Here is a 221877-nt window from a genome sequence, read left to right as displayed (position 1 = left end):
GCCTTCATCGAACTCACGGGCGATGCCGCGGACCGCCTGGCCGCCTACTTCGGCGAGATCGCCTCGATGGGCGCGCTCCCGGTCTGAAGCCGCGGCTTTCGTTGTTTCCAAGGATGTCGGGAAGTGGTGCCGGCTACAGGATTCGAACCCGTGGCCCCCTGATTACAAATCAGGTGCTCTACCAACTGAGCTAAGCCGGCCCGGCGCATCGGCATGAGCGATGCGCGCGACAAGTCCGGCGCCCTTACCGCGAGGGAGGGGCGCCGGTCCAGTTGCTTTTATGAAATATCCGCTCAGAAAATCGCGTGGGGCGCATCTTCCTGCATCATCGCCTGCCGCACGAGGGGGATCGGCGGGCCGCCGTGGCTCAGGAACTGGTCGTGGAATGGCTTCCAGGCCGCGCGGCCACCGCGCGAGGCGGTCCAGTCGTCGCGCAGCTTGCGGATCATCAGCTTGCCCAGCGTATAGTTGAGATAGGCCGGATCGTAAGTGCCGCGCGCGGCCTGCTGCTCGGCTGTGCCTTCGTCCTGATAGCACTCGTCCATGAACATGCGTTTGGACTGTTCCTGCGTCATGCCGCGCGCGTGGAGACCGATGGCCGAGAGGAAGCGGCAGTTGCGCAGCAGCGCGTTCGACAGCTGGCCGACGTGAACGCCGGCATCGCCCTTGCCCAGGCCCGCGTCCCACATCATTTCCTCGGCATAGTGCGCCCAGCCTTCGGCATAGGCGTAGCCCACCCAGAGGCGGCCCACCCAGGAGGGCGAGCGGTTCGAGTGCAGGAATTGCAGGAAGTGGCCGGGCATGACTTCGTGCACCGAAGTGAACAGCAGGTCATTCTTGCCGGGGATGTAGTCCTGTTGCATCTGCTGCGACCAGGAAGGGTCCGGCGGCGAGATGTAGTAGACCGAGGAAATGCCCTTCTCCAGCGGCCCGGCGGGATCGATATAGGCCGAGTTCTGGCGGTTGTAGGGCGGGCTTTCCTCCACCAGCGCCTGTTCGGTGCCGGGGATCGTGGCGATATCGTGCTGGCGCACGAAGGCGGTCAGTTCCGGGATCTGCAGGCGCGCGGCAGCGACGGGGCCGCCTTCCGGCTTGTCGGCGCGCATCTTGTCGAAGCAGGCCTGGATGTCCTTACCGGGGGCATATTCGGCGCAGGCGGCCTTGAGCAGGTCCTGGTTGCGCTTGAGATCGGCGCGGCCCACGGCTTCCAACTCGCTGAGCGGGGCATCGACGGCCTCGGTGGCGGCGAGCATGCGCGAGAAGCGCTCAGCCCCCATCGCGAAGTCCTGGGTGGGCGTGGCCTTGCCGAGCCAGTCGGAAAGGTCCTGCATGGCCTTGGCCGCGCTTTCCGAGCTGGCCTTGAACTCGGCCTGGAGCGCGGCGTCCTTCACATCGGCGAAAGCGGTGCGGGCGTCGCCGCGGTAATATTCCGCAAAGCCCGAGAAGCCCGCAGTGCCGAGCTTGATGAAGCTGGCGGGCATCGCCGTCTTCAGGTTGCCGCGGATCTGCGCGGCCGCGGTGGGCACGGCCTTGAAGAAGGCGATCATGGCCTTCATGCGCGTCGGCTTGTCGGCATAGGCGCGGCTGACGTAGACGTTCGGGTCGAGGCCGTTCTCGATGTAGAAGCCGGGATTGTTGTGCGGCTTGTCGGCGTCTTCCAGCCAGAAAAGTTGGCCCTTGGCGACTTGCACCAGGTAGTCGCGCTCGAAGCGGTCTTCGGCGGAAAGGCTGGCGAAGGCGCCGGCATCGGCGATCACCTTCTTCAGGAATGCCCCGCGCGCCTTGAGCCCGGCGGGGCTCCAGTCGGGCAGCTTGCCGTCGAACTGGTGCGCGCCCTGATAGACCGCGAAGGAGGGATCCTGCGCCATCCAGCTCTCTATCGTCCGGTTCACGAAGCTCTTCCACGGCGTGGCCGGCTTGCCGAGCGCGACCGATACCGGGGTGGCGGCGGGCGTGGCTGGGGGAGCGGATTTGGGCGCGGGGGCCGCATTCGAGACGTGTGCTCCCAGACCGAGAGCAAGGCAGGCGATCCCCGCCAGCAGTGCATGTTTCATAGCTGAACTGTCCCTGTCAGTCATGTTGGAGGCCGGTCGTTCGCGGCCCCGATGGGGACAGGTTCTGGGCTATGGCGCGCCGAAGGTCCAGCCCTCCGTCCTGGCCAGTTCCGGTGTGAGATCAAGGGGTTTCCACAGGTCTTCGCGCGGGGCCGCCGTGCGCAGCCAGGCCGCGGTGAGGAGGGCATCCGCGCTGTGATCGTCGATCGGGCCGGTTCCCCCTGTCGGCGGCGAACCCAGTGCGGCAAGCGCGGTATCGAGCGCGGCATGGTCGGTCATTTTCGCCCGCCCGGCAGAGCGGCCCGCCGCGACGGCGGCAAGCGTGGTGTAGATCTCGGTCACGACCGAGCCGGATACGGGGAGGGGATCGATCGGCCAGACCGGAACCGTGCCGCGCAGGCGGTGCAGCAGGCGCATGCCGGTGAGGCTGGACTTGCCGACTTGCGCGGCGCCCACGAGGTTGAAGTTGGAATAGGGTCTGCACCCGGCGCGGGCCTGCGCCTGTTCGGTCACGCGCAGGCGTCCGCGGCGGTGGCCTGCGCCGGGAAGGTGGAAACGCAGGCCTTCGCGGCCGCCGTGACGCCGGAAGTAGGCACTGATTTCGGGATGGTCGACGAAGCTGGCCGCGGCGAGATGGGCGTCTTCGGCGCAGACCCTATCGATCAGTGCCCAGAGCGCGCGGGCGTCCTGGGGACTGGCCGGCCAATCGGGGAAGAAAGCCCCGGCATCGGCGAAAGGCAGCGAGATGCCGAGGTCCAGCCCCACCAGCGTGTCCTGCGGCAAGTCGTCCCGCAGCAGGTGCAGCACCGCCTCACGCGACCAGTGGCGATGATCCGCAGGATGCAACAGCCGCGGCGCGCCCTCCAGCCCGCAGAGGGCGACGGCGATGCCCTTCTGGCGCGGGCCGAGGGCGCCGGACCAGTCGATGGCCATGAAGTGCCGGAAACGGGCCGGGGAGCCGGACAAGTGACGGGGCAAGGCCTAGGCCCGTTCGTCCATCAGGTCTGCCCCTGCCGCTCGGCCCGCTTGCGGTCCCACCATTCGAGGCGCTTGCGAATCTCGCGTTCGAAGCCGCGCTCGACCGGCTCGTAGAAGCGTTGCGGCTCCATGTCCTCGGGCCAGTAGTCGTCGCCGGAGAAGCCGTCCGGCGCATTGTGGTCGTAGGCGTAGTCCTTGCCGTAGCCGATGTCCTTCATCAGCTTGGTCGGCGCATTGAGGATATTGGCCGGCGGCATCAGCGAACCGGTCTCGCGCGCCGAGCGGGCCGCGGCCTTCCAGGCCACATAGGCGGCATTCGATTTCGGCGCGGTGGCGACGTAGAGGCAGGCCTGCGCGATCGCCAGTTCGCCTTCGGGCGAGCCGAGGAACTCATACGCCTGCTTGGCCGCCAGGCACTGCGCGAGGGCCTGCGGGTCCGCCAGGCCGATGTCCTCGCTGGCCATGCGGACGAGGCGGCGCAGCAGGAACAGCGGCTCCTCGCCGGCGGTCATCATGCGTGCCAGATAATAGAGCGCGGCCTGAGGGTCCGATCCGCGCACTGCCTTGTGAAGCGCCGAAATCAGGTTGTAGTGCCCGTCGCGGTCCTTGTCGTAGACGGCCACGCGCCGCTGCAGGAACTGGCCGAGCCCGGCCGGGTCGAGCGGCTCCGGGATCTGCGCGGCGTAGAGTGTCTCGGCCTGGTTGAGCAGGAAGCGCCCGTCGCCGTCGGCAGAGGCAACCAGGGCCGCGCGGGCGTCGTCATCGAGGGGCAGCGGGCCTTCCAGCGCCTCGGCCTTGCCGAGCAGCGTGTTCAGCGCCTCTGCGCCGAGGCGGTGCAGGATCAGCACCTGGGCGCGGCTGAGCAGGGCGGCGTTGAGCGCGAAGCTGGGATTCTCCGTCGTCGCGCCGACCAGGGTGACGGTGCCGCGCTCCACGAAGGGCAGGAAGCCGTCCTGCTGGGCGCGGTTGAACCGGTGGATCTCGTCCACGAACAACAAGGTCCGCTGGCCCGCGCGGGCAGCCAGGTCGGCCTCGGCGAAAGCCTTCTTGAGGTCGGCCACGCCCGAAAACACCGCCGAGACGGCCGTGAAGCGCATGCCCACCGCATCGGCCAGCAGCCGCGCGGTGCTGGTCTTGCCCGTGCCGGGGGGCCCCCAGAGGATCATCGAGGAAAGCCGCCCCGCCGCCACCATGCGGCCGATCGGGCCTTCCGGCCCGGTGAGGTGCTCCTGTCCGACCACGTCCTCCAGCGTGCGCGGGCGGAGACGATCGGCAAGCGGGGCATCTTCCCGCGGGGTGTCGGGCGTGGGGGACGGGGGAAGGTCGTCGGCAAAAAGGTCGGCCATGGGACCTATCTAGCCATTGTCCCGCAGAATTGCATCGTCTGGCCGAGGCGCGTATCCTTGCCGGCTTGAAGCAGGCAGGGAGGCACAGCGATGATCGGAACCTTGCGCGTCAGGGCCCCGCGCCACCTGTGGATCGTCGGCGTGCTGGCGCTGGTGTGGAACGCCTTCGGTTGCACCGATTTTTCCATGACGGTGACGCGCAATCCGGCATGGATGGCGCCGCTTTCCCCCGAGATGATCGACTGGCTGGACGCTGCGCCGAGCTGGACCGTGGCGACCTGGGCGCTGGGGGTCTGGGGCGGGCTGGCGGGATCGCTGTTGCTGCTCCTGCGTTCGCGCTGGGCGGTGGCGGCGTTCACGATTTCGCTGCTGGGGCTGGCGGTGAACCAGATCTATCCCTTCGTCTCCCGGACGCCCGCCATGCTGACCAGCCCCGCCAGCATCGGCATTACCCTGGCGATCTGGGCGATCGCGGTGTTCCTGCTCTGGTACGCGATCCGGCTGCGCCGGATCGGCGTGCTGCGCTGATAGGGCGAGCGGGAAGAGGCTGAGCGGGAAGAGGCTGAGCGGGAAGAGGCTGAGCGGAAAGAGGCTGAGCGGAAAGAGGCTGGCCGGGGACGCGCTCAGCGGCGCAGGCGCTGGCGCACGAGGCGCAAGTAGGTATCGGCCACGTCCTGGTTGATGCGGTCCCAGCTGAAATCGAGCGCCCGGTTTTCGCCTGCCAGGCCGTTGCTGGCGCGCAGGGCCGGGTCTTCGATATAGGCCTTCAGCGCTTCGGCAAACTGGTGGATGGCGCCCGGCGGGATCAGCCTGCCCGAGACATGGTCGTCGACCAGGCTCTGGCTGCCGGTGGCCGCGGCCGCCACCACCGGGAGGCGGCAGGCCATGGCCTCCAGCGTGACATTGCCGAACGTCTCGGTGACGGAGGGGTTGAACAGCACGTCCATGCTCGCGACCGCGCGGGCGAGACCCTCGCCTTGCTGGAAGCCGACGAAGGCCGCCTGCGGCAGGCGGGCCTGGAACCATTCGCGCGCCGGACCCTCGCCCACGACGAGGACCCGGTGAGCGACATTGCGGCGGCGCAGGTCGTCCAGCGTGTCGGAAAAGACGTCGAGGCCCTTTTCCATGACCAGGCGGCCCAGGAAGCCGACGACCACTTCATGGTCCGCGATGCCCTGTGCGCGGCGCCAGGCCAGGTCCCGGCGTTCGGGATGGAAGATGTCGCGGTCGACGCCGCGCGACCAGATCGAGACGTCGTAGTTCATGCGCTGTTCGCGCAGGAGCTGGGCCATCGATTCCGAAGGAGCGACCAGGGCGTCGCAGCGGCGATAGAAGCGGCGCAGCATCGCCTCCACCACCGGTTCGCCCCAGGCCATGTTGTAATAGCGCAAGTAGGTTTCGAACCGGGTGTGGACCGAGGCGAGTACCGGCAGGTTGCGCGCACGCGCCCAGGACACGGCCTGATGGCCCACGGGGTCGGGCGAGGATACGTGGACGACATTCGGCGCGAAGGCCTTCAGGTCGCGCCGCGCCTTGAACGAGATGGCCAGCGGAACGCGGTATTCGGGGCGGTTGGGGATCGGCAGCGAATGAATGCCGATCAGGTCTCCGGTCGGCTCGAACGCGGGCTTCTTCACCACTGGCGCATAGACGCGCACCTGGGCGCCCTGGCGCAGCAGATAGCCGACGAGGCGGTTCAACGCCTGGTTGGCGCCGTCTCGGACATAGTTGTAGTTGCCCGAAAACAGGGCAATGCGCAGGTCGGCGGTTTCCATGGTGGGCAGCCCCATAGCGTTCCCCGCCGAGATTGGCGAGTGGGCTTCACAGATGCCGCGCCGTTCCTGAGGAAAACCGCTGCTTCGGCGCGCCGGATAAGCGCAGATGGCCGATAAACGGTCTTCTGCGCCGAAGGCAGGACGCCGCCGGACTGCGGTTCGGCAGTCCGGCGGCATCCCTTGGTGGATGGCCCGTCTTCGGGGTCAGCCCTTAGCGACGCCAGTCACGGCGGTGATCGTCGCGCCGGTGGTCGTCACGGCGGTAATCGTCATGGCGGCGATCGCCGCGCCAGCCGTCACGGCCGCGGTCCCACCGGTTGCGGTCGTCGCGCCAGCCACGGCGGTCGTCGCGCCACGCGTGGCGGCCATCGCGCCAGCGGTCGCGGCCGCCCCAGCGCTCGCGGTAGTAGGGCGCATAGTACCGGTCGTAGTAGCGATCGCGGTAGTAGCGGTTCGGCGCGCCCTGGTAATAGTAGTAGTAACCGGGCCGGTCGCGCACGGTGACGTAGCGGCGGGAGCCGTAATAGCCGCGATCGTAGTAGCGGCCGTCGTCGCGGTCTGCGAGCGCGGCGCCGAGCGCCAGGCCGATCACGCCTGCACCGATGGCGATGGCGGCATCGTTGCCGCCCCGGTCGTAGTAGTCCCGCGCCATGGCAGGCGCGGATGCCGTGAGGGCCGATGCGGCCAGAGCCGTCGCCAGCCCCAGGGACTTCCAGTTCAGTTTCATCTTATCGCACTCCTATCCGGGCCAACCAAGTTACGGCGGAATCGGCGGGCATGTCGGACCCCGAGATTTCGCCCTGGCCAGTGAACTTCGCGTGAACTTGACGTCACATGCGACGAGCCGCGCGGCGCCGTCGCCATGATGCTGCCGCCGAAACAAGGACGCCCGGCCGTAGGGGTGGCCGGGCGTCTCGGTTTCCCGATTTCCCGGGGCCAGGCGGAGAGGGGTTTATCCGCGAGGCCCCGATCGTCGGGGGCTTTCGGCGATCAGTAGCCGCGGCGGTAGTCGCCGCGATCGTGGTCGTAGCCGCGGCGATAGTCGCCGCGCTGGTAACGGTCGTAGTCGTCGCGGCTGTGGCGGCCGCCATTGCCGTCCCAGTACCAGCCGTCGCGGTACTGCCAGTTGCTGCTATAGGCCGGACCGTAAGAGTAGCCGCTGTTGTAGTAGCGATCGTCGTTGCGATAGCGGTCGTTGTTGCTGCTGGAAGCGATGATCGCGCCCAGGGCCACGCCGATCACGCCGGCGCCGATGGCGACTGCGGCGGTATTGTCATTGTGGCGATAGTGGTCGCGGGCCATGGCCGGGGTTGCCGTGGCGAAGGCGGTGGCAGCGAGGGCAGTGGCAAGCGTGGCGTTGCGGAAGAATGTCATTGTACGAAACTCCTTGCTGGGCAGGGGCTCCGGTGGGGCCGGGGTCTCGTCCCTTGTTGAGTTTCTTCTACGCCTGCCTAGCTGAACCGCATCGAAGCGACATCGGCAGATTCCGTTCAGGTTTGTACGACTTTGTATGAATCGATCGGAACGCCTCCGCGCCATTTGCTCGGCCCATCGGAAAGCGCTCCTCACTTCATCGCAGAAAAGGAAACAAAAACGGCAGCTTGGACTTCGGGGAGGGCCAAGTACGAAATTTGACAGGGAAATTACCAAATGAACACTGCCCGCCTCCTCTCGTCGGCGATCGGCCTCGCGGTCGCCGTCGCGGCCTTCCCGGCCATGGCGCAGGACAGCGATGCTCCCATCGCCACCGACACCCCCGCTCGCGACAGCCACTTCGACGGCCCCTATGTTCAGGCCTTCGGCGGCCTTTCCACCCGCGGCAACGATGGCGGCGACAGCCTGCGCTTCGATACGGACGGAGACGGCCGCTACGACAACACCGTGAACACCGCAGCCGGCGCCAATGCCTTCAGCCCCGGCTTCTGCAACGGCCGCGCCCTGGGCGCCACGCCGGACGGTGGCTGCCGCAGCGACAAGGACGGCGCCGAATACGGCGTGCGCTTCGGCTACGACAAGCGCATGGGCAACAACTTCGTGCTCGGCGGCCTCGTCGAAGGCGTGAAGAGCGACGCCAAGGACGCGACCTCGGGCTACAGCACCACGCCTGCCAGCTACACGATCCAGCGCAAGCTGGACTACGGCCTTTCGGCCCGCGTCCGCGCCGGCTATACCCCGGGCGGCGGCGCGCTGTTCTATGTGACCGGCGGCGGCGGCGTGGCCAAGCTGGACCACAGCTTCCTCACCACCAACACCGCCAATTCCTTCGACCCCCAGCGCAACAACAAGCTGGTCTGGGGCTGGCAGGCCGGCGGCGGCGGCGAGATCATGGTGGCCCGCAACGTCAGCCTCGGCCTCGAGTATCTCTACAACCGCTACAACGACAACAAGTACAACGTGGAAGTCGGCCCCGGCACCGCACCGGCGACCAACCCGTTCCTGATCGATTCGGGTTCGACCAACATCAAGGGTTCGAACAAGGACTTCTCGTATCACTCGCTGCGCGCGACGGTGGGCTTCCAGTTCTGACCGCGCATCCTTGAGATTGCCCGAGATTGGGAGAGGGCCGGCACAAGGCCCCACATAAAGAAAGGGCGGCAACCGCGAGGTTGCCGCCCTTTCCATGTTCGTCTCAAGAGAGCCTGAACTGCGGCGCCGAAGCGCCGAGGGATCAGGAATCCTTCTTGCGGCTCTGCTTCTTGCGCTCGTTCGGGTCGAGGAAGGCCTTGCGCAGACGGATCGACTGCGGGGTCACTTCGACCATTTCGTCGTCGTCGATGTAGGCGATCGCCTGCTCCAGCGTCATCACGCGGGGCGGGGTGAGGCGGATGGCGTCGTCCTTGCCGGTCGAACGGAAGTTCGTCAGCTGCTTCGACTTCATCGGGTTCACTTCGAGATCGTCGGGCTTGGCGTTTTCGCCGATGATCATGCCCTCGTAGATCTTTTCCTGCGGCTTCACGAACAGGATGCCGCGATCTTCGAGGCTGTTCAGCGCGTAGCCGACGGCTTCACCGGTGCCGTTCGAGATCAGCACGCCGTTCTGGCGGCCTTCGATCGGACCCTTGTGGCTGTCGTACTTCTCGAACAGTCGGTTCATGATGCCGGTGCCGCGGGTGTCCGACAGGAACTCGCCGTGGTAGCCGATCAGGCCGCGCGACGGGGCCGAGAAGGTGATGCGGGTCTTGCCGGCGCCCGAAGGACGCATGTCGGTAAGCTCGGCCTTGCGGCGCTGCATCTTCTCCACGACGGTGCCCGAGAACTCGTCGTCCACGTCGATCACGACGGTTTCGTACGGTTCGGTGCGGCCACCGTTCTCATCCTTGCCGAACAGCACGCGCGGGCGGCTGATGCCCAGCTCGAAGCCTTCGCGGCGCATCGTTTCGATCACGACGCCCAGCTGAAGTTCGCCGCGACCGGCCACTTCGAAGCTGTCGCGGTCGGCCGATTCGGTGACGCGGATGGCCACGTTGGTTTCCGCTTCGCGCATCAGGCGGTCGCGGATCATGCGGCTGGTGACCTTGTCGCCTTCACGGCCCGCGAGCGGCGAGTCGTTGACGGCAAAGCGCATCGCCAGGGTCGGCGGATCGATCGGCTGGGCCTGGATCGCCTCGGTGACCGAAGGATCGGCGATGGTGTTCGACACGGTGGCCTTTTCGAGGCCGGCCAGCGCGATGATGTCACCGGCGCGGGCTTCTTCCACGGGCACGCGGTCGAGGCCGCGGAACGACAGCACCTTGGTGGCGCGGCCGACTTCGATGACCTTGCCGTCCATGTCGATGGCGCGGATCGGGTCGTTGACCTTCAGCTTGCCGGACTGGACGCGGCCGGTGAGGACGCGGCCCATGAAGTTGTCACGGTCGAGCAGGGTGGCGAGGAACGAGAACGGCGCGTCCTGGTCGAGGTCGGGCGCGGGAACGTGCTCGACGATCTTTTCGAACAGCGGCGTCAGGTCGCCTTCGCGGGCGTCCGGATCGTAGCCGGCGTAGCCGTTACGGCCCGAAGCGTAGAGGGTCGGGAAGTCGAGCTGCTCGTCATTGGCGTCGAGGCTGACGAAGAGGTCGAACACTTCGTCCAGCACTTCGGCGTGACGGCCGTCGGGACGGTCGATCTTGTTGACGACCACGATCGGCTTCAGGCCGAGGCCCAGCGCCTTGCCGGTGACGAACTTGGTCTGCGGCATCGCGCCTTCAGAGCTGTCCACCAGCAGGACGACGCCGTCGACCATCGAGAGGATGCGTTCGACTTCGGCGCCGAAGTCGGCGTGGCCGGGGGTGTCGACGATGTTGATGCGGTAGCCGTTCCACTCGATCGAAGTCGGCTTCGCGAGAATCGTGATCCCGCGCTCCTTTTCGAGGTCGTTCGAGTCCATGGCGCGCTCTTCGATGCGCTGGTTGTCGCGGAAGGTGCCGGACTGGCGGAAGAGCTGGTCGACAAGAGTGGTCTTGCCGTGGTCGACGTGCGCGATAATCGCGATATTGCGCAAGGGAAGCGGGGCGGACATGCAGTGCCTATCGGTTCGAGGAGTTGGCCAGCGGCGCATGCTGCACCGCAAAATTGGCGCGCCATTAGCCGATCTATGCAAATCCGGCAAGCGCGGAGCGGCCCTGCGCAATTGTTGCGCCTGTGTCACAATCGAACGGGAAGCGGAGGATCAGCCGCATGAGTGATTGTTTTGCCCGCTTTATCCTTTTAGGGTCGGCTTCGTAATCAGGGTGAGACGGTGACCGAAAAGAGCACCGCCGCCGGGAGAGGAATGCCGAAGGCTCCCCCAGCAAGGGCGGCTTCGCCAGACCGACGATAAAGAATCCAGCTGCGCCTCTACGGGCGCGGCGGCGCGTTACCGGCACACAGCCGGAGCGTGACAAGGCGAACCCGCGCGGCAGGGAGGAGACGCAAGGGAACGCAAACTCAGCCAGGGGCGCCGGGTCTTGCCCGAGCGCCCCTTTTCCTTTGGCGTTCCTTGACCTCAGCGGCTGTTCGCAGGGCCTGCCATGCGCGGCTTGCCGTCCCGAAGCGGGCGTCTATAGTGCAAGTCCTTGAACACGCTGTCGAACCTGAGGGGGAAAACATGTTCGAATACATGATCATGCCATTCAAGCGTTATGCCGACTTTTCGGGCCGTTCGCTTCGCATCGAATACTGGGGCTTCGCCTTGCTCAACTTCATCGTCTTCGCGGTGATTTTCGGCATCTCGATGGGGCTCGGCCTGTCCTTGGGCGCTTTCCAGCAGATCGAGCAGGGCGGCGATCCCTCGTTGCTGTTCGGCACCGGATTTTTCGTCCTGATCGGCCTGGCCGGTCTCTACAGCCTTGCGGTCTTCATTCCGAGCATCGCCGTTGCCGTGCGCCGATTCCACGACCGTGACATGAGCGGCTGGTGGTATCTCGGCTTCATCGTGCTGGGGCTGATTCCCTTTGTGGGCTGGATCGCGACCATCGCTTCTTTCGTAATCACCTGCCTGCCCGGCACGCCCGGTCCCAACCGTTTCGGCATGGATCCCCGCGATCCCACCGGCGCCGAAGTCTTCGCCTGAGGCGGCGCCGGTCGTCCGGCGCTAAAGCTCCCTCAGGGCCCGTGCCGGTTTCGCTCGCAACAGCGGCAGCGAACCGGCCAGGGCGAAAGTCAGGATCACGACCAGGCCGGCGCCCAGCACCATCAGGATGCGCGGCCAGTCCGGCAGCCAGTCGAACTCGAAGAGCTTGACGATCACCGCCCAGGCCATGGCGCTGCCCGCAGCCAGTGCCACAAGCGCCAGCACGGCGGCGATCAGGCCGTATTCGGCAAGCTGGAGCAGCAGGAGCTGGCCCCGGCTCGCGCCCAGCACGCGCAGGATCACGTTGTCGTAGGTCCGGCTGGCGCGCGCCGCGGCGATGGCGCCGAACAGCACGGCCAGCCCGGCCAGCACCGCCACCGAAGCGGCCGCGAGGATGGCCAGGGTCATTTGGTCCAGCAGTCCGCGCGCATCGCGCAGCAGGGTGCCGGTTTCGATCACCGAGCTGGACGGGAAGGCACGGGCCAGTCGTGGCAGCAGCCCGCGCGTGGAATGGCCCGGCGGCACTTCGATCGTCGCGGCCAGGTTGTGCGGCGCCCCGGCCAGAGTGTTGGGCGAGAAGACCAGCACGAAATTGAACCCCAGGGTGTCCCAGTCGATCCGGCGCAGTGCAGCCACCCGCGCGGTCCGCTCGACACCGAGCACGCCCACCGTCACATAGTCACCCACCTTCAGTCCCACGGTCTGGGCGAATTTCTCGTCGAGCGATACGAGCGGCTCACCGCGGTGGATCTCGGGCCACCACCGGCCGGACGTGACGGTGCTGCCTTCAGGCACGCCGACCGAATAGGTCAGGCCCCGCTCGCCCTTCAGCGCCCAGGCGTCCTCGGGGATTTCCTTCAGGTCGGACACGCGCGTCATGTGGTCCCGCGGTCCATAGGCGAGGATCCGGCCGCGCAAGTTTGGAACCATCTTCACAACTGCGCCGGGAACCTGCTGCGCGACGATGTCCTGGAATGCTCCGGCTTTGTCCTTGGGCACGTCGAGCACGAAGAAGTCCGGCGCGCGGGCGGGCACGGTCTTGCGGATATTGGCGTCGAGGCTGGTCTGGACGGCGGCGATCAGCACGAAAGCGGAGAGGCCGAAGCCGAGGGCGGTCACCAGGGCGCCGGTCTGGGCGCCGGGGCGATAGAGGTTGGCGAGGCCGGCGCGCAGCATCGGGTCGCGCGGCCTTGGCAGGTGCGCGGCGGCCCGGCGAATGCCCAGGCCGATCAGTGCGAGCAAGCCGAGCATGAGCGCGGCGCCGCCGAGGAAGCCCAGCGTCACCAGCGGCTGCGCGGCATTGAGCAGGGCGAGGGCGACGATGGCGGCGAGTCCCAGTCCGACGGGTAGCAACCAGGTCCGGCGCGGGGCCATGAGCGGCGAGACTTGCGCGCGCATCAGCGCCATGGCGGGGAAGCTGCGCGCACGGGCCAGCGGCGGCGCGGCGAAGACGAGCGCGACCAGCAGGCCGTAGCCCGTTGCCGTCAGCAGGGCCGCAGGAGAGACGGTGAAGCCCGTGTCGACAGGCAGGAGCGAGCCGAGCGAGCGCGCCAGCAGCGGGGTGACCACCACGCCTGCCAGCAGTCCGGCCAGGCTGCCGACCAGCGCCGCCGCGCCGACTTGCAGGAGATAGATGCGGGCAATGTCGCGGCTCGTCGCGCCCAGCACCTTAAGGGTGGCGATCGAGGCGCGCCGCGCTTCGAGATAGGATGACACGCCGCCGCCGATGCCGATCCCGGCGATGACGAGCGCGGCCAGACCGACAAGCGCGAGGAACTGGCCCATGCGGCTGACGAAACGCTGGGTGGAGGGCGAAGCGGCCTTTCGGGTGCGGGTGTCGAAGGCATCGTCGCCGAAACGCTTCTTCAGTGCATCGACCACGGCGTCCGGGTCGCGCATCGCATCCGCGAACCGGACGCGCGTGGCGCTGCGGTACATGGCGCCGGGGTCGGTCAGCCCGGCGCGCGAGGGCAGGTCGAGCGCGGAGATCGCGGTGTCGCCCAGCGCGAAGCCTTCCGAAAGCTTCTCCGGGTCGCTGGCGATCACGCCGCCCACCCGCTGCTCCACGCCGCCGATCGAGACGCTGTCGCCCCGGCTTACGCCCAGGCGCGCGGCGGTTCCTTCCGAAAGCCAGACCGATCCGGCAGGCGGTGCGCCGACCTTGCGGCCGTCCTGAAGTTCGAGCCGCCCATAGAGCGGCCATTTTGCGTCGACGGCCTTGAGCGCGACCGGGGCTGTGAGATCGCCCTTGCGGGCTATGGCCTGAAGGCGAAAGCCCGGCGAGACCTGGCCGTAGCGGGAAAGCGCGTTCAGTTCCTTGTCCGAAAGGCTGCGCTGCCAGGTCTTCAACTCGATATCGCCGCCCAGCACTTCGCGGCCGCGCGTCGTCAGTTCGCGCTCGATCGAGCCGGTGAGAGTGCCGATCGCCGCGATCGCGCCGACCCCCAGGAACAGGCAGACGAGCAGCAGCCGCAGGCCTTTGAACCGCGCCGAAAGGTCGCGGCGGGCGAGGGTCCAGGCGGTGCGCCAGGGCAGCGTCGGCGCGGAGGCGGGGTCAGGCAAAACCAGCGCTCGCGCCTTGCGCCCGGAACCGGTCGCTGGCGATCCGGCCGTCCGCCAGCGTCACCACGCGTTCGCAATGGTCGGCAAGGCTTTCGTCATGAGTGATGATGAGCAGGGTGGCGCCCGCTTCCGCGCGGCGGGCGAAGAGCAGGTCGACGATGGTGGCGCCGGTGGCAGCGTCGAGATTGCCGGTCGGCTCATCCGCGAAGACGAGCGAAGGGCGCGGCGCCAGCGCGCGGGCAATGGCCACGCGCTGCTGCTCGCCGCCGGAAAGCTGGGCCGGATAGTGTGACAGGCGGTGCCCCAGCCCGACCGCGGCAAGTTCCGCCTCGGCGCGTTCGCGGGCATTGTCCATCCCGGCGAGTTCCAGCGGCGTCGCCACGTTTTCAAGCGCCGTCATCGTCGGCAGGAGATGGAAGGCCTGGAGCACAACGCCGATCCGGCCGCGCCGGGCGCGGGCGAGGGCGTCCTCGTCCATGGCCGAAAAGTCTTGCCCCGCCACGCTCAGCGCACCGCTGCTGGCACGCTCCAGCCCGGAAAGCACCGACATCAGCGAAGACTTGCCCGAACCGGACGGGCCAAGCAGCGCCAGGGTCTGTCCTTGCGGCACGGAAAGGTCGATGCCCTTCAGGATTTCGACGGCGCTGTCGCCGCTGCCGAGGGTCAGGCGCAGGTCTTGCGCAAGAATTGAGGGGGCGGGGGGCTGGGAAGGATTGCTCACCGGTCCCATATGGGTGGGCAAAGCCCCGTAGTTCAAGGAGAAAGCCTTGCGCGTTCACGCGAAAGCCCTGCTCGTCCCTTCGCTCTTGCTGCCATTCCTGCTCGGCGCCTGCGACAAGGCCGCGCCGCCCGCGCCTGACCGGACGCAGAGCGCCGTCGATGCGCCGCCGCCGATTCCGGCCATGGGCCCGGAGCGGCCGATCCTCGCCTTCGGGGATTCGCTGCTGGCAGGCTATGGCCTGGACGACGGCGAAAGCTACCCGGACCGGCTGGAACAGGCGCTGCGCGTGCGGGGCGTCAACGCGAAGATCGCCAATGCCGGGGTTTCCGGCGATACCACCGCGGCGGGTCTGGAACGGCTCAATTTCACGCTGGAAAGCCAGTCTCCCAAGCCGGAGCTGGCCATCGTCAGCCTGGGCGGCAACGACATGCTGCGCTCGCTGCCCCCGGCGGAGACGCGCAGGAACCTCGAGGAAATCCTGAAGCGCCTGAAGGGCGACAATATCCGCGTGGTCCTGCTCGGCATGATGGCGGCGCCCAATCTGGGCAAGGATTATGCCGCGACCTTCAACCCGATCTATCCGCAACTCGCGCAGAAATACGGGGCGACGCTGGTGCCGTTCTTTCTCCAGCCGGTGATCGACAAGCCGGACCTGATGCAGAAGGACCACGTCCATCCCACTGCGCTGGGCATCGATGCCATCGTCAGCGCGACGGTGGACGACGTGGTGGATGCCTTGCCGAAGCAGGGCGGCTGACGATACCCGCAGCGCAAGGGGCGGGGGGCTATCCCAGCAGGGGCTAACCCAGCCGGTGCACCGCGCCCGAACGCACTTCCCAGACGGCGGCCTCCCCGGCGATGGCGTCGAAAGGGGCGAGTTCGGTACCGGTCAGCCAGACTTGCGCCGAGCCCGCGCGCAGGCGGTCGAACAGGGCTTCGCGGCGCACGGGGTCGAGGTGGGCGGCGACTTCGTCCAGCAGCAGCAGACGGGGACGCTGTTCGGCCCCGGTTTCCAGCAGCTGCGAATGGGCCAGCGTAATCGCGATCAGCATCGCTTTCTGCTCGCCGGTGGAGCATTCGGCGGCGGCCTGGCCCTTGCCCGGTCCTTTGCCGGCCATGGTCACCAGGATCTCGTCGCGATGCGGGCCGGTCAAAGTGCGCTGCGCGGCGCGTTCGCGGGCGCGGCCTTCGCGCAGGGCACGGGCGAGGCCCTCGGAAGAGATCGGTCCACCCGGCTGATAGGCCAGCGAAGGACGCGCGAAAGGCGAATCGGGCAGGGCGGCAAGGGTCTGCTCCAGTCGCTCGACCAGTTCGGCGCGGGCGGCGGCGACCATCGATCCGGATTCCGCCAGTTGCAGCTCGATTGCGTCCAGCCAGCGCGGATCGGGCGGCATGTCGTCCGAGAGCAGGCGATTGCGTTCGCGCAGCGCGTTTTCCAGCCGGGTGGCATGGCTGGCGTGGTCCGGCCGCACGGCGAGCACCATCCGGTCGAGGAAACGCCGCCGGGCACCGGCCCCTTCCACGAAAAGCCGGTCCATGGCCGGGGTCAGCCAGCCGATCGACATCCATTCCGCCAAGCGCACGGCCGGAGCTTCGGCGCCGTTGATCTGGACCAGGCGGCGGCCGGGACGCTCGGGCAGGACGCCGGTTCCCAGCTGCACCGGCTCCTCGTCCGCCACGAGCAGGGCCGCGCTCACCGCGAAGCCGCCGTCGAAATCCTGCCCCGGCATGTCGGCAAGCCCGGCACGGCGAAGACCGCGGCCAGGCGAAAGCAGCGAGATCGCCTCCAGCACATTGGTCTTGCCCGCGCCGTTCTCCCCCACCAGCAGGTTGAACTGCGCCGTGCCTTCCACCGCGGTCTCGCGGTGGTTGCGGAAACGGGACAGGAGGATGCGATCGAGCATGGTCGCCGGCGGGCCTACCGGCGCGGGCCGGTCATGCCAAGCGGGAGGCGCGGTTTATTCGGAGCCTTTATTCGGCCTGTGCCGCCGCCCTGCGGGTCTTGGCGAAAGGAGAGAAGTTCACGTTGCTGTCGAACACATCCACGCCTTCGCGCCGCTTCAGCCAGCCGACGACCAGGTACGTCACCGGGGTGAGCACCACTTCCCAGCCGGTCTTGATCAGCCACTGGGTCAGCGCGAGCAAGGCGATCGAGTGCGGGGTGAAGCCGGCCACGCCGAGGAAGGCGAGGGGGTAGAACAGCGCGCTGTCCACGCCTTCGCCGAAGATCGTCGAGCCGATCGTGCGGGTCCAGAGATGCTTGCCCTGGGTCATGACCTTCATGCGCGCCAAGACGAAGGAATTCACGAACTCCCCGGCCCAGAAGGCGCAGACGGAGGCGAAGACGATGCGCGGGGTCTGGCCGAAGATCGCGTAGTAGGCCGCCTGGTTCGGTGCGGTCACCTGCTTGCCGGCAACGGTGTAGGTCGCGGAGGCGAGCGCCCAATCCGGGCTGGCAGGAATTTCCACCACGACCACGCTCATCACCACCATGAACAGCAGCGCGAAGAAGCCCGTCCAGATGCAGCGCCGGGCATTGGCATAGCCGTAGACCTCCGTCAGCACGTCGCCGATGATGTAGGAGACCGGGAAGAACAGCACGCCCGCGCCGAACGTGACCGGGCCGATGACGGGGAAGGAGACTTCCGCCTGCTTGGCTGCGCCGATCAGGTTGGAGAGCAGCAGGATGACCACGAAAGCCACCAGCATATAGTCGAAATAGCGGAAATGACGCCGAGCGCCGGCCATCCCGTCGATACGCGAGAGGCCCGCGTCGGAAAATGCGGGGCTGGAAGAGGCTGGGCTGGAAAGGTCTGCTTCGCTCATCGGCTGTGCGTAACCTGCCGCCGCAACGGGGCAAAGCACAAGTTGCGTCCATAGCGCGGTTTGCCTCTGCGGCGAACCGCGCTATGGGGAGCGCGACGCGCGCCCGTAGCTCAGCTGGATAGAGCACGAGCCTTCTAAGCTTGGGGTCACAGGTTCGAACCCTGTCGGGCGCGCCAATTGCTCCCTCTTCACGCATGCATTGCCGGGGTCAGGCCGGTACCAGGGGAGCGTTCTCAAGTTTTTGTGCGTCCACGGTGCATTCCGGGGGCTTTTGCCGCGCGGCCTGCCGCCCTAGAGAGGGCGGCATGAACCGCCTTCTCGCCCGCCTGAACCTCGACCCCTATCTTCTCATGCTGCTTGCGACCGTCGGCCTGGCCTCGGTACTGCCGGCGCGCGGCATCTGGGCGGGCATTGCCGGCGGCGTTGCCGACGCGGCCATCGCGCTGTTGTTCTTCCTGCATGGCGCCAAGCTTTCGCGGGAAGCGATCCTCGACGGCGCGCGGGCGTGGAAGCTGCACCTGACCGTGGCGAGCCTGACGTTCGTGATCTTCCCGCTGTTGGGTCTGGGCATCCGGGCCATTCCCGGCCTGGAGCCTTCCCTGGCGACCGGCGTGCTGTTCCTGACGTTGCTGCCCTCCACCGTGCAGTCCTCGATCGCCTTCACGGCCATTGCGGGCGGGAATGTGGCGGCGGCCGTGTGCAGCGCCTCGTTCTCGAACCTGGCGGGCATCTTCATCACGCCGGTGCTGACGGCGCTGCTTATCACCGGCAAGGCGCAAGGTTTCTCCACCGACCCGATCGTCTCGATCTCGCTGCAGCTCCTTCTTCCCTTCGTGGCAGGACACTTGCTGCGGCCGTGGATCGGCGGCTTCGTGCAGCGGCACAAGAGGATGCTGGGCTACACCGATCGCGGCTCGATCCTGCTGGTGGTCTATACCGCTTTCGGCGCCGCGGTGCTCGACGGGCTGTGGCAGAAGGTGACGCTGGGCGAACTGGCCCTGATCGCGCTGCTGTCACTGGCCCTGCTCGCCGCGATCATGGTGATCGGCAACCTGCTGGGCCGGATGCTGGGCTTTTCGCACGAGGACCGGGTGGTGATCCTGTTCTGCGGCTCCAAGAAGAGCCTGGCCACCGGCGTTCCGCTCGCGGGCGTGCTGTTCCCGGCCGCCCAGGTCGGCGCGATCATCCTGCCGCTGATGTTCTTCCACCAGATCCAGCTCATGGTCTGCGCCGTGCTCGCCCGGAGACTGGCGGCGCAAGGGCAGGAAGAAAAGCGCGGCGTCGAGGCTCCGGCCTGAGGCGATTTAAGGGTTGATCAACCGGTTTGCGCCATAACCGGATGATGAACCGCCCCTTCCTGCAGCGCCGATCCAGACGACAGCCGATCTCGCTGGCAGCACAATGCCGCACTGCCAATGGCTTGCGTGACGAGGGCGAGATTTCGGACATCACGGCAGAGGGCTGCTGCGTGGCGACGACGGGGCTGCTTTTCCGCGTGGGCATGCGCGTGGTGATTCGTCCGCAGGCGTTGGAAGGGCTGACCGGCATCATCCGCTGGATCAGCGGAGACTGCGCCGGCGTCGAGTTCGACCGCCCGCTCCACGGGCCGGTGGTGGACCATCTGGTGCGCCTGCACGCCACTTTCACGCCGGAGTGGCGCGCCGTCGGCTAACCGCCGCTTTTACCCTCGCCGCCCTTTTCCGACTGTCTCTCTTCAAACGGGCAGGCCATCACCTTTTCGCCGGGGCGGTATTTCCCGGCGGCGCGGCCAATCTCCTCGCCAGCGTCCCGCACCCACGTATCCTCCCGGCAAAGACATGCGCGGCGAAAAGCCGGCACTTCGCCATCCGGGAGAGAACCATGGCCCATGCAGCCGGCAACACGCCGGATATTCCCAACCACCCCAAGGCCGTCCGAATGGGCGTGATCGCGGGGGTTTCGCATAATCTGGTGATCGGCACCGTGATGGGGTCCTTCGGCATCCTGCTGGCGTCGGTCGAGCAGCGCCTGGGCGTCAGCGCAGAGGCGGCGGCGGCGGGGATTCCGCTGGTCCTGGTCGGCTCGTCGATACTCGCGCCTTTCGTGGGCGTGCTGATCGCGAAAGTCTCGCTGCGGCTGCTCCTGCTGGTGGGCGCGCTGCTGACGGTGGGCGGCTATCTGCTGCTGGCCTTCACGCAGAGCTATGCGCTCTACCTCGTCGCCTACGGCCTGTTCTTTGGCCCCGCCCTGAGCCTGGCTGGATCGGTGGGCCCGGCCACCCTGGTGACGCGCTGGTTCCATCGCAATCGCGGACTGGCGCTGGGCGTGGTGCACTTGCCGGTGGTGATCGCGATCATGCCCTGGCTGCTCCACGAGACGCTCGACGGCGTGGCGCCCACCACCATCTACCTTGCGATCGGACTGGTGGCCGCAGCGGTCATGATCCCGCTCAGCCTGATGACCATCGACCATCCTCCCAGCGGGGAGACCGCCGCGCCCGCGGCCGGCAGCCGGCGCACGTCGGACGGCTCGCTCAGCGTGGCGCAGCTTCTTGCCAGGCCGCGCTTCTGGGCGCTGTGTCTTGCGGGAATCGCCAGCATGACGAGTTCGGTGATGCTGGGTTCGCTGCTGGTGCCCATGGGCGAATCCTGGGGCTTCACCCGGGCCGAGTCGGCGCAGCTCCAGTCGATCATGTCGCTGGCCGGGATCGCCGGATCGGTGATGTTCGGCTGGATTGCCGACAAGCTGGGCGGCGGTCGCTCTCTGGCGCTGATCGGCTTCGATTGCGCGCTGCTGTGGCTGGTCCTGCTGCTGCACCCGCCCTTTGCCATGACCGCGGTGGTGGTGGCGCTGATCGGCATGCACGGCGTGGGCGCGATCCCGACGCTGGGCCGCGGCTTGTCAGACAGCTTCGGCCAGGCCAGCTACAGCCGGGGCTTCGGGCTTAACACGCTGATCGGGCTGCCGTTCATCGCTTCGGCGGTGATCGGTTCGGCCAAGGCCTTCACACTTACCGGCAGCTACGATGCCGCGATCAAGGGCATGGTGGTGTTCTTCGCACTCGCGGTCGCTTTCGGGCTCTACGGAGCGACCGGCCCGAAAGTCGAAGGCCCGCGCGCCTCGCTGGAATCCGAGCCGGAGCTGGCCTGAGCCTGCCTGAACCCGGCTTCTGGCCGATCGCGGATCAGCCGCGGTCGGCAGCGGCCTTGAGTTGCCCGCGCACCGGATAGCCGTGGCCGTCGGGGATCATCAGCCATTCCTCGCCCTCGATCGTCTCGATCCGGGGGTGGATGCGCTCCACGGGATGGCGCTGGATATCGGCTAGCGCCTCCGCGTGACTGGCAAAGCGGGCAAGGCGCTCCAGATTGCGGCGGGTGGGAAAGATCACCGCGATCTCGCCGCGCGCAGTCATGTCCAGCGCCTGCGCCGCGCTCGTCCAGAACAGGCGGGTATTCTCCGTGGCATCGACCGTGACGTCCACCGCGCCGGTGCCGAGGTCGGTGACGAAGAAGCGCGTGTCGAAGCCCTTGTCCCACGGCGGACACCAGTGCGCGTAGAGCACGAGGCGTTCGGGGGCGAGGTCCCAGCCGAAATGTTCCAGCACCGGCGCCAGCGTGCCGCGTTCCAGCAGGAGCAGGCGGCCCTGAGCGGCTTCCTCGGCACTGACGGGCCGGTGCGTGGCGACCATCAACCCCGTCTCTTCCAGGGTTTCGCGAATGGCGGCGATGCGCGCGGAGGCGAGTTCGATGGGTTCTGAGGGCAGGAGCGCGGCGGCCAGTTCGCGGTCGGCCGGGTCGACGCGGCCGCCGGGAAACACCGCGGCCCCTCCGGCGAAACGCATTTCGCGGGCGCGCTGGACCATCAGCAGTTCCGGTGGGCCGCCGTCGGCCGCGTTGCGGAAGATCACCAGGGTCGCTGCCGGCACCACTTTGGGGCCATCTGCCGGCATCGGATCATTGCTGGGAGCATAGAGAGTCATGCCCGCGAGTTTGCGTGCCCTAGGCGGAGAGGCAAGCGGAATTGTCATGCCGGCCTTGCGCGACGATCCGGCTGAAAACTGTCGGGCGGCTTTACACTTGCAGGGTTCCTGGAAGGCGCGGGTGCATGGCCATTGGCGGAAACCCGGGAGATTTGCCATTTGGCACGGCTCATGCTTATAGGATAACGTACCCTCGAGTAGTCTCGAACGAGACGGGGCCGAATGTCTCCCGGCCCCGTCTCCCCGAGCCCTCCACCCCCCGAAATCGCCCCTCCGAAGTTTGCACGCCCCAGGCGGGGTGCATCTGCATCTGCGAAGGGAGGGCGCGCACGAAAAAGCGCCCGGAGTTGCCCCCGGGCGCCTTTGCATTCGATCGATCCGGGATCAGCCCTGGGTGGCGAGGCCGGTATCGATGAAGAGCTGGTGCAGTTCGCCAGCCTCGTACATTTCCATCATGATGTCGCTGCCGCCGACGAATTCGCCCTTTACGTAGAGCTGCGGGATCGTCGGCCATTCCGAATAGGCCTTGATGCCCTGGCGGATGTCCATGTCCTGCAGCACGTCGACGCTCTCGTAAGGCGCGCCGAGCTGTTCGAGGATGGCGATCGCGCGGCTGGAGAAGCCGCACTGCGGGAACAGCGGGGTGCCCTTCATGAACAGGACGATGTCGTTGTTCTTTACAATCTCGTCGATGCGCGCGTTGACGTCGGACATTTCAATAAACCTTCAGACTAGACCATGAACGTATCATGTTCTGCGTTTCTTTTGTTCGCCGCATTTTCCGGGCCGTCGGGTGATTTCACCTGACTTGAAAATGCTCCGATGCCGGCTTCAGTTGGGGACGGCGGTGGTGAGTTGCAAGGCGTGGAGCACGCCGCCCATGCGGCCGCCCAGGGCTTCGTAGACCATCTTGTGCTGGGCAACGCGGGGCTTGCCCGCGAAAGCGGCGCTGGTGACGCGCGCGGCATAGTGGTCGCCGTCACCGGCAAGATCCGTGATCTCGACCGATGCGTCGGGCAGGGCGGTGCGGATCATGGCTTCGATTTCGCTGGCGGACATGGCCATGGCCTGGTTCCTTTCGTTCGGCTCTTGGCCGGGGCATCTTCAGGCCGGACCGGAATGTCCGGCGCGGCCCGAAAACGACTGTTCAGCCCAGGAAGGCGCGGCGCGCCTCGACCTGCTTGGCTTCGAGTGCGGTGCGGATTTCGTTTTCGGACGCGTCCACACCGGCAGCAATGAGATCGCCCAGCAGCTTGCGGATCACGTCCTCGTCGCCGGCTTCCTCGAAGTCGGCCTGGACGACGGCCTTGGCGTAAGCCTCGGTCTCGGCGGAAGAAAGCCCCATGCGCACGGCGGCCCATTCGCCCAGCAGGCGGTTGCGGCGCGCCTGGATGCGGAACTGGGTGTCTGCGTCATGCACGAACTTGGCCTCTTCGGCGCGTTCGCGGTCCTGGAAACTCGTCATCGGATAACCTCGATCTAGGGCTTATCCTGCCGATAGGGCGCGAAGCGGGTCGGGGCAATGGCGATTTGCGCTGCGTCGTCCCGGACCGGGTCCGGGACGACAGCCGGTTCAGGCGCTCGCCGGAGTCTTCGCCAGGAACGGCAGGTCGCTGCGCGCCCTGGCCTCGTGGGCCGAGATGGCATCGCCCTGCGCCATGGTCAGGCCGACTTCGTCGAGCCCGCCCAGCAGGCAGTGCTTGCGGAACGGGTCGATCTCGAAACCGTAGCGATCCTGGAAGCGCGTGGTTACGGTCTGGGTTTCCAGGTCGATGTCGATCGGATCGGTCTGCGCCACTTCCATCAGCCGGTCGATCGCCGCCTGCGGCAGCGCCACGGTGAGGATGCCGTTCTTGAAGGCATTGCCCGAGAAGATGTCCGAGAAGCTCGGCGCGATCACGCAGGTCACGCCCATGTCGAGCAGCGCCCAGGCGGCATGTTCGCGGCTGGAGCCGCAACCGAAGTTGTCGCCCGCGATCAGGATCGGCGCGCCTGCGAACTCGGGGTCCGCAAAGACGTTGTCCGGTTCCTTCTTCACCGCCTCGAACGCGCCCTTGCCAAGGCCTTCGCGGGTGATGGTCTTGAGCCAGTGGGCCGGGATGATGACGTCGGTGTCGACGTTCTTGCGGCCGAACGGGATGGCCCGTCCGGCGACGTGGGAAATGGCCTGCATCAGTCGGTCTCGGGCGCCTGTTCGGGGTGCAGCGGCTTTTCGTTCGCGCGGGCCTTGCGGCGCTTCACGAAGAGCAGGGCCGCGGCGATCGCGGCCGAGCCGATGGCGGCACCGGCTGCCAGAGCGGCGCGGCCGGCGAGGTTGTTTTCGGAATCGTTGGACATGTCGTTCTTATCCTACCAGTTCGCGCACATCGGTGAGCTTGCCGGTCACCGCGGCGGCGGCGGCCATGGCCGGGCTCATCAGGTGGGTACGGCTGCCGGGGCCTTGGCGGCCGGTGAAGTTGCGGTTGCTGGTCGAGGCGCAGCGTTCGCCTGCCGGCACCTTGTCGGGGTTCATGGCGAGGCAGGCCGAGCAGCCCGGTTCGCGCCATTCCAGCCCCGCTTCGATGATGATCCTGTCGAGCCCTTCAGCCTCGGCCTGGGCCTTCACCAGGCCCGAGCCGGGGACGACGATCGCCCACTTCACGTTGTCCGCCTTGTGGCGGCCCTTGAGCACGGCGGCGGCGGCGCGGATATCCTCGATGCGGCTGTTGGTGCACGAGCCGATGAAGACGTTCTGCACTTCCACTTCGGTGAGGCGGGTGCCGGGGGTGAGGCCCATGTAGTCGAGGCTGACCTTCACCGCGTCACGCTTGGAGGCGTCGGCGAAGTCTTCCGGCGCGGGAACGACGCCGCCGATGGCCGACGTGTCCTCGGGGCTGGTGCCCCAGGTGACGGTCGGCTGGATATCCTCGGCGCGGATCGAGACGGTCTTGTCGAACGTCGCGCCTTCGTCGGTCGCCAGGTTCTTCCACCAGGCCAGGGCCTTGTCCCAGTCATCGCCCTGCGGGGCGTAGGGGCGGCCTTCGACATAAGCGAACGTGGTCTCGTCCGGAGCGATCAGGCCGGCGCGGGCGCCGCCCTCGATCGCCATGTTGCAGACGGTCAGGCGGCCTTCGACGGACATCTCCTCGAAGACGTTGCCGCGGAACTCGATCACGTAGCCGGTGCCGCCGGCCGTGCCGATCACGCCGATGATGTGGAGCACCACATCCTTGGGAGTGATGCCCGCGCCCAGCTTGCCGTCGACGCGGACTTCGAAGCTCTTCGACTGCTTGAGCAGCAGGGTCTGCGTGGCGAGGACATGTTCGACCTCGCTGGTGCCGATGCCGAAGGCCAGCGCGCCGATGCCGCCGTGGCAGGCCGTATGGCTGTCACCGCAGACGATGGTGGCCCCGGGGAGCGAGAAGCCCTGCTCGGGGCCGACGACGTGGACGATGCCCTGCTCGGCATCGGTGGCGTCGATATAGCGAATGCCGAATTCCGGCGCATTTCTCTTGAGCGCGGCCAGCTGCTGCGCGCTTTCGGGGTCGGCGATGGGCAACACATGCCCCTGCGCATCCTTGCGCGCGGTGGTCGGCAGGTTGTGGTCGGGAACCGCAAGGGTAAGATCGGGGCGCCGCACCGGGCGGCCGGCCACGCGTAGGCTTTCGAAGGCCTGCGGGCTCGTCACTTCGTGGACGAGGTGCCGGTCGATATAGATGAGGCTGGTTCCGTCGTCTCGCGTGTCGACGACGTGGGCGTCCCAGATCTTCTGGTAGAGGGTGCGCGGTTTCGTGGTCATGGTGAAAGCGCGATTAGGCCCGCCCGCCCCGCAATTCAAGGGGAACGGGCGTGCCTTTTCGCGCAACATTATTCGCTAAGCGGTCAACCGGGGCTTCTCGCCCCGGCTGCCTGCGCGTCGCGGTCCTCAGCGGCGATGGCCGTTGCGGTCGTTGCGTTCGGCATGGAGCGCGGCGTGGACGCGGTCGATCCGGCCCTGCAGGGTCTGCATCTCGCGCGGGCTCAGGCCGCCGCGGGCGTAAGTCGAATGGAGGCGCTGGATCTGGACGGCGTCGTTGCGCAGGCCGGTGGCTTCACGCTGGCTGATCGTGCGGCGGGCGGCGGCGCGGTCGATCTCGCCGCGCAGTCCGGCGATGTCCGAGCGGATCTTCGCTTCGCGATTGGGCGTGATGCGCGCGGCTTCGCGGTGCGGCGCGGCCGCTTCGGCAATGCCCGGCGCGACGGCCGAGAAGCCCAGGGCCGCGACGAGGGCGGGAGCGATGAAACGGGTGATCTTGCGCATGGGACTTTCCTTCTTTTTCCGGGATTTGTTCCGTGCATTCAGATTTAGAAGTCTCAACATGAACGGCAGAAGACTCACCGGTCACAGTCCTGTCGGCATTTGTAACTAAGTGTCGCAGCCGCGAGACTGTAGACGGCCTCTGCGACCCGACGGGAGAGGCCGCCTGAAAGATAAGGAATGCAGGGCAGCCGCACCGGCCCCGCGCCGCTGCGGCTGCATCTGCATTCCAAACTTTCCCCGCCTGGCTGGCCGCCGCGCGGCACATTCTGCCGACACCGTCATTTGACCATGCTCGGCACCTGACAAGGCGCAGCCAAGCGACTAGAACGCGGATCATGTCGTTTCTCTCCGCCGCCCTGATCGTGCTCGCTTCTGCCGCAGCGATGGAATTCGTCGCCTGGGCGAGCCATAAGTACATCATGCATGGGTTCGGCTGGGCCTGGCACCGCGACCATCACGAGCCGCACGACAACCTCCTCGAAAGGAACGATCTCTACGCGCTGGTCGGCGCGGCGATCAGCATTTCGATGTTTGCGCTGGGTTCGCCGCTGGTCATGGGCGCCGGGGCATGGGCGCCGGGAACCTGGATCGGGCTGGGCGTACTGCTCTACGGCGTGATCTATACGCTGATCCACGACGGTCTCGTCCATCAGCGCTATTTCCGATGGGTGCCCAAGCGCGGCTATGCCAAGCGGTTGGTCCAGGCGCACAAGCTGCACCATGCGACCATCGGCAAGGAGGGCGGGGTGAGCTTCGGCTTCGTGATCGCGCGCGATCCAGCCGTGCTGAAGCAGGAACTGCGCCGCCAGCGCCAGCAGGGAATCGCCGTGCTGCGGGACGCGGTGGAGTAGCGCTGCGAGCCCCTCTTCCCGGATCAAGTCGGGGGCGACGTCGTGGCTATTCCGCGCGCGTCCAGATCCAGGGGCCGATCACCAGCAGCACTCCGGCCGGGATCAGCACCCAGGGCCAGCCCACCGTGAACCATGTGAAGGGTATCGAAGCGCTCATCGCCAGGATCGCGGAGACCTTGCCCTTGCGGCTGATCGCGCGCCGGTCGCGCCAATCGCGCAAGTGGCGACCGTGGGTAGGGTGGTTGTAGAGCCGCTCGGCCCATTCGGGATGGCTCTTGCCGAAGCACCAGGCCGCCAGCAGGTAGAACACCACGGTCGGCATGACCGGGAGGAAGATGCCGATCGTTCCAAGCGCGACGAAGAACAGCCCCGCTGCCATCCAGAGCGGGCGGCTGGCCTTCTTCAAGTGGTGCTGCCTGCGTTCTGTCCGGAGGCGTAGCGGGCGGCCGTCTCGCGGATCAGCGCGATCATGTTCGGCACGCCCTGCGTCCGGTTGGACGAGAGCTGGTTCTTGAGGTCGAACGGCGCCAGGGCGGCGGCGATGTCGGTTTCGGCGACTTCGGCGGCGGGGCGGTCCTGCACGGCGGCGATCACCAGAGAGACGATGCCCTTGGTGATGGCCGCATTGCTGTCTGCCAGGAAGTGCAGCGTGCCGTCCTCCCGCGCCATCGGATAGACCCAGACGCTGGCCGAGCAGCCGCGCACCTTGGTGGCGTCCGTCTTCAGCGCGTCGGGCATGGGATCGAGTTCGGCGCCAAGGCCGATCAGCAGGCGATAGCGTTCATCGCCTTCGGAAAACTCGTATTCTTCGCGGATGTCGTCGAGGCTGCGCATCTCTCGCCATTTAAGCGCGGCACGGGGGAGGGCAAGGGGAAGTTGCCTCACGTCGCGGTTCCTGTCAGGGATTTGCCCATGAGTGCACATCCTTTCTACGCCCTGCACGAACACGGCTTCGTGCGCGTCGCCGCCTCCACGCCCAAGGTCCGCACTGCCGATGTCGCCTTCAATCGCGACGCCGTGCTGGCAGAGGCGCAGCGCGCGCATGAGGCGCATGTCGACCTGGTGGTCTTCCCGGAACTTTGCATCTCCTCCTACGCGATCGACGACCTGCACTTGCAGGGCGCGATGATCGAGGCGGTGGAAGCGGCCGTGGCGGAGATCGTGCGGGCAAGCGCCGATCTCTCCCCCGTGCTGCTGGTCGGCGCGGCGCTGCCCAACAAGGGGCGGCTTTACAACTGCGCGCTCGCCATCGCGCATGGACGGCTGCTGGGCGTGGTGCCCAAGTCCTACCTGCCCAACTACCGCGAGTTCTACGAAAAGCGCTGGTTCGCCAGTGGCAAGACCATCAAGGGCCAGACCATCCGCGTGAACGGGCAGGACGTGCCCTTCGGCGTCGATCTCGTCTTCGCGTCCGAAGTGCTGCCGAACTTCCGCTTCGCCGTGGAGATCTGCGAGGATATCTGGGCCGCCACCCCGCCAAGCTCGCTGGGCGCGCTGGCCGGGGCGGCGATCCTGTGCAACCTCTCCGCCTCCAACATCGTGATCGGCAAGTCGGACGAACGGCATCTGCTCTGCCGCTCGCAGTCCGCCCGCGCGACGGCGGCCTACATCTATTCCGCTGCCGGGCATGGCGAGAGCACGACCGACCTGGCGTGGGACGGGCAGGGCATCGTCTACGAACTGGGCGACCTGCTGGCAGAGAGCGAGCGCTTCTCGCTGGAAGCGGAACTCTGCATCGCCGATGTCGATGTCGACCGCATCATGATGGACCGTATCCGCGTACCCACGTTCAACGACGCGGGTGAAGTGGCAGGCCGGCCGGACGAGACTTTCCGCACCGTGCCTTTCCGCCATGCCCCGGCGGGCGGCGATATCGGCCTGATCCGTCCGGTCTCGCGCTTCCCCTTCGTGCCCTCGCGCGCCGACAAGCTCGATGCCGACTGCTACGAGGCGTTCAACATTCAGGTGGGCGGGTTGATGCGCCGCATCGAGGCGACGGGCGCCAGGTCGATGGTCATCGGCATCTCGGGCGGCCTCGATTCGACTCACGCGCTGATCGTTGCCGCGCGCGCCTGCGACCGGCTGGGCCTGCCGCGCACGTTCATTCGCGGCTACACGATGCCCGGTTTCGCCACCAGCGAGGGCACCAAGTCCAACGCCTGGACGCTGATGAAGGCCGTGGGCATCCACGCCGAAGAGATCGACATTCGCCCCGCCGCCACGACGATGCTCAAGGATATCGGCCATGCCTTCTCGAATGGCGAGCCGGTCTACGATGTGACGTTCGAGAACGTGCAGGCGGGCCTGCGCACCGATTACCTGTTCCGCCTGGCCAACCAGAACGACGGCTTCGTGATCGGCACCGGCGACCTCTCCGAACTGGCGCTGGGCTGGTGCACGTACGGCGTCGGCGACCAGATGAGCCACTACACGGTCAACGCCGGCGTGCCCAAGACGCTGATCCAATACCTGATCCGCTGGTGCGCCACGACCGACCAGTTCGGCGCAGAGACCGAAGAGGTGCTACTGGCGATTCTCGGCACCGAGATTTCGCCGGAACTCGTGCCAGCCGGGGCGGACGGCGCGATCCAGAGCACCGAGGCGAAGATCGGGCCTTACGAACTCAACGACTTCTTCCTGCACCACATCGTCCGCTTCGGGCAGAAGCCGTCGAAAGTGGCGTTCCTGGCGCTCCACGCTTGGCGCGAAGCGGCGGCGGGCACCTGGCCTGCGGGTTTCCCGGACGATCGCAAGAACGCGTACGACCTCGCCACGATCCGTTCCTGGCTGGAGAAGTTCCTGCGCCGGTTCTTCGCGTTCAGCCAGTTCAAGCGCTCCGCCGTGCCGAACGGGCCGAAGGTGTCCTCCGGCGGTGCGCTGTCTCCGCGCGGAGACTGGCGCGCGCCGTCAGATGCCAGCGCGGCGGTCTGGCTGGCGGAACTGGATGCGAAGGTGCCGTGAAAGAAGGCGTCGTCCCGGCCTTGATCCGGGACGACGTCATCTCAATCCCGCAGCGACTCGATTTCGCGTGCGAGGTCCTTTTCGCGGCGCTCGTCGGTGGCGATGCGTTCGAGCACGGCGATGCGCTTGCGCAACTTCTCGACTTCGGTTTCCAGTTCGTGCTCGCGCTCGCCATGGCCATCCAGCCGGAAGCCCGGCTTTTCTCCGCGCAGTTTCTGGGCACGGAGCCAGGTTACCGCGGCGATCGCGAAGATGACGACTACGGCAGTCCAGAAGCTCATTGGGTCACCTCGCGGCGGGCATCGTGGCGAGCCTCTCGCAGGCTCTCGATCTGACGGGCTACATCATAACCCTGATCCGTGACAATCCGCTCGACGCTGGCGAGGCGGTCCTTGATCGCGCCGATCTCTGCGCGAAGCTGGGCGTTTTCCTGGGTGATCAACTGGACACGGGCCTGCGCTTCGGCGTCGTCCTTGGGATAGACGGCCTTGCCCCAGGAATTCTCCAGCGGATAGCCGTGGCGCATGCGCAGCCAGTTGTTGAAGATCCAGCCGCCGATGCCCAGCGCAGTGGCCGTGACCAGGACGGGCATGAGCATTTCGAGCGTTGAGTAATCCATGTTCGTCGGCCCCCCGTCAGTTCGCGCGCGGCTCGCCGTCCGGGGCGCGCAGCGATTCGATCTGGCGCGCGGTGTCCCAGGCGCCGTCGGTGATGATGGTTTCCAGCACGCGCAGGCGGTTCTCGATCGCGGCATTGGGGGCGGCGTGGCGGGCGGCCCTTTCGGCCGTTTGCCCCGCCGCGATCTCCAGCTTGCGTTCGAGGAAGGCGAGGCGGCGCTTGTAGGCCCCGGCCAGGATCGCCGCTATCGCGACCATCCCGCCCATGAAGGTGGCCAGCCCGACGAAGTCCCCGAAGCTCATTGGCGGGTCGCCTTGTCCTCGGGGGTCTTTTCCGTCTCGCGAACGTCGCGCAGGGCCTCGATCTGGAGTGCGGTGTCATAGCCGCCGTCAGTGATGATCCGTTCGAGCACCCGCACGCGCTCTTCCAGCTCGCGGGAGTGGGAGGCGTATTGCGCGGCCTTTTCGGCGGTGGCCGTCACCTGCAGTTCGGCCATGCGGCGCTGGTGCCGGGTCCAGATCGCGAAGCCCGCAATCATGAACGGGGCCAGCGGGATGAGGAGGGCGAGAGTGTGAGAATCCATCTTGGGCTAATCCCTGTTTACCCGGTGTTGGCAGCCTGCGTATCAGCGCAGACTGTCGATTTCGGCGGCGAGGCGCGAATTGCTGCTGGTGTAGTGCGCTTCCATCTCGGCGACGCGGCGGTCGATGTCCGAAAGTTCGCTGCGCAGGCGGCCGGAACGGTTTGCGGACTCGCGGTTTGGTGCCGAGCGCATCAGGTTGTGTCCGAAGCCCTGGCGATTTCGGCGGCGTTCCATGCGGCGCAGCAGGCGCTCTTCCTCGTCTTCGCTGTAGAGGCTCATCGGCCGCTTGTCCGCCATGAGGGCGACGGCGATGTAGATCGGGATCGTCACGAAGGAGACGAAGAAGGTCAGCAGCACGGCTGCGATGCGAATCCAGAGCGTGTCGACGCCGGTATAGTCCGCAATGCCGGAGCAGACGCCGGCCAGCTTGGCGTTCGACTTGTCGAGATAGAATTGTCCGCGTGACACTGGTTGTTCCCTTTCCCTCGGGCTGCCCGGCGTGGATCCGGGCTTGCCCGTTATGACAGTGGTCGGGTCGGCAGACCCGGGTTCCCGGTCATGGCCCTTCGCGGGCGGCATGTACGTTTCGGCAAGGCACCTGCCGGGATGTCAGGTGTGCCGCTGTCATTCCGGCGTCGACTGGCCTGCGGTCGGCTGGCCTGCGGTCGATTGGCCATTCCCCATCGCGCGCTTCATCTCGGCGAGTTCGGCGTCGATCGTATCGCCGTCCTGCAAGGCGGCGATTTCCTCGGCGAGCGTCGGCTGGCGGCTGTCGCCCAGGCTCATCGCCTCGGCACGGCCTTCGGCATAATCGACGCGCCGCTCGAGCTGGTCGAAGCGCACCAGGGCCTCGTCCACGCGCTCGCTCGACAGCAAGGTCCGCAGTTTGACGCGATTCTCGGCGCTCTGCAAGCGAGCGGCGATCGAGGATTGGCGGCTGCGGGCCTCGCGCAGGCGGTTCTGCAGCTTTTCGATGTCCTCCTCGTAAGCGCGCAGGGCGTCGTCGAGCACGGCGATCTCGGCACGAAGCTGCTCGGCCATGTCGCCGGCCTTCTTCTTTTCGAGCAGGGCGGCGCGGGCCAGGTCCTCGCGGTCCTTGCTCAGCGCGAGCTGGGCCTTGTCGCCCCAGTCGTGCTGAAGCTGGTCCAGCTTGCCGACATGGCGGCGCAGTTCCTTCTGGTCGGCAATGGTGCGCGCGCTGCTGGTACGCACTTCGACGAGGGTTTCCTCCATCTCCAGGATGATGAGGCGGATCATCTTCCCGGGGTCTTCGGCCTTGTCCAACATGTCGTTGAAGTTGGCGGCGATGATGTCGCGGGTGCGGGAGAAGATACCCATCCTGGCGGTTCCTTTGATCGAGGTGGGATTGAACTTGCGGGCCTGGCTGAAGCGTGGCTCCCGGAAGAAGGAGCCTTCGCCCGAACCGGAGGCGGTGTCGAACGGGCGGGCGCGCCTTTCCTGAAAGCGAGGAGCGTCCTGCTCCGATGCTTGCAGGATTTCGATTTCCGCGTCGAGCCTGCTCACTGCAGCGGTGCTCCGCAAACGGGAGCGGCATGGGCCGGCGGGGCGATGCGGTCGCTCATGGCGAAGAGGTTCAGCGTGCCCATGGCGAGCACGGCAGCGATGATCGCCCAGTCGAGCTTGCTGCGTTCCCGCCCATTGGCCTGGAAGCCGGCCGGCTGCTTGCTCGGGTGGCTGCTGGCAACGATGCTGGCGTTCTGGAAGGACATCCTGGTGTTCCTCTGTCGGATCTCGTGAATTTGCCCATGTCATCGCAAGGGGCGTGCCAAACTCGAGAACATGCGGTTTTCTGCGATTTCAGACGCTTGGTGGGGGAGGGTGCAAAAGATGAATTGCCAATGAATGGTGAAATTCGCTAAGAGTTGGGAATGGAGCGAGACGTTCAGTTCATCGGTCAATCCACCGCCTTCCTCGACGCGGTGGAGCGCGCCAGTCGGGCCGCGGCGGTGCGGCGCCCGGTGCTGGTCATCGGTGAGCGCGGGACCGGCAAGGAACTGATCGCCCAGCGACTCCATCACCTCTCGCCGCGCTGGGGCGAGCCGCTGATCACCATGAACTGCGCCGCCTTGCCGGAAACGCTGATCGAAGCGGAGCTGTTCGGGCACGAGGCCGGGGCTTTCACCGGCGCGGTGCGGGCAAGGGCCGGCCGGTTCGAGGAAGCGGATCGGGGGACGCTGTTCCTCGACGAGCTGGGCACCCTGTCGATGGCCGCGCAGGAGCGGCTGCTTCGGGCCATCGAATATGGCGAGATCGCGCGAATCGGTGCCTCGCGCCCGGTGCAGGTCGACGTGCGCGTGGTTGCCGCCACCAATGCCGACCTGCCGCGCATGGCCGAGCAAGGCACGTTCCGCGCCGACCTGCTCGATCGCCTGAGTTTCGAGGTCATCAACCTGCCGCCGCTGCGGGCGCGGGAAGGCGATGTCTACGAACTGGCCGACTACTACGGGCGGCGCATGGCGAGCGAGCTGGAGTGGGATACCTGGCCCGGTTTCTCGCCGCAGGCCATGGCGGTGCTGGAGGCGCATGACTGGCCGGGCAATGTGCGCGAGCTGCGGAACGTGACGGAGCGGGCGGTCTATCGCTGGGCGAACGAACACGCGCCGATCGCCGAAATCGTCTTCGATCCTTTCGAGAACCCCTGGATGCCCGCCGCCGCTGCCGAGCCTTCCCCCACGCCGATTCCGGTGGCCGCCCTCCCGGCAAGGCCGGCGCCGGCTGCGCCCGTGGAAGCGGGCGCCGGGCTGCGGGCTTCGGTTGAGGCTTACGAACGCGGGCTATTGGTCGAGGCGCTCGACCGGCATCGCTGGAACCAGCGCCGCGCGGCGTCGGCTATGGGATTGTCCTATGACCAGTTGCGCCATTGCATGAAGAAGCACCGTCTGTCGGAAGGCGGGCAGGCACCCTCCGCGCCACCACCGGCCCAGTCACGGCCGCGAAATCTCGGTGAATAACAAGCATTAAGCGGCCGTTTAGGAAAGTCTGTCTGCCGTTTTGCTTTAATTTTCCCTAGTGGGATTTGCCGTTATAGTGCACGGAAGGCGCGAATGAGGGCCGATGTGCAAGAGATAACCGACATTTCCGAAGCAACAGGGTTGTTGGAAAACTTGACGTCCAAGCAGGTCGAAGTTCTCGACCTGCTGCTGATGCACCGTACCACCAAGGAAATCGCCCGCGAGATCGGCATCGCGCCGAACACGGTGGACCAGCGCATCAATGCCGTGCGCGACAAGTGGGGAACCCTCAACCGCAAGGATACGGCGCGCCTTTATGGGCAGCTCGTGGAGCTATGTGGCAAATCCACATATGGCTTTTCCCGTATCGACGCGGGGTCGGGAGAGGGGGATGAGAGCGATCAGGATCTGACGGCGGATCCGGTCTTCGTCCTCTCCGATGCACGGCCCATGGCACGGCATCCCGATTGGTTCGATGCCCGGGTTGCCGAGCCGGCAGGCCTGGAGGCATTCGATGCAAGGTTCGGAAGGGCGGGGCGCGTAGGGGCGGTTTTCTTGCTGGCGTTGATCATGGCGGTGACCCTTGCGGCCACCCTGGCGATCGCCGAGGCTCTGGAAAAACTGCTTTAGCGGCGCGCTGGTCCACCGATCCGGTCCACCGACCCGGTGGTCTTTCTTGCCGGATGCCTTCGATCTCGGAATTCCCCGTGGGAGGCGACGAATATGACACCGGATATTGTCGGAATGCGGATCACCCGGAGCATCCAGTCGGTCGAGAACGACATGGATGAGCTTCTCGCCAAGGCCAGCGAACTCATGGCGGAAATCGCTCGCGGCCGCCTTGCGATCGTCGATAACGCCCATAGCACCCAGCGCCCGATGGCGCGCGTTGCAGCCATGCAGCGCAGCCTGATCGAGGCCCGCTCCGAACTGGTGCGTGCGCATAGCGACCTGTCGAAACTGGCAGAGACGATGGATATTCCGGTCCGCTGCCCGGACAAGGCCGAAGGCGAGCATCAGCCGCTCGCCGAAATCGCGGCCTGATCGGGGACTCGTTCGAAATGGGGAGCGTCCTTGGGAAACTCTGAACAGCTTGCTTTCTTCCTGCTGCTGGTCGTCGCCGTGGCGCTGGCCTTCTGGCAGGGCGGCGCGCCCGAACGGTGGGGCGCCGCGATCATCCTGGCGATGGTCCTGCTGCAAGTCGGCGGAGAAAGCCTGCTGCCCAGTCGTTTCAGGAGCGTGGATCCCACGTCGCTGCTGACGGATGCCGTGGGAACGGCCGGTTTCGGCTATCTCGCGCTCCAGGCCCGAAGGATTTGGCCGCTATGGGCAACCTCGTTGCAGTTGTTGAGCCTCAGCGCGCATTTCGCACGATGGGCGGACATCGGAATTCCGCCAACGGTCTACGCCGTGATGCGGGGGACGCCCACGTTCCTGGCGCTTTCGGCGATAGCGATCGGTACGATCCTGCATGTCTGGCGCAAGCAGCGGCTTGGCAACGATCCCTCGTGGCAGGACTGGTCCCGGGTTGCAGTCGCATCCGGCCGCTCTCGCGAAGTCTCCTCGAAACGCTGGTAACCCACCTGGGCTGCCTTCGCCGCGAGGTGATGCTTGAACTGCCTTTCGATGCCGAAGGGCGGCTGGTGGGACAAGTGGCCTGCACGACAGGCTGCGAGGCCACGATCAGGGCCGGCTCCCGGTCGCTTTTGCAACGCGTGCTGGAGCATCGGGCCGTCGGCCTGGTGCTGGTGCACAACCACCCTTCCGGCGATCCGCTGCCCAGCCGGGCGGACGTGATCGCCACGCGCCGGCTCTCCGCGTTGTGCGAGACCGCGCGAATCGAGCTCCACGACCACCTCGTGGTCGGAGGACGCAGCGCGGTCTCCATGCGACGGGCCGGGCTGATGAGTCGCGCCGTGACGTGACTCCCAACTTACCGGCGGGCGGCCCTCCCCCCGCTGGACGCAGGCCGGGCGAGCCCCCCCCCCACCCGAACACTCGCCCGGCCTGCACTTTTTAATCGACCTTTCCGATCGGCAAGAACGGGCGTCCGTCCGTCTTCGAGCGGCACCGGCCCACGCCCCGGCAATGCCTTGGCCCGAAGCCCCGGACATCGGTTTCGCCCGACCGGCAGGCCGGAATCCTCTCTCTTGCTTTTTACCGGCGATGCGCTTATCTGCGCCTCATCCCGACATTGGTGACACAAGGTTCGGGCTGGCGCCGGAAGGGGCCGGCGCGAAACTGCGTTGCCGAACAGCACGATTTTTACCGGAGATACGGCTTGGCCGACATTGCACGCATTACCGAAGTCATCGAACCTGAGGTCAACGCCCTCGGTTTCGACCTGGTGCGCGTGCGAATCTTCGGCAAGAGCGAAGTGGGCGACGATGAGATCGCCCTGCAGATCATGGCCGAGAACCCGGCCACCGGCCAGCTCGTGCTGGATGACTGCGTGAAGCTTTCGCACCGCATCTCCGATCGCATGGACGCGCTGGAAGAAGCCGGCGAAACGCTGATCGAGGAAGCCTATCGCCTCGAAGTCAGCTCGCCCGGCATCGATCGTCCGCTGACCCGCCCGAAGGATTACGCCAACTGGGCCGGGCACGAAGTGAAGGTAAGCCTGACCGCACCCGTGGAAGGCAACCGCAAGGGGCTGACCGGTGACCTGGTCGGCATCGACGGCGATCAGATCACGATCGACGACAAGAAGTCCGGCCGGGTGACTTTCCCACTCGGCGACATTCATTCCGCAAGGCTGGTCCTCACGGACAAGCTGATCGCAGCAACCCGCCCGCTGGATGACAGCGGGGCCGACGAGATTGTCGAGGAACAGGAAGACTAAGCCATGGCCAGTGCGATTTCCGCCAACCGCGCCGAGCTGCTCGCGATCGCGAACTCCGTCGCTTCGGAGAAGATGATCGACAAGTCGATCGTCATCGAGGCGATGGAAGAAGCCATCCAGAAGTCAGCCCGCAACCGTTACGGTGCGGAAAACGACATTCGCGCGAAGCTCGATCCGCGCACCGGCGACCTGCGTCTGTGGCGCGTCGTCGAAGTGGTCGAAGAAGTTGAGGACTACTTCAAGCAGGTGGACCTCAAGCAGGCCGACAAGCTTCAGAAGGGCGCGGCCCTGGGTGACTTCATCGTCGACCCGCTGCCCCCGGTGGACCTCGGCCGCATCGACGCGCAGTCGGCCAAGCAGGTGATCTTCCAGAAGGTCCGCGATGCCGAGCGTGACCGCCAGTACGAAGAATTCAAGGACCGCGCCGGCGAAGTCATCACCGGTGTGATCAAGTCGGTCGAATTTGGTCACGTCATCGTCAATCTCGGCCGCGCCGAAGGCGTGATCCGCCGCGACCAGCAGATCCCCCGTGAAGCCGCCCGCGTCGGCGAGCGCGTTCGCGCGCTGGTCATGCGTGTCGAGCGCCAGAACCGCGGGCCGCAGATCTTCCTTTCCCGCGCGCACCCGGACTTCATGAAGAAGCTCTTCGCGCAGGAAGTGCCCGAAATCTACGACGGCGTGATCGAGATCAAGGCCGCCGCCCGTGATCCGGGTTCGCGCGCCAAGATCGGCGTGATCAGCCACGATCACTCGATCGACCCGGTCGGCGCCTGCGTCGGCATGAAGGGCAGCCGCGTTCAGGCCGTCGTGCAGGAACTGCAGGGCGAAAAGATCGACATCATCCCCTGGAGCGAAGACACCGCGACTTTCGTGGTCAACGCCCTCCAGCCCGCGACCGTCAGCCGCGTCGTCATCGACGAGGAAGAAAGCCGCATCGAAGTCGTCGTGCCCGATGACCAGCTTTCGCTGGCGATCGGCCGCCGCGGCCAGAACGTGCGCCTTGCCTCGCAGCTGACTGCCTCGCAGATCGACATCATGACCGAGGCGGAGGCTTCGGAGAAGCGCCAGAAGGAATTCACCGAGCGCTCGAAGATGTTCGAGGAAGAGCTCGACGTGGACGAGACCCTTTCGCAGCTGCTGGTGGCCGAAGGCTTCAGCGAGCTTGAGGAAGTCGCCTACATCGACCTCAACGAACTGGCCGCCATCGAAGGCTTCGACGAAGAACTCGGCCAGGAACTGCAGAGCCGTGCCCAGGAAGCGCTCGAGCGCCGCGAAGAAGCCTCGCGCGAGGAACGCCGCGGTCTCGGTGTCGAGGACGCCCTGGCCGAACTGCCGCACCTCACCGAGGCGATGCTGGTGGTTCTCGGCAAGGCCGGCATCAAGACGCTCGACGACCTGGCGGATCTCGCCACCGACGAGCTGATCGCCAAGAAGCGCTCCGAGCAGCGCCGCCGCGACGGTTCGGTGAACCGCCGTGCGCGTGACGAAGACAAGGGCGGCGTGCTCGGCGAGTACGGCCTGAACGAAGAACAGGGTAACGAAATCATCATGGCAGCCCGCGCTCACTGGTTCGACGAAGAACCGCAACCCGAGGAGGCCGCCGATGCGGAATCCTCGCAATGAGCGCGTAAGCTCCGACATCGACGGCGCCGGGCCGGAGAGGAAATGCATCCTCTCCGGGGAGGTCGGTGCGCGTGAAGACTACATCCGTCTGGCGATCTCGCCGGACGGACTCGTTCTTCCCGACATCCACGCGCGTGCCCCCGGGCGCGGCGCGTGGATCGGCGTTTCTCGTGACACTCTTGAAAATTCGCTCGAGAAGGGCAAATTAAAGGGAGCGATGGCGCGCGCCTATAAAGGTGCCGCGCTCACGATCCCGGAAGACCTCGCCGAACGGATAGAACAGGCGCTGATCCGCGCACTGACTCACCGGCTGGGCCTCGAACTGAAATCGGGCAAGTTGCTTATGGGCTCCGACCGTATCGCGCAGAACGCGCGAGAGGGCCGGGTCACATGGCTTGCCCATGCCGCCGATGCGAGCGAAGACGGCTCGCGCAAGCTCGACCAGGCCTGGAGAGTCGGGAGCGAGGCGGAAGGAAGCGGTCTCAAGGGCACACGCTTGCCTCTGGACCGAGAGACGCTGTCTGTGGCATTGGGCCGCGACAACGTCGTTCACTTGGCGCTGAATGATCGTGGCGCGGCTCAACGAGTCGCTTCGCTGCTGCAGCGCCTTCTGCATTTCCAGGGGCAGCCCCGCACCGAGACGGACGGGGACGGTATGGATGGTAGCAACGGGCCGGCACGCAGCGCCGCGCCCGAGGCGACGAATTGAGACTGAAGGGCACGACGAGAGATATGAGCGAGACCGACAACAAACCGACCCTGGGCCGCAAGCCATTGGGGCTTAAGCGTTCCGTGGAAGCGGGTGAGGTCAAGCAGACCTTCAGCCACGGCCGCACCAACAAGGTGGTGGTCGAGGTGAAGCGCCGCAAGGTGCTCGGCAAGCCGGGCTCCGAAGGCGCTGTCGAGGCCGCTCCCGCGCCCCAGGCTCCCGCCCCGGCTCCGCAGGCCGCTGCCCCGGCCCCGTCGGCTCCCCAGCCCGCACCGCAGCGGGCTGCGCCGCCGCCGGCCGCGCCCCGCAAGCCGATTCCGTCGAACGAGACGCCGCAGGAGCGCGTCGCCCGTCTTCAGCGTGAGGCCGAGGAAGCCCGACTCGCCTCGCTTGAGGAATCGAACCGCCGCGAGCACGAGGAAAAGGTGCGCGCGATGGAAGAAGAAAAGCGCCGCGCCGAAGAAAACCGCGCCCAGGAAAGCAAGCGCGCCGAAGAGGAAGCTGCCAAGGCTCGCGAAGCCGAGGCTGTCCAGAACGCTCCGGCCCAGAACGCTCCGGCCCAGAACGCTCCGGCCCAGAACGCTCCGGCCCAGGATACTGCGGCTCCCGTGCAGGAAGCGCCTGCCGAGACGCCTGCCGCTGCCGAACCAGCCGCAGCTGCGCCTGCCGCCGAAGCGTCGGCTCCGGACGCCGCCGCGCCTGCCGCCAAGGCGCCTGAAGCTGCTGCGAAGCCGGCTGCTGCCGCGCCCGTGGCCGCTCCGGCTCCCGCGCCGCGCCGCTTTACCCCGGTTGCACGTCCTCAGCCCCGCAAGCCCGAGGCTCCGGCCGCCGCCGCCGGCAACGCTGCCGCAGGCAACGCCGCCGCTGGCAATGCCGGTAATGCAGCTGCCGCAACCACCGGCAATGCCGGCCCCGCCAGCAGCGGCACTGCCGCCGCACCGAAGGGTCCGGCCGCAGCCAAGAAGGGCGCTCCGCCGCCGCCGCCGCGCAGCACGCCGGATCGCGACCGCAAGGGCGGCGACCGCCGCCAGTCGGGCAAGCTCACGGTCAACCGTGCGCTCAACGACGACGAGGGCGCCCGCGCCCGTTCGCTCGCCGCGCTCAAGCGCGCCCGTGAGAAGGAACGTCGTGCCCACTTCGGCGGCCAGTCGCAGCAGCGCGAGAAGCAGGTCCGCGACGTGATCGTCCCCGAGGCGATCACCGTTCAGGAACTCGCCAACCGCATGGCCGAAAAGGGCGCCGACCTGGTGAAGGCGATGTTCAAGATGGGCATGATGGTCACCGTCAACCAGACGATCGACCAGGATACCGCTGAACTGCTCGTCACCGAATTCGGCCACAACATCCAGCGCGTGTCCGAAAGCGATGTCGACATCGACACCTCCATCGACGTCGATGCCGAAGAGACGCTGAAGCCGCGTCCCCCGGTCGTCGCCATCATGGGCCACGTCGACCACGGCAAGACCTCGCTGCTCGACGCGCTTCGCGGCACCGACGTGGTGCGCGGCGAAGCCGGCGGCATCACCCAGCACATGGGCGCGTACCAGATCAAGACCAAGGGCGGTGACCTCGTCACCTTCCTCGACACGCCTGGTCACGCCGCCTTCACCCAGATGCGTATGCGCGGTGCGAACGTCACCGACATCGTGATCCTGGTGGTCGCTGCCGACGACGGCATCATGCCGCAGACGATCGAGGCCATCAATCACACGAAGGCCGCGGGCGTGCCGATGATCGTGGCCATCAACAAGATGGACAAGCACGAGGCCAATCCGCAGAAGGTGCGCGAGCGCCTGCTGGAGCACGAAGTCATCGTCGAGGCCATGTCGGGCGATGTCCAGGACGTGGAAGTTTCGGCCAAGACCGGCGCGGGTCTCGACGATCTGATCGAGAAGATCCTGCTCCAGGCCGAACTGATGGAACTGAAGGCCAACCCCGACCGCGAGGCCGAGGCGACCGTGATCGAAGCCAAGCTCGACAAGGGCAAGGGTCCGCTCGCGACCGTGCTGGTCAACCGCGGCACCCTGAAGGTCGGCGATATCTTCGTCGTCGGTACGGAGAGCGGCCGCGTGCGCGCCATGCTCGACGACAAGGGACGCCAGGTGAAGGTCGCTCCGCCTTCGATGCCCGTGGAAGTCCTCGGTATCGGCGGCGTGCCGATGGCCGGTGACCTCCTCAGCGTCGTGGACAGCGAACAGCGTGCCCGCGAGGTTTCGGCCTACCGTCAGGAACAGGCGACTGCCAAGCGCACCGCCATGGCGCCGGCCAGCATCGACACGATGTTCTCGGCGCTTGCCGCCAAGCAGAACGTCATCGAGTACCCGGTCGTGGTCAAGGCGGACGTGCAGGGTTCGGTCGAGGCGATCAACGCCGCGCTCCATGCCCTCTCGAACGACGAGATCAAGGTGCGCATCCTGCACTCGGGCGTCGGTGCCATCACCGAGACCGACGTGGCGCTGGCTTCGGCCTCGGGTGCGCCGATCGTGGGCTTCAACGTCCGCCCGAACGCCAAGGCGCGCGAGCAGATCGAGAAGACCAAGACCCCGATGATGTACTACGACGTCATCTACGAGCTGACCGCCGAGGTCGCGAAGCAGATGGCCGGCATCTGGGGTCCGGAGCGCATCGAAACCGTGGTCGGCCGCGCCGAAGTCAAGCAGGTCTTCCCGGCCGGCAAGCGCGACAAGGCCGCCGGTCTGCTGGTCGTCGAAGGCTTCATCCGCAAGGGTCTCAGCGCGCGTCTTACCCGCAACGACGTCATCGTTTCGGCAACGACGATCTCCTCGCTGCGCCGCTTCAAGGACGACGTGGACGAAGTCCGCGCCGGTCTCGAGTGCGGTGTGGTCCTGGCCGACACCAACGACATCAAGGCGGGCGACCACCTCGAAGTCTTCGAAGTCAGCCACCGCGAACGTACCGTCGGCTGATAGCTGCCGGTTTCGGTTGAAGACCATGAACGGCCATCGTCGGGGAAACCCGGCGGTGGCCGTTGCCGTTTGTGCCGCCTGGCCGGACGACGGCGCCCTGCGGCGACAGATGGCGGCTTGCGGGATGACTTGCAGCCTCTCCGCGGCTCGTGCAGGTGAGGAAGCGCCCGGCAGACATGCCCGGCAGCCATTCAGCTTATGGAATCGATGACCCTGCCATGACCCGCTATTGCGCCTTTTTCGAGTCCCTGATCGTGGGCGGCGATCGTCTGTCGATGGCGGACTTGCGCTACGCCTTCGCGCGCGAGGAACTGGAGAATGCCGAAACGGTGATCTCCAGCGGCAATGTCCTGTTCGATTACGAGGACCGTCCGACCGAGGGCCTGGAAGACCTCCTGGCCTACCTGATGCGCGATCGCTTCGACATGGGCGCCTTCGTGGCGGTGCGCAATCGCGCGGAGATCCGCGCGGCCGTGGAGGAAAACCCGTTCGTGGGCAGCGAGGACACTTTCGTCCATAGCGTGCTGCTGGAGCGGCAACCCACCAAGCAGCAGTTCGGCCGCCTCGTGGGCGACCACGGCAGCATCGGCGCCGAGCGACTGGCGCTGGGCGATCGCTGCCTTTTCGTGGATTTCGGCGGGCCGATGAGCGAAAGTCCGCTGACGATGGCCTTCATCGAAAAGCGCCTCGGCAGCCGGGGGGCCGCGCGCAATGTGCGAACGCTGGCGCGGATCGTCGCGAAGATGTGATGCGCAAAGGGCGCCGCGCTCCGCCAAGCGCGACGCCCCATTGGCCGGTTTCGTCTATCCGGGAGGGATCAGCGGAACATGCCGCTCGTCACGGCGGCAACGATGCCGCTGGTGATGCCGACGAGCAGCAGGTCATTGCCCGAACGCACGTAGTGATAGCCGCGCGGCGGGGCCTTCACATTGCGGTACTTGCGGTAGTCCACGGCCTGGTAGTGCGTGGCGCGGCTCTGGTCGAACTTCTCGCCCTTGCGGAACTGGTGCGGGCCCTTGTCGGCATGGCCGCTACCCGAATGAGAAGTGTCCGCATGCGAAGAGGTGTGGCGGTCCGGCGCAGCCATAGCCGGTGCGGCGACGGTGGGGGCGACGAGCGCCGCAGCAAGCAGGGTGGCGGTGAACTTGTGCATTTCCGGTTCCTCGAAATGGTGGTTTCACAGGGCTAAACCACACAAATGAGCCTTGGAGCCGTAATCAATTGTTGCAAATTGTCGTCGTCCGCCCACATGGAACAAAGCCATGGTACGCCAGCAAGTCACATCCGAACAGCACTCCGTCCGCCTCCTGAAGGTGGGTGAGCAGGTGCGCCACGTCCTTTCCGAGATCCTCACGCGCCAGCAGGTTCACGACGATACGCTGAGCACGCATTCGGTTTCCGTCACCGAAGTGCGCATGACGCCGGACCTGCGCATCGCCACCGTCTTCGTGAAGCCCCTGCTTGGCGAACATGAGGAAATCGTGCTGAAGGCGCTGCAGACGCATACCGCGTTCTTCCAGCGCGAAGTGGCGCAGCGGCTGAAGCTGAAGTTTGCCGCCAAGATCCGTTTCCGCACCGATGATACTTTCGAAGAGGCGAGCCGGATCGACGCGCTGCTCAACGATCCGCGGGTCAAGCGCGACCTCGAGGACTGATCCGCCCGGTCAGCCGGGTTCGAACGTCAGCGAAACCCGGTCCCATCGGCGCCGCGCCAGATCGGGCGGGCTGATCCAGAACTGGTAGAGCCCCGAGGCTCTCCCCGTATCGCCGCCCGATTCTCGCCAATGCCATCCCATCATGTCGTCACTGGCAAGCTGCAGCAGCAGGATCTCGCCCCGATGGTCGTCGCGCGCCGCACGGTGGCAGCCGCCGGGGCCGAACACTTCGTGCTGATGGGCATTGGCGAGCCGGTAGCCGGCATTGATCCGCGCGAGTTCCGCATCGGACACTTGCGCCAGAGCCTCCGGCGGCCCTGAAACCATCGCCCGCAGCGAGAAAGCGGAGAGTTCCGCCATCGTCGCCGGCGCGCGGTTCCGCACCAGGTCGGCGCAATCACGGGCCACATGAGCCAGGACATCCTGAAGCACGGCGAACTCGTCGTGGGTCAGCGGCGTCCAGGGATCCCGCTCGCTGGTGAAGCCGTCCATGGCCTGCGTGACTTGCGCGAGCGCGGCCTGCTGCTCGCATGTGGCGTGGAGTTTCGCGTCCTCCCGGTCGAAGGCGCGCTGGGCGGCTTCCAGGCGCAGCGATGTCGTGCCCGGATCGGCGCCCAGCAGTTCGACATCCTCGCGCGCGTCGGCGGTCCTGTCGGTACGTCTGTCCACCAGGCGCGAGGCTTCGTTCAGGGCGGCATGGAAACGCGCGGCCAGGTGGATCGCGCCATGCCACCAGACCCGCTCCACCGGCTCGCGCACGGTCAGCGGCCCGTCGCGCAAGGGATAGCGCATGGCGAGCCACTCGGTCATCGCCTGCTCGACGGCTTGCTCGTTGCCGAGTTCTTGCCGGTCGCGCAGCTCTTCGGGCAGCGGGACGGCAACGGCTTCCACCGGCCAGAAGGGGTAGAACGCGTCATCCGGGGCCCGGTCCGCCGCGGCCAGCGACAGGCCGCCCTCGCTGCCCATGGGAGGATCGGTGAACTCGTGCGCTCCGGCCGGGACCGGCACGACGGCGCCGGTCCCAACGAAGAAAGCCAGGGAGCCGGACTTCGGCAGCGGCGTCTCCGGGCAGGCGGCGGCGATCTCGGCCAGGTCGATCTGCGCGGCGAAAGGCAGCGCCGCACCGCCGCTGCCGCGCGGCCAGGGAATGCCGGCCAGCTTCGGCAGGCCGCCGAGCCAGCTGGCATCGCCGAACCAGTCCCGCGATCGCGACCGGGCCTTGCGGATCAGCACGACCGGGCGGGGCAGGGGAGCTTCGGGGTCGAACATGTCGGCTTCGCCCGTCGGCTGTTCGACGCTCAACGGGTCCGCGGTCAAGGGTTCGGGCCGCCAGACCGGGCCGGGGAGCGCCTTGAGCGCCGGCGTTCGGGGCCAGAGCAGCAGTATCGGCGCGCAGAGCAGGGCGCCCAGCACCAGCGGGGCAGCGATGGCGCCGCCGCGTCCCAGAGCGGCGACCAGCGCTGCGGCGGCGCTATCGAACAGGGCGGCGGTCTGTCGGGAGGAGGCGGCGACGTGCGGGGCGAAGGGGGCATCGACGACATATCCGGCCGCCGCTCCGGCCAGCGCGATGATCACGACCAAGGCGATCCATCTCTTCATGCCCAACTCCCTGCCTAGAACTTCGGGCCTCTCGAACTTCGGGGCCTGTCTAACTTCGGGGCCTGTCTAACTCCAGCTCAGCCTGTTTCCGGCCCTGCCGAGACTCCAGATGCCCGGACGCCGGTTTCGGCTGACGGGATTAGATAACGGCAGGGGCTTTCATTCAAGCGGGGACAATCGCGAGGGACGCCGTGCGGGCGGCCGAGGGGCATGTTATCCCCAACTCCGATGGCTAAACTCTATTTCTACTATGCCAGCATGAATGCCGGCAAATCGGCGACTTTGCTTCAGGCCAACTTCAACTATCACGAGCGCGGCATGCGCACGATGTTGTGGACTGCGGCGATAGACGACCGCAGCGAGTCCCGCGGCGGCGACCATGCGATCGAAAGCCGCATCGGCCTGCACGCATCGGCGCACCGTTTCCTGCCCGATACCGACCTCGTCTCGCAAGTGAGAGCGGCCCATTCGGTGGAGCCGCTGTCCTGCGTTCTGGTGGACGAAGCGCAGTTCCTCACCCCGGCGCAGGCCTGGCAATGCGCCCATGTTGCCGACCGCGAGAACATCCCCGTGCTCTGCTACGGTTTGCGCACGGATTTTCGCGGGGAGCTGTTCCCCGGGTCCGCTGTCCTGCTGGGCATTGCCGATGCCCTGATCGAGCTGAAGGCGGTGTGCCACTGCGGCCGCAAGGCGACGATGAACTTGCGCGTCGATGCCGCCGGAGCCGCGGTGCATGAAGGGGCGCAGACGGAAATCGGCGGGAACGATCGCTATGTCGCGCTTTGCCGCAAGCATTTCGGCGAAGCCATGGCCCGGTGACGCCGGGGCCCCGAATTGGCCGGGCGAGATGGCCTGCACAATGCCCTTGGGTGGATTTTCGTAGCGGCATCCGCCTCGCCCGGTCCTGATCCATTGCAGGCGGGGGCGCTCGCCCCTAGATCAGCGCCATGAACCAGACCCTGCTGCAGGCCGCGGCGCTCATCATCCCCCTCATCATCGCCATCGTCTTCCACGAGGTGGCGCACGGATGGACTGCTCTCGCGCTCGGCGATCCGACCGCGCAGGAGCAACGGCGGCTGTCGCTCAACCCGCTGCGACACGTCGACCCGATGGGTACGATCGCGCTGCCGGGGTTCCTGGCGCTGACCGGGCTGCCGATCTTCGGATGGGCCAAGCCGGTGCCGGTCAACCGCTGGCGGCTCAACGATCCGCGCCGGGGCATGATGGTGGTCGCCGCCGCCGGACCGGGCACCAACCTGGTGCTCGCCGCTGTCGGCGCTTTGCTGCTGGGGCTGCTGGTGCGCTTTGCCGGGAACGCCGAAGGCGCCGGACTGACCTTTGCGGCGATGAACCTCAACAACTTCATCACCATCAACGTCTTCCTGGCCCTGTTCAACTTGCTGCCGATCCCGCCGTTCGACGGATCGCACATCGTCGAGGGCCTGTTGCCGCGCGCCGCAGCGGCGCAATACGAGCGGTTCCGGCCTTACGGTTTCCCGCTGCTGATCGTGCTCCTGCTGGTGGTGCCCTACTTCTTCCCGCAATGGGGCGTGGTGCGGCGCCTGGTCCTGCCGCCGGTGATCTGGGCGACCGATCACTATTACGCACTGGCGCAGTTCGTGGCCGGGGCCTGAGCACCCGGCTGTCCGGGCGTTGACAAACCGGCCTCGCGGGCCTTGGGGGATGCCATGAATTCCACCGTTCCTCCCCGCCCGGCCCCTCATGGCTGGATCGTCCTCGACAAGCCGCTCGGCCTTGGCTCCACCCAGGCCGTCGCCGCCGTGAAGCGCAACTTGCGCGAGGCGGGTTACGGCAAGAAAGTGAAGGTCGGGCATGGCGGCACGCTGGACCCACTCGCCACGGGTGTGCTGCCGATAGCGCTGGGCGAGGCGACCAAGCTGGCCGGCCGCATGCTCGATGCCAGCAAGAGCTACCTCTTCACCGTGCGCTTCGGCTCGGAAACGGACACGCTCGACCTCGAAGGCAAAGTGATCGCGACCAGCGACGTGCGCCCGGATCAGGCCGAAGTCGAAGGCGTGCTGGCGCAGTTCACCGGCCCCATCGAGCAGGTGCCGCCGATCTATTCCGCCCTGAAAGTGGACGGCGAGCGCGCCTACGATCTCGCCCGCGCCGGGCAGGAGGTGGAGATGAAGACGCGCGCGGTCACCGTGTTCGAGCTGCGCCTGGACCGATTCGATGCGGAGGAAGGCGCCACCCTGCTCGCCCACGTCTCCAAGGGCACCTACATCCGTTCCCTGGCGCGGGACATCGCCAGGGCCCTTGGAACCTGCGGCACCGTGACCCTTTTGCGCCGCGTGAAGGCCGGCCCGTTCGACCTGTCCCAAGCGATTTCGCTGGACAAATTGAACGAAATCGGCAAGGGCGCGACGCTTGAACAGATACTCTTGCCACTGGAGGTGGGGCTGGACGACATCCCGGCCATCGACCTCGGTTCGGAGCAGGCAAGGGCGGTCCGACAGGGCCGCGTTCTGACCGAACTGCCCCACGATGACGGGCTCTACTGGGCGCGGGAGGGAACCATTCCCGTCGCGCTCGTGGAGCTTTCGAGCGGAGAAGTCCGCGTTGTCAGGGGGTTCAACCTATCGGATGTCGCGGAGTAAAGTACTATGTCGGTTACCGCTGAAAAGAAGCAGGACATCATTTCGGACAACGCACGCGTCGCTGGCGACACGGGCAGCCCGGAAGTTCAGGTCGCGATCCTCACCGAGCGCATCCGCAACCTGACCGAGCACTTCAAGGCCCACCACAAGGACAACCACTCGCGTCGCGGTCTGCTGGCCATGGTCAACAAGCGCCGCTCGCTGCTCGACTACCTTAAGAAGAAGGATGTCGCGCGGTACAACTCGCTGATCCAGAAGCTGGGTCTGCGTAAGTAAGAACTAACGGGAAGCGGCCCCTAGCGGGCCGCTTCTTGCATTAGAGCGTCTTCCAATCGGGTGGGATCACCTGATGACCCGGAAAACGCGGTAAAACAGAACCAAGGGTCCGTCCGCAATTCGGCGGCAGACCCAGGAGCCCCGAAACGGCTCCACACCGGACCGGGACGGCATACCCGGCAGTAAACCCCGCTGTTGCAATAGGGCCGGCGGGCTGAGGAAAACCTCTTATGTTCGACGTCAAAACCGTAAGCATGGAGTGGGGCGGCAAGACGCTCACTCTCGAAACCGGCCGCGTGGCCCGTCAGGCCGACGGCGCCGTCCTTGCCACCTACGGCGAAACGGTCGTGCTCTGCGCGGTGACCGCCGCCAAGTCGGTGAAGGAAGGCCAGGACTTCTTCCCGCTGACCGTACACTACCAGGAAAAGTTTTCGTCCGCAGGGCGCATCCCGGGTGGCTTCTTCAAGCGTGAACGCGGCGCCACCGAAAAGGAAACGCTGACCAGCCGCCTGATCGATCGCCCGGTCCGCCCGCTGTTCCCCGAAGGTTTCTACAACGAAATCAACGTCATCTGCCAGGTCCTGAGCTATGACGGCGAAACCGAGGCCGACATCGTTGCGATGATCGCCGCTTCGGCCGCGCTCACCATCTCGGGCGTGCCCTTCATGGGCCCGATCGGCGCCTGCCGCGTCGGCTTCGTCGACGGCGAATACACGCTGAACCCGAAGCAGAACGCTGCTCTCGAAGACGGCCGCCTCGATCTCGTCGTCGCCGCTACCGGCAACGCCGTGATGATGGTGGAATCGGAAGCCAAGGAACTGACCGAGGAAGAGATGCTCGGCGCCGTCATGTTCGCGCATGACGAATGCCGCAAGGTCGTCAACCTCGTGATCGACCTGGCCGAGCAGGCCGCCAAGGAACCTTGGGAAATCGACCTGTCGGACAACACGGCCGACATCAAGGCGAAGCTCAAGAAGGCCGTCGGCAAGGACGTTACCGCTGCCTACAAGCTGACCGACAAGTCGGCCCGCTCGAACGCGCTGAACGCCGCCCGCGCCAAGGCCAAGGAAGCCTTCTCCGGCGAAACCCCGCAGCTTCAGATGGTCGCCATCAAGACCATGAAGAAGCTGGAAGCGGAAATCGTGCGCGGCGCCATCCTCAAGGACGGCAAGCGTATCGACGGCCGCAAGCTCGACCAGGTCCGCCCGATCGAATCGATGGTCGGCTTCCTGCCGCGCACCCATGGTTCGGCGCTGTTCACCCGCGGTGAAACGCAGGCGATCTGCACCACCACGCTGGGCACCAAGGACGCCGAACAGATGATCGACGGCCTCGAAGGCCTGTCGTACTCGTCGTTCATGCTGCACTACAACTTCCCGCCCTACTCGGTCGGCGAAGTGGGCCGCTTCGGCGCTCCGGGCCGCCGCGAAATCGGCCACGGCAAGCTGGCATGGCGCGCGCTGCACCCCGTGCTGCCCGCCAAGGAAGACTTCCCCTACACCATCCGCATCCTGTCGGACATCACCGAGTCGAACGGCTCGTCCTCGATGGCGACGATCTGCGGTGGCTGCCTTTCCATGATGGACGCGGGCGTTCCCGTGATCCGTCCGGTTTCGGGCATCGCCATGGGCCTGATCCTGGAAGGCGAAGACTTCGCCGTTCTCTCGGACATCCTGGGCGACGAGGATCACCTCGGCGACATGGACTTCAAGGTGGCTGGCACCGAACTCGGCATCACCACGATGCAGATGGACATCAAGATCGCCGGCATCACCAAGGAAATCATGGGCAAGGCGCTCGAGCAGGCCAAGGCCGGCCGCGCGCACATCCTGGGTGAAATGACCAAGGCCCTCGGTTCGGCTCGCACCGAACTCTCGGCCCACGCTCCGCGCATCGAGACGATCCAGATCGACAAGTCGAAGATCCGTGACGTCATCGGCACCGGCGGCAAGGTCATCCGCGAGATCGTCGCCGAAACCGGCGCCAAGGTCGACATCGACGATGAAGGCGTGATCAAGATCTCGTCGTCCGACATCGCCCAGATCGAAGCCGCCAAGAAGTGGATCCTCGGCATCGTCGAGGAAGCGGAAGTCGGCAAGATCTACGACGGCAAGGTCGTCAACATCGTCGACTTCGGCGCTTTCGTGAACTTCATGGGCGGCAAGGACGGTCTCGTCCACGTCTCCGAAATGAAGAACGAGCGTGTCGAAAAGCCGACCGACGTCGTCAAGGAAGGCCAGCTCGTCAAGGTCAAGGTCCTCGAGATCGACCCGCGCGGCAAGGTTCGCCTGTCGATGCGCGTCGTCGACCAGGAAACCGGCGCCGAGCTGGAAGACACCCGTCCGGCCCGCGAACCGCGCGAACCGCGCGGCGATCGTGGTCCCCGTGACGATCGTGGCGGCGACCGTCGCGGCCCGCGCCGTGATGGCGGCCGTGGCGGCAACGATCGTGGTCCGCGCGGCGAAGGCCGTGGCGATCGCGGTCCCCGCGGTCCGCGTGACGGCGGCAACGGTGGCGGCGATCCCGACCACCTGCCGGCCTTCCTCAAGGAAGACTGATCGGCTCGGGTCTCGCGACCTGAACGAAAAGAAGAAGGGGCCGCAGCGATGCGGCCCCTTTTTTCGTGCGGTCTATGATCCGGTGCGGGGGTGAGGTGGCGGGCTGCCATCGATCGGCATGGCGTCTTCCTCGTTCTTGTAGGGCCTCGTTCGCGTCAGGCGTCGCCATGTGGAGGCGCGACGCAGCCATCCCGCGCGGCCAGACGCGACGTCGGATGGCAATGACCGGAAGCTGGAAGGCTGTCCCGCTCGTCCTAGCGCCCGGCAGCGGTGAGCAGCGGCATGGCCTTGTCGTCGCTGCGGGCACGGCGCGGGGCGGTGACCACGCGGTTCTTGCCGGACTGCTTCGCGGCATAGAGCGCGCTGTCCGCCATCGCCACCACGTCGCCCGCGCCGGTCGCGGTCTCGGGCACCGTGGCGATGCCGAAGGAGGCGCTGACCGGGGTGCCGTGCGCGGCCGAGAGCGCTTCCACCCGCTGGCGCAGCAGTTCGGCCTTGGCCGCGGCATGGTCGAGGCTGCACTTGGGCATGATGACCAGAAGCTCCTCGCCGCCATAGCGCGCGATCACGTCGGAAGGGCGCAGGGTTTCCACCAGCTGGCCCGCCACATCGCACAGCACGGCATCGCCCTTGGCGTGGCCGTGATCGTCGTTGAGGCGCTTGAAGTTGTCGAGGTCGATCATCAGCACCGAGATCGGCGTGCCGGTGCGCTGGGCCAGATTGATGTAACGCTCCAGCGCGTCTTCCATGTAGCGCCGGTTGTAGAGCCCGGTCAGCGGATCGCGCAGGGACTGGGTGCGCAGCTTCTCGCGCAGGGCGATGTTGGACAGGGCCAGCGACATCGAATCCGCCAGGGCGCGGACCACCCGCGTCACGTCCAGAAGCCTTGCCGAGGCATCTTCCGCCTCGCTGGCGATGACGAGCAAGCCGAACACCTGCCCGCGCGCCATCATCGGGACTTCGATGGTGGAAGCGCCGCCGATCGCGTGCTGGCAGCAGAGCGATCCTCCCAGCCTGTCGTTGACATGGGGCTTGCCGCGCTTGAGCGCCCAGCAGCTCCCCGGAAACAGCGTGGCGGGCGGCGCAAAGCCATCCTTCCGGCTCCACGACCGCGCGAGGTCGAGCCGGTCGCGCGAATTGTTGAAGACATAGAGTGCGCCGTCGAATTCCGGCAGCAGCCGTTCCGCGCTGGCCATGAGCACGGCACCGGCGTCCTCGTGGTCGTCTGCGGCCTGGAGCATGTCCGCCATGGCGAAGAGTTCTTCGACTTGCGCGCGGGCGGCGCCCGTCTGGGCGACCAGTGTGAGATGCCCGTCGAGTTCGGCCACCGCGCGGCGTCCGTAGCGGATGCCGACGCCCAGCGTGAACAGCGCCGTTGCCGCTGCCATCCCCGCCAGGATGCGGGCGGTCGTGCCCTCTGCCAGAACGCTGGACACCGCGCAGACCGCGCAGCAGGCCTGAACGGCATGGACCGACAGGCGCCGTGCTGCTGTCATCGCCTTGTTCGGCGAAAGTATACTATCGCGCTTCTGCATCCGCACCCTGCTTCGTCGAAACACCCAAGCTAACGCGTGACGACTAAGGAAGCGTAACAAACACCATTAAGATGGCGTTATTGCCCATTAACTTGAAGTAATTACGTGGAAAAACCGGCAATGCGATCCGGCGCGCCCCGGCAGCGTTCCCGCAACATGCGCAAAGGCGCCCGCCTTGCTGCAGCAAGTGGTGAAAAGTGCGGGATCTGGGAAGATGCTGCGCCTGGATAACCAGGGAGCAAGATGGAGGCCCGAGCCGGAATCGAACCGGCGTGCAAGGATTTGCAGTCCTCTGCGTCACCACTCCGCCATCGGGCCATCCGTGTGGAGAACCGCGCCCCTAACAACGGATCGGGACTAGCGCAACGCCCATTTTCCGATCCGGCGAATTTAATCGACAAGTTCGAATGACAAGGCGCCCTCGGCCGGGTCGGCGCGGGCGAGACGCAGGGTGACCGGGCTTCCGGGAAGCACATCGGTGGCGGGGGCAGGGGGGATGGAGATCGAGGCGATCACCGGCAGTTCGCAAAGCTGCACTTGCGCCTTCTTGTCCCGCACATCGGTGATCATGGCCGGGAAAGCGGTGCCTTCCTGGCCATGAAGCATGGTCGCTTCGGCCAGATCGATCACCGAGCGGTCGACCTGGGCATCGCGGGAAGCGGCCCGGGCCATGACGCGGGGGATCTCCGGGAAGGCGGAAAGCACCGCTTCGGGCACGGCCTCGCCCTGTGCAAGGGCCAGCACGGTGCGCAGGACGTAGCGGTCGGCCAGGCGGCGCAGCGGGGCCGTGGCATGGGCGTAGGGCGCGGCCACGGCGGCGTGCCATGGCAGTTCCGCCTGATCGGCCCTGGATGGGTCGTAAGGGCGATAGCTCGCGCCGGAGCCCGAGCGGCGGATCGCCAGCATGAATGCCGCTTCGGCGGGCCTGCGCGGATCGAGCCGCCGCTGGAACTGCGCGAGCGGCATGGTGGCCGGCCATTCCAGCCGCAGGGCCAGGGCCGTCGCTCGCAGGCGTTCCTCGGCCCTGGCATCGGGCATGGCCATGACGCGGAACAGCCCGGTCTGCGCGTCGAGCATGGTTTGCGCCACCGCGAGATTGGCGGCGAGCGACAGGGCGGCATTACGGCGTTCGGAGGGGAGCTGCGGACGGAAGCCGAGTGAAAAACGACCTGCCGCGTCCCGTTCCACGACTTGCTCGGGCGGATCGACGCGCTGGGCGCCGCGGCGGTCCTCGGCCCGCTCGATCCGGCGGGCGATCTCCAGGAAGCCGTCCGGAAGATCCTCGTCCCTGACCGTCTCGTAGGCGAGCTTGGCCTGGCTGCGGATCACGGCGCGCTCCACGCCGTCGAGGCGCGAGAGGCCCGCCGGGTCGATGCGGACACTGAGAACGACCGCGGGGCGATCGACGTTCGGCAGCAGGCTGGCGCCGCCTTCCGACAGGACGGGCGGATAGAGGCTGGCCTTGCCGTCTGGCAGATAGGTCGTCGTCCCCCGGCGCCAGGCTTCCTTGTCCAGCGGATCGTCGTCGGCGACGAACCAGGCGACATCGGCAATGGCATAGTGCAGCAGCCAGTCCGCTCCGCTCGCCTCGATGGCGAACGCCTGGTCGAGATCGGTCGAGCTTGCCGGGTCGAGCGTCACGAAGGGCAAGGCAGTGCGGTCGGCATGGCGATCCGGCGGGCGCCTGACGGCCTTCTCGGCGGCATCGAGCACTTCGGGCGGAAAGGCCTCGGGGATGGCGAAGCGGGTGCGCAGACGGGCGAGGCCCTGGTCCAGCAGGCGATCGGGATCGACAAGCGTCTTCATCGGGCGGATTGGAGGGCAGGTCGCCGCGAATTGCAAGCGGCGCGGCCCTCCGCCATCATCCCCGCGAAACGACCGCTTGCCCGAGGGTAGCGGAACGCGTCCAGGCGAGGATCGTTAGTCATTCCCGATTGTTCGAAAAGGTCACAGCATGATTCTCGGAGCCGTTCTTGCCGGTGGACTGTCCAGCCGGTTCGGAAGCGACAAGGCCCTGGCCGAATTCGGCGGGCATACGCTGATTTCGCTGGCAGTGGACGCGCTCTCGGGCTGGTCCGAGAAAGTCGTGGTGGTCGGGCGGGAAACCGCGCCGGCGCCAACCCTTCCTGACTGGCCGCGGCCGGGCATGGGGCCGCTGGGCGGATTGGCGGCCGCGCTGCATGCCGCCCTCGACGAAGGCTATGACACGGTGCTGACTTGCGGCGTCGATGCGGTGCTGCTGCCGGATGACCTGCCGGGCCTGCTGGGACCGGCACCGGCCTGTCTGGCGCAGCAGCCGGTGATCGGTATCTGGCCCAGTTCGGCCGCGACGGCGCTGGAGGCGCTCCTCCACAGCGATGAGAGCCATTCGGTGCGCCGCTTCGCCGAAAGCCTGGGCGCGCGTCTGGTGGAGATCCCGGCGCTGGTCGCCAATGTGAACACCCCCGGCGATCTGGCCGCGCTCGCGGGCAGGCACCCGGCCCGCGACTAGCGGAACCGGGGCCGGTTCGGGGAGGGGCTAGTGCGCCAGAGAGGCGTTACGGCCATCCCCCGAGCGGGGGGCCGAGGAGTCGGCGGTAAGCAGGGTCCGGTCCGCCAGCGGCACGTCGTCCGGCATGTGGAGGCGATAGCCGCCGGTGGGCGAGGTCTCGATGATCCCGGCAAGCCCCACGAAGGCCAGCTTGCGGCGCAGGCGCGACATATGGACGGCTACGCTGTTGGTTTCGGGCACAAAGCCCATCCGCCAGACATCGTAGATGAGCGCCTGCTTGCTGACGAACTGATCGATGGAATCCGCCAAACGCCAGATCAGCGCGAATTCGCGCGGATTGAGATTGAGCGGCTTGCCATCGCCGAACGCCTCGCGCGAAAGCAGGTCCAGCGTCAGGCGGCCGACGCGGCGGGTGCGGGGCAGCCAGTCGGTGAACTGCGCGAGGCGACTGGCGCGTGCACCGAGTTCCTCGATCCCGATCCGCTCGGTAACGACGTCTCCGAATCCGATCTGCAGCAGCGACGTGCGATCCTGCGCCTCGCCCACGCCGGCCACCAGGACGCAGCGCCGCGCTTCTGACGGCAGGAAGGACAGGACCTGCATCCACCCCACGCTGTCGAGATCGGCAGCGTCGATCAGGCCGACGCAGTTCGTGGCCGGCACGCCTTCCGGATCGAGGATCCAGCCGCAGCGTTGCAGGTCAAGCCGTTCGGACATCTTCTCGGGTGCCAGCCATCGAAACCGTGGTGCGTGGCACTCGCTCTTTCCCAGATAGGTCATTCCCCCCCCAATCTGTTTCGCCAGTGGTGAAAACATGGCCTATATACTGGGACATCCCCCCTAGGGGACAACACCTAAATTCTTACAGGCGGGCTATGAAATGTCTGTAATAGCCCGCCTGGAAGCCTGAATTTTACCCCGCAGGCGTATTCACGCCCTTGGAAACGAGGAAGCGCTTGATGTTACGGGCGGCCTGACGAAGGCGCTGTTCGTTCTCCACCATGGCGATGCGCACGTAGCCTTCGCCGTCCTCGCCGTAGCCCACGCCCGGTGCCACCGCGACTTCGGCCTCGGTCAGCAGCTGCTTCGAGAATTCCAGGCTGCCCATTTCCTTCAGCGCCGGCGGCAGCGGCGCCCAGGCGAACATCGAGGCCTTGGGGCTGGGGATGTCCCAACCGGCGCGGCCGAAAGCTTCCACCATCACGTCGCGGCGCTTCTGATAGAGCGCGCGGTTCTTCTCGACGATGTCCTGCGGGCCGTTCAGCGCGGCGCAGGCCGCGGCCTGGATCGGCGTGAAGGCGCCGTAGTCGAGGTAGGACTTCACGCGCTTCAGCGCCGCGATCAGCTTGGCATTGCCCACCGCGAAGCCGACGCGCCAGCCGGCCATCGAGAACGTCTTCGACATCGAGGTGAATTCCACCGCCACGTCCTTGGCGCCCGGCACTTCGAGGATCGAGCGCGTGGGGTTGCCGTCGAAATAGAGTTCCGAATAGGCGAGGTCCGACAGGATCCAGACCTTGTTCTCTTTCGCCCAGGCGACGAGGCGCTCGTAGAAGGCCAGGTCCACCGTCTCGGCCGTGGGGTTCGAGGGGTAGTTGACGATCAGGATCGAGGGGCGCGGCACCGTGAAGGCCATCGCGCGGTCCAGCGATTCCCAATAGCGTTCGTCCGGCGTGGTCGGCACCGAGCGGATCGTCGCGCCGGCGATGATGAAGCCGAAGGTGTGGATCGGGTAGCTGGGGTTGGGGGCCAAGACCACGTCGCCCGGCGCGGTGATCGCGGTGGCGAGGCTGGCAAGCCCTTCCTTCGAACCCATGGTCATCACCACTTCGGTCTCGGGATCGAGATCGACGTTGAAGCGGCGGCCGTAGTAGTTGGCCTGGGCGCGGCGGATGCCGGGAATGCCGGAGGAGGCCGAATAGCCGTGGGCGTCTTCCTTGCGGGCCACTTCGCACAGCTTGTCGATGACGTGTGCGGGCGGCGGCAGGTCGGGATTGCCCATGCCGAGGTCGATGATGTCCCTACCCGCCTGGCGTGCCGCATGACGCATCGCGTTGACTTCGGCGATAACGTAGGGCGGCAGTCGCTTGATGCGGTAGAACTCGTCTTCCATGACCTCTGTGAATCCATAAAACACGCGGCGAAAGTGCCGCGCGGGTTCCTGTAGGGGAATAAAGCCCGAGCGCAAATGGCCGATGCGCAATTGTGAGAGGCGCGCGCGGTGGAATGCGCAACTTTTGTCTGGTTGGCGATTGCCCGGGCAGTCGATAGGAACGAGGCAATAGGAATAGGGAGCGGGGATTCGTCCGGCTCCCCTGCACGCAGCGGAGTTGCACTGCCCATGGCGACCGATGCCACCGAACTGTTCACCGAAATGTTCCGCAACCAGTCCCAGCAAGTCATGGGCCAGACCATGGAGCAGATCACGGGCCTGTTCGGCCAGCTTGTTCCCGGAAAAGGGTCTCCCGAGGCGGAAAGCGCGGTGCAATGGGCGCAGATCGCCAGCCGGATGCACACGATCTGGACCGAGTATCAGGTCGAGCAACTCGGCAAGACCCAGGAGAGCCCGCCGCACTATGCCGATCCGATGAAATGGATCGCCACGGGCGAAGGGGTCATGCGGCAATTGCCTTTCGCCAGTCCCGAAGTGCAGCAGCGGCTGTGGAACGGGATTTCCGCCCTGATAAACACGGTGCTGGGGCAGTATGGCCTGGGCCCCCAGGCCGGCCTGCAGGCCGCTGCGGGCGATACTTCCGAGGCCGGTCCGCAGCTGCCGCTGCGCGACCGCCGCTTCGCCGATCCCGAGTGGCGCCGCCAGCCGTTCTTCGCGGTGCTGCATCAGGTCTATCTGCTGCTCTCGGCCGAGATCATGGGCCTGGCCGAAGCGACCGAGGGGCTGGAACCCGCGAAGAAAGCGCAGCTTCTGTTCGCCACGCGCGCCATCGTCGATGCGCTGAGTCCGGCGAATTTCCCGCTCACCAACCCGGTGGCGCTGGAAGCGGCGAACCGCACCCGCGGCGAAAGCCTGGTCCGCGGCTTCGAGAACCTGCTCGACGACATGCGCAAGGGCCAGCTCACGCACACCCGCCCCGGCGCCTTCGTGCTGGGCGAGAACATCGCCGTGACGCCGGGCAAGGTGGTGTTCGAAACGCCGCTCTATCAGCTCATCCAGTACACGCCGACCACTGACAAGGTGCTGGCCACGCCGCTGCTCATCTTCCCGCCCTGGATCAACCGTTTCTACATCCTCGACCTCAACGCCAAGAAGAGCTTCGTGCGCTGGGCCGTGGAGCAGGGGCTGACGGTGTTCATGGTCTCGTGGAAGTCCGCCGATGCCTCCATGGCCGACATCGTGTGGGACGATTACATCGCCGCGCAGATCGAGGCGATCGACGCGGTTCGTGCGCGGCTGAACGTGCCTTCCGTGCATACCATCGGCTACTGCGTCGCCGGAACGACACTGGCGGCCACGCTCGCCGTGCTCGCGCGCAAGGGCGAGGAGGACAAAGTCGCCAGCTCCACTTTCTTCACGGCCCAGGTCGATTTCGAGGAAGCCGGAGACCTCAAGAACTTCGTCGACGACCAGCAGATCGAGACGCTCGGCAAGCTCTCTCCCGAGGGTTATCTCGACGGGCGTTACCTCGCGGCGACGTTCAACGTCCTGCGCGGCAACGACCTGATCTGGAGCTACGTCGAGAAGAACTACCTCAAGGGCGAGGACTATCCGGCCTTCGACCTGCTCCACTGGAACGGCGACGTCACCAACCTGCCTGCGCACTGGCATCGTGCCTACTTGCGCGATCTCTACCGCGACAACCGGCTGGTCGTGGCGGATTCCATGCACGCATGCGGCGTGCCGATCGACCTGCACCGGATCGCCACGCCGGTCTACATCCAGGCCGGGCGCGAAGATCACATCGCGCCGCCGCAGAGTGTGTGGAAGCTCACGCATTATCTGGCCGGGCCATGGACGTTCCTGCTGGCCGGTTCCGGGCACATCGCCGGCGTCGTCAACCCGCCCAGCTCGAACAAGTATCAGTACTGGGTCAACGACGCCCGGCCCGACAGTCTCGATGCTTTCGTGGACGGTGCCCAGGAGCATGCGGGAAGCTGGTGGCCGCATTGGGCGGAATGGATCCGCAAGCTCGACGCTGCCGAAGTGGCGGCACGGGGCAAGCGGCGGCCCGGCGGCCGCGGCGACAAGGTGATCGAGGACGCCCCCGGCCGCTACGTCGCCATGCGTTGAACCCGGCAATACTTGCGCCGAAAATCTGTCTCCGGATCGGTGGTTTCCAAACGGCCGATCCGGACATGACGCAGGCCAGGGAGTGCCTGTGTCCGCAGCCGGTGCGAGGCGCCGGTGATTTCGCGACTGCCGCAAGAAGGGCAGGCGCCTTCAGGTTTTTCCGTATTTTCCGGAACTTCCGCAAGCGCTAAGGCGTTCGAGGAAAGGGGTGTTACCTCTTTCGGGAAGGATGGCCGTCACGGCGCGCAAGCCTTGGTTTGCGGCAGGAGGAGCGCTTGCTCGCTTATGTTGCAGTGCAGCATAAGCCCGTTGACTTCGCTTTTGCAAACCCATATTGTGCATCGCAGCAAAGACAAATTCCGAATCGCAGACGGGTGGGGATGAACTGAACGCGGAACGACAACGTCCGCTCGTCCCCCTGCCCAGCCTGCGATCCGCCCGAGACACGATTGCCAGCAGAAAGCAGGAAGTCACATGGCCGGCCAGGAAGAAACGAAGGACGAAGCGCTCGCTGAAAAGGCCTATGAGGCTGCAGCGGCGAAAACCCCGGTTGCACCCCTCAAGGCTGCCGACGCGAAGGCGGACGACGCGGCTGAAAAGGCCTCCGATTCCAAGCCCGCCGTCGCTGCGGCCAAGCCGCTCCCCGGCCTGCCGCAGCCTGTGAAGGCTTCGGCGCCGGCTGCCCCGGCTCCCATATCCAAGCCGGCCCCGATTTCCACGCCGTCGGCCAAGCCGGCTGCCGGCAAGTCGATCAAGCCCAAGGTCGCCCAGTCGGCGATCAAGCCGGCGATCAAGTCAGCTCCGGCCGCCAAGGCTCCCGAGGTCAAGGCGCCCGTGGTCAAGACCGCCGCGCCCAAGGCCGCCGCACCGAAGGCCAGCGTAGCCAAGGCGCCTGTCCCGGCCGCCAAGCCGCCGGTGATGGCCAAGCCCGCTCCGGCTGCGAAGGCAGCCAAGCCGGTGCCGGCCAAGAAAGTTGTTCCAGCTTCTTCCGTTTCGGCCAAGGCTGCCACGGCGAAGCCGGTCATCGATGTTGCCACGCCTGCCGCGGCAGCCATGAAGGCGGCAGAAAAGATCGCCGACCCGAAGACGAATACGTTTGCAGGACTGTTTAATCCCTTCATCCTCGAGGAAAAAACGATGGACATTAGCGCTAACTTCGCCGGTTTCCAGGGTGCCGTGACCGAAGCCCAGGCCAAGGCCAAGGCCGCTTTCGAAAAGAGCTCGGTTGCATTCGGCGAAGCCGGCGATTTCGCCAAGGGCAACGTGGAAGCGGTTCTCGAATCGGGCAAGATCCTTGCCGAGGGCCTTCAGGGCTTCGGTTCGGAAATGGTCACCGAAGGCCGTACCGCCTTCGAAACCTTCACCGGTGACATCAAGGAACTCGCAGCGGCCAAGTCGCCGACCGACTTCTTCAAGCTCCAGGGCGACATCATGCGCAAGAACTTCGACAGCGCCGTCGCTTACGGTTCGAAGAACAGCGAAGCCGCTCTCAAGCTCTTCAGCGACACGATGGCGCCGATTTCCGGCCGCGTCAGCGTTGCCGTCGAGAAGGCCCGTCACGTCGCGGCCTGAGCCGCACCGGACGGTCCTGACGGACTTTCCTGACGTCTAGCAGACGGCCGGGTGGATCTCCCACCCGGCCGTTTTGCCGTGATCGGGACCTGTTCCGTCCTCAAAACTACCCCCGATCTGGACAGGGCATCTTGTTTCCAGGCGCTGCAATACGATATTCTGTCATCATGCTATCTCTCGCTGCCGATTCCAGACTGCCCCGTCCCATGCTCGCTCGAAGCGCATATCCGTGCCTGTCGCAGGCTCCGGATGTTTCCATCCGTGCGGCTGGCGACCAGGATTCCGACGATGGGGGCAATAATGGCAATGACGGCGGAACCGATGGCGACGACCAGCTCGGTGTCGCCACCAAGACCCGTGCCAAGCCCAAGAAGCCCAGCCAGTTCAAGGTGCTGATGCTCAACGACGACTATACGCCGATGGAGTTCGTCGTCCTCGTGCTCAAGCGCTTCTTCCATATGGACCTGGAGCAGGCGACGCGCGTGATGCTGCACGTCCACCAGAAGGGCGTCGGCGTCTGCGGGATTTTCCCTTATGAAATCGCGGAAACCAAGGTGAACCAGGTGATGGACTTCGCCCGGCAGAACCAGCACCCGCTGCAGTGCACGCTCGAAAAGGCCTGAGCGCTAGCAGATGATCGAGGCCGCCATCGCGGCCCGCACTGCCAAAGGCCTGGACCCGAGCCTCGGCCAATGCGCGATCTCCAGATCGCACCAGGCCCATAGGGTCGAACTCGGTGGCAGCGGCCCTGAAAGCGCGCCTCAGCGCTGAATTTCAGGCTCCTTCGCCCGCTCGTCTTTCCCGTTCACGGCCTCGCCAAGCCGGATAGCTTGCGCGATGGCTTGCAGCTGTGCGGAGACCAGTGCCGCGGCGATGGAATGGGCGGTCGCTTCGGTCCTGATGCCCAGTTGAGGCACCGTCACACTTGCCCAGTCATGCAAGGGGCTGAGAGTCTCGACCTCATAAGTGACGCCGCGCGGCAGCAGCGTGACCGCGGCGCGTCCGCAAATCCCGTCGTTCAGCAATTGCGTGGCCCGCTCTTCGCGCGCCTGCCAGCAGCAGGCATCGATCGCGCGGCCCCAGCGGCCAAGGACCAGTAGTGCCTCGCGCACGATCCTGGGGGCTTCGCCGCGCGTGGCGGCGCGGGCGCGACGGGCGAAGCTCAGCAATTCCCGTTCGAGCAGCGGATCTGCGAAATCGGCGATATTCCGGCAGGCAGCCAGCAGCGCCTGCGCATCAGGTTCTTCCAAGAGGGCAATCTTCTTCGAGGGAGCCAGGGTTTTCGGGGGGCCGAGGCTTCTTTCGGGGGGAGGGTCCGGCGCCCGCTTTCGGTGTTCGCGCCATGTGACCGTCTTTCGACATGGAGGACGCAGCGCCGGGAAGGCAATGGGTGCACGGCGCATGTAACTGTGACATAGGGTGAAACGGCGGCGGTCCCTCAGCCTGGGCCTCCGGTCATTCCCGCACCTTTCGGCGCGGCCCGGCTCCGGCTGGTCGTTTTGCCGGGGATGACTTTCGCGCAAGGTGGAACCCGGCAAGACAATTCGCTTTGCCCCTAGGCGCCAAGCCGTTAAGGGCTTGTGGAGCACGGTTTTATGACGACGCCCCCGGTGAACCTTTCAGCGTGAAATTCCTCAGCGCCATCGATCGCTACATCTTTCGCCTCGTGCTGATGCCGATGCTCGGCATCTTCGTGCTCGCGGCATCCCTGCTCGTGCTCGACAAGATGCTGCGGCTCTTCGACTTCGTGGCGACGGAGGGCGGGCCGATCGGCGTCGTCTTCAAGATGCTGGCCAATCTCCTGCCGGAATACGCCAGCCTGGCCATTCCCCTGGGCCTGATGCTGGGAATCCTGCTCGCCTTCCGCAAGCTGGCCACCTCCAGCGAGCTGGACGTCATGCGCGCCGTGGGGCTCAGCTACACGCGGCTCCTGCGCGTGCCTTATATCCTGGCGATCCTGCTGGCGGGGCTGAATTTCGCGATCGTCGGCTATCTCCAGCCGCTGGCGCGCTACTATTACGAGGAACTCAACTACGAGCTGAAATCGGGTGCGCTCGGCGCCTCGATCAAGGTCGGGGAGTTCACCTCGCTCAAGGACCGCATCGCCCTGCGCGTGGACGAAAGCCGCGACAACGGCCGCAGCCTGATCGGCATTTTCGCGCGCGTCGCGAACGAGAAGGGGCAGGTGCTGTCCATTTCCGCGCGGCAGGGGCAGTTCCTCGCGCTCAAGGGCGCGCCGGACACGATCATCCTGCGACTCGACCAGGGCCAGATCATCCAGGACATGCCGGGCAAGCAGCCCCGCGTGTTGTCCTTCACGCGGCATGACCTGCCCATCGAGCTTCCGCAGATCGAGAAGTTCCGCAAGCGCGGCGGCACCGAGCGTGAATATCTGCTGCCCGAACTCGCGAACCTGGGCTGGAACAAGAACCTGCCCAAGGAAGAGCGCATTTCGAGCCAGGCGAATTTCAATTACCGCATGGTCGAAGTCATCATGATGCTGCTGCTGCCGCTGATGGCGGTGGCGCTGGCGATCCCGCCCAAGCGGTCGACTTCGGCGCTGGGCCTGTTCGTCTCGATCGTCATGGTCGTCGCCTATCACAAGGTGAACCAATACGCGGCCGACGTGGCCTCGCTCGGCAAGATGAACCCTATTCTCGGCCTGTGGGGACCTTTCTTCGTCTTCGCCGCGCTGATTCTCTGGATGTACTGGCGCGTCGCCTACGTTCCGGGCGGTCAGGCAATCGGCTGGCTGGAGAAGGGCGCTGAGATCGTCGTGAAGCGTTTCAAGTCGCTGCTCAAGCGCAGCAAGCGCGGGCCGCTCCTGCCCGAACCGGCGGACCCTTCCTGAGATGCAGTTCGAATTCTTCCCTTCGCGCACGCTGACCTGGTATCTCGCGCGGCTGTTCATCACGCGCATCCTGGCGGTGCTGCTGATGCTGGTCCTCGTGCTCCAGATGCTCGATCTGCTGGGCGAAAGCGGCGACATCCTCGCCTATCCCGGCAATGGCCAGGAGCAGCTGCTCTACTACGTGACCTTGCGCGTGCCGCAGCTGATCGCGCGGTTCCTGCCCTATTCGGTGCTGCTGGCGACGATCATCACTCTCGCCACGCTGAACCAGAACAGCGAGGTCATCTCGATGAAGGCGGCGGGGCTTTCGGCGCATCAGGTGCTGGCGCCGCTGATCCTGACGGCGCTGGCGATTTCGCTGGCCAGCCTCGCCTTCAACGAGCGTGTCGTCACCCGGTCCACCGCCACCCTCAATGCCTGGCAGGCGGTGAAATACGGGCCGATCCCCAAGGACCCCGGCGTCAAGGCCAACCTGTACCTGGCGGACGGGCGGGACCTGCTGTTGGCCTCCAGCCTGGAAGGCCAGAACGACCGCATGGTGCTGCGCGGGGTGACCTATTACCGCCGCGATGCCAACGGGATCATCGTCGAGCAGCTGCGGACCGACCGCGCGGCTTTCGCCAATCCGGGCTGGCGCTTCGAGAATGCCACCCGATTCGACGTGGCGACCACGAGCACCACCAAGCTGGTATCCGCCACGGTCGCTCCCGGCATCACGCCGGCGAAGATCATGATCTCGAACGTCGATGCCGATTCGGAGAACCTGTTCCAGCTTTCATCCTCGATCGAGGCGATGAAAGTGGCCGGGCGGCGTACCAGCGAACTGGAGGCGGCATGGTGGCACAAGCTCTCCGGGCCGTTCTCCTCGATGCTGATGCCGCTGCTGGGCGCGGTTGCGGCCTTCGGCCTGGCGCGTTCGGGCCAGCTTCTGATTCGCGCCGTGATCGGCATGGCGCTGGGCTTCGCCTACTTCGTGCTCGACAATGCGGCGCTGGCGATGGGCAATTTCGGCGGTTATCCGCCGCTGGTCGCGGCCTGGGCGCCTTTCGTGCTCTTCGCCCTGATCGGCGAGACGGTGCTGATCCGCACCGAGGAATAGACCTCGGGATCCGCGATCCGCTCTTCCGGACAAACGAAAAAGGGCCCGCGTTTCCGCGGGCCCTTTTTTGTTGTCGAATTGTCGTGGGCGCCGTCAGCGGCTCCGCATGGTGCTTTCGATCAGGCGGCCGACCAGCGGCAGGAGGCCGGGGTAGTTGGCCTTGGCATATGTCGAATCGGTGCCGAGATGCCGGGCAAGGCGGCGGTGAGCCTCTGCCAGCGAGTGATAGGGCACTGATGGCAGCAGGTGGTGCAGCGCGTGGTAGCGCAGGCCCACGGGCGCCCAAAGCTCCGAGAAGCGGGCCGGCGGGGGCACGTTCACCGAATCGAGGTACTGCGCCGTCACCGTCATGGCGTCGCCGTCGTTCTCCCAGAGGTGGGCAACGAGGGTGCGGACCTGGTTGAGGAAGGCGGTGAGCGAAACCACGCAGAGCGCGATCAGCAGGGGCCGCCAGCCATAGACATAGCTCGCCGCGAGCACCGAGATCGCCCAGACCGAGCAGCCCAGTTCCTGCCAGAACACCATGCGGGCGAAAGCGCCTTCGGGCGGACGGCGGCTGAACTGGGGGTTGATGGCCAGCGCCGAGGCGCGGCCCCATACCAGTTTGCGCAGCGGTGGGATCACGGCGCCGAGCGGTATCAGCACGGCCGAGCGAATCAGCAGCGCCACCGGCAGCAGGATCGCGGTGAGCGCGAAGACCGGCAGGCTCCACGGCTTCATCAGCGCCAGGGGCAGGTATTCCGGGTCTTCCACCGTGCCGTAGCGGGTGCGGGTGTGGTGGATCGTGTGAACCCCCTCATACATCAGCGAAGGGATCAGCATGGGAATGCCGACCAGCACGTTCCAGGCGAAGCGGAAGCCGGGCAGGGCATCGCGGTGGATATGGGTCAGTTCGTGGATGAACAGCAGTGCGCGATAGAGCGCCAGGGCCGAAAGCAGGCCGAAAGCCACGCTGGCCCAGACGCCGTCGACGAGAATCGCAGCCGCCAGCGCGGCATAGCCGACCGCGGCCGAGGCCAGCATGTCCGGCCAATAGATTTCCGGACGGGCGTGCGAGATGTCGCGCGTCAGTTCCACCGCGGCGCGCAGCATCGCCTTGTCGTCGGGAATGTCCGACGAACGCGGGCGAGCCGCTTCTCTGGCGAAAGCGGCCGGACGGGTCGCCGAGGGCGACAGATCGATGGCTTCCTGGGCAGTCATACTCTTCAAGTCCAAAGTCCCCGGGCATAAACGGCCCGCTGCGTGTGTTGTGGGCGGCCCTGCCACGCGGTCCGGCTTGACAAGGTGCCGGGACCGACCGCAGGTCGCGATCCAGCAATTCCCATAAAGCGGAACAAAGGCAGGATCGTGGCCAAAGCCGAACTAGTCATCACACCCGTGTCCAGCAAGGCCGACAGGAGCGCCTTTGTCGATTACGCTTATCGGCACAATGCGTCAGATCAAAACTGGGTGCCGAACTTGCGCTCGGAAGAGATCTCCAAGTTCACCCCGGGCAAGAATCCCTTCTGGGACCATGCCCGCGGCCAGCTTTTCCTCGCCAAGCGGGGCGATCTCATCGTCGGGCGCATATCGGCCCACATCGATGAACTGGCGCTGAAACAGCCGGCGGAGCAGGGCATGGGTCCCGGCACCGGCAACTGGGGCGCGATCGAGGCCGAGGACGAAGACGTCGCCAGGGCCCTTATCGCCGCGGCCGAACAGTGGCTTCGCGAAGAAGGCATGACCCGCGTCCTGGCGCCGATGAACCTTTCGGTCTGGGAAGAGCCGGGCCTGCAGGTTAGCGGATTCGACCATGCGCCGATGGTGATGATGGCGCACCACGATTCGGCCTATCAGCCGTGGATCGAGGGTGCCGGATACGACCGGGTGAAGACGCTCTACACCTACGATATCGACGTGCGGAAGGAATATCCGCCGCTGATCCAGCGCATCATTTCCTCGGGCGAGAAGAACGCCAAGATCCGCATCCGCGAGGTCGATCCCAAGCGGTTCGACGAGGAAGCGGCGCTGATCTGCGACATCCTCAACGATGCCTGGTCGGACAACTGGGGCTTCGTGCCCTTCACCGACCGCGAGATCGAATATACCGGCAAGGCCCTGAAGCCGCTGGTCCATCCCGAACTGATCCGCATCGCCGAATATGAAGGCGAGCCGGTGGCCTTCATGATGACCTGGCCGGACCTCAACCAGGCGCAGAAGCGTTTCAATGGACCGAAGGGCAAGCCGTCGATCCTGGGACTGATTCGCCTGCTGCTCTGGCTGCGCAAGCCGAAGCCGGCCGACATGCGCGTGCCGCTGATGGGCGTGCGCAAGAAGCTGCAGTCCTCGCGTCTCGCCAGCCAGCTGGCTTTCATGATGATCGAATATATCCGCCGCGCGGCCGTCAGCAAGTTCGGCGCCAGGCGCGGCGAGATCGGCTGGGTGCTGGAGGACAACCAGGGCATGGTGGCCATTGCCGGTGCCATCGACAGCAAGATGAACCGCGAATACGCGATCTACGAAAAGGCGCTCTGAGCGGCGCGAGCGGCCCCGAGGGGGCCGTTCGGGCGGGAGCGATCCGGGCCGCGACTTCGGTCGCGCCCGGATCCTGCCCCGGTCAGGGTTGCGGGGAAGGCTGCGCGGCTGCGGCCTCGACATCCGCTGCGGCCGCCGCGGCGGCATCGGCAGCGGTGTCTTCCGGCAGTGCCGCCTCGCTGGCACTGCTGCTGGTCGCGGACCGGCCGCTGCGCGTTTCGGCCACCGGCGCTGCCATCGGCGATTGCGAGCGGACCGTATCGTACGGCAGCATGTCGTCACTCACCGAGCGCGGCAGGATCTTCGCGCCGGTAGCCGCATTCTGGGCCGGAGCCTCTTCCTTCTTGCAGGCGCCGAGCGACAGGCAGGCGGAAGCGGCGAGCAGCAGGGTCAGCCTGGTGGCGTGGCGGGCCGGGGTCATGCGGGCTTCTCCGGGGGGCAGGGGCGGTCGAGCGCCGCAAGAAAGGCAGGGGCGCGGGCGATCAGCGCCTCGTCCCAGGTTTCGAATTCGACCTGGCGGCCAAGGCGGGCGAGGCTGGTGACGCCGAATTCCTCGATCCCGCAAGGTACGATGCCGGTGAAATGCGCGAGGTTCGGCCGGATGTTCACGGCGAATCCGTGCATCGTCACCCATTTGCGGATGCGCACGCCGATGGCGCCGATCTTCGCTTCGCGGCCGTCGACATCCTGGGTCCAGATGCCGATGCGGCCTTCGCTGCGGAAGCTGTCGACACCGAAATCCTGGAGCGTGTCGATCACCCAGCCTTCGAGGCCATGGACGAAGCCGCGCGCATCGCGTGCCCGCTTGCGCAAGTCCAGCAGGACATAGGCAACGCGCTGGCCCGGCCCATGGTACGTGTAGCGCCCGCCGCGTCCGGCCTCCACCACTTCGAAGCGGGGATCCAGCAATTCGCCGGCCACGGCGCTGGTGCCGGCGGTATAGACGGGGGGATGTTCGAGGAGCCAGATCAGTTCGCGCGCCTCCCCGGCGGCGATGGCGGCATTGCGCTCGGTCATTTCCTCGAGCGCGGCGCGGTAGGGCACCGGTTCGGCGCTGACGCGCAGTTCGATATCACCCGGAAGCGTGGAGGGAACAGTCATGCCGCGTTGCGTGGCGTCATTCCCTGCGGTTATCAAGTCACTTTGAGGGTCGTCTTTCACTTCGGCTCTCACTTGGCCCCTCATTTGGCGGCATCAGGAGCAGTTATGAAGTTCGACAGCAACAGGGCCTGGAGCCAGGCGTCCCAGGCGGTCTCCGCGAACAGGGAGGTTGTCCTGGCGCTGGCTGGGGTGTTCTTCCTGCTGCCGCAGCTGGTTTTTGCGATCTTCTTCCCGCAGCCGGACATGGGCACCGGCATGAACGAGCAGCAGGTCATGGCGGCGGTGAAAAGCTATTACAGCTCCATCCTGCCGATCATGATTCCCATCGCCCTGCTTCAGGCGCTGGGCACATTGTCGCTGCTCTGCCTGCTGGACACCGACCGTCGGCCCACCGTGGGGGAAGCCATCCGGGCGGGCGTGAAGGGGCTGGTGCCCTATCTGGTCGCGCAGATCGTGATCGGCCTGGCGCTGGGGCTGTTCGCCCTGGTCGTCGCCGGAGGCCTCGGCGCGGCGGGCGGCGCGATCGGCGCCACCATCGGCCTCTTCCTCGCGCTGGTGCTGGGTCTCGTCATCTTCGTGCGCTTTTCGGTGACGGCGCCGGTCGTGGCCGTGGAGAAGACGCTCAACCCGATCTTTGCCCTGGGCCGGTCGTGGACTCTCACCAAGGGCAATACGGCGCGGCTCCTGGGCTTCTATGCGTTGCTGATGCTGGCGATGATCGTGCTGATGATCTTCGGCAATATCCTGACCCTGCCGGTCACGCTGCTGGCCCCCGGAGAAGTGGTGCGGGTGGTTGCGGCCATCGTCGAATCGATCATGGCGACGATCATGGCGCTCTATTTCGTGGCGGTCGTGGCGCAGGTCCATCGCCAGCTGGCGGGCAGGGGCGAGGAAAGCCCGGCGCGGCCTTTCGAATAGGACCGCCAAGCGAATCGCGCCGGGTCTGGGTCGATCCGGCCCCGGCGCGTTCGGACCCCCGGCGGATCGGGACGCACAACGAAAAAGGCCGGCGCTGAGCGCCGGCCTTTTTCATATAGGGAGACATGAGAAGGCGTCAGCGCCTGCTCAATCCTCGTCCTTCCAGCCCCAGAACAGGAAGCAGGGCGGGACGTTGATCGGCTCCATGCCGTTGTCGATCCGCTTGAAGTGGCGCGCCATGAATTCGCGCGCCTTGGGCGTGAACTGGTAGACCAGGAACGCGCCGCCCTTGCGAATGACGCGGTAGGTGGCGGAAGCGATCGCCGGGCCGACGCCGTCGGGCAGCGTCGAGAACGGGAGGCCGGACAGGACATAGTCCGCCTTGTCGTGGCCATGGGCACGCACGATGTCCTCGACATCGGCCGCCGAGCCGAGCACCGCGATGAAGCGGCTGTCGGTGATGGTGCGGCGCAGATAGTCGATGAACAGCGGGTTGGTGTCGATCACGATCAGCTGGCCGTCGCGCCCCAAGCGGTCGAGCACCGGGCGGCAGAACGTGCCGACTCCGGGGCCGTATTCGACGAAGAGCTTGCAATTGGCCCAGTCCACCGGGCCAAGCATGCGATTGATCGTGAAGCGCGAGGACGGAACGATCGAACCGACCATCACGGGATTGCGCAGGAAGCCTTCGATGAACACGCCCCAGGGTCCAAGGCTATGTTTGATCTTCCGCTTGATCCGCTGGGGCAGCGCCTCTCGGGCAAGCTCGGTACTGGTCATGCTGGAGGAAGCTCTCGCTTTTGTTGTCGTCCGGCGAAGGGCGATTCGGTGACAGATCGAGGCCGACAATGCAAGCGAGCGTCGGCCAATGTTACGTGGGGATTACAGAATCTCGTGGACCTTTTCCTGAGGACGACAAAGCCTGGCGCCCCTTTCGGTTTCCACGAGGGGACGTTCGATCAGCGCCGGCTCGGCGGCCATGGCCGCCAGGACGGTGGCATCGTCGGCATCGGGAAGGCCGCGCTCGGCCGCATCGGTGCCCCGCAGGCGCAGGCCCTGCTGCGGCGTGATGCCGGCATCGCGGTAAAGTTGCGCCAGCTTTTCCGCCGAGGGCGGGGTCTTGAGATATTCGATCACCGCGACCTCGACGCCCGGCGTTTCCTCAAGGACGGCCAGGGTCTTGCGCGAAGTGCCGCATTTCGGGTTGTGCCAGATGGTTGCCTTCACGGGCGCTTCTCCTGTTGTGCCTGGGATGTCGGTGTGGACGCCGGTTTCAGGGGCGCCATGGCCGGAACCGCCCGCGCGGCATCCCGCGGGGCGATGCCGGGAGCCGGGGCGGCGCTGATGGTTTCCTCGCGCCGCATGACCCGGCCGGCGCGCTGGACGGCGGCGACGAGGCGCGGATAGACGCCGCACCGGCAAAGATTGGGGAGCGCCTCGCGAATCTCCGTCTCGCTGGGATTGGCATTGCGGGCGAGCAGCGCGGCGCCGCCGATGACGATGCCGGGCGTGCAGAACCCGCACTGGATCGCCTGTTCGGCGACCATGGCCTGCTGCATCGGGTGCGAGCGGTCGGCCGAAAGCCCTTCGATGGTGGTGACGAAGCGCCCCTCGCACTCGCCCAGTGTCACCAGGCAGGCGCGCAAGGCGCCGCCGTCGACCAGGACCGTGCAGGCGCCGCAGTCGCCCACGCCGCAGCCATATTTCGTGCCGGTCAGATTCGCTCCGTCGCGCAGCGCCCAAAGAAGCGGGGTCTGCGGGTCCATGGCGATTTCGACCGGGTGATCGTTGACGGTCAGGCGCGGCATCCGGCCTCCTTATGCGCGCAGGCGCCGCTGCGCCAGTGCGCGCCGTGCGACGGGCCGGTGCTCATGCACGGCCTGTCGTGCCGATTGCGAATCGCGCCGCACCGATCGCCCTCAACGAAGCGCCACGCGCACACCCGCCCAGAACGTACGCGGGGTGCCAAGATCGATCGAGCCGTCCTGGTTGCGGGTGACGATGGTCTCGTCCGTCAGGTTCTCGGCGCGCAGGACCAGGGAGACGGGACCGGCCACGGGCAATTGCACATAGCCGTCCAGCGTGGTCGCGGCCGGAAGCACGTATGTTTCCAAATCGTCCTCGTACTGCGCGCCGACATGGCGCAGCGTCGCCGCCAGGCGCCAGCCCTCGCGCGGGAGCCAGGCGAGCGTGGCGCTGGCGGCGAATCTCGGGGTCTGTGCGGGCCGCAGGCCGTCGAGATCGGGATCGTCCGCCCTGACCTTGGCGTCGGTCCAGGCCAGCGAACCGTCAAAACGCACCGTGCCGAGATCCAGCGCCGCACTGGCTTCCAGCCCGCGTGCCTGGACCGCGTTCACGTTCTGCCGCTCGCGCGTGTTGGTGGCCACGGTGACGTTGGCGACGGCGTCCTTCACCTTGTTGTCGAAGGCGGTGAGCGACAGGGTCAGCGCCGCAAGCGGCTGGATGTCGATCCCCGCCTCATAACCGCGCAGGCGTTCGGGCTTGAGAGCCGCATTGGCCTCGGTAGTGACCGGGAAGACCACGAAGGGGCGGTAGAGTTCGTTGAGCGTGGGCAGGCGCATGCCGGTATAGGCCGCGGCGCGCAGGCTCACGGCCTTGCCGGCGTGCCAGACCAGACCGGCGCGGCCATTGCCCATCCAGCCGGAGCGATTCGCATAGGAATCGTTCTCGGTCACGGCGCCGGTGGGGCTGACCGAGCGGTAGAACCCGTTGCGGATCGTCCAGCGGTCGGCGCGGCCACCCGCGGTGAGCACGAGCTTGCCCAGGGTCCAGTCGTCCTCCGCATAGAAGCCGAGGTCGGACTGGTTGCCGCCGGCGCGGCGCACCGCCGTGAAGGCGCCGCTGGCGTTATAGGGCAGTTCCAGCAGCTTGCCCTCGGTCAGGCGCAAGTCGCTGCCGATTCGCAGGACGTGATTCTCGCCCACCGGCGGGCGCAGTTCGGCCTTGCCGCCGATGGCCGTGGTGGGGGTGCGATGCTGGTCGAGCGTCTTGCGATAGGTGCTCGAACTGATGACCACGTTCGAGAAGTCCTGCGCCTGAACGTAGCCGATCACGTCGAACTGCCACGCGCCCCGGCCGACCAGCCGCAGCGAGGCCTGCTGGCCGTCCGAGGTGGAATCCGCCCCCTTGAAGCGAAGCGTGCGCGCATCGCCATAGGCCAGCGCGGCGGCCTGCAGTTCCACCGTATCGCTCATCGGCGCGACGGCGCGGAGCGAGGCGGACCAGCTGTCATAGGCGGCGCGGGCGGAAGCGGGGACGCGCTGGTCGCGGGGCGTGGTCCAGAAGCCTTCGCCCCGGTCCCACTGCACGCTGGCGACGAGGAAGCCCGCGCCCAGTTTCGGTGCGACCGTGGCCGAAGCCTGGGTCTCGCCGCGATCGTTGACGAGCGCCGAGCCCTGGAACATGCCGATCTGGTCGGGACCCGCACTGGTCATCTCGATGGTGCCCGCCACCGCGCCCGACCCGAAGGCGCCCGATCCGCCGCCGCGCGTCACCCGGATCGCGGAGAGCCGCTCGGGTGCGATGGCGCTGAAGGGAATATAGCCGAAGAACGGGTTCGCGATCGGTACGCCGTCCAGCAGCACGAGCGTGCGGCTGGAGGCATTGCCGCCCAGCGCGCGCAGCGTGGCGCCTTGCGAGGAGGGATTGGCCGAGCGGCTGTCCGAGCGGCGGAACTGCGCGAAACCGGCGACCGCGTTCAGCACGTCCTCGATCCGGCCCGACGCGCTGGAAATCACCGCGTCGCGCTCGATCGTCTCGACATCGTAGGCCGGGGTGGCCGGCCCCGATTCGAGGCCGTGTCCGGTGACGACGATCGGTGTGCCGGGCGTCTGGCCGGCGTCGGCGGCCTCTTCGGCCATGGCGGGGGCGGTGAACAGGACGGCGCAGCCCGCCAGCCATGCGGCGCGGTGGTGAGGACGGGTCACGTCAGGCGGGATCGATCGCGAGCACGACCGGCTCCAGTCCCTCGACGCGGCCTTCCAGCCGGTCGCCCGGCGCGACGGGGCCGACGCCGGCAGGGGTGCCGGTGTAGATGAGGTCGCCGGGGGCGAGGTGATAGAGGCGGGAGAGGTCGGCGATCAGCTCGGGCAGGCTCCAGATCATCTCGGAGAGCGGGGCTTCCTGCTTCGTCTCGCCGTTCTTCGCGAGCGAGATGCGCTGCTCGCCCGGTTGGCCGAAGGCGTCGGCGCGGGTGATCGGGCCGATGACGGCGCCGTTCTCGAAGTCCTTGCCGGTATCCCAGGGATAGCCCTTGGCCTTGGCGGCGTTCTGGAGGTCGCGCCGGGTCATGTCGAGGCCGCAGGCATAGCCGTAGACCAGGTCCATGGCCTGTTCGGCCGCCAGTTCGAAGCCATGGCCGCCGATGGCGACGACGAGTTCCATCTCGTAGTGGCAGTCCTGCGTGCCGGGCGGATAGGCGATGGCCGTGCCGGAATGGCAAAGCGCGGCCGGGGCCTTGGTGAACCAGATCGGCGCCTCGCGGTCCACGGCATTGCCGAGTTCGCGCGCATGGGCGGCGTAGTTGCGGCCGACGCAGAAGATGCGGCGCACCGGGTAGCGGGCTTCTTCCCCGAGAACGGGGACGGCGGGGACTTCGGGCAGTTCGAACAGCAGGCTCACTCGCGATTTCCTCCCTTGCTTGGCGGCGAGGCATAAAGCGCGATTCCCGCCGGGAAAAGTGCAAGCGGCTTGCCGTCCCCTGCGAAGGGCTTACATTTGCCCCTGTGACCGAGAAACAATTCCTTGCCGGGCGACTCCTTCTGGCGATGCCGGGCATGTTCGATCCCCGCTTCGACCACAGCGTGAGCGTACTTTGCGTGCATGACGAGAACGGCGCACTGGGCATCGGCATCGGCCGGCTGCGCGAAGGCGTCCGCTTCCACGAAATCCTCGACGAGCTGGGCATCGACCCTGGCGTCGCGCCGGATTGCGAAGTGCACGAGGGCGGACCGGTGGAGCCGGGGCGCGGGTTCATTCTTCATTCCACCGAATGGGGCGGCAGCGATACGATCGAGGTGCATCCGCTCTGCGCCTTGTCCGCCTCGATGGATGTGTTGCGCGCGATCGCCGAAGGGCGGGGGCCGGAGCGCTGGCTGATGTCCCTGGGCTATGCCGGCTGGGCGCCGGGCCAGCTCGAAGGCGAGATGCGGCAGCACGGCTGGTATGCGGCCGATCCGCATCCGGAGATCCTGTTCGATACCGCGGTGGATGACCGCTGGACCGCGACCTGGCGGGCCGAGGGTATCGATCCCGCGCTGCTGTCGAGCCAGACCGGCAGCGCCTGAGTATGGGATGGCGCGGCCTGATCCGCGCCGTTCCCGTATCAGGTGCCGGGTGAGGGCCTGACCGGCCGATTCGTCAGCGCCGAAAGATCTTCCGGGCGATCGATGTCGAGATGGATCGCGGCATCGTCGCTCTCCACGAACACCACATCGTCGAGTCCAAGCCGCAACCGGTCCCGCAGCAACCGGCCAGCGCCCTGATCGCCCGTAAGCGCGGCGATTTCGGGAAACAGGCGGGAAGACAGCAGCGCCGGATGACCGGGCCGGCCGCCGTGACGGGGCAGGGCGGCAACGCCCCCTCCGATCGCCGATGCCAGTTGCGATGCCGTGCCGTGAGGCACGCGCGGCATGTCGCCCAGGAACACGAAGACCTGCTCGGCCTCGTCCAGCGCGGCGATTCCCGCCTTCAGCGATTCGGAAAGCGCGTGGCTGTCGATCCGCAGCACCTCCACCGGCGGTCCTTCCGGCCAGGCGCCGCAGTCCAGCCCCGGCCGCGCCACGACGAGGACGCGGGCCACCGGCGCGGCGCGGGCGGCGCGGATGGCATGGAACAGCAGCGGTTCGCCATCGAGCGGGGCCGAGAGTTTGTCGCCGCCGAACCGGCGCGAGGCCCCGGCGGCCAGCACCAGTGCCGCCAAAGTGCCGGGGCGCTTCACGCGCGTTCGTGGGCGGGGTTCAGCGCCTGCATGATTTCCGCGACGATCCCGGTGGCCACTTCCCAGGGCGATTTGCCGAGCCCGGCGACCCCCGGCGAAAGGTTCAGCCTCGCCAGTTCCCCGGGCGTTGCCCCTGCCGCTTCCAGCGCGGCCAGACGCGCCCCGGCGCGGGACCTGGCGCCGATCATGCCCACATAGCCGGCCCCGCCCCGGAGCGCAGCAAGGCAGCCGCCGAGGTCGTGATGATCCTCGTGCGTGGCGCCGAGATAAGCGGTCCAGCGGTCCACCCCCAGCTCGGCCAGTGCCGCTGCCGGCTCGGTGCGCAGATAGCGGGAGACCGCGAAGGGCGGCGGTTCGTGCGGGCCGTCCGGGCGCAGAAGGATCGTCTCGAACTGGGAAAGCGCGGCCAGTTGCGCCGCGGCCAGGGCGCCGGGGTCGCCGCCGGAAACGATCAGCCGGCGCGGCGGATCGTAGCGGCGCGCCAGCGAGAACGGGGCCTCGTGCAAATCGAGCAGGGGGCCGCGGTCCGGCGTGACCTGCTGCGTCTTGCCGTCGCTGTGCCAGCGGCAGGCGCTGCGCGCTTCGGCATGGTGCAGTACATCGCCGGCCGCGGCCGAGTCCGGCGCGAGCCGCTCGACCAGGACGTGGAGGGCGCCGCCGCAGCGCAGGCGAATGTCGATCCAGGGGCTGCCCGCCCCGTAGTGGAGGTGCCGGGGCATGCCGTCCGCCAGGACATGCGCGGCATGGCTGGCGACATCGCCTTCGATGCAGTCTCCCGAGAAATAGCCGCTGGCGGCGATCGCCTCTTCCGGTCCGCCCGGCTCAACGAACAGCATCTGCGCGCCGGGGCCGCGCGGGGCGCTGCCTTCTACTTTGTAAAGCGTGGCGAGGGCGGCCGGGCGGCCGCGGCGGCGGGCTTCCGCAAGCGGCGCGCGGATATCGTCCACCCAGCCGAAGAGCGGCCAGTCCGCGCCTTCGATCTCGCCGCTCATGGGATCATCCCAGTGTCGTCATTCTGCTGCTGCCGCCGGGGGGCGCGCGCGTTTCGACATGGTCGCCGACCAGCGGGGCGATGACCAGCCGGTGCAGGATACGGCCGACATCCGCGGCGCTCTGGTCCTGGCCCTTGGTGAGCCACCAGGCGAGAATGTCTATGGTGGAGCCGGTGCCGTGCACCACGCCCAGGTCCTGCGGCAGCCAGTCGGCCGGGCGGGCCACGCCTTCGATCAGGCCGCGCGCCTGGCGGATGAATTCGTCGCGCACGATGGCCGCCGCGCCGCCGCCCAGCAGGGCAGACCACAGCGCCTTGTGCTCGCCGACGTAAGTGCAGAGCGCCAAGGTGGATTCGTAGCTGTTGGCATTGTGAAGGAGCGGGATGGAGAGCGCCAGCAGACCGGCGATCTCTTCGGAGGCGACATCGCCCAGCAGCGCTTCCTTGGTGGGGTAGTGCCGGAAGAAAGTGGCGTAACCGGTTCCCGCCCGCGCCGAAATCTCGCGGATGGTGATCTGGTCGAAGGCCTTTTCCTCCAGCAGGCACAGCATGGCTGCGTTGAGCGCCTTGCGTGAGCGCACCTGCCGCGCATCGGTGGGCGCGTCTTTCCTGAATCCCGCGAGATTTCCGTCCATGAACGACCCGTAACACCCTGCCTCAAGGGTGTCTAATCCACCGCACCCGACTTCGGTATGGCGGATTTCGGCATGCCGTGATGAACGGGATTCAGTATTCGCCGATTCGGTCCGCGAAGAGCAGGCGGCCGCCCGAAAGGTGCCAGAGCGCCTCGTTGAAGTCGGTATTGCTCATGGCGAAGCAGCCCTCGCTGCGGCCGAGCTTGCCCCACTTCTCGATCATGGCGGCATCGACGTACCAGGCCGGATGCATCACGATCGCGCGTTCCAGCGCCATCGAGTTGTCGTTGTCCAGCCCCTTGAGGCGGATCGAGGTGCCGTACTTGCCCGAATACCACTCGCAAGTGAGGAACGCCCCGCGCGAGGTGGCTTCGGAGCCGGGCATGTTGGAAAAGCTCTGCAGCCAGCCGCTGTGCATCGGGTCCGACCCGCGGCCATGGGCAAGCAGGAACGAGCGCACGGTGCCCGCCTCGATATTGGCGAAATGAAGACGCGGCTTCCAGGAGGGCTGGGCGAAATCGGCGATACCGACCAGGTCATGGCGCCAGATCTGCGTGCCAAGGCGCTGCACCTGGCGGGATGCCACGTCCAGCACGCGGCGCTGGTAGGGCGTAAGGGCGCTCGGCACCGCGCCCATGCCGATCGGAGCTGCTCCCGCAGGGCCGATTTGCACTCCGGCAGGACCGATCTGTCCTGTCGCTGTTCCTACCAGATTTTCTGCTGCCAGCACACGCGATGGCAATGCAAGGCTTGCGCCTGCCACCAACCCGCCCATGAGGACAGCACGCCGACCCAACGTCTGTTCCATACTGGTAAGTTAACCTAATCGCGGGGAACTTTCCAGCGCGATTGTCGGATCGGTTCCCGCCAGGGGTGCGGGTTGCCGCAAGCGCCAACCGCCTTGTCGTTAAGGACGATTCGCGCTGTGGATAGGGCGGGGAACCGAAGTCCCCCGCCCTTCAAACGTTTTGAACGGGTTCGCGAACCAGCCCTGAAAGCGGGCCCGCGAACCCGCGATTCGTCAGGCTGTGGTCTTGGCCGGCTTGCGCGCGTGCTGGCGCATCCAGTCTTCCAGCACCGGGGCGATGCGGGTGCGCCACTTGCTGCCGTTGAAGATGCCGTAGTGGCCGACATTCTCGGCCAGCAGGTACTTCTTGCTGTCATCGGGCAGGTGGGTCGCCAGCTTGAGCGCGGCTTTGGTCTGGCCGATGCCGGAAATGTCGTCGCGCTCACCCTCGACGGCCAGCAGCGCCGTGTCGCGGATCGCCGAAGGATCGATCCGCTCGCCGCGATGGACGAATTCGCCCTTCGGCAGCGAGTGCTTCTGGAAGACGTGCTCGATGGTCTGGAGGTAGTAATCGGCGGTCATGTCGCAGACCGAGCGATATTCGTCGTAGAAGGCCTTGGTGGATGCCGCGCCTTCGCCGTCGCCGGAAACCAGGTGCTTGAACATGCCGTAATGGCTCATCATGTGGTTGCCGAGGTTCATGGCCATGAACCCGGCGAGCTGCAGGAAGCCCGGATAGACCCGGCGCCCGGCGCCCGGATAGTTCAGCGGGACGGTGGCGATGACGTTGTTCTCGAACCACGAGAGCGGCTGCTGCATCGCCACGTCGTTGACGCTGGTGGGCGCCTCGCGGGTGTCGACCGGGCCGCCCATCATGGTGAGCGTGGCGGGGCGGCAGGGATGCTCCTGCTTGCCCATGATCGCCGCGGCCGCGAAAGCCGGAACGGAGGGCTGGCATACGGCGAGCATGTGCGCGCCGGGGCCGATGTGTTCGAGGAAGCCGATCACATAGTCGATATAGTCGTCCAGATCGAAGCGGCCGGCATCGGCCGGCACCAGCTTCGCGTCGGCCCAATCGGTGATGTAGACCTCGCAGCTTTCCAGCATGCGGGCGACGGTGCCGCGCAGCAGGGTGGCGAAGTGGCCGCTCATCGGCGCAACCACCAGCAGCTTCGGCGCGTCCTTGGCCAGTCCAGGGTGCGTGAAGCGGATCAGGTCGCCGAAGGGGCGGCGCAGCACGATCGATTCGGTGACGGGGTAGGACTTGCCGCCCGTGGTCACGTTCTCGATGTCGAAGGCCGGCTTTCCGCGCGGGGCGGCGGCATGGGCGAAGACGTCCAGCGCCGAGGCCATGACCGGGCCGAACCCGAAATAGCCCATCGGCAGGGCGGGGTTCGAGAGAAGTTCGGCACCTACCGAAGCCCAGGCGGCGGCCCCGCTCAGCATGGTGCGCTGCAATTCGTAGGCGTTGTAAAGCAAAGTGCGTCTCCCGGACGGCGAAGCGACCCCGGCCATCCTGCGTGGTTATCAACGCCATTTGATACCGAATCGTTGCTTGTGCAATGCGGCATAAACGAAATCGCGCGCAGCCAGGTGGCCCAGCGCGGCGATCATGCTGATCGTAAAGGCGCATTTCATACACCTTTTCCTCAAGCCGGGGACGCGATAAGAGCCCGTTCGACCATTCCGGCACCTGCCGGTCCGAAAACGCTCCGGTGGGGACGTTTTCCAAGGAAAAGTTAAGGGCGCGCATGGATGCCAACGCGGGGCAGGCACGGCCGCCCGAGAACGAGAACGCTGCAACGGGCCAGGCGACCCCCGCCGCAGGGGCCGGCAGCGCCGAAGCGCGCGGTCCGGAAGCAGGCAAGCGCCCGCGCAGTCTGGGCGCCTTGCGCATGGTCTGGCGCGAACTGTTCCACTACCCCGGCCGCATGGCCGTGGCCGGGCTTTCGCTGCTGACCACGGCCACTTCGACTCTCGCGATCCCTTACGGTTTCCGCCAGATCGTCGACCAGGGGTTCGCGGAAGGCGCGGATCCGGCGGCGATCCGCTGGTGGTTCATCATGCTGCTGGGCGTGGTGATCGTGCTTTCCGTGGCCACGGCGGTGCGCTTCTACAGCGTCTCCTGGCTAGGCGAGCGCGTCGTGGCCGACGTGCGCCTGCGCGTGCAGCGCCATCTGCTGACGCTCTCGCCCAGTTTCTTCGAGGAAAACAGCCCCAAGGAAATCGCCTCCCGCATGACGGCCGATACCGCCATCGTCGAGACGGTGGTGAGCACCACGGTCTCGGTGGCGCTGCGCAATGCGATCATGGCAGCAGGCGGAGTGGCCTATCTCTTCGTGCTGGCCCCGCACCTGACGCTGGGCCTCGTCGTCGCGATCCCGGTGGTGATCCTGCCCATCGCCGCCTTCGGCCGCCGCCTTCGCGCCGTCGCCCGGCAGAGCCAGGACCGCGTTGCCGATATCGGCGCCACCACCAGCGAAGTCTTCGGCGCCTTGCGCGTGGTCCAGGCCTTCAATCAGGAAGGGCGCGAGATGGAGCGCTTTTCCGGCGCGGTCGAACGCACGTTCGAAACCGGCAAGCGGCGCATCGCCTTGCGCGCGGTGATGACGGCGGTGATCATGTTCCTGATCTTCGGTTCGATCACCGTCATCATGTGGCGGGGTGCGATCGGCGTGGCCGAGGGGTCGATTACCGGCGGCACCATCGCCGCCTTCGTGGTGACGGCGGGCATCGTTGCCGGCGCTTTCGGCTCGCTCACTGAAGTCTACGGAGACCTTGTGCGCGGGGCCGGAGCGGCCAGCCGCCTGGCCGAGTTGCTGAGCGAACATCCCACGATCTCGGCGCCCGCGCGTCCGCTGACGCTGCCTTCGCCCGGCCGCGGCAAGCTCGCCTTCGAGCGCGTGACTTTCCGCTACCCCTCGCGCCCGGAAATGGTGGCGCTGCACGATTTCACCCTGTCGATCGAGCCGGGCGAGACCGTGGCCATCGTCGGCCCCTCGGGCGCCGGCAAGTCGACGCTGTTCCAGCTCGCCGAGCGGTTCTACGATCCCCAGAGCGGGGCGATCAAGATCGACGGCGTGCCGCTGACTTCGGCCGATCCCTCCGAGATCCGCCAGCGGATCGCGCTGGTGCCGCAGGAAGGCGTACTCTTCGCCGCCTCCGCGCGGGACAACTTGCGCTACGGCAACTGGCAGGCCGACGATGCGGCCATCTGGCAGGCGGCCGGTGCCGCCAATGCGGAAGGCTTCCTGCGCGAGCTGCCGCAAGGGCTCGATACGTTCCTGGGAGAAGACGGCGCGCGCCTCTCCGGCGGCCAGCGCCAGCGCATCGCCATCGCCCGCGCGCTCCTGCGCTATGCGCCGATCCTGCTGCTGGACGAGGCGACCAGCGCGCTCGATGCCGAAAGCGAGCGGCTGGTGCAGGATGCGCTCGAACGCCTGATGGAGCACCGCACCACCCTGGTGATCGCGCATCGCCTGGCCACGGTGCGCAAGGCCGACCGGATCGTGGTGATGGACGGCGGGCGCATTGCCGAGCAGGGCACGCACGAGAGCCTCAGCCAGGCCGGCGGGCTCTATGCCCGGCTGGCGTCGCTCCAGTTCGATTCCGACGCGGTGGCCGCTTTCTCCCGTTCGACGAACGGCTGACTCACCCCGACGAACTGCATTTCAGGGCTGGCGTTGCCGAATATGGCAATTATGTTGCGCCATCATCGGTGGGCCGTTCCGGCCTGTCGCCAGACCGTTCGTGTCATGCAATTCAGAAAGGGTGGGACCATGACCCGCATTCTCGGCCGGGTGCTCGCTTCGACGGCGCTCGCTACCGCACTCAGCTTTTCCGCCATGCCGGCCCTGGCCGATGCACCGGCCTCCTCGGATCCGATGCAGATCGATCCGGCGAAGATGGACTGGGGCAAGTCCGGCATCCAGACCCAGTGGCAGGACCCTGCCGCCAAGGCCGGCGCGGACTTCGACAAGTTCGTGAACGGCAAGTGGGAAGCCGCCGTCGTGCTGCCGGCAGACCGCACCAACTGGGGCTCGTTCACGGCGCTGCGCGACCTTTCGGAACAGCGCGTGCACGGCATCATGGACGGCCTGATCGCCTCGAAGCCCGCCGCCGGCACCGATGCCGCCCGTGTCGAGGCAGCCTATGCCGCCTTCATGGACGTGGATGCCATCAACAAGGCCGGCCTCGCCCCCGCGCAGCCTTACCTTGAGCGCATCTTCGCCGCCAAGACACCTGACGACCTGATGAAGATCTTCGCGGCGCCCGGCTATGCCTCGCCGCTCGGCGCCTATGTGACCGCCGATGCGAAGCAGAGCGACGTCAATGCCTTCGAAGTCGGTGTCGGCAGCCTCGGCCTGCCCGACCGCGACTACTACCTGAAGAACGATGCCCGCTCGCAGGACTTGCGCGCGAAGTACCTCGATTACCTGACCTTCGTGCTCGGCAAGGCCGGTTATGCCGACGCCGGATCGGCCGCGAAATCGGTGCTCGCGCTCGAAACCCGCCTGGCGAAGGCCCAGTGGGACCGCGCTGCCAGCCGCGACCCGGACCTCACTTACAACAAGCTGACGGTCGCCGAGTTCGAAGCGCTCGCCGCGCCCGGCCTGATGCGCACTTTCGTCGAGACCATGGGCGCCGGCAAGGCTGCCTATATCATCGTCGACCAGATGCCGCCGACGGCCGAAGAGCTGAAGGCCGCCCGCATCGATCCCGCCAAGGCGCAGACGCTGTTCGGCGGCGGCGTGCCGGAAGTGGGCAAGCTGATCTCCGAAGTGCCGGTGGCCACCTGGCAGGCCTGGCTCGCCGCGCATTTCCTGCGCAGCAATGCCTCGGTCCTGCCCACCGACATCGATGACGCCACTTTCGCCTTCTACGGCAAGACCATGAGCGGCCAGCCCGAGCAGCGGGCTCGCTGGAAGCGCGGCGTCGCGGCGGTGGAAGGCATGGCCGGCGAACTGGTCGGCAAGATCTACGCCGAAAAGTACTATCCGCCCGAAGCGCAGGCGGCGATGACCGACCTCGTCTCCAACTTGCGCAAGGCCATGGCGGTGAACCTCCAGAGCCTCGCCTGGATGGGCCCGGAAACCCGCAAGGAGGCCGAAGCCAAGCTCAACGCCTTCACGCCCAAGATCGGCGCCCCGGCGAAGTTCAAGGAATACGAAGGCCTGACCTTCTCGGCCACCGATCCGCTCGGCAACGCCATCGCCGCGGGTTCGTGGGAGAACGACGACCAGATGAAGCGCATCGGCCAGCCGGTCGACAAGACCGAATGGTTCATGCTGCCCGAGACGGTCAACGCCTACTACAACCCGCCCTATAACGAGATCGTGTTCCCGGCCGCCATTCTCCAGCCGCCGTTCTTCAACGTCTCGGCCGACCCTGCGGTCAACTATGGCGGCATCGGCGCGGTGATCGGCCACGAAATGGGCCACGGCTTCGACGACCAGGGCGCCAAGTCCGACGGCACCGGCAACCTTCGCGACTGGTGGACCCCGGCCGACAAGGCCAACTTCCAGAAGCTGCAGGACAAGCTGGAAGCCCAGTACAACAGCTTCTGCCCGTTCGACGACGGCAAGACCTGCGTCAACGGCAAGCTGACCATGGGCGAGAACATCGGCGATCTCGGCGGCCTCAGCCTGGCCTACCGTGCCTACAAGCTCTCGCTGAACGGCAAGGATGCCCCGGTGATCGACGGCCTGACCGGCGACCAGCGCTTCTTCATGGCCTGGGCGCAGGTATGGCGCAGCAAGTACCGCGAGGAATCGGTACGCCAGCAGCTCATCACCGACCCGCATTCGCCCGCCCATTACCGCATCAACGGCATCGTTCGTAACTTCGACGAATGGTACAAGGCCTTCGGCGTGAAGCCCGGCGACGCCCTTTACCTCCCGCCCGCCGAGCGCGTGCGCATCTGGTAAGGAAACTGTAAGAAAACAGGGCTCGGTCGGATAGCGACCGGGCCCTGAATTCTTCTGGCGAACTTCGCCGTGCGCTGCATTTGGTCCAAAACGCGCCAAACCGTATTTTCTGAACGACTATAGGTACTAGAGAGCCGCGCAGCGGGTTGACTTGGCCGGTGCGTCCGGCATGACCTGCGGCCCATGAGCCTCACCCTTACCGCGATCCTCCTCGGCATTGTCGAGGGCCTCACCGAGTTCCTGCCCGTCTCCTCGACCGGCCATCTCATCCTCGCCACCCGCCTGTTCGGCTACGACGCCTCGCAGTGGGCGACGTTCAACATCGTCATCCAGCTCGGCGCGATCCTGGCGGTCATCGTCCAGTTCTGGCGCACGTTCTGGGCGGTGGGCATGGGCCTGCTCAAGCTCAATCCCAACTCGATCCGTTTCGTGCGCAACGTGCTGCTGGCGTTCATTCCCTCGGCCGTGCTGGGCCTGCTGCTCAATAATTACATCGAGGGACTGCTGGGCGAACCTGCCGTGGTCGCCTGGGCGCTTATCATCGGCGGCATCGCCATCCTGGGGATCGAGAAAGTGGCCAAGCCCGGTCCGCTGACCGGCGTTTCCGAGCTTCCCGCCATCAAGTGCATCGGCGTAGGCTTTGCGCAGTGCCTGGCGATGGTTCCGGGCGTCAGCCGTTCGGGCGCGACGATCATGGGCGCGCTGGCGATGGGTATCGAGCGCCGCACGGCGGCCGAGTTCAGCTTCTTCCTTGCCGTGCCCACGATGGTCGGCGCAACGACGCTGGAACTGCTCAAGCACCACGAGGAGCTGATGGCCGGCACCGGCCCGGTGGGCTGGGGAGAGATCGGCGTCGGCTTCGTCGTCTCGTTCGTGGTGGCCCTGGTGGTCATCAAGGCCTTCATGGCTTTCGTGAGCCGCTCGGGCTTTGCACCGTTCGCCTGGTATCGTATCGTGGCGGGCGCACTCGCACTCTTCCTGCTTTCGCAGGTCTGATCAGGGATTTACGCCATGGCCGAGGACGATCACAAGAAACTCGGCCAGAAACTGGGGCGCAAGGACTACGAAAGGCAGCTTGAGCCGATGCTGGAGGAGCTGGTGGGCATGGCCCGCTGGGCCTCCGCCACCGGCGCCCGCATCGTCGTCCTGTTCGAGGGACGCGATACGGCGGGCAAGGGCGGGGCGATCAAGGCCGTCGGCGGCCAGCTCAATCCGCGCCAGTGCCGCACCGTGGCGCTCACCGCGCCCAGCGAGCGCGAGCAGGGCCAGTGGTACTTCCAGCGCTATGTCGAGCATCTGCCCACCCGCGGCGAGATCGTGCTGTTCGACCGCAGCTGGTACAACCGCGCCGGCGTGGAAAAGGTCATGGGCTTCGCCACCGGCTCCGAAGTGAAGCGCTTCCTCAAGCAGGTCCCTGTGTTCGAGCGCATGCTCGTCGACGATGGCATCCTGTTGTTCAAGTACTGGCTGTCCTGCGACCAGGAGAAGCAGGAGGAGCGACTCCACGAACGTCTCGACGATCCGCTGAAGCGCTGGAAGCTCTCGCCGATCGACGTCGCCGCGCGCGAAAAGTACGAGGAGTACACCAAGGCGCGCGAGGCGATGCTCAAGGCCACGCACAAGAAGCACGCGCCCTGGACGGTGGTGGACTTCAACGACCAGCGAATCGGACGCCTCACCCTCGTGCGCGACCTGCTGGACCGGCTGCCGGACACCAAGGTCGAGCCGCAGACGATCAAGATGCCGAAACTGAATCACGCACCTTACAACGAGAAATTCGGCGTTCTGAAGCCGATCGAGCCGTTCGACACGGAGTGAATCAAGCCTCTTCCGCTTGACTTTGGCCTGTCACTATCGCATGGGCCGCAACCTTGAGGGGCGGCGCTCGATTGCCGCCCTGAAATTTTTCAACGGAACGCCGGCCGGCCAGGGCGGCTGAAACGAGAGATACAGGAAACCGCCATGGCGAAGCCCGCAACCGTCAAGATCCGTCTTGTCTCGACCGCCGACACCGGCTTCTTCTACGTCACGAAGAAGAACCCGCGCAACACGACCGAGAAGATGAACTTCCGCAAGTACGATCCCGTCGTGCGCAAGCACGTCGAGTTCAAGGAAGCCAAGATCAAGTAAGGTTCTTCGGAACCTTACAATTCAGGGGCGGTTCAAGCCTGCAAACCCAATGGGAGCATTATGAACCGCACCTTCAAGATCTTTCGCTCTTGCGTAGGCGCGGCCAGCCAGGTTTTTCTTGGCGCGGCCGCGTTTTCCGTTCCTGCCCTCCTTCCGGCGACGCCCGCGCTCGCGGCCCCGTCCGCCGATGCGGCGCAGTTGAGCCAGGCCGTCGAAGCGCTGCGCGCGATCTCGACGATGAAGGCCAACTTCGTCCAGACCGACCGTAACGGCCAGAGCCTGACCGGCGAGCTGACGCTCATGCGTCCCGGCAAGATCCGCTTCCAGTACGAGAAAAGCGCCCAGATGCTGATCGTCAGCGACGGCAAGGCGCTGACCATGATCGACTACTCGGTAAAGCAGGTGCAGCGCTGGCCGATCAGCAACAGCCCGCTCGGCGCGCTGCTCGATCCCAAGCGCGATGTCGCCAAGTACGGTTCGGTCAAGCAGACCGGCAATCCCAATGTCGTCAGCATCGAGGTCCGCGATCGTTCGCATCCCGAATATGGCGTCATCACCCTGATCTTCACCCGCAAGGCGTCTGCGCCCGGCGGCCTTGAGCTGACCTATTGGGTCTCGCTCGATTCGCAGAACAAGCGCACCACGATCTCGCTGTCGAATCAGCGCTACGGCGTTCCGGTCTCCGACAACGATTTCCGCTGGAACGATCCGCGTCCCCGGACCCGCCGATAGGTCTCGTCGATAAGGGGGAACGCTTGGTCGCGAGTTGCCCGCTGGCTGCGACGGAATGCGACACTTTTCTGAATTCCGTTCACTTGGCAGCAAGCCAACAGCGCCTAGATTGAAATGGTCAGAGCGGCTCGAGGCGGGTTTCCCCCCTGTTGCCCACGCCTCCACAAGGGTCCTCTGATTTAGCGTGACGAACGCTTACATGAACCCTCGGTCCTCTGCCCCCGGACCGAGGGTTTTTGTTTGTGGGGTTGTGGATTGGCCCATGCCGGGCTGCGAACGGCACTGTTCTGCGCTTCCGGTGCTCACGGCCAGAAGGCCGCTGCGCTCCGGTTCTCGATCGGCAGCATTCTCGCTCCCGCCGGACGAAAAAATCAGCCCGAAAAAGCGACGCAATTTTCTCTTTCGATGGAAGGCGGCAGCAGTGTTTTCGCTGGCGCCTCTGGCAATTGCGGGGCGCCATGCCTAAAGCCTGCGGCATGAAGATTGCCACCTGGAACATCAATTCGGTCCGCCTTCGCATCGATCAGGTCGAGCGGTTTCTGACCGAACAGTCGCCCGACGTGCTCTGCCTTCAGGAGATCAAGGTCGCCGAGCATCTCTTCCCGCACGATATGTTCGAGCGACTCGGCTATACCCACCGCGCGATCCACGGGCAGAAGGGCTACCACGGCGTGGCCACCGTCAGCCGCGTGCCGTTCACCGAATTCAGCCGCTACGACTGGCAGGACAACGGAGAGGCGCGCCATGTGGGCGTGGAGCTTCAGGGCGCCGGGCAGGGCATGATACTGGAGAACGTCTACATCCCCGCCGGCGGCGACATCGCCGACCGCGAGGTGAACCTGAAGTTCGGGCAGAAGCTGGACTTCCTCGAACGCATGACTCGCTGGGCCGACAAAGTGGACCGCCCCACGCTGATCGTGGGCGACTTCAACATCGCCCCGCTCGAATCGGACGTCTACAACCACAAGGCGCTGCTCAAGGTCGTCAGCCACACGCCGATCGAGGTGGAGACACTGGCCCGCTTCCGCGATGCCCATGGCTGGGTGGACCTCGGCCGTGAATTCATTCCCGCGCCCGAGCGCAACTATTCCTGGTGGTCCTACCGCAGCTACTGGCGCCAGAAGGACCAGGGCCGCCGGCTCGATCACATGTGGGCCTCGCCCGACCTGGCGAAGCAGGCCCGCGCGCACAGCTTCGTCGAGGAAACGCGCCGCTGGGAGCAGCCGAGCGACCACGTCCCGCTGATCACCGAGTTCGAACTCTGAGCGCCGACGCACCCGGGAAGGCGCTGCCTTCCGCAGGTGCCCGCCGCGTGGCGCTGGCGCTCGATGCGCTGCGTCATGGCTGGCCGGTGCGGATGGGGCCGGAAGGCGAGGGAAACGGCGCCGTCCTGCTTCCCGCGGAGACCGGCTTCGCGCCGGGTGTCACGGCGCCGCGCATGCTGATCTCCGCTGCCCGCGCCGTCACGCTCAAGCTGGCGAACCAGCGCGAAGCGGCCGTGCCCGAGGCGCCGGTGCTGATCCGCGCGGCAGAGCCCTTCGATCTCGAGACCGCCCGCGCCGTGGCCGACCCCGCGCTTGACCTTGCGCATCCCATGAAGGGGCCGTTCGCGGCCGAGCACATCGGCGACATGGACATGGCGCGAACCGCCATGGAGCTGGCGCGACTCGCCGGCATCCTGCCCGCGTTCCTCGTGGCGCCCGACATCGGGGGGGAAGCGCAGACGGTTGCTCCCGCCGACCTGGCCGAGTGGAAGGACACCAGCCGCTTGGTGGTGGCCTCGCGCGCGCGCCTGCCGGTGGCAGCCTGCGAAGAGGCGGAGATCGTCGCATTCCGCGCGCTGGACGACTTGCGCGAGCATGTCGCCTTGGTGATCGGCACTCAGGACGGCGACCGGGCACCGCTGGTGCGGCTCCACTCGGAATGCCTGACCGGCGACATTCTCGGCAGCCTCAAGTGCGATTGCGGCCCGCAGCTGGACGCCGCGCTGCGCGCCATGGCCGAGGAAACGAAGCAGGGTGGTTGGGGCGTGCTGCTCTATCTGCGGCAGGAAGGCCGCGGCATCGGTCTCGTCAACAAGCTGCGGGCCTATAGCCTGCAGGACCTCGGCTACGACACGGTGGACGCCAACAACCGCCTGGGCCTGCCCACGGAGGCGCGCGATTTCCCGGTGGCGGCGCGGATGCTCGACCTGCTGGGCGTCTCGGCGATCCGGCTCATGACCAACAACCCGGCCAAAGTCGCGGCGCTGGAAGGCGTGGGCGTTGAGGTGGTGGAGCGCGTACCGCACCAACTGCCGCCGAACCCGCACAATGCCCGCTATCTCGACACCAAGCGGGACCGGACCGGGCATATATTGTAAGCGTCCGGAGCGCGCGCTCCGTTACCTGCGAACGGAACCTGGGCCAGCGGCCCGCACAACCCGACACTCTCGAAATGACGGATCGAGGGGGACGCTTGTCCGCCCGGTCGCCGGTCCAGCGCAAATGGCGTTCAGCGCTTCTCGAACCCGGCGATTCCCGTGCCCAGGGTGTTGCGGCCGATCTTCAGCGGCTCGCCGGACCAGTCCGCCACGAAGGCGCTGTTGCGGTCGATGCCGGGCGCGAAACGGGCGTTGTTTCCTTCCACCGTCAGCCCTGCCGAAGGGTGGCTGCGGTGCTCCGCGGCCACGGCGATGAAGGCGGAGTAGTTCTCCTTGTCGCGTCCCTGCACGAACCAGTTGCCGGCAATACGCCCGGTGGCGCCTTCGGGAAGGTCGATCATGTAATTGGTCGCGCGGCCGGCGGCATCGTCGAAGCTGGAATCCGTGATCTCGACGTGCGCCGCGCGGCTCTTGACGTAGTGGCCGCCGGTTCCCGCCTCGAAGCGGCTGCGGGTGATCGTGAGCGCGCCGTAATTGCCGATATAGACCGCGTGCGCGCAGCCCGAACCTTCGCAGGTCCCGAGGCGGGTGAACGTGGACTTGTCGATACGGATCGAACCCTGGGGGTCCTCGCCGCTGAGCAGTCCCTGTTCGCTGTCGCGGAACCAGGCCTGCGACACCGAGAGGTCGCCGTGTTCGAGCCGCACGCCCGCGCCGTTCTTGTCCGGCACGCGGATATTGGCGAAGACCATGCCCTCGATCCGGGCGCCGCGCCCGCGCAGCACCAGCGCCGCCTTGTCTTCGCAGGCCTTGCCGTCGAGCACGGACTGGCCGGGGACCTGGGCCTGGTACGTGATCTCGCCCTTGCTCTGCACCGCGCAGTCGGAAAAGCGCAGCGAGGCGAAGCGGATCGTGCCGCTGCCGTCGCCGATGGCATCGACCGCGTCCTGCAGGCGGGTGAAGCCGCGCCCGGTTTCCGCCACCGTATAAGGCGCATTGTCGGCAGCCTGCCCGAACGAGACGGCGGCGGGAGCGGCCGCGAGCAAGGGGATGCCAAAGGCGAGGGCGAGTCGGGCGGAACGGTTCATGCGGGAGGTCTAGCGCCTTCGCGGGGCAACGCAGGCGCCCGTTTCGCTGCGTCCCACAGCGGGACAAGCCCCGGTGCTATCGTTGCCCCGGTCCGCGCTTGCCCCGGCGGGGTGGTTTCGGCAGCGCCTTCAGGTCGATCATCTCGCTGCGACTGAGGATCCAGAACACCATGACCGCCGACCAGAACAGCACGATCAGCGAAAAGCCGATCCCGATCGGCAGGACGTTTTCCGGAAAGCGCAGGAGCAGCCAGGCCAGGCAGAGGCTCATCGGCAGGAGGGGAAGCGTCCAGGCGGCGAGTGCGAACCATCCGGCCCTGCCGCGCGGCTGGCAGGTGAATTTCAAGCCGCTTCGATAACACAGGAACAGCGTGTCCTGGTCGGATGTCCTCGCCGCCTCCGCCAGGCTGGCCTCGGCCGTTGCTGTAGCCGTCCTGCGGCGCGTATGCCGGTGCGACACGACCAGGAAGACGGCAGTGGCGGCCAGAAACAGCGCGAAGGCCATAGGCCGGCTGCCAGCCAAACCGGAATGCATGAGCACTTTCGTCCCCGCCAGCGCCCCGAAATAGGTGGCCAGCAACAGCCAGCCCTGCCAGGCGATCGGCAGGCCGACTCCGATGCCGAAGCGCTTGGGTGCGAACCAGGCGCCGTCGTCGAGCGATTCGTGCATCATGCCTCGTCCTCCGTTTCTTCCATCGCCGTGGGCGGGCGTCCCCGGCGTGCGGGCTCGCTGACATCCACTTTGAGACCGCGCCGGGACAGCGCCTCGCGCAGGAGCACTTCGACCTGGGCGTTGACCGAGCGGAAATCGGCCGCGGCGCAGCGTTCCAGCGCCTCGTGAAGCGCTGGATCCAGCCGCAGGGCGAATGCTTTCTTGCCGGGACTCGCCATCCGCCCGGTCGCCTTACTGGTAGAGCGTGCCGGTATTGACGACCGGCTGGGTGTCGCGCTCGCCGCAGAGCACGACCATCAGGTTCGAGACCATGGCGGCGCGGCGCTCGTCGTCGAGTTCGACCACGTTCTTTTCCGAGAGCTGCGAAAGCGCCATCTCGACCATCGAGACCGCGCCTTCCACCAGCTTGCGCCGCGCGCCGATCACGGCTTCGGCCTGTTGGCGGCGCAGCATGGCGCCGGCGATCTCGGGCGCATAGGCCAGGTGGGTGAGGCCGCATTCGTCCACCGTGATGCCGGCCACGCGCAGGCGTTCGATCAGTTCGGCGCGCAGTTCCGCGTTCACTTCGGCATGGCTGCCGCGCAGGGTGATCTCGGCATCCTCGACATCGTCATAGGCATAGCGCGAGCCGATCGAACGCACGGCGGCCTCGATCTGCACGTTCACGAAGGCCTTGTAGTCGTCCACGTCGTAAAGCGCCTGGGCCGTGTCGGCGACGCGCCAGACCACATTGGTGGCGATCTCGATCGGATTGCCGCGCAAGTCGTTCACCTTGAGCTTTTCGGACACGACATTGTTGGCGCGCACGGAGATCTTGCGCTTGGCCATCCACGGCCAGACCCAGCGCAGCCCAGCAACCCGGTCCGTGCCGCGATAGGAGCCGAACAGGGTGATGGCCGCCGCCTGATTCGGCTGGATCATGTAGAAGCCCGCGGCGATCAGCACTTCGGCGGCGATGGCCGGGACGATGAAGGCGAAGATACCCAGGATTCCGCCCGGTGACGGGTCGATGCCGGCCAGCGAGAACAGCGCCAGCAGGATCGCGGCCATGATCCCCAGGAAGATCAGCAGCATGAAGTAGCCGTTCATGCTTGAGCCTGTGGATTCCCGGGAGGAATTCATCGGAAGGTGCGACTCGGCCATCGGGCGTGTCCTTGTTTAAAGTGATATCACATTAATATCAAAAGCGCACAATTGGTCAAGCAGGGTTGAAAATCGCCCGGGCGCCGTCTATGTCGGGATTGCGGGCCGGGCCCCTCTGGCGCGGCGTTCCTGTCCTGGAACGCCTCGTGATGTCGGACCGCATCGGGTGAAACCGATGCAGGGTCCAGGGGCTCAATCCAGCCCGTACAGCTCAGGCAACAGGATACCTGTCAGGCTCACCCGATCGAACCCATTTCCGTTCGATAGGGATTTTACGATGACCGACATTATGTTCCGTATGCTCGAGCGACACCAGAAGCTCGACGCCCTGCTGCGCCTCGCGCAGGGCAGACGCTCTCCCGATCCTTTCGAGATCGCGAAGCTGAAGAGACTGAAACAGGAGTTCAGGGGCAGACTCGCGCGGTTGCTACTCCCCCCAGCAACCGTTGCAGGCAGTCTGTAACCCTCGCGCCGGCGCGTTTCCCCCCATTTTCGCGCCGGCGCTTCCTGTTTTGCCCAGGTTTGGGCCGCGTTTCGGGAGTGTCCCGTGGATTTTCTCTTCTATGACCTGCTGGGTACGCCGGCGTGGTTCTGGCTGGCATTCGCCGGCCTCGTTTTCGTACTGACCGCCTTCGACCTCGGCTTCCTGCACAAGGAGGACCGGGAAATGGGCATTGGCGAATCGCTGAGGCTCTCGGTGTTCTATATCGCCATCGCCATGGCTTTCGGCGGCTGGGTGTGGTGGGCCAAGGGTTCCGAGGACGGCATCGCCTACTTCACCGGCTATTTCATCGAGAAGGCGCTTTCGATCGACAACGTCTTCGTGATCTCGATGATCTTCGGTTTCTTCGCGATCGCGCCCAAGTACCAGTACCGTGCCTTGCTCTGGGGCATCATGGCAGTGATCGTGCTGCGCGGCCTGATGATCGCGGGCGGCGTGGCGCTCGTTTCCCAGGCGCACTGGGTGATGTATATCTTCGCCGCTTTCCTGGTGTTCACCGGCGTGAAGATGCTCTTCGCCAAGGAGCAGGACCCGGATATCGGCAACAACCCGGCGATCCGCTGGATCTCGCGCCACATGCGCGTGACCAAGGCGCATCACGGCGAGCACTTCTTCGTCCGCGAGCACAATGCGGCGGGCAGGCTCGTCTGGGCCGCGACCCCGCTGTTCCTGGCGCTGGTGGTCATCAATCTGGCCGACCTGGTGTTCGCGGTGGATTCGGTGCCGGCGATCTTCTCGATCACCACCGATACCTTCATCGTCTACACGTCCAACATCATGGCGATCCTGGGCCTGCGCGCGCTCTATTTCGCGCTGGCGGCGATGGTGCACCGCTTCCACTACCTGAAGTATGCTCTGGCCCTGGTGCTGGTGTTCATCGGGGCGAAGATCCTGGTTGCGGACTTCGTGCTGGGCGGGGCCAAGTTCCCGCCGCTCATCAGCCTGGGCGTGACGCTGGCGCTGATCGCGGGCGGCGTGGGCTGGTCCTTGTGGAAGACACGCGGCGAACTGCCGAGCGCCTAGTCCGGATGGTCGGATTCCCGCCGGCCGCCGTCGGCCGCATGGTCGGCGGGGCCGGTTGGGGGGGGGGGCGGGGCAGGGTGCCTTTTGCGAAGGACTCCGGCCCCGCTCGCTGCTAGAGCGCCGCGATGGCCCGCCTCATTCTCTTCAACAAGCCTTATGATGTCTTGTCGCAGTTCACCGATGCCCGCTCGCCCACGCCGCGCGCGACGCTGTCGGACTTCATCGACGTGCCGGGCGTCTATCCCGCCGGGCGGCTCGACCGCGACAGCGAGGGGCTGATGCTGCTGACCGACGACGGCCGGCTCCAGTCGCGAATCTCCGATCCGCGCTTCAAGATCACCAAGACGTACCTGGCGCAAGTCGAAGGCGAGCCCGATGAGGCCGCGATCGCGGCGCTGTGCAAGGGCGTGATCCTGAACGACGGTCCGACTCGGCCCGCGCGGGCGCGCCGTATCGACGCGCCGCAGCTCTGGCCGCGCAATCCGCCGGTCCGGTTCCGCAAGACGGTGCCGGACTGCTGGATCGAACTGACCATCGCGGAAGGCCGCAACCGCCAGGTTCGGCGCATGACCGCCGCGATCGGCCATCCCACGCTGCGCCTCGTGCGGGACAGGGTGGGGGACTGGGCGCTCGACGGCCTGGCGCCGGGCGAGTGGCGCGAAGTCACCATTTGACGGTTGGTGTTGCAATTTCGCCGATATAGTCTATATCGGCCGAGCTACGTCGCCTGCGACGGGAACTTGCGGCTGCATTCCGGCAGCCACTCCTCCCCTTTACAGCTGCCTGGCCCTCAAGGCCGAAGCGTGCTTCGCGCGCGGCAGACTTGGGGCAACCCTTTTTTCGGACAGGATGCATTGGCCAAGGAAGAACTGCTGACCATGGAGGGTTTCATCGAAGAAATCCTTCCCGACGGACGTTTCGCTGTGGTGCTCGACAATGAGCATCGCATTATCGCTTACACCGCGGGCAAGATGCGCAAGTTTCGCATCCGCTCGGTCGTGGGCGATCGCGTGCACGTTGAAATGACGCCCTACGATCTGACCAAGGGTCGGATCGTGTTCCGCGAACGTACGCCTGGTCAGACCGGCGGCCCGCCGAAACGGCGCAGCAATTTCAAAAGATGACAGATGCGGCAGTGAGCCGCGAACAAGGAATACATGAACTACCATAAAGCGGACGCATGTGATCGCGTCCAATCCGTACCCCACCGCTTCTCGCTTCCTACCGTCGGATTCCGGCGTGACGTGGAACCGGGAGCGCTCTCCAGGCAGGACCTGCGGCGCCTCGTCGCCGCCATGGTGGACTGACACCGCCCGACCTAGAGCACAGGAAAAAACCCCCGCAGGCCGAAGCCTTCGGGGGTTTTTCATGTCTGGGGGGGCATGTCTGGGACAGGCGTGCGGGAAGGGGAGAGAGCCGGCTTCGCGGTTGCAGGCCGAGGCAAGGCTCCTGGATTCGTTCGAGCGGATATCCGCGCGAATCCTGCAGAGAGGCGGACGCGCAAGGGCGCGAACCGATATTGCCTGCCGCTTTCGAAGTCCGTTCGCTTCGAAGCGTGTTCAAACGACAGAGCTGGCATCTGCCGAACCTCGCGCGACGGCGCTGTCAGGTCGGCCGGTCAGAACGCGGGTTTGCGCCCTTCCTCGATGCGTCGGATCTGGTCGGACATGGCGCGCCAGGCGGCTTCGGAGCGAAGCTCGCGATCGCGCACATTGGCGAGTTTCGCGATGGAGGCGGCCTCGGCTGCCTCCTGGGCGCGCGATTCGCAGAAGTCACGGGTAAATGCCATCTGCCTGCTCGCTATGTATCGGCGCCTTGGGGCAAAGCACCGGGAAGAAGCGCGCGGCGGCGGACCGAAGCCCGGCCGCCGCGCACCTCTGAAAATCAGGCCGACTTCAGGTTGACAGCCGATGCCTTGCCATTGCGGCCGACTTCGACGTCATACGAGAGGCGCTGTTCCTTCTCGAGGGTGTGCATGCCGGCGTTCTGAACGGCCGAGATGTGGACGAAGCTGTCCTGGCCGCCGTCTTCCGGAGCGATGAAACCGTAGCCCTTGTCGGTATTGAAGAATTTCACGGTGCCGATCGGCATATTAGGTTCCTTTCAAGAAACGAATTTTGGATCCTGCGAAATTGCGGGATCCGGTCGTGCGTCAGTTCGTCAATTGAAAGGAAATCGTCCCAACCCGTTCTTGCGCGGAAAAATTTCCGAACCCGAACGAAGATTGGCGACACCCGTCGCAAATTCGACATCAGCCACGCCGATATAACACGCTCCGTTGCGAATACCTAACGGCAACGGGATTGAGGCGTGAAACGGCGGCATTGCGCCATTGCCGGGGCTATGGCGGCAGTGTGCAATCGTGAACAGTCGGGGGTCGGGCGCGCTCAGCGCGTGCCCAGATCACCCTTGCCCACGGTTCCGCTCGCCATGTCCAGCATGCGGTCGAGGCTCTTCTTGGCATCGAGGCGCAGCTGCTCCTCGATCTCGATCCGCGGCTCCAGGTCGCGCAGGGCGACGTAGAGCTTCTCCATGGTGTTGAGCGCCATGTAGGGGCAGATGTTGCAGTTGCAGTTCCCGTCCGCCCCCGGCGCGCCGATGAAGGTCTTGTTCGGGATCGCCAACTGCATCTGGTGGATGATGTGCGGCTCGGTGGCGACGATCAGCGTGTCGGCATCCGTGGTCTTGGCATATTGCAGAATGCCGCTAGTCGAACCGACATAGTCCGCATGATCGACGATATGCGGCGGGCATTCCGGGTGCGCGGCGATCGGAGCGGCGGGATGCTGGGCCTTGAGCTTCAGCAGCTCGGTTTCCGAGAACGCCTCGTGCACGATGCAGACGCCGGGCCAGAGCAGCATCTCGCGGCCGAACTTGCGGCTGAGATAGCCGCCCAGGTGGCGGTCCGGGCCGAAGATGATCTTCTGGTCGGCAGGGATTTGCTGGAGGATCGTCTCGGCGCTGGAACTGGTGACGATGATGTCGGACAGTGCCTTCACCTCGGTCGAGCAGTTGATGTACGTGAGCGCGATGTGATCGGGATGCGCCTCGCGGAAAGCCTTGAACTTTTCGGGCGGGCAGGAATCTTCCAGGCTGCAGCCGGCTTCGACGTCGGGCAGGACCACGATCTTGTTGGGCGAGAGGATCTTGGCGGTTTCCGCCATGAACTTCACACCGCAGAAGGCGATCACTTCGGCGTCGGTCTCGGCGGCCTTGCGGCTGAGTTCCAGGCTGTCGCCCACGAAGTCGGCAATGTCCTGGAGTTCCGGGCGCTGGTAATAATGCGCGAGGATGACCGCATTGCGTTCCTTGCGCAGCCGCTCGATTTCGGCGCGCACGTCGATACCGGAAAGGTCGGCGGGCATTACGGTCATGGTGTCCCTCTGTCTGGTCGCTCCGGCGTTTTACCGGCCTTCCCCGTCTGGGGTTGGCCGGCTGCCGGGATTTGGGGCCTATCTAGGGACGCTTGCGGCAATGCCCAAGGAAAATATGCGCCGGGTTCAGGCGGCCGAGGCCCTTGTCGCCAGATCGATCCACCAGGGCGTGATCGCCAGCAATTCGGTCAGGACATGGGTGAGCAGCAGGGCGATCGTCGCGGCGATGGTGGCGGGGTGGGCATGGCCGATGGTGCGCCGGTCATGGCGCAGGATCAGCGCGACGAAGCCCAGCTGAACCACCAGCGACACCCATTCGCCCCAGGGCATGATCAGCGGCATCGGCAGCACCCGGCCCAGCGCCGGGTCGGTCAGCAGGATCGTCGAGCCCAGCATCAGCCGGCGGTGCCAGTCCGGTTGGCGGCGGTGGGACACCGCCAGCGCCACCAGCAGCGCGAAGAAGGCCGCGCCGATGTGCACGGTGGCCAGGAAGTAGGCGGGCGTGAAGAACGGCGGCTGGGCGTGGGCGCGCAGGGCGGTGATGCAGAGCGCGCTCATCGAGACGACCATGAGCGGCACCATGACCGCGCTCGCCCAGCCGAGCCGGCGGTGGATCGCCAGTCCGCCCCGTCCGGCCAGCAAGGACTGAGTCACCAGCAGCCCCAGCCATGTCAGCATGATCAGGCCGTGCAGGTGCATGACGAGCGGCGCGCCGCGATAGTCGACCAAGCCCCGCATTGCGAATTGTCCGAAAGCGAAGACGATGAACAGCGAAAGGCCGATCGCCATCTTCTGCCAGAACGATAGCGCGCCAAGGCGGGCCAAAGGCAATGTTGCCATGAAAAATCCCCTCACCCCATGAGTTGGGCGGGGTATACTCTTCATCGACAAGTAGAGATACAGTAATTCGGTAAATTACTGTTCCGTAAGGGCCAGTGACCAATCGTCATTTTGCCGCGTTACCAGGCTTCTTCTTTCCAGATCAAGAAGATGAGCCAGTACCGATCGGCCTGCGGCGGGCCAGAGCCGCTTGTCCACGCCTTTGTACATTTGCGGCACCATAGCGGCCACGGTGCCATGTCCTGCCTCGATCTGCTTCAGGATCTGGCGTTCGCGCTGGCGGCGATGGCCGATCATGCCGCGCACCAGCTGGCGCGGTTTCTCGACCGCGGGGCCGTGGGCCGGGAAATAGACGCTGTCCTGTTCGCGCTCGTAGAGTTTCTGCAGGCTGGCGAGATAGTCCGTCATGTCGCCGTCCGGCGGGGAGACCACGCTGGTGGACCAGCCCATGACGTGGTCGCCGGTGAACATCGCCCCGGTTTCGGGCAAGGCGAAGCAGACGTGGTTGGAGGTGTGGCCAGGCGTGGCGACGGCTTCGAGCGTCCAGCCGTCTCCGCCGATCGTCTCGCCGTCGTGCAGCACGCGGTCGGGGCGGTAGTCGGGATCGAAGGCGGCGTCCGCGCGGGGGCCGTCGTCCTCCAGCGTCAGTGCCGCGCAGCCGACCACCGGCGCGCCGGTGAGGGCCTGCAGAGGCGCCGCGGCGGGCGAATGGTCGCGGTGAGTATGAGTGCAGCAGATCGCCGCGATTCGCGCTTCGCCGACCGCGCTCAGGATCGCGGCGATATGCTCGTCCTCGGCCGGGCCGGGGTCGATCACCGCGACGTCCGCGCCGTCTCCGACGATGTAGGTCTGCGTGCCGGTATACGTGAACGGCGAGGGGTTGCGGGCCAGCACCCGGCGGACGAGCGGCGCGATCCGCTCGGCTTCGGCATAAGGCTTGTCGATGTCTTTCAGCGCGTCCATTCGGCCGATATGGGCATTCGCGAGGGGCCTGTCGAGCGCGGCCTTCCAGTCAGGCGCGCGCGCGGAGCCCCTGTGCTTCAGCTCGCCAGTCGCCGCTCGATCCGTTCGCGCAGGCGTTCGATCGCGCTTGGCTGAATGTCGTCACGCAGGCGCCAGCGGCCGTCGATCCGGAGCAGGCGGTCGTAGAAGCGCTGCGTCGTTTCCACCAGGTCGACGATCTCCGGTTGCAGGCGGGCGAGCTGCGCGACTTCCGAATGGCGCAGGAGCGGCGAAAGACGGCCATTGCGGCGAAGCTGGAACTGGCTGATCTCGCCCATGATGAAGGCGCGCTGGTTCAGCAGCCAGGCGATCGCATGCATCATGCGCGTGGTCGTGCGCAGGCCCTCGCTCGACAGGGCGATACGCTCCGGCTCGTCACTCGTTTCCAGCGCCTCGCTCAAACCTGCTTCCGCTGCTGCTTCCCGCGGCGGGCCGGGCAGGGCGAACGCCTCGCGCACCTCGTCCGCGAGCAGAAGCGCCTCGCAATAGAGCGCCTCGACGATGCGCGGGTTTATGGTCGCGGAGTTGGGCATGCGCTGCCCATATTTCTTACCGGCGAGTCCGCGGCAACTGCCCTTAAGGCATTTTCCGAAACGAATCCGGTGCTTGTCCCCTATCGGTACGTTTTACGCGGGCGTGCGGTCAGGCAAAAGCGGGGGTGCCGCAAGCTCGCCGCGGACGTGACGAGCGCACCCGGCACTCCTGAAGCGCCATCCTGCGCAAGAAATCAGGCGATGATATCGGGGATCAGGAAGTCCTGGATCACCGCGATCTGATCCTTGAGTTTCAATTTGCGCTTTTTCAGGCGCGCGATCTGCAGCTGGTCGCCGGCGCCGGGCACGGTGAGCGCATCGATAGCCGCATCGAGATCGCGGTGCTCGATCTTGAGGATTTCGAGGCGCTTGCGCATTTCCTCTTCGGTCACGCCAGGATTTCCTACTCTCGAATGACAGTCTGCGGATGCGACATTCACATGCCCCGCTCGACGCAGCAGGCACGCGATTCACCGATATGAACCATTCGCGGTCTTCGCAAGATGGGCAGGATGTGGTTCCATCCGTTTTGCGCCGGATTGCCCATGCCGAGTCGCCAAGAGAGGTCGCAGGCAAAGGGGCCGGCCCACCCCCCGAACAAAGAGGAGAACCGTCCATGGATAGTTCGCACGTCAGCGCTTTGCAGCTCAAGCATGCCGGAATTGAAAGGCAGATTCATGACGAATTGTGCCGTCCGATACCTGACGCAGCCATGATCCAGGCCCTCAAGAAGCGGAAGCTCAGGATCAAGGAAGAAATCTCTCGTCACTGACCTGTCGCTGACTGGGTCAGTACCAGAGCAGCCATCCCCCGTGGCGATCCCTCGGTCTCCCTTGCATCGAGGCCGATTTCCCGGGCGGTGAAGCCGCTCCCTCAGGCGCCCTCGGTGCGGCAACGTGCCGGGGGCCGCCTTGGAGGTATCCGCATTTCGCGCGGACGTTTTTCCCGACACATCTTTTCACAACGGCCGCGTTTCCAAAGCGCTCGCTTTGGGTTACTCGGGTTTCATGACCAGCGGAGCCGTAGAAGCAGCACGAACCATCCTCACCCGCCTCCACGAGGTCATGGCGTCGCGAAATCACGCCCAGGCCAAGCTGAATACGGTGGTCGAAGTGATCGGCGAATGCCTCGATAGCGAGGTCTGCTCGATCTATCTCCTGCGCGAAGGCATGCTGGAGCTGTTCGCGACGCGCGGCCTGGCGCAGGAAGCCGTCCACGTCACCCGCATGGCGGTGGGCGAGGGCCTTGTCGGCAGCATCGCCGACCGGATCGAGACGCTGAACCTGGCCGAAGCGGCCGCCCATCCGGACTTCTCCTATCGCCCGGAAACCGGCGAAGACCGCTTCCACTCCTTTGCGGGCGTGCCGATCGTGCGCCGGGAGCGGGCCGCCGGCGTGCTCTGCGTGCAGCATGTCGAGCCGCGTCGCTATGAGGAAGTGGAGATCGAGGCGCTGCAGACGGTGGCCATGGTCCTGTCCGAACTCATCACCAATGCCGACCTGATCGACGAAGTGGACGTCCATGCCCTGGGCGCCGCGCAGACCGGGCCGGAGCAGCTTCGCGGTCTGACGCTGGTGAAGGGTCTGGCCTCGGGCCAGGCGGTCTATCACCAGCCGCGCGTCAATATCGAGCATATCGTCGCGGAAGACACCGAGGCCGAGCGCCAGCGCGTGATCCATGCCTTCGACAAGATGCGCGAGCAGATCGACCGCATGGCCAGCCAGGCCGAATTCGGCATGGGCGGAGAGCACGAGGAAGTGCTCGAGACCTACCGCATGTTCGCTTACGACGAAGGCTGGACCCGCCGCATCAACGAGGCGATCGATTCCGGCCTCACCGCCGAAGCCGCCATCGAACGCGTGCAGCAGCGCACCCGCATGCGCATGCGCCAGATCGACGATCCCCTGCTGGCGGATCGCATGCACGACCTGGAGGATCTGGCCAACCGCCTGCTCAGGATCGTCTCCGGCCAGATGGGAACGGCGGCCTCGCTGGGGCTGCGCAACGATGCGATCCTGATCGCCCGTAACCTCGGCCCGGCGGAATTGCTGGAATACGACAAGCGCCGCCTCAAGGGCGTGATCCTGGAGGAAGGCTCGCTCACCAGCCATGTCGTCATCGTGGCGCGGGCAATGGGCATTCCGGTGCTCGGGCGCGTGCGCGGTCTGCGCGGCGTGGTGCGCGAAGGCGACCAGCTCCTGCTCGATGCCGACCAGGCGACGGCGATGGTGCGCCCGCCGGCCGGCGTGATCGAGGCTTTCGAAGCGCGTTTCGCCAAGAGCCGCCAGCGCCAGGCCGCCTATGCCGCCTTGCGCGAAGTGCAGCCGACCACGCTGGACGGCACCCGCATCCAGGTCATGATCAATGCCGGCCTGCGCGACGACATCGCCAACCTCAGCATGACCGGGGCGGACGGCATCGGCCTGTTCCGCACCGAATTCCAGTTCCTGGTCTCCGCCACGCTCCCTTCGCGCGAGCGCCAGACCCGCCTCTACCGCGACATCATGGAAGCCGCGGGCGACAAGCCGGTGAAGTTCCGGACGGTCGACATCGGCGGCGACAAGACCTTGCCCTACTTGCGTCACGACGACGGCGAGGGTGAGGAAAACCCGGCGATGGGCTGGCGCGCCCTGCGCGTCGCTCTCGAGCGCGAGGGCCTGCTCAAGGTGCAGGCGCGCGCGCTGCTGGAAGCGGCGGGCGGGCGCACGCTCCACGTCATGTTCCCGCTGGTGGCCGAGCCCTGGGAGTTCGACCAGGCCAAGGCGGTCTTCGAAAAGCAGTTCGCATTCCTGCGCAGCCAGAAGAAGCTTCTTCCAGAGGCGATCCACTACGGCATCATGCTGGAAGTCCCGGCCCTGGCCGAACAGCTCGACCTGCTGGCGCCGAAGATCTCGTTCCTGTCGATCGGCACGAACGACCTGACCCAGTTCCTCTTCGCGGCGGACCGGGCCAATCCCAAGCTGGCCGAGCGCTACGACTGGGTGAGCCCGGCGATCCTGCGCTTCCTGCGCCGGGTCATCCGCAGCGTCGATGGCCACAATGTCGAGATCGCCGTCTGCGGCGAGATGGGCGGGCGCCGGCTGGAGGCGCTGGCGCTGCTCGGCCTGGGCATTCGCCGCCTGTCGATCACGCCCGCCTCGGTGGGGCCGACCAAGGACCTGGTCGGCCAGGTCGACTTGCGCGAAATCGGCGCCGCCATGGACCAGTGGCTGGCCCATCCGCCGGCGGACATGCGCGCCGCGCTGACCGCCTGGGCGGCCGAACGCGACATTGCAGTGGATTGATCCCCGTGTTTTCGGGGATCGGGCGTTTCAGCCCCGGCGCCCCGATTGACATAAAGCAGACTTGCGCGGATGTTACTCGCCGTGCACGGGGTCGCATCCGCCGCAAAGTATTCGAGTTATCTGCCTTGTCGTGATTGACTTTGGATTCTCGCGCGGTTTGGTGGATTCCCGTCAGGTTCAGTTACCATCCCTTCGGGAGCGGAATGGAAAACGTTGAAAATCAGGGGCCGTCCGAAGGTTTGGCCAATGCTGCGGCCGGAAGTTCTTCGTCCACGGTCGGTGCGACCTTGCGCCGGGCGCGTGAAGCTGCGGGGCTGAGCCTCGCGCAGATCGCCGTCCAGACGAGAATTGCCGAGCGCCATCTCTCCGCCATCGAGGAAGACCGGCTGGGTGACCTTGCCGCGCGCACCTATGCGGTGGGCTTCTCGCGGACTTATGCCCGGGCGTTGGGGCTGGACGAAAAGGCGATCGCCGAACAAGTGCGCCGCCAGCTCGATGCCGAGGGTGCGCGCGAACCGGTGGTGGTCCCGCATTTCGAGCCCGGCGATCCCGCCCGCGTTCCGTCGCTGCGCCTTGCCTGGGTTGCCGCGGCCGGCGCGATCGTGGTGATCGCGGTGCTGCTGGTGTTCTGGAGCAACTACCTCTCGCCGGAGGGCAAGCTGCCCGATCTCACGTCCGATACGCCCAGCGCCGCGCCCAGTGCCGCCGCGCCGCAGGCTCCGGCGCCCGCGCCGCAGCCGACGAACGGCCCGGTCGTGCTGACGGCCACGGTCGATGGCGTCTGGCTGCGCGTCACGGATACCACCGGCAAGCTGGTGGAAAAGACCCTGAAGCAGAACGAGAGCTGGACCGTGCCCCAGGGCGCGCAGGCGCCGCAGCTTCGGCTCGGCAGGCCGGACGGTCTGGCGATCACGGTCGGCGGCAAGGCCATCGCGCCGCTCGCCACCAAGCCGATGGTCATGTCCGGCGTTTCGCTGGTTCCGGCGGACTTGCTGGCGCGGGGCCAATCGGGGGCAGGCGCGCCTGCGTCGGGAGCACCTGCTCCGGCAGCGCCCGCGACGGTCCCCACGGCCGGGGCTTCGGCTCCGGCGCCGCTTTCCACCACTTCCAACTGAGCCTGCCTCGACAAGGAGGCAGCGTTTGCGGCAATTCCGCCCGCAAGGCATTTCTGGTTAACACGCGGTTCCGTTTCTCCTGTCCATGGCGTCCCGGAACCCGAGAGGGCGCACGGCGCGCCCTGGCACGGAGTAGACTTGGCGATGAACCGTTTTTCCATGGAAGTGCGCCGGATGCGGCTGGCCGCAACGGCTGTCGTGGCCCTGGCGCTGGTCGGCGCGAGCATGCCGGCCCAGGCGCAGGACAATACCGGCGCCCGCCTGAACAAGGTGGAATCCGAAGTGCGCGCGCTGCAGCGCAAGGTTTTCCCGGGCGGCGACGGCAAGTTCTTCGAGCCCGAAATCAAGCCGGCCACGCCCACGCCCACGCCGGTTCCCGGCCAGCCCGCCTCGACGCCGATCAGCGACATGCTGCTGCGCATCGATGCCGTGGAAGGCCAGCTTCGCCAGCTGACCTCGCAAGTCGAGCAGAACACCAACCGCATCAACCAGCTTGAGGCCCGCCTGGCGGCGAGCGCTCCGGCGGCGCCGATGCCCGGTGCCATGGCATCGGAGCAGGGCCAGCAGCCCGGATCGTTCTCGCCGTCTCCCGGCAAGGCACCGACGCCCGGCGCGACCCCGGCGCCCACGGCAACGCCCGTCGCCGCTACGCCCGCGCGCCCGGCCGGACCGTCGAATTCGCGGATCGAGGCCGTTCGCGCCATCGTCAAGCCGCAGACCGCCGATGCCGCGGATGACGAATACAGCTATGGCTACCGCCTGTGGGAAGCGAAGTTCTACCCCGAGGCGCAGCAGCAGCTGAAGCTCTACCTAGAGAAGTATCCCAAGCACGCCCGTTCGAGCTGGGGCCGCAACCTGCTTGGCCGCGCTTATCTGGACGATGGCAATCCGCTGGAGGCGGCCAAGTGGTTCGTCCAGAACTACCAGACCGACAAGCGCGGCGATCGCGCGCCGGACAGCCTGCTGTACCTCGCGGTGTCGATGAAGCAGCTCAAGGACAACAAGCGGGCCTGCATCGCGCTGGCGGAATTCAGCGAAACTTATGCCAGCGAGGCCGCCGGCCGCCTCAAGGGCACTTACGATTCCACGCGCAGTGGACTGGGCTGCGCCTGATCCCGAGCTGACGCCCGCGCCCGAAGCCGTCGAACGGTTCCGGGCAGGGCTGTCGGCGCTCTGGCCCGAAGGCGTCGACGCGCCGGAGGCTAGGCTCGCCGTGGCGGTGTCGGGCGGGCCTGACAGCACGGCGCTGCTCCTGCTGGCCCAGGCGGCCCTGCCGGGGCGGGTGGAAGCGGCCACCGTCGACCATGGCCTTCGCCCCGAAAGCGGGCAGGAGGCGGACGATGTCGCCGCGCTCTGCCTCCGCCTGGGTGTCCCGCATGAAACGCTGAAGGTGTCGCTGGCGCCCGGCAATGTCCAGGCCGAGGCCCGCGCGGCGCGCTATGCGGCGCTGGCGGAGTGGATCGAGCGGCGCGGCCTTGCGGCCCTTTCTACCGCCCACCATGCCGACGACCAGGCCGAAACCCTGCTCATGCGCCTCAACCGCGCCAGCGGCGTGGCCGGGCTGGCCGGCGCGCGCAGCCGCGGCCATGTACCGCTGACGGCGATACTACTGCTGCGCCCGGTGCTGGACTGGCGGCGCAGCGCGCTTGCCGAAGTCGTCGCGGGGATCGGCACGGTGCAGGACCCGAGCAATACCAACGACCGTTTCGACCGCGTGCGGATCCGCAAGGCACTGGCCGGGGCGGACTGGCTGGACGTGGCTGCGATCGCGCGCAGCGCCGAACATCTCGCCGAAGCCGATGCCGCGCTGGACTGGATGGCAGCGCTCGAATGGCGCTCCTGCGTGAGCAAGGAGCCGATGGGCCTGCGCTATCGTCCCCAGGCCCCGCGCGCCGTCGCGCTGCGGGTACTGGCGCGCTGCATCACCGAACTCGGCGGCGAGGAACCGCGCGGCAGCGCCGTGGCGCGCCTGCTGGAAAGCCTGCGCGAGGGACGCCCTGCCTCGATCGGCGATCTCGTGGTTCGCCCCAATGCCGGCGGCTGGAGTTTCGCCCGCGCGCCGGTTCGCGCGGCTCGCAAGACCAGGCCCTAGCGTCCCGGCCCTTGCGCCGCCCCAGGGCCGCGAGGGCATGTCCGGGCGGCGCTCTCGGTCCGCCGCTCCGCAAACCCGTGGCGTCGCGGCGCGAACGGGTATAAGGGCGCGCGGATGCTACGCTTGTCCGACCTTGCCCTGCCGCTCGACCATGCTCCCGAGGATCTCGATGCCGCCGTCTGCGCGCGGCTGGGTCTGGAGCCCGGCGAACTCGAGCGTGTCACCGTGGTGCGCCGCGGCAACGACGCGCGGCGCAAGAACGCGATCAAGCTGGTCTATACCCTCGACGTGGCGGTCAGGGACGAGGCGAAAGTCCTGGCCGCACACCACGGCGACCAGCACGTCCGCCTGACGCCGGACACCTCCTACAAGTTCGTCACGCATGCGCCCGCAGGCTTCGACGGCCCGCGCCCGGTGGTGATCGGGGCAGGGCCCTGCGGCCTGCTCGCGGCGCTGGTCCTGGCGCAGATGGGCTTCCGGCCGATCATCGTCGAACGCGGCAAGGCCGTGCGCGAGCGGACCAAGGACACGTTCGGCCTCTGGCGCCGCTCGGTGCTGGATACCGAGAGCAACGTGCAGTTCGGCGAGGGCGGCGCGGGCACGTTCTCGGACGGCAAGCTCTACAGCCGCATCAAGGACAGCCGCCACCTCGGCCGCAAGGTCCTGACCGAATTCGTGAAGGCCGGCGCGCCGGACGACATCCTCACCGAGGCCCATCCGCATATCGGCACGTTCCGCCTGGTGACGATGGTGATGTCCATGCGCGAGACCATCGAGCAGCTCGGCGGCGAATATCGATTCGGCACCCGTGTCGACGACTTCGAAGTCGAGGAGGGCGCGGACGGGGAACGCCGCATCACCGGCCTGCATCTCTCCACCGGCGAACTGCTGCCTGCAAGTCACGTCATCATGGCGGTGGGCCATTCGGCGCGCGACACTTTCGAAGTGCTGCACAGGTGCGGAGTCTACATCGAGGCCAAGCCCTTCGCGATCGGCGTTCGCATCGAGCACCCGCAAAGCTGGATCGACACCGCGCGCTACGGCGACAATGCGGGCAACAAGATCCTGGGGGCGGCGGCCTATTCGATCGCGCACAAGGCCTCGAACGGCCGCACGGTCTACAGCTTCTGCATGTGCCCGGGCGGGCGCGTGGTGGCGGCGGCCAGCGAGCCGGGCCGCGTCGTCACCAATGGCATGAGCCAGTATTCGCGCGCGGAATTCAATGCCAATTCCGGCCTCGTCGTCGATATCGATCCCGACAAGGACTATCCCGGAGACCCGCTGGCCGGCATCGCCTTCCAGCGCAAGTTCGAGGAGCTGGCCTACAAGGCGGGCGGCGAGAACTACAAGGCGCCGGGCCAGAAGCTGGGAGATTTCCTTGCGGACCGGCCTTCCACCGAATTCGGCGAAGTGATTCCAAGCTACCAGCCGGGCGTTCACCTCACCGAGTTGAAGACCTGCCTGCCGGACTTCGTCGTCGACGCCATCCGCGAGGCGCTGCCGGTCTTCGGACGGCAGGTGCCGGGTTACGACCACCCCGACGTGGTGATGACGGGCGTGGAGACGCGCACGTCCTCGCCGGTGCGAATCACCCGCGGCCGGGACCTGCAGAGCCTCAACACGCGTGGGCTCTATCCCGCAGGCGAGGGCGCGGGCTATGCCGGCGGCATCCTCTCGGCAGCGGTGGACGGCATCCGCGTGGCGGAGGCGCTCGCGCTGGAGCTGGCTCCGGTTGCGGCAGGGGATGGGGGCAAGACCGGCCAGTGATCCTTTCGCACCCGGCGCAGGGGCGGGCTTTCTCCAAGGCTCCCGCGATCCCCACTGCTCGTCCGCTGTCAGCCGAAAGGCCCAGGCCTTGAAAGACGCCTACGACGCCATCGTCCTTGGCGCAGGAGCCGCCGGGCTGTTCTGTGCGGCCTCCGCCGGGCAGCGGGGCAAGCGCGTGCTGCTGCTCGACCATGCCGATCAGCCGGGCAAGAAAATCCTGATTTCAGGGGGCGGGCGGTGCAATTTCACCAATCTCGACACGGCGCCCGATCGCTATCTTTCCAGCAATCCGCACTTCGCCAAGTCGGCGCTGAGCCGCTACACACCGGCCGATTTCCTCGAACTGGTGGAGGCCTACGGCATCGCCTGGCACGAGAAGACGCTGGGCCAGCTGTTTTGCGACGGATCGGCGCGGCAGATCGTCGACATGCTGCTGGAAGAATGCGCCAGGGGCGGGGTCGAGGTGAACTGCGGCGATGCCCTGGGTGAGATCGCTCATGCCGACGGCCTCTACCGCGTGGCCTTCGGCGGCCGCGTCGCCGAGGCTCCGGCGCTGGTGATCGCCACCGGCGGGCCATCGATCCCGAAGATGGGCGCCACCGGCTTCGCCTACGATCTTGCACGGCAGTTCGGCCTCAAGGTCGTGCAGCCGCGCCCGGCCCTGGTACCGCTGACGCTGGCCGGGGACGAGGCGCTGTTCCGCGAGCTTTCGGGCGTTTCGACGGAAGTTATCGCGCGGGTCAGCGGCAAGGAGGCGGGGAAGGCGGCCTTCCGGGAAGCGGCGCTGTTCACCCATCGCGGGCTGTCCGGTCCGGCGATCCTCCAGATTTCGAGCTACTGGCAGCGCGGCCAGACGGTGACCACGCAGTTCATGCCCGGTCGGGCGGAAGGCTGGCTCAAGGACGCCAAGCGCGAACGCCCGCGCACCAGCTTGCGCAAGGTTCTGGCCGAGGCCTTGCCGGACCGCCTGGCGGAAGCGCTCTGCGAGAGGCTGGCCCTCCCCGGCGAACTCGGCGCCATGTCCGACAAGGCGCTGGGCGCCGCCGAAGCAAAGCTGGCGCGCTGGCCATTCGTGCCGGACGGTTCGGAAGGGTTCGCCAAGGCCGAAGTGACGGCGGGCGGGATCGATACCGGCGCGCTTTCGTCCAAGACCATGGAAGCGCGCAAGGTGCCGGGGCTCTACGTCATCGGCGAGGCGGCCGACGTGACGGGCTGGCTGGGCGGCTACAACTTCCAATGGGCCTGGGCCAGCGCTCGCGCCGCCGGACTGGCGCTCTAGCGGCCTCGGGTGTCTCTGGCGCGGGCCCGGCGAAATTCTGCCCGGGCGCCGCGTCACAGCGTCATCAGGATCTCGCGGCGGTTCGCGCCCTTCCAGGCCAGTGTGCGGTCCAGCAGGGCGATCGTGACGGCGCAGCCGGTGGCATCGTCGCCTTTGCCCGACATGGCCTCGCGCACTTTGTCATGGCTCAGGCGAGTCGTGTCGACCACTTCGTCGATCAGTTCGCCGGGCACCATGGCGGTCCGCTCGCCGTGGTCCTGCGGGCGACCGAGCTTGCCGGTTTCCGCGAGGTGCGCCGCGAATTCGCGCTCTTTCCCGCGCAGTTCGGGCGGGACCGGGGTGATCCCGTCGAGCACGCCGGAATTGCGCAAGTGGATGCAGGCCGCATCGCTCTGCGCCCGTGCCGCGCGCAATTGGGCAAGGCGCAGGGTCATGGCGGTGTCGAGGTCCGCGCCCGGCAATTCGCGGCCATTGAGGAAGCTGCGGCCGCGCACGATCTCCACGGACTTGCGCACGACGGCGGACTGGTCCTGCCCGTTCTCCAGCAGGTCGCGCGCCTGCGCATTGAGCAGCCCGGCCAGTTCCGGCTGACGGTCCCATAGCCAGGACGGATCGTGGCCTTCTCCGAAGGTCTCCTCGACGGCGGCCTGCATGGCGGCCCAGCTATCGTGCTCCAGCGTGGAGCGACGGCCCGAAGGGCTGTCCGCCAATGCCAGTACGACTCCCAGGGCGATCACGCCCAGCAGCACCAGGAGACCGGCGGCGAAAGGATTGCCGCCCTCCCAGGAGGCGACGCGTTCCGGCGCGAAATGGGTTTCCAGTTCGGGGAAGTTCTTGCGCACGCCGCGCAGCAGGCCGTCCACGTCGCCTTGCGCGGGCTTGCGGAGCATGCGGAACAGGCCGGCCTTGCCGGGTCGGGCTAACTCGTTCCACGCCTTGTGATAGCGGTGGCCGGGCTGGAGCACGTTCTGCTGGAAGCGATAGCCCCGCAGGCGCGCGCCAAGGAAGGCGACGCCGGGGCGCGCGTCATGAGCGGCCCATTCCCGTTCCCAGCCGAAGGCGGCATTGGCATCCTCCAGCAACGGCGCCGAGCGGGGCCATCCGCGGGCGAGGACTTCGGCCAGCCAGTCCTCGATCTGCTGGGCGCGGGTGATATGGGCCTGCGCGGCATCGTCCAGGATCTTGCGCAAGGCGCGCGTGGCTTGCCGTGCCTCGGTTTCGGAGAGCGGCTCGCTGGCTGCTGCGCTCTCGGGATCGAGCAGGATCGCCAGTCGTTCGGCAGGGCTTTCGCCGGGCCGCAGGCCCAGCGCATCGTCGGCGGCGTGGTTGCCCGGCAGGAAGGGCGCGGTGAACGGATCGATGGTGGTGAGCGGAATGCCCGCGCCGCTCACGCCCTCGCGCGCGGCGGCGGCGGCCCAGGCCATGCGGCCGAGCATGGTGGTGTCGTCCGGCTCGCCCGGGCGGGCGGCCAGCGGCTGGGCGCCGCTCCATTCGCCCGGCAGTTCCGGCGCGGCGTAAGTCCAGCGCGCGGGCGCTTCGGGAGAAGGTCCGAATTCCGGCTCGAACTCCGCATCCTCGTCGATCGGTTCCGGCTCTTCGGTCGCGGCGGCGGCCATGCCCCGCGCCAGGCGCAGCGCGTGGTCGCGGGCCTCGCGAAGCTGCGCGAATCCTTCGACGTCCCGGTCCACGTCCATGGCCTTCAGCCGCGCGGCATAGGCCTTGCGGATGGCGGCGGTGTCGGCCGTCATGCCGATGCCGAGGATCGACCAGGGGGCGCTCATAAGGGGCTGCTCCCTTCGACTTCGTCCAGCCGGGCGGCGAGCACGGCGCGGGCATCGGCGATGCTTCGCGGGTCCTGGGTATCCAGCGCGCCGGCGAACAGCGTGATACAGTGGCCGATCGCCTGGCGGACGTCGCCGATGTGATCCTCGTAGCAGCGTTCGGCGCGGGCCATCAGCGCGACGTGAGCGGCATCCTCGCGGGGATGGAACTTGAGCCTGGCCAGGGCCGCGCGGCGCTCGTCCAGTTCCTTGCGGCCGGGCCGGTCCTCCTCGTCGACGATGACGAGGTTGCGCTCGGTACCGTTGACCGGGATGTGGACGTCGATCTCCAGCAGCCCGGAACTGTCGTAGGAGAAGCGCACTTCCGCCGAGACTTCGCCGGCCGGGCGCGGCGGCACGGGGATGGCGATGTGGCCCAGCTTGACGTTGCCGCGCACTTCGCGGGCTTCGCCCTGGTAGATGCCGAATTCCAGCGTCTTCTGGTTGTTGCCCAGAGTGGAATAGGTATTCACTCGCGAGACCGGCACCGGGGTATTGCGCTCTATCACCGGCGAGAACAGCCCGCGCTGCAAGCCGCCGTGACCGTCCTGCTCCGCCACTTCGACGCCGAGCGTGAAGGGGCACACGTCAGTGATGCGGATCTCGTCCAGCGCGGCATCGCGGCCCAGCAGCGCGGCCTGCATCGCCGCCCCCAGCGCGACGGCGTGGTCGGGATGGACCGAGGCATTGGGGAACCGGCCGAACAGGCGGGTGATCGCCCTGCGTATCACCGGCATGCGCGTTGCCCCGCCGACCAGCACGATCTCGGAGAGTTCCGAAGCGTCTATCGCGCAATCGCGCAAGGCCCGGACGACGGGTTCGCGCAGCCGGCGCAGCAGCGGTTCGCAGGCGCTTTCGAACTCGGCTTGGGTAATCGTGCCGGTGAGGCGTTCCTCGCCCAGAACTACTGCGAATTCCGCCTCGGGCGCTGTGGTCAGGGCGCGGCGGCAGCTCTCGGCCGCGCGTTTGAGCAGCGCCTCGCGCCGGTCGGCGGGCAAGGCGTCCAGCCTGGCTTCCGGATCGATGCGCGGCTTGGCGAAGGCTGCCAGGGCATGGTCGAAATCGTCCCCGCCCAGCCGGTTGTCCCCGGCCGAGGCGCGCACTTCGACGATGCCGTCGAACATCTCGACCACCGAGACATCGAACGTCCCGCCGCCGAGGTCGAAGACGAGGAACGGCTCGCGGTCGCCCTTGTCCTGAAGGCCGAAGGCAAGAGCGGCGGCGGTCGGTTCGTTGATGAGGCGGCGCACGGCAAGTCCGGCCAGTTCGCCCGCACGGCGCGTCGCCTTGCGCTGGCGGTCGTTGAAGTAGGCGGGGACGGTGATGACGGCCTCGGTCGGGCGTTCGCCGGTCAGCGCCTCGACATCGGCGGCGAGCGCGCTCAGCACCAGCGCCGAGAGGTCCTCGGCAGCGTAGTCCTTGCCGCCGAGCCGGCTTCCCAGCCGGGCCGTGGCGGCCGTGCCCATCAGGCGCTTGAAGCTGGTGGCGGTATCCTGCGGATGCGCGGCGAGGCGGTCCAGCGCGGAACGGCCGATCCATGCCTGGCCGCCGGCTGCGACGGAGACGGCGGAAGGGGTCAGCAATTCGCCCAGGGCATTGGGCACGAGCACGGCTTCGCCGTCCTGCCAGATCGCCACGGCACTGTTCGTCGTCCCCAGATCGATCCCGATCAGCATCCCGCCGTGCCGCTCACTTCCCGGACCACCGAAAAAACCCCCTCATCTTCGCACTTTGTCCCGCCGGGCGTGATTCCACCGGCGAGGCAATCGTTGCCTAGAGCATTTTCGGCGCAGGTGGAATCACCAGAAGGCCGGGAAATGCCCAGGCAGGAAAAAGAGCGGGAAACGGAAGGATGGAGACGAAAGCCGGCGGCGATCAGCTCTGCGTGGTCTGGCGCACGACGAGGCGGGGCGGCATGACCAGGCTCTGCGTGGGCAGCCCTTCGATCCGGGCCCTGAGCTTTTCGACCAGCGCCCGCGCGCCCTCGGCGATTTCCTGTCGGATCGTGGTGAGCGGCGGCGTGGTCTGCGCGGCCAGCGGCAGGTCGTCGAAACCGACGATCCGCACCTGTCCGGGAACCGCGCGGCCCATGTCGTGCAGGATGCGCAGGGCCGACATGGCAATCAGGTCCGACGCGGCGACAATACCGTCTATCGGGCCATCGATCGCGCGACCGGCCGTCGCGAGCGCCTGTTCGATCTGCGGTCCCATCGATTCGTCCGCCAGTTCGACCGGGAGATGGACGAAGGGCGCGCCGGCCGCCTCGGCCGCCATGGCGGCGCCGCGATAGCGGGTGGCGATCTCGATCCCGCCGGTCTGGCCCAGGAAGGCGAGATTGCGGGCGCCCGCAGCCAGCAGATGCTCCACGGCGATGCGGCCGCCCAGTTCGTTGTCAGTGCCGACCACGCAGTGGCTCTGGCCGCTGCGATAGTGGCCCCAGACGACCATGGGGCGGTAGGTCTGCGACACCTGTTCGATCACCGGGAACTGGTCCGACTGGCCGATGACGATGATCCCGTCGACCATGCCCGACCCGCTGAGACGCTCCAGCCAGTCCGTCGAGCCGTCCGGCATCGCGCGGCTGAGCATGACGTCGTAGCCGCTCTCGGTCAGTTCGTCCGCCAGATGGCCCAGCAGCGTCAGGAAGAACGGGTCGGAGATGTGCTGGCGCTTTTCATGGCCGAGCGGAATGACCACGCCGATCACCCCGGTACGCCCGGTGCGCAGCTTGCTGGCCATCTGGTTCGGCTTGAATCCGTGCTGGCGGGCCAGCGCCTGGATGCGATCGCGCGTCTCGGCATTGACCAGGGCCTTGCCGGCCAGGGCGCGCGAGACGGTTCCTGCCGAAACGCCGGCGATGCGGGCGAGATCGGCCAGGGTGCGGACATGGGGGCGGTCGTCATGCCCAGCCCCGCCATGTCCAGCCCCACCATGCAGGCCCCCTTCGCGCAGGCCACCCTCATTCGGCGCGGCTTCGGTCCCTTCAAGCGGGCCGGGCGCCGGCATGTCCATCAGCTGATCGTCGTTCCCCGCCATCCATCTTCCTTTTTCCGGCCGGCTAACTGTTCGAATCCCGCGGCGGAAACGGGTGGTCCGTTTGATATCTGTGTGTTCCACGCTGCGGCCGGCGCGGGGCGACTGCCAGAAGCGTCGCGCCTGCACCGGCCAGCATCAGGAACCCGGCCAGGACCAGCGCATTGCGCGGATCCGAAGCCAGCAGCGATTTATAGATCAATGGCATCGTCACCGTCTCGATCAACATGGGCGCCACGATTAAAATATTGAAAAGACCAACGTAGAGCCCCGTCCGTTCGGGAGGGATCGCGCTGGCGAGAATGATGTAGGGATTTGCCATCATTCCGGCCCAGCCGAGGCCAAGCCCGACCATCAGCGGCGCCAGGGCGGCCATTGAATTGGCGTGGGGTATCAAGCACATGGCCAGTCCCGAAGCGGCGAGGCAGGCCATGTGAATCCATGCCGCGCCGAATCGCCGCACAAGGGGGATGAGCGCCAGCGCCGCGGCGAAGGCGATGGCGTTGTAGAGTGCGCCGAGCTGCTGGGTCTCCAGGATCGCCGCGCGATAGGCGGGCGTGGCGGGGTCGGACGTGCCGTGGATCGAACGGGCCAGCGCGTCGGTTATGAACTGCCAGTAGACGAACATCGCATACCATTGGCAGAGCATCGAAGGCGCCAGCCGCCGCATCGGCGCCGGCATCTCCCGCAAGGCCGCGCCAAGCTCGCGCAGCAACGCGCGCGGGGCGAGGGAGGTCGCGATTTCGCGGCCGGTTTGCAGCGCGCCATCCGCTTCCGCAAGCGGCAGTTCCGGCACGCGCAGGAGCGACCACACCACGGTGGAAAGCGAGAGCACGGCGCCGATCGCGAAGGCCACGCGCACGATGGTGGGAATGCCGTTGGCGTCCAGCAGGTCACGGTCGATCGTGGCGGCCAGCAGCGAAGGCGCAAGGTAGGACAGTGTCTGGGCGAGGCCGGTGAAGGCGCTTTGGGTGAGAAAGCCGGTGGCCCGCTGCGCGGGACGCAGCCGGTCGGCCACATAGGCGCGGTAGGGCTCCATGGTCATGTTGTTGCCCGCGTCCAGCAACCAGAGCAGGGCTGCGGCGGCCCAGAGCGAGGGCGAATAGGGCATGGCGAGCAGGCACAGCGAGCAGATCACCGCGCCGATCAGGAAGTAGGGCGTGCGCCGCCCGAAGCGGGACCGGGTACGATCGCTCATCGCGCCGACCAGGGGTTGCACGATCAGCCCGGTCATCGGCCCGGCCAGCCAGAGCAGCGGCAGGATCGCCTCGGTAGCGCCGAGCGTGCGGTAGATCGGGCTCATATTGGCCTGTTGCAGGCCGAAACTGAACTGGAGACCGAAGAAACCGAGGTTCATTTCGCAGATGCGCAGCAGCGAGAGTTCGGGCTTTGCGCCTGGATTCATGGGCTCCTCCGAACTTGCGGCCGTGCCTCGTTCTATCGCGAAACCGGTGCGCTTCAAATCCGTCGATCTACCGCCCTGGCATGGGGCCGGGGTTTTAGAGGCGATTTCCTAGGTTTAATTGCGGAATTGACGAAAAGTCACGGATACCCTGCAATCCATTGCTCGCTGCCGAGCCGTGAAGCTCCGAGTCTAAAGTCCTCGATTGCAGGGATATTCGCGCATGCCCGAAACCGAACTGGCCCTCTCGCCGCTGCCGTGGACGGCCCGCGATCTCGCGCGGCTGGAAGCAGGCGCGTTCGACAGGGCGCCGCGGCTGGAGGACGCGGACGTCCGCCGCATTTCGCGCGATCTGGACGTCTGGGACGCCTGGCCGCTGGCCGATATCGATGGCACGCCGCGGCGTTGGCGCAGCGGCGAACTGTGGTTCGCACTCGCCGCTCCGGCCTTTGCCGACCCCGAGATGCGCCATGCCCACGCGCGCATCCACCACTTCCATCGCAAGGACGGACGCTTCCGCCATCTCGGCGCGACGTTCCCGGACGGGTTCACGCCCGGCAGCCGCGAATGGTCCGGTTCCGCCACGATAGAGGACGGGGTGGCGACACTGCGCTTCACCGCGGCGGGGCTGCGGGGGGAGCGCGATCCCTCGTTCCGTCAGCGCCTCTTTGCCAGCCGGGCGCGGCTGCCGGAGAGCGGAGGGGCCTTTGGAGACTGGTCCGAGCCGGAGGAAATCGTCGCGCCGGCGGACCTCCACTACATGACCCGGCACGAGGGCGGCGGCCGGGCCGGGGCGATCAAGGCGTTTCGCGATCCCAGCCTGTTCCGCGCGGCGGACGGTACGCGCTACGTGCTGTTCACGGCCTCTTCGGCCGTGCGGCGCGGCGCCCATAACGGGGTGATCGGTCTGGCGCGGCAAGAGTCGGACGGCATGTTCGCCAAGCTGCCGCCGCTGGTCGACGCGGCAGGCGTGAACAACGAGCTGGAGCGGCCGCATATCGTGAGCCATGGGGGACTCTGCTATCTCTTCTGGTCGACCCAGGCAGGTGTCTTCGCACCGGGTATCGCCGCGCCCACTGGGCTTTACGGGGCGGTCTCCACCGGGATCGGCGCGCCGTGGCGTCTGCTCAACGGGCACGGGCTGGTTTTCGCCAATCCCGAGGACGCGCCGTGGCAGGCCTATAGCTGGTGGGTGCTGCCAGACCTGCAAGTCGCCAGCTTCGTCGATTACCGGGGGCCGGGGGAAGGGCCGAAGCGGGGCAAACCTCGCGGGAGAGCGCACTTCGGGGGCACTTTCGCGCCCTTCCTCCAGCTTCGGCTGGACGGTGCCAGGGCCGGGCTCGGCTAGGCGGCAATTCCCTCCGCCACCGAAGTGCAAATAAATCAATTTCGCACCGTTAAACGAATGTTGCGTGACAGGGAAATCACGTTACAACCTCGCCATGCCGACGAGACCGGCCGGTCGCTTCGGGTCGCCGCATCGTCATGTGTGTGGTTGAAAAGGCCCTGCCGTCATCTTTCGCCCGAGGCGGAAAAGCGGAAGGATGCCGGATCGCTGGACCGGCCCTATATTCGTCGTCTGGCAGCAGGCGCACTGCGACGCCTCGCCTGCCGTTGATATGCGGGAGAATGCAATGAGCGCAGACGATCTGACCGCCGCCCCCAAGACCCGAACCAAGCCGAGTCGCAAGGCCTCCGCGCTGCAGCCTGCCATCGTGGCGCGCATCCGCGATTCGCTGCTGCCCGGCGACGCGCCCGATGAAGGCGCCTGGGTCGAGGAAGCCGCGCACGTCCTGCTCGAACTGGCCGCGCACCGCGCACCCGAGACTCCGGTGATCGAGATCGCTTCGGAGAACGACGAGCGCCGCTATCTGCGCATCGCCATCGTCAACGACGACATGCCCTTCCTGGTCGACTCGGTCGCCGCGGTCATTGCCGAGGCGGGCCTCGTGATCGACCGCCTGGCTCACCCGGTCGTTCGCGTGGAGCGCGATGCCAAGGGCGACCTCGTCGCCCTTCCGGAAGAGGCCGGCGAAGGCGCGCGCCGCGAATCGATGATCTACATCGAGACCGCCCGTGCCGATGCGCGCCAGCGCCGCGACATCCAGGCCGCGCTGGAAACCACGCTGGCCGACGTGCGGATCGCCGTGGCCGACTGGCCGAAGATGGTCGAGGCGATGGACGCCGATGCCGACCGCGTCGACGATGCCGAAGGCGCCGAGCTTCTGCGCTGGTTCGCCGGCGGCATGCTCACCCAGCTGGGCCATGTCACCCGCCGCCGCGACGGCAGCCATGCCGACCAGCTCGGCGTGTGCAAGCGCGAGGCCCGCGACCTCCTGTCCGACGCCAGCTACGACCGCGCCTTCGAGACTTTCGATGCGCAGCTTGCCGCGGGTGAGGTGCGTGCGCCGATGGTCATCAAGGCCAATGTCATTTCCACCGTCCATCGCCGCGTACCGCTGGACCTGTTCCTGGTGCCGGTCATCGAGGGCGGCAAGATCGCCGCGCTTTCGGTCCATGCGGGCATGTGGACGAGCGCCGCGCTGGCCGTTGCGCCGGACCGGGTTCCCCGTCTGCGCCGCCTCCTGGCCGGGCTTGGCAGCAAGCTGGGCTTCGACCCGGGCGGCCACACCGGCAAGGCCCTGGCCCATGCCATGACCAGCCTGCCGCACGACCTGGTGCTGGGCTTCGGCGAAGCCGACGTCGAGCGCCTGGCGACGACGATGACCGCGCTGGTCGACCGTCCGCGCCCGCGCCTGGTGGTCACTGCCTCGCCGCTGTCGCGCCACCTTTTCGCATTCGTGTGGATCGCCCGCGACACGCTCTCCACCCAGATGCGCAAGCGCATCCAGGCGATGATCGAGGAAGCCGCACAGGCCCCCACGCTGGACTGGGCGCTCAGTGTCGAGGCGGGCAACCTGGCCATGCTGCGCTATACGCTCGACATTCGCGAGGGCACCCAGGCGCTTGACGAGGAAGCGCTCGACCACCGTCTGCAGGTCATGCTGCGCGGCTGGGGCGAGGCGGTGGAAGCCGCGCTGGCCCAGTCGCTCGAACCCGGCCGCGCCGCCGCCATCGCCACCCGCTATGCCGAAGGCTTCCCGATGGCCTATCGCAGCGACTACGGTCCGGGCGAGGCCGCCATCGACATCGGCCACATGCGCGGACTGGTGGTCGGCGATGCCGGTACCGAAGCGCGCGGCAGCCGCGGGGTGCGCCTCTACCAGCACGATTCGGGCGAAGCGCCGCAGCTTCGCCTCAAGATCTACCAGGCCGAGGGCAGCCTGCCCCTCTCCGACGCGGTGCCCGCGCTGGAGAACTTCGGCTTCCGGGTGCTGGCGGAAATGCCGACCCCGCTCGACCGCGGCCGGATCGGCACGATCCACGATTTCACGCTCGCCCTGCCGACCGGCAGCGATGCGCGGGAAGTGCTCAAGCTGGCGCCGATGATCGAGGACGCCCTGGCCGGCGTGCTCAACAACCAGGCCGAGAACGATCCCTTCAACCGCCTGGTCCCCGGCCTCGGCCTCTCCAAGCGCGAGGCCGACTGGCTGCGCGCCTGGTATCGCTACTTGCGCCAGGCGGGCATGCACTTCGGTATCGGCACCGTGGTCGATGCGCTGCTCGGCGCTCCGGCCGTGACGCTGGGTATCATCGACTTGTTCCGCGGCATTCACGATCCCGCCTTCAAGGGCGACCGCGCCCAGGCCAAGGCTCAGGCGCAGGAAGCCATCCGCGCCGGCCTGGCCGAGGTCAACGCCATCAACGACGACCGCGTCCTGCGGGCCTTCCGCGATGTCGTGGCCGCCATGCTGCGCACCAATGCCTTCGCGCCCGCCGGTGAGACCGCGCTGGCCTTCAAGTTCGATTCCGCGCTGGTCCCCGGCCTTCCCAAGCCGCTGCCCTGGCGCGAGATCTTCGTCTATTCGCGCCGCGTGGAAGGCATCCACTTGCGCGCAGGCCCCGTCGCGCGCGGCGGACTGCGCTGGTCCGACCGCCGCGACGACTATCGCACCGAAATCCTGGGCCTGATGAAGGCGCAGCGCGTGAAGAACGCGGTGATCGTGCCGACCGGCGCCAAGGGCGGCTTCTATCCCAAGCAGCTTCCCGATCCCGCGCTCGACCGCGCCGGATGGGCGGCCGAGGGGCAGGCGAGCTACGAGATCTTCATCGGCACCTTGCTCTCGATCACCGACAATATCGTGGCGGACAAGGTCGTGCACCCCAAGGGCGTGGTGATCCTCGACGGCGAGGACCCCTACTTCGTGGTCGCGGCGGACAAGGGCACTGCCAAGTTCTCCGACGTCGCCAACGGCATCGCCGAATCGCGCGACTTCTGGCTGGACGACGCCTTCGCCAGCGGCGGCTCCAACGGCTACGACCACAAGGCCATGGGCATCACCGCGCGCGGCGCCTGGCTTTCGGTGCAGCGCCACTTCCTGGAAATGGGCGTCGACGTGCAGAACGACCCGGTCCGCGTGATCGGCTGCGGCGACATGTCGGGCGACGTGTTCGGCAACGGCATGTTGCTCTCCCGCTCGCTCAAGGTCGTGGCCGCTTTCGACCACCGGCACATCTTCCTCGACCCGGACCCCGATGCCGCGAAAAGCTGGGCCGAGCGTCGGCGCATGTTCGACCTGCCGCATTCGAGCTGGGAAGACTATGACAAGGCGCTGATCTCCAAGGGCGGCGGCGTGTTCTCGCGCAAGTCCAAGTCGATCGCGCTGACGGACGAAGTGCGCGCCGCCCTGAGCATCGAGGCGAACGAGCTGGACCCCGAATCGCTGATCTCGGCGATCCTCTGGGCGCCGGTCGACCTGCTGTGGTTCGGCGGTATCGGCACTTACGTGAAGTCCTCCGGCGAGAACAACGCCACTGTGGGCGATCCGGCCAACGATGCCTTGCGCGTCAGCGCCAACGAACTGCGCGTGCGGGTGATCGGCGAAGGCGCCAACCTGGGCGTTACCCAGGCCGCGCGCATCGAGTTCGCCTCCAGGGGCGGGCGCATCAACACCGACTTCATCGATAACTCGGCGGGCGTCGATTGCTCGGACAACGAGGTCAACATCAAGATCGCGCTGGCCGCCGCCAAGCGGGCCGACAAGCTCACCGAGGAAGAGCGCGTCGAACTGCTGCGCGAGATGACCGACGAAGTGGCCGAGCTGGTGCTGGAGGACAACCGCCTCCAGGCCCTGGCGCTTTCCATCGCCGAGCGCGGCGGGGCGACGGCCATGCCTTCGCATATCCGCCTGATCGAGACGCTCGAGGAAGGCGGCAATCTCGACCGCAAGACCGAGGGCCTGGCCGACAACGAAACGCTCGGCCGCCGCGCGCAGGACGGACGCGGGCTGACCCGCCCCGAATTGGCGGTGCTGCTGTCCAGCGGCAAGCTGGTGCTTCAGGCGGCGATCGAGAACTCGGCCCTGGCGACGGATGCAACGCTCCAGCCCATGCTGCTGGCGGCCTTCCCGCAGCCGATGCAGGCCAGGTTCGCCCGCTTCATCGAAGGCCACCGCCTGGCCGGCGAGATCATCGCCACCAAGCTGGCCAACCGCATCGTCAATCGCCTGGGCATCGTCCATCCCTTCGAACTGGCCGAGGAGGAGGGCGCGGACCTTGCGCAAGTCGCCGCCGCCTTCGCGCTGGCGGAGCAGCTCTTCGATCTCGACGCCCTCTGGGAACGCCTCGAAGTGGCGCCGATGAGCGAAGACGCCCGCATCGCGTTGTTCGACCGCACGGCCGGCGTGGTGCGCGGGCACATGGCGGACCTGCTGCGGGCGGGCGCGGGACAGGCCGCGCCGTCCGAAGTCATGGCCCGGATCGGCAAGCCGGTGGCCACGCTCTCGGTCGACACGCACGAGCTGCTGGGCGAACGCATCGTCGCGCATTCGAAGAAGCTGCGCAGCGGCCTGCTCGAACTCGGCGCGCCCGAGGACGAGGCGGGCATGGTGGCCAACCTCTACGACCTCGACGGGGCCGTAGGCATCGCCGCGCTGGCGGCCGATGCCGGGATCGATCCGCGTCAGCTGGTGGGGGCCTTCACCCGCATCGGCGCGGGACTGGGGCTGGACTGGGCGCAGGCCAGTGCCTCGATCATGAACCCTTCGGACCCGTGGGAGCGCCTGCTCGTCGCCGGTCTTGCCCGCGACTTCCAGCAGATGCGCCTCGACTTCCTGAAGCGCCTGGCCGCGACCAAGGCCGGCAAGTCCGACCCGGCCGCCGCCGCGGAGGAATGGGGCCGCGCGCATATCGCCGCGATCCAGACCTTCCGCGCGATGGTGCAGCGCGCGGAAAACACCGTGCCGCTGAGCCCCGCCATGCTGGCCCAGATCGCCAGCCAGGCAAGGAACCTGCTCGGGCGGTAAGTGGAGACGGAGCAGGGGTTTTCTCCTGCCCCGTCTCCATTCCTTTCGTCATTGCGAGCGGAGCGAAGCAATCCAGAGTCGCGCAGAGCCGCCCTGGATTGCTTCGTCGGCTTCGCCTCCTCGCATTGACGAAGGTGGGGGGCAGGGGCGTAGGAGTGTGGGAGCGTGAGGACGACGGGCGTAGGGGCGAGTTGATGGCCGGACACGGCCCATCATCAGCGCGCAGGTCGGCCGAAATCTCACTCTTCATCCTGAAACAGGTTCAGGATGACGAGCATAGCGGGGCAGGCCGAGTGCCTTGCCGCACCTCCATCCCCGCCACACCCAAACCACCCCTCACTCCAGCGGCAGGGTGCGCGGTTCCTTGATCGCCTCCAGCACGATGCTCGACTTCACGTCGCGCACGCCGGGAATGCGCACGAGCGTCTTCAGCGTGATCTGCGACAAGTGCTCCACGTCGCGGGCGATGATGTGGATGATGTAGTCCATGTCGCCGGTCACGGCGTGGCAGGCGATGACATAGGGATTGTCGCGGATCGCCTGTTCGAAGCGCGTGATGTTCTCGTCGATATGGGCGTTCAGGTTTATCAGCACATAGGCTTCCAATTCGAAGCCGAGCTTGCGCGGGTCGAGCACCGGCGCGTAGCCCAGGATCACCCCGTCGTCTTCCAGCCGCTTGATGCGGCGGCTGACCGGCGTGGCGGAAAGCGCGGTGCGTTCGGCCACTTGCGCCACCGGCATGCGCGCGTCTTCCTGCAAGGACGCGATGATCTTGCGGTCGAATAAATCCAGCTGCATGAATCCCCTGCCTTGATCCGACTTACTGGTGGAATCCCCTTTTACAGGCCGCCAGCGCGCGCGCAATCGCACGAATCTGCCATGAGACTTGTGGTATTCTCTAGGGAATGAAGAAGCCCTCCACCGAGACATCGACGAGCGAGCTTCGGGGAGAGTATGAAGGCGCTGCCGCGGACTACACGGTCGGGCAGGACTGGCATGCCTACACCCCCGAAATGCACGAACGCTGGCGCCGCCTTCATGCGCGGCAGTCGGCGCTTGTCGAGACATATGCCTGCCGCGCCTTCCGCGAGGGCCTGGCGCGGCTGGACTGCGCGGACGGCATCCCACGCTTCGAGGATGCCAACGCGATCCTCGGCCCCGCCACGGGCTGGGAGCTGGTGGGCGTGCCGGGCTTCATTCCCGATGCCGTGTTCTTCGACCACCTTGCCCATCGCCGCTTCCCGGTAACCCGTTGGCTGCGCGAGGAGCATGAGCTGGACTATCTGGTCGAGCCGGACGTGTTCCACGATTTCTTCGGCCATGTGCCGATGCTGCTCGATCCCACCATCGCCGATTTCCTGGAGCTTTACGGCAAGGCCGGGGCGCGGGCCATGGCGATGGATGCGCTGGCGATGCTGGCGCGGATCTACTGGTACACCATCGAATTCGGGCTGGTCCGCGAGGACGGCGCGTTGAAGGTCTTCGGCGCCGGCATCATCTCCTCGGCCAGCGAAACCCGCTTTTCCATCGAGGATCGCGCGGTCCTGCGGCTGCCCTTCGATGCCGTGCGCGTCATGCGCACCGGTTACATGATCGATGCTTTCCAGAAGACCTACTTCGTCCTGGAGAGCCTGCCGCAGCTGATCGAGGATCTGGTCGGGCTGGATTTCGGCCCCGTCTACGAAACCTGGCGCGCGGCGCCGCCCATTCCTGCCGGAGAGACGCTTTCCGGCGAAGTTCCTTTCGGAGAAACGCTTCCATGACCGACCTTCTCGAAACCTCCATCGAGCCAAATCCCATCGGACTGGACGGCTTCGAGTTCGTCGAGTTCTCGGCGCCGGAAAAGGGCGTGCTGGAGCCGGTGTTCGAGGCGATGGGCTTCACGAAGATCGCCCGTCACCGCTCGAAGGACGTGGAACTCTGGCGCCAGGGCGGCATCAATTTCATCACCAATTACGAGCCGCACAGCCCGGCCTGGTTCTTCAGCCGCGAGCATGGCCCTTCGGCCTGCGGCATGGGGTTCCGCGTTCGCGACGCCCGCGCCGCCTATGCCGAACTGCTGGCCCGCTCGGCCGAGCCGGTTTCGGTCGAGACCGGACCGATGGAACTGCACCTGCCGGGCATCCGCGGCATCGGCAACTCGATCATCTACCTGATCGACCGCTACGAGCGCGCCGATGAAAACGGCGAAAGCGACGGCGCCCTGTCGATCTACGACATCGACTTCGACTACCTGCCCGGCGTCGATCGCCACCCGGTCGGCGCCGGCTTCGACGTGATCGACCACCTGACCCACAACGTCTACGGCGGCCGCATGGCCTATTGGGCGGATTATTACGAGAAGCTCTTCAACTTCCGCGAGATCCGCTATTTCGACATCAAGGGCGAATATACCGGCCTCACCTCCAAGGCGCTCACCGCGCCAGACGGCAAGATCCGCATCCCGCTCAACGAAGAGGCCGAGGGCGGGAAGGGCCAGATCGACGAGTTCCTGCGCGCCTTCAACGGCGAGGGCATCCAGCACATCGCGCTGATCTGCGACGATCTCGTCGGCGCCTGGGACAAGCTCAAGGCGCTGGGCGTGCCGTTCATGACCGCGCCGCCGGAAACCTACTACGAGATGCTCGAAGAGCGGCTGCCCGGCCATGGCGAGCCTGCCGACCAGCTCAAGATGCGCGGCATCCTGCTCGACGGCACCACCGATGAAGTCGGCGCGGGCGGCCAGCCGCGCCTGCTGCTCCAGATCTTTGCCGAGGCCCGCGTCGGGCCGGTGTTCTTCGAATTCATCCAGCGCAAGGGCGACGACGGTTTCGGAAACGGCAATTTCAAGGCACTGTTCGAAAGCATGGAGCGCGACCAGATCCGCCGCGGCGTGTTGAAGGTGGAAGAGCCCGCCGGATAAGCGGCGCGGCGCACACGAAATTGGGAGAGACGGGCGGGCCCACGCAGGCTCGCCTGCAATTCCCGGGAGACCGAAGATGACTGACGAGAGCCCGATGCCAGCCCCGATGCCCGACGCGACTTTGGCCCCGAAACTTGGTGGGATCCACCATGTCGCCTACCGTTGCCACGACGCGAAGGAGACCGTCGCGTTCTACCGCGAGGTGATGGGCATGGATTTCATGCTGGCCATCGCCGAGGACAAAGTGCCCTCGACCGGCGCCCCCGATCCCTACATGCACGTCTTCCTCGACTGCGGCGGCGGCAATGTGCTGGCCTTCTTCGAGCTTCCGAATTCGCCCGAGATGGGGCGCGACGAGGCGACCCCCGCCTGGGTCCAGCACATCGCCTTCAAGGTGGAGGGCGAGCAGGACCTCCTTTCGGCCAAGCAGCGGGCCGAGGCGCGGGGCATTTCGGTGGTCGGCCCGGTCCATCACGGCGTCTTCAAGTCGATCTACCTGTTCGATCCCAACGGCCACCGCCTCGAACTCGCCTGGCAGTTCGGCAGCTCCGGCCAGATGGCCCAGCTCAAGGCCGTGGCCGACGACATGCTGGAGGAATGGGCGCGCACCAAGAAGGCCCCGCGTCACGCGGCCTGGCTGCACGAGAAGATCGCGGCGGAGACGTGAGGCTCCACGGCTACTGGCGCAGTTCCACCAGCTACCGCCTGCGCATCGCGCTGGGTCTCAAGGGGCTTGAATACGAGCAGGTTGCGGTCAACCTGCTCGACGGGGAGCAGCGCTCCCGGGAGTACCGCCGCCTCAACCCCTACGGCGGTGTTCCGGCGCTGGAGATCGATGGGCGCATCTATGCGCAGTCGATGGCGATACTGGAATGGCTCGACGAGAGCTTTCCCGACCGTCCGTTGCTCCCCCGCGATATCGAGGACCGCTTCGCGTCGCGCGAACTGTCGTTGGCGATCGCCACCGAGCTTCATGCGCCGCTCAACCTGCCGGTGCTCAAATACCTGAAAAACGACCTCGGCCATGGGCAGGACGAAGTGGACGACTGGTATCGCCACTGGATCGCCCGCACGTTCGAAAGCGTCGAGACGCGGCTGGCGCAGCGTCTGGAGGCGTCACGCGGGGCAGGGGATTTCCTGTTCGATGCGCCGGGGCTGTTCGAATGCGTCCTGGTGCCGCAGCTCTACAATGCGCGGCGGTTTTCCTGCGATCTGTCGGCCTATCCGCACCTGACACGCATAGATGCGGCCTGCCGGGAGCATCCGGCCTTCATCGCCGCGCATCCCGACCGCCAGCCGGACCGGAACTGACCGCATAAGGCCCCCGTCGGCGGGCACGCAGAGAATCCGGCGCTTTCCCTGCGTCCCGATGGGAAAAGACTACCTGGCAGGCGCCCTCAGGCCTTCGGCGTGACCCAGACCTCTACGGGCGCGGCGAACTTGCCCGGCGCAGGCTTGCCCACATGGACGCGGTCGGCGGTGACGAGTTCGCCGGTGGCGAGGTTGAAGCTCGCCCAGGGCTTGGGCATGCGGCCGAACGTCATCTTCTGGATGGGTTGGCCGGTGGTCGAATTCATGATGGTGGCGATAATGCTCATCCGCCCGCCCGTAGCGAGATCGTGGCGTGGCGGTCCAGCGGGCGGGGCAAGCTATGCACCGCCCAATTCGCTCAGCTTTCGGCAGGCGCCAGCAGCAGGTCGCGCAAGGCGTGGAGGCTGGGCAGCACTTGCGCGCAGAGCAGCGTCTGTTCCTCGGTGGCGGGCAGCAGGTCGGGCACCATCACCGTGGCAATCCCGGCCGAAGTCGCCGAGCGGACGCCCGCGGGGCTGTCCTCGATCGCGACGCAATGCGCCGGATCGACACCCAGGCGGCTGGCGGCCAGCAGGTAGGGCTCGGGATGGGGCTTGGCCTCGGTCACGTCGTTGCGGGTAACCACGAGATCGAAGTAGCGCAGCAGGCCCGCCTTTTCGAGGCGTTGCTGCGCATAAGACGCTTCCGAGGACGTGGCGATGGCCATGGGAATGCCCGCCTTGGCGAAGTGCTCCAGGATCACCTCGGCGCCGGGGCGCAGCGGGATTCCGGCATCGAGCATGGCCGCGAAGGCCCGGTCGCTCTCCTCGAAGAAGCGGTCCAGCGGGAAGTCCGGGCCCATGTGGTCGGCCACCAGGCGGCGCGAACCGTCGCGGTGGATGCCGACCATCGAATTCTGCAGCTCCGCTGCGAGCGGATAGCCCATCGCCTTGCCGGTCTGCGCGAAAGCGCGGCCGTGGGCGGCTTCGGTATCGAGCAGCGTCCCGTCCATGTCGAAGATCGCCGCGCGGATCGGGTCGGGCAGCACGGGGGAGCGAAGCGTTTCGGGCAGGGAAGTCATAGGCTCAATATGCGCCCTGACAGTGTCGGGACCATTGCAAAGGGCGAATGTGCGGTTGCGAAAAGCGCCCGTCGTCCCGGATCGTGCCCGGGACGACGGGGACATCATGCGTTGGCGTAAGTCACCGTATCGCCCACCTCGACACCGAGCAGTGCCGCCGCTGCGCCGTCCAGCGTCACGCCGCCGTCGGCAGCGTCCACTTTGCCGAGGCAGGCCCGGAACCGTGCGAGGCGGCCGGTCGCCACGAGGTGGCTGGCTTCCGTATCGTCCGCCTTGGTCAGGGCGGTAATCACGCCGGTGCGGGCGTCCTGCACGGTGCGGATCTGGTCGGTCCGGGCGAGCATGGTCGGGCCGCCGTCGAAGATGTCGACGTAGTTCTGGAAGGCGAAGTTCTCGTTCTCCAGCATCCGCATCGCCGGGCGGCCGGAGTAGTGCGGCTGGCCCATCACCTGCCGCGCCGCCTCTGAAAGCAGGGCGCAGTAGATCGGGTGCTTGGGCATCAGGTCGGCGATGAACTGGTTGCCGTGCTTGGCGTTGAATTCGTCGGCATCGCGGAAGCTCATGTCGAAGAAGCGGCCTGCGAGACCGTCCCAGAACGGCGAGTTGCCGGCATCGTCGATGGCACCGCGCAGTTCGGCCAGGGTGGTATCGCCAAAGCGCGCGCGGTGCGTCTTGATGAAGAGGTAGCGGCTGCGGGCCAGCAGCTTGCCCACGCCGGCCGAGCGTTCGGTGGCGTCCAGATAGAGCCCGCCCACTTCGCTGGCGCCGTCGAGATCGGTGCAGAGCGTCAGCATTTCGGCGCGGAAGGTGCGGCCCAGTTCCTGCGAGTGCTGCGTGATCCGGCCGATCCGGTAGGAATAGAAGGGAAACTCCGTGCCCACTTGCGAGAAGGCCTGGCAGGTGCCGCGGACTTTGCCCGTGGCGGTATCTTCCAGGATGAACACGAAGAGGTCGTTGGCGATGTCCTCGCTTTCCCGCGCGAAGCTCTTGGCCGTGCGCTTCAGCTTGGCGCCCAGCGTGGGCTTGTCCGGCGGCAGGTTGGTGAAGCCGCCGCCCGTGCCCTTCGCCATGCGATAGAGCGCGTCGAGGTCCTTTTCCTGTGCGGTGCGCAGGAGAAACGTCATGCGGGCAGAACTCCGTGGCGGTCGATCCGGTGAAGGACGAGAGCGGTGAGGCGGGCGCGGGCATCGAGGGAGTCGGCCAGCAGGAATTCGTCCGGCGAATGGATCGACCCGCCCAGCGCGCCCATGGTGTCGAGCACCGGAACGCCGCAGGCGGCGATGTTGTTGCCATCGCAGACGCCGCCGGTGTCCTTCCAGCTCATCGGCTGGCCAAGATCGGCGGCGGCCTTGCTGACGGTGCCGTAGAGCGCCTCGGTCTCGGCCGAGATCGCCTTGGGCGGGCGCGATACGTGGCCGTGGACGTGCATATGCACGTCATGCGCGGCGGAGACTTCGGCCACGGCGGCCTTGACCAGCGCCTGCGCCTCTGCCGCCAGCTCGGGCGTGGCGGGGCGCATGTTGAAGTGGAGGATCGCCAGATCCGGCACGGTGTTGTTGGGCGCGCCGCCTTCGATCCTGGCCGGATTCACCGAGAGTCCGGGACGGCGCATCGCGGCGAGGCGGAGGGCGAGATCGCCCGCTGCCACCACGGCATTGCGGCCCTCTTCGGGATTGCGGCCCGCGTGCGCGGAGCGGCCGTGGATCACCACGGCATAGTTCCCGGATCCCGGCCGCGCGCGGGCCATCTGCCCGCCGGGAAGCGCCGGTTCGTAAGTCAATGCTGCCAGTTTGCCGCGCGCCAGATCGGCGATCAGAGCGGCCGAGGACAGCGAGCCGGTTTCCTCGTCGCTGTTGATGAGGACGTCGTAACCGAGGGTCGGGCCGGAGCGCTCGTAAGCGGCAAGCCCGGCCAGCATCAGCGCGAGGCCGCCCTTCATGTCGGCCGTGCCGGGGCCGTGCAGCCTGTTCTCGTCCAGCCAGTCGCAGGTCTGGAAGGGGTGTTCGCGCGGGTAGACGGTGTCCATGTGCCCGGTCAGGATGACCCGGCGGGCCGCCTCCGGCCGTACCGAGAGCACGAGGTGGCGGCCGTGGGCCACGGCGCGGGTCTGGCCCTGGCTGTCGACTTTCTCCACCGGGGCGGGATCGACCAGCCGCACTTCCCCCGGCAGCGCCGAGAAAGCCTGGGCGAGCTGCCCGGCCATCGCGGCCAGCCCCTCGACATGGGCGGTGCCGCTATTGATCGCCGCCCATTCGAGCGTGTGGGCGAGGATCGGCGCCCGCTCGATCGGGGCCAGGAGGTCCCGTTCCTCGGCGGTGAGAGCGCTCATCCGCCCAGTTTGCCGTGAAGCTTGCCGTGCAGCTTGCCGTTCAGGGCGGCGCTGTTGCCCTGCGCGTCTGCCGCCTCGAAGCTGGCCACCGGATAGGCGCAGTAATCGGCGGCATAATAGGCGCTGGGGCGGTGGTTTCCGCTGTCGCCAAGGCCGCCGAACGGCATCGATCCGGCCGCGCCGGTGGTCGGGCGGTTGCGATTGACCACGCCCGCGCGGCTCTCCAGCACGAAGCGGTCCCACAAGCCGTCGTCGGCGCTGACGAGGCCAGCGGAAAGACCGAAGCGCGTGGCGTTGGCAGCGGCGATCGCGGCGTCGAAGTCCGGAACCCGCGTGACCTGGACGATGGGGGCGAACACTTCCTCGTCAGGCACGTCCACGCCGGTCACGTCGAGAATGCCCGGCGTCACGAAGGCGCCGCTGCGGCCCTCGATCCCGCCGAAAGGCCGCACGACCCGCGCGCCGCGCGCGACCAGTTCGTCGTAACGCTCCGCAGCGGCCTCGGCCGCGCGCTCGGAGATCAGCGGGCCGATCCACGGTTCGGGGGTCTCGTTCCAGGCGCCCACGGTGATCCGGTCCGCCAGCGCGGCCACGGCCTCGACCAGGGCCGCGCCGAAATCGTCGTCCGGCACGATCAGGCGGCGCGCGCAGGAACAGCGCTGGCCGGTGGTAATGAAGCTGGACTGGACGACGACCGAGGCGGCCTCGTCGAGATCGCCGTCCCATACCACCAGCGGGTTGTTGCCGCCGAGTTCGAGCGCGAGGATCACGTCCGGCCGATCCGCGAAGATCCGCCGGAAATGCGCGCCCGCGCCGGCCGAGCCGGTGAACAGCAGCCCGTCGATATGGCCTGCCACCAGCGCCTCGCCAGTGGCGCGAGCGCCGTGAACGATCTGGAACACGCCTTCGGGAAGGCCCGCTTCGAACCAGGCGTCGGCCATGGCCTGCCCGGTCGCAGGGGTCATTTCGGAGGGCTTGAACACCACCGTGTTGCCCGCCAGCAGGGCCGGGACGATGTGGCCGTTGGGCAAGTGGCCGGGGAAGTTGAATGGCCCGAGCACGGCCATGACGCCATGTGGACGGTGGCGCAGAACGGCCTGTCCGAACGGCATGTCGCTGCGCTTCTCGCCCGCGCGCTCGGCTTGTCCGGCGATGGAGATGCCGATCTTGCCGATCATCGAGGCGAGTTCGGCGCGCGTCTCCCAAAGCGGCTTGCCGGTCTCGCGGGCGATGACCTCGGCCACGGCGTCCTTGCGGGCTTCGAGCACGGCCTTGTAGCGCTGCACCGCCTCGACCCGGGCCGCCACGGGCAGCGCCGCCCAGCCGGGGAAGGCCGCATGGGCGCGTTCCAGCGCGGCGTCCACGGCCGCGGCGTCCGCGATCGGGCCTTCCCAGACGAGGGCGCCGCTGGCGGGATCGTAGGACCTCAGCTGGTTCATGCGTTCCTCGTGACCGCGAAGATGCCGGTGGCATTGCCCGAATCGAACGTGAGATCGAGCTTGCCGGTCTCGGGATCGATGTCGCGGGTGATGAATTCGTAGAAGGAGCCCGGCACCGGCAGCGGCACTTCGCTGCCGTCGGCCTCGCGGAAGGGGCGCACGACTTTGTCCGCCAGGATCGCCGTCTGGCGGACGCGGCCGTTCTGCGAGATTTCCACCGACGGCTTCATCGGATAGCCGTCTTCCTTCAGTTCCTCGGCCAGGATCATGACGTTGGCCGTCCGGGTGGTGGCATGGTTGAAGGCATTGCCCTCGGTGGCGATCCAGGCGCCTTCGCGGGTTTCCGGCAGGAGCACTTCGTAATCCGCCAGCGCCGGGGGCTGATGCTGCCGCTCGAAACAGGCGAGCGCGCCCTTGAGCGCGGTGACGCCCTGCTCGAAGGGGCAGGCGCCCTTGGCGGAAAGCGCGTCCAGCGCCGCCCATTCCGCTTCGCCGAGCGGATCGACGGAAGTGCCGAAGACATTGGCGCAGGCCGCCCGGGCCGCTTCGGCCAGCTGCTCGACATGGAGTTCGGACACGAAGAACTGCGGGATCGTCTCGGGCAGGTCGCGCTGGACATAGGCGCGCCCGGTCATCTTCAGCTTGGGCAGCGGATAGAGCCCGCCCACTTCATAGCCGAGCGGGATCAGAAAGCGGCCGAAAGCCTCGTGGCCGGCAGGCAGGTCGCCGGTCTCTCCGTCGATGGTGCGCAGGGCGCCGTGGTCAAAGACGATCGTCTCGCCCGCCTCGCGCACGGTCTGGACGTAACGCGCCGCGGTGGGCACGCGGACCAGCAGGTCTGCGAACAGCGCAGCGTTGAGCGCCATCGCGACTTGCGCGCGGGACACGGTATCTCCCGAGCCGGCAAGGGCGGGGTCTATGGTCAGAACGGTCAGGGCCGAAGTCGCGGCATCGTCGCCCACGGCGGCTGACAGCAGCCGGTAGAGCGTCTGGTCCCGATTCGCGAAAGGGATGGAGGCGGAGGGCATGGTGTTCCCGTCGTTTCTCAGTTTGCGCGTTCGACGGACATAGGAAAGCCCCGGAGCCAAGTCCATGCCGGGCAGGGGTAGGGCTATGCTTTTTTGTCTATACTAAATCGCGACCTGCTTGCGCCTCCGTGATGCCGCCAGCTCCCGATTCGCAACTGCACAAATGTGAACTTAACGCGTTTCCGGCCTCTGCACGGCCTTCGCGGCGGGCGCTTTGCCGCGACATGTCAGTTTTTTTGCAGTGCAGCGGGAAACTCATGGCACTCTTGGGCTTTCATTGAGCATTCTCCTCCACCTTCTGCGGGGTGCGCATGAACCTGATGCCTCGTGACGAAGAACCCGGCCGGAAATCGGGTTCGGACAAAGTCCGTTCGATCTTCGACGTGATCCCCTCCAGCGGCGACGCCGAGACGGGGCCTCTCGAAGCGAACAGGCCCGAAGCGGATCGGCCGGCACCGCGGCCTCTGCACATCGCGCTTGTCGGCAACTTTGCGCCGCGCAAGTGCGGCATCGCCACTTTCACCACCGACATCTTCGAGAAGCTGCGGGAATTCCATCCCGAGATCACGCTCGACGTGCACGCGCTGGACGATCCCGACCATCGGCTGGACTACCGGGACGTCACCGGGACGATCGCTTGCAACGATCCCGAGGACTACGCCCGCGCCGCACGCCAGATCAACGAAGCCGGCGTCGATGCGGTCTGGGTCCAGCATGAATACGGCATCTTCGGCGGCGAGGATGGCGAGATGGTGCTGGACTTCGTGGACCGTCTGGCCGCCCCGCTGGTGCTCACGCTGCACACCGTGCTGTCGGATCCCTCCGAGCGCCAGCGCAAGATCCTGCGCCACCTGATCGCGCGCGCCTCGCGTATTATGGTCATGTCGCATCATTCGCGAAACCTGCTGGAGAGCGAATACGACGCCCCGCCGCGCATCCTCGAAGTGATCGAGCACGGCGCGCCGGACCGTCCCTTCGGCCGCCAGGACGAATTCAAGGAGCAGCTGGGTCTCGACGGCCGCAAGGTGCTCATGACGTTCGGCCTGCTCAGCCGCGGCAAGGGCCTGGAACACGCGATCCGGGCGCTGCCGGCCATCGTCGCGCGCCATCCCGAGGTGATCTATCGCATCGTCGGCGCCACGCATCCCAATCTCGTCGCTTACGAGGGCGAGGCCTATCGCGAGGAATTGCAGGCCCTGGCCGATCGGCTGGGCGTGCTCTCGCACATCGCCTGGGAAAACCGCTTCCTCGAAACCGACGAGCTGCTCGACCAGCTCGAAGCCTGCGACATCTACCTGACGCCCTATCTGGGGATGCAGCAATCGACATCCGGCACGCTCAGCTATGCCGTGGCGGTGGGCAAGGCCGTGGTGTCCACGCCTTATGTCCATGCCCGCGAACTGCTGGGCGAGGGGATCGGCCGCCTGATCGAGCCGGGCTCCAGCGAGGCGATCGCGGAAGCGGTCAACGCCCTGCTCGATCGTCCGGCGGACCTCACCGCCATGCAGCGCCGCGCCTGGGCGCGGGGCCGCGAGATGATCTGGCCGCGCTTCGCCGACGCCAGCCTGCGCCTGGTAGACCGGGCCCGCGCGCCCGATCCGGCCATGCCGCCGATAACCGCGACGCCGGGCCTCGCCGCCGTGCTGGCGATGAGCGATGCCACCGGCATGCTCCAGCACTCGGTGGGTGTCGTGCCGGACCGCCGCCACGGGTATTGCCTGGACGACAATGCCCGCGCGCTCATGCTGATGAACGTCGCGCGCGGCCTGCCGGTCGCCGAGCGGATGAAGTGGAGCCTTGCCTACGCGGCCTTCGTGCAGTCGGCATGGAACCCGGACCTTGCGCGCTTCCGGAACTTCATGCGCTTCGACCGGGGCTGGTGCGAGGACGAGGGTTCGGAAGATTCCAACGGTCGCGCCATCTGGTCACTGGGGCACACATATGAACGGGCGCCGGACCAGAGCCTCTCGGAATGGGCGCTCCAGCTGTTCGAGGACGTGCTCCCCCGGCTGGCCACGATCGAGGCGCCCCGCGCCCGCGCTTTCGCCATGCTCGGCGCCTGCGCGGTGCTGCGGCGTGATCCCCGCAATGCGGCGGCGCTGGAGTGCGCGCGGGAGGGGGGCGACTTCCTCATGCGCCTGCTCGGCCATGGGCGCCGTCCCGACTGGGCCTGGTTCGAGGCCGTGCTCGGCTATGACAACCCCCGGTTGCCGCAGGCCCTGATCGAAGCGGGCCGCGCGCTGGACCGGGAAGCCTGGATCGGGGCCGGCCTGGAAACGCTGGAATGGATTTGCCGCCAGCAGGTCTCCGCGCGCGGCCAGTTCCGCCCGATCGGCTCGGAAAGCTTCGGCAAGCCGCATGGCTACCTGCCGTTCGACCAGCAGCCACTGGAAGCCCAGGCCGCCATCGAGGCAGCCTGCTCCGCCTGGACCGCCACGCATGGTGCCTTCTGGGTGGAACATGCGCTGACGGCATGGCGCTGGTTCTTCGGCGGCAACGATCGCGGCGTCATTCTGGCGGACATTGCGACGGGCCGTTGCCGGGATGGGGTCACACCGAGGGGAGTCAACGCCAATTGCGGTGCGGAATCCATTCTCGCCTTCCAACTTTCGCACTATGCTCTGGCCGAGCTTGCCGTGTCGGCACCGCTCGGACGTGGAGGAGGATTGCTTGAATCGGCCCGAGAACGTCTGGTCTGAACCGCTCCATGTTTTTGAGACTCGCCTTTACGCCGATCCGGCGCGAGTCGTGCTGCGCCCGTTCCACCTGGGCTGGCAGGGCAAGAACGCGCCCGGCGGCCGTGCGAACAAACTCGTGGAGGATATCGCCGGCCTGAGCGAAGAGCAGGTCGCCTCCGAATACGAGCGCGTGCTGCGCGACTTCAAGGAGCGGCACTGGCAGACTGAGAACATATTCGCCGACCGCTTCCTGGAAGTTGCGTCGAATCTGGATCTTGATCCCACCCAGTTTTCCGAGACGCGCCAGCGGCTGATCGGGGCCTATTTCTGCCACGAATATACGTTCGCGGCAGCGGCCCTGATGAACCCCTCCATCGTGCCAGCGCCCGACCAGTCTGGAATGCAGGACGGCGCGGTGCGCTTCATCATGTCGCTGCGGGCCGTGGGCGAAGGGCACATCAGCTCCATCGCCTTCCGCGAAGGCATAGCCGAGGCCGACGGCACGTTCTGCCTCTGGCCGCAGGCCTCCTTCGCGACGTCCGTGGAACTGGACGAGGAAGGCGAAGTCGATGCCGACGGCGCCGTCTCGGTCCACCGCCATCCCGAATCGAGCCTGTCCAACACCGTGATCTTCCCGATCACCGAACAGCAGCGCGGCGGGCTGGAAGACTTGCGCCTCGTGCGGTTCGACCATGGCGGCGGCGACTTCGAATGGGTGGGCACTTACACGGCCTATTCGGGCAGTTCGATCCGCTCCGAACTGCTGCGCACGCGCGATTTCCGGGCGTTCGAGCTGGAGCCTATCCGCGGCCGTGCCGGTCGCAACAAGGGGATGGCGCTGTTTCCCGAGAAGATCGACGGCCAGTTCGCCATGGTCGGGCGCCAGGACGGCAAGAACCTGTTCCTGCTCCGCTCCGACTCGCTCGACATGTGGGACGACGACGGCGTGCTGCTGATGGAGCCGAAATACCCTTGGGAATTCATCCAGATCGGCAATTGCGGCAGCCCGATCCCGACCGAGCACGGCTGGCTGCTGTTCACGCACGGTGTGGGCGCCATGCGCAAATATGCGCTCGGCTGCGCCTTGCTGGACCTGAAGGACCCGTCGAAAGTCCTCGCCCGCACGGTCGAGCCGGTGCTGACGGCGGAAAATGCCGACCGCTCGGGCTATGTGCCGAACGTGGTCTATACCTGCGGCGCCCTGAAAGTGGGCGAGCGGCTGCTCCTGCCCTACGGCATTTCCGATAGCACCGTGGGCTTCGCCACTTGCGAGATCGACGGGCTGCTGAAGCTCATGGCCTGATCGCCTCAGGTCCCCAGGTGCCCGGTCGTGTCGTAGCGGATCGAGGTATAGGGCACCTGGAAGTAGTCCAGCACCGTGTAGCCCGCCTTGCCCAGCCTTGAGCGGGAGCGGCCGAACAGCAGTTCGCCGAGGTTGAGGCCAAGGCCCACGAACAGGTGACGCTTGGGTTCCTTGCCGGCCAGGCGGTCGTCGATCATGAAATCGCTGCCGTAGTAGCCCACCTGCAGGTCCACGAAGCGCAGCGGCGTGCGCTCCAGCGCTTCGAAACCCGCCCCCTTGAACGAGAGCATGTAGCGCTGCTGGGCATAATGGGCCTGGCCGCGGTAGCTGTAGATATTGTCGTCCGGGATGATCTCGATCTTGAAGGCGACTTTCTCGCGCATGCCGGGCACCGTGTTGCGCAGGATCGAAAAGCCCGCGCCGACCAGGTTCATCGTGATGTCCTGCATCGAATAGCCGCTGTCCGTCTCGATCCCGTCCGAAATCTCGTTGAGCGCCATGAAGGTCGAGGCGAGGATCGCCGCCGTCACCGCGTCGCCTTGCGAGGCATGAGTCTTGTCGTGGAGCCGCATGTGCAGGATTTCGGCGATCAGGTAGGTGTCGAAGGCATGAGTGAGCTTGTCGATGCCGAGGTTGGTGGTGTCCTTCCCGAACCAGCCCTCATTGTGGAAGTGGAAGCTGGTGGTTTCGCGGAACAGCTTCTTGCCGCTCTGGAGGCTGAAATAGCCGAGCAGGATCAGCGTCTCCCACTTGATCGTGCCGAGCTGGCTGAAGAAGTCGGGATTGGCGGCGTAAGCGCGCGGCACATGGTCCGACCAGCGGCGCGGCTGCAGATCGGCAGGGAGCATGGGCGGCAGGCGATCCCCCGGACCGGCGCCGGGTTCGCCGCTGGGCCTGGCGAGCGGCGCATCACCCGGGTCCTCCAGCGAAACCTGGCCGGTTTCCGCGCCGGACGGCGGCGTGTCGAACGGGCTGCGCGGGCGTTCCCGAGCTTCGGCCAGATCGGTCAGATCCCACTGCGCCAGGCTGGCGTCTGCCTCGGCCTCAGGGGCGAGATCGGGCCATTCGCCGAAGCCATGGGCCCTGGCGGGCGCGGCGAGGAAAGCGGTCAGGACCAAGGAACCGAGAAGCAAGTTGCGCATGCATCATCCCCGGCCCCCCGGAGCAGACGTGATGTGCGACCAACCGGGTGCGAGTAGGCGCCCGAAAAACCGGAAATTCAACTAGGACTTTCATGGATATGCCGGGCGGGGCGAGAGAGCATCGCCGCTCTCCCGCCCCGCCCGGCGGAACCCTGGGCCGGATCAGCCGTGCGCGCCGAACTCGTTCGCCAGCGCCGTGGTGATCCGCAAGGACAGGGCATAGGAGCGGGCGATCGGGTCGATGTAGTCGCTGTGGATGCGGGTATAGCCGGTCGCGCTCGAGTCCGGGTAGTCGCTGGGGCAATCCACCTTGAAGTCGTCGATCGAGGGGAAGCTGGTGGGGAAGGCGCGGCGCAGCTGGGCCAGGCCATCCTCGACGCGCAAGGTGAAGAACATCTCCAGCACGTCGTCGCGGCTGATGTCGTTGGCGCGGCTGAAGGGCGGGACCATCACCGCGCGCAGGAACATGTGCTTGAACAAGGCGATGCGCAGGGACTGGAGCACGCCCAGGCTGCGGCGGGTGTGCTCGCGGTCCGGCAGCGGGGCTTCGTCCGGCAGCAGGTCGAGCAGGAAATGCAGCTTCATCGCGTCGACGCGCAGGCGCGAGGCGAGGCGGCGGAACACGCCGGTGCGATCGTCCTTGGTCAGGTATTCGGCCAGCTTCAGGCAGGCCTCGGCGATGTACTGTTCGTCGCCGCGATAGGGGCGGCTGGCCCAGTAGGCGGAATTGAACAGCTCGCCATAAGCCGCCACGGTCTTGATCGAGGCCAGCGCATTGGCACTGCGCGCCAACCGCATAAGTTGCTGGCCGCGCTCGCTTTCGCGCAGGAGCACGGCAATTTCCTCGCGGTTGCCGTCGGAGGCGGTGCCGATCCCGGCGATCACGTTCACCGGGTAGCCGAGCTGCTGGAGGATGGCGTTGTGCGGGATCGCGCGGATCTGCCGCAGGCTCATCGAACGGTCGGAAGCGAGGTCCGACTGGCGGCGCGACTTGCGGCTGCCGGTATCGTTGAGCAGGCCCAGCCCGAAAGCGGTGATCGCGCGGCTATAAGTCGCGCTTTCGAGATGCTCGTGCTGGACGCCGCGGATCGCCCGGTAGAAATCGAGGCTGAGATCGGTGCGGCGGTAGAACAGATCGGTGGGCGCATCGGCATCGGCGCCCCAGAGCGGCATTTCGGCCATGCGCGTGAGCGTGGCGAGGGCCAGTTCGTCCGAGCCGAACCAGAGGTAGCCGTCCCCGCCCTGGAACGAGACTTCCGGTTCCAGCCGGATGCCGGCGCGCAGGAAGCGCCGGCGCGCCCAGGGCGACATCGGCCACTGGAAGCGGTCCTTGATGCTGGAAGGATGAGCGCCGCGGCCCATCGATTCGCCGTGGGTGTTGAAGATCAGCGCCGAAACGTCGGTCAGCCCGTTGGCGACCATCGCTTCGGACAGGCGGCCCTGAAGACGCTCGATGGCGAGCGCGGCGGGCACCTGGCCGACGAAACGGCCCGCGTCCGAGAAGCCGGTCTGGATCGAGACGCGGCCGCGCTTGCGCGCATAGTCGCGGTAGGCAGGCTCTGCCAGCACGGCATCGACGAAGCGGCCGCCATGTTCCAGCGCGCTTTCGGTCTCGAACAGCGGCGAGACGTCCACCTTGTCGTCGATCCCGAACATGCGCGCGAAATAGAGCGCGGCCAGGATCGTGGTCGGTTCCTCGCACTCGGCCACGAGCATGCGGATCGGCGCATCGGCGTCGATATGGGCCAGGATCTGGGCCATGGCCAGGAACTGGCGCACGGCGGTGGAATTCTCGATGGCGAGTGCGGCGAAGTTGGACTTGAGCGGCACGACTTCGGCCAGCAACTCGCGCATGCGCACCAGCGCGGCCTGGCTGGCGAGCGAAAGCTTGCCTTCCGGGTCGATGCGCAGGCGGATCGCATTCTGGAGCTGGGAGGCGTTCACCCGGAAGTGGATCCAGCCCATGCCCAGGCCGTCCGCCCGCATGGCGGCGGCAGTCACGAGCAGGGTGCGCGCAATTTCCTGATCGGCATGGCGCGCTTCGTTTTCCAGCGCGGTGATGACCCCTTCCAGGCTGACCAGCCGGTCGGCATGATCCGCGGTCAGCGCGTTGGCGGCTTCCGAAAGCGCCTCCGGCGAGGAAAGATCGGCGGCGAAGCGGGCGACCATGTCCTCGGTCAGCTTGCCGGCGCGGGCCAGCTTCTGCGCGATGTCCGGCGCGGCCTGCATGAGGCTTTCCGCATAGCCGGCGAGGCGCAGCGCCTTTTCCTGAAGGCGGTAGCGGATCGAGGTGGACCAGCCGATATCGGTGCGGCCGTCCATGTCGTAGCCGACCCACGAGGCGAAACGCGCCGGCATCGGGTTCAGCCCGCGCCAGCGCTTCGGCCAGCGGGCGGCGGCAATGTCGAAGAGGCGGGCGTTGATGCGGTCGCGGGCCTTCTGGCCGCGCGCGATCGCTTCCATCGCCTTGTCATGCTCGTAGTCGAGCGTGATCTGGTCGCGCTCGGAAGATGCGGCACAGACCGTGGCGTCGCTGAAATCGCCGTTCGAGGCCGAGACGGCCACGGCCTCGGTCTGCGCGGTGGAGAGCAGGAACGTGGGGTGCGCGGTGAAGACCACATGGGCGGCCGGGCGCTGCCAGCGGACGGCGAAGGCGGTGAAGTCGTCCTCCTCGGCCGCCGCGTCGATCCGTGCGTCGTTCTCGGCAAGGCCGACGGGGGCGAGCAGCCGGTCGAGACGGGCGGCACGGGCGCGCAGGCCCTCGCACTCCATCTCGGCGACGAGAGCCTCGATATGATCGAGGCTCATCTCGCCGGTCTCCAGCCGCCGCGACAGTTCGAGGCCGAGCTGGAAGACCGGGTTGTAGAGCGGCGTCTGGGCCGTGAGGACGTGCAGTTCCTGGAGCCGCTTGTCGAGGTCCTCGACGGTGGTCAGAGCCGCCCCGCTCACTGGGCGAGCCCTGCTGCCGCGCGGGCCGCCGTCTCGATCGCGGCGACGTCCGGCTTGCCCTTGGGAACCATCCAGCTGCCGCCGACGCAGAGCACGGCATCGAGGGCGAGCCATTCCGGCGCGTTCTGGGGCGTCACGCCGCCGGTGGGGCAGAACTTCGCCTTGAACAGCGGGGCCGCGATCGCCTTCAGCGCCGAAGGTCCGCCCGCCGCCATGGCGGGGAAGAACTTCAGCCGGTCGAACCCGCATTCCAGCGCGAACATCACGTCGCTGGCATTGGCGGTGCCGGGCAGGAACGGGATCTGCGACTTGTAGGCGGCTTCGGCCAGCATCGGCGTGAGGCCGGGCGAGACGATGAACTCGGCGCCCGCGTCGATCGAGCGCTTCAGGTCGTCGGGCGAAAGCACCGTGCCCGCGCCGACCACGGCGCCGGGAACCTGCTTCATGATCTTGATCGCCTCGATCGCGCATTCGGTGCGCAGCGTCACCTCAAGCGCGGGCAGGCCGCCGGCGACGAGAGCTTCGGCGATCGGCAGGGCGTGTTCGATATCCTCGATCACCAGCACCGGGATCACCGGGGCAAGACGCATGACCTTTTCGACGGCTTCGGACGGGCTGCTCATTGGACGTGCTCCCTGACATAGGCGGCAGCCGCGCCGTAGAGGCCGGGCTGCGGGTGAGTGATGAGCTTGACGGGGATCTGCGCCATCATCGAGGCAAAGCGCCCCTTGGCGCGGAAGCGCTCCGAAAAGCCCGAGGACAGAATGGTTTCGCGGATACGGTAGCCGAGGCCCCCGGCGATGATGACGCCGCCTGCACCGTGCGCCAGCGCATAGTCGCCCGCCGCGCTGCCCAGCGAGAGGCAGAAACGGTCGACGGCGGCGGCGGCCAGCGGGTCTTCGTAGTTGGTGCCGGCGGTCCAGATCTCCACGTCGGTCAGGTCGTGGACGGCGCGGTTCTCCATGGCGGCGAGCGTCTGGTAGATGTCGACGATGGCCGGGCCGGAGACGACGCGCTCCACCGAGACGCGATTGTGGCGCTTGCGCAGGCGCGCGAGCACGGCATCCTCGATCAGGTCGAGCGGGGCATAGTCGACATGGCCGCCTTCGGTGGCCTGCACATGGTAGAATCCGCCCTGGCCGTGCGGCAGCCCGTTGCGCCACAAGTGCGCGACGCCGAGCCCGGTGCCCGGCCCGAGCACGCTGAGCGTGCCGGTGGCGGGCAGCGGCCCTTCCGGCCCGGCCAGGTGCAGGAACTGGTCCTCCGGCGCCAGCGCCACGGCATAGGCGACCGCCGCGAAGTCATTGACGACGGTATAGTGTTCGACGCCCATCTTCTCGGGGATCATCGCGGGGCGAATGATCCAGGGGTTGTTGGTGAAGCGGATCACCTCGCCGCCGACCGGGCCGGCTATCGCGATCGAGATGGCATTGGGCAGATGCCCGCCATTGCGCTCGCGGAAAGCCTGCCAGGCCAGCTGGAAGCTGCCGTGTTCGCTGGTGTGCAGGGTGACGGGTTCGCCCAGCGTGATCCGGCCCTGGCCGTCTACCGAGGCCAGCGCGAAGCGGGCGTGCGTGCCGCCGATATCGACGGCGACGAGTTCGGTTGTCTCAGCCGCACTCACAGGCCCGCGACCTCCAGCATCGAGGAGCCGCCCTGTTCGGCGCCGCCCGCGTTGATGCGGAACATCGCGAAGAGTTCGCGGCCCATGCCCTCGGCAGGCGCGGGCAGCGGCGCGGGGGTGCGGCCCGAGAGGTCGGCCGTGGTGGACAGCGTGCCGTCCTCGGCCGAGAGGCGCACGATATCGCCGTCCTGGAGATAGGCGATGGGGCCGTCTGCCAGGGCTTCCGGGGTGACGTGGATCGCGGCAGGAACCTTGCCCGAAGCGCCCGACATGCGGCCGTCCGTGACCAGTGCCACCTTGAAGCCGCGATCCTGCAGCACGCCCAGCGGCGGCGTCAGCTTGTGCAGTTCGGGCATGCCGTTGGCGCGCGGGCCCTGGTGGCGCACGACCACCACGACGTCGCGGTCAAGCTCACCCGCCTTGAAGGCGTTGATGACGGCTTCCTGCGTCTCGAACACGCGGCACGGTGCCTCGATGGTCCAGCGCTCCTGATCGACCGCGCTCGTCTTGAACGTGGCGCGCCCGACATTGCCGGAGACGAGGCGCATGCCGCCGTCGGGCAGGAAGGGCTTCGCCACCGTGCTCAGCATGGCATCGTCGCCGCTGACGGTGGGGGCGGGCTTCCACTTGAGTTCGCCGTCGTCGAGCGTCGGCTCGGTGGCATAGGCGCGCATGCCGTCCTTCGAGACGGTGAGGATGTCCTCATGCGCGAGCCCTGCGTCGAGCAGTTCGCGCACCACCCAGCCCATGCCGCCGGCGGCGTGGAAGTGGTTCACGTCGCCCGAACCGTTGGGGTAGACGCGGGTGATGAGCGGGACGGCGGCGGAAAGCTCGTCGAAGTCCTGCCAGTCGATCTGGATGCCGGCGCAGCGGGCCATGGCGGGCAGGTGGATCGCGTGGTTGGTCGATCCGCCGGTGGCGAGCAGGCCGACGATGGCGTTGACGATCGCCTTTTCGTCCACGAGGTGGCCCATCGGGCGGAAGTCGTCGCCCTTGCGGGTCATCTCGGTCACGCGGTGGACGGCGGCGCGGGTGACGGCCTGGCGCAGCGAGGTGCCGGGCGGCACGAAGGCGGCGCCGGGCATGTGCAGGCCCATCATCTCCATCATCATCTGGTTGGAGTTGGCCGTGCCGTAGAACGTGCAGGTACCGGCCGAGTGATAGGAGGCGCTTTCGCTGGCCAGCAGCTCCTCACGCCCGACCTTGCCCTCTGCATAGAGCTGGCGGACTTTCTGCTTTTCCTTGTTGGAAATGCCGCTGGGCATCGGGCCCGAAGGGATGAACACGGCGGGCAGGTGGCCGAAGCGCAGCGCGCCCATGACCAGGCCCGGCACGATCTTGTCGCAGATGCCCAGCAGGGTCATGCCGTCATACATCGCGTGGCTGAGCGAGACGGCGGTGGACAGGGCGATGGTGTCACGGCTGAACAGCGAAAGTTCCATGCCGTCGAAGCCCTGGGTCACGCCGTCGCACATGGCGGGCACGCCGCCTGCGACTTGCGCGGTTGCGCCCACTTCGCGGGCATAGAGCTTCATCTGCTCCGGATAGCGGCCATAAGGCTGATGGGCCGAGAGCATGTCGTTGTAGGCGGTGACGATGCCGACGTTGATCGCCTTGCCCGTGGCGATGGCGGGCTTGTCTTCGCCGCTGGCGGCAAATCCGTGCGCGAGGTTCGAGCACGAAAGGAACGATCGGTCCGAATGACGGCCGGCTTCGCGCTCGACCAGGGCGAGGTAGCGGGTGCGGCTGGGCTTCGATCGTTCGATGATGCGATCGGTCACGCGGGCGACCACCGGGCTGAGGTTGCTCATGGGGTTACTCCTGCACTTTCCGTCTGTCTTTTTTGTCTCAGCCTCCCGAAGCCGCCGCTTGCGGGATCTCCCGAGCGGGGCTTGAAGGCATTCAGGTAACCGGTGTCAACACATATCTTCCACCGGTTTGCGGGGGAATTTCACGCGGCCGGGCATGGAGGACCGTTCACGCACCCGGTCATATAGGGTGCGTGCCGGATTCATGCCCGCGCCGGCTTCCTTGCTGGAGCCCGATCACGCATGCGCGATCACTCGTGCCAAGTGACGCCGTCGCGCTCGGCGAGGGCGATGGCGGCGGAGGGGCCCCAGCTTCCGGCGGTATAAGTCTTCGGCTCCTGGCCCTGGTCTTCCCACTCGGCGCGGATGGCGTCGATCCACTCCCACTGTGCTTCCACCTCGTCACGGCGGACGAACAGCGTCTGCTCGCCCTCGATCAGGTCGAGCAGCAGGCGCTCGTAAGCGATGCGGCGCTGGGGGCCGGCGAAAGCGTCGGGCATGGTGATGGCGAGCGGGATCGAACGCAGGCCGAAGCCGTTGCGGTCCAGCCCCGGCACCTTGGCCATGAGCGAGAGCGTGATGTTCTCGCTCGGCTGGATGCCGATGACCAGGCGGTTGGGCACCGTGCGGGCGCCGCGGCCGTGGAAGATCGAGTGCGGCACGTCGCGGAACTGCACGACGATCTCGGTCGTGCGCTTGGGCAGGCGCTTGCCGGTGCGCAGATAGAAGGGCACGCCCTGCCAGCGCCAGTTGTCGATATGCGCCTTGATCGCGACGAAAGTCTCGGTGTTCGAATCCTTGCCGAGTTCGTCGTCGTAGCCCGGCACGGCCTGGCCGCCGATGGCGCCGGCGCGGTACTGGCCGGTGACGGTCTCGTTGGCGGCAACCTTGCGCAAGCTGCGCAGGATCTTCACCTTCTCGTCGCGCACGCTGGTGGCGTCGTAGCTGACCGGCGGCTCCATCGCGACGAGCGCGAGCAACTGGAGCATGTGGTTCTGCACCATGTCGCGCAGCGCGCCCGAATCGTCGTAATAGGCCACGCGCGATTCAAGGCCGACGGTTTCGGCCACGGTGATCTGCACATGGTCGATATGCGCCGCGTTCCACAGCGGTTCGAACATCAGGTTCGCGAAGCGCAGCGCCAGCAGGTTCTGGACGGTTTCCTTGCCCAGGTAGTGGTCGATGCGGAAGATGCGGTCTTCCGGGAAAGCACGGGCGACGGCGTCGTTGATGACCTTGCTGGAGGCAAGATCGATGCCGAGCGGCTTTTCCAGGCCGATGCGCACGTTCTCGCCGGCCAGGCCGCTGGCCTGAAGGCCGCGAATGGTCGGCTCGAACAGGCTGGGCGCCGTGGAGAGGAAGATCGAGAGGCCGTCCTGCGGCTGGCCGACTTTGGCGGCCAGGGCGTTGAAGCCTTCCATCTGGTTGGCGTCCAGCGTCTGGTACGACAGCCGGTTGAGGAAGCGCGCCATGCCGCCGCGCCGTTCGGCGGGCAGGAACTGTTCGAGCGAGGCCCGCGCGAAATTGCGGAACTCGGCGTCGTCATGCTCGGACCGGGCCGTGCCGATGATCTCGACCTTGGGGTCCAGCAGGCCCTCCGCATCGAGGGCGCAGAGCGAGGGAAGCAGCATGCGGCGGGAGAGATCGCCCGTCGCGCCGAACAGGAGCAGTCGGTCTGACGTGAATGGAGCGGAAATGGAATTGGTCACTTGGCGCTGTCCACCTTCTGGGGGTTTATCCACCTATAGGGTCATTTTCCGCCGGGGATCGACGGGCTCCTCCTCCTGCGTTCCCTGTCATACCTTCCCGCGAGGAAGAGCTGCCTCTCTTCGCGGTTGCAGCATGACACGGACTGCGTGCGACGTGCTAGGCGAGAGCGCGCAAAACCTCAACCTCGTTTGCACGGATTGAACAGGAGAAGTGGCCGCAAGCGCATTTGGCATCGGGTGATGCCGGTATTTTCCGCAAGTTCGTTGCGATGGCGTCTTTGTCCTGTCGTCAGGTAAGGGCATGGAGAACGATCAGCAGCCGCGCGAACGGCCTCGACAGTCCGCATCGGAGAGGCAATCCGGGCGAAGAACAGGAAGCACGATCATGGCCGGTGACGGCACTCACCTCCTCGAACACCTCCAGACCCCGGCGATGATGGTCTCGCGCGGGCAGGTCCGCTTCGCCAACAGCGCCGCCCGGGCGCTTCTGGGAGCGCATATCGTGGGGCAGGACGTGCGTATCGCCATTCGCGAACCGCGGGCCGTGGGCGCGATTCTCAGCGAGGAGGGCGGTATCGCCCGCGTCTCCGGGCTTTCCACCGGCGGCAGCGTCTGGGAAGTGGATTGCCGCGTGGTTTCGGCGACGGACCGCCTGGTCAGCCTTTACGACCTGTCGGAACGCGTCAGCGTCGCCAAGTCGCACGCCGATTTCGTCGCCAATGCCAGCCATGAACTGCGCACCCCGCTCGCCAACGTGCTCGGCTATGTGGAGACGCTGCACAATCCCAAGGCCGGCGGCGACGAGAGCGTACGCACGCGCTTCCTCGACACCATCCGCCACGAGGCGCAGCGCATGCAGGCGTTGATCTCGGACCTGATGTCGCTCTCGCGGATCGAGGCGGTGAAGCACGAGGTCCCCTCGGAGCGGGTGGAGATGGTGGCGCTGGCGAAGGAAATCGCGGGCGAGGCGCGGGGCGATGCGCAGATCACCGTCCATTCGAACGGGGACAACGCCGTCGTCACCGGCGATCGCGGGCAACTGGCGCAAGTGCTGCGCAACCTCATCGACAACTCGCTCAAGTACGGCAAGCAGGGCGGTCCGGTGGACGTCGGCCTCGAATCGACGCCGACCGGCTGGCTGCTCGTCACTGTCAGCGACCACGGCGACGGCATCTCGCCCGAGCACCTGCCCCGCGTGACCGAGCGCTTCTATCGGGCGGACACCAGCCGCAGCCGCATGGTCGGTGGGACGGGGCTGGGGCTGTCGATCGTCAAGCACATCGTCGAGCGCCATCGCGGCCGCTTCGATATCGACAGCCGCCCGGGCATGGGCACGACCGCCTCGCTGATGCTGCCGCTGCGCAAGGAAGAGGCCGGCGCCTGAGGCGTCTGGCCGGCTGGTCGTCGGGCTGGCTGACCGGCTGGCCAGGCCAGGCAAGTTCGGCCCCTAGAAGTCCAGTTCGAACCGCGTGCCCACGACTTGTGCGTCGTAGTCGGTCTTGCCCGAAGTGGTGGGCGTGGCGCCGGTATAGGCCAGGAGCGCGTAGTTCACGTTGAAGCGCAGGTTCTGGATCGGCTCCCAGACGAGCGCGGCGATATAGCCGTTCTGGGTGCCGCCGCGAATGTCGCGGTCGTTGAGGTCCAGCCAGTCGTAGCGCACCGTGAGCAGGACCGAGCCGAAGCCGTCCTGGCCCAGCGGGTGGGCAGGCTTCTCGACGCGGAAGATGCCTTCCTTGAAGCCCCGGTGGTCGCCCTTGGTAAGGAAGATGCCGGTCTCGGCATAAGCGCCCTGGAAAGTGACGGTGGAGGCGTCGAGGCGGTCGGCGGTGAGCACGTGATATTCGGCCGCCGCATGCCAGCGGCCCCTGATCGCGGCGAATTCCAGTCCGTAGTGATCTTCTTCCGAGACGTTCATCGCCGGGGTGCCGATCAGGCGGGTATTGGTGGAATGCACATAGGGCCGCTGGCGGTAGCGCGTGTCGCTGTCCGCCAGGCGCCCGAGCCGGCGCCAGTGGGCCGAGCCGCCGAAGTGGAGCTGGAAGTCACCCACCTTGGGCGAAAACGCCAGGCGCCCGTCGAGGCCGAAGCTGTTGTTCTCGTCGCCGCCGTTCTCGCCGTCGTTGCTGTTGGAGAGTGCGCCGATATCGTCAGTGAAGACGCCCGCCTGCGCCAGCCAGGGGCCCTTGTTGTACTGGAACGCCATGCCCAGGCGGCGCTCGAAGTTGAAGGCGTCGGTGAAGGCGGCGCGTTCCATCACGCTGCCGCTGGTGTCGCCGGTCAGTTCGTCCAGCGACTGGAACGAGTTCTGGTTGCCCAGCCGGATCTGCCAGGGGCCGGTGTGGTAGCCGACATATGTGTCGACGAGGTCGACGGCGTTGTCGGAAAGTTCGAGTTCCAGCTTGTAGTCGAAGCCCGCGCCGATGGCGCCTTCCGCGCCGAGGCGGATGCGGCGCATCTCGCTCGAAAAGCCGAGGCCCTTGTCGTGGAGGCCCTTCGGCGCGCCCACGTAGTTGGCGTCCGCCTGGATGCGGCCCTTGACCTTGAAGAGGTTGTCGCCCTTGGCGAACTGGGGGCTGCCCTTCCACTCGATGGCGGTGTCGTCCTTAGCCTTGGCCGCGCCGGCGGATCCTGCAGTTCCGGCAGCGAGCGCCGCGGCAGGGGCCGGCTGCGATCCTGGACCGGCGGGGGATCCGGCATCGGTGGCTGCGTCGGTGGCTGCATGGGGGGCGCCGCCGCCGGGCGCGGCGGCGTTGAGCCGCGCTTCCATGGCTTCCATCTGCGCCTTCATCGTGCGGATCTGCGCCCGCAGTTCCTCGGCCTCCTGCGCCGAGATGGCCTGGGCATGGGCGCCCGGTGCGGAAAGAACGACGGCGACCGCGGTCGCGCTGGCCATGATGAGACGCATATCAGGCATTCTCCTAAGCGCTGCACCGATGTGCCGGGCGCGACGAGGCCGATTATTGCCGTTCAATGACAGTTTGATGACTAATGTGACGGTGAATGTGACGAATATGACGATCAGTATCAGCGCTTCGTCCGGGCGATTCGACCGCCCGTTACAGGTTAGTGTGCCCAAGCCCCCTGACCCGGTGAATTCCGCAAGTCCGAATCGAGACAGGCGCAAGCCAGTCCCCGAAACGGCCGGCATCCGCAGGGGCGGCGCCGGAGCGATCCGAGTCGCGGCAAAGTTTCTCATCGACATGGCCGGGAAACAATCCCGACACACCGCGCATGGAGGGCGCCGGGTCGCAACGCGACTCCATGAAGCGGGAAGGTGGGGCCATCCGCGGACGCTTTCATGACATTACCCGGTCGGGCGGCATGGCCAGGCCCGACAGGAGGGACCTGGGCGCAAATGGGGTTTGGCCAAGCTCGTCCGAAAGAGGTATGGAGCAGCGAACCGCCCGGATTTGCGTGACTTGGCGAGTTATGTCACTTCATTGTCATGGAAGTGTCATCCTACCCCAATAGGGGCGTCGGAGAATGAAAGCCCAAGGGGTTAAAACCATGCGTTCGACCAAGACCATCATCTTCGCCGCTGCCTCCGTCCTGGCTCTGAGCGCCTGCGGCGGATCGGGCGGCTCGACTGCGGGCTCGCGCGATTTCGTGCGGGCCGTGGGTTCCTCCACCGTCTATCCTTTCGCCACCGCCGTGGCCGAGCAGTTCGCCAAGGCCGGCGGCAAGTCGCCGGTCATCGAATCGACCGGCACCGGTGCGGGCATGAAGCTGTTCTGCGCCGGCGTCGGCGCCCAGCACCCTGACATCGAAGACGCCTCGCGCCGCATGAAGAAGTCGGAATACGACGAATGCGTCAAGAACGGCGTGACCGAGATCGTCGAGATCCAGGTTGGCATCGACGGCATCGCCTTTGCAGAAGGCAAGAGCGGCCCGAACATGAAGCTGACGCCTGCCGACATCTACAAGGCGCTGGCGGCCAATCCCTTCGGCAAGCCGAACACCGCCAAGACCTGGAAGGACGTGAACCCCTCGCTTCCGGCCGAACCGATCCTCGTCTACGGCCCGCCGTCGACCTCGGGCACGCGCGATGCGCTCAAGGAACTGATCCTTGAGGCGGGCTGCAAGACCGATGCCGCCACCGCCGCGCTGAAGGACAGCGACAAGGACAAGTACGAGGCGACCTGCCACGACATCCGCGAGGATGGCCCCTATGTCGACGCCGGCGAGAACGACAACCTGATCGTCCAGAAGATCTCGCAGAATCCCAAGGCGATCGGCATCTTCGGCTTCTCCTTCCTCGAAGAGAACGCGGGCACCATCAAGGGCATCCCGATGTCCGGCATCGTGCCGACTTACGCCTCGATCTCCGACTTCTCGTACCCCGGCGCGCGTCCGCTCTACATCTACGTGAAGAAGCAGCACCTCGCCCCGATCAAGGGCCTGCAGGGCTACGTGGCCGAGTGGGCCAAGTCCTGGGGTCCCGATGGTGCCCTGAAGGCCAAGGGCATGGTGATCTCGCCTGACGACGTTCGCGCCAAGAGCGCCGACATCGTCGCCAAGATGACTCCGCTCGATCCCTCGGTTCTGAAGTAATCCCCTTAGCGGGCAGGGACGCGAAGGGCGGCCATACATGATTCTTACCGGAGTACTTCTGGCCGTCCTCGGCCTCGGTCTCGTTGGCTGGTTTGCCGCACGGGGCCGGGCCCGGCTGCTCCATACCGGCCGCGGCACGATGCATTCGATGCCCGGCTATCACGCATGGCACGTCGCCCTGTGGATCGTCGTCCCGGCGCTGATCGCCTGGGGCGCGTGGCAGGCGATCATGCCGGGTCTTGTCGACGGGGCGGTCATGGCCGACCCCGCGGCAGCCCAGCTTCCCGCAGACCCGATGAGCCGCGCGGCGATCCTCGCCGAAGCCAAGGCCATTGCCGACAATCCCGACACGGTGGCGTTCAACCCGCTGTCGAACGCGATGTCCGTGCCCGTGCGCGACGCCCATTCGCGCTTCGGCCTGATCGGCGCGCTCCTGGTGGCGATCGTCGCCCTGGCCGGCGGCGGCTGGGCCTTCACCCGCATCCGGGCGAACTTCCCGGCGCGCACCCAGGTGGAGCGCGGCATTCTGGCGCTGCTGCTGATCGCCTCGCTGATGGCGATCCTCACCACGTTCGGCATTGTCGGCTCGCTGCTGTTCGAGGCCGGACTGTTCTTCCGCGACGTCTCGCCGATCGATTTCCTCACCGGCATCCACTGGTCGCCGGGCAATGCGCGCAGCGATAACCTTGCCGACAGCTTCGGTGCGGTGCCGCTGTTCTGGGGCACGATCTACATCGGCGCGATCATCGCCATGATCGTGGCGATCCCGCTCGGCCTGATGAGCGCGGTCTACCTCACGCAATATGCTTCCAGCACCGTGCGCAAGTGGCTCAAGCCCATGCTCGAGATCCTGGCCGGCATTCCCACCGTGGTCTACGGCTACTTCGCCGCGCTGACGGTGGCGCCGATCTTCCGCGACTTCGCGGGTTCGCTCGGCATGGCCAACCCCTCGACCGAGAGCGCGCTGGCGGCCGGCGTGGTGATGGGGGTGATGATCATCCCCTTCGTTTCCTCGATGGCCGACGATGCGCTCGCCGCCGTGCCCCGCGCCATGAGCGACGGTTCGCTGGCGATGGGCGCCACCCGGTCCGAGACCATCAAGAAGGTGCTGCTCCCCGCCGCGCTGCCCGGCATCGTCGCCGGCGTGATGCTGGCGGTCAGCCGCGCCATCGGCGAGACCATGATCGTGGTCATGGCCGCGGGCGCCGCCGCGCGGCTCTCGCTGAACCCCTTCGATTCGATGACCACGGTCACCTATCAGATCGTCCAGATGCTGACCGGCGACCAGGAGTTCAACAGCCCCAAGACGCTCTCCGCCTTCGCGCTGGGCCTGGTGCTGTTCATCGTCACGCTGATCCTCAACATCATCGCGCTCCGCGTCGTGAAGCGCTTCCGGGAAGCTTATGAGTAACGCAGGTCTCAGTAACGCGCGCTCGGGCATCGAGCCCCTCGGCAACGCGCGGTGGCAAACGCCGGAGGCCAAGCGGCGGATCGCCCGTCGCAACGCCGCCGAACGCCGCTTCAAGCTGATCGGCCTCGGCGCGATCGCCCTCAGCCTCGCCTTCCTGGCGCTGCTGCTGGTGATCATGCTGAAGAACGGCCTCGGCGGTCTCGACTGGAATTTCCTGTCCGGCTCCGACTCGACCGATCCCGACATCGCCGGCGTCTGGGGCGCGGCCAAGGGCTCGCTGCTGACGATGCTCGTCACTTTGCTGCTCTCGTTCCCGATGGGCGTGCTGGCGGCGATCTACCTCGAGGAATTCGCCCCGCGCAGCCGGTGGATCGAATGGATCGAAGTGTCGATCAACAACCTGGCGGCCGTGCCCTCGATCATCTTCGGCCTGCTCGGCCTGGCGGTGTTCATCAACACCCTGGGCATGCCGCGCAGTTCGCCGCTGGTCGGCGGCCTGACCCTGGCGCTGATGACGATGCCGGTCATCGTCATTTCCGGCCGCAACGCGATCAAGGCGGTTCCGCCCTCGATCCGCGACGCGGCCCTCGCGATCGGCGCCAGCAAGATGCAGACCGTGTTCCACCACGTCCTGCCGCTCGCGCTGCCCGGCATCCTCACCGGCACGATCATCGGCATGGCCCGCGCCCTGGGCGAGACGGCGCCGCTGCTGATGATCGGCATGCGCGCCTTCGTCGTGACGCCGCCGGGCGGGATCACCGATCCCTCCAGCGTGCTGCCGATGCAGATCTTCCTGTGGTCTGACGAGATCAAATCCGGTTTCGTCCAGAACACATCCGCGGCCATCATCGTCCTGCTGATCTTCCTGCTGGCGATGAACGGTCTGGCCATTTACCTTCGAAACAAGTTCGAAGTCCGCTGGTAGGGACATGACAAAAGCCAAACTCACCGCCCGCAACGTCGACGTCTTCTATGGCCCCAAGAAGGCCATCAACGACGTCTCGATCGAAATCGACAACGGGCTCGTCACTGCCTTCATCGGGCCTTCGGGCTGCGGCAAGTCGACCTTCCTGCGTTCGCTCAACCGCATGAACGACACCATCGCCGACGCCCGCGTCACCGGTGAGATCCTGCTCGACGGCGAGGATATCTATGCCGCCGCGATGGACCCCGTTGCCCTGCGCGCCCGCGTGGGCATGGTGTTCCAGAAGCCGAACCCGTTCCCCAAGTCGATCTACGAGAATGTCGCTTACGGTCCGCGCATCCACGGCCTGGCGCCGTCGAAGGCGGACATGGACGGGATCATCGAGAACGCCCTGACCAAGGCCGGCCTGTGGGACGAGGTGAAGGACCGCCTGCATGATGCCGGCACCGCCCTTTCCGGCGGCCAGCAGCAGCGCCTCTGCATCGCGCGCGCCATCGCCGTCAGCCCCGAAGTCATCCTGATGGACGAGCCGTGCTCCGCGCTCGATCCGATCGCCACCGCGCGTATCGAGGAACTGATCGACGAGCTGAAAGACACTTACGCCATCGTCATCGTCACGCACTCGATGCAGCAGGCGGCCCGCGTGTCGCAGCGCACCGCGTTCTTCCACTTGGGCAACCTGGTGGAATACGGCGACACCAGCCAGATATTCACCACCCCGCGCGAGGAAAAGACCAAGGACTACATCACCGGCCGCTACGGCTGAGGTCGGTTCGAAATTCGCCGCAAGGCGCGTTTCGCGGCCGGCGCCGGGACGAAAAGGCCCAGCGGGCATTTTCCGAACAGACTGCGAAGCCGGTGCTATAAGTCAGGGACACTCAGGGAAGACACCAAATGGTCGATCATACAGTCAAGGCCTTCGACAGCGAGATCGGGCAGCTTCGCGGCCTGGTCGCCGAGATGGGCGGCCTCGCCGAAGTCGCCATCCGCGACGCCATCATCGCGCTGTCGCATCATGACGAGGAACTGGCCGCGCAAGTCGTTGCCGCCGACGCCCGCCTCGATGCGCTGGAGGCCGAAGTGGACCGCCTGGCCGTCCGCACGATCGCCCTGCGCGCACCCATGGCCGACGATCTGCGCGACGTGATCGCCGCGCTGAAGATCTCGGGCGTGATCGAGCGCATCGGCGATTATGCCAAGAACATCGCCAAGCGCGTCAATGCGCTGGAAAACCGCGGCAAGATCGAGCCGCTCGAACTCGTGCCGATGATGGCCGAGATCGCCGAGGGCATGGTCCGCGACGTGCTCAATGCCTATGGCTCGCGCGATGCCGCGCTGGCGCAGGAAGTGATCCGCCGCGACGAGAAGCTGGACCAGTTCTACAACACGCTGTTCCGCTCGCTGCTGACTCACATGATGGAGAACCCGGCGACGATCTCCAGCGCCGCGCAGCTTCTCTTCATCGCCCGCAACCTCGAACGCATCGGCGATCACGCGACCAACGTCGCCGAAATGGTCTACTATGCCGCGACTGGCGAATACCACGCCGAGCGCGACAGCCAGACCGACGATACAAGGGACCTGCCGTGAACCCCTCCGTTCTCGTCGTCGAAGACGACCGCGCGCTCTGCGAACTGCTCACCTGGAACCTCAGCGCCGAAGGCTATCAGGTGCGCAGCACCAGCGATGGCGAGGAAGCGCTGCTGATGGTGCAGGAACAGGCGCCTGACGCCATCATCCTCGACTGGATGATCGAGCACGTTCCGGGCATCGAAGTCTGCCGCCAGCTCCGCAAGGACAAGGACACGGCGCAGATCCCGATCCTGATGCTGACCGCCCGCGGCGAGGAAGAGGACCGCATCCGCGGCCTCAAGACCGGCGCTGACGATTACGTCACCAAGCCGTTCTCCCCGCGCGAACTGCTTGCCCGCATCGAGGCACTGCTGCGCCGCGCGCGGCCCTCGCTGGCCGGCAACGTGCTCCAGTGGGGCGATATCGAGCTGGACGCCACCAGCCACCGCGTCCGCCGCTCGGGCGAGGCGCTGCACCTTGGCCCCACCGAGTTCCGCCTGCTGCGCTACTTCATGGAGCGTCCGAACCGGGTGGTCTCGCGCCAGCAGATCCTCGACGGCGTCTGGGGCATGGATTCCGACATCGACGAGCGCACCGTGGACGTCCACATCCGCCGCCTGCGCAAGGCGATCAACCGCGATGGCGACACCGATCCCATCCGCACCGTCCGCGCCGCCGGCTACGCGATGGACGTGACCTGATCGGGCGGGGCAGGGCGGCCATCGACAGCCGCTCTGCCCGCCGCCTGGTCCCGCCGTTCCTGCCAGGGCGGGCGGCTTCGCGGATCACCGCGGAAAATGCCGGGGCATCTGCGTCCGCGAGCAATCGGGAGGCGGTCTTCGGTGATGGGCGGACTTGGCCCGAGCCGATAAGCTGCTCCCCATAAACCGCGCGCGGCCTGCGGACTCATCGCCCCCGCGCCTTGCCGCTGCGCCGCCCCTCGCTAGGCTTGTGCCCGGAACGGACGGGACAGGACGCGATGGGCGAGCTAGGCTTCGGCTACTTATACGACTTCCGCAATCCGGCGCCCTGGCGCCGCGCGCCCGAGGCGCTCTACGCCGATACGCTGGACGTCATTGCCGAGACCGAAGCACTCGGTTTCGATGGCGCCTGGGTGCCCGAGCATCACCTGGCCGAAGACGGTTACATGACCTCGCCGCTCGTCGTGCTCGGGGCCATAGCGGCGCGCACCAGGCGGATGCGGATCGGCGGCGGCATCGCGCTCGGCCCGCTCTACGAGCCGCTGCGCTTTGCCGAAGACTGCGCGGTGCTCGACACGCTCTCCGGCGGGCGGTTGGCGATGGGACTGGCGATCGGCTACCGCGCCCGGGAATATGCGGCGCACGGCCTGGACTTCACCCGGCGCGGCGCGCGCTTCGACGAATTCCTGCAAGTGGTGCGCCGGCTCTGGGCCGGCGAGACGGTGGATTTCGAAGGCCGTCATTTCCGGCTGGAGGGGGCCCGCGTGGCGGCGCTGTCCAGCCGCGGGCAAGTGCCGCTCTACATCGGCGGTTTCGCGCCCAAGGCCGTGGAACGGGTGGCCCGCTATGGCGATGGCTATTTCGGCAACCCCGATATCTGGCCGCTGTACCGCGCCAAGCTGGAAGAGCAGGGCAAGGATCCGGCGGAGGCCAGGATCTGGCTGCAGGAACTGATGCTCGTCGTCGCGCATGACAAGGCCGCGGCGATGGAGGAACTGGCGCCCTATTACCACCATGTGAGCAATAGCTACGCGGCCTGGATGGCCGAGGACAGGGCCCTCGGTATCGGGGGCAGCGCCGAGGATGCGGTGATGAAGCCGATGGACCTCGATACCTTCAAGCGCAGCGGCGCGCTGCAGATCCTCACCCCGGCCGAAGCGGTGGAGCGCTTCCGGGCGATACGGGCCAAGGCGCCGGTCGAGCATTTCACCATGATGATGCCGCCCGGGCTTCCGGCCGAGCGCTTCCTTGCCTATGCCCGGACCTTCGCGGATGAAGTGATCCCGGCATTTCGGTGAGGGCAGGCTTGAACACGGTTACGCATCAGGACGCAGCAGTTCCCGAAAGCGCGGCGCGCGCTGCTTCTCCCCAGTCGGTCACGCGCGTGGTCCGGCTGCTGGAGGCGCTCTGCGCCAGCAGCGAGCCGGTTTCGCTGGCCGACCTCAGCCGCCGCCTCGCCACGCCGAAAAGCAGCCTGGCAGCGCTGCTGCGCGGGCTGGCCGACGAGGATTTCGTGATCGCGGCCGAAGGCTCCTGGCGGCTTGGCCCCGGCGCCTTCGGGCTGGGCAGCGCGCTCACCGAGGCGCGGCGGCGCCTGCAAAGCTCGGACCTGATTCGCGACGGCATGCGCCGCCTTTGCGCGGAAACCGGGGAGACCGTGCTGTTCGCCGTCGGCGACGTCCAAGGCGACCAGCTGACTTATGTGGACATGATCGAAAGCCGCAATGTGGTGCGCTATTCGGTCAGCGTGGGCGACCGGCGGCCGCTCTACGCCACGGCCGGGGGCCGCGCGCTGCTGGCGACATGCTCGCCGGAAGCGGTGGAGAGCTACTTGCGCCGCTTCGAAGCGGAGGCTTTCACGCCGGCTACGCTGGTCGACCCGCTGGCTCTGGGCGAGGCGGTGGCGACGGCCCGCGATCAGGGCGTGGCCCAGACGGTCGACCAGGCGGCGGAAGGGGTGACCGGCACTGCGGCCGCCATCCGCGATGCCGCCGGGCTGGTGCTGGGCGCACTGGTGGTCGCAGCGCCCACGCCGCGCGCGCAGCACAGGCTGGAAGACCTCGCCGTGCGCGTGCGCAAGGAAGCTGTCGACATATCGCGCAGCCTGGGGTTTCGCTGAACGGGCCGTCCGGGCCGAAGCGGATTCGCCGGGGAAGGCGGTCTTCCCGGAACTGTCGCGCTGTCAGGCCGCGGCGCGGGTCGGGCGTTCCGAGGCTTCCAGCGCGCCCTGGATGGTCGTGAGGAACTGGTCGGTCGCGCGCTGCCAGGAGAAGCGCGCGCCCAGCCGGGCGGCATCTTCGCGGCGCACTGTCAGTGCGGTTGCTATGGCGCGTTCCAGCACGGTGTCCACGGCGCCGGCCGGTGCTTCCAGCCCCTCGTCGACGCCGCAGCCGTCGCGGCCGAGGATGTCGACCGGACCCGTCACCGGGAAGGCGGCAACCGGGGTGCCGCAGGCCAGCGCCTCGATGACGACGAGACCGAACGTATCGGTAAGGCTGGGGAACACGAAGCAATCGGCGGCGCGATAGGCGCTTGCCAGTTCCTCGCCGGACAATGCGCCGAGGAACAGCACGTCGGGATGCCGGCGCTTCAGGCTTTCGAGCGCGGGGCCATCACCCACCACGACCTTGCTGCCCGGCACATCGGCGTCGAGGAAGGCGTCGAGGTTCTTTTCCGGGGCCACGCGGCCGACGTTCAGCAGCACCGGGCCGGGCAGGGCGGCCATGGCCGGGTGCCGCGCGCCTTCGGGCTTGAACTGCGCCTGGTCGATGCCGCGGCTCCAGCGGCGGGTATGGCCGATGCCGCGCCCCGCCAGTTCCTCCGCCAGGCTGTCGGTAGAGACGAGCACGGCCTGGCTGGGCGCGTGGAAGCGCTGCATGATCGGCCAGAAACGCTCGGCGCTGAGGCCGGTGCGCACGGCGGCATACTCGGGAAAGCGCGTATGGAATGCTGAAGTGAACGGCACCCCGCGCGAAAGGCACCAGCCGCGCGCCGCCCAGCCGATCGGACCTTCCGTGGCGATATGGACGATCTCCGGCTGCGCCTTGTCGAGCATGCGGCGCACCCCGAAGCGCGGTGCCATGGCCAGCCGGATCGAGGCATAACCCGGCATCGGTACGGTAAAGAAGCGGTCCGGCGTGAGCGTTTCCACCTCATGGCCGCGCCGGGTCAGCTCGTCGAGCGTGGCCGAAAGCGAGCGGACGACGCCGTTGACTTGGGGAAGCCAGGCGTCGGTCGCCAGGGTCAGCTTCACTCGGCGGCCTCGTGATGGGCGGCTTCGTGGTGGATCGCCTCGACGCCTTCCGCGGTGTGGCCGCCGGTTTCCGCAATCCAGTCGATGATCGCGATGTGGCCCTGAAGATCCTCGACCAGCGCGGTGCAGCTTTCCACCCAATCGCCGTCGTTATAGTAAGTGATGCCGCCGAACTGGCGGATTTCCGCGCAGTGGATATGGCCGCAGACCACGCCGTCGAACCCGCGCGAAATCGCCTCGCCAGCGACCGCTTCCTCGTAGCTGCAGACGTATTGGACGGCGTTCTTGACCTTTTTCTTCATGTAGGCCGAGAGCGACCAGTACGGCATCTTCAGCTTGCGGCGCACCGCGTTGAAGATGATGTTGGCCCGAAGCAGCGCGCCGTAGGCCTTGTCGCCCAGGAAGGCGAGCCACTTGGCATAGAGCACCACGCCGTCGAAGGCGTCGCCATGCGTGACCAGCAGGCGGCGGCCGTCGAGCGTTTCGTGCACCGCTTCCAGCACCAGTTCCACGCCGCCGAAAGTGAGCCCGGCATAGTCGCGCAGCATTTCGTCGTGGTTGCCCGCGACGAAGACCACGCGGGTGCCGCGATGCGCCATCTTGAGGATGCGGCGGATCACTTCGTTATGGGCGTCGGGCCAGTACCAGCCCTTGCGCAGCCGCCAGCCATCGACGATGTCGCCGACGAGGTAGAGCGTCTTGCATTCCACCGAGCGCAGGAAGTCCACCAGCATCTCGGCATTGCAGCCGCGCGTGCCCAGGTGCACGTCCGAGATCCAGATGGTCTCGTACTTGCGCTTGGGGCGGAAGCCCTTGGGATCCGGCAAGTCGAGCCAGGCCGGGATGTTCGTTCCGGCAAAGCCCGTATTGTTTCCGCCATTTCCGGCAGTGGCGTGTTCGAGAAGGGTGTCCACGTCTTTCCGCATCGTTGCGCCCCCGTTCCAGTTGCCCGGATAATGGCATTTTCCCGTTGCGCGCCCGTGACGGTTGCGGGTCACTTCCGTGACAGGTGCCGAAGGGGCCGGCGCGATGTTTTCGCTGCTCGATCTTTTCCGCCGCAAGTCATCGATATGTCACTTGTTCGTCACACTGGCGCGGCAATTAGCCGCGCGTAGTCCCGGTTTGGGGGTAATCAGGCAGGGGGCCATGCGGCGGATCGACATATTGCTGGCGAGTGAACTTTCGGGTGGTCTCGCGGCGTTCCGGCACGACGATTTCGATGTCGTCCTTCATCGCTGGACCGACTTTGCCGAATTGCCGCTGATCGAAGGGGCGCTCTGGGTCTTCATCGACTGGGTGCTGCCCGAGATGTCGGGGCTGGAACTCTGCCGCCGCCTGCGCGCGGATAGCCTGACCAGCCACGCCCACGTCACGATCGTGCTGGAAGAGGACAATGTCGACGACCGCAAGCGCGCGCTGCGCATGGGCGCGGACGACTACATGGTCGGCCCGCTGACCCGCTCGGCGTTGCTCGATCGCGTGCTGGGCGCGAATATCAGCGAACAGGACACCGCCAACGGCCGCGTGCTGGCGCAAGGCGAGCTTTCCGTGGATGTCGCCGCCTTCCAGGCCCGCTGGCAGGGCAAGCCGATCTCGCTGATGCCCAACGAACTGCGCCTGCTGCGCTATTTCATCGAGCATCCCGGCCGCGTCTTCACCCGCACGCAGCTCATCGCGGCACTGGGCAAGCAGGAACCCGCCGTCGACGAACGCACGGTGGACGTCTGGATCGGCCGCCTGCGCCGCGCGCTCAAGGGCGTGGGCGCCGGCAATCCCCTGCGCACCGTGCGCTCGCTGGGGTATGTGTTCGACGCGATCTGAGGGTTTGGCCAGGCCACCGAGGCGCTGCTGTCGTCTATTCCGTTCGCGTCGACCTTGCCCCCGGATGGGACCATCGCGCTGGGTTCAGCGGGCGTCCGACCCTCTCACGCCAAAGGGTGAGAGGGCCGATGTGGGTGGGAAGCGGACATTTTTGGCAACTCGGCGTGATTGCGCATGGCAAAGCGCCGGTCTAGTCCTGCTGCATGCTTAACGACTCAACGCTAGCTCGCCCAAATCCCTATCGAATTGCAGTATCCTTTGTCATCGATGAGGGTGCCGTATTTGCATACACGGCATGGCATTTGGTCCATTCGGTCTTGAAGCATACCCCGCTTGATGCATCGGACATCCACGTTCAGTTCACACCAGAGGTGTCGCCTCAAATCGTCGAACAGTTCAAGCAATTGCGGGTTCGCATCCATAGGGTGGCGCGTTTTGGCGACGGTCGATATTGCAACAAGCTCGCGCAGTGGGAGAATCTGCGGGGAGAGGGTGTGCATCACGTCGTATTCCTCGATACAGACATGATCTGCTTAGGCGATTTTACGGCTTTTCTCGTGCCGTCGGCAGTTGGTGGCAAAGTTGTCGACCTCGCGAACCCGCCATTGTCGCTACTTGACCATCTGTTCGATCGCGCAGGCTTTGTTGACCGCCCCCCTGTTGTCACGGTCGAAGCCTCTGATGAGGTAACTTTTCAAGGAAACTGCAACGGCGGCTTCTATTCAGTGCCCGTACAATATGCAGATAGACTCTTTGAAGCGTGGCGCCGATACGCCGAAAAGTTACTGTCAGACATTGAGCCTTTGCGCGCAGCAAAAAAAGAAAATCATGTCGATCAGATCTCATTCTGCATGGCGCTCCACGAAACAGAGCTTCCATTCGCGGATTTACCTTCTAACGTGAATTACTACGTTCACTTCCAAGGCCAGCACTCTAATTTTGACAATTCTCGTCCATTAACGCTGCTTCATTACCACAACACTTCCCTAAATGTCATGGGCTTGTTGGAACCATCCGGTATTGCCGAGCATCGTGAGAAGGAGGCTGTGGCAAGAGCCAATGAGCAAATCGGTAGCAATTTTGAATCGCGCCTCTTCTGGGACATGCGTTATCGGCACTTTCCCGAACGTGGGTCGGGAATTGGTTCCAGAGGCGAGAACCTGATCTACAAGCAAGACCTCTTAAAGGCGGAAGGAATAGAGGAGGCGTCCACGGTGCTCGATATCGGGTGCGGCGACCTTGAAGTTGTAGGCGCACTTGGCCTGAACAATTACGTAGGCCTGGATCGGTCCGCGGAAAGCCTGACCTTGGCGCGCGCCAAACGGCCGGAATGGATATTTATCCAAGCCCCAACAACTGAGAAGATGCCCGCTGACTTCGTGCTCTGCCTCGAGGTTCTGATCCACCAGCCATCTTTCGAGGCTTACAAAGACCTTATTGAGTTTGCGGCAGAAAATACGCAGCGGTGCTTAATTATATCAGGCTATGACCAACAAGCTGATCATGTCGGGGTGAACCATATGATTTATTTCCACGAACCGCTGAAAAATAGCCTTGAAAAGACAGGAAAATTCAACTCAATCGTAAAAATTGGTGCGCACTCCGATGTGGTTATCTATCGCTGCGATGTCAGTTAGATTGTGTTTTTAGCTTCCGAATTTGGCTCCGACATAACGCCCCAGATAGTTGGCATGTGAACGTGTATGTCCGCTAAGGGGCGATTCCAGCCAGTCCGCTTCCCATCCTCCTGCCTGGCAGGCGGGGCGAACTCTATCCTTCCATCGCTCCCATCACTGTCGTTTCCAGCAGCGCTATGGGCCGGGTGCCGCGCGCAAGGTGACGCTCTTCTTGCCTGACCTTGGCAAACACGGCGTCACCTTGCGTTGAGACAGGGTCAGCCCAGCAGGCCTGCGGTCTGGGCGAGCAGCCAGAGGCCGATTACCAGGAACAGCAGCGCGGCGATCGTGCGGACCACGTTCAGGGGGACGCGCTTGATGATCTCGTTGCCCAGGAACACTGCCGGCACGTTGGCCAGCATCATGCCGATGGTGGTGCCGGCCATGACCGGAAGCACGCTCTGGAAGCGGGCGCCGAGGGCGATCGTGGCGAGCTGGGTCTTGTCGCCCATCTCGACCAGGAAGAAGGCGATCGCGGTGGCCACGAAGGGGCCGAAGCGGCTGGGCTTGGGCTCGTCGTCTTCGTCGAACTTGTCGGGGATCAGGGTCCAGCCGGCCATCACGATGAAGCTGACGGCGACGAGATAGCGGAACCACTGGCCGTCGAGGAAGGCCGAGGCCTGTTCGCCCACAAGAGCGGCAAGGAAGTGGTTGGCGAGTGTCGCCACGAAGATCCCGCCGACGATGGGCCAGGGGCGCTTGAAGCGGGTGGCGAGGACGATGGCGAGGAGCTGGGTCTTGTCGCCGATTTCGGCAAGCGCCACCACCGCCGTGGAGGTGAGCAGGGCCGACGAGAACAGGATTGGCAAGTTGAATTCTCCGGGCCGGGCGACAGACAAGACAATAGCGCGGCAGAACCCGCCCGGCCGGACGGAGCTGCAACGCCATTGGTCTCGCCCGAGCGGTTTCCCGCGCTCCTGTGCGCCATGGTCTCTCGACCAAGTGTGTTGACGACAGGTCCTGCTGATCTTGCCGGGAACAGTCCCAAGGCAAGGGGGCGCAGGCGGCTACTCCCCAGATGACCCGGCGCCCTTAGCGCGTGCGGCCGCCGCTGGCAAAGAAAAAACGGCCGGTGACAAAGCGGCTGCGAAACGGGCGGTCGGCGAAAAAAAGGCCGGCCGCATTGCTGCGACCGGCCCTTGAGTTGCCGTCGGGAGAGCAGGAAGCCTCCCTGGTGAGCGGGTTAGAACTTCGCCGAAGCCGAGAGCGAGAAGGTGCGGCCGACGTCGTAAGTGTTGTAGTTGACGCGGCCATCGACCATCTGCTGGTACTCCTGATGGCTCCGTCCGGTCAGGTTGCGGCCTTCGAACTTCAGTTCCAGTTCCTTGCCGGCGACCACGAAGCCCTGGCGAACCACCAGGTCGATCGTCAGGCCGGGGTACTCGAACAGGTCGGGCTGGCCGGAGTTCGCAAGACCGCGGCTGACCGCGCGCTTGCTGGCGTAGTTGAACAGGATCGTCTGCTGCGACAGGTTGGCCGTGTCCTCCAGGCCGATCTGCACGTTGGCGATGTGCTCCGACTGGCCCGTGAGCGGCGCACCGTCGCGGAAGTAGTCGGTGGCCAGCGAGGTGCCCGTGCCGGCGCCGTAGATGCGCACGGTGTCGCCGTCCTGCACCTTCAGCTTCGACTTGGTGAAGGTGTAGTTGCCGAGCAACAGCAGGCGGCGGGTTTCGAAGAACTTGCCCATGTTTTCCAGGGGCACGTACTTCTGCACTTCGAATTCGGCGCCGTAGAGGTCTGCCTTCGGCGCGTTCGCATAGGACGTGACGAAGGTTTCGGTGCCGGTCAGGAACGATTCGATCGGGTTGTCGATCCGCTTGAAGAAGGCGCCCAGGGCCACGCGCTGGTCACGATCGAAGTACCACTCGTAGCGGGCTTCGGCGTTGTAGAGCTGGCTGTCGATCAGGAACGGGTTGCCCTGATAGGTGCGGTTGGTGTCCGGATCGAAGTAGGGTTGATAGAGCAGCTCGCGGAACTGCGGGCGCGCGATCGTCTTCGAACCGTTCAGGCGAACCTGCATGCCGGGCTCGATCTCGTAAGTGAGGGTGAGCGCAGGCAGGAAGTATTCGTTCTTGAGGTCGGTCGCCTTGGTCGCCGGCTGGCCGATCGGGCGCAGGATCGTCGATTCCTTGGCATATTCCCAGCGCACGCCGAGATCGAAGGAAAGCGCGTCGGTCAGGCTGCCGTCGAGCTTGCCGTAGAAGGCGTGGTTGAGCAGGCGCGAGTCGAACTGGGCCGTGCTGGCATCCGGTTCGCGCAGTTCGAGGCCGTAGTTGACGCCGTTGTCCTGCAGGTACCAGGTACCCGGCTGGAGCAGCACGTCGAGACGCAGCAGGCCGAAGTTCGAGATCTGCGTCTGGTCGCCATTCGCGTAGATCGAGAACGAGCGGCGCGTGTTGGTGCGGGTGTTGATCTGGTAGGCATAGCCCACCGTACCCGTCCAGCCCGGCGAGAACTGATGCGAAACGTCGGCACCGGCCGACCAGACATCCTCGTTCAGGCGCGAGAAGGTGATCGTGGTCGGGTCCTGGTTGCCGTTGCCGAGACGGTTGACGAAGTCGTTGCCGTAATCGTCGGTCGCGGTGTTGGTGCGCAGGTACTCGGCGTTGATTTCGAAGGGCGCGAGGCGCTTCGAGTTCGCGTAACCGGCGCGCAGGTCGATCTCGGTGTTGTCGGCGGGGTGGAATTCACCGACGAACTGGGTGTCGATCAGCTGGCGTTCGTACCAGGCCGTCGTCTGTTCCATGTAATCGGCATTCGGGTTGTTCTCCCGCTTGCCGAGACGGAGGCTGGCGTGCTTGTCGGTGTCGTGAATGTAGACGTTGGTCCAGCGGACCGAGTTCTCGCCCCATTCGAGACCGAGGCCGAGCAGGCCGTTGGCGACCACGCGGTTGTCGGTGTTCACCGCCTGGAAGTTTTCGAACAGCTGGTTCGGGTCGGCGGTCAGGCCCTGGGCGCGCTGCTGCGTGATCGCCTTGGTCTGGGTCTTGTTGGAATAGCCGCCCGCGGCGATCACGCCGAGCGTGAATTCACCGAGTTCCCACTTGGTGCCTGCCGAGACATCCACCGAGAAGTTCGGCTGGACGTGGTCGTCGCGCTGAACGACGGCGTTGCGGCCGTTGACCAGGAGACCGCCAAGCTGCTGGGCCAGGTCCGAAGTCGGGTTGATGACCGTGTCGCTGTTGAAATAGTCCTTCAGCGCCGAAGGCACCGAGCGGTTGCCGTTGTCCCAGCCCGTCCAGTCGGTCTTGCTGCCGTAGTAGGTGTAGCCCATCTGGTTGGTGGTTTCGGTATCCCAACCGATGCCGCCGCCGATGGTGAGGAAGCTTTCCGTCGGGATCGCCTTGGTCGTCAGGTTGATGACGCCGCCGCCGAATTCACCCGGGAAGTTCGCCGAATAGCTCTTCTGCACGAGCGAAGAGGCGACGATGCTGGTGGGGAACAGGTCGAGCGGAACCACGCGCTTGAGCGGCTCGGGGCTGGGCAGCGGCGAGCCGTTGAGCAGGGCCAGCGAGTAACGGTCGCCAAGGCCGCGCACGTAGACGTAGCCGTTGCCGACCACCGAAAGGCCGGTGACGCGGCCCAGGGCGCCGGCGATGTCGCCCTCGCCGGTGCGCGCGATTTCCTCGCTCGACAGGATCGAGATGACCTGGGGGGTTGTCCGCATGATGTTGCGGTTGCGCTGGCCGGTGACGACGATCGCGCCGCCGGGCAGCGAAACGTCCGGTGCTTCCGCTTCGTCGGCCGGCTGCGCGACGTCGTTCGTCGGCGTGGACGGTGCCGCGGAGCCCTGATCGGTAGTAGGCGAAGTGCTGTCCTGCGCCCACGCCATCGCCGGCGTGAGAATCGTCGTGGAGAGCAGCAGCAGCGATGCGAGCCGCGGCTTGGTCATGGTTGGTCCCCCTGGAACACGGATTTCGTTACGAAGCATCGGATGTGACAAAGGGGGCGGCCGCTAAGGACCGCCCCCCGGTGTCACGGGCGGTCCGCTCAGGTCGTCGGCAGCGCGGTGCAGGCTGCGTTCGAACCGAAGTTCGCGGTCGCGTTGTCGCAGGTCCAGCCCTTGTACCAGGTGTCGCTGGCACCCGAGACGGCGCCGATGTAGGTCACCTTGTCGAAGAAGCTCGACAGGGTGGTCACGTCGTAGGCCGCAACGCCGCTTTCGTTGGCGCCGTTGATGAAGGTGCTGGTCAGCGTCGAGGTATAGGCGTCGCTGTTGTTGTTGGTGCCGGTGGCGAACTGGGTCTGGGTGTTGGCAGCCGTGTAGGTGCCCGAACCCAGGTACTTGGTCGCGTTGCAGCTCATGACCACCGAGAAGGCCTTGAGCGTGGCAGGAACGGTGCCCGAGCCGTTGAGGCGAAGGCATTCGTTGGCCGGCGAAACGATGATGCCGTTGGCCAGCGTCACGTCGGCGTTGCCGCGGATGAGCAGCGAGGCCAGGTCGTTGGCTTCGTTGTTCGAGCTGGCGGCAGGCTGGACCATCGTGAAGTTCGCGATGTTGGTGACCTGACGCGGCGTGTCGGTTTCGGCACCGTTCGAGTCGGCTTCGACCAGGGCGTCGCCGCCGCCGCTGCGCTGCAGCAGCATGACGTACTGGAAGTTGCCCTGGAGACCGGTGTCGATGTCGAGGCTGTCATCGTCGGCGTTGACCGAGATGTAGTGCTTGAAGTTCACGGCGCCGCCGAAGAATTCAGCGCCGTCGTCCGAGCTGTTGACCGACTGGAAGTAGTCCAGGGTCGTGCCGGTGCCGGTGCCTTCGGTGGTGAGCGACTGCAGTTCCTTGCCGTTGCTCAGGATGTAGCCCGAGTAGCGGATCTGCACGTACTTCATGGTGCCGGCGTTGTAGGTGTTGTCGGCGCCGCCGAAGACGGCCTTGTTGACCGCACCTTCGGTGTCGCGCTCGCAGGTGCCGGCAGCGGTCGAACCGTAGTTGCAGTCCGTGACCTTGCCGCGGCCGAGCAGCACGACGCCGCCCCACTGGCCCATCGAGCTGTCGTTGTTGGTGCCGACGACGTTTTCGCGGCTGGTGAAGATGATCGGCTTCGCGGCAGTGCCGGTCGCGTTGATCTTGTTGCCGCGGTTGACGGCGAGCCAGGCGGCTTCGGCGCCGTTTTCACCGTAGATGATCACGCCCGGATCGATCGTCAGCGTGACGTTGGTGTCGGCCGAGAGGACACGGCCGTTGCAGCTGGCGGTGGTGGTGGTGAACGTCGCGGCCGAGGTCGGCGCGGCGAAACCGCCATCGCAACCTACGTCCACGCGGCCGGCGATGCGATAGAGAACGCCGGCAACCTTGGGGAGGCTGGCGTTGACGTCGACGAGCGCGGGCAGCGTGCAGACGCGCCACGAGCCTTCAGGACCGGAAACGGTGCCGCTGTCGGTCAGGCCGCCGGTGGCGTTGAAGGTCGGGCAGCTGGCTGCCGCGACGACCGTGCCCGAGGTCGGGGCGGGGGTCGGAGCGGGAGTCGGCGTCGGATTGTTGATGACGATGCTGCCGGCACCCGGCGAGGAGATGTCGTCGGCGCCGCAGCCGGCGAGAGCGAGAGCACTGCAACCGATCAGCAGCGCGCCATGAATGGTCTTCACGTGAATTCCCCCGTTTGTCAGGTCGAGCCGAGGCGGCGAGTCCGCCTTCGCTGAGCGCGGGGTCTAGGAGGGGGGAGTGACAGTTTGTTGGCGCTAACGTGACACTAATCTGCAGTTATGCGACGGTGATGTGACAATTGACCGGCATTACCTCGAAAGAGGTAGGGGCGACTCGCGTTTTTGCCCGAATTCACACGTCGATTGCAGTTTTATGACAGTTGCGTCATTTTCTTGTGAGACACGGTTTTTGCGCGGATGTTGCATTTCATCAACAGATCGAAAAACCGGGAGATTGCCATGTCCTTCACTGCCCTCGCCGCCACTCTCCTGCTCAGCCAGGCCGCCGTTTCGGCCGCACCCGCAACGCCGCTGAACGACAGGATCGACGTGGCCTACACCGAATTGTCGAGCGGACAGGCCGGGGCCGCCGTCAGCAAGCTGGAAGCCTCCGGAGCCACGAAGTCCGAAGATCCGGCAACGCTGATCAACCTGGGGTCGGCCTATGCCGCCAATGGCCAGACTGAAAAGGCGCTGGCGACCTATCGCGCCGCTGTCGCCAGTTCCGATCGCTACGACCTGCAACTGGCGGACGGATCGTGGGTCGATTCGCGCGCCGCTGCCCGTCTTGCGTTGAATAACCTGCTGCGTACGACGGCCCGCGCATCGCGCTGAACGCCGTTTGTACGATCAAGTCTCTGTAATGCGGGGAGGGATCGTTCCCTCCCCGATGAATCAAGCGGCGCTGGCCTTTCGGGACGCACCTGAATTATAAGACGCCCACACAAAAAAGGGTGTGGTGGGTTGCGGCGCCCCTTCTGAGTTGACCTGAATTTCTGTGACGCGTGCAACAGGACTGCCAGATTGGCCGTCTCGTCGTCACATTGCTGTCATCCAGATGGAGCACTGCGCCCTCATACGGAGGGCATGGTGATTCGGTACGCACAGCTTCAAACCCGCAAGGTACGGGGATATTTCTCGATTTTCGCGACCCTGGTTGCCGCGTCGCTGGGCTTCGCGCCCATGGCGGCGCAGGCCCAGCAGGTAACGCGTGCCGATCCGGCCGGATCCGGCCCGATCGTGGCCGCGCTCGGATGGTTGCAGGGCACGCTGCTCGGCAATGTCGCCACGGCCGTGGCCGTCATGGCGGTGGCCGCAGTGGGCTTCATGATGCTGACCGGCCGCATGAACTGGCGCTTCGGCGCCACCGTCATCATTGGTTGCTTCGTGCTCTTCGGCGCCGGCGCGATCGTGACCGGCATCCAGTCGGCCGCCGGCTGATGCCGGCCCCCGGGTCCAGGAGCTGTCCATGAGCCTCGCACGCTATCCCGTGCACCGCGCGCTCACGCGCCCGCAGATGTTTGCGGGCGTGACGTACAGCTTCTTCATCATCAATGCCGCGGTGACGACGGAGATCTTCCTCATCACCAAGAGCTTCTGGGCGCTGCCTGCAGCGCTCGCGATCCACGGCGCCGGATACCTCGCATGTCTTCGCGAACCCCGGGTGTTCGACTTGTGGATCGCCAAGGTCAGCAAATGCCCCCGCGTGCCGAACTGGCAGCGATGGGGCTGCAACAGCTACGCGCCCTGATCGAATAACAAGGGACGCGGGGGAAATGACGATGGCGAAGAACAGGAAATCGGTCCTCAAGAGTGCGCTCGGGGGTTGGGGCGCCAAGGAAACGCTGGTCGGCGACCGGCTGCCCTATCAGGCACTGGTGGACGAAAACGTCGTGCTGCTGCGCGACGGTTCGGTGATGCTCTCGCTGATGGTGCCGGGCTTCGCTTTCGAAACCGCCGACAGCGAGGAACTCAACGCCCACGTCGCCACCCGCGAAGTGCTGCTGCGTTCCGCGCTCGATGCGCGCTTCGTGCTCTATCATCACGTCATTCGCCGCCGCGTCGAGATCGCGATGGAGGGCCAGTTCGAGGACTCGCTCGCCGCGCATATCGATGCACGCTGGCGTGCGCGCACCGGATCGGGCGCGCTCTTCGTCAACGACCAGTTCGTCACCCTGGTGCGCCGCCCGGCGCGCGGCAAGGCGGGCTGGCCCGACAAGCTTTCGCGCATGCTCCGCAACAAGGGCAATGCCCCGGCCGAGGCCGATCCCGCCGACGTGCGCGCGCTTCGCGCCGCCGCTTCGGCCATGGTCGCGTCGCTGGGCGCTTATGGCGCGCGCCTCCTGGGCGACTACGAGGGCCAGGCGGGCCAGTGCTCGGAAGTGCTGGAACTGCTGTCGGCGCTCTATAACGGCGAGATGCGCCCGGTGCGCCGTCCGGTGGACGGCACCGACATCGGCCATATGCTGCCTTATCGCCGCATCAACTTCGGCATGGACGCGCTCGAACTGCGCGGCGCCGCCAGCGCTTCGTTCGGCTCGCTCGTCAGCCTCAAGGACTATCCCGACAGCACGGCGCCGGGCCTGACGGACGCGCTGCTGCGCCTGCCCTGCGAACTGGTGCTGACCGAGACGTATGCGCCTTCGGACCGCCAGATCGCCCGCGAACGCATCGACCTTGCCATCCGCCGCCTGCGCTCGGCCGACGAGGAGGCGATGGCGGAACGCCGCGAGATGTCTTCCGCGCGCGATTCGCTCGGCACCGGCGCGGTCGGTTTCGGGGACCACCATCTCTCGGTTCTCGTGCGCGCCGATTCGCTCGACGCCCTCGATGAAGTCACGGCGCTCTGCGCGGCCTCGCTTGCCGATGCCGGTGCGGTCGCCGTGCGCGAGGACGTCAACATGGAGCCGGCGTTCTGGGGCCAGCTCCCCGGCAACGAGGCCTTCATCGTCCGCCGCGCGCTGATTTCCAGCGCCAACATGGCCTGCTTCGGTTCGCTCCACGGCTTCGCGATGGGCCAGGCGAGCGGCAACCACTGGGGCGATGCAGTGACCCTGCTGGCAACGACCAGCTCGACGCCGTTCTTCTTCAATTTCCACCAGGGCGACCTCGGCAACTTCACCGTCATCGGTCCGTCGGGTTCCGGTAAGACCGTGGTCATGAACTTCCTTGCCGCCCAGGCGCAGAAGTTCAATCCGCGCACCGTGCTGTTCGACAAGGACCGCGGCGCCGAAGTGTTCCTGCGCGGCATCGGCGGCACCTACAGCCGCGTCGCTGCCGGACATCCGACCGGCTTCAACCCGCTTTCCCTGCCGGACACCGCCGCCAACCGCGCCTTCCTGCGCGACTGGCTGGGTGTGCTGCTCGATGCCAAGGGGCCTGAGGAACTGGCAACGGTCGCGGGCGCAGTGGATGCCGCCTATCACAACGACCCGTCGCTGCGCCGCCTCTCGCACTTCCGCGAATTGCTGGCCGGCGCGCGCCGCCCCGAACCCGGCGATCTCGCATCGCGGCTCGATGCCTGGATCCAGGGCGGCGAGCATGGCTGGCTGTTCGACAACCAGTACGACAAGCTCGACCTTTCGGCCCGCGTGCTCGGTTTCGACATGACCGCGCTGCTCGAAAGCCCGCGCCTGCGCACGCCGGTCATGATGTACTTGTTCCACCGCATCGACGAGCGCCTGGACGGCGAGCCGACGATGATCCTGATCGACGAGGGCTGGAAGGCGCTTGACGACGAGGTCTTCGCCGCCCGCATCCGCGACTGGCTCAAGACGCTGCGCAAGCGCAACGCGCTGGTGGGCTTCGCCACCCAGTCGGCGCGCGACGCGCTGGACAGCAAGATCGCCACGGCCCTGGTCGAACAGACCGCGACGATGGTGTTCATGCCCAACGCCCGCGCCCGCTATGAGGACTACTGCGAGGGCTTCGGCCTTTCGCAGCACGAACTGGACGTCATCAAGACGCTGCCCGCGCAGTCGCGCTGTTTCCTGATCCGTCAGTCGGACGCGTCGGTGGTGGTGCGCCTCGACCTTTCGGGCATGCCCGAGGTGCTCACCGTGCTTTCGGGCCGCGAGAGCACCGTGCGCAAGCTCGACCAGCTGCGCGAGCGCTACGGCGATGACCCGGCAGCCTGGTATCCGGTGCTGACCGGTTTCCAGTGGCCCGGTGAAAGCGATGACGACGCCGCCTGGATCGAGGCGGCGGAGTAAGGGCGATGAGCACCGCCTGCGAACAGCTTACGGAAGTCGCCAGCGGCGGTGTCGCCCCGGCGCTCCGCGCGGTCGACTGCGTGGCCAATGAGATGGCTTCGGCCGCCTTCGGCCGCCTGTTCGGCGCCGAAGGGGCCATGGCCCCGGTGCTGACCATCCTGCTCACGCTCTACATAGCCTTCTTTGCGATCTCGTTGCTGACGGGCCGTTCCAGCCTCGGCATTTCGGCGCTTACGCCGCGCATGCTGACGCTGGGCCTCGTCCTCACGTTCGCGACGAGCTGGATCGCCTATCAGGGCGTCGTCTGGAACCTTGCCGTGGGCGGACCCGACTGGATCGCCTCGCTGCTGATGGGTGCCAAGGGTTCGGCAACCCAGCTGTTCGGAGACCGCATCGACGTGGTCTTCAACGCCATTGCCGAGGCTTCGCAGAACGCGGGGCAGGGCAGTGGTGGCGGCGAAGTGGCGCAGGGCGCGGCCCAGGGCGCTGCGCAGACGGCCGGTGCGGCCAAGTCGGTTGCCGCCAGCGGCGGCGCGGCGGGTCTGTTTTCGCCCGACAGCGTGATGTGGATGGGCGCGCTCATGCTGCTGCTCGGCACTGTCGGCGTCCTGCTGACGGCGCGCATCGCCCTTGCCATCCTGCTGGCGCTCGGCCCGATCTTCGTGGTCATGGCGCTGTTCGGCGGCACGCGGGGCCTTACCGCGGGTTGGCTGCGCGGCGTCGTGCTGACGGCGACCACCCCGCTTTTCGTCGTGCTTGGCGGCGGGATCACGCTGGAACTGCTGGTGCCGATCGTCTCGGCGCTGGTGCAGGGCGCGCAGCTCGGCCAGATCGACGGACGCGCCGCCATGGCGCTGTTCGTGGTGGCGGCGGTGCATCTGGCGCTGATGGGCATGGTTCTTAAAGTTGCGGGAACGCTGGTGTCCGGCTGGCAGGTCTTTGGCCTCGCCAATGCCGAGCGCGGGCGCGGCGGACGCGGCGCCGCGGCGCCGGCCGCTTCGGCCCCGGCTTCCGGCGGGCAGGTCCAGCCTTTCGTCAACACCGCCACCCAGTCGCGCACCGCGGCGGTTTCGGCTGCCAGTGCGGCCGCCATGGCGCCCGTTCCCGGTCACGATCAGGCTGGCGGCGCGTCTTCGGGCGAACGGCGCACCGTCATCACCCAGGTCTCGGGCGGCGGGATCGAACCCCTGGGCGCGAGTCAGGCCTCGCGCACACGCGGCATCGGCAGCCGCTTCCGCGCATCCAACGACACCGCGGCAATTCATAACGGCCAAAGTCAAAACGGGCCCGGAAAAGGCGCGTCCGGCAATACGGGCCGCGCTCCGGCCAAGGAGAAGTTCACATGATTCGGCTTCAGGCCCCGGCCCGCGTCTATGCCCGTGCCTACGCTTGCGCCCTGGCCGCGACCGCCGTCCCGGCGCTTGCACTTCTGGCCGCGCCTGCGCAGGCGGATGAGCGACTGGTGCAGCACGCCTATTCCGACAACGAAGTCGTGCGGATCGACGGCCGCACCGGCGTCCAGGCGACCATCGCCTTCGGCAAGAACGAAGCGATCGAGAATGTGGCGGTCGGCGATTCGCAGACCTGGCAGATCACGCCCAACAAGCGTGCCGATCTGCTGTTCGTGAAGCCGCTCGACGCCAGTGGCCGCACGAACATGACGGTGGTGACCAATCGCCATACCTATTTCTTCGACCTCGTCGCCTCGCCCAAGGCGCGCCCGCTCTACATGCTGCGCTTCACTTACAAGGACGAGCCGGCAGAGACCGTGCCCGGTGCCCCCGGTGCCGCGCGGACGGCTGCGCTCGACCCTGCCGAACAGGCGCTGGCGGCCGGCGATCCGGCGGCCACGCCGGTCGACGCCTCGGCCCTGAACTTTGCATGGAAGCGCGCCGGCATCGCCAAGCTGCAACCCGCGCGCGTCTATGACGACGGGATCTCCACGTACCTGCTCTGGCCCGACAACACGGCCGTGCCCGCCATTCTCGTGCAGAACGAGAAGGGCGACGAAGGCCCGGTGAACTACGCGGTGCGCGGCCAGACGATCGTGCTGGGCGAAGTGCCCAAGCTCATCATCCTGCGCTCCGGCAAGGCCAGCGCCACGCTGGAAAACCAGCGGCCCGACGCGCCTGCCCCCGCCGGCTCGGGTGCGAGCGCCGCGGCTCCGGTGGCGACTGCCGCAAACCTCGCTTCATCGAACGGGAACTGACACATGGCGCCCAATTCCACACTGCGTGAGAAGTTCGAAAGCACGGCCGGCGCCGATCCGCGTGACGGCGAGGGCGCACAGGTCATCGACCTGGCCACGCGCAACGTCATGCCGCAGGTCAGCCAGCGCAAGAAGGCCGATGGCCTGGGCCTGGCTGCCGGCGTCCTGATCGTGGCCGCCCTGGGCGGCCTGACCCTCTGGTCGATGGACTCGGTCCGCAATGGACCGGCGGCCCAGCCCCAGCCCGCCGCGCCGCAGCCGATCGCGCCGCCCGCTCCTGCGCCGGTCGCCGCTGCGCCGCAGCCCGAAGCGACGCCCGCCCCGCTGCCGGCGCCTGCGCCCGCTCCGGTCCTGGCGGCCGCTCCCGGTGCCGCGCCCGCGCCCGAGGCCAATCCCTTCGCCAACCCCACCGTGGTGTTCGATGCCGGCGGCAATGCCGTGACGATCCCCGCCGTGGGCGCAGCCGGAGAAGGCAAGGCGGCCAATCCCAACGACGATTTCGCCGCGCGCATCGGCGGCACCGGCACCACGGCCGCTGCGGCCCATACTTTCGATCCCGCCACCACGGTCACCCAGGGCACCCTGATCCCGGCCGTGCTGGAAACGGCGATCGACACGGACGTGCCCGGCTACGTCCGCGCCATCGTCTCGGCCGACGTCCGCAGCTTCGACGGCAAGCGCACGCTGGTCCCGCGCTCCTCGCGCCTGATCGGCCAGTACAAGAGCGGCCTCACCGCGGGCCAGAAGCGCGCCTACGTGATCTGGAGCCGCCTGATCCGTCCGGACGGCGTCTCGGTCAACCTCGGCTCGCCGGCCATTGCCTTCGGCGGCGAGACGGGCCTTCCGGGCAAGGTCAACAGCCACTTCTTCGAACGCTTCGGTTCGGCCATGCTGCTTTCGGTCGTCGGCGGCCTGTCCACGCTCGCCACCAGCGGCTCCAGCGTGGTGGTCGGCGGCGGACAGTCCGCGGCGGCAGCCGCCGTCCAGCAGAGCGGCAGCGTCGGCCCGACGATCCGCGTCCGCCAGGGCGAACCGATCCGCGTCTTCACCGCCAAGGACCTGGATTTCAGCCAGGTCCAGTGATCCAGGTCTCGTTGCAACATGGTCGCCGACGTCTTCTCCCTTCAGCCCGAGCGCTCCGCGATCGGCAAGCCCGTGACTGACCCCGAAGCCGGGGCCGGCCTTTCCGCGGCGCGATCGGTCTATCTCGACGCCTATCTGGCGCCGCTGCGCCCCTGGCTCGACCGCGAGACGGTGACCGAGATCCTCGTCAACCGCCCCGGCGAGATCTGGGTGGAGGACGCGGCGCATCCGGGGATGCAGCATATCCGGTTGCCGGAGATGGACAACCGCCTGCTCCAGCGCCTGGCGGAACAGGTGGCGCGGATCAGCCACCAGGGCATCAACCGCGAACATCCGCTGCTTTCCGCCACTTTGCCCGGCTACGGCAGCCACTCCGGTCAGAGCGGCGGCGGCGCGCGTATCCAGCTCGTCGGGCCGCCGGCGACGCGCTCCAATTGGGCCATGGCGATCCGTCGCCATCGTCTGCTCGAATTGCCGCTGGACGCTTACGACCGCGGGCCGATCGCCCCGCTGGTGGAAGAGCCGACGCCCGACCCCATGGCCGAGCCGATCGCCTTCCTGCGCGATGCCATCCGCCGCCGCCGCACCATCCTGATCTCGGGCGGCACCTCGACCGGCAAGACCACTTTCCTCAACGCCATGCTTTCGGAAATCCCGCAGCACGAGCGCGTGGTGGTGGTGGAAGATACCGCCGAACTGCGACTGCCGGGCGCCAACGGCGTCGGCCTGATCGCGGTGAAGGGCGAACTCGGCGAGGCCAAGGTTTCGGCCAACGACTTGCTTCAGGCCGCCTTGCGCCTGCGCCCCGACCGCATCGTGCTGGGGGAACTGCGCGGCAGCGAGACCGTCTCGTTCCTGCGCGCCATCAACACCGGCCATCCCGGCTCCTTCTCAACCGTCCACGCGAACACGCCGCGCGGCGCGCTGGAGCAGATCGCGCTGATGTCCATGCAGACCGGCATCGGCCTCACGCGCGCGGAAACGCTGGAGTATGCGGCGTCCGTGATCGACATCGTCGTGCAGTTGGACCGCCAGGGCGGCAAGCGCGGCATCAGCCAGATCGCCGAAAGCGCGACCCTGGTGGGATAGGACGGAGCGCTCGACCTTCGAGCGCTCCCCAAAGCGAGCCCGCGATCGTCCAGAGGCGCGTTCGTGACCGCAGAGTGGCCCGTTAGGCGACCGGCTGCACCTATCGGGTCAGCTTCCGGCGGCGTTCAATCCACCAAGGCCAGCCCGCTGGAATCGCGAACCTCGCAGGCCAGGCCCAGCCAATCGGCCAGCGCCTTGTGGTCCTTGGCGACGCCGGGGCTGTAGAGCGGGCGCATGGCGGGAGAGAGGGTGAGCACCAGCTTGCCGTCCTCGCTGCGGACGGCGCTCTGGGCAAGGCCCTGCGCCGAACAGCCGGTAAGGCGGCGGCACAGGCGCACAGCCAGGCCCCAGCCGATCGCCCGGTCCAGGTCTTCCTGCACGGCGAGGCGGGTGAACTGTTCGGGCACTTCGGTCTGGCCGGAATTGGCGAAGACGGTCATGGCCATCATGCCGCGTCCGTGCATGTCGAGGCCGATCCAGCGCTTGCGCAGGGCCCAGGTCATGGCTTCCTCGGTACGCAGGTTCGGTTCGGTGCGCATCGCGGCCAGGGCGAGCAGGCCGGAGGCCTGGCGAAGCTGGCGGTCCTGCGGTTCCTCACGGCAGACCGGCGCGGTCCAGCGGGCGAGGGCCATGGCGTCGTCCGCCGTGACCCGGGCCGAGGCGGAGAAACCGGCGACGCTGGCGAGCATCGGGTCCTGCGCCTGGATTTCGGCGGGAAGCTGCGCATGAAGCAGGCCTTCGCGCAGGCCCCACGAGGAGAACACCAGCTTCGACGGCTTGAGCCGCGCGATCACTTCCACCATCAGCGCGGCGGCATCGGGCAGGGTGGCGAGGCGGCTGGCGGAAATGCGCGGATCCACGTCATTGAGCTTGCCCTTGGCAAAGACCCGCGCGAGGCGCAGCGCTTCGGAGGCGGGAAGCTCGAAGCCGTGGGGATCGTCCACCGGGAAGTCGAGCGCGCGCATCGCCTGAAGCGCCAGGGCGCGCCAGGATCCGCCGACGATGTAGAGCGGCTGGCCGCGGCCCTTGGCGTCATGGGGATCGCCCCAACCGGCCTTGTCGAGGGCCTTGTGCACGGTTTCGGAGAACCTGCTCTCGCCCGCGGCGCGCAAGTCGGGCAGCAGCAGGGTGCCGAACGGCAGGGTGATGCCGCCGGTGCTGCGGCCTTCCGCGATTTCCACGAGTTCCAGGCTGCCGCCGCCAAGGTCCGCGGCCACGCCGTGCGCGCCGGGGAAGGCGGCGATCACGCCGGTGGCGCTGGCGCGGGCCTCTTCCTCGCCCGAAAGCAGGCGCGGCGAAAGGCCGAACTGGCGCACGGCATCGAGGAAGATCTTGCCGTTGGAAGCGTCCCGCGCGGCGGCGGTGGCCACGCACTCCACGTCCTTGACGTCGAGCAGGCGCAAAAGGCCCGAGAACCGGGCCAGTGCCACCAGCGCGGTCTTCATCGACTTGTCGTTGATCGCACCGGTCTTGCCCAGATCGCGGCCGAGCCGGGCATTGACCTTCTCGTTCAGGATGACGACCGGCGCACGCGGCGGCCCGTTGTAGACGACCATGCGCACGGTGTTCGAACCAATGTCGATAATTGCGCGCTTTTCGCTGCTGTGGCTAATGCCGATCATTCCGTTCAGACGAATCGCCCGGGAGCGGGCTGCCTGCGCTCCCTATGTCAGATATTGCCGCGCCTTAGCGAGAGCTTTGGCACCTTTCGTCCACTGGCAAGCGATGCGCCGCGCCCGGAGAGCGACGGGTTGGTCATGAAATAGCGGTGGAGATTGAACGGGTTGTCGCTCTCTCCCACGCGCTCGGAAGTGCCGTCCGGATGGAGAATCCAGGACTGTTCGGTGTCCAGCAGGTTGGCCAGCATGACCTGGTCCAGCACCTGGTCGTGCACGGTCTTGTTGGTGATCGGCACCATGACCTCGACCCGGCGGTCGAGATTGCGGCTCATCGCGTCGGCCGAGGTGATGTAGACCTTGGCCTTGCGGTTGGGCAGTTCCGCGCCATTGGCGAAGGCCCAGATGCGGCAGTGTTCGAGGAAGCGGCCGATGATGGACTTGACCGCGATATTCTCGGACAGACCCTCGATCCCGGGGCGCAGGCAGCAGATGCCGCGCACCACCAGGTCGATGTCCACCCCGGCCCGGCTGGCGGCGTAGAGGCGGTCGATCAGGTCGGGATCGGTCAGCGAATTGAGCTTGGCCCAGATCGCCGCCGGCTTGCCGTTGCGGGCATTCTCGATCTCGCCGTCGATCCCGGCGTAGATCGTCGAGCGCAGGGAGATCGGCGAGATCGACAGGCACTCGGTCACCTTGGGCTCGACATAGCCGGTGATGAAGTTGAACAGCCGGCCCACGTCGCGGCCGATCGCGGGATCGGCGGTGAAGTAGGACAAGTCGGTATAGATGCGTGCCGTGATCGGGTGATAGTTGCCGGTGCCGAAGTGGCAGTAGGTGCGGTAACCCTCACCCTCGCGGCGCACGATCATCGAGGTCTTGGCGTGGGTTTTCCAGTCCACGAAGCCGTAGATCACCTGGACGCCCGCCCGCTCGAGCTGGCTGGCCCAGAGCAGGTTCTGCTCCTCGTCGAAGCGGGCCTTCAGCTCGACCACCGCCGTCACCGACTTGCCCTGTTCGGCGGCGTAGATCAGCGCGGAGATGATCGCGGACTGCTTGCCGGCGCGGTAGAGCGTCTGCTTGATGGCGATCACGTCCGGGTCCCGCGCGGCCTGGCGCAGGAAGTCGATCACCACCTCGAAGCTTTCGTAAGGGTGCTGGACGACGATGTCCTTCTCGCGGATGGCGGCGAAGATGTCGCCGTCATGTTCGAGAATGCGTTCCGGATAGCGGGGGGAATAGGGCTCGAACTTCAGCTCGGGCCGATCCTCGTCGCAGATCGCGGAAAGGCCGGAGAAGCCGATCAGGCCTTCCGTCTTCATGATCAGCGCCTTGTCGAGGCCGAGCTGGTTGCGCAGCAGTTCCTCTGCGGAAGGATCGAAGGCACCCTGAAGCTGGAGCACGATCACCAGGCCGCGGCGGCGGCGCTGGATCGCGGTGCGGTAGTAGCGCACCAGATCCTCGGCATCTTCCTCGATCTCGATGTCGCTGTCGCGCAGGATGCGGAACACGCCGTGGCCGTTCACGCCGAAGCCGGGGAACAGCTCGTCCGCATTGCGGCAGATCAGGTCCTCGATGGAAATCCAGGCCGCGTCCTCACCCGGGATCCGCACGAAGCGCGGCAGCGGGGCGGGGATCAGGACCATTTCCATGACCGGTGCATCGTCGGCCAGGCGGGTGAGCGCGAAGAGCACGCCGATGCCCTGGTTGGCCACGAAGGGGAAGGGGTGCGCGGGATCGATCGCCTGCGGGGTGATCACCGGCATGACGTGTTCGAGGAAGTAGCTGCGCAGCCAGGCCTCGCGGTCGCCGTCGAGGCGGGCGTCGCCCACCACGCGGATGCCGCAATCGGCCAGCTGGAGCTTGAGGTCCTTCCAGGTTTCCTGCTGGATCTGCTCCAGCTCGATCACTTTCTCGTGCGTGGAGGTCAGCGCCTGCGAGGGGGTGAGGCCGTCGATCGAGATTTCCTCGATCTGACGGCGGACCTGCCCGGCGAGACCGGCGACGCGCACCATCAGGAATTCGTCGATATTGCTGCCGGAAATCGACAGGAACCGCAGGCGTTCGAGCACCGGATAGTTCGGATTGGTGGCTTCGGCGAGGACGCGCTCGTTGAAGGCGAGCCAACTCAGCTCGCGGTTGAAGAACCGCGCGGGCTGGGTGGAAATATCGTCGACCTCGACGATTTCCGGGGCTTCGGTGGTCTCGGTAATTTCGAGCATGTCCTGGCTCTTCACATCTGCTCCGTGTCAGTCACTGCACTTGCATGCCACGATGACAGTTTGCGGGCAGTCTGGCCAGTCTTACGGGCGGTTTGCCGGTTCTTTCGGCTGGACGGAGCCGCGCTCTGCTGGAATGGCGGCGGGGATGGACATTCCCACCCTTGTTGCCGCCTATCTCGCCCTGGCCAACCTCATCGCCTTTTTCGCTTTCGCCTTCGACAAGGGCCGGGCGATCGCGGGCGGACGGCGCGTGCCGGAGCGGCGCCTGCTGGCGTTCGCCGCGCTCGGCGGCTCGCCCGGCGCCCTGCTGGCGCGCCGCGTGCTGCGGCACAAGACGCGCAAGCAGCCGTTCGTGGACCGGCTGCGCTGGATCGTGACGGTTCAGGCGGGCGTGGTGGCGGGCCTGATCTGGGCCGCCTGGGCCTGACGATCAGGTGCCGGGCTGGACGTAAGGCGCGGTAGCCCAGAGCTTGCGCTGCCAGCCGCGCGGGTCGTCCTCCATCCGCGTCTCCTCGCCGAACACCATCGTCGCCCGCGTGGGGACGGTGTAAGGGCGCCAGTCCGCTGCCCGATCGCCGGAGCCGGGACGCCCGGTTTTCGCAAGGCCGGTGAAGGCCGCCATCATCGTCTTGCTCAGCGCCCGGGCCTTGTCGTCCGTGCCGGAGAAACTGCCCGGAGCGTCGAGCGTGCCGAAGACATAGGGAATGTCGTCGGTATGCGCCGCGCCGCGCAGGGGATCGACGGGCGAGGGGCGTTCGAGCTGGTAGACCCAGGTGGCCTCGGCCCCGGCTCTGGCGCGTGCGTCCGCCTCGATCACCTGGCCCGGCCATGAGCGGCCCGCGGTGGTGGCGGCATAGTAGATCTGCTCGGCGGTCCAGTCCGGCTGGCGGGCGCGGTACTGGTCGATCATCCACTGCGGATCGAGGTCGATCTTGACCTCGCGGCCGACGCGCTCGGCCAGGTTGCTCCAGTCGAGGCCCTTGAGCCTGGGGCCGCGCGGGTCGAGGAAGGCGCGCGTCTCCTCGCGGGTATTGCCCAGGATCATCGGCACCGACACGGACTGCGGCGCGGCGTCCGGCCAGAAGGGATGGCGCGGCAGATTGGTCATGTCCAGCACCGGGCCGAAGTAGAGCGGGCCGCTGCCCATGACCGGATCGGTGGCGGCAAGGCCGTCCACCAGCCGTTCGATCGGCAGGTTGCGCAGGCCCTCGACATCGCCGGGCGCGAGCTTGACGGCGGCCATCAGCGCCTGCGTGCGCGCCCAGGCGTGCATCGGGCCGCTGGCCTGGACTTGCTGGCCGCTCATGGTCGCGGCGCTGTGGAACAGTCCCCGTGCGGCGGGCATGGCCATGAGCGTGGCGATCTTGGCGCCGCCGCCGGACTGGCCGAACACCATGACGCGCGCCGGGTCGCCGCCGAACCGGGCGATGTGATCGCGGACCCATTGCAGCGCGAGGATGAGGTCGAGCTGGCCCAGGTTGCCGCTGTCGGCATACGTCGCGCCGAAGGGCTTGAGCCAGGCATAGCCGAGGGCATTGAGGCGGTGGTTCACCGAAACGACCACCACATCGCCGCTGCCCGCCAGCCGGGCGCCGTGCGTGAGGGGGTCGGTGACCGAGCCGGTGGTATAGGCGCCGCCGTGGAAATAGACCATGACCGCGCGCCTGGCGGCCGGGTTCGCCTCGGGCGTCCAGAGGTTGAGGAAGAGGCAGTCCTCGGCCTGACGCTCGCTGTCGAGGCCGCGCTGGGGGCAGATCGGGGCGAAGGCCCGGGCCTTGACCGGCGGCCCGGCCCAGGGTTCGGCCACTGCCCGCGCGAACCGCGCGGCGCGGCCGTAGCGGATGCCCTTGAAGGCGAGCACGCCCTGTTCGGCAAGGCCGGTGTAGCGGCCGACGACCGGCGCGGCGGCCGAGCCCGGCGAGGGCCGCGCGAGAAGCGGCGCGGGGGCTGCGGCAAGGGCCGCTGCCGAGGCCACCAGGGTGCGGCGAGTGATGCGCGGTGCCGTCATATGCTCCCTCTCCCCCAGGTCGTGCCGGATCGGGTCCGGGGCGACGATCCGGCCGGCCTCAGCTTGCGCTCAGGCTCACCGCCTGACATCGCCTCCGGAAATCGAGAAGGCGTCCAGTTCGGCGCGGCCGATGAGGCTCATGTCGCCGTGCAGCGAGTGCTTGAGCACCGTATAGGCCAGCCCCGCATGGGCCATGGCGGACAAGTCGCCCGCCTCCAGCCACTGGTGCAGCACGCCGGCCGCGAAAGCGTCTCCGGTGCCGATGCGGTCGACGATGCCGGTCACGTCGGCTTCGGCGGTCTGGACGGCATCGTCCCGGCCGTCGACGCGGGCGGCGATGCGGTGGTGGCCGGCATTGACGACATGGCGCGCGGTCGAGGCGATCACCTGCAGGTTCGGGAAGGCCGCGAAGGCCGCCTCGGCCGCTTCGCGGCGGCGGTCGGCGCCGTCGCCGGAGAAGGTCTCACCCAGCAGCAGCGAGATGTCGCGGTGGTTGCCGATCATCACCGTGGCGGCCGAAACCATCTCGGTAAGGATCTCGCGCGGGTTGCTGTCCCAGCTTTCCCAGAGGAGGGCGCGGTAGTTGCCGTCGAAGCAGATCGGCACGCCGGCTTCCTGCGCGGCGCGCACTGCGGCCTTGGCCAGCGAGACGCCGCCCGGCCCGAGCGCCGGGGTGATGCCGGACAAGTGCAGCAAACGCGCGCCGTCCAGCGCGGCGGCAAAGTCGAAATCGTCCACGGCGGACTGCGCGAAAGCGCTGCCGGCGCGGTCGTAAGTGATGGCCGAAGGGCGCAGGCCCGCGCCGGTCTCCAGGAAATAGAGTCCCATGCGGCCCGGCCCGGAGGTCACGCCGGAAAGGCCCACGCCTGCTGCGCCCAGCGCCGCGCGGCACTTGTCGCCCAGCGGGTTGGCGGGCAGGCGGGACACCATGCGCACTTCGTGGCCGAGCGAGGCAAGACCCGAGGCGACATTGGCTTCGGCGCCGCCCACGACCATGTCGAGCGCATCGGACTGGACCACCAGCCGCGCGTCATGGGTGGCGAAACGGATCAGCACTTCGCCGAAGCAGGTAACGTGGCCAGTCATAGTCTAGAAATTCCTCAGCGCGCGAGCCAACCGCCGTCTACGGCGAGGACGTGTCCTGTCACATAGTCCGAAGCCGGGGAAGCCAGGAACACGGCGGCGCCGGCAATATCCTTGGGATCTCCCCAGCGGCCGGTGGGAATGCGCTCCAGAATCTGGCGGTTGCGCGTCTCGTCGCCCTGCAGCGCGGCGGTGTTGTTGGTGGCAATGTAGCCCGGCGCGATGGCGTTGACCTGCACGCCCTTTGGCGCCAGTTCGTTGGCCATGGCCTTGGTCACGCCGCCCACGCCGGACTTCGCCGCCGCATAGCTGGGCACGCGGATGCCGCCCTGGAACGTCAGCAGCGAGGCGATGTTGACGATCTTTCCGGCGCTGTTGCCTTCCCGGGCGCGCTCAACCATGCCCCTGGCCGCCGCCTGGCTGAGGAAGAACAGCGTCTTGAGATTGGTGTCCATCACCGCGTCCCAGTCCTCCTCGGAGAACTGGAGCAAGTCGTCGCGGCGGATGATGCCGGCATTGTTGACGAGAATGTCGAGCTTGCCCAGCCCGGCCACCGCCTCGTCGATCACGCGGCCCACGGGCTCGATCGAGGAGAGGTCGGCCTTGATGTTCACGCACTTGCGCCCGGTCGCTTCGATCAGCGCGATGGTCTCGGCCGGTTCGCTGCGGCCGGCGAGGGCAACGTCCGCGCCCGCTTCCGCAAGCGCCACGGCTATGGCCTGCCCGATCCCGGTGTTGGCGCCGGTCACCAGCGCGGCCTTGCCTTCGAGGCTGAAGGAAATCGCCATAAGTTAAGTCCTGTCCCAATCTCGTTCGTGGCCCGGAAATCGCCCGAACCCATCTTCGGCCCCCGCTCCTCTTCGGCCCCCACTTCGTCATTGCGAGCGTAGCGAAGCAATCCAGAGCGGCTGTCGACGACGCCCTGGATTGCTTCGTCGCTCCGCTCCTCGCAAAGACGAGGGCAGGGGAGCGACGAGGCAAGTTCCGAAAGGCTGCTGCCTTACTGAAGCTGGCAGATATCCAGCACGTTCATGTCGGTATAGTCGAGGTTTTCCCCGCCCATGGCCCAGATGAACGCGTACTTCTTGGTGCCCGAGCCCATGTGGATCGACCAGGGCGGGCTGATGACGGCCTCTTCGTTGGCGATCACGATGTGGCGCATCTGGTCGGGTTCGCCCATGTAGTGGAAGATGCGGTCGTTCTCTTCCGGCAGCTCGAAGTAGAGGTAGATTTCCGAGCGGCGGTCGTGAAGGTGCGGCGGCATCGTGTTCCAGACCGAGCCTTCTTCCAGCACGGTGAGGCCCAGCAGCAGCTGCGCGCTCTCGCAGACGCCGGGGATCACCAGCTGATAGATCGTGCGCTGGTTCGAATTGGCAAGATCGCCGCGCGCCAGCGGGTTGGCCTGGTCGAGCGTGATGTGCTTGATCGGCAGCGTCTTGTGGGCGGGAACCGAGGCGATGTAGAAGCGGGCGGTCTCGCCCTCAAAAGTCACCTCGGTCGAGCCCATGGGCACGTAGAGGCATTCCTTGTTCTGCATTTCGAAGCGCTGGCCGTCGACCGTGATCGCGCCCGGGCCGCCGATGTTGACGATGCCGGCTTCGCGGCGTTCAAGGAAGGGGTGGCCTTCCGCGCTTTTCGGCACGGTCTGGGCGGGCAGCTTGAGCGGCCCCTGCGAGGGCACCGCGCCGCCGATCACGAAACGCTCGTTGTGCGAATAGTTGAGGCTGACCTTGCCGTCTTCGAACATGCCGGTGACGAGGTAGCGATCGCGCAGTTCCTCGTTGGAGACGCACTCCATCATGTCGGGATGGGTGGCGTGGTAGGTCTTGCAGAACACGGGGGCTCTCCCTTGTGGAATTCAGTTCCGTATGGTGGGACGTTATTACGCTTCAGGTCAAGTCTTATCCGGTCTTGGTAACCGGTGTCAATGTTCCGCCGGGCGTGTTTCTCCCCGGTTCCGGCGCGTCCGTTTTCGGCCCCGGCAGCGGGCCGGGTGTCCGGTCGGCGCTCAGGCCGTGCGTTCGGGCGCGGCTACCGAGGCGCGGCGCACCAGGTCGGAGAGGAACAGCGAAGGCTGGTCGGCCGCGCCGCCCGGGTCGATCAGCTTGTGCGCGGCGGCCGTGGCCATCGGCACGATCGGCCAGCGCACGGTGGTGAGCGGCGGCCAGATATGGGCGGCGATGGCGGTATCGTCGAAGCCGATGATGGAGAGCTGCTCGGGCACGGAAATGCCCTTGGCCCGCGCCGCATGGAGGACGCCGGCGGCCATCTCGTCATTGCTGCAGAAGATCGCGGTGGGGCGCGGATCGGCGGAGAGCAGGCGCTCCCCCGCGGCCAGGCCCGATTCGAAGCGGTAGTCCCCGCGCGCGCCGATCTTCGGATCGAGCTTGAGCCCGGCCGAGGCCAGCCCGTCGATGAAGCCCAGTTCGCGCTCATGCGCCGAGCGGAAGCCCTCGGGTCCGGCGATGAAGCCGATGCGGCGATGGCCCAGGCTGGTCAGCCACGACACCGCTTCGCGCACGGCATGGCGGTCGTTCGAGGCGACGAGGTGGCTGTCGTCGTCCAGCCGGGCCGAACCCATGCGGACCAGCGTGCAGCCCAGTTCGCGGCAGACCGCCGCCAGCCCGTCGTTCTCCGAAATCGGCGGCAGCAGCAGCACGCCGTAGAGCCGCTGCTGTTCGATGAAGCGGCGGATGTCCTCCAGCATCGTCGGCGAGTGGCGGTCCACCGGGCGCACGACGAGGGCGAACTCGGTGTCGCGGATGGCTTCGAGAATGCCTTCCTGCACGCCCAGCACCATCTGCGCGTTCGGGTTGTCGTGGATCAGGCCGATGAGGAAATTGCGGCGCAGCGCCAGTGCGCGCGCCTGCGGATTGGGCACGTAGCCGATCTCCGCGATCACGGCTTCCACTTTCTCGCGCGTGGCCTGGCCCAGGAGCGGGGACTTGTTGATGACGCGGCTGACGGTTTTCTTGGAGACGCCGGAAAGGCGCGCGACGTCGTTGATGGTCGGCTTGGTGTCGCGTCTGAATTCGTCCGGCATCCTAGCCCCTTTGGCGGCACCGCTTGCGGCTTCGCCCGATATGTTGTGAGCCGCTTGCCTTCTTGCGCGCGGAAAGGCAAGATGACACCGGTTTCCATATCTTGGAAGCCCTCAATTTCGCGTTACCGCCACCTGCGGCGTACACGCCCTCCGCTCCACCCGCTGCCCCGGCAATGCAACCCTTTGACAAGGCCACGGGATCGAGAGGCATCGCGCTTTTGATTTGCGCATGACACCGGTTTCCTTTAACGACGGCAACCAGAACAACGAAGGGTTTGGGATGAGTTCCAACGAGCAGGCCAGAACGATTGCGGGGGCATTCGTATCGGCGCGGCGCGAGATGCGGGCGCTGGCCGAATACCCCGGAGAGGCACCTTCCGATCTTGCCGCCGCCTATGCGATCCAGGACCTTGCCATCGGGCTGGACGGCCGCACGGTCGCGGGCTGGAAAGTGGGCAGGATCAACGTCCCCGAAGACACGCGCCTGGGCGCCGACCGGCTGACCGGGCCCATCTTCACGGACAGCGTCGTCACCGTCGCTGCGGCCGAGGCGCCGGAAATGCCGGTCTTCGCCCGGGGCTTCGCCGCGGCGGAAGCGGAATTCCTGCTGCATGTCGCGCCGGGCTGGGACGGTGTCGTGCCCGCCGATGACGAGGCCACCCGCAAGGTGCTGGACGCCGTGCACATCGGCATCGAAGTGGCCAGCTCGCCTTACCCCGGCATCAACGCCGATGGGCCGCCGGTCACCGTTTCCGATTTCGGCAACAACGCCGGCATGGTGATCGGTCCGGTGCTGGAAGGCTGGGAGACCGCCACTTTCGAGGCGATCACCGTGCGCTTCGAGATCGACGGGCAGGAAATCGCTTCGGCAACCACCGCGACCATGCTGGACGGCCCGCTGGGCGCGGTGCGGTTCCTGCTTGCGAACCTTGCCTCGCGCGGTATCGACTGCAGCGGCGGAACCTGGGTTTCGACCGGCGCGGTCACGGGGGTCCATCCGGTGGTGCCGGGGCAGAAGGTTCTGGCGCATTTCGAGGGACATGGCAGCATAGGCTGCAAGATCGCGGCGGCGGTGCCCGCATAGGAAGAATGCATCGGCAGGCCCGAAAACGGTGCCGCCGAAGAGGGAGCAGGATCAGATGAACGCAGGCATTCCCGAAAGCCATCTCACGGATGGTTCCGGAGCCGCCAACTCCGGAGGCGCCAACTCCGGAGGCGCCCAATCCGGAAGCGCCAAATCCGCAACGGGGGTTCCCGGAGCAGACGGTTCCGGGGCCGACCGCCAGGGAATCCATCCCACCGCGGGGCGCTATCGCTGGGTGATCGTCGCGCTGCTCTTCGCGGCGACGGCGATCAACTATATCGACCGGCAGATGATCGGCGTGCTCAAGCCCACGCTCGAGGCCGAATTCCACTGGACCGAGTCCGACTTCGCGGGAATCGTCTTCTGGTTCCAGCTCGCCTACGCGATCGGCTACCTCTCCTTCGGCAAAGTGGTGGACGTACTGGGCGCGCGGATAGGCTATGCCATCGCCCTGGTCATCTGGACCATCAGCCACATGGCGCACGGCTTCGCCAGCGGCGTGACCTCCTTCGCGATGGCGCGCTTCGGCCTCGGCATCGGCGAATCGGGCAATTTCCCCGCCGGCATCCGCGCCGTCACCGACTGGTTCCCGCAGAAGGAGCGCGCCTTCGCGATCGGCCTGTTCAATGCCGGCGCCAATGTCGGCGCGATCCTGACGCCGCTGATCGTGCCGCTGCTGGTGCTCTGGTTCGACTGGCGCGTGGCCTTCTTCGTCACCGGCATCTTCGGCATTCTCTGGCTGATCGCCTGGTGGGCGATGTACCGCCATCCCAACGAGCACGCCCGCGTCACGCGCGGCGAACTCGCGTGGATCCAGCAGGACCCGGCCGACCCGGTCGAGAAGATCGGCTGGTCGAAGCTGCTGACCGTCCGCGAGACCTGGGCCTTCGCCCTCGGCAAGTTCCTGATCGACCCGATCTGGTGGTTCTTCCTGTTCTGGCTGCCGGGCTACCTGTTCGAGCGCTACAACCTCGACCTCAAGACCTTCGGCCTGCCGCTTGCGGCGATCTACCTGATTTCCGACCTTGGCAGCGTGGGCGGCGGCTGGCTTTCCTCCAGGCTCATCAAGGCGGGGAAGACGCCGAACTTCGCGCGCAAGATCACGATGCTGATTTGCGCCTTCTGCGTGCTGCCGATCTGGTTCGCGCAGTCGCTGGACAGCGTCTGGGCCGCCGTGCTGGTGATCGGTATCGCCACGGCCGCACACCAGGCCTTCTCGGCCAATCTCTACACTTTCCCGTCCGACGTCTTCCCGCGCGGTGCGGTGGGATCGGTGGTGGGCATCGGCGGCACCGTCGGCGCTTTCGGCGGCATGGGCATGGCGCTCTTCGCGGGCTACATTCTCGACACGACGCACAGCTACGAGGTGCTCTTCGGGATCTGCGCAGGGGCCTATCTGCTGGCGCTGGCAGTGGTTCACCTGCTCAGCCCGAGGCTGGCACCGGCGAAAGTCTGAGAGCGCCGGACTTGACGGCCAGGTTCCGGGGGCGATGCCCCCGGAACCTGCGGCCACCTGCCGCTTCGGCTACGACGCTGGCGGTGACGTCACGTCCCAGACGATCGGCAGGTTGCGGATCGACAGCAGCCCCGGGAACACGGCCGTGTCCGCGCCCGGCTTCACACGGAATTCGGGAATGCGCGCGAACCATTCCTCCAGCAGCAGCCGCAGCTCGCGCCGCGCCAGGTGCGCGCCGAGGCAGATGTGCACCCCGCCCACGAACGTGAAGTGACGGTTGGCCTTGCGCTCGGGATCGAAGGTGCGCGGGTTCTCGAAATGGGCAGGGTCGAAATTGCCCGAGGGGTTGAGGCAGGAGAACGAATCGCCCTTGCGCACCTGGATCCCGTGCCACTCGAAGTCCCGGGTGGCGGTGCGGGCGGATGAGAGGATCGGCTGCGTGCGCAGGAATTCCTCGACCGCCGAGTTGATCAGCGCCGGATTCTCGCGGATGCGCCGCTGCAGGTCGGGCTGGAGCGCGAGACGGCGGAACATCTGGGCGATGGTGGCCGCCACGGTATCGAGGCCGCCCAGCCAGAGGAACCACACCATGCCGATCTTCTCGTCCTCGGTCGGCGGGCGGCCTTCGGCCTGGCCGCCGATCCTGCCGTGGACGATGGCGGAGACGAGGTGCTCGTCGGGTTCCGCTTCCTTCTCGGCGATGAAGCCGCGGAGGAATTCGAGCACGCCGCGCAGTGCGGCCTGCATCTTTTCGAGGCTGCCGGAATGGAGGATGTCCCATTCCCAGTCGAGGAACTGTTCGAACTTCTCGTCGGGAAAGCCCATCAGGCCCATGAATATCCGCACCGGATAGACCCGTGCGAAGTCCCAGGCCATGTCGACCTCGCCCTTGCCCGCCACGGCGTCGATCATCTCGGTCACCACGTCGCGGATGCGCGGTTCCAGCTCGCGCGTGATCCGGGCGGGCGAGAAATAGGGCATCAGGTAGAGCCGGTACTTCTGGTGGTCGGGCGGATCGATGGCGAGGGGGATCGACTTGAAGGTCTCGCCGATCAATCGCTGGAATTCGGCCGTGCCCGAATTCGAGAAATGCGCATTGTCGGTATAGACGCGCTCGATGTCCTCATAGTGGCTGACCACCCAGTTGCCCTGCTGCCGCCCGCTGATTGCGCCCAGGCCGTGCCGGGCCGGCGGCGCGTAGAGCAGGCGCGGGATCTCCGGGCCGGAAAGCCAGCCGCAGGGCTCGTAGGGGTCCAGGAGGTCGTTGGGCTCGGTGCCCATGGCAAAGCCCAGGTCGACGATGCGATCCTTCGGAACGTTGTCCGGGGCGGCATCGAAATCGACGCGGATGTCGTCGAGCGTTCGGATTTGTGGCATGATGTTCTCTCCCGAGGCCATGGATGCCCGGGCATCCCCCGCGCGGCAAGGCGCAGCGCAGCGCGCGCGCCGTTCCCGGCAGGGGTTGCGGCCATTCATCGTCTCGGCGTTGGGCTCTCGATTGACCCGCAGCCCCCGAGGTTGCGACATGAGCCCCAATTGTTTTGGGAGACAGGCCATGGCTGATGGCGACACGAAGGAAATGCAGGAATCTGCGCGCAAGTACTGGTCGGCGGAAGGCTACACCAAGGGCGGAGTGATCCGCGAGGTTGACTACGCAACCCAGTCCGGCGGCCTCGATCCGACGCTGGAAGGCATCAAGATCGTCGATACGGACACGCACCTCAGCGAACCGCCGACGCTGTTCACGGACCGCGCGCCGGTGGGCCTGAAGGCCAAGATGCCGTTCGTGAAGCGCGATGCCGACGGGGTGGACCGCTGGTACATCGGTGACCGCAACTGCGGCTCGCTGGGCGGCAACGTGATCCGCAAGGACAACAACAAGCTGCTCGGCCGCCTGGCCTTCCCCACCCTGGAGGAAGCCCATCCGGGTGGTCACGAGATCGCCCCGCGCCTGAAGGCGATGGACGACATGGGCGTCTATGCGCAGATCTGCTTCCAGAACTCGGGCATCACCCAGGCGGGCATGCTGATGACGCTGGGCGATGATGATCTCGCCGTCACGATCATGAAAGTGTTCAACGATTTCAACGCCGAATATCAGCGCGACTCGGGCGAGCGCCTGTTCCCGATGGCGCACCTGCCGTTCTGGAACAAGGCGGAGATGGAGAAGGAAGCCCGCCGCTGCATCGACATGGGCCTGCGCGGTTTCGTGCTGCCCGATACGCCCGAGCGCGTCGGCGTGCCCAGCTTCAACCATGAATACTGGACGCCGTTCCTCGAAATGATCGACGCGGAAGGCATTTCGCTCAACTTCCACCTCAACGCCGCGATCGATCCGAACACCCTGACCTGGGAAGGCTTCGCTTTCGAACAGACCCTGTCGGTGGTCGCGACGATGTTCTCCATCGGCAATGCCGCGACGCTGGGCAACTGGATGGTCTCGGGCCGACTCGACCGTCACCCCAACCTCAAGATCGGCCTGATCGAGAGCGGCATGGGCTGGGTGCCCTTCGCCGTGGAAGCGCTGGAACACCAGTTCCAGGAAATGCTCCCCAGCAAGCGCAACGTGCTGAAGAAGCAGCCCTGGGACTACTTCCGCGACCACTTCAAGTGCACCTTCTGGTTCGAGAAGATCGCGCCCAAGCTGCTGCTGGAAACCATCGGCGTCGACAACGTGATGTTCGAAACCGACTTCCCGCACCCCACCTCGCTCTATCCGGGCGTGCAGGCGCATATCAAGGACGTGCTGGGCGGCTACGATTACGCGGTGAAGAAGAAGGTCCTCCAGGACAACGCGGTCAATTTCTACAAACTGCCGTTCTGAGTAGATCGAAAGCCTGAAGCCGTGCCGGGGCGAGCAGTCGCTCCGGCACTGTTCACTCCGGTTCGGTAGTTTCTCATGCGGCGATCGCGCACAGGCGCGCTACGAAGCCTTGATAATCTTGTATTTTACTACATGCTAATGAGTAATCGCTGGATCGTGCCCCGTTCCGGTCCTCGTTCCATCCTCGCCCCTGGAGGAGATCGTGATGCTCATTCTACCGCTTCTGCTGCTGCAAGCCGCCGACTCGGCGAACAAGGCGCCCCCCGTTCGGGTGGCGCCGGCCCAGGACGAATTCGCGGATTCGATGGTAACGGTCACCGGGCGCAGCCTGCGCTCCACGGCGGCCTCGCTGGAGCAGTGCCTCGCCCGGCGTTGCACGCCCGCCGAAGATATCGCTGCCTCCATGGAGCATGCGGAGAACCAGCTCGTCGCCGGTGAAATCCAGGGCGCGCGTAAAACGCTCATAAAGTCGCGCTCCCGCAACAAGCGCTATGCCGAAAGCCTGCCCCGGGAAGTAAGCGGATTGCTACAGTTCGATGCGGACGTCGCTTCACTGCTGGGCATGCCCGATTACGGGCGAATAGCGACTTTCGACTCGATCGATGCCTTGAAGGCAGGCTTGCCGGCTGACGATCCCTCCATTGCCGCCAAACGCCTGACCGTGGCCGACGTTTTCCTGCGGCAAGGCAAGTATTCCGCGGCCGTTCACATGTACGATGCGGTGGCGCGGCGCGCGGAGGAATCGGGCTGGCCGGCGGTGCAGGGTGCCGCCATGTTCCGCTCGCTGCGGTTCTACGCCATGGCTGCCAGCGTCAATCCGGCTTATGCCTATGAAAGCCGAAAGCGCTACGCGGCTTTGCGCGAGACGACAGATCCCGCCATGAAGCCCATGCGCGATGCGGCTCATGCCCTGACCGCCAGGCTCAAGCTCCTTTCCGACAAGGATGCAGACGTGGATGAGGTCATGCGGGGGCTGGCCGGGGTCAAGGTTTCGACGCCGCTCCTGATCTATGCGCCTTCGGTCGAATTGGGGGCGGGCTCGTCCGCCGAACTCGGCTATGTCATGCCGACCGCGGGGGCGAACCAGTGGGTCGATTTCAACTATCGGATCGGCCCGGACGGCGCGGTTCGGGATGTGGAGATCGTGTCTCAGGCCCCCAAGGTAAGCTCAGGGCTGATCGCCATCATGAAAAAGGCCCTGGTCGGGCGCCGCTATGCGCCGCTTGACCTTCCGGCCGATTCCACCGGTATGCTGCGCCGGGAGCGCTTCATGGTCGTAGCCGATACCGCACAAGTCACGAACACGCGGCTCAACCTGAAGGCCGGCCTGCCGAAACTGATGACGATGGACCTGACCTCCAAGATGAACGCGAAGCCTTAGCGGCAGAAGTTCGCGCCGTCCGCTTCGAGGTGGAAGTGGTTCTTGTGGGCTTCGTTGTAATCGGGGCCGAGCGTGGTGCCGAAGCGTTTGCAGGCGCTGTCGTGGACGACGCGCAGGAAGCGGCGTTCGGCGGGGGTGCCGTTGCTCCAGTCGCCCAGCACGGTGATGCGGCGGCCGTCGGCCAGGACGAAGCCCGACACATCGATGGCATTGGCGGTGGCATGGCCCGAGCGGCGCGCGGTGCCGGCGACATTGCGGCAGTTGTAGCTGCCATAAGTCTCGATGCTCAGGATGCGGCTGCCGAGGATCTGCTGCGCCGCCCGGTCGACGCCGTAGCGCGCCCAGGCTGCGAAGGGCGTGGCCGTGGTGCAGGTCACGGGGCCGAGGTTGGTCACCGATACGGTCGCCCGGTCGGTGTTCAGGGCCGAGAGTTTCACCGTGCCCAGGGTGGAGCAGCCGTTGCCATAGTACCGGTCCGTCACGGGCGTGAAGACGGCGTTCTGCGCGCCGAGCGTTGCCATGCACTGGCGCAGTTCGCGGGAAGGCGGCGGCGCGGCGGGGCGCGACTGGGCCGAGGGGCGGGCGCCTCGTCCGCGCGGCTGTTCCGCGCGATCGATGCAGCCGCTCAGAACCGCCGCCAGGGGCAGCAGCAGCGAGAGGCCCAGCGAAGACCGTGAAGGCAGCAATCGGTGCGGCGGCGTCGTAATCCGGGGCGTCATCATCGCGTCCAAGCATCCGGGACTGGCGTGAACGGGAGCTTACCCGGCCCGCCATGAGGCGGGAAACGCGCGGCGCGCAGTTTTCCACCGAATAGCGAATGCGGGGAATTCCGCTGGTTTTGCGCATGGAAGCACTGCGAAAGATCGAAAACGGGAAACGATCTGGCGCAAGCGACCGGAGAATCGTTTGACAAATTTCCCGGCCTCTTTAGACGCAGCGCCGGGCCACGCGGTCCCAACGCCGCGCGTGCTCTCTGTAAGGAGAGTCAGAAATGACTGATATTATTAGCGTTCCCGCGCGCAAACCTGCGCGTCCGCACTTCTCTTCCGGTCCCTGCGCCAAGCCGCCCGGATATGCCCCCGAAAAGCTGAACACCGAAGCACTCGGCCGCTCGCACCGCGCCAAGATCGGCAAGACGCGCCTTGCGTACTGCATCGATCTGATGCGCGAAGTTCTGCAGCTGCCCGACACGCATCGCATCGGTATCGTCCCCGGCTCCGACACCGGCGCCTTCGAGATGGCCATGTGGACCATGCTCGGCGCCCGCGGCGTGACCGCGCTGGCCTGGGAAAGCTTCGGTGAGGGCTGGGTTACCGACGCCGTCAAGCAGCTGAAGCTGGAACCCACCGTGTTCCGCGCCGATTACGGCCAGCTGCCCGACCTCGACAAGATCGACTGGTCCGACGACGTGCTCTTCACCTGGAACGGCACCACTTCGGGCGTGCGCGTTCCGGACGCCAACTGGATCCCGGCCGACCGCGAGGGCCTGTCCTTCGCAGACGCCACCTCGGCGGTCTTCGCCTACGACATCGACTGGTCCAAGATCGACGTTGCCACCTTCTCCTGGCAGAAGGTTCTGGGCGGCGAGGGCGGCCACGGCGTCCTGATTCTCGGCCCCCGCGCGGTTGAACGCCTTGAAAACTACACCCCCAGCTGGCCACTTCCCAAGGTGTTCCGCCTTGTTTCGAAGGGCAAGCTGGCAGAGGGCGTGTTCAAGGGCGAAACCATCAACACCCCCTCGATGCTCGCCGTCGAGGACGCGATCTTCGCTCTGGAATGGGCCAAGGGCCTGGGCGGTCTCGAAGGGCTGAAGGCCCGTTCGAACGCCAATGCCCACGCGCTGGACAAGATCGTCGCCGAGCGTGATTGGCTGAGCCATCTGGCAGTCGACAGCGGCACCCGCTCCAAGACCTCGGTCTGCCTCTCCGTCGACGGCGCCGATGCCGACTTCATCAAGAAGTTCGCGGCCCTCCTCGAAAAGGAAGGCGCGGCCTACGATGTCGCCGGATACCGCGATGCCCCTCCGGGCCTGCGCATCTGGTGCGGCGCGACCGTGGACACGGCCGACGTCGAAGCGCTCGGACCGTGGCTCGACTGGGCCTACGCGACCGTCAAGGCCGCCTAAACCATTCCACGTCGTCCCGGACTTGATCCGGGACCACTGGCGGAGCCCATCCACTGATCGGCGAAGCTCCGCCAAGACTTCCACCGATCCCGGATCAGGTCCGGGATGACGAGTGAAGGAATAATTCCATGACCAAGCCCCGCGTCCTCATTTCGGACAAGATGGACCCCAATGCCGCCCGTATCTTCGAGATCCGCGGCTGCGACGTAGACGTCATCACCGGCGAGACCCCCGAACAGCTGATCGCCCGCATCGGCGACTATGACGGCCTCGCCATCCGCTCGTCGACCAAGGTCACCAAGGAAATCCTCGCCGCCGCGAAGAACCTGAAGGTGATCGGCCGCGCCGGTATCGGCGTGGACAACGTCGATATCCCGGCCGCTTCGGCCCAGGGCGTCGTGGTGATGAACACGCCGTTCGGCAACTCGATCACCACTGCCGAACACGCCATCGCCATGATCTTCGCGCTGGCCCGCCAGATCCCCGAAGCCAATGCCCAGACCCAGCAGGGACTGTGGCCGAAGAACGGCTTCATGGGCGTTGAAGTCACCGGCAAGACGCTCGGCCTGATCGGCGCGGGCAACATCGGCTCGATCGTCGCCAGCCGCGCGCTGGGCCTGAAGATGAAGGTCGTCGCTTTCGATCCGTTCCTGACGCCGGAACGCGCCGTGGAAATGGGCGTGGAGAAGGTCGATCTCGACACCCTGCTCGAACGGGCGGACTTCATCACGCTGCACACGCCGCTGACCGACCAGACCCGCAACATCCTCTCGGCCGAGAACCTGGCCAAGACCAAGAAGGGCGTGCGCATCGTCAACTGCGCCCGCGGCGGCCTGATCGATGAAGCCGCGCTGAAGACCATGCTCGACAACGGCCACGTCGCCGGTGCCGCGCTCGACGTGTTCCAGACCGAGCCCGCCAAGGACTCGCCGCTGTTCGGCACGCCGAACTTCATCTGCACCCCGCACCTCGGTGCCTCGACCACCGAAGCGCAGGTCAACGTGGCGCTTCAGGTCGCCGAGCAACTGGCCGACTTCCTGGTCAACGGCGGCGTCACCAACGCGCTCAACATGCCTTCGCTCTCGGCCGAGGAAGCGCCGAAGCTGAAGCCTTACATGAAGCTGGCTGAAATGCTGGGTTCGATGGTCGGCCAGCTGACCCGCGACTCGGTTCCCCGCATCTCGATCCACGTCGAGGGCGCCGCTGCCGAACTGAACCAGAAGCCGATCACTGCCGCCGTGCTGGCCGGTTTCATGCGCGTCCAGTCGGACACCGTGAACATGGTCAATGCGCCGTTCCTCGCCAAGGAGCGCGGCCTTGAAGTGCGCGAAGTGAAGACCGAGCGCGAAGGCGACTACCACACGCTGGTGCGCGTCTCGGTGAAGACCGAAGCGGGCGAGCGTTCGGTGGCCGGCACGCTGTTCAACAATGTCGAGCCGCGCCTGGTCGAACTGTTCGGCATCAAGGTCGAGGCGGAACTCGCCGGTGACATGATGTACATCGTCAACGAGGACGCGCCGGGCTTCATCGGCCGCATCGGCACCCTGCTGGGCGAGAACGCCATCAACATCGGCACCTTCAACCTCGGTCGCCGCGATGCCGGCGGCGAAGCGGTGCTGCTGCTCTCGGTCGACAGCGCCGTGTCGGAAGACGTGCTGAAGGCCGCCACCGCGCTTCCGGGCGTGAAGACGGTCAAGGCGCTCAAGTTCGCCTGATCGTTCACGTTCAAGGCTCTTGACGCAAAAAGGGGCCGGCATCTTCGGATGTCGGCCCCTTTTCTGTGTCCCGGGTGCTTTACTGGCCTGACGGGGGCGGGCCCATCGGCGGCATTCCGCCGCGCGGCCCCATGCCGCCCGGGCCATCGCGGCCGCTGCCCCTGGGGCGCAGTTCCTGCATCGAGAGATAGCCGTCCTTGTCCGTATCGGCGGCCTCGAACTTCGCGCCTTCGTAAGCCAGGAGTTCCTCCAGCGAGACGCCCGCGTCGTAATTCGTGTTGGCCCTGGCGATCAGCGTGCCGGAGATCGGCTCGATCAGGTTGCCGAGCAGGGCATCTTCATCGTCCCTGCCGGAGCCCAGGTCGGGGGCGATCACTTCCAGGACCTGGCCGGCGCGATCGCCCACCGCGCCGCGTTCGTCAGTGGCGAGCGAGCCCATCTGCTGCTGCCAGGCGGTGAACTCCGCCATCGAGATCGTGCCGTCGCCATTGGCATCGACTTTGGCGAAGCGGCCCCTGATCGCGGCGTCGCGCCGGGCGTTCACCAGGGCGTGGAATTCCTCCAGCGTGGCCAGTCCATCATGGTTGGTATCGGCCTCGCGGAACATGGCGGTGACGATCTTGTCATAGTGCGTGCGGGAGATCGGCTTCGGGGCGCGGGGCTTTCCGCCGCCGCCGGATCCCCCGGGAGGGGCGCCCCCCGGACCACCGCCGCCGCCCATTCCGCCGCCTCCACCCATTCCGCCCATTCCCCCCATGTCGTCGCCGCCTCCCATCTGGGCATGGGCAGGTGTCTGGATGAGCAGCAGGGGAAGGAGAAGCAGGGAAATCTTGCGCATGGACCTCGACCGTTGTTCGCAGGGCAGGGCAGGACGCAGCGGGCAGGACAGCCGGGCTCGTTGGCGAGCAGGGCGCATGCCTGGCGGTCCGGCCCATGCAGGGATGGGCTGTGACTGGATGTGTCGTCCCGCCAGACGATGCCGGCGGGATAGCGTCATGGCCGGCGTTTGTTGACAGGAAATTTCACGCAAATTGTCGCAGGCTTTCGCTTTCTGACGACAGATGCATCGCAGGGGGCAGGTGTCATTCGACATTTCCCGCCCACCCCGCTAAGGGCGCCACCATCATGCAGGACAACGACCGCGATCTCTTGCCCGAAGGACTGGGCGACCGTCTTCCGCAGCAGGCCTGGGCCTCCCAGCAAGTGCGCCGAATGGCGCATGACGTGCTCCAGGGCCATGGCTACGAGCGTGTCGAAACGCCGCTGATCGAATTCGAAAAGGCGCTCGCCAGCCGCATGGCCGGCGTGCAGGTGCGGCGCATGTTCCGCTTCGTCGATTCGGTGTCGATGCGGATGCTGGCGCTGCGTTCGGACATGACCGCGCAGATCGCCCGCATTGCCGCCACGGGGCTGGCGGAAGCGCCGCGCCCGCTGCGGCTGTCCTATTCGGGACAAGTCTGCACCATCAAGGGCGACGGCCTCGATCCGCGCCGCGAGCATCTCCAGCTCGGCGCCGAGCTGATCGGCACCGATTCGGTCGCGGCCGCCGGGGAAGTTGTGGAACTGGCGATCGAAGCGCTGCGCGCGGCCGGGGCCACCGGGATCTCGGTGGACTTCACGCTGCCCGATATCGTCGACACCCTTTCCGCAGAAGCGCTGCCGCTGCCGGAAGCGCGGATCGGCGCGGTGCGCCAGATGCTCGACGCCAAGGATGCCGGCGGCCTCGTCGACGTGGGCGGCGAGGCTTATCTGCCGCTGCTCTACGCGGTCGGTCCTTTCGCCAGCGCGATCGAGCGTCTTGCCGCCTTCGACACGCCGGGTGAAGCCGGCGTCGTCGGCAGTGCCGGGGCGCTCGCCAGCCGCATCGCCGGCCTGCGCGAGATCGCCGCACGCGTGGGCGACAAGGCCCGCATCACGCTCGACCCTTCGGAGCGGCACGGCTTCGAATATCAGTCGTGGTTCGGCTTCACGATCTATGCCGAGGGCATCTCCGGCAGCCTCGGCCGGGGCGGCACTTACCGGATCCTCGGCCAGACCGGGCATCACCCGGAAGCGGCGACCGGCTTCTCGCTCTATCCCGATCCGCTGGTGGACCTGCTGGCTGCCGAGCCGCAGGCGCAGCGCAAGCTGTTCCTGCCGCTGGGCCACGACCCGCGCGTGGCCGGGCAGCAACGTGCCATCGGCTGGACCACCGTGGCGGCGCTGGCCGAAAGCGACGATCCCGTCGCGCTCGGCTGCTCGCACCGGCTGGACGGCGCAGAGGCTGTCGCGCTCTGATATCGGCCGATCGGGTCCGGGATCACGGCCCTTGACTAGCCATGCGCCTTGCCACTAGGGCGCGGACGAAAAGCCGGGGCGCTTCCGCCCCAATGAAAATCCATATCGCCGAGACCTGTCGAAGGGCGTTATAGGATCCACCGTGGCAGGGTGGAGGAGTATATCCATGGCCAACGTAACCGTGATCGGCGCCCAGTGGGGCGATGAGGGCAAGGGCAAGATCGTCGACTGGCTGGCAAGCCGCGCCGACGCCGTCGTCCGTTTCCAGGGCGGCCACAATGCCGGCCATACGCTCGTCGTGGGCGAGCAGGTCTACAAGCTCAGCCTGCTGCCCTCGGGCATCGTCACCGGCACGCTGTCGATCATCGGCAATGGCGTGGTGCTCGATCCCTGGCACCTCAAGTCCGAAGTCGAGAAGCTTCGCGGCCAGGGCGTGGAGATCAATCCGGACAACTTCGCGATCGCGGACAATTGCCCGCTGATCCTGCCGCTTCACCGCGACCTCGACGGCCTGCGCGAAACCGCTGCCGGTTCGGGCAAGATCGGCACCACCGGCCGCGGCATCGGCCCGGCTTACGAGGACAAGGTCGGCCGCCGCGCCATCCGCGTCTGCGACCTTGCGCACCTCGATGCCCTGGAGCCGCAGCTCGACCGCCTTTGCGCGCATCACGACGCGCTGCGCGCCGGCTTCAACCAGCCGCCGGTCGATCGCGAGGCACTGATCAACGAACTGCGCGAGATCGCGCCGTTCGTGCTTCAGTTCGCGCAGCCGGTGTGGAAGCGCCTGAACAAGGTCCGCAAGGCCGGCGCCCGCATCCTGTTCGAAGGCGCGCAGGGCGTGCTCCTCGACGTCGATCACGGCACCTATCCCTTCGTCACCAGCTCGAACACGGTTTCGGGCACGGCGGCTTCGGGTTCGGGCCTCGGCCCCTCGGCCACCGGCTTCGTGCTGGGCATCGTCAAGGCCTATACCACCCGCGTCGGCTCGGGCCCGTTCCCGACCGAGCTGGAGGACGAGACCGGCCAGCGCCTCGGCGAACGCGGCCATGAATTCGGCACCGTCACCGGCCGCAAGCGCCGCTGCGGCTGGTTCGACGCCGTGCTCACCCGCCAGTCCTGCGCGATCTCCGGCGTCACCGGCATCGCGCTGACCAAGCTCGACGTGCTGGACGGCTTCGAGAAGGTCCGGATCTGCACCGGCTATCGCCTGAACGGCAAAGTGCTGGACTACTTCCCCAGCCACGCGGCCGACCAGGCCAATGTCGAGCCGATCTACGAGGAAATGGACGGCTGGCAGGGCACCACCGCCGGCGCCCGTTCCTGGGCCGATCTGCCCGCCCAGGCGATCAAGTACATCCAGCGCGTGCAGGAACTGATCGAAACCCCGGTGGCGCTGGTCTCCACCAGCCCCGAGCGCGAGGACACCATCCTCGTGCGTGATCCCTTCCTGGATTGATGCGGTGCGGCGCGGGTTCAGACTCGCGCCGCTCCTGCTTTTGCTGGGCGCTGCGGAAGCCGAGCCTGCTCTCCAGCTCCCCCAAATCGACCTGATCCGCGTGCGCAAGGCGGCGCGGACCATGGAGCTCTGGTCCGGCGACCGGCTCGTCCATGTGATCGAGCACATCCAGCTCGGCGAGGCGCCCATCGGCCCCAAGCGCTTCGAAGGCGACGAGCGCACCCCCGAAGGTCGCTACGAGATCGACTGGGGCAATCCGCAAAGCGCCTATCACCTCTCGCTCCACATCTCCTACCCCAGTGCCGGGGACCGGGCCTATGCCCAGGCTCGCGGCCGTTCGGCGGGGGGAATGATCATGATCCACGGCCAGCCCAACGACCTGGAGACCGGCCGCGTGCGCGGCGACTGGACGGACGGCTGCATTGCCGTCTCCAACCCGGAGATCGAGGCGCTCTACGAAACGGTGCCCGATGGCACGCCGATCGAGATAAACCCCTGATATTGCGATCACACCTGCCGCCCGCTCCCGAAAATTGATGTAGATTGCATTCCACGGACGACGACGGGCGTTTTTAGGAATTCAATCCTGCTCTAGGGATGTCTACGTGGATAGGGAGCCGCCGCCGGGAATCGGCACGAATGCCTTGCGCGTGGCTCAAGCGCCCTTTCGAGATCGGGTGCCGGCAGGTCGAACCGCCGGTTTTCGGTCAGTGGATCAACATCGCCAGGGTCCTTGCGGCCATGGCGCGGTCGGAACGCCTCTATGCTCCCCCAAACCATCCTCAACGACGAGCAGGGCCGCCTCGCGGCGCTGCGCAATCTCGACGTGCTGGACACCGAACCGGAAGAAGCGTTCGAACATGTCGTCTCGCTGGTGCGGGCCGTGCTGGGCGTGCCGATGGCGGCCGTCACCCTGGTCGATGCGGATCGGCAGTGGTTCAAGGCGCGCAGTGGGCTGGATGTGGCCGAGACGCCGCGCAATGTCTCGTTCTGCACCCATGCGATCCAGCAGACTGCGCCGTTCCTGATTTCCGACGCCAGGCTCGATGCGCGGTTCGCCAACAATCCCTTCGTCGCCACCGACCCCGGCGTGCGCAGCTACGCGGGCATCCCGCTCCTGACGCCGGAAGGCTACAATATCGGCGTGCTCTGCGCGATCGACGACAAAGTGCGCGATTTCAACGAGGCGGAAGTCGCCATCCTCGGCAACTTCGCGCGCATCGTCATGAACGAGCTGGAATTGCGCCGCATCGCCGAGCGCGACCAGCTGACCGGCGCGCTCACGCGCCGCGGCTTCGTGGACAAGGCGAAGCAGGAGATCGCGCGCTTCCGCCGCTATGGGCGGCCCTGCTGCCTGGTGCTGATCGATCTCGACCACTTCAAGCAGGTCAACGACACGCACGGCCATCCGGCGGGCGATGCGGTGCTGCGGGAAATGGCGGCCACGGTGGTCGGCTCCACGCGCCCCGTCGACTTTCTCGGCAGGCTGGGCGGCGAGGAGTTCGCCGTGCTCCTTCCGGAAACCGGCCCCGGCGAAGCGCTTGCGGCGGTGGAACGGTTCCGCGAGACTTTGGCGGAGCACGACATTCCGCTGCCCGGCGGCATGAGCATCCGCGTCACCGCCAGTTTCGGCATCGCGCCCCTGAGCGAGGCGATCGGCAGCGTCGAGGACTGGCTCGCCGCGGCGGACGGCCCGCTCTATGCCGCCAAGCGCGGCGGGCGGAACCGCTGCGAATTGCTGCATTGAGGAAAACATGAGGATCCGGGGCCCGGACGCTGGGAATGCCCCCGGACCCCTGCGACTTCCCTTGTCTCAGTCGAACCGGAACGCCGAGATCGCGGTCTTGAGCACGAGGTCCGAATAGACCTTCTCGCCCGCACCTTCGGCGGCGCCAGCGGCGACCATCAGCGGCAGGAGGTGTTCCTCGCGCGGGTGGGAGAAGCGCCCGCCGGGTGCTTCGGCCCAGTGCGACAGCGCTTCGGCGCGGTTTTCGGCGCCGGATCCGGCGGCCCGGGTCAACCATTGGTCGAAGGTCTGGGAGGGCTCGGTGGAGGCTGGATTGCCGTAGCCGCGCATGTTGTGGAAGCTCATGCCCGATCCCAGGATCAGCACGCCTTCATCGCGCAGCGGGGCGAGCGCGCGTCCGGCGGCAAGATGCAGGGCCGGGTCGAGCGAGCGGTCGAGCGACATCTCGACGACGGGCACGTCGGCCTCGGGCCAGGCCACCTTGAGCGGCACGAACACCCCGTGGTCATAGCCGCGCTGCGGGTCCGGGGCGGCCGCGAAGCCGGCCTCGCGCAGGAGCTGGCTGGCGCGGGCGGCCAGGGCAGGCGATCCTGGGGCGTCGAAGCGCAGTTCGTAGGTGTGCTGGGGGAAGCCGTAGTAGTCGAACAGCAGCGGCGGCTGCTCGCCGCCGGTGAAGGCGAAGCCCTCGGTTTCCCAATGTCCCGAGACGACCAGGATCGCCTTGGGCGCCTCCGGCAGGCGCGCAGGAAGGCCTTGCAGGAACGCGGCCATGGAGGCCCAGTTGCCCTGCGGGTCGGGCATGAAGAAGCAGGGGCCGCCGCCGTGAGGGATGAAGAAGGTGGGTTGGCGGGTCATGGATCGCGTTCCTTTCAGAGCGGAAGCCTCAGCGCCGGGTCGGCACGAGCGCGTGGGCGCCGTCGCCGATCAGGGCCAGGACGAGGAGGGCAATGGACCAGAAGGCGGGATATTCCCAGCCGCCGCCCTTGCCATCGAAGAAGAAGCCGTTGGCTCCATGCACCATGACGATGGTGCCGAGCACCAGCGGGATCAAGGCCAGCGCCACGGCGCGGGCGTAGATGCCCAGGATCAGCGCCAGGCCGCCGAGCAGTTCCGCCGCCATGGTCACATAGGCAAGCGCCGGCGGCAGGCCGAGGCTGCCGAAGAAGCCGGCCGCGCCGGCCGGGGTGAAGACGAACATCTTGAGCGAGAAGTGCGCCAGGAACAGCACGCCGAGCGCGACGCGCAGGATGAACGCGCCGTAGGGGCTGCTGGAAGGGGTAGATGTCATGGGGGGGCTTCCTTTCGAAGACTCCTCTAGACCTTCGCCCCTTTGGTGATAATCATGCCATGCGTTGAATGACTTTCTACCAGGGGTGTTGAATGGACCGGCTGAAAGGCATCGAGGTCTTCGTGAAGGCGATCCGGCTCGGCGGCCTCTCGGCGGCGGCGCGAGACCTTTCGATGTCGCCGGCGATGGCGGCCAAGCACCTCAATGCGCTGGAGCAGCGCCTGGGCGCGACCTTGGTGAACCGCACGACGCGGCGGCTGGCGCTGACCGAAGTGGGCGCGGCCTATCTCGACAAGGCGGAGCGCGTCCTGGCCGAACTGGAGGATGCCGATGCCGAGGCGATGGCCCAGTCCGCCGCAGTGGAGGGCCTGCTGCGCGTCTCCGGCCCGGCGGCTTTCGGCAGCGCCTACCTGGCGCGCCTCGTCACCGAATTTCACGCGCTCTACCCGGCCGTCACGGTCGAGCTTGGCCTCAACGACCGGGTGGTGGACCTGCTCGAAGAGCGCTGGGACGTTGCCGTGCGCATCGGCCGACTGGCGGACAGCAACCTGGTGGCGCGCAAGCTGGCGCCGGTGCGCATGGCGATCTGCGCCGCGCCCGCCTACCTCGCACGGCACGGCAGGCCGCAGTCCGTCGAGGATCTCGCAGGGCACGAGTGCCTCGGCTACACCCTGGGCAACGAGACCGGCGCCACGCGCTGGGGCTTCGGCCGCGACGGCAGCCGCGCGGTCGCGGTGCGCGGCAGTCTGCACGCCAACAACGGGCAGGTTCTGGCCCAGGCGGCGGAGGCGGGCATGGGACTCGTCTACGGCCCGCGCTTCTTCGTGGACCGTGCCATAGCCGCAGGGAGGCTGGTGGAACTGGACCTGGGCGCCGAACTGCTCGACCTCGGCGCGGTCCACGCCGTCACGCACCGCACCCGGCGGCCAGCGGCGAAGACGAGGGCCTGGATCGACTTCCTGGTCGAGCGCCTGCCGCCGATGGCGCGGGACTGGTAGTCCGTCGCCGGTAGCGGGGAATCAGAAGTCGATGGCGATGCCGTTGCGCACCCAGTCGCCGTAGCGGGTGGGCGAAATCCCGTCGGGGTCCTGCTCGTCCTGCGCGGCCCCTGCCGTTTCTGCGGCCGGCGGGGAGGGCTGGGGCGCGGGGTCGTTCGTCCAGTGAGTGGGCTTGGTGAAGCCTTCGGGACGTTGGGTGGCGCGCTGTGTCATTCAGCCCATGTGGTGGAGGTAGCGTCAAAACGCAATCCGCTATAGGGGCAGGCGATGGACATTCCCGGCCTTCCGGCGCGCCGTGCCGCGCTCAACCTTATCGATGCCGTACTGCGGCGGGGCGAAACGCTCGACCAGGCGGGCGGCTCCGCGCTGGCCCGTGTCGGCGGCGATGCCGACCGGGCGCTCGCCCGTGCCATTGCCGGCGAAGTGCTGCGCTGGCGCACCGACCTCGACGAACTGATCGACAGCGCCACGCGTCTGCCGCTCGCTCCCGATGCCAAGGCGCGCGCGGTGCTGCAGATCATGCTGGCGCAAGTCCTGCGGCTGGAAACGCCCGCTCACGCGGTGATCGCCACCGGCCTGCCGCTGCTGATGGGCGGCCCGCGCCGGCTGGCGCATGGCGTGTTCTCCACCCTGACCAAGAACGGCGTCACGCTTCCCGACGTGCCGACCCTGCCCGAGGACGTGGCCGGGCGCTGGGGCGTGCGCGCCGAGGCGATTGCTGCCGGTCTGGCGGAGCCGCCGCCGCTCGATCTGGCGCTGCGCTATCCCGAGCAGACCGCCGAATGGGCCGAGCGCCTTGGTGGCACTTCCCTGATGGCCGGCCATGTTCGCCTGGCACGCGGCACCGCGGTCGAGCATCTCGAAGGCTTCCGCGACGGCGCCTGGTGGGTGCAGGACCTTGCCGCCAGCCTGCCCGCACGGCTGCTCGGCGCGGGTGAGGGGCGCAAGGCGCTCGATCTCTGCGCCGCGCCGGGCGGCAAGACGCTGCAACTGGCGGCGGCGGGCTGGCAGGTCACCGCGATCGACAATTCCAAGCGCCGCCTCGAACGCCTGCGCGACAACCTCAAGCGCATCGGCCTGGAGGCCGAAGTGGTGCAGGCCGATGTCCTGACCTGGGAGCCGGAGGAAAAGTTCGACGCGATCCTGCTCGACGCCCCTTGCACCGCCACCGGCACGGCCCGCCGCCATCCCGACGTGCTCCACCGCATCGCCGGGCGCCAGATCGAGGACATGACCGCGATCCAGGAAAAGATGCTGGAACGCGCCGCGGGCTGGCTCAAGCCGGGCGGGCGGCTGGTCTATGCGGTCTGCTCGATGGAACCGGAAGAGGGCGAGGAACAGGCGGACAAGGTCTCGCTGACGCCGGTTCCGGTCACGGCATCGGAACTGCCGGAAGGGCTTGCGCCCACGGCCGAGGGCTGGGTGCGGACCGATCCGGGGATGCTGGCCGATGTCGGCGGGCTGGACGGGTTCTTTATCGGAAGGTGGCAGAAGTAAGGGGAAGTTCTGGGGGCTGATCCCCCAGACCCCTGGAAATGTCGGCGTGGCGCGCTGCCTGGCTATCGAGCGCTCCTGGCGGCGCAGCCATTGAGCCTACCGACGCGGTCATGGGCGCACGACGAATACGTGGTGCCTGACCTCGACATTATTGGGGTGCAGGGGCGATGGCCCCTGCTTCTCAGGCCGCGACGGCGCGCCGACGACGCCAGAACACCAGCGCACCGAGGCCCAGCGCGAAGAGGCCGATCATGCCCGGCTCCGGCACATCGGTGCTGCCGCCCGAGCTGCTGCCGCCACCCGAGCTGGTCGAGCTGCCCGGATCGCCCGGCGTGTAGCCGCCGGTATAAGTGCCGACGTGCATCTCCCCGTTCTGGACGAGATTGCCGAACACGGCCGAACCCTGGATGTAGTTCGACGTGGTGGCATTGGCGCCCGGCGCCAGCACCGAGCCGCCCCAGGCGGTGGTGAGCGCGAGGTCTTCCGCCTCGTAGAAGTTCCAGACGACGTGCTCGCCCAGGTTGGCGGTACCGCCGAGGAAGTTGTCGTCCAGCTTGATCGAGGTGCCCGAGACGTTGACGATCGCGGTGTCCGCGCCGTTCAGGTTGAACTTGATCTCGCCGATCTTGTCGAGGTCGGCGGCGGAGATGTTGAACACGGCCACGCCGCCCGCACCCGGCTGGGCATTGAAAGTGCCGGTGTTGCCGCTGATCGAGAGCTGGCTGTTGGCCGTCTCGGTGCTCATCGAATGGCTCAGGCCCTCCATCGAGGTGCCGATGAGGCTCTTCTGCTGCGTGAGGTTCTGGGCGAACTGCGGATCGCTGGAAGCCAGGCCCGAAGTGACGGTGTTGTTGTTGACGTTGGTGTTGCTGATCGTGCCGCCCACCAGCACCGTCTGCGCCGCGCCGTTGAGGTTGAGGCCGCTGTTGACGTTGCCGCCGACGATCGCGCCCGAACCGTTGTTGAGGTTCTTGTAGCCGCCATTGACGTCGCCCACCACGGTCAGCCCCGGCGTTCCGGTGCTGGAGGCGGGGAGGGCGGTGATCTGGTAGTTCGAGGCATTGCCTTCGAGATTGCCGCCGACGAACGTGCGGCCCTCGACTTCGGAGGACGAGGTGAGGTCGCCCAGCACCACCAGGTTCCAGGTCTTCAGCACGTCGATCCCGGCGATCATGCCCGAGGATGCGAGCACGGGGCTGGCCGCGAAGGCGACGGCGGCAACAGCGACGGAAAGCGACAGCTTGCGGAGACGGGACATGATGGGACTCGCCAATGGAACGGATCGATAGGCGAGCTAAGTACTTGTCCGGGAAGGTTTGGATATGGTTCGTTTCGCCGTGTCTCATGGTGAGACACGGCGAAAGCGAATGCCTTACGCGAAGTGGGTAGAGCCACCCAGTTCGTCATTGCGAGGAGGCGAAGCCGACGAAGCAATCCAGAGCGGCACGGAACTGCCCCTGGATTGCTTCGCTACCCTCGCAATGACGAAGGACGGGATGGCTTCCGCCACGTCCGTCGCCACACAGTCCGAAGCCCCGAAGAGCAGGCGCTTCAGCCCTTGACCTTGTTCTGGAAGCTCTTGCGCAGCTTCATCAGCTTGGGCGGGATGATCGCGAGGCAATAGGGATTCCGCTGGCCTTCGCCGTCCCAGTATTCCTGGTGGTAGTCCTCTGCGGGATACCACGCCTCGTTCTGCCTGCCCTCGGCAAAGCCCTCGATCGTGGTGACGACCTTGCCGGCGTTGTCCTGGTTTGAACGGGCGAGCGCGGCCTCGGCCTCGGCGGCCTGGGCATCGTCGAGCGGGAAGATCGCCGAACGGTACTGCGTGCCCACGTCGTTGCCCTGGCGGTTGAGCTGCGTCGGGTCATGGGTGCCCATGAACACGTCGAGCAGGTCGCCATAGGACAGCACGGAAGGGTCGTAGTTCACCTTGATCGCCTCGGCATGGCCGGTGTCGCCGCCGCAGACCTGCTTGTAGGTCGGGTTGGCCACGGTGCCGCCGATATAACCGCTTTCCACGGAGTCCACGCCGATGACGTCGCGGAACACCGCTTCGGTGCACCAGAAGCACCCGCCTGCAACGATTGCCGTTTCCATTGTCTTGAATGTCCTCATGAGGGGGAATTTGTCGCTAGATAGGTACACTGGGACGGCTTGTCATTGGGGCGTCGGAAACTAGGTTCAGGACTGACCAGCTTCCACGGGAGAATCGCATGCGCCGCGCCCTCATCGCCCTTTCGTCCCTTCTCGGCGTCATCGCCATGCCCGGCGCCGCCACCGCTGCCGACGAAACCACCGAGGCGGAATCCTGCAAGGGCTGCGAGGCGCTGCTCGAACTGGCCGCCTCCAATCCTTCGCGCAAGGAAGACCGCGCGCGCGACAAGTATCGTCACCCGGTGGAGACCCTGAGCTTCTTCCGCGTCGCGCCGACCATGAAAGTGGGCGAATATGCACCGGGCGGCGAGTGGTATTCGCGCCTGCTCGGGCTCTACCTCGGCCAGCAGGGGCACCTCGTCGGCCTCTACTTCAACCCCGACGCGCCGGCCTTCAAGCCCGAAACCAGGGAGGGCATCCGCAAGGGCGCCGCGAACTACCCGGCTGACGTCGCCAAGTTCACCGGCATGCCGGCCGACAAGTTCGCCGCCTATACCCTGGGCGCCATCCCCCAGGGCGAGAAGGGCACATTCGACGTCATCGTCGTCCCGCGCATGATGCACAACCTGCTGCGCTGGAACATCGCCGGCAGCGAATTCGCGGCCATGCGCGACCTGCTCAAGCCCGGCGGCCTGATCGGCATCGAGCAGCACCGCGCCCGCCCGGACGCCCCGGCCGATTATGCCGATGGTTCCAAGGGCTACTTGCGCGAGGCGGACGTGATCCGTTTCATGAAGGACAACGGCTTCGATCTCGTCGCCCAGTCCGAGATCAGCGCCAATCCCAAGGATACCGCGAACTGGCCGGACGGCGTCTGGACCCTGCCGCCCTCGCTCGCGCTGAAGGACAAGGACCGCGACAAGTACCTCGCCATCGGCGAGAGCGACCGGATGACCCTTCTGTTCCGCAAGCGGGACTGATAGAGGCCCCCTCCATGACCGAAATCACCGTTGCCGCGCTTCAGCTCGCGCTCAATTCCGCGGACGAGGGCGAGAATATCGCCGCCGTCTCCGCGCTCGTCGAGGAAGCCGCCGCCAGAGGCGCGCAAATCGTGCTGCCGCCCGAGCTGTTCTCCGGCCCCTACTTCTGCAAGGTCGAGGAAGAGGAACTCTTCGCGCTCGCCCGCCCGACCGCCGAGCATCCTTCGGTGATCGCGATGAAGGCACTGGCGGCGAAGCTGAAAGTGGTGATCCCCACCAGCTACTTCGAGCGCGACGGCCACCACTACTACAACACGTTGGCGATGATCGGCGCCGATGGCGAGATCATCGGCACTTACCGGAAAAGCCACATTCCCGACGGCCCCGGCTACGAGGAAAAGTACTACTTCCGCCCCGGCAACGACGGGTTCAAGGTGTGGGACGTACTCGGCACCAAGGTCGGCGTCGGCGTCTGTTGGGACCAGTGGTATCCCGAATGCGCGCGCGTGATGGCGCTGATGGGCGCGGAACTGCTGTTCTATCCCACCGCCATCGGCTCGGAGCCTTATGACGCGACGCTGGACACCAGCCGCATGTGGCGCCGGGCGATGGTCGGCCACTCGGTGTCCAACTGCATGCCGGTGATCGCCGCCAACCGCATCGGCGTCGAAACCGAATGCGGCACCGAGCAGACCTTCTACGGCCACTCGTTCATCACCGACGAATGGGGCGATTACGTCGCGGAATTCGGCAAGGAGGAAAGCGGCGTGCTGGTCTCCACGATCGACCTTGCCCGCGCCGCAAAGCACCGTGCCGGCATGGGCTTCTTCCGCGATCGCCGCCCGCAACTCTACACGCGCATTGCGCAGGATATCTGATACACCCTCGACAGTTACGACATCATCGGGGGACATCGGCCTTGGCCAAGCACCAGTATCTCGTCGCGCTCGGCTCGAACATGCGCCATCCGCGCCACGGCGGCCCCCGTCAGGTGCTCGCCGCGGCGCTGGCCGCGCTCGATAGCGGCAAGTATGAGGTGCTGGCTGCCTCGCCCATCATCGAGAGCGCGCCGCTCGGCCCCTCGCGCCGCCGCTATGCCAATGGCGTCGCGCTGGTGCGCAGCAAGCGCGAACCCGACGAGATGCTGCACAAGCTGCACAAGCTGGAAAACAAGTTCGGCCGCCGCCGCATGGGCCAGGCCTGGGGTTCGCGGGTGCTGGACCTCGACCTCGTGCTCTGGAGCGGCGGCCCCTGGGCGGGCGGCGAGGGCGAGAAAAGCCTGATTCTGCCGCACCCCGCCTTCCGCAGCCGCGATTTCGTGCTCGGCCCGGCGCGGCGGATTGCGGGGCCCTGGCGTGATCCTTTGACGGGTCTCACCATTAATCAGCTTCATGCCCGCTTGACCAAGCCTCGCCCTGCCCTTAGGTGACCCCTTCCGCAGCCGCTTCGCCGGCCGCGCCCGGCAACGGGGGCCCTTAGCTCAGTCGGTAGAGCAACTGACTTTTAATCAGTAGGTCGCTGGTTCGAACCCAGCAGGGCTCACCACCGCAGAAAAATGCGGTTTTTACCCCACGATGACAGCGGGAAATCGGACTCAATGATTACGATTTTCCGCCGCAGTAAGTAGGCGGTAAGGGCGGCGCGCCAGCCTGCCAATTTCTAACCCTCCCTTGCAGATTTAGCGTTGCGCCGCCCGTCGGGCGCGCGGTAGCGTCATTGAAATGCCGCCGATTATTTTGGCGATGCAGCGAATGGGGGGGAAAGATGACCACGGAGACTGAGCCGCTTTTTGATCCGGGCCAAGGCCTGTTGATCTCTGGAATGCTTCTTATCCTCGCTGGGGTGGTCGCAGCGCTGTTTGCCGTGCTGATGCCCACCAGCATCACTACGGATCCGATCATCAGCACGAACCCCTACATGCCTTCAGTGCCCAGCCAAGACGTGGTGAATATCGCCCTGCAGCAGCGGCAGATGCTTCTCTATATCGCCGGCCTTGCGGCTTGCATTGCTGGGGTTGTGTTGCTCGCAAGCGGGCGGATGGTGGCAGCACTCGTGAAGCGGTGACATAGGTCCGTAGAGTTGACGGGTACCGCACACGTAGCTTTCGCTCATGGGCGTGAAGCGATCTGGAGGCCTTGAGGCCAAACTGCGGAAGCTGTCGGGCGATCTCAGGAAGCAGATGGGCGCGGCTGTCTACACGATTGCCGGTCTGGTGCAGTCCGACGCTCAGATCAGCATCACCACCGGCTCAGCCGGCGGAAGCAGCGGAGGAAAGCACCAGCATGTTCCCTCCGCCCCTGGCACCGCTCCGAACAACATGTCCGGGCACCTCGCGGACAGCATCCAGGTCGAACGTATCGACGACCTCACGGCGCGTGTCGTGGCTAACGCGGAGTACGCGGCTATCCAAGAGCTTGGCGGCACCATCAACCATCCTGGCGGCCAACCCTATTTCATCAAGGACGGCGAGTTCGTGCCGGTGAGCAAGAGCAGCCCCGCGGCAGCGCGCCTGCCCAAAACCAAGCCTCACGTGATCACCCTGCCGGAGCGCCCCTACATGCGTCCGGCTGCCCAGAAGAATGAGAAAGATGCACTGCGCCTGTTCGAAGAGGCGGCCCGGCGGGCGCTTTCTGGCACTTGAGGATTTATCGTTCAAAAAGCGGTCTATGTTAAACATAGACCGTTCACGTGGACTGCGGCCACCAGTCAGAATCGACCATATCCGCATAACACCGTAAGAGCTCTGCGAAGTCGGTTCTACTCATCGGACGGGACGTGGTCATAGACCCCAGCCATGCCGAGGTGAGAAAAGTCTGCGCCATCTCTGCGCCAGTCCAGGTAGTGGGATCCGGGTCGTTGGCGCTAGCTCGCTCCAATGCGATCGCAAGCATCTCCTTTGCGGCCGCAAGATCAGCCCCTGCTCGCGCGACGGTTTGGTCAACTTCGTGAATTGGGAATGGATTTGAAGTCATGGTTACCCCTGGAGCTGGTTGAACTTGTTGAGGGTGGCCGGCGCCGAGCGCTGGCTCTGAGCATAGGCAGCCCCGCCGGCTCGCGCGGCGCTCTGATCCGAGATGCGCTGCATGTCGGCGTAAAGCTCCGCGGTGATCACGGCGCCCGAAAGGTCGAACCGGGGGGCGCTGATGATGGTGGAGCCTTGACCGCCGCGCGAGAGGTTCGGGTTCGTGACGTGCAGGGTTTCGCCGTTCGACACCCGGGCAACCGGCCGACCATTGAGCGAAAGCACATTGTTGTCGGTTCCGCCCCGCCCACCGATAGCGATAGACCCGCCTGTAGCGAAGCCAGGCAAGACAGAGCTGATCGCAGATCCGATTGAGCTCTTGAAGTCGAAGCTCTGGCCGCTCAACTTCGCGATGGTGAAGCGCGCCAGGACTTGCGCCACCACACGAAACCCGATGTCTTTGAAGTCCTGCCAGATAGCTTTTGTGCCACCTCGGAAGGCATCCTCGTAAAGGCTACCGAGCGTGCGGATCTGCTGTTCCTGTCGATCGCGTTGCGCATCCAAGTTTCGCTGATCGCGGTCAGCTTTCTCTTTATCGACTTTTAGCTGAAGGTCCGCCGCGTCCTTTATCGCCTTACGCCCGTATGCCTCACCTATCGTGGCGTCAGCAATGTCGAGAAGAACTTGGAGACGCTTCTGATCATCTTCCAGCGTAGAACGTGCCAGTTCTGGGAACTGCTGTTCGATGCGTGCGCGGGCTTCCATCTTGTCCGCCAGTATAGATTCAGCCTCAGAGCCACTACTGCGAAGCTGCGCCAGACGCTGCTCAAGCTGCATTTGGGCCTTGGTTCTGGCGTATTGCTCATCTAGTCGCTGCACCGCCTTATCGGCATCTGCAGCGGCTCGCATAGCCTCAGTGTTAGCGGCAGACCTCGGAGCGCGGGCTCTGCCGGGTGCGCCTCCTGCTTGCCTCTGCCTGTCGAGTGCTCGTTCTTCCTGCCGATTAAGCGAGGCAAGGCGGTTCGCTAGCTGATCGACGTCCTTGATGCTGGCTCGGGCGCGCTGCCGCAAGATCTCGAATCCCTCGCTGATCCTCGCAGTTGGGTCGCTCCTCAGGGTCGCCAGTCGGTCAACGATCTTCGTTGTCACGGTCTGGGCAGAGTTCTGAAGGTCGCGGATCACCTTCTCGTTTTCGGCGATCACATTCCCCACGGCGGTTTCCCTCGCGATGAGGCCTTGCTGATACCCCGTCGGCGCCATGATCGAAGAATTTGAAACTTCACCCTTGCGGCGATCCAATTCCGCGGCCAGCAGCTGCCTCGTGGCGATAGCGAGCTTGAGGCGGCTCGCGATAGCTGCTGCCTCCGCGCCGAGCATGTTGATCGTCGTGGCGCGCACAACTTCGTTCTGCTTGGCATAGGCCTGGGCGGCGGCCGAAACCTCCTTGTAGCTAGCGGTCGAATCCCCAAGGACATCGATGAAGTCCCTCTGAGTCGCCTCGGCTTGCTTCGTCTTTTCATCCGCATCCATGATGCCCGCAGCCATGGCGAGGGCAACCGATGTGGCTGTTGTGAGCGCGAGCCCCCACGGCCCAGCGAAGAACGCTGCCAGACTGCCTGCCTGCTGCTGCGTCTGCCCCATCACAACCGCAAGGTCGGGAAGCTGGATCGCGAATGCTTGTAGCGGGTTTGTTCCCGCCGCTATCTGCTGACCCATCTGTGAAAACTGCTGACCAAGCAGGCGAGCGCTACTGCCCGTGCTTTCCATCGCTTGGCCAGAGCGTGCTGACGATTGCACGATCTGCTTCTCGCCGCGATTTATGGACTGGACGATCTTCTGAACGTTCGCATCAACGACGCGAACGGATCCGGCCATCTTGCTTTCGAGTTCGTTGAGGTCGGCACTGACCTTGACGGCGATCTGTTCCAACGGGTCAGACATCGATCATTTTCCTGTTTGTGATGGCCGGCGCAGCGGCGCTGACTGGTTCGTTTTCAAAGCGGACGGCCCAAGCGATTTGCTGCAGTTCTGTCAGGTAGGCCTCGCGCTCCCAGCGGGGCGTGTATCGAGCATCCGGCGGATAGGCGGCCGCGACCCTCTGGATCTCAGCAAGCTTGGGGCAATCAGTGGTGGGAAGGGGTGGCAACTCAGAGCCCCGATCGTCGACCGACTGATCGGTGATCAGACAGCGGCTGCCGCGTTTTTGGGAGAACTGCGCCATTCCTGATGGCTGGCAGTAAGGCGCGCTGCCGACAGTAAGCAGCTAGGCAGGTGAGAGGAGAGGCCACGCCCCGGACGTCGGGGGCGATGAAGAACACCCGAGCGGCGGGGCGTGGCGACCGGGAGGAGAGAGGCCCGGTGAAAGTCATGGAATAGGGACGGCGATGGTGCTGCCGAACTGCGCGCCGACCGGCCAGGCGAGGTCATGCCCTCCGTCACTTCGAAGTGATGGGATGCTCGTTTCCAGGAGTCTGGTAAGCGGCCACCCCCCGTTTCGGAAGAGGGGCGAGCACTCGCGCGCGATAGCTTCCGCAGAGACTAGCCGCTCTCCGGCATGCTGCTGATTGATCCGATAGCAATCGCGGTCGCTATCTTCGAGGCGTTCGAGAAGCGATACGATCTCTGCGGTGATTGCGGGCCAACGATCCGCGAGCTCGGTGGCCAGAGCATCCCGACAATTGCGAATGGCGTCATATTCCGCGCGGAGCTTCTTCTGACGCTCGGAGTTGGCGATCTCTTCCTTGCGCTTGTCTAGCTGTTCCCGCTTGGCGTTCAGCCGAATGACCTTGCGGGAGAGCTTGGCGGCTTCATCTGCCGCCGCGTCCGCTTCCGCCTCCTTGGCGGTGGCAGACTTCGAAAGGCGATCGAGCCTGTCGTGCTCGCGCTTCGCTTTGGTGGTTTCTTCCTCGACCTCAGCGATCAGCTCGGCGACGGTGGCGATACGTGCATCCTCGCTCATTGCGGCCGCGATACGTTCGTCCAGTGGCTTGGCCATATGTTCTTCTCCTGTGGCGGCGCTAGGCGCGGCCAGTTATGCGGTAATCATCGTTCCGAGTTGGGTGTGGGCGTCACGAAGGCGCTGCACCTGGCTTTGAACCGTAAAGTTGCCCTCGAATGGCGGGAGCGTGCCGATGGCAGTGGGCCAGCCGGGAGTGCGCTTTCCCGCGTCATAGGCGGCGAGGGCGTCGCCGATCTGCTGGCGCAGAAGCTGCATCGACTGCTTGCCCATTTGGCCAGCCAAGGCGCCGTCCAGCAATCCGGCCAAGACGGTACCGCCGATGTAGCTGAAGCTGGCCACCGGTCAGCGCCGCCAGGCGTTCAGGTCGGCTTGCGATCTGGCGTATGCATTCGCTTCGCCGGCGGCGAGTTGATCCAGGGTCATGCCGGCCGAATCTTGCGCCTGCGGTTGCTTGCGCCACGCATTAGGATCGTTTGCCTTCCAGGCATCGTACATCTTCGCGGCAGGATCGTTCTGCATGGCGCTGTCTCCAATTCGGCATTGGCTGCCGGCTCGGCCCTGCGGTACGAGGGCAATGTGGTTTCCTCGGATCGCCCGTTGGGTGGCATGGTAGGGGGTGCCGTCCGGTGCCACGCCATCGCCCCAAGTCAGCTCGCACTGATAGCCGGCGCTCAGTTCGCGGGCGCTGCCGCTATCGAAAGCTTGGACCGCCGACGCATCGGCCAGCATCAGCGGGATCTCGACGAATGCGCCATCACGGGCGACGCGGCCCTCGGTGAAGCCGACCGATACCTTCGACCAGTTGCGCGGCGACACGCCGTCGGCAGGGTGACCGAGAGTAATCGCCTGGTGCGCAAACGAAGCCATGGCGTCTTGCGCGAACACCTCATCTTCGGGGCGATAGATGGTGACAGTCTGGAGATCGGGGCGGCCGACCTCGGCGCCGGTGTAGGTGTAGGTGCCAGTGCGCGCGAATTTAGCGACAGCGGCGATCCGCCCGTCGGCCAGGCGCTTCACCTTTTCGAGGGGAGCGCGGTCCTGAAAGGACATCTGCATCTGATCTTCTCCTGTTCCCGGCGTTTCGCGGGGTGCAGGAGGAGTGTTGGGCTGGGCGAAGAAAACCGCTACGGACGGAACGCCTGACACAACGAGGTTCTAGTAAGCATATGAAAGTATTTGTTTCTTTTCATCAGATTGAGGCCGTGCGCGCCGCGGCGTCGCGGATGGCGTCACCGGTCACCGTCAAACCGTCAGTGGGAATCGTAAACGGCTACGCCGAAGGGCCGGATGACGACATTGCTGCGCTTCGCCTGATGGTGGACTTCCGGAAGTCGTAAGGAAAAGCAGCCTATGTCCTTACCAAAGAGGGTGTAGGCTGCGTGTTTAGCCAAAGAGCCAGAGAAGTCGCGGTCGCAGGAAGGTGGACCGTCTGATTGATTGTCAGTTGTTCGCGGCCGGCGCGCGCATGCGCCGTAGTACATCTGCCATGTCGGGGGTCTGGCAAACTACCCTGAAGAGCCCATCCGGCATCTCTTCAATGTCGGTGATGGTCAGGCCGAAGAATTTGGCATTGAAGCGAATGCGCTGAACGGGGCCTTGGCAAATAGCCGTTCTCGGGGTCAAGCGAATGCTTTTCGTCATGCCCCCTTATAGAAACGATCGCGGCTTCATCGCCTCGCGAGTAGGAACTCGGCGCTCAGCGCTTCGCCCAGCGCTGGCCAAGAAACACTCATCCCGTCACCGGCGATGTCGTGATCCTTGATGTCATCGGGCGATGCAACCGAGAGCAGGGGGAACTAGTCGAGCGGCACACGTACCTCGCGACCGTCGGCCAGTTCGACGCAGAGCGCGCTACGCTGGACGGTCACGTCACAGATCGAATGATCAAGCGCTACGAGCATACTTCACCTGACGAAGGCGGGCCATGTATGCCCTGCGTTGCTGGACAAGAGAATCGCCGCCGCAGTCGGTGATCCAGCGCTTGTTGCACCCCGTGCGAGATCCGAAGACCGTTTCCACCCCTCTCCATCCCCAGCGGATGAAGACCTCAGCGAAACCAGGAGGGGCAGGCTTCAGCCGTTGGGTCCTTGGAGACGATGAGGGGAGGGCAGGGAGCGAGAGCATGGCGCCAACTTCCGTCCGTACTAAAAACCAAACTACGGACGGTCGTCTGTAAGCGGCTTTGATTTGCAGCCGCATGAGAGCCCGGTTACGCTTACCCAGAGAAAACAGGAGAGAAAAATGCCGCAAGCGCCGTCCACGCCCTCTACACGCTATGAAGTGGTCAGCCGGCCGCGCGAGAGTGACGGTTACGTTCAGCGCATAGAGATGTGGGACGCCGTCAAACACCTCGGCTCCGCCAACCGCTCCGAGCTGCTGACGGAATTGCGGCGCCGCGGGTACAAGCGACCCAACGGCGCGACTGTGGACGAGGCATACTGCCGCATTGAGCTTACCGACATGACCAAGCGCGGGTTCATGAAGCGTGTCAGCGACTAAGCGCCGACCGACGCGGGTCCACCCGCAGCGCAAGCGCATCGCCTCGATGGATAGCCATCAACTAGACCGTCTCGACCTGTCGCCGTTCGCCGCTGCTGCGGACATTCACGTCGGGATAGTCCCAAATGATGACGGCCTCTGGCTCACGATCATCCAGGAGACGGACGTTCCGCTGGATGAGGTGCCGATCCTACCGGGCTTCCACCGCTACGTGCCAGAGGTGCCAGGCCAGAATATGAGCCTGCATTAGGTTTGCGAATTTGCGCCACGGCGCCGCGCGGCCTATTCACTTACTGAGAGGTTGTAGCCCGATCTAGCGGAAGCTTTATCCCCCAACTCTGGGGAATACCGGGCGGTGGACGACTGATTGCGGATCAGGTGGCCGCTGCGATCGGCGATGTTGGAGGAGCGATTGAAACAGCGGGTTCTCCCGGGATCGCGCTCGGTTTTGGACCTGCCGCAGTCGCTTGCTGGCCCGTGGCGGCTTCGGTCCGGGAAGCAAGAAGCCAGATATGGCCAGTCAGGTATAACGCGGCCCCTAGCAAAAGAAATATTTGCTGCCAGTAAAAGCTAAGTCCTACCTTCCTATTGCTAGCATTAAACTTGTCGGACGCTTCTTTTTTGTAATCCGCCCTATTCGCTCTCTCAGCTATATTCAAAGCTATATTTTGTCTGATGGCATTTGCTGTGAAGCGTGAGAAAAGAACTCCGCACGTGAATGACGATCCCCACGCAATAATTGCGGCAAGCTGAAGCATTAGGGGATTGCTGAGCAATTGATCTTTGGTCTCATGAAACGCGAAGCCTATCGCGGCGGAGGCAACGCCCAGAAGCACTGCTGGCATGCGCTGAGTCTCGGAAACGTGCTTTTCGAAGAGAAACTGGTCTTGGACGTCAGCCACCGCTTGCCCCCTGGTTCGGATATGCGCGCCGAATAGCACGACTCCGCATTGCGGGGCGGTTACAAATCTGCCTTTGACGTTTTAACGGCCAGATCAGAGAGCGGCATCTTCGGCGCTGACAGCGATCACAATCACGCCACCATGCTCAACCGGCTGGCTGGCCTTGCCGTATCCGCGATCTAGCAAAGCATTCGCTGCGGACACCCTGGCCGCGTCGCTCTCGCTTTTCGTTGCCACCTGCACGAGGACCTTCAGGGCAGTCTCGGTGTGCTCGCGGGCCAGCTCGCTTATCGTCGCACCGGCCTCGCGGGTCAGCTTGTCCTTGGCGCCCTTGGGTCGGCCTGCGCCCGGCCGTTTACCGCCTCTTTGTGCCATTTTGATTTTCCCTGATTGTTTTCAATTGCGCCTCGAAATACTCGCGATCTCTGATGCAGGCTGCAACCAACGCATCGTACATCCCGCGCATAGATCCGTGCTGCTGCTCAGCAAATCGACGGACGTTCGGTGCAGCGATGCGGTTCCATTCTTCGAAAGGCCGGAAAGCCTCCAGGTTCTTGGTGATGCGGTCGATCTGCACTTCGAGCGTATGCCGGCGCTTTGCCTTTGGCTTCGTCATGTCGCTTCCTTTGGTCATTGCTGGCCCTGTTCTATCAGCGCGCTTACCGGCTTTGGATCGCGGCTGTTTTCGGGCAGGGCGAAGATCGCGACCGGACGCGTGCCAACAAGCCGGTAGGTTGGCTCATTGGGTCCGGGGATGTGGTTCAAGCCGTTGTGCTCGGTTCTGTTCGTGAACACGTTGCCGACTTCCTTCGCTGCCTGCTCCAGCAGCTTCGCAGCCAGGGGGAAGTTGCCGCGATCCTCGGCTGCAACCGACATCCGGTGCAGCGCGCGCAGGCGCGTGGACTTGTGGGCGATCGGGATCGCGGAACAGTCGGAAATGAATTTCGCCCTGGTCTCATTGAATAGCCGCCGCCACTTGGCGGCCAGGCGGCGCCCGGCGTGCTTCGTCGGGTCATGCGCCTCGATGGCCTGCGGGCTGATCTCGATCCCGAAGTCTCTCTTGATCGTCGCGGCGACGGCGGAGATGGGCTCATAGCAGGCGAGGCCATTCACGATGGCGACCTTGGCTTCCGACGGAATTTGCTTCGCGTTCATTCTTCAAGTTCCTTCAAGACGGGCTATGAGCGCGCTGCGCTTGGTGGCGCTCCATGCGACGCAGAAAGTCACTTGCAGCGCTAACGGTCGGCTGCGCGTCCCGGCGGTACCCGTCGGCGCTCATCATCACCCGATCATGCACGTCGCCGATGCGCCTGTGCCATGTCCGGTCCCAGCCGGGGCGCCGCTCCCCGCGCTCGATCCAGTATTCGCGGAACTCGCGCAGCTCGCGTTGCTGGCGATCGGCGGGCCAGAGCGCGACCAGCTTTGCAAGATCATCTGGCAGTGGTTCCGGTTGCCAATCCACCGCCATCAGGATTTTTGCTGCAGACTTTCGCTTCACACTTTTTGGTGCGCGCGCCTCTCTGGTGGGTTCCTTGGGGGTTAAAGGAGGGTTTGTGTGAACGTCGTTCACGGGTGGGGTGAACGAGGTGCACATGTCATGTGAACTAGGTTCACGGGTGGGGTGAACGTCGTTCACGGGTGGGGGTGAACCTTGTTCACGGGTTCCGAGGCGATCAAGCCTTTCCCGCCAGCCCGTAAGGACCGGCATTTGCAGCAGCCGATCAACGCCAATCGCGTATTCGACTGTGAAGCCATTTTTGCATTCCCGCTGGCCTGCTTCGACCAAAAGGCCGGTTTCGATCAGTGAATTGATAACCTTGATGATGCCGCGCCTAGTCATGCCGAGCGCTTCGGCCATCGTCTGCTTTGACGGCCAGATGCCCGAGCCGTCGTCATGCGCCGCATCCGCCAGCAGCGCCATGACGGCGGACTGCCCAAGGTTGCCAATCTGGCGGCCGTAAACGTGAGTGATGAGCCTGTTGCTCAAGGCTGGCCCCTTACCGCCTGGTAGGCGCCGTAAAACCGTCCATAGGCGGTTCCGGTCGAACCATTGCGCCTTTTGGCAAGGATAAACTCAAGCACGCCTCGGACGCGCTCCTTCTCTGCCGCCCAACGGTCGTAAGCGTCCTGATCTGCGGGGTCCGGCTCCGAATCCTTCAGGTAGTATTCCATGCGGAGGAGGAAGAGCACGGCGTCCGCGTCCTGCTCGATCTGGCCGCTGTCGCGCAGGTCGGAGAGCATCGGGCGCTTGTCGGGGCGCTGCTCCACCGAGCGCGAAAGCTGGGCGAGGGCGATCACGGCTACCTGCTCATCCATCGCAAGCGCCTTGATGCCTCGTGAAACCTCGCTGACCGCCTCATAGGCATTCGCGGTTGCACGGTCGGGGCGCACCAGTTGAAGGTAGTCAACCACGACGAGATCCAGCTTCCCGCCGGTGGCTGCCATCCGCCGCTTTTGCGAGCGCACCGCCCGGCGAAGGCCGCCCAGTGTCAGCGATCCTGTGTCTACGATCGAGAGGGGAAGCGAATGAAGGTGGCGGGCCGCGTCGGCGAGAATGCCGCGCTGCTGACTGGTCAACGCCCGGTCCCGGATCGCATCGTGAGGCACCCGCTCATGGGGCGAAAGGTCGAAGCTCATATCCGATGCCATGCGGCAGGAAAGTTCGGTTGCGCCCATTTCCAAGCTGAAGAACTGGACGCCATAGCCAGCATCGGCGGCCCCGCGCGCGTAGCTCAGAGCGGCGATGGTCTTGCCCATGCCGGGGCGGCCTGCAAGGATAGTAACCGACCCGGGGCGCAACTGGCCCAGCAAGCGATCTAGATCGGGAATGAGGCCGCAGGTGACGCCCGCGCGCGGCTCGTCCAGCGAGGCAATCAGCGCGTCCATGGCCTCGCCGGCGGTTGCGTGGCGGGAGGACGTGTCGGCTGGTGCCCTTATGACATCATCCACCTCGCCGATGATCTCGGCCAGATTCACCTCCAGGTCACCGCAGCGCTCGGCGGTCTCGACAAGGCCGGAGCGAACCTTGCGGCGAAGCGCGAGCCCTTTGACCTGATCGGCAAGTTCGCGTGCTGGGATCAGCGCCGCCGAGGTGTCGCCGCTAAGCCTGGCCAGGTAAGCGAGGCCGCCCACGGCTGCCAATTCGGGATCATTCTCGAAATAGCCCTTGAGCGAGATCGGCCCTGCGTGGCGGCCTGCGTCACGCTCGCGGGTCAGCGCGGCCCAGATGCGGCCGTGAAGCGGGAGACTGAAGTCGTCTGGCCCGACTAGATCAGCAGCGCGGTCTATAGCCGTGTTGTCGAACATGGCGGCGGCAAGCATTGCCGCCTCGGCCTCGGGGTTGACCAAAGAAGGAGGTATGGCGGGCGAAGTGTTCATGCGTCACTCCCACGGGAATTCCGCCGCAGGAGACGATCGGCCACGGCACGGCCGCGACCAGTCAGGCGAAGAACGGCAGCGGTCTGCCCGCTAGGGTTAAGCTTGCGGGCGCCAGTGGCCTCGACCAAGCCCTGCTCGCGCAGTTCACTCAAGCGCGGCTGAATCTGTTCGCGAGTGTGCCCGCTGGCTTCCACAACCTCCAGGGCAACGCCGGTTCCGATCTGGTGCAGCGCCAGCAGGGCGCGGCGACGAAGTCGGGGAACATCTGGCGCGATGGATGCAGCTGCATCTTGAGATGTACCGTCTCTTCCCTTTGCGCCCGGGGCGTCGGGGTAACCCCCAGGCCGGGTATCGCGACGTAAGCCCCGCGAATTTCGCGGGCGCTTTCTTGGGCCCGTCATCCCGCGCGCTCCTGGCTTGTGGAGGTGTAGCGCCGGCTGCGAACCCACGCGGCCAACTCGTGCTCGTCGTAACGCACAAACTTGCCCCCTCCGATGCGGTAATAGGGAGGGCCGCCTCCGGTGCAGCGCACATTGGCGAGGGTCTTTACGCTTAGCCCAGAGAAGGCGGATGCCTCCTGCGGGGTCAGCAGACGACCGCTGGCAGCCTGCATGTCTGCCGCCCCAATCATGCGGCTTCACCTTCGATGAGTGCGTGCAGGGCGCTCGCGGGTATGACCTTGCGGCCGCCGATATTGACTGATCGGATCTGACCGGCCGCCACGAGGGCGTAAAGGGTGCTGCGGCTGATGCTAGTAGCGTGCGCAGCTTCTTTGATGGAGTAGCCCAGCTTGGCGGGGCGATCAGTGTTCGGCATCTCTAACACCTCGGACGCATTGGATGCATCGGTGCTAGGTGGAACGCCGGGCTTCAGTCAGAGGGCGCGTATTTCGTCGATCCCGCGGCTAGCGCCTTAACAATCCTTGGGATGGTCGTGAGTTTATCCCTAGACATACTGGGCACTTACCATCTCGGAGCTGCAGCCAATTCTTCCGGAAAAACAGATATTGTTCTGATACTTACAGACGCTTAGGCTCTGACTAGATATCAGTCGATCTTGCACGCCTTGGCTTTCAGCAGGTCAGTGCGAGGGAAGCCGACACACGCTTAGACCTCCCCTTGGCGAGGGAGGCTTGCGCTTTTGTTTTTGTGGAGGCATTGTGCCTGTTGGGTGTCGAAGCCCGGACCAGTGAAGCAGTTGGGGCGTCCGTTGGCGCGGAAGCCTATCTGCCTGAACAGCTTGGCGGCTGTTCGTACGAGCGTGGATTGGCGTCCACCGCTTGCCGACCTCTTATGTCGGGAGTGGGGCGCACATACAATACCCTTTTTTAAGGGAAAAACGCTCCACCTGTCTCACTGGCAGGCTTCGACCCTCCCGGCGCCAGGTCCGTTACCTGGCAAACCGGCTGTCGAAGGCCGTACCAGTGAAAGCCAAAACCATGCAGCACCTTAGTGCCGAGCAGGATAAGAACGTGCGTCGGATCGGCGCGTCGTGCGAAGAACTCAACTCTTTGGGGGACCGGATCCGCTATCTTACGGAATCGATCGAAGAGGCTTCAGACCACATCGAGACCGGCGATAAAGCCCAGCTCGATTCCATGAACAAGATGTTGGTCTATACGGCGATGATCCGTGAGACCTCGGCGCAGATCGTATTCCTCGCAAGCCGCTCCGCTCGCGATGCTCTCCACATTCAGAATGATCGTGGAGGCGCCAATGCTTGACGTCGAAACCCAGCAGGGCCTGCACTCCTTGGCGTTGGAAATCCAATCCCGATTGCAGCGTATCGTCGAAATGGCACGCATCATCGAGCGCGATAGCGCTGACCTGCCGCTTGATAGCGAGCCCGGCCGCTTCCGGGTTTGCGCGGAAGTCATTTGGGAGGCTGCCGAGGCAGCGATCGAGGAAGCTGAAAAGGTCGAGTCTGCATGCGCCCGAGCTTTTTGCCGCTCCTGTGGGGAGGCGGCCGATGCTTGAGCTGAAGGTTCAGACCAGCCGCCGACGGTACGTGGCCCCCGGCGATCTTGTTCGCGTCCTGGGCGCCGAGCGCGCCCTCGCGGAACTAGG

Annotated in this window: 217 protein-coding genes, 4 tRNA genes and 1 riboswitch (2 of these 222 running past the window's edge); of the genes, 107 read left to right on the top strand and 114 right to left on the bottom strand. The window is 66.3% G+C overall.

All coding sequences use genetic code 11. The features are described from left to right. A protein-coding gene (locus AC1VV3_RS07450) for a MarR family transcriptional regulator (RefSeq protein ID WP_431567306.1) crosses the window boundary here: on the top strand, nucleotides 1-87 show its 3' end. 930 nt of this gene lie to the left of the window's left edge; the window shows 87 of its 1017 coding nt (coding positions 931-1017); the start codon falls outside the window, past its left edge; its stop codon occupies nucleotides 85-87. A gap of 37 nt (nucleotides 88-124) precedes the next feature. Here AC1VV3_RS07450 and AC1VV3_RS07445 read toward each other — a convergent pair. The 4 genes from AC1VV3_RS07445 to AC1VV3_RS07430 all read right to left on the bottom strand — a co-directional run bounded on the left by AC1VV3_RS07445 (nucleotide 125) and on the right by AC1VV3_RS07430 (nucleotide 4378). Beyond that, nucleotides 125-200, bottom strand: a tRNA-Thr gene (locus tag AC1VV3_RS07445). A gap of 93 nt (nucleotides 201-293) precedes the next feature. Further along, nucleotides 294-2054: a DUF885 domain-containing protein gene (locus AC1VV3_RS07440; protein ID WP_431567305.1), complete on the bottom strand. Its 1761-nt coding sequence runs from the start codon at nucleotides 2052-2054 to the stop codon at nucleotides 294-296. A gap of 69 nt (nucleotides 2055-2123) precedes the next feature. Then, on the bottom strand, nucleotides 2124-2987 hold the full coding sequence (locus AC1VV3_RS07435) for a hypothetical protein (RefSeq protein WP_431567357.1): 864 nt from the start codon (nucleotides 2985-2987) through the stop codon (nucleotides 2124-2126). 65 nt (nucleotides 2988-3052) lie between these two features. Further along, nucleotides 3053-4378 carry a replication-associated recombination protein A gene (locus tag AC1VV3_RS07430; RefSeq protein WP_132264962.1) on the bottom strand — a complete coding sequence of 442 codons (1326 nt, stop codon included), beginning with the start codon at nucleotides 4376-4378 and terminating at the stop codon, nucleotides 3053-3055. Between the two features lie 90 nt (nucleotides 4379-4468). Here AC1VV3_RS07430 and AC1VV3_RS07425 point away from each other — a divergent pair, with 90 nt between their 5' ends. Then, nucleotides 4469-4906: a hypothetical protein gene (locus tag AC1VV3_RS07425; protein ID WP_431567304.1), complete on the top strand. Its 438-nt coding sequence runs from the start codon at nucleotides 4469-4471 to the stop codon at nucleotides 4904-4906. A 95-nt stretch (nucleotides 4907-5001) separates the two neighbouring features. Here AC1VV3_RS07425 and AC1VV3_RS07420 read toward each other — a convergent pair whose 3' ends face one another. The 3 genes from AC1VV3_RS07420 to AC1VV3_RS07410 all read right to left on the bottom strand — a co-directional run bounded on the left by AC1VV3_RS07420 (nucleotide 5002) and on the right by AC1VV3_RS07410 (nucleotide 7527). Next, nucleotides 5002-6153 (bottom strand): glycosyltransferase family 4 protein, encoded by a 1152-nt coding sequence (locus tag AC1VV3_RS07420; RefSeq protein WP_132264966.1) that lies wholly within the window; start codon nucleotides 6151-6153, stop codon nucleotides 5002-5004. Nucleotides 6154-6364: 211 nt separating this feature from the next. Further along, the gene (locus tag AC1VV3_RS07415) at nucleotides 6365-6880 is read right to left on the bottom strand and encodes a hypothetical protein (protein ID WP_134095210.1); all 516 of its coding nucleotides are present in this window, start codon (nucleotides 6878-6880) and stop codon (nucleotides 6365-6367) included. A 263-nt stretch (nucleotides 6881-7143) separates the two neighbouring features. Beyond that, entirely contained in the window at nucleotides 7144-7527 is a 384-nt protein-coding gene (locus AC1VV3_RS07410) for a hypothetical protein (protein WP_132264970.1), read from the bottom strand. Between the two features lie 276 nt (nucleotides 7528-7803). On the opposite strand from AC1VV3_RS07410, the gene AC1VV3_RS07405 reads away from it, so the two are divergent. Then, complete coding sequence (locus AC1VV3_RS07405; RefSeq protein ID WP_132264972.1) at nucleotides 7804-8679, top strand: outer membrane protein; 876 nt, start codon at nucleotides 7804-7806, stop codon at nucleotides 8677-8679. A gap of 142 nt (nucleotides 8680-8821) precedes the next feature. Here the strand turns inward: AC1VV3_RS07405 and typA are convergent, their stop codons facing one another. Further along, nucleotides 8822-10651 carry a translational GTPase TypA gene (typA, locus tag AC1VV3_RS07400; protein WP_132264974.1) on the bottom strand — a complete coding sequence of 610 codons (1830 nt, stop codon included), beginning with the start codon at nucleotides 10649-10651 and terminating at the stop codon, nucleotides 8822-8824. A gap of 567 nt (nucleotides 10652-11218) precedes the next feature. Between typA and AC1VV3_RS07395 the strand changes: the two genes are divergently transcribed. Beyond that, nucleotides 11219-11683 carry a DUF805 domain-containing protein gene (locus tag AC1VV3_RS07395; RefSeq protein ID WP_132264976.1) on the top strand — a complete coding sequence of 155 codons (465 nt, stop codon included), beginning with the start codon at nucleotides 11219-11221 and terminating at the stop codon, nucleotides 11681-11683. 21 nt (nucleotides 11684-11704) lie between these two features. On the opposite strand, the gene AC1VV3_RS07390 is transcribed toward AC1VV3_RS07395, so the two are convergent. After that, complete coding sequence (locus tag AC1VV3_RS07390) at nucleotides 11705-14245, bottom strand: ABC transporter permease (RefSeq protein WP_431567303.1); 2541 nt, start codon at nucleotides 14243-14245, stop codon at nucleotides 11705-11707. Next, a complete protein-coding gene (locus AC1VV3_RS07385) occupies nucleotides 14238-14975 on the bottom strand; it encodes an ABC transporter ATP-binding protein (RefSeq protein ID WP_431567302.1) in 738 nt (245 codons plus the stop codon). Before AC1VV3_RS07385 ends, AC1VV3_RS07390 begins: the two co-directional genes overlap by 8 nt. Before the next feature lie 37 nt (nucleotides 14976-15012). Between AC1VV3_RS07385 and AC1VV3_RS07380 the strand changes: the two genes are divergently transcribed. Beyond that, nucleotides 15013-15723: an arylesterase gene (locus AC1VV3_RS07380; RefSeq protein ID WP_208324896.1), complete on the top strand. Its 711-nt coding sequence runs from the start codon at nucleotides 15013-15015 to the stop codon at nucleotides 15721-15723. A gap of 43 nt (nucleotides 15724-15766) precedes the next feature. Here the strand turns inward: AC1VV3_RS07380 and recF are convergent, their stop codons facing one another. Continuing rightward, entirely contained in the window at nucleotides 15767-16870 is a 1104-nt protein-coding gene (recF, locus tag AC1VV3_RS07375; RefSeq protein ID WP_431567301.1) for a DNA replication/repair protein RecF, read from the bottom strand. 67 nt (nucleotides 16871-16937) lie between these two features. Beyond that, nucleotides 16938-17792, bottom strand: a complete 855-nt coding sequence (locus tag AC1VV3_RS07370) for a queuosine precursor transporter (RefSeq protein WP_482961466.1) — start codon at nucleotides 17790-17792, stop codon at nucleotides 16938-16940. A 99-nt stretch (nucleotides 17793-17891) separates the two neighbouring features. Between AC1VV3_RS07370 and AC1VV3_RS07365 the strand changes: the two genes are divergently transcribed. From AC1VV3_RS07365 to AC1VV3_RS07350, 4 genes are all read left to right on the top strand, one after another. Then, nucleotides 17892-17968: transfer RNA gene (locus AC1VV3_RS07365), tRNA-Arg, on the top strand. Between the two features lie 129 nt (nucleotides 17969-18097). Beyond that, nucleotides 18098-19090: a bile acid:sodium symporter family protein gene (locus AC1VV3_RS07360; protein ID WP_431567299.1), complete on the top strand. Its 993-nt coding sequence runs from the start codon at nucleotides 18098-18100 to the stop codon at nucleotides 19088-19090. Nucleotides 19091-19134: 44 nt separating this feature from the next. After that, nucleotides 19135-19464 (top strand): PilZ domain-containing protein, encoded by a 330-nt coding sequence (locus AC1VV3_RS07355; protein ID WP_243654163.1) that lies wholly within the window; start codon nucleotides 19135-19137, stop codon nucleotides 19462-19464. Nucleotides 19465-19652: 188 nt separating this feature from the next. Then, entirely contained in the window at nucleotides 19653-20921 is a 1269-nt protein-coding gene (locus AC1VV3_RS07350) for an MFS transporter (RefSeq protein WP_431567298.1), read from the top strand. Between the two features lie 34 nt (nucleotides 20922-20955). On the opposite strand, the gene AC1VV3_RS07345 is transcribed toward AC1VV3_RS07350, so the two are convergent. The 8 genes from AC1VV3_RS07345 to AC1VV3_RS07310 form a co-directional block, all read right to left on the bottom strand. After that, nucleotides 20956-21750 carry an NUDIX hydrolase gene (locus AC1VV3_RS07345; RefSeq protein WP_132265024.1) on the bottom strand — a complete coding sequence of 265 codons (795 nt, stop codon included), beginning with the start codon at nucleotides 21748-21750 and terminating at the stop codon, nucleotides 20956-20958. Between the two features lie 384 nt (nucleotides 21751-22134). Continuing rightward, nucleotides 22135-22464: a Grx4 family monothiol glutaredoxin gene (grxD, locus tag AC1VV3_RS07340; RefSeq protein WP_132265026.1), complete on the bottom strand. Its 330-nt coding sequence runs from the start codon at nucleotides 22462-22464 to the stop codon at nucleotides 22135-22137. Between the two features lie 117 nt (nucleotides 22465-22581). Continuing rightward, on the bottom strand, nucleotides 22582-22815 hold the full coding sequence (locus AC1VV3_RS07335) for a BolA/IbaG family iron-sulfur metabolism protein (protein ID WP_132265028.1): 234 nt from the start codon (nucleotides 22813-22815) through the stop codon (nucleotides 22582-22584). Between the two features lie 82 nt (nucleotides 22816-22897). Further along, the gene (locus AC1VV3_RS07330; protein WP_132265030.1) at nucleotides 22898-23215 is read right to left on the bottom strand and encodes a DUF1476 domain-containing protein; all 318 of its coding nucleotides are present in this window, start codon (nucleotides 23213-23215) and stop codon (nucleotides 22898-22900) included. A gap of 108 nt (nucleotides 23216-23323) precedes the next feature. Further along, the gene (leuD, locus tag AC1VV3_RS07325) at nucleotides 23324-23923 is read right to left on the bottom strand and encodes a 3-isopropylmalate dehydratase small subunit (protein WP_132265032.1); all 600 of its coding nucleotides are present in this window, start codon (nucleotides 23921-23923) and stop codon (nucleotides 23324-23326) included. Beyond that, nucleotides 23923-24087, bottom strand: a complete 165-nt coding sequence (locus tag AC1VV3_RS07320) for a hypothetical protein (protein WP_165921371.1) — start codon at nucleotides 24085-24087, stop codon at nucleotides 23923-23925. The genes leuD and AC1VV3_RS07320 overlap by 1 nt, the downstream gene beginning before the upstream one ends. A 7-nt stretch (nucleotides 24088-24094) precedes the next feature. After that, entirely contained in the window at nucleotides 24095-25528 is a 1434-nt protein-coding gene (leuC, locus tag AC1VV3_RS07315) for a 3-isopropylmalate dehydratase large subunit (RefSeq protein ID WP_132265034.1), read from the bottom strand. A gap of 126 nt (nucleotides 25529-25654) precedes the next feature. After that, complete coding sequence (locus tag AC1VV3_RS07310) at nucleotides 25655-26029, bottom strand: hypothetical protein (RefSeq protein ID WP_132265036.1); 375 nt, start codon at nucleotides 26027-26029, stop codon at nucleotides 25655-25657. Nucleotides 26030-26364: 335 nt separating this feature from the next. On the opposite strand from AC1VV3_RS07310, the gene AC1VV3_RS07305 reads away from it, so the two are divergent. Further along, on the top strand, nucleotides 26365-26880 hold the full coding sequence (locus AC1VV3_RS07305) for a sterol desaturase family protein (protein WP_132265038.1): 516 nt from the start codon (nucleotides 26365-26367) through the stop codon (nucleotides 26878-26880). Nucleotides 26881-26926: 46 nt separating this feature from the next. Here AC1VV3_RS07305 and AC1VV3_RS07300 read toward each other — a convergent pair whose 3' ends face one another. Next, nucleotides 26927-27286, bottom strand: a complete 360-nt coding sequence (locus tag AC1VV3_RS07300; RefSeq protein WP_132265040.1) for a YbaN family protein — start codon at nucleotides 27284-27286, stop codon at nucleotides 26927-26929. After that, nucleotides 27283-27714, bottom strand: coding sequence for a SufE family protein (locus AC1VV3_RS07295; RefSeq protein WP_132265355.1), 432 nt, complete (start codon nucleotides 27712-27714; stop codon nucleotides 27283-27285). Before AC1VV3_RS07295 ends, AC1VV3_RS07300 begins: the two co-directional genes overlap by 4 nt. A gap of 78 nt (nucleotides 27715-27792) precedes the next feature. On the opposite strand from AC1VV3_RS07295, the gene AC1VV3_RS07290 reads away from it, so the two are divergent. Beyond that, on the top strand, nucleotides 27793-29841 hold the full coding sequence (locus tag AC1VV3_RS07290) for an NAD(+) synthase (RefSeq protein WP_431568247.1): 2049 nt from the start codon (nucleotides 27793-27795) through the stop codon (nucleotides 29839-29841). Between the two features lie 41 nt (nucleotides 29842-29882). Here AC1VV3_RS07290 and AC1VV3_RS07285 read toward each other — a convergent pair whose 3' ends face one another. From AC1VV3_RS07285 to AC1VV3_RS07255, 7 genes are all read right to left on the bottom strand, one after another. After that, nucleotides 29883-30122 (bottom strand): hypothetical protein, encoded by a 240-nt coding sequence (locus AC1VV3_RS07285; RefSeq protein ID WP_132265044.1) that lies wholly within the window; start codon nucleotides 30120-30122, stop codon nucleotides 29883-29885. Continuing rightward, entirely contained in the window at nucleotides 30119-30460 is a 342-nt protein-coding gene (locus AC1VV3_RS07280; protein ID WP_431568248.1) for a hypothetical protein, read from the bottom strand. Before AC1VV3_RS07280 ends, AC1VV3_RS07285 begins: the two co-directional genes overlap by 4 nt. A gap of 16 nt (nucleotides 30461-30476) precedes the next feature. Then, on the bottom strand, nucleotides 30477-30761 hold the full coding sequence (locus AC1VV3_RS07275) for a hypothetical protein (RefSeq protein WP_431568249.1): 285 nt from the start codon (nucleotides 30759-30761) through the stop codon (nucleotides 30477-30479). After that, nucleotides 30758-31042, bottom strand: coding sequence for a hypothetical protein (locus AC1VV3_RS07270; protein WP_431568250.1), 285 nt, complete (start codon nucleotides 31040-31042; stop codon nucleotides 30758-30760). The genes AC1VV3_RS07275 and AC1VV3_RS07270 overlap by 4 nt, the downstream gene beginning before the upstream one ends. A 42-nt stretch (nucleotides 31043-31084) precedes the next feature. After that, nucleotides 31085-31510, bottom strand: a complete 426-nt coding sequence (locus tag AC1VV3_RS07265; protein ID WP_431568251.1) for a PspC domain-containing protein — start codon at nucleotides 31508-31510, stop codon at nucleotides 31085-31087. Nucleotides 31511-31666: 156 nt separating this feature from the next. Next, on the bottom strand, nucleotides 31667-32566 hold the full coding sequence (gene pspA, locus AC1VV3_RS07260; protein WP_243654164.1) for a phage shock protein PspA: 900 nt from the start codon (nucleotides 32564-32566) through the stop codon (nucleotides 31667-31669). Continuing rightward, nucleotides 32563-32772, bottom strand: coding sequence for a hypothetical protein (locus AC1VV3_RS07255; RefSeq protein ID WP_132265054.1), 210 nt, complete (start codon nucleotides 32770-32772; stop codon nucleotides 32563-32565). The genes pspA and AC1VV3_RS07255 overlap by 4 nt, the downstream gene beginning before the upstream one ends. A 159-nt stretch (nucleotides 32773-32931) precedes the next feature. On the opposite strand from AC1VV3_RS07255, the gene pspF reads away from it, so the two are divergent. From pspF to AC1VV3_RS07205, 10 genes are all read left to right on the top strand, one after another. After that, nucleotides 32932-34014, top strand: coding sequence for a phage shock protein operon transcriptional activator (gene pspF / locus AC1VV3_RS07250; protein WP_431568252.1), 1083 nt, complete (start codon nucleotides 32932-32934; stop codon nucleotides 34012-34014). A gap of 93 nt (nucleotides 34015-34107) precedes the next feature. Further along, a complete protein-coding gene (locus tag AC1VV3_RS07245) occupies nucleotides 34108-34644 on the top strand; it encodes a LuxR C-terminal-related transcriptional regulator (RefSeq protein WP_132265058.1) in 537 nt (178 codons plus the stop codon). 93 nt (nucleotides 34645-34737) lie between these two features. Further along, nucleotides 34738-35058 (top strand): hypothetical protein, encoded by a 321-nt coding sequence (locus AC1VV3_RS07240; RefSeq protein ID WP_243654165.1) that lies wholly within the window; start codon nucleotides 34738-34740, stop codon nucleotides 35056-35058. Nucleotides 35059-35088: 30 nt separating this feature from the next. Beyond that, nucleotides 35089-35592: a hypothetical protein gene (locus AC1VV3_RS07235; RefSeq protein WP_134095224.1), complete on the top strand. Its 504-nt coding sequence runs from the start codon at nucleotides 35089-35091 to the stop codon at nucleotides 35590-35592. A gap of 29 nt (nucleotides 35593-35621) precedes the next feature. Then, on the top strand, nucleotides 35622-35939 hold the full coding sequence (locus AC1VV3_RS07230) for a JAB domain-containing protein (RefSeq protein ID WP_243654166.1): 318 nt from the start codon (nucleotides 35622-35624) through the stop codon (nucleotides 35937-35939). Nucleotides 35940-36295: 356 nt separating this feature from the next. Then, a complete protein-coding gene (rimP, locus tag AC1VV3_RS07225) occupies nucleotides 36296-36856 on the top strand; it encodes a ribosome maturation protein RimP (protein ID WP_132265064.1) in 561 nt (186 codons plus the stop codon). A 3-nt stretch (nucleotides 36857-36859) separates the two neighbouring features. Further along, entirely contained in the window at nucleotides 36860-38479 is a 1620-nt protein-coding gene (gene nusA / locus AC1VV3_RS07220; RefSeq protein WP_134095225.1) for a transcription termination factor NusA, read from the top strand. Continuing rightward, entirely contained in the window at nucleotides 38460-39188 is a 729-nt protein-coding gene (locus AC1VV3_RS07215) for a DUF448 domain-containing protein (protein ID WP_132265068.1), read from the top strand. Before nusA ends, AC1VV3_RS07215 begins: the two co-directional genes overlap by 20 nt. A gap of 23 nt (nucleotides 39189-39211) precedes the next feature. Next, nucleotides 39212-42115, top strand: coding sequence for a translation initiation factor IF-2 (gene infB, locus AC1VV3_RS07210; RefSeq protein ID WP_482961465.1), 2904 nt, complete (start codon nucleotides 39212-39214; stop codon nucleotides 42113-42115). Between the two features lie 218 nt (nucleotides 42116-42333). Then, on the top strand, nucleotides 42334-42864 hold the full coding sequence (locus AC1VV3_RS07205; protein WP_431568254.1) for a DUF1697 domain-containing protein: 531 nt from the start codon (nucleotides 42334-42336) through the stop codon (nucleotides 42862-42864). 68 nt (nucleotides 42865-42932) lie between these two features. Here the strand turns inward: AC1VV3_RS07205 and AC1VV3_RS07200 are convergent, their stop codons facing one another. Next, nucleotides 42933-43268, bottom strand: coding sequence for an RcnB family protein (locus AC1VV3_RS07200; RefSeq protein WP_431568255.1), 336 nt, complete (start codon nucleotides 43266-43268; stop codon nucleotides 42933-42935). Between the two features lie 109 nt (nucleotides 43269-43377). Here AC1VV3_RS07200 and rbfA point away from each other — a divergent pair, with 109 nt between their 5' ends. Beyond that, on the top strand, nucleotides 43378-43770 hold the full coding sequence (gene rbfA, locus AC1VV3_RS07195) for a 30S ribosome-binding factor RbfA (RefSeq protein ID WP_132265076.1): 393 nt from the start codon (nucleotides 43378-43380) through the stop codon (nucleotides 43768-43770). Nucleotides 43771-43779: 9 nt separating this feature from the next. On the opposite strand, the gene AC1VV3_RS07190 is transcribed toward rbfA, so the two are convergent. Next, complete coding sequence (locus AC1VV3_RS07190) at nucleotides 43780-45369, bottom strand: DUF1963 domain-containing protein (RefSeq protein WP_431568256.1); 1590 nt, start codon at nucleotides 45367-45369, stop codon at nucleotides 43780-43782. A 228-nt stretch (nucleotides 45370-45597) separates the two neighbouring features. On the opposite strand from AC1VV3_RS07190, the gene AC1VV3_RS07185 reads away from it, so the two are divergent. From AC1VV3_RS07185 to pnp, 5 genes are all read left to right on the top strand, one after another. Then, nucleotides 45598-46188 carry a thymidine kinase gene (locus AC1VV3_RS07185; protein WP_132265080.1) on the top strand — a complete coding sequence of 197 codons (591 nt, stop codon included), beginning with the start codon at nucleotides 45598-45600 and terminating at the stop codon, nucleotides 46186-46188. Nucleotides 46189-46316: 128 nt separating this feature from the next. After that, nucleotides 46317-47003: a site-2 protease family protein gene (locus tag AC1VV3_RS07180; protein ID WP_132265082.1), complete on the top strand. Its 687-nt coding sequence runs from the start codon at nucleotides 46317-46319 to the stop codon at nucleotides 47001-47003. 54 nt (nucleotides 47004-47057) lie between these two features. Next, nucleotides 47058-47990 carry a tRNA pseudouridine(55) synthase TruB gene (gene truB / locus AC1VV3_RS07175; protein ID WP_314464782.1) on the top strand — a complete coding sequence of 311 codons (933 nt, stop codon included), beginning with the start codon at nucleotides 47058-47060 and terminating at the stop codon, nucleotides 47988-47990. Between the two features lie 6 nt (nucleotides 47991-47996). Beyond that, on the top strand, nucleotides 47997-48266 hold the full coding sequence (gene rpsO, locus AC1VV3_RS07170; protein ID WP_132265086.1) for a 30S ribosomal protein S15: 270 nt from the start codon (nucleotides 47997-47999) through the stop codon (nucleotides 48264-48266). Nucleotides 48267-48496: 230 nt separating this feature from the next. Continuing rightward, entirely contained in the window at nucleotides 48497-50824 is a 2328-nt protein-coding gene (pnp, locus tag AC1VV3_RS07165) for a polyribonucleotide nucleotidyltransferase (RefSeq protein ID WP_132265088.1), read from the top strand. 254 nt (nucleotides 50825-51078) lie between these two features. Here pnp and AC1VV3_RS07160 read toward each other — a convergent pair whose 3' ends face one another. The 3 genes from AC1VV3_RS07160 to AC1VV3_RS07150 form a co-directional block, all read right to left on the bottom strand. Beyond that, on the bottom strand, nucleotides 51079-52320 hold the full coding sequence (locus AC1VV3_RS07160; RefSeq protein ID WP_431568257.1) for a sensor domain-containing diguanylate cyclase: 1242 nt from the start codon (nucleotides 52318-52320) through the stop codon (nucleotides 51079-51081). A gap of 283 nt (nucleotides 52321-52603) precedes the next feature. Continuing rightward, nucleotides 52604-52677 (bottom strand) — tRNA-Cys (locus tag AC1VV3_RS07155). A gap of 72 nt (nucleotides 52678-52749) precedes the next feature. Then, complete coding sequence (locus tag AC1VV3_RS07150) at nucleotides 52750-54165, bottom strand: RNB domain-containing ribonuclease (RefSeq protein ID WP_431568308.1); 1416 nt, start codon at nucleotides 54163-54165, stop codon at nucleotides 52750-52752. Between the two features lie 148 nt (nucleotides 54166-54313). Between AC1VV3_RS07150 and mobA the strand changes: the two genes are divergently transcribed. Continuing rightward, on the top strand, nucleotides 54314-54850 hold the full coding sequence (gene mobA, locus AC1VV3_RS07145) for a molybdenum cofactor guanylyltransferase (RefSeq protein WP_134095231.1): 537 nt from the start codon (nucleotides 54314-54316) through the stop codon (nucleotides 54848-54850). Between the two features lie 27 nt (nucleotides 54851-54877). Here the strand turns inward: mobA and AC1VV3_RS07140 are convergent, their stop codons facing one another. Together AC1VV3_RS07140 and AC1VV3_RS07135 are read right to left on the bottom strand one after the other, a co-directional pair. Next, nucleotides 54878-55567 carry a winged helix-turn-helix domain-containing protein gene (locus tag AC1VV3_RS07140; RefSeq protein ID WP_431568309.1) on the bottom strand — a complete coding sequence of 230 codons (690 nt, stop codon included), beginning with the start codon at nucleotides 55565-55567 and terminating at the stop codon, nucleotides 54878-54880. 196 nt (nucleotides 55568-55763) lie between these two features. Next, on the bottom strand, nucleotides 55764-56963 hold the full coding sequence (locus AC1VV3_RS07135) for an LL-diaminopimelate aminotransferase (protein ID WP_134095232.1): 1200 nt from the start codon (nucleotides 56961-56963) through the stop codon (nucleotides 55764-55766). 228 nt (nucleotides 56964-57191) lie between these two features. Here AC1VV3_RS07135 and AC1VV3_RS07130 point away from each other — a divergent pair, with 228 nt between their 5' ends. The 3 genes from AC1VV3_RS07130 (at nucleotide 57192) to clpS (ending at nucleotide 61291) form a co-directional block, all read left to right on the top strand. Continuing rightward, a complete protein-coding gene (locus tag AC1VV3_RS07130; protein WP_431568310.1) occupies nucleotides 57192-59096 on the top strand; it encodes a PHA/PHB synthase family protein in 1905 nt (634 codons plus the stop codon). A 474-nt stretch (nucleotides 59097-59570) separates the two neighbouring features. Beyond that, a complete protein-coding gene (locus tag AC1VV3_RS07125) occupies nucleotides 59571-60668 on the top strand; it encodes a phasin family protein (protein ID WP_431568311.1) in 1098 nt (365 codons plus the stop codon). A 206-nt stretch (nucleotides 60669-60874) separates the two neighbouring features. Next, on the top strand, nucleotides 60875-61291 hold the full coding sequence (gene clpS / locus AC1VV3_RS07120; protein ID WP_482961464.1) for an ATP-dependent Clp protease adapter ClpS: 417 nt from the start codon (nucleotides 60875-60877) through the stop codon (nucleotides 61289-61291). A 138-nt stretch (nucleotides 61292-61429) separates the two neighbouring features. On the opposite strand, the gene AC1VV3_RS07115 is transcribed toward clpS, so the two are convergent. Beyond that, nucleotides 61430-61918 carry a hypothetical protein gene (locus AC1VV3_RS07115; protein ID WP_482961463.1) on the bottom strand — a complete coding sequence of 163 codons (489 nt, stop codon included), beginning with the start codon at nucleotides 61916-61918 and terminating at the stop codon, nucleotides 61430-61432. 374 nt (nucleotides 61919-62292) lie between these two features. On the opposite strand from AC1VV3_RS07115, the gene lptF reads away from it, so the two are divergent. After that, nucleotides 62293-63519 (top strand): LPS export ABC transporter permease LptF, encoded by a 1227-nt coding sequence (gene lptF, locus AC1VV3_RS07110; protein WP_132265104.1) that lies wholly within the window; start codon nucleotides 62293-62295, stop codon nucleotides 63517-63519. A 1-nt stretch (nucleotide 63520) separates the two neighbouring features. Then, complete coding sequence (lptG, locus tag AC1VV3_RS07105; RefSeq protein ID WP_314464763.1) at nucleotides 63521-64618, top strand: LPS export ABC transporter permease LptG; 1098 nt, start codon at nucleotides 63521-63523, stop codon at nucleotides 64616-64618. Between the two features lie 93 nt (nucleotides 64619-64711). On the opposite strand, the gene AC1VV3_RS07100 is transcribed toward lptG, so the two are convergent. After that, the gene (locus AC1VV3_RS07100; protein WP_314465115.1) at nucleotides 64712-65818 is read right to left on the bottom strand and encodes a fatty acid desaturase family protein; all 1107 of its coding nucleotides are present in this window, start codon (nucleotides 65816-65818) and stop codon (nucleotides 64712-64714) included. 147 nt (nucleotides 65819-65965) lie between these two features. On the opposite strand from AC1VV3_RS07100, the gene AC1VV3_RS07095 reads away from it, so the two are divergent. Continuing rightward, the gene (locus AC1VV3_RS07095) at nucleotides 65966-67132 is read left to right on the top strand and encodes a GNAT family protein (protein ID WP_132265107.1); all 1167 of its coding nucleotides are present in this window, start codon (nucleotides 65966-65968) and stop codon (nucleotides 67130-67132) included. An 82-nt stretch (nucleotides 67133-67214) separates the two neighbouring features. Here AC1VV3_RS07095 and AC1VV3_RS07090 read toward each other — a convergent pair whose 3' ends face one another. Both AC1VV3_RS07090 and lipB read right to left on the bottom strand, forming a co-directional pair. Next, entirely contained in the window at nucleotides 67215-67553 is a 339-nt protein-coding gene (locus AC1VV3_RS07090) for a hypothetical protein (protein WP_134095236.1), read from the bottom strand. Beyond that, the gene (gene lipB, locus AC1VV3_RS07085) at nucleotides 67550-68233 is read right to left on the bottom strand and encodes a lipoyl(octanoyl) transferase LipB (protein ID WP_431568315.1); all 684 of its coding nucleotides are present in this window, start codon (nucleotides 68231-68233) and stop codon (nucleotides 67550-67552) included. Before lipB ends, AC1VV3_RS07090 begins: the two co-directional genes overlap by 4 nt. Before the next feature lie 105 nt (nucleotides 68234-68338). Between lipB and AC1VV3_RS07080 the strand changes: the two genes are divergently transcribed. Next, nucleotides 68339-69151, top strand: coding sequence for a DUF7847 domain-containing protein (locus AC1VV3_RS07080; protein ID WP_134095237.1), 813 nt, complete (start codon nucleotides 68339-68341; stop codon nucleotides 69149-69151). Between the two features lie 147 nt (nucleotides 69152-69298). On the opposite strand, the gene AC1VV3_RS07075 is transcribed toward AC1VV3_RS07080, so the two are convergent. From AC1VV3_RS07075 to AC1VV3_RS07055, 5 genes are all read right to left on the bottom strand, one after another. Further along, nucleotides 69299-69931 (bottom strand): class I SAM-dependent methyltransferase, encoded by a 633-nt coding sequence (locus AC1VV3_RS07075; RefSeq protein WP_132265114.1) that lies wholly within the window; start codon nucleotides 69929-69931, stop codon nucleotides 69299-69301. A 102-nt stretch (nucleotides 69932-70033) separates the two neighbouring features. Continuing rightward, the gene (gene arsC, locus AC1VV3_RS07070) at nucleotides 70034-70378 is read right to left on the bottom strand and encodes an arsenate reductase (glutaredoxin) (protein ID WP_132265116.1); all 345 of its coding nucleotides are present in this window, start codon (nucleotides 70376-70378) and stop codon (nucleotides 70034-70036) included. Then, entirely contained in the window at nucleotides 70375-70959 is a 585-nt protein-coding gene (locus AC1VV3_RS07065; RefSeq protein WP_132265117.1) for a (2Fe-2S)-binding protein, read from the bottom strand. The genes arsC and AC1VV3_RS07065 overlap by 4 nt, the downstream gene beginning before the upstream one ends. A 111-nt stretch (nucleotides 70960-71070) precedes the next feature. Then, complete coding sequence (locus AC1VV3_RS07060) at nucleotides 71071-73032, bottom strand: TonB-dependent receptor (protein WP_482962074.1); 1962 nt, start codon at nucleotides 73030-73032, stop codon at nucleotides 71071-71073. Between the two features lie 67 nt (nucleotides 73033-73099). Further along, nucleotides 73100-73792, bottom strand: a complete 693-nt coding sequence (locus AC1VV3_RS07055) for a fumarylacetoacetate hydrolase family protein (protein WP_132265119.1) — start codon at nucleotides 73790-73792, stop codon at nucleotides 73100-73102. Nucleotides 73793-73938: 146 nt separating this feature from the next. Here AC1VV3_RS07055 and AC1VV3_RS07050 point away from each other — a divergent pair, with 146 nt between their 5' ends. Then, on the top strand, nucleotides 73939-74457 hold the full coding sequence (locus AC1VV3_RS07050) for a YqgE/AlgH family protein (protein WP_431568360.1): 519 nt from the start codon (nucleotides 73939-73941) through the stop codon (nucleotides 74455-74457). A 38-nt stretch (nucleotides 74458-74495) separates the two neighbouring features. Here AC1VV3_RS07050 and AC1VV3_RS07045 read toward each other — a convergent pair whose 3' ends face one another. The 5 genes from AC1VV3_RS07045 to AC1VV3_RS07025 all read right to left on the bottom strand — a co-directional run bounded on the left by AC1VV3_RS07045 (nucleotide 74496) and on the right by AC1VV3_RS07025 (nucleotide 79002). Further along, nucleotides 74496-75110: a nucleotidyltransferase family protein gene (locus AC1VV3_RS07045; protein WP_431568316.1), complete on the bottom strand. Its 615-nt coding sequence runs from the start codon at nucleotides 75108-75110 to the stop codon at nucleotides 74496-74498. Then, nucleotides 75107-76102 carry an XdhC family protein gene (locus tag AC1VV3_RS07040; RefSeq protein ID WP_132265125.1) on the bottom strand — a complete coding sequence of 332 codons (996 nt, stop codon included), beginning with the start codon at nucleotides 76100-76102 and terminating at the stop codon, nucleotides 75107-75109. The genes AC1VV3_RS07045 and AC1VV3_RS07040 overlap by 4 nt, the downstream gene beginning before the upstream one ends. A gap of 4 nt (nucleotides 76103-76106) precedes the next feature. Continuing rightward, on the bottom strand, nucleotides 76107-76736 hold the full coding sequence (locus tag AC1VV3_RS07035; RefSeq protein WP_431568317.1) for a TetR/AcrR family transcriptional regulator: 630 nt from the start codon (nucleotides 76734-76736) through the stop codon (nucleotides 76107-76109). A 91-nt stretch (nucleotides 76737-76827) separates the two neighbouring features. Continuing rightward, entirely contained in the window at nucleotides 76828-77373 is a 546-nt protein-coding gene (locus AC1VV3_RS07030) for a murein L,D-transpeptidase catalytic domain-containing protein (protein ID WP_243654168.1), read from the bottom strand. A 384-nt stretch (nucleotides 77374-77757) separates the two neighbouring features. Then, a complete protein-coding gene (locus AC1VV3_RS07025; protein WP_431568318.1) occupies nucleotides 77758-79002 on the bottom strand; it encodes a polyhydroxyalkanoate depolymerase in 1245 nt (414 codons plus the stop codon). Nucleotides 79003-79274: 272 nt separating this feature from the next. Here AC1VV3_RS07025 and AC1VV3_RS07020 point away from each other — a divergent pair, with 272 nt between their 5' ends. The 8 genes from AC1VV3_RS07020 (at nucleotide 79275) to ribA (ending at nucleotide 88674) form a co-directional block, all read left to right on the top strand. Further along, nucleotides 79275-81173, top strand: a complete 1899-nt coding sequence (locus AC1VV3_RS07020; RefSeq protein ID WP_482962069.1) for an ABC transporter transmembrane domain-containing protein — start codon at nucleotides 79275-79277, stop codon at nucleotides 81171-81173. A 129-nt stretch (nucleotides 81174-81302) separates the two neighbouring features. Then, nucleotides 81303-83450, top strand: a complete 2148-nt coding sequence (locus AC1VV3_RS07015) for a M13 family metallopeptidase (RefSeq protein WP_431568319.1) — start codon at nucleotides 81303-81305, stop codon at nucleotides 83448-83450. Nucleotides 83451-83633: 183 nt separating this feature from the next. Then, the gene (locus AC1VV3_RS07010) at nucleotides 83634-84446 is read left to right on the top strand and encodes an undecaprenyl-diphosphate phosphatase (RefSeq protein ID WP_431568320.1); all 813 of its coding nucleotides are present in this window, start codon (nucleotides 83634-83636) and stop codon (nucleotides 84444-84446) included. A gap of 15 nt (nucleotides 84447-84461) precedes the next feature. Further along, nucleotides 84462-85268 carry a polyphosphate kinase 2 gene (gene ppk2 / locus AC1VV3_RS07005; RefSeq protein WP_134095242.1) on the top strand — a complete coding sequence of 269 codons (807 nt, stop codon included), beginning with the start codon at nucleotides 84462-84464 and terminating at the stop codon, nucleotides 85266-85268. Between the two features lie 144 nt (nucleotides 85269-85412). Continuing rightward, the gene (gene rpmG, locus AC1VV3_RS07000) at nucleotides 85413-85580 is read left to right on the top strand and encodes a 50S ribosomal protein L33 (protein WP_039391223.1); all 168 of its coding nucleotides are present in this window, start codon (nucleotides 85413-85415) and stop codon (nucleotides 85578-85580) included. Nucleotides 85581-85640: 60 nt separating this feature from the next. After that, entirely contained in the window at nucleotides 85641-86312 is a 672-nt protein-coding gene (locus AC1VV3_RS06995) for a LolA family protein (protein ID WP_132265139.1), read from the top strand. Between the two features lie 476 nt (nucleotides 86313-86788). Beyond that, the gene (gene xth / locus AC1VV3_RS06990) at nucleotides 86789-87577 is read left to right on the top strand and encodes an exodeoxyribonuclease III (protein ID WP_132265141.1); all 789 of its coding nucleotides are present in this window, start codon (nucleotides 86789-86791) and stop codon (nucleotides 87575-87577) included. 47 nt (nucleotides 87578-87624) lie between these two features. Beyond that, nucleotides 87625-88674, top strand: a complete 1050-nt coding sequence (gene ribA / locus AC1VV3_RS06985; RefSeq protein ID WP_431568321.1) for a GTP cyclohydrolase II — start codon at nucleotides 87625-87627, stop codon at nucleotides 88672-88674. Between the two features lie 131 nt (nucleotides 88675-88805). On the opposite strand, the gene AC1VV3_RS06980 is transcribed toward ribA, so the two are convergent. From AC1VV3_RS06980 to AC1VV3_RS06965, 4 genes are all read right to left on the bottom strand, one after another. After that, complete coding sequence (locus AC1VV3_RS06980; RefSeq protein WP_431568322.1) at nucleotides 88806-89762, bottom strand: right-handed parallel beta-helix repeat-containing protein; 957 nt, start codon at nucleotides 89760-89762, stop codon at nucleotides 88806-88808. A gap of 76 nt (nucleotides 89763-89838) precedes the next feature. Further along, the gene (locus AC1VV3_RS06975; protein ID WP_431568323.1) at nucleotides 89839-90432 is read right to left on the bottom strand and encodes a hypothetical protein; all 594 of its coding nucleotides are present in this window, start codon (nucleotides 90430-90432) and stop codon (nucleotides 89839-89841) included. Continuing rightward, a complete protein-coding gene (locus AC1VV3_RS06970; RefSeq protein WP_431568324.1) occupies nucleotides 90432-90653 on the bottom strand; it encodes a type II toxin-antitoxin system antitoxin in 222 nt (73 codons plus the stop codon). The genes AC1VV3_RS06975 and AC1VV3_RS06970 overlap by 1 nt, the downstream gene beginning before the upstream one ends. Before the next feature lie 13 nt (nucleotides 90654-90666). Beyond that, nucleotides 90667-91578 (bottom strand): SPFH domain-containing protein, encoded by a 912-nt coding sequence (locus AC1VV3_RS06965; RefSeq protein ID WP_314464728.1) that lies wholly within the window; start codon nucleotides 91576-91578, stop codon nucleotides 90667-90669. Between the two features lie 277 nt (nucleotides 91579-91855). Between AC1VV3_RS06965 and AC1VV3_RS06960 the strand changes: the two genes are divergently transcribed. The 4 genes from AC1VV3_RS06960 to infA all read left to right on the top strand — a co-directional run bounded on the left by AC1VV3_RS06960 (nucleotide 91856) and on the right by infA (nucleotide 94227). Beyond that, nucleotides 91856-92041, top strand: a complete 186-nt coding sequence (locus AC1VV3_RS06960) for a DUF465 domain-containing protein (protein ID WP_132265151.1) — start codon at nucleotides 91856-91858, stop codon at nucleotides 92039-92041. An 84-nt stretch (nucleotides 92042-92125) separates the two neighbouring features. After that, nucleotides 92126-93103, top strand: a complete 978-nt coding sequence (locus AC1VV3_RS06955) for a TerC family protein (RefSeq protein ID WP_134095246.1) — start codon at nucleotides 92126-92128, stop codon at nucleotides 93101-93103. Between the two features lie 125 nt (nucleotides 93104-93228). Beyond that, a complete protein-coding gene (locus AC1VV3_RS06950; protein WP_134095247.1) occupies nucleotides 93229-93777 on the top strand; it encodes a pseudouridine synthase in 549 nt (182 codons plus the stop codon). Between the two features lie 180 nt (nucleotides 93778-93957). Then, entirely contained in the window at nucleotides 93958-94227 is a 270-nt protein-coding gene (gene infA, locus AC1VV3_RS06945) for a translation initiation factor IF-1 (RefSeq protein ID WP_132265156.1), read from the top strand. A gap of 494 nt (nucleotides 94228-94721) precedes the next feature. Here infA and AC1VV3_RS06940 read toward each other — a convergent pair whose 3' ends face one another. The 8 genes from AC1VV3_RS06940 to AC1VV3_RS06905 form a co-directional block, all read right to left on the bottom strand. Beyond that, nucleotides 94722-94892 (bottom strand): hypothetical protein, encoded by a 171-nt coding sequence (locus AC1VV3_RS06940; RefSeq protein WP_165921374.1) that lies wholly within the window; start codon nucleotides 94890-94892, stop codon nucleotides 94722-94724. A 95-nt stretch (nucleotides 94893-94987) separates the two neighbouring features. Then, entirely contained in the window at nucleotides 94988-95194 is a 207-nt protein-coding gene (locus AC1VV3_RS06935; protein WP_132265158.1) for a cold-shock protein, read from the bottom strand. A 69-nt stretch (nucleotides 95195-95263) separates the two neighbouring features. After that, the gene (locus AC1VV3_RS06930; protein WP_482962068.1) at nucleotides 95264-95428 is read right to left on the bottom strand and encodes a hypothetical protein; all 165 of its coding nucleotides are present in this window, start codon (nucleotides 95426-95428) and stop codon (nucleotides 95264-95266) included. Between the two features lie 62 nt (nucleotides 95429-95490). Beyond that, entirely contained in the window at nucleotides 95491-96477 is a 987-nt protein-coding gene (nadA, locus tag AC1VV3_RS06925) for a quinolinate synthase NadA (RefSeq protein WP_134095248.1), read from the bottom strand. Nucleotides 96478-96603: 126 nt separating this feature from the next. Beyond that, complete coding sequence (locus AC1VV3_RS06920) at nucleotides 96604-97317, bottom strand: hypothetical protein (RefSeq protein WP_431568325.1); 714 nt, start codon at nucleotides 97315-97317, stop codon at nucleotides 96604-96606. Nucleotides 97318-97392: 75 nt separating this feature from the next. After that, nucleotides 97393-98280 (bottom strand): MBL fold metallo-hydrolase, encoded by an 888-nt coding sequence (locus AC1VV3_RS06915; RefSeq protein WP_431568326.1) that lies wholly within the window; start codon nucleotides 98278-98280, stop codon nucleotides 97393-97395. Between the two features lie 77 nt (nucleotides 98281-98357). Next, nucleotides 98358-98852: a DUF1465 family protein gene (locus tag AC1VV3_RS06910; RefSeq protein ID WP_431568327.1), complete on the bottom strand. Its 495-nt coding sequence runs from the start codon at nucleotides 98850-98852 to the stop codon at nucleotides 98358-98360. Between the two features lie 194 nt (nucleotides 98853-99046). After that, nucleotides 99047-99244, bottom strand: a complete 198-nt coding sequence (locus AC1VV3_RS06905; RefSeq protein WP_132265168.1) for a YdcH family protein — start codon at nucleotides 99242-99244, stop codon at nucleotides 99047-99049. A 224-nt stretch (nucleotides 99245-99468) separates the two neighbouring features. Between AC1VV3_RS06905 and AC1VV3_RS06900 the strand changes: the two genes are divergently transcribed. The 7 genes from AC1VV3_RS06900 to AC1VV3_RS06870 all read left to right on the top strand — a co-directional run bounded on the left by AC1VV3_RS06900 (nucleotide 99469) and on the right by AC1VV3_RS06870 (nucleotide 108389). Continuing rightward, complete coding sequence (locus AC1VV3_RS06900) at nucleotides 99469-99624, top strand: YdcH family protein (protein ID WP_132265170.1); 156 nt, start codon at nucleotides 99469-99471, stop codon at nucleotides 99622-99624. Nucleotides 99625-99859: 235 nt separating this feature from the next. Next, nucleotides 99860-102136, top strand: a complete 2277-nt coding sequence (ptsP, locus tag AC1VV3_RS06895; RefSeq protein ID WP_132265172.1) for a phosphoenolpyruvate--protein phosphotransferase — start codon at nucleotides 99860-99862, stop codon at nucleotides 102134-102136. A 239-nt stretch (nucleotides 102137-102375) separates the two neighbouring features. After that, nucleotides 102376-103251: a helix-turn-helix domain-containing protein gene (locus AC1VV3_RS06890; RefSeq protein WP_482962067.1), complete on the top strand. Its 876-nt coding sequence runs from the start codon at nucleotides 102376-102378 to the stop codon at nucleotides 103249-103251. A gap of 144 nt (nucleotides 103252-103395) precedes the next feature. After that, nucleotides 103396-104364, top strand: coding sequence for a tetratricopeptide repeat protein (locus AC1VV3_RS06885; RefSeq protein ID WP_431568329.1), 969 nt, complete (start codon nucleotides 103396-103398; stop codon nucleotides 104362-104364). Next, a complete protein-coding gene (gene tilS, locus AC1VV3_RS06880) occupies nucleotides 104345-105343 on the top strand; it encodes a tRNA lysidine(34) synthetase TilS (protein WP_431568330.1) in 999 nt (332 codons plus the stop codon). The genes AC1VV3_RS06885 and tilS overlap by 20 nt, the downstream gene beginning before the upstream one ends. A 114-nt stretch (nucleotides 105344-105457) precedes the next feature. Then, nucleotides 105458-107110: an NAD(P)/FAD-dependent oxidoreductase gene (locus AC1VV3_RS06875; RefSeq protein ID WP_431568331.1), complete on the top strand. Its 1653-nt coding sequence runs from the start codon at nucleotides 105458-105460 to the stop codon at nucleotides 107108-107110. A gap of 88 nt (nucleotides 107111-107198) precedes the next feature. After that, a complete protein-coding gene (locus AC1VV3_RS06870) occupies nucleotides 107199-108389 on the top strand; it encodes a BaiN/RdsA family NAD(P)/FAD-dependent oxidoreductase (protein ID WP_132265180.1) in 1191 nt (396 codons plus the stop codon). 53 nt (nucleotides 108390-108442) lie between these two features. On the opposite strand, the gene AC1VV3_RS06865 is transcribed toward AC1VV3_RS06870, so the two are convergent. The 4 genes from AC1VV3_RS06865 to AC1VV3_RS06850 form a co-directional block, all read right to left on the bottom strand. Beyond that, nucleotides 108443-110170 (bottom strand): hypothetical protein, encoded by a 1728-nt coding sequence (locus tag AC1VV3_RS06865; RefSeq protein ID WP_314464705.1) that lies wholly within the window; start codon nucleotides 110168-110170, stop codon nucleotides 108443-108445. Beyond that, nucleotides 110167-111885 (bottom strand): Hsp70 family protein, encoded by a 1719-nt coding sequence (locus AC1VV3_RS06860; protein WP_431568332.1) that lies wholly within the window; start codon nucleotides 111883-111885, stop codon nucleotides 110167-110169. The genes AC1VV3_RS06865 and AC1VV3_RS06860 overlap by 4 nt, the downstream gene beginning before the upstream one ends. A 199-nt stretch (nucleotides 111886-112084) precedes the next feature. After that, entirely contained in the window at nucleotides 112085-113245 is a 1161-nt protein-coding gene (locus AC1VV3_RS06855) for a LacI family DNA-binding transcriptional regulator (protein ID WP_431568333.1), read from the bottom strand. A gap of 22 nt (nucleotides 113246-113267) precedes the next feature. Beyond that, nucleotides 113268-114647, bottom strand: a complete 1380-nt coding sequence (locus AC1VV3_RS06850) for an MFS transporter (protein WP_482962066.1) — start codon at nucleotides 114645-114647, stop codon at nucleotides 113268-113270. A gap of 220 nt (nucleotides 114648-114867) precedes the next feature. Here AC1VV3_RS06850 and AC1VV3_RS06845 point away from each other — a divergent pair, with 220 nt between their 5' ends. Together AC1VV3_RS06845 and AC1VV3_RS06840 are read left to right on the top strand one after the other, a co-directional pair. Beyond that, entirely contained in the window at nucleotides 114868-115992 is a 1125-nt protein-coding gene (locus AC1VV3_RS06845) for a glycoside hydrolase family 68 protein (protein ID WP_431568335.1), read from the top strand. A gap of 286 nt (nucleotides 115993-116278) precedes the next feature. Continuing rightward, nucleotides 116279-121009, top strand: coding sequence for an NAD-glutamate dehydrogenase domain-containing protein (locus tag AC1VV3_RS06840; RefSeq protein WP_431568336.1), 4731 nt, complete (start codon nucleotides 116279-116281; stop codon nucleotides 121007-121009). 336 nt (nucleotides 121010-121345) lie between these two features. Here the strand turns inward: AC1VV3_RS06840 and AC1VV3_RS06835 are convergent, their stop codons facing one another. Next, nucleotides 121346-121807: an Lrp/AsnC family transcriptional regulator gene (locus AC1VV3_RS06835; RefSeq protein WP_132265189.1), complete on the bottom strand. Its 462-nt coding sequence runs from the start codon at nucleotides 121805-121807 to the stop codon at nucleotides 121346-121348. Nucleotides 121808-121914: 107 nt separating this feature from the next. On the opposite strand from AC1VV3_RS06835, the gene phhA reads away from it, so the two are divergent. From phhA to maiA, 4 genes are all read left to right on the top strand, one after another. Continuing rightward, entirely contained in the window at nucleotides 121915-122772 is an 858-nt protein-coding gene (phhA, locus tag AC1VV3_RS06830; RefSeq protein WP_431568337.1) for a phenylalanine 4-monooxygenase, read from the top strand. Further along, nucleotides 122769-123911: a 4-hydroxyphenylpyruvate dioxygenase gene (hppD, locus tag AC1VV3_RS06825; RefSeq protein ID WP_431568338.1), complete on the top strand. Its 1143-nt coding sequence runs from the start codon at nucleotides 122769-122771 to the stop codon at nucleotides 123909-123911. The genes phhA and hppD overlap by 4 nt, the downstream gene beginning before the upstream one ends. 76 nt (nucleotides 123912-123987) lie before the next feature. Next, nucleotides 123988-124578 carry a VOC family protein gene (locus AC1VV3_RS06820; protein WP_431568339.1) on the top strand — a complete coding sequence of 197 codons (591 nt, stop codon included), beginning with the start codon at nucleotides 123988-123990 and terminating at the stop codon, nucleotides 124576-124578. Beyond that, nucleotides 124575-125222 (top strand): maleylacetoacetate isomerase, encoded by a 648-nt coding sequence (gene maiA, locus AC1VV3_RS06815; RefSeq protein ID WP_431568340.1) that lies wholly within the window; start codon nucleotides 124575-124577, stop codon nucleotides 125220-125222. Before AC1VV3_RS06820 ends, maiA begins: the two co-directional genes overlap by 4 nt. A gap of 86 nt (nucleotides 125223-125308) precedes the next feature. Here the strand turns inward: maiA and AC1VV3_RS06810 are convergent, their stop codons facing one another. The 6 genes from AC1VV3_RS06810 to AC1VV3_RS06785 all read right to left on the bottom strand — a co-directional run bounded on the left by AC1VV3_RS06810 (nucleotide 125309) and on the right by AC1VV3_RS06785 (nucleotide 131078). Further along, a complete protein-coding gene (locus tag AC1VV3_RS06810) occupies nucleotides 125309-125509 on the bottom strand; it encodes a hypothetical protein (protein WP_132265197.1) in 201 nt (66 codons plus the stop codon). A gap of 71 nt (nucleotides 125510-125580) precedes the next feature. Further along, nucleotides 125581-126282: an HAD family hydrolase gene (locus AC1VV3_RS06805; protein ID WP_431568341.1), complete on the bottom strand. Its 702-nt coding sequence runs from the start codon at nucleotides 126280-126282 to the stop codon at nucleotides 125581-125583. 104 nt (nucleotides 126283-126386) lie between these two features. Beyond that, a complete protein-coding gene (locus AC1VV3_RS06800) occupies nucleotides 126387-127406 on the bottom strand; it encodes an arginine N-succinyltransferase (RefSeq protein ID WP_431568342.1) in 1020 nt (339 codons plus the stop codon). After that, a complete protein-coding gene (locus tag AC1VV3_RS06795; protein WP_431568343.1) occupies nucleotides 127403-128611 on the bottom strand; it encodes a hydrolase in 1209 nt (402 codons plus the stop codon). The genes AC1VV3_RS06800 and AC1VV3_RS06795 overlap by 4 nt, the downstream gene beginning before the upstream one ends. After that, nucleotides 128608-130050: a succinylglutamate-semialdehyde dehydrogenase gene (astD, locus tag AC1VV3_RS06790; protein WP_431568344.1), complete on the bottom strand. Its 1443-nt coding sequence runs from the start codon at nucleotides 130048-130050 to the stop codon at nucleotides 128608-128610. Before astD ends, AC1VV3_RS06795 begins: the two co-directional genes overlap by 4 nt. Beyond that, nucleotides 130047-131078: a 2-oxoadipate dioxygenase/decarboxylase family protein gene (locus AC1VV3_RS06785; RefSeq protein ID WP_431568345.1), complete on the bottom strand. Its 1032-nt coding sequence runs from the start codon at nucleotides 131076-131078 to the stop codon at nucleotides 130047-130049. The genes astD and AC1VV3_RS06785 overlap by 4 nt, the downstream gene beginning before the upstream one ends. Before the next feature lie 311 nt (nucleotides 131079-131389). Here AC1VV3_RS06785 and AC1VV3_RS06780 point away from each other — a divergent pair, with 311 nt between their 5' ends. Continuing rightward, the gene (locus tag AC1VV3_RS06780; protein WP_431568346.1) at nucleotides 131390-133777 is read left to right on the top strand and encodes a glycosyltransferase; all 2388 of its coding nucleotides are present in this window, start codon (nucleotides 131390-131392) and stop codon (nucleotides 133775-133777) included. Further along, the gene (locus tag AC1VV3_RS06775) at nucleotides 133749-135059 is read left to right on the top strand and encodes a glycoside hydrolase family 130 protein (protein WP_132265208.1); all 1311 of its coding nucleotides are present in this window, start codon (nucleotides 133749-133751) and stop codon (nucleotides 135057-135059) included. The genes AC1VV3_RS06780 and AC1VV3_RS06775 overlap by 29 nt, the downstream gene beginning before the upstream one ends. A gap of 5 nt (nucleotides 135060-135064) precedes the next feature. On the opposite strand, the gene AC1VV3_RS06770 is transcribed toward AC1VV3_RS06775, so the two are convergent. The 6 genes from AC1VV3_RS06770 to zwf form a co-directional block, all read right to left on the bottom strand. Then, the gene (locus tag AC1VV3_RS06770) at nucleotides 135065-136201 is read right to left on the bottom strand and encodes a DUF2279 domain-containing protein (RefSeq protein WP_431568347.1); all 1137 of its coding nucleotides are present in this window, start codon (nucleotides 136199-136201) and stop codon (nucleotides 135065-135067) included. 162 nt (nucleotides 136202-136363) lie between these two features. Continuing rightward, the gene (locus AC1VV3_RS06765) at nucleotides 136364-139150 is read right to left on the bottom strand and encodes a phosphoenolpyruvate carboxylase (RefSeq protein ID WP_431568348.1); all 2787 of its coding nucleotides are present in this window, start codon (nucleotides 139148-139150) and stop codon (nucleotides 136364-136366) included. After that, nucleotides 139147-139773, bottom strand: a complete 627-nt coding sequence (eda, locus tag AC1VV3_RS06760; protein ID WP_132265215.1) for a bifunctional 4-hydroxy-2-oxoglutarate aldolase/2-dehydro-3-deoxy-phosphogluconate aldolase — start codon at nucleotides 139771-139773, stop codon at nucleotides 139147-139149. Before eda ends, AC1VV3_RS06765 begins: the two co-directional genes overlap by 4 nt. Continuing rightward, nucleotides 139770-140774 carry a glucokinase gene (locus AC1VV3_RS06755; protein WP_482962065.1) on the bottom strand — a complete coding sequence of 335 codons (1005 nt, stop codon included), beginning with the start codon at nucleotides 140772-140774 and terminating at the stop codon, nucleotides 139770-139772. The genes eda and AC1VV3_RS06755 overlap by 4 nt, the downstream gene beginning before the upstream one ends. After that, nucleotides 140771-142585, bottom strand: coding sequence for a phosphogluconate dehydratase (gene edd, locus AC1VV3_RS06750; protein WP_431568349.1), 1815 nt, complete (start codon nucleotides 142583-142585; stop codon nucleotides 140771-140773). The genes AC1VV3_RS06755 and edd overlap by 4 nt, the downstream gene beginning before the upstream one ends. A gap of 248 nt (nucleotides 142586-142833) precedes the next feature. After that, on the bottom strand, nucleotides 142834-144213 hold the full coding sequence (zwf, locus tag AC1VV3_RS06745) for a glucose-6-phosphate dehydrogenase (protein ID WP_243654182.1): 1380 nt from the start codon (nucleotides 144211-144213) through the stop codon (nucleotides 142834-142836). Nucleotides 144214-144676: 463 nt separating this feature from the next. Here zwf and AC1VV3_RS06740 point away from each other — a divergent pair, with 463 nt between their 5' ends. Beyond that, complete coding sequence (locus AC1VV3_RS06740) at nucleotides 144677-145675, top strand: sensor histidine kinase (protein WP_132265220.1); 999 nt, start codon at nucleotides 144677-144679, stop codon at nucleotides 145673-145675. 63 nt (nucleotides 145676-145738) lie between these two features. On the opposite strand, the gene AC1VV3_RS06735 is transcribed toward AC1VV3_RS06740, so the two are convergent. Beyond that, nucleotides 145739-147205 carry an OprO/OprP family phosphate-selective porin gene (locus AC1VV3_RS06735; protein ID WP_482962064.1) on the bottom strand — a complete coding sequence of 489 codons (1467 nt, stop codon included), beginning with the start codon at nucleotides 147203-147205 and terminating at the stop codon, nucleotides 145739-145741. 593 nt (nucleotides 147206-147798) lie between these two features. Between AC1VV3_RS06735 and AC1VV3_RS06730 the strand changes: the two genes are divergently transcribed. From AC1VV3_RS06730 to AC1VV3_RS06695, 8 genes are all read left to right on the top strand, one after another. Continuing rightward, a complete protein-coding gene (locus AC1VV3_RS06730) occupies nucleotides 147799-148842 on the top strand; it encodes a substrate-binding domain-containing protein (RefSeq protein WP_132265222.1) in 1044 nt (347 codons plus the stop codon). A 37-nt stretch (nucleotides 148843-148879) separates the two neighbouring features. Next, nucleotides 148880-150253, top strand: coding sequence for a phosphate ABC transporter permease subunit PstC (pstC, locus tag AC1VV3_RS06725; RefSeq protein ID WP_132265224.1), 1374 nt, complete (start codon nucleotides 148880-148882; stop codon nucleotides 150251-150253). Further along, nucleotides 150246-151178, top strand: coding sequence for a phosphate ABC transporter permease PstA (gene pstA, locus AC1VV3_RS06720; RefSeq protein ID WP_132265225.1), 933 nt, complete (start codon nucleotides 150246-150248; stop codon nucleotides 151176-151178). Before pstC ends, pstA begins: the two co-directional genes overlap by 8 nt. 4 nt (nucleotides 151179-151182) lie before the next feature. Further along, on the top strand, nucleotides 151183-151944 hold the full coding sequence (gene pstB, locus AC1VV3_RS06715) for a phosphate ABC transporter ATP-binding protein PstB (RefSeq protein ID WP_132265227.1): 762 nt from the start codon (nucleotides 151183-151185) through the stop codon (nucleotides 151942-151944). 128 nt (nucleotides 151945-152072) lie between these two features. After that, nucleotides 152073-152768 (top strand): phosphate signaling complex protein PhoU, encoded by a 696-nt coding sequence (phoU, locus tag AC1VV3_RS06710; RefSeq protein ID WP_132265229.1) that lies wholly within the window; start codon nucleotides 152073-152075, stop codon nucleotides 152766-152768. Further along, the gene (gene phoB, locus AC1VV3_RS06705; protein WP_086490131.1) at nucleotides 152765-153451 is read left to right on the top strand and encodes a phosphate regulon transcriptional regulator PhoB; all 687 of its coding nucleotides are present in this window, start codon (nucleotides 152765-152767) and stop codon (nucleotides 153449-153451) included. The genes phoU and phoB overlap by 4 nt, the downstream gene beginning before the upstream one ends. A 278-nt stretch (nucleotides 153452-153729) precedes the next feature. After that, nucleotides 153730-154749: an LLM class flavin-dependent oxidoreductase gene (locus tag AC1VV3_RS06700; protein ID WP_431568352.1), complete on the top strand. Its 1020-nt coding sequence runs from the start codon at nucleotides 153730-153732 to the stop codon at nucleotides 154747-154749. 8 nt (nucleotides 154750-154757) lie between these two features. Continuing rightward, nucleotides 154758-155570, top strand: coding sequence for an IclR family transcriptional regulator (locus AC1VV3_RS06695; protein WP_431568353.1), 813 nt, complete (start codon nucleotides 154758-154760; stop codon nucleotides 155568-155570). A 63-nt stretch (nucleotides 155571-155633) separates the two neighbouring features. Here AC1VV3_RS06695 and AC1VV3_RS06690 read toward each other — a convergent pair whose 3' ends face one another. Both AC1VV3_RS06690 and AC1VV3_RS06685 read right to left on the bottom strand, forming a co-directional pair. Further along, nucleotides 155634-156704: a glycosyltransferase family 4 protein gene (locus AC1VV3_RS06690; RefSeq protein WP_314464663.1), complete on the bottom strand. Its 1071-nt coding sequence runs from the start codon at nucleotides 156702-156704 to the stop codon at nucleotides 155634-155636. Continuing rightward, a complete protein-coding gene (locus AC1VV3_RS06685; protein WP_134095273.1) occupies nucleotides 156701-157630 on the bottom strand; it encodes a UDP-2,3-diacylglucosamine diphosphatase in 930 nt (309 codons plus the stop codon). The genes AC1VV3_RS06690 and AC1VV3_RS06685 overlap by 4 nt, the downstream gene beginning before the upstream one ends. Nucleotides 157631-157850: 220 nt before the next feature. Between AC1VV3_RS06685 and AC1VV3_RS06680 the strand changes: the two genes are divergently transcribed. Continuing rightward, on the top strand, nucleotides 157851-158525 hold the full coding sequence (locus tag AC1VV3_RS06680; RefSeq protein WP_132265239.1) for a response regulator transcription factor: 675 nt from the start codon (nucleotides 157851-157853) through the stop codon (nucleotides 158523-158525). A gap of 203 nt (nucleotides 158526-158728) precedes the next feature. Continuing rightward, nucleotides 158729-160162, top strand: coding sequence for a class I SAM-dependent methyltransferase (locus AC1VV3_RS06675; RefSeq protein WP_431568355.1), 1434 nt, complete (start codon nucleotides 158729-158731; stop codon nucleotides 160160-160162). A gap of 257 nt (nucleotides 160163-160419) precedes the next feature. Here the strand turns inward: AC1VV3_RS06675 and AC1VV3_RS06670 are convergent, their stop codons facing one another. The 3 genes from AC1VV3_RS06670 to AC1VV3_RS06660 form a co-directional block, all read right to left on the bottom strand. After that, nucleotides 160420-161010 (bottom strand): TMEM165/GDT1 family protein, encoded by a 591-nt coding sequence (locus AC1VV3_RS06670; protein ID WP_243654110.1) that lies wholly within the window; start codon nucleotides 161008-161010, stop codon nucleotides 160420-160422. A 36-nt stretch (nucleotides 161011-161046) separates the two neighbouring features. Then, nucleotides 161047-161230, bottom strand: a riboswitch (yybP-ykoY riboswitch). A gap of 154 nt (nucleotides 161231-161384) precedes the next feature. Beyond that, on the bottom strand, nucleotides 161385-164093 hold the full coding sequence (locus tag AC1VV3_RS06665; RefSeq protein WP_132263972.1) for a TonB-dependent receptor domain-containing protein: 2709 nt from the start codon (nucleotides 164091-164093) through the stop codon (nucleotides 161385-161387). Between the two features lie 98 nt (nucleotides 164094-164191). Then, nucleotides 164192-165787, bottom strand: a complete 1596-nt coding sequence (locus AC1VV3_RS06660; protein WP_134095274.1) for a hypothetical protein — start codon at nucleotides 165785-165787, stop codon at nucleotides 164192-164194. 297 nt (nucleotides 165788-166084) lie between these two features. On the opposite strand from AC1VV3_RS06660, the gene AC1VV3_RS06655 reads away from it, so the two are divergent. From AC1VV3_RS06655 to virB11, 8 genes are all read left to right on the top strand, one after another. After that, complete coding sequence (locus AC1VV3_RS06655) at nucleotides 166085-166459, top strand: hypothetical protein (RefSeq protein WP_132263969.1); 375 nt, start codon at nucleotides 166085-166087, stop codon at nucleotides 166457-166459. Nucleotides 166460-166711: 252 nt separating this feature from the next. Beyond that, nucleotides 166712-167065: a TrbC/VirB2 family protein gene (locus AC1VV3_RS06650; protein WP_132263967.1), complete on the top strand. Its 354-nt coding sequence runs from the start codon at nucleotides 166712-166714 to the stop codon at nucleotides 167063-167065. 28 nt (nucleotides 167066-167093) lie between these two features. After that, nucleotides 167094-167375, top strand: a complete 282-nt coding sequence (locus AC1VV3_RS06645; RefSeq protein ID WP_021233609.1) for a VirB3 family type IV secretion system protein — start codon at nucleotides 167094-167096, stop codon at nucleotides 167373-167375. Nucleotides 167376-167406: 31 nt separating this feature from the next. After that, nucleotides 167407-169836, top strand: a complete 2430-nt coding sequence (locus AC1VV3_RS06640; protein WP_132263965.1) for a VirB4 family type IV secretion/conjugal transfer ATPase — start codon at nucleotides 167407-167409, stop codon at nucleotides 169834-169836. Between the two features lie 5 nt (nucleotides 169837-169841). Then, on the top strand, nucleotides 169842-171182 hold the full coding sequence (locus AC1VV3_RS06635) for a TrbL/VirB6 family protein (RefSeq protein ID WP_431568356.1): 1341 nt from the start codon (nucleotides 169842-169844) through the stop codon (nucleotides 171180-171182). Beyond that, a complete protein-coding gene (locus AC1VV3_RS06630) occupies nucleotides 171179-172045 on the top strand; it encodes a TrbG/VirB9 family P-type conjugative transfer protein (RefSeq protein ID WP_431568357.1) in 867 nt (288 codons plus the stop codon). The genes AC1VV3_RS06635 and AC1VV3_RS06630 overlap by 4 nt, the downstream gene beginning before the upstream one ends. A gap of 3 nt (nucleotides 172046-172048) precedes the next feature. Beyond that, nucleotides 172049-173128 carry a TrbI/VirB10 family protein gene (locus AC1VV3_RS06625; RefSeq protein ID WP_132263960.1) on the top strand — a complete coding sequence of 360 codons (1080 nt, stop codon included), beginning with the start codon at nucleotides 172049-172051 and terminating at the stop codon, nucleotides 173126-173128. Between the two features lie 18 nt (nucleotides 173129-173146). Next, nucleotides 173147-174217, top strand: a complete 1071-nt coding sequence (gene virB11 / locus AC1VV3_RS06620) for a P-type DNA transfer ATPase VirB11 (protein WP_132263958.1) — start codon at nucleotides 173147-173149, stop codon at nucleotides 174215-174217. A gap of 125 nt (nucleotides 174218-174342) precedes the next feature. Here virB11 and AC1VV3_RS06615 read toward each other — a convergent pair whose 3' ends face one another. Together AC1VV3_RS06615 and AC1VV3_RS06610 are read right to left on the bottom strand one after the other, a co-directional pair. After that, nucleotides 174343-175839 carry a Ppx/GppA phosphatase family protein gene (locus AC1VV3_RS06615; RefSeq protein ID WP_431566635.1) on the bottom strand — a complete coding sequence of 499 codons (1497 nt, stop codon included), beginning with the start codon at nucleotides 175837-175839 and terminating at the stop codon, nucleotides 174343-174345. A gap of 47 nt (nucleotides 175840-175886) precedes the next feature. Beyond that, the gene (locus AC1VV3_RS06610) at nucleotides 175887-178055 is read right to left on the bottom strand and encodes an RNA degradosome polyphosphate kinase (RefSeq protein ID WP_165921346.1); all 2169 of its coding nucleotides are present in this window, start codon (nucleotides 178053-178055) and stop codon (nucleotides 175887-175889) included. 145 nt (nucleotides 178056-178200) lie between these two features. Between AC1VV3_RS06610 and AC1VV3_RS06605 the strand changes: the two genes are divergently transcribed. After that, nucleotides 178201-178482: a DUF1294 domain-containing protein gene (locus tag AC1VV3_RS06605; protein WP_132263952.1), complete on the top strand. Its 282-nt coding sequence runs from the start codon at nucleotides 178201-178203 to the stop codon at nucleotides 178480-178482. 3 nt (nucleotides 178483-178485) lie between these two features. On the opposite strand, the gene AC1VV3_RS06600 is transcribed toward AC1VV3_RS06605, so the two are convergent. The 5 genes from AC1VV3_RS06600 to AC1VV3_RS06580 all read right to left on the bottom strand — a co-directional run bounded on the left by AC1VV3_RS06600 (nucleotide 178486) and on the right by AC1VV3_RS06580 (nucleotide 184189). Continuing rightward, nucleotides 178486-180063, bottom strand: coding sequence for a carboxylesterase/lipase family protein (locus AC1VV3_RS06600; RefSeq protein ID WP_431566636.1), 1578 nt, complete (start codon nucleotides 180061-180063; stop codon nucleotides 178486-178488). A 75-nt stretch (nucleotides 180064-180138) separates the two neighbouring features. After that, nucleotides 180139-181149: a sugar kinase gene (locus tag AC1VV3_RS06595; RefSeq protein ID WP_314464646.1), complete on the bottom strand. Its 1011-nt coding sequence runs from the start codon at nucleotides 181147-181149 to the stop codon at nucleotides 180139-180141. Between the two features lie 14 nt (nucleotides 181150-181163). Continuing rightward, nucleotides 181164-181934: a 2-dehydro-3-deoxy-D-gluconate 5-dehydrogenase KduD gene (kduD, locus tag AC1VV3_RS06590; RefSeq protein ID WP_134095284.1), complete on the bottom strand. Its 771-nt coding sequence runs from the start codon at nucleotides 181932-181934 to the stop codon at nucleotides 181164-181166. Between the two features lie 212 nt (nucleotides 181935-182146). Beyond that, nucleotides 182147-182983, bottom strand: coding sequence for a 5-dehydro-4-deoxy-D-glucuronate isomerase (kduI, locus tag AC1VV3_RS06585; RefSeq protein ID WP_132263944.1), 837 nt, complete (start codon nucleotides 182981-182983; stop codon nucleotides 182147-182149). A 171-nt stretch (nucleotides 182984-183154) separates the two neighbouring features. After that, a complete protein-coding gene (locus AC1VV3_RS06580) occupies nucleotides 183155-184189 on the bottom strand; it encodes a LacI family DNA-binding transcriptional regulator (protein WP_132263942.1) in 1035 nt (344 codons plus the stop codon). A gap of 280 nt (nucleotides 184190-184469) precedes the next feature. On the opposite strand from AC1VV3_RS06580, the gene AC1VV3_RS06575 reads away from it, so the two are divergent. Both AC1VV3_RS06575 and AC1VV3_RS06570 read left to right on the top strand, forming a co-directional pair. Then, a complete protein-coding gene (locus AC1VV3_RS06575; RefSeq protein WP_431566637.1) occupies nucleotides 184470-185273 on the top strand; it encodes a 2-keto-4-pentenoate hydratase in 804 nt (267 codons plus the stop codon). A 55-nt stretch (nucleotides 185274-185328) separates the two neighbouring features. Then, the gene (locus AC1VV3_RS06570; RefSeq protein ID WP_431566638.1) at nucleotides 185329-186729 is read left to right on the top strand and encodes an MFS transporter; all 1401 of its coding nucleotides are present in this window, start codon (nucleotides 185329-185331) and stop codon (nucleotides 186727-186729) included. Nucleotides 186730-186798: 69 nt separating this feature from the next. Here the strand turns inward: AC1VV3_RS06570 and AC1VV3_RS06565 are convergent, their stop codons facing one another. Continuing rightward, entirely contained in the window at nucleotides 186799-188106 is a 1308-nt protein-coding gene (locus AC1VV3_RS06565) for a cytochrome P450 (protein WP_431566639.1), read from the bottom strand. Between the two features lie 178 nt (nucleotides 188107-188284). Here AC1VV3_RS06565 and AC1VV3_RS06560 point away from each other — a divergent pair, with 178 nt between their 5' ends. After that, on the top strand, nucleotides 188285-189553 hold the full coding sequence (locus AC1VV3_RS06560) for an amidohydrolase family protein (protein ID WP_132263934.1): 1269 nt from the start codon (nucleotides 188285-188287) through the stop codon (nucleotides 189551-189553). A gap of 205 nt (nucleotides 189554-189758) precedes the next feature. Next, nucleotides 189759-190934, top strand: a complete 1176-nt coding sequence (locus AC1VV3_RS06555; RefSeq protein WP_431566640.1) for a hypothetical protein — start codon at nucleotides 189759-189761, stop codon at nucleotides 190932-190934. Here the strand turns inward: AC1VV3_RS06555 and AC1VV3_RS06550 are convergent. Further along, complete coding sequence (locus AC1VV3_RS06550; RefSeq protein ID WP_132263930.1) at nucleotides 190931-191653, bottom strand: extensin family protein; 723 nt, start codon at nucleotides 191651-191653, stop codon at nucleotides 190931-190933. The genes AC1VV3_RS06555 and AC1VV3_RS06550 overlap by 4 nt on opposite strands. A gap of 272 nt (nucleotides 191654-191925) precedes the next feature. Between AC1VV3_RS06550 and AC1VV3_RS06545 the strand changes: the two genes are divergently transcribed. Both AC1VV3_RS06545 and serA read left to right on the top strand, forming a co-directional pair. Continuing rightward, the gene (locus tag AC1VV3_RS06545; protein ID WP_431566641.1) at nucleotides 191926-193059 is read left to right on the top strand and encodes a phosphoserine transaminase; all 1134 of its coding nucleotides are present in this window, start codon (nucleotides 191926-191928) and stop codon (nucleotides 193057-193059) included. Nucleotides 193060-193187: 128 nt separating this feature from the next. Then, nucleotides 193188-194774 (top strand): phosphoglycerate dehydrogenase, encoded by a 1587-nt coding sequence (gene serA / locus AC1VV3_RS06540; protein ID WP_431566642.1) that lies wholly within the window; start codon nucleotides 193188-193190, stop codon nucleotides 194772-194774. Nucleotides 194775-194853: 79 nt separating this feature from the next. Here the strand turns inward: serA and AC1VV3_RS06535 are convergent, their stop codons facing one another. Next, entirely contained in the window at nucleotides 194854-195612 is a 759-nt protein-coding gene (locus AC1VV3_RS06535) for an EF-hand domain-containing protein (RefSeq protein ID WP_431566643.1), read from the bottom strand. 287 nt (nucleotides 195613-195899) lie between these two features. On the opposite strand from AC1VV3_RS06535, the gene AC1VV3_RS06530 reads away from it, so the two are divergent. From AC1VV3_RS06530 to AC1VV3_RS06515, 4 genes are all read left to right on the top strand, one after another. Then, entirely contained in the window at nucleotides 195900-197051 is a 1152-nt protein-coding gene (locus tag AC1VV3_RS06530) for an ATP phosphoribosyltransferase regulatory subunit (RefSeq protein ID WP_132263922.1), read from the top strand. Between the two features lie 166 nt (nucleotides 197052-197217). Next, nucleotides 197218-198507 carry an adenylosuccinate synthase gene (locus AC1VV3_RS06525; RefSeq protein WP_132263920.1) on the top strand — a complete coding sequence of 430 codons (1290 nt, stop codon included), beginning with the start codon at nucleotides 197218-197220 and terminating at the stop codon, nucleotides 198505-198507. Continuing rightward, entirely contained in the window at nucleotides 198488-199006 is a 519-nt protein-coding gene (locus tag AC1VV3_RS06520) for a L,D-transpeptidase family protein (RefSeq protein ID WP_431566644.1), read from the top strand. Before AC1VV3_RS06525 ends, AC1VV3_RS06520 begins: the two co-directional genes overlap by 20 nt. A 264-nt stretch (nucleotides 199007-199270) precedes the next feature. Next, nucleotides 199271-200254: a GGDEF domain-containing protein gene (locus AC1VV3_RS06515; protein WP_132263917.1), complete on the top strand. Its 984-nt coding sequence runs from the start codon at nucleotides 199271-199273 to the stop codon at nucleotides 200252-200254. Nucleotides 200255-200320: 66 nt separating this feature from the next. Here AC1VV3_RS06515 and AC1VV3_RS06510 read toward each other — a convergent pair whose 3' ends face one another. Next, a complete protein-coding gene (locus AC1VV3_RS06510) occupies nucleotides 200321-201109 on the bottom strand; it encodes a DODA-type extradiol aromatic ring-opening family dioxygenase (protein ID WP_431566645.1) in 789 nt (262 codons plus the stop codon). A 28-nt stretch (nucleotides 201110-201137) separates the two neighbouring features. Then, complete coding sequence (locus AC1VV3_RS06505) at nucleotides 201138-201542, bottom strand: DoxX family protein (RefSeq protein WP_431566646.1); 405 nt, start codon at nucleotides 201540-201542, stop codon at nucleotides 201138-201140. Nucleotides 201543-201634: 92 nt separating this feature from the next. On the opposite strand from AC1VV3_RS06505, the gene AC1VV3_RS06500 reads away from it, so the two are divergent. Then, entirely contained in the window at nucleotides 201635-202540 is a 906-nt protein-coding gene (locus AC1VV3_RS06500; protein ID WP_132263911.1) for a LysR family transcriptional regulator, read from the top strand. Nucleotides 202541-202561: 21 nt separating this feature from the next. Here AC1VV3_RS06500 and AC1VV3_RS06495 read toward each other — a convergent pair whose 3' ends face one another. Then, a complete protein-coding gene (locus AC1VV3_RS06495) occupies nucleotides 202562-202753 on the bottom strand; it encodes a DUF1674 domain-containing protein (RefSeq protein ID WP_431566647.1) in 192 nt (63 codons plus the stop codon). 54 nt (nucleotides 202754-202807) lie between these two features. Here AC1VV3_RS06495 and AC1VV3_RS06490 point away from each other — a divergent pair, with 54 nt between their 5' ends. After that, complete coding sequence (locus AC1VV3_RS06490) at nucleotides 202808-204037, top strand: RsmB/NOP family class I SAM-dependent RNA methyltransferase (protein ID WP_431566648.1); 1230 nt, start codon at nucleotides 202808-202810, stop codon at nucleotides 204035-204037. 181 nt (nucleotides 204038-204218) lie between these two features. On the opposite strand, the gene AC1VV3_RS06485 is transcribed toward AC1VV3_RS06490, so the two are convergent. Both AC1VV3_RS06485 and msrA read right to left on the bottom strand, forming a co-directional pair. Then, nucleotides 204219-205295 (bottom strand): choice-of-anchor A family protein, encoded by a 1077-nt coding sequence (locus AC1VV3_RS06485; RefSeq protein WP_431566649.1) that lies wholly within the window; start codon nucleotides 205293-205295, stop codon nucleotides 204219-204221. Nucleotides 205296-205588: 293 nt separating this feature from the next. Beyond that, a complete protein-coding gene (gene msrA, locus AC1VV3_RS06480) occupies nucleotides 205589-206134 on the bottom strand; it encodes a peptide-methionine (S)-S-oxide reductase MsrA (protein WP_132263904.1) in 546 nt (181 codons plus the stop codon). Between the two features lie 116 nt (nucleotides 206135-206250). Between msrA and AC1VV3_RS06475 the strand changes: the two genes are divergently transcribed. From AC1VV3_RS06475 to AC1VV3_RS06450, 6 genes are all read left to right on the top strand, one after another. Further along, nucleotides 206251-207111, top strand: a complete 861-nt coding sequence (locus AC1VV3_RS06475) for a class I SAM-dependent methyltransferase (RefSeq protein WP_314464620.1) — start codon at nucleotides 206251-206253, stop codon at nucleotides 207109-207111. A gap of 14 nt (nucleotides 207112-207125) precedes the next feature. After that, the gene (gene aguB / locus AC1VV3_RS06470; RefSeq protein WP_431566650.1) at nucleotides 207126-207989 is read left to right on the top strand and encodes an N-carbamoylputrescine amidase; all 864 of its coding nucleotides are present in this window, start codon (nucleotides 207126-207128) and stop codon (nucleotides 207987-207989) included. 41 nt (nucleotides 207990-208030) lie between these two features. Continuing rightward, nucleotides 208031-208540, top strand: a complete 510-nt coding sequence (folK, locus tag AC1VV3_RS06465) for a 2-amino-4-hydroxy-6-hydroxymethyldihydropteridine diphosphokinase (protein WP_132263898.1) — start codon at nucleotides 208031-208033, stop codon at nucleotides 208538-208540. A 40-nt stretch (nucleotides 208541-208580) separates the two neighbouring features. Further along, nucleotides 208581-208656: transfer RNA gene (locus tag AC1VV3_RS06460), tRNA-Lys, on the top strand. Nucleotides 208657-208875: 219 nt separating this feature from the next. Then, on the top strand, nucleotides 208876-209175 hold the full coding sequence (locus AC1VV3_RS06455; RefSeq protein ID WP_482962063.1) for a hypothetical protein: 300 nt from the start codon (nucleotides 208876-208878) through the stop codon (nucleotides 209173-209175). Between the two features lie 52 nt (nucleotides 209176-209227). Next, the gene (locus tag AC1VV3_RS06450) at nucleotides 209228-209752 is read left to right on the top strand and encodes an HK97 gp10 family phage protein (protein WP_482962062.1); all 525 of its coding nucleotides are present in this window, start codon (nucleotides 209228-209230) and stop codon (nucleotides 209750-209752) included. A 333-nt stretch (nucleotides 209753-210085) separates the two neighbouring features. On the opposite strand, the gene AC1VV3_RS06445 is transcribed toward AC1VV3_RS06450, so the two are convergent. The 5 genes from AC1VV3_RS06445 to AC1VV3_RS06425 form a co-directional block, all read right to left on the bottom strand. Continuing rightward, a complete protein-coding gene (locus AC1VV3_RS06445; protein WP_482962061.1) occupies nucleotides 210086-212014 on the bottom strand; it encodes a hypothetical protein in 1929 nt (642 codons plus the stop codon). Further along, nucleotides 212007-212294 (bottom strand): hypothetical protein, encoded by a 288-nt coding sequence (locus AC1VV3_RS06440; protein ID WP_482962060.1) that lies wholly within the window; start codon nucleotides 212292-212294, stop codon nucleotides 212007-212009. Before AC1VV3_RS06440 ends, AC1VV3_RS06445 begins: the two co-directional genes overlap by 8 nt. Before the next feature lie 144 nt (nucleotides 212295-212438). Continuing rightward, nucleotides 212439-213068, bottom strand: coding sequence for a hypothetical protein (locus AC1VV3_RS06435; protein WP_482962059.1), 630 nt, complete (start codon nucleotides 213066-213068; stop codon nucleotides 212439-212441). 36 nt (nucleotides 213069-213104) lie between these two features. After that, entirely contained in the window at nucleotides 213105-213371 is a 267-nt protein-coding gene (locus AC1VV3_RS06430; protein ID WP_482962058.1) for a hypothetical protein, read from the bottom strand. Nucleotides 213372-213374: 3 nt separating this feature from the next. Further along, the gene (locus AC1VV3_RS06425) at nucleotides 213375-214088 is read right to left on the bottom strand and encodes a DUF2213 domain-containing protein (RefSeq protein WP_482962057.1); all 714 of its coding nucleotides are present in this window, start codon (nucleotides 214086-214088) and stop codon (nucleotides 213375-213377) included. A gap of 110 nt (nucleotides 214089-214198) precedes the next feature. Here AC1VV3_RS06425 and AC1VV3_RS06420 point away from each other — a divergent pair, with 110 nt between their 5' ends. Beyond that, nucleotides 214199-214369, top strand: coding sequence for a hypothetical protein (locus tag AC1VV3_RS06420; protein ID WP_482962056.1), 171 nt, complete (start codon nucleotides 214199-214201; stop codon nucleotides 214367-214369). A 103-nt stretch (nucleotides 214370-214472) separates the two neighbouring features. Here the strand turns inward: AC1VV3_RS06420 and AC1VV3_RS06415 are convergent, their stop codons facing one another. Beyond that, a complete protein-coding gene (locus AC1VV3_RS06415; RefSeq protein WP_482962055.1) occupies nucleotides 214473-214673 on the bottom strand; it encodes a hypothetical protein in 201 nt (66 codons plus the stop codon). 600 nt (nucleotides 214674-215273) lie between these two features. On the opposite strand from AC1VV3_RS06415, the gene AC1VV3_RS06410 reads away from it, so the two are divergent. Together AC1VV3_RS06410 and AC1VV3_RS06405 are read left to right on the top strand one after the other, a co-directional pair. Continuing rightward, nucleotides 215274-215531, top strand: a complete 258-nt coding sequence (locus AC1VV3_RS06410) for a hypothetical protein (RefSeq protein WP_482962054.1) — start codon at nucleotides 215274-215276, stop codon at nucleotides 215529-215531. Beyond that, nucleotides 215518-215781: a hypothetical protein gene (locus AC1VV3_RS06405; RefSeq protein ID WP_482962053.1), complete on the top strand. Its 264-nt coding sequence runs from the start codon at nucleotides 215518-215520 to the stop codon at nucleotides 215779-215781. The genes AC1VV3_RS06410 and AC1VV3_RS06405 overlap by 14 nt, the downstream gene beginning before the upstream one ends. Nucleotides 215782-215905: 124 nt before the next feature. On the opposite strand, the gene AC1VV3_RS06400 is transcribed toward AC1VV3_RS06405, so the two are convergent. The 8 genes from AC1VV3_RS06400 to AC1VV3_RS06365 all read right to left on the bottom strand — a co-directional run bounded on the left by AC1VV3_RS06400 (nucleotide 215906) and on the right by AC1VV3_RS06365 (nucleotide 220627). Next, on the bottom strand, nucleotides 215906-216433 hold the full coding sequence (locus AC1VV3_RS06400; RefSeq protein ID WP_482962052.1) for a hypothetical protein: 528 nt from the start codon (nucleotides 216431-216433) through the stop codon (nucleotides 215906-215908). A gap of 93 nt (nucleotides 216434-216526) precedes the next feature. Continuing rightward, nucleotides 216527-216808, bottom strand: coding sequence for a hypothetical protein (locus AC1VV3_RS06395; protein WP_482962051.1), 282 nt, complete (start codon nucleotides 216806-216808; stop codon nucleotides 216527-216529). Further along, nucleotides 216789-217049 (bottom strand): hypothetical protein, encoded by a 261-nt coding sequence (locus AC1VV3_RS06390; RefSeq protein WP_482962050.1) that lies wholly within the window; start codon nucleotides 217047-217049, stop codon nucleotides 216789-216791. The genes AC1VV3_RS06395 and AC1VV3_RS06390 overlap by 20 nt, the downstream gene beginning before the upstream one ends. 14 nt (nucleotides 217050-217063) lie before the next feature. Then, nucleotides 217064-217588, bottom strand: coding sequence for a DUF2280 domain-containing protein (locus AC1VV3_RS06385; protein WP_482962049.1), 525 nt, complete (start codon nucleotides 217586-217588; stop codon nucleotides 217064-217066). Nucleotides 217589-217601: 13 nt separating this feature from the next. Then, nucleotides 217602-218420, bottom strand: a complete 819-nt coding sequence (locus AC1VV3_RS06380) for a helix-turn-helix domain-containing protein (protein WP_482962048.1) — start codon at nucleotides 218418-218420, stop codon at nucleotides 217602-217604. Continuing rightward, nucleotides 218417-219811: a replicative DNA helicase gene (locus AC1VV3_RS06375; RefSeq protein ID WP_482962047.1), complete on the bottom strand. Its 1395-nt coding sequence runs from the start codon at nucleotides 219809-219811 to the stop codon at nucleotides 218417-218419. Before AC1VV3_RS06375 ends, AC1VV3_RS06380 begins: the two co-directional genes overlap by 4 nt. Nucleotides 219812-220208: 397 nt before the next feature. Next, the gene (locus AC1VV3_RS06370; protein ID WP_482962073.1) at nucleotides 220209-220424 is read right to left on the bottom strand and encodes a helix-turn-helix transcriptional regulator; all 216 of its coding nucleotides are present in this window, start codon (nucleotides 220422-220424) and stop codon (nucleotides 220209-220211) included. A 14-nt stretch (nucleotides 220425-220438) separates the two neighbouring features. Then, nucleotides 220439-220627, bottom strand: a complete 189-nt coding sequence (locus AC1VV3_RS06365) for a helix-turn-helix domain-containing protein (protein ID WP_482962046.1) — start codon at nucleotides 220625-220627, stop codon at nucleotides 220439-220441. A 607-nt stretch (nucleotides 220628-221234) separates the two neighbouring features. On the opposite strand from AC1VV3_RS06365, the gene AC1VV3_RS06360 reads away from it, so the two are divergent. The 3 genes in view from AC1VV3_RS06360 to AC1VV3_RS06350 are tightly spaced (each overlapping or abutting the next) and all read left to right on the top strand, a layout consistent with a single transcriptional unit that may run on beyond the window. Then, nucleotides 221235-221534, top strand: coding sequence for a hypothetical protein (locus AC1VV3_RS06360; protein ID WP_482962045.1), 300 nt, complete (start codon nucleotides 221235-221237; stop codon nucleotides 221532-221534). Then, entirely contained in the window at nucleotides 221527-221787 is a 261-nt protein-coding gene (locus tag AC1VV3_RS06355) for a hypothetical protein (RefSeq protein ID WP_482962044.1), read from the top strand. The genes AC1VV3_RS06360 and AC1VV3_RS06355 overlap by 8 nt, the downstream gene beginning before the upstream one ends. Then, nucleotides 221780-221877, top strand: partial view of a hypothetical protein gene (locus tag AC1VV3_RS06350; RefSeq protein WP_482962043.1) — the 5' portion only. The gene runs 646 nt beyond the window's last position; 98 of the gene's 744 nt are visible here — the first part of the coding sequence; its start codon is at nucleotides 221780-221782; its stop codon lies beyond the right edge, outside the window. The genes AC1VV3_RS06355 and AC1VV3_RS06350 overlap by 8 nt, the downstream gene beginning before the upstream one ends.

This window comes from Novosphingobium sp. BL-S-34, from assembly GCF_056857015.1.
Note: the sequence above shows the minus strand (reverse complement) of the source record. Positions and strands in the feature narration are given on the sequence as shown.

What these genes read in the sequence shown, in the direction of transcription:
- AC1VV3_RS07440 (WP_431567305.1), bottom strand. Translation starts at nt 2,054, where the DNA reads ATGAAACATGCACTGCTGGCGGGGATCGCCTGCCTTGCTCTCGGTCTG.
- AC1VV3_RS07435 (WP_431567357.1), bottom strand. Translation starts at nt 2,987, where the DNA reads ATGGCCATCGACTGGTCCGGCGCCCTCGGCCCGCGCCAGAAGGGCATC.
- AC1VV3_RS07430 (WP_132264962.1), bottom strand. Translation starts at nt 4,378, where the DNA reads ATGGCCGACCTTTTTGCCGACGACCTTCCCCCGTCCCCCACGCCCGAC.
- AC1VV3_RS07425 (WP_431567304.1), top strand. Translation starts at nt 4,469, where the DNA reads ATGATCGGAACCTTGCGCGTCAGGGCCCCGCGCCACCTGTGGATCGTC.
- AC1VV3_RS07420 (WP_132264966.1), bottom strand. Translation starts at nt 6,153, where the DNA reads ATGGAAACCGCCGACCTGCGCATTGCCCTGTTTTCGGGCAACTACAAC.
- AC1VV3_RS07415 (WP_134095210.1), bottom strand. Translation starts at nt 6,880, where the DNA reads ATGAAACTGAACTGGAAGTCCCTGGGGCTGGCGACGGCTCTGGCCGCA.
- AC1VV3_RS07410 (WP_132264970.1), bottom strand. Translation starts at nt 7,527, where the DNA reads ATGACATTCTTCCGCAACGCCACGCTTGCCACTGCCCTCGCTGCCACC.
- AC1VV3_RS07405 (WP_132264972.1), top strand. Translation starts at nt 7,804, where the DNA reads ATGAACACTGCCCGCCTCCTCTCGTCGGCGATCGGCCTCGCGGTCGCC.
- typA (WP_132264974.1), bottom strand. Translation starts at nt 10,651, where the DNA reads ATGTCCGCCCCGCTTCCCTTGCGCAATATCGCGATTATCGCGCACGTC.
- AC1VV3_RS07395 (WP_132264976.1), top strand. Translation starts at nt 11,219, where the DNA reads ATGTTCGAATACATGATCATGCCATTCAAGCGTTATGCCGACTTTTCG.
- AC1VV3_RS07385 (WP_431567302.1), bottom strand. Translation starts at nt 14,975, where the DNA reads ATGGGACCGGTGAGCAATCCTTCCCAGCCCCCCGCCCCCTCAATTCTT.
- recF (WP_431567301.1), bottom strand. Translation starts at nt 16,870, where the DNA reads ATGCTCGATCGCATCCTCCTGTCCCGTTTCCGCAACCACCGCGAGACC.
- AC1VV3_RS07370 (WP_482961466.1), bottom strand. Translation starts at nt 17,792, where the DNA reads ATGAGCGAAGCAGACCTTTCCAGCCCAGCCTCTTCCAGCCCCGCATTT.
- AC1VV3_RS07360 (WP_431567299.1), top strand. Translation starts at nt 18,098, where the DNA reads ATGAACCGCCTTCTCGCCCGCCTGAACCTCGACCCCTATCTTCTCATG.
- AC1VV3_RS07355 (WP_243654163.1), top strand. Translation starts at nt 19,135, where the DNA reads ATGAACCGCCCCTTCCTGCAGCGCCGATCCAGACGACAGCCGATCTCG.
- AC1VV3_RS07350 (WP_431567298.1), top strand. Translation starts at nt 19,653, where the DNA reads ATGGCCCATGCAGCCGGCAACACGCCGGATATTCCCAACCACCCCAAG.
- AC1VV3_RS07345 (WP_132265024.1), bottom strand. Translation starts at nt 21,750, where the DNA reads ATGACTCTCTATGCTCCCAGCAATGATCCGATGCCGGCAGATGGCCCC.
- grxD (WP_132265026.1), bottom strand. Translation starts at nt 22,464, where the DNA reads ATGTCCGACGTCAACGCGCGCATCGACGAGATTGTAAAGAACAACGAC.
- AC1VV3_RS07335 (WP_132265028.1), bottom strand. Translation starts at nt 22,815, where the DNA reads ATGGCCATGTCCGCCAGCGAAATCGAAGCCATGATCCGCACCGCCCTG.
- AC1VV3_RS07330 (WP_132265030.1), bottom strand. Translation starts at nt 23,215, where the DNA reads ATGACGAGTTTCCAGGACCGCGAACGCGCCGAAGAGGCCAAGTTCGTG.
- leuD (WP_132265032.1), bottom strand. Translation starts at nt 23,923, where the DNA reads ATGCAGGCCATTTCCCACGTCGCCGGACGGGCCATCCCGTTCGGCCGC.
- AC1VV3_RS07320 (WP_165921371.1), bottom strand. Translation starts at nt 24,087, where the DNA reads ATGTCCAACGATTCCGAAAACAACCTCGCCGGCCGCGCCGCTCTGGCA.
- leuC (WP_132265034.1), bottom strand. Translation starts at nt 25,528, where the DNA reads ATGACCACGAAACCGCGCACCCTCTACCAGAAGATCTGGGACGCCCAC.
- AC1VV3_RS07310 (WP_132265036.1), bottom strand. Translation starts at nt 26,029, where the DNA reads ATGCGCAAGATCACCCGTTTCATCGCTCCCGCCCTCGTCGCGGCCCTG.
- AC1VV3_RS07305 (WP_132265038.1), top strand. Translation starts at nt 26,365, where the DNA reads ATGTCGTTTCTCTCCGCCGCCCTGATCGTGCTCGCTTCTGCCGCAGCG.
- AC1VV3_RS07295 (WP_132265355.1), bottom strand. Translation starts at nt 27,714, where the DNA reads ATGCGCAGCCTCGACGACATCCGCGAAGAATACGAGTTTTCCGAAGGC.
- AC1VV3_RS07290 (WP_431568247.1), top strand. Translation starts at nt 27,793, where the DNA reads ATGAGTGCACATCCTTTCTACGCCCTGCACGAACACGGCTTCGTGCGC.
- AC1VV3_RS07285 (WP_132265044.1), bottom strand. Translation starts at nt 30,122, where the DNA reads ATGAGCTTCTGGACTGCCGTAGTCGTCATCTTCGCGATCGCCGCGGTA.
- AC1VV3_RS07280 (WP_431568248.1), bottom strand. Translation starts at nt 30,460, where the DNA reads ATGGATTACTCAACGCTCGAAATGCTCATGCCCGTCCTGGTCACGGCC.
- AC1VV3_RS07275 (WP_431568249.1), bottom strand. Translation starts at nt 30,761, where the DNA reads ATGAGCTTCGGGGACTTCGTCGGGCTGGCCACCTTCATGGGCGGGATG.
- AC1VV3_RS07270 (WP_431568250.1), bottom strand. Translation starts at nt 31,042, where the DNA reads ATGGATTCTCACACTCTCGCCCTCCTCATCCCGCTGGCCCCGTTCATG.
- AC1VV3_RS07255 (WP_132265054.1), bottom strand. Translation starts at nt 32,772, where the DNA reads ATGTCCTTCCAGAACGCCAGCATCGTTGCCAGCAGCCACCCGAGCAAG.
- pspF (WP_431568252.1), top strand. Translation starts at nt 32,932, where the DNA reads ATGGAGCGAGACGTTCAGTTCATCGGTCAATCCACCGCCTTCCTCGAC.
- AC1VV3_RS07245 (WP_132265058.1), top strand. Translation starts at nt 34,108, where the DNA reads ATGAGGGCCGATGTGCAAGAGATAACCGACATTTCCGAAGCAACAGGG.
- AC1VV3_RS07240 (WP_243654165.1), top strand. Translation starts at nt 34,738, where the DNA reads ATGACACCGGATATTGTCGGAATGCGGATCACCCGGAGCATCCAGTCG.
- AC1VV3_RS07230 (WP_243654166.1), top strand. Translation starts at nt 35,622, where the DNA reads ATGCTTGAACTGCCTTTCGATGCCGAAGGGCGGCTGGTGGGACAAGTG.
- nusA (WP_134095225.1), top strand. Translation starts at nt 36,860, where the DNA reads ATGGCCAGTGCGATTTCCGCCAACCGCGCCGAGCTGCTCGCGATCGCG.
- AC1VV3_RS07215 (WP_132265068.1), top strand. Translation starts at nt 38,460, where the DNA reads ATGCGGAATCCTCGCAATGAGCGCGTAAGCTCCGACATCGACGGCGCC.
- infB (WP_482961465.1), top strand. Translation starts at nt 39,212, where the DNA reads ATGAGCGAGACCGACAACAAACCGACCCTGGGCCGCAAGCCATTGGGG.
- AC1VV3_RS07205 (WP_431568254.1), top strand. Translation starts at nt 42,334, where the DNA reads ATGACCCGCTATTGCGCCTTTTTCGAGTCCCTGATCGTGGGCGGCGAT.
- AC1VV3_RS07200 (WP_431568255.1), bottom strand. Translation starts at nt 43,268, where the DNA reads ATGCACAAGTTCACCGCCACCCTGCTTGCTGCGGCGCTCGTCGCCCCC.
- rbfA (WP_132265076.1), top strand. Translation starts at nt 43,378, where the DNA reads ATGGTACGCCAGCAAGTCACATCCGAACAGCACTCCGTCCGCCTCCTG.
- AC1VV3_RS07190 (WP_431568256.1), bottom strand. Translation starts at nt 45,369, where the DNA reads ATGAAGAGATGGATCGCCTTGGTCGTGATCATCGCGCTGGCCGGAGCG.
- AC1VV3_RS07185 (WP_132265080.1), top strand. Translation starts at nt 45,598, where the DNA reads ATGGCTAAACTCTATTTCTACTATGCCAGCATGAATGCCGGCAAATCG.
- AC1VV3_RS07180 (WP_132265082.1), top strand. Translation starts at nt 46,317, where the DNA reads ATGAACCAGACCCTGCTGCAGGCCGCGGCGCTCATCATCCCCCTCATC.
- truB (WP_314464782.1), top strand. Translation starts at nt 47,058, where the DNA reads ATGAATTCCACCGTTCCTCCCCGCCCGGCCCCTCATGGCTGGATCGTC.
- rpsO (WP_132265086.1), top strand. Translation starts at nt 47,997, where the DNA reads ATGTCGGTTACCGCTGAAAAGAAGCAGGACATCATTTCGGACAACGCA.
- pnp (WP_132265088.1), top strand. Translation starts at nt 48,497, where the DNA reads ATGTTCGACGTCAAAACCGTAAGCATGGAGTGGGGCGGCAAGACGCTC.
- AC1VV3_RS07160 (WP_431568257.1), bottom strand. Translation starts at nt 52,320, where the DNA reads ATGACAGCAGCACGGCGCCTGTCGGTCCATGCCGTTCAGGCCTGCTGC.
- AC1VV3_RS07150 (WP_431568308.1), bottom strand. Translation starts at nt 54,165, where the DNA reads ATGAAGACGCTTGTCGATCCCGATCGCCTGCTGGACCAGGGCCTCGCC.
- mobA (WP_134095231.1), top strand. Translation starts at nt 54,314, where the DNA reads ATGATTCTCGGAGCCGTTCTTGCCGGTGGACTGTCCAGCCGGTTCGGA.
- AC1VV3_RS07140 (WP_431568309.1), bottom strand. Translation starts at nt 55,567, where the DNA reads ATGTCCGAACGGCTTGACCTGCAACGCTGCGGCTGGATCCTCGATCCG.
- AC1VV3_RS07135 (WP_134095232.1), bottom strand. Translation starts at nt 56,963, where the DNA reads ATGGAAGACGAGTTCTACCGCATCAAGCGACTGCCGCCCTACGTTATC.
- AC1VV3_RS07130 (WP_431568310.1), top strand. Translation starts at nt 57,192, where the DNA reads ATGGCGACCGATGCCACCGAACTGTTCACCGAAATGTTCCGCAACCAG.
- AC1VV3_RS07125 (WP_431568311.1), top strand. Translation starts at nt 59,571, where the DNA reads ATGGCCGGCCAGGAAGAAACGAAGGACGAAGCGCTCGCTGAAAAGGCC.
- clpS (WP_482961464.1), top strand. Translation starts at nt 60,875, where the DNA reads ATGCTCGCTCGAAGCGCATATCCGTGCCTGTCGCAGGCTCCGGATGTT.
- lptG (WP_314464763.1), top strand. Translation starts at nt 63,521, where the DNA reads ATGCAGTTCGAATTCTTCCCTTCGCGCACGCTGACCTGGTATCTCGCG.
- AC1VV3_RS07100 (WP_314465115.1), bottom strand. Translation starts at nt 65,818, where the DNA reads ATGACTGCCCAGGAAGCCATCGATCTGTCGCCCTCGGCGACCCGTCCG.
- AC1VV3_RS07090 (WP_134095236.1), bottom strand. Translation starts at nt 67,553, where the DNA reads ATGACCCCGGCCCGCCACGCCACCAGGCTGACCCTGCTGCTCGCCGCT.
- lipB (WP_431568315.1), bottom strand. Translation starts at nt 68,233, where the DNA reads ATGACTGTTCCCTCCACGCTTCCGGGTGATATCGAACTGCGCGTCAGC.
- AC1VV3_RS07080 (WP_134095237.1), top strand. Translation starts at nt 68,339, where the DNA reads ATGAAGTTCGACAGCAACAGGGCCTGGAGCCAGGCGTCCCAGGCGGTC.
- AC1VV3_RS07075 (WP_132265114.1), bottom strand. Translation starts at nt 69,931, where the DNA reads ATGACCAGTACCGAGCTTGCCCGAGAGGCGCTGCCCCAGCGGATCAAG.
- AC1VV3_RS07065 (WP_132265117.1), bottom strand. Translation starts at nt 70,959, where the DNA reads ATGCCGCGCCTGACCGTCAACGATCACCCGGTCGAAATCGCCATGGAC.
- AC1VV3_RS07060 (WP_482962074.1), bottom strand. Translation starts at nt 73,032, where the DNA reads ATGGCCGAAGAGGCCGCCGACGCCGGCCAGACGCCCGGCACACCGATC.
- AC1VV3_RS07050 (WP_431568360.1), top strand. Translation starts at nt 73,939, where the DNA reads ATGCCGGGCATGTTCGATCCCCGCTTCGACCACAGCGTGAGCGTACTT.
- AC1VV3_RS07040 (WP_132265125.1), bottom strand. Translation starts at nt 76,102, where the DNA reads ATGAGCGGCGAGATCGAAGGCGCGGACTGGCCGCTCTTCGGCTGGGTG.
- AC1VV3_RS07035 (WP_431568317.1), bottom strand. Translation starts at nt 76,736, where the DNA reads ATGGACGGAAATCTCGCGGGATTCAGGAAAGACGCGCCCACCGATGCG.
- AC1VV3_RS07030 (WP_243654168.1), bottom strand. Translation starts at nt 77,373, where the DNA reads ATGGGCGCGGTGCCGAGCGCCCTTACGCCCTACCAGCGCCGCGTGCTG.
- AC1VV3_RS07020 (WP_482962069.1), top strand. Translation starts at nt 79,275, where the DNA reads ATGGATGCCAACGCGGGGCAGGCACGGCCGCCCGAGAACGAGAACGCT.
- AC1VV3_RS07015 (WP_431568319.1), top strand. Translation starts at nt 81,303, where the DNA reads ATGACCCGCATTCTCGGCCGGGTGCTCGCTTCGACGGCGCTCGCTACC.
- AC1VV3_RS07010 (WP_431568320.1), top strand. Translation starts at nt 83,634, where the DNA reads ATGAGCCTCACCCTTACCGCGATCCTCCTCGGCATTGTCGAGGGCCTC.
- ppk2 (WP_134095242.1), top strand. Translation starts at nt 84,462, where the DNA reads ATGGCCGAGGACGATCACAAGAAACTCGGCCAGAAACTGGGGCGCAAG.
- rpmG (WP_039391223.1), top strand. Translation starts at nt 85,413, where the DNA reads ATGGCGAAGCCCGCAACCGTCAAGATCCGTCTTGTCTCGACCGCCGAC.
- AC1VV3_RS06995 (WP_132265139.1), top strand. Translation starts at nt 85,641, where the DNA reads ATGAACCGCACCTTCAAGATCTTTCGCTCTTGCGTAGGCGCGGCCAGC.
- xth (WP_132265141.1), top strand. Translation starts at nt 86,789, where the DNA reads ATGAAGATTGCCACCTGGAACATCAATTCGGTCCGCCTTCGCATCGAT.
- AC1VV3_RS06980 (WP_431568322.1), bottom strand. Translation starts at nt 89,762, where the DNA reads ATGAACCGTTCCGCCCGACTCGCCCTCGCCTTTGGCATCCCCTTGCTC.
- AC1VV3_RS06975 (WP_431568323.1), bottom strand. Translation starts at nt 90,432, where the DNA reads ATGCACGAATCGCTCGACGACGGCGCCTGGTTCGCACCCAAGCGCTTC.
- AC1VV3_RS06970 (WP_431568324.1), bottom strand. Translation starts at nt 90,653, where the DNA reads ATGGCGAGTCCCGGCAAGAAAGCATTCGCCCTGCGGCTGGATCCAGCG.
- AC1VV3_RS06965 (WP_314464728.1), bottom strand. Translation starts at nt 91,578, where the DNA reads ATGGCCGAGTCGCACCTTCCGATGAATTCCTCCCGGGAATCCACAGGC.
- AC1VV3_RS06960 (WP_132265151.1), top strand. Translation starts at nt 91,856, where the DNA reads ATGACCGACATTATGTTCCGTATGCTCGAGCGACACCAGAAGCTCGAC.
- AC1VV3_RS06950 (WP_134095247.1), top strand. Translation starts at nt 93,229, where the DNA reads ATGGCCCGCCTCATTCTCTTCAACAAGCCTTATGATGTCTTGTCGCAG.
- AC1VV3_RS06940 (WP_165921374.1), bottom strand. Translation starts at nt 94,892, where the DNA reads ATGGCATTTACCCGTGACTTCTGCGAATCGCGCGCCCAGGAGGCAGCC.
- AC1VV3_RS06935 (WP_132265158.1), bottom strand. Translation starts at nt 95,194, where the DNA reads ATGCCGATCGGCACCGTGAAATTCTTCAATACCGACAAGGGCTACGGT.
- AC1VV3_RS06930 (WP_482962068.1), bottom strand. Translation starts at nt 95,428, where the DNA reads ATGCCGCCGTTTCACGCCTCAATCCCGTTGCCGTTAGGTATTCGCAAC.
- nadA (WP_134095248.1), bottom strand. Translation starts at nt 96,477, where the DNA reads ATGACCGTAATGCCCGCCGACCTTTCCGGTATCGACGTGCGCGCCGAA.
- AC1VV3_RS06920 (WP_431568325.1), bottom strand. Translation starts at nt 97,317, where the DNA reads ATGGCAACATTGCCTTTGGCCCGCCTTGGCGCGCTATCGTTCTGGCAG.
- AC1VV3_RS06915 (WP_431568326.1), bottom strand. Translation starts at nt 98,280, where the DNA reads ATGGACGCGCTGAAAGACATCGACAAGCCTTATGCCGAAGCCGAGCGG.
- AC1VV3_RS06910 (WP_431568327.1), bottom strand. Translation starts at nt 98,852, where the DNA reads ATGCCCAACTCCGCGACCATAAACCCGCGCATCGTCGAGGCGCTCTAT.
- AC1VV3_RS06900 (WP_132265170.1), top strand. Translation starts at nt 99,469, where the DNA reads ATGGATAGTTCGCACGTCAGCGCTTTGCAGCTCAAGCATGCCGGAATT.
- ptsP (WP_132265172.1), top strand. Translation starts at nt 99,860, where the DNA reads ATGACCAGCGGAGCCGTAGAAGCAGCACGAACCATCCTCACCCGCCTC.
- AC1VV3_RS06885 (WP_431568329.1), top strand. Translation starts at nt 103,396, where the DNA reads ATGAACCGTTTTTCCATGGAAGTGCGCCGGATGCGGCTGGCCGCAACG.
- AC1VV3_RS06875 (WP_431568331.1), top strand. Translation starts at nt 105,458, where the DNA reads ATGCTACGCTTGTCCGACCTTGCCCTGCCGCTCGACCATGCTCCCGAG.
- AC1VV3_RS06865 (WP_314464705.1), bottom strand. Translation starts at nt 110,170, where the DNA reads ATGAGCGCCCCCTGGTCGATCCTCGGCATCGGCATGACGGCCGACACC.
- AC1VV3_RS06860 (WP_431568332.1), bottom strand. Translation starts at nt 111,885, where the DNA reads ATGCTGATCGGGATCGATCTGGGGACGACGAACAGTGCCGTGGCGATC.
- AC1VV3_RS06855 (WP_431568333.1), bottom strand. Translation starts at nt 113,245, where the DNA reads ATGGCGGGGAACGACGATCAGCTGATGGACATGCCGGCGCCCGGCCCG.
- AC1VV3_RS06850 (WP_482962066.1), bottom strand. Translation starts at nt 114,647, where the DNA reads ATGAATCCAGGCGCAAAGCCCGAACTCTCGCTGCTGCGCATCTGCGAA.
- AC1VV3_RS06845 (WP_431568335.1), top strand. Translation starts at nt 114,868, where the DNA reads ATGCCCGAAACCGAACTGGCCCTCTCGCCGCTGCCGTGGACGGCCCGC.
- AC1VV3_RS06840 (WP_431568336.1), top strand. Translation starts at nt 116,279, where the DNA reads ATGAGCGCAGACGATCTGACCGCCGCCCCCAAGACCCGAACCAAGCCG.
- AC1VV3_RS06835 (WP_132265189.1), bottom strand. Translation starts at nt 121,807, where the DNA reads ATGCAGCTGGATTTATTCGACCGCAAGATCATCGCGTCCTTGCAGGAA.
- phhA (WP_431568337.1), top strand. Translation starts at nt 121,915, where the DNA reads ATGAAGAAGCCCTCCACCGAGACATCGACGAGCGAGCTTCGGGGAGAG.
- hppD (WP_431568338.1), top strand. Translation starts at nt 122,769, where the DNA reads ATGACCGACCTTCTCGAAACCTCCATCGAGCCAAATCCCATCGGACTG.
- AC1VV3_RS06820 (WP_431568339.1), top strand. Translation starts at nt 123,988, where the DNA reads ATGACTGACGAGAGCCCGATGCCAGCCCCGATGCCCGACGCGACTTTG.
- AC1VV3_RS06810 (WP_132265197.1), bottom strand. Translation starts at nt 125,509, where the DNA reads ATGAGCATTATCGCCACCATCATGAATTCGACCACCGGCCAACCCATC.
- AC1VV3_RS06805 (WP_431568341.1), bottom strand. Translation starts at nt 126,282, where the DNA reads ATGACTTCCCTGCCCGAAACGCTTCGCTCCCCCGTGCTGCCCGACCCG.
- AC1VV3_RS06800 (WP_431568342.1), bottom strand. Translation starts at nt 127,406, where the DNA reads ATGACGTTTCTCCTGCGCACCGCACAGGAAAAGGACCTCGACGCGCTC.
- AC1VV3_RS06795 (WP_431568343.1), bottom strand. Translation starts at nt 128,611, where the DNA reads ATGAGCGCTCTCACCGCCGAGGAACGGGACCTCCTGGCCCCGATCGAG.
- astD (WP_431568344.1), bottom strand. Translation starts at nt 130,050, where the DNA reads ATGAACCAGCTGAGGTCCTACGATCCCGCCAGCGGCGCCCTCGTCTGG.
- AC1VV3_RS06785 (WP_431568345.1), bottom strand. Translation starts at nt 131,078, where the DNA reads ATGCCCTCCGCCTCCATCCCTTTCGCGAATCGGGACCAGACGCTCTAC.
- AC1VV3_RS06780 (WP_431568346.1), top strand. Translation starts at nt 131,390, where the DNA reads ATGAACCTGATGCCTCGTGACGAAGAACCCGGCCGGAAATCGGGTTCG.
- AC1VV3_RS06770 (WP_431568347.1), bottom strand. Translation starts at nt 136,201, where the DNA reads ATGCGCAACTTGCTTCTCGGTTCCTTGGTCCTGACCGCTTTCCTCGCC.
- eda (WP_132265215.1), bottom strand. Translation starts at nt 139,773, where the DNA reads ATGAGCAGCCCGTCCGAAGCCGTCGAAAAGGTCATGCGTCTTGCCCCG.
- edd (WP_431568349.1), bottom strand. Translation starts at nt 142,585, where the DNA reads ATGAGCAACCTCAGCCCGGTGGTCGCCCGCGTGACCGATCGCATCATC.
- zwf (WP_243654182.1), bottom strand. Translation starts at nt 144,213, where the DNA reads ATGCTGCTTCCCTCGCTCTGCGCCCTCGATGCGGAGGGCCTGCTGGAC.
- AC1VV3_RS06740 (WP_132265220.1), top strand. Translation starts at nt 144,677, where the DNA reads ATGGCCGGTGACGGCACTCACCTCCTCGAACACCTCCAGACCCCGGCG.
- AC1VV3_RS06735 (WP_482962064.1), bottom strand. Translation starts at nt 147,205, where the DNA reads ATGCCTGATATGCGTCTCATCATGGCCAGCGCGACCGCGGTCGCCGTC.
- AC1VV3_RS06730 (WP_132265222.1), top strand. Translation starts at nt 147,799, where the DNA reads ATGCGTTCGACCAAGACCATCATCTTCGCCGCTGCCTCCGTCCTGGCT.
- pstC (WP_132265224.1), top strand. Translation starts at nt 148,880, where the DNA reads ATGATTCTTACCGGAGTACTTCTGGCCGTCCTCGGCCTCGGTCTCGTT.
- pstA (WP_132265225.1), top strand. Translation starts at nt 150,246, where the DNA reads ATGAGTAACGCAGGTCTCAGTAACGCGCGCTCGGGCATCGAGCCCCTC.
- pstB (WP_132265227.1), top strand. Translation starts at nt 151,183, where the DNA reads ATGACAAAAGCCAAACTCACCGCCCGCAACGTCGACGTCTTCTATGGC.
- phoU (WP_132265229.1), top strand. Translation starts at nt 152,073, where the DNA reads ATGGTCGATCATACAGTCAAGGCCTTCGACAGCGAGATCGGGCAGCTT.
- AC1VV3_RS06700 (WP_431568352.1), top strand. Translation starts at nt 153,730, where the DNA reads ATGGGCGAGCTAGGCTTCGGCTACTTATACGACTTCCGCAATCCGGCG.
- AC1VV3_RS06685 (WP_134095273.1), bottom strand. Translation starts at nt 157,630, where the DNA reads ATGCGGAAAGACGTGGACACCCTTCTCGAACACGCCACTGCCGGAAAT.
- AC1VV3_RS06680 (WP_132265239.1), top strand. Translation starts at nt 157,851, where the DNA reads ATGCGGCGGATCGACATATTGCTGGCGAGTGAACTTTCGGGTGGTCTC.
- AC1VV3_RS06675 (WP_431568355.1), top strand. Translation starts at nt 158,729, where the DNA reads ATGCTTAACGACTCAACGCTAGCTCGCCCAAATCCCTATCGAATTGCA.
- AC1VV3_RS06665 (WP_132263972.1), bottom strand. Translation starts at nt 164,093, where the DNA reads ATGACCAAGCCGCGGCTCGCATCGCTGCTGCTGCTCTCCACGACGATT.
- AC1VV3_RS06655 (WP_132263969.1), top strand. Translation starts at nt 166,085, where the DNA reads ATGTCCTTCACTGCCCTCGCCGCCACTCTCCTGCTCAGCCAGGCCGCC.
- AC1VV3_RS06650 (WP_132263967.1), top strand. Translation starts at nt 166,712, where the DNA reads ATGGTGATTCGGTACGCACAGCTTCAAACCCGCAAGGTACGGGGATAT.
- AC1VV3_RS06645 (WP_021233609.1), top strand. Translation starts at nt 167,094, where the DNA reads ATGAGCCTCGCACGCTATCCCGTGCACCGCGCGCTCACGCGCCCGCAG.
- AC1VV3_RS06640 (WP_132263965.1), top strand. Translation starts at nt 167,407, where the DNA reads ATGGCGAAGAACAGGAAATCGGTCCTCAAGAGTGCGCTCGGGGGTTGG.
- AC1VV3_RS06635 (WP_431568356.1), top strand. Translation starts at nt 169,842, where the DNA reads ATGAGCACCGCCTGCGAACAGCTTACGGAAGTCGCCAGCGGCGGTGTC.
- AC1VV3_RS06630 (WP_431568357.1), top strand. Translation starts at nt 171,179, where the DNA reads ATGATTCGGCTTCAGGCCCCGGCCCGCGTCTATGCCCGTGCCTACGCT.
- AC1VV3_RS06625 (WP_132263960.1), top strand. Translation starts at nt 172,049, where the DNA reads ATGGCGCCCAATTCCACACTGCGTGAGAAGTTCGAAAGCACGGCCGGC.
- virB11 (WP_132263958.1), top strand. Translation starts at nt 173,147, where the DNA reads ATGGTCGCCGACGTCTTCTCCCTTCAGCCCGAGCGCTCCGCGATCGGC.
- AC1VV3_RS06615 (WP_431566635.1), bottom strand. Translation starts at nt 175,839, where the DNA reads ATGATCGGCATTAGCCACAGCAGCGAAAAGCGCGCAATTATCGACATT.
- AC1VV3_RS06610 (WP_165921346.1), bottom strand. Translation starts at nt 178,055, where the DNA reads ATGCTCGAAATTACCGAGACCACCGAAGCCCCGGAAATCGTCGAGGTC.
- AC1VV3_RS06605 (WP_132263952.1), top strand. Translation starts at nt 178,201, where the DNA reads ATGGACATTCCCACCCTTGTTGCCGCCTATCTCGCCCTGGCCAACCTC.
- AC1VV3_RS06600 (WP_431566636.1), bottom strand. Translation starts at nt 180,063, where the DNA reads ATGACGGCACCGCGCATCACTCGCCGCACCCTGGTGGCCTCGGCAGCG.
- AC1VV3_RS06595 (WP_314464646.1), bottom strand. Translation starts at nt 181,149, where the DNA reads ATGACTGGCCACGTTACCTGCTTCGGCGAAGTGCTGATCCGTTTCGCC.
- kduD (WP_134095284.1), bottom strand. Translation starts at nt 181,934, where the DNA reads ATGGCGATTTCCTTCAGCCTCGAAGGCAAGGCCGCGCTGGTGACCGGC.
- AC1VV3_RS06580 (WP_132263942.1), bottom strand. Translation starts at nt 184,189, where the DNA reads ATGCCGGACGAATTCAGACGCGACACCAAGCCGACCATCAACGACGTC.
- AC1VV3_RS06575 (WP_431566637.1), top strand. Translation starts at nt 184,470, where the DNA reads ATGAGTTCCAACGAGCAGGCCAGAACGATTGCGGGGGCATTCGTATCG.
- AC1VV3_RS06570 (WP_431566638.1), top strand. Translation starts at nt 185,329, where the DNA reads ATGAACGCAGGCATTCCCGAAAGCCATCTCACGGATGGTTCCGGAGCC.
- AC1VV3_RS06565 (WP_431566639.1), bottom strand. Translation starts at nt 188,106, where the DNA reads ATGCCACAAATCCGAACGCTCGACGACATCCGCGTCGATTTCGATGCC.
- AC1VV3_RS06560 (WP_132263934.1), top strand. Translation starts at nt 188,285, where the DNA reads ATGGCTGATGGCGACACGAAGGAAATGCAGGAATCTGCGCGCAAGTAC.
- AC1VV3_RS06555 (WP_431566640.1), top strand. Translation starts at nt 189,759, where the DNA reads ATGCTCATTCTACCGCTTCTGCTGCTGCAAGCCGCCGACTCGGCGAAC.
- AC1VV3_RS06550 (WP_132263930.1), bottom strand. Translation starts at nt 191,653, where the DNA reads ATGACGCCCCGGATTACGACGCCGCCGCACCGATTGCTGCCTTCACGG.
- AC1VV3_RS06545 (WP_431566641.1), top strand. Translation starts at nt 191,926, where the DNA reads ATGACTGATATTATTAGCGTTCCCGCGCGCAAACCTGCGCGTCCGCAC.
- serA (WP_431566642.1), top strand. Translation starts at nt 193,188, where the DNA reads ATGACCAAGCCCCGCGTCCTCATTTCGGACAAGATGGACCCCAATGCC.
- AC1VV3_RS06535 (WP_431566643.1), bottom strand. Translation starts at nt 195,612, where the DNA reads ATGCGCAAGATTTCCCTGCTTCTCCTTCCCCTGCTGCTCATCCAGACA.
- AC1VV3_RS06530 (WP_132263922.1), top strand. Translation starts at nt 195,900, where the DNA reads ATGCAGGACAACGACCGCGATCTCTTGCCCGAAGGACTGGGCGACCGT.
- AC1VV3_RS06525 (WP_132263920.1), top strand. Translation starts at nt 197,218, where the DNA reads ATGGCCAACGTAACCGTGATCGGCGCCCAGTGGGGCGATGAGGGCAAG.
- AC1VV3_RS06515 (WP_132263917.1), top strand. Translation starts at nt 199,271, where the DNA reads ATGCTCCCCCAAACCATCCTCAACGACGAGCAGGGCCGCCTCGCGGCG.
- AC1VV3_RS06510 (WP_431566645.1), bottom strand. Translation starts at nt 201,109, where the DNA reads ATGACCCGCCAACCCACCTTCTTCATCCCTCACGGCGGCGGCCCCTGC.
- AC1VV3_RS06505 (WP_431566646.1), bottom strand. Translation starts at nt 201,542, where the DNA reads ATGACATCTACCCCTTCCAGCAGCCCCTACGGCGCGTTCATCCTGCGC.
- AC1VV3_RS06500 (WP_132263911.1), top strand. Translation starts at nt 201,635, where the DNA reads ATGGACCGGCTGAAAGGCATCGAGGTCTTCGTGAAGGCGATCCGGCTC.
- AC1VV3_RS06495 (WP_431566647.1), bottom strand. Translation starts at nt 202,753, where the DNA reads ATGACACAGCGCGCCACCCAACGTCCCGAAGGCTTCACCAAGCCCACT.
- AC1VV3_RS06490 (WP_431566648.1), top strand. Translation starts at nt 202,808, where the DNA reads ATGGACATTCCCGGCCTTCCGGCGCGCCGTGCCGCGCTCAACCTTATC.
- AC1VV3_RS06485 (WP_431566649.1), bottom strand. Translation starts at nt 205,295, where the DNA reads ATGTCCCGTCTCCGCAAGCTGTCGCTTTCCGTCGCTGTTGCCGCCGTC.
- msrA (WP_132263904.1), bottom strand. Translation starts at nt 206,134, where the DNA reads ATGGAAACGGCAATCGTTGCAGGCGGGTGCTTCTGGTGCACCGAAGCG.
- AC1VV3_RS06475 (WP_314464620.1), top strand. Translation starts at nt 206,251, where the DNA reads ATGCGCCGCGCCCTCATCGCCCTTTCGTCCCTTCTCGGCGTCATCGCC.
- aguB (WP_431566650.1), top strand. Translation starts at nt 207,126, where the DNA reads ATGACCGAAATCACCGTTGCCGCGCTTCAGCTCGCGCTCAATTCCGCG.
- AC1VV3_RS06455 (WP_482962063.1), top strand. Translation starts at nt 208,876, where the DNA reads ATGACCACGGAGACTGAGCCGCTTTTTGATCCGGGCCAAGGCCTGTTG.
- AC1VV3_RS06445 (WP_482962061.1), bottom strand. Translation starts at nt 212,014, where the DNA reads ATGTCTGACCCGTTGGAACAGATCGCCGTCAAGGTCAGTGCCGACCTC.
- AC1VV3_RS06440 (WP_482962060.1), bottom strand. Translation starts at nt 212,294, where the DNA reads ATGGCGCAGTTCTCCCAAAAACGCGGCAGCCGCTGTCTGATCACCGAT.
- AC1VV3_RS06435 (WP_482962059.1), bottom strand. Translation starts at nt 213,068, where the DNA reads ATGGCCAAGCCACTGGACGAACGTATCGCGGCCGCAATGAGCGAGGAT.
- AC1VV3_RS06425 (WP_482962057.1), bottom strand. Translation starts at nt 214,088, where the DNA reads ATGCAGATGTCCTTTCAGGACCGCGCTCCCCTCGAAAAGGTGAAGCGC.
- AC1VV3_RS06420 (WP_482962056.1), top strand. Translation starts at nt 214,199, where the DNA reads ATGAAAGTATTTGTTTCTTTTCATCAGATTGAGGCCGTGCGCGCCGCG.
- AC1VV3_RS06415 (WP_482962055.1), bottom strand. Translation starts at nt 214,673, where the DNA reads ATGACGAAAAGCATTCGCTTGACCCCGAGAACGGCTATTTGCCAAGGC.
- AC1VV3_RS06410 (WP_482962054.1), top strand. Translation starts at nt 215,274, where the DNA reads ATGCCGCAAGCGCCGTCCACGCCCTCTACACGCTATGAAGTGGTCAGC.
- AC1VV3_RS06395 (WP_482962051.1), bottom strand. Translation starts at nt 216,808, where the DNA reads ATGGCACAAAGAGGCGGTAAACGGCCGGGCGCAGGCCGACCCAAGGGC.
- AC1VV3_RS06390 (WP_482962050.1), bottom strand. Translation starts at nt 217,049, where the DNA reads ATGACGAAGCCAAAGGCAAAGCGCCGGCATACGCTCGAAGTGCAGATC.
- AC1VV3_RS06385 (WP_482962049.1), bottom strand. Translation starts at nt 217,588, where the DNA reads ATGAACGCGAAGCAAATTCCGTCGGAAGCCAAGGTCGCCATCGTGAAT.
- AC1VV3_RS06375 (WP_482962047.1), bottom strand. Translation starts at nt 219,811, where the DNA reads ATGAACACTTCGCCCGCCATACCTCCTTCTTTGGTCAACCCCGAGGCC.
- AC1VV3_RS06370 (WP_482962073.1), bottom strand. Translation starts at nt 220,424, where the DNA reads ATGCAGGCTGCCAGCGGTCGTCTGCTGACCCCGCAGGAGGCATCCGCC.
- AC1VV3_RS06365 (WP_482962046.1), bottom strand. Translation starts at nt 220,627, where the DNA reads ATGCCGAACACTGATCGCCCCGCCAAGCTGGGCTACTCCATCAAAGAA.
- AC1VV3_RS06355 (WP_482962044.1), top strand. Translation starts at nt 221,527, where the DNA reads ATGCTTGACGTCGAAACCCAGCAGGGCCTGCACTCCTTGGCGTTGGAA.